Origin of the sequence: Luteimonas kalidii (genome assembly GCF_029887935.1) — a bacterium.
In the GTDB taxonomy this organism is placed as follows: Bacteria; Pseudomonadota; Gammaproteobacteria; order Xanthomonadales; family Xanthomonadaceae; genus Luteimonas; species Luteimonas kalidii.
In genome coordinates this window covers 1-229,747 of sequence record NZ_JARXRO010000011.1, presented here as the reverse complement: position 1 = coordinate 229,747, position 229,747 = coordinate 1, and the positions used below count along the sequence as shown (strand labels likewise).

Sequence of the window (229,747 nt, the reverse complement as noted above, 5' to 3'; positions counted from 1 at the left end):
GCGCATGCGCATCTCGCGCGGCGGATCGATCCCGAGCCTGCGGTCGACCTCGATCGATTCCACCTGCGGATCGGACGCGAAGGCCTGCATCAGGCGGCGGGCCTCGCTCTTGTCCAGCGGCCGGTCGACGGTGAAGACGTCGCCGCCCACCGCCAGCCGCCGCTGCCAGGACAGCGCAGGCGCCGGATCCAGCACCCGGGCGGCATCGCGCAGCTGCTCCGGCACGTTCGCCGGATCGCGTCCGGCCGCGGTGTCCGAGCGGTAGCGCACGATGAAGCGCTGGTAGGGGCCCTCGCCCGGCAGTTCGACGGACGCGGCGGGGGCGGCGGGGGCGGACGGATCGGGCCCGGTACGGTCGTTCATTCGCGTGTCTCCGGTGGCGGCGGCGCAGCCGGCCAGCAGCAGGCACGTCGGCAGCAGGGTCCACGCCGCGGCCCGGCGCAGAAGAAGGATGGGGAGGTGCGGCATGGCGGCTCCTCGGCGGTCGGCGTGACGCCGCTTCGCTGCGACGCCCTGCATGCTGCACGCGGCTGCGTGGGCGGGCGATGAACGTGCACCGCGCACCCGCGCATGCGCCACATGCGAAAGCGGCCCCGGGATGTCCCCGGGGCCGCGTGCGCCACCTGCGCGCTCCTGCGCAGGCATCGGGTCAGGGCGCGAACCGCCTCAGAAGGTGATGCTCCATTGGTTGAGCGTGCCCGTGTCGGCGCCGGCATTGTCCGACACCCGCAGGGTCCAGGTGCCGTTCTTCGGCTCGCCCGACAGGTCGACGGTGTAGGTCGCGTCGATGTCGTCGGCGCTGCCGCCGGTACGGTTGTGCAGCACGTACTCGCTGCCGTCCGGCGCGACCAGGGTCACGATCAGGTCACCGATCCAGGTGTGGGTGATGTCGACGTACACCTCGGTCTCGGCCGACGCGTTGCCGCTCGCGCCGGACACGGTGATCGGGCTCTCGATGCCGGCGGGGGTGTTGTCCGGGATCGGGAACGGCGTGTCGTTGCCGTAGGTCTCGCTCAGGCCGTGGGTGGCGATCATGCGCACGCCGGCGTAGGCGCTTTCCCCGCGCACCAGCACGTAGTAGGTGCCGGGCTCCGGATCCGCGATCACGATCGACTCGTTGTTGCCCGGGCGCATCGAACGCCAGTCGTACGCGGCCGTGGTCGGCACCTCGTCGAGGCTGACGTACAGCGAGATGTTCCCGCTGCCGGTGTAGCTGCGGAAGGTCAGCGGACCGGTCGCGTTCTCCGGCACCACCAGGCGGTAGAGCGTATCGCTGCCCGCCGCACCCGACAGCCCGGTCACCAGTTCGCCGTTCACCAGATCGGTCGCGTCGGGCGTCGCCGCCACGTCCACGCTGGCCGTGTGCGTGTCGGTGTTGCCGTCGGCGTCGGTCACGGTCAGCGAGACGGTGTAGCTGCCGTCGGCCGCATAGGTGTGGACCGGGTTCTGGTCGGTGGACGTGTTGCCGTCACCGAAGTCCCAGGCCCAGGACAGGGTCGCGGTGTCGTCGTCGGTCGACGTGTCGGTGAAGGTCACCGTGAGCTCTTCCGCCGCCCAGGTGAAGCCTGCGACCGGCAGCGTGGGATCGGTCGGGGTGGAATCCAGGCCGTCGATGAACTCCGCGCCCGTACCCGCGGGATCCAGCCAGTTGCTCAGGCGCGAGGCGTCGGTGCCGCCGCCCGTCCACGACACGAACACGCGGCCGTAGTAATCGCTGTGGTCGTCGCCGCTGGTCGAGCACGAGGCCAGGCCACCGTGCAGCTGCCCGATCACGCGACCGTCGGGGCTGTACAGCGGCGAGCCGGACGACCCGCCCTCGGTGGTGCCGGGCTGGTCCCAGAACACGTGGATGTGGCTGGTGCCCGTGGCGAAGTAACCACTGATCTCCAGCGGATTGGACGAGTGGGTGATGCGCTTCTCGGCCACGCGCGGATGGTGGATGCCGGTCGCGCCCGGGAAGATGGTGTCGCGGCGATCCCAGCCCGACCAGTACAGCTCGAAGTCCGGATCCGCCGCCGCGTCGAGCTCGAGCAGGGTGAAGTCGGAGGTCGCGTAGCTGGCCAGCGGGGTCGCGCCGGTCTGGTTCTGCGCCAGGCTGCCGTCGCCGTTGGCGCCGCTCTCGGCGCTGCCGGGGGTGCGGCAGGTCGAGTTCTGGTAGTTCCAGTACACCACGATGCTGGCCGCCGCATCGGCGGTCCCCATGCCGCAATGGTTCGCGGTCAGGAAGTACATCGACTGGTCGGCCGCGGTGTTGTTCACCAGCGAGCCGGTGCAGTAGAAGGTGCCGAACCGCGAGTACGCGCCGACCGAGCGGATCTGGTCGCGCCAGCCGTCCCCGGCCGGGCAGACCACGTCGATGTTGCAGCTGCCCGACACGCCGGCCGGCTGCACCAGGCCGCTGCGGGCGAGCCCGTCGAAGCCGACGTAGTCGTGGTTGACGCTGGTCAGGCGCAGGCGCAACTCGCCCGCGCGCGCCTTGGGCACCACCACCTCGATCACGGCGTGGTCGCCCTGCACCACCGGCGTCCACAGCTTGCCGTGCGGCTTGTTGTCGGCACTGGTGAAACTGCGGATCAGTTCCTGGCTGGCGTTGCGCCCCAGGCCGGCCGGATAGACCAGCATGTGCCCGCCTTCGGGCATGTGGTACTCGCTGAAGCCGAAGTTGAGCGACAGCGCGTCCTTCGACTGCACCCGCAGCCGCCAGACCAGCCGGTCGCCGGCCGCGTCCCAGTCACCGGCCGTCGCCGGGGTGATGTCGACCGCGAGCGGCGCGGCGAAGCGCACCGGGGCATTGGTGAGCTTGGCCGAACGCCTGAGGTCCTCCGCCCGCAGCCGGGCGACATCGACGCCGGGCATGCTGCGCACCTCGACCGTGTGTTCGGCGGGCAGCCTGTCGCTGAAGGCCGCTGGCCGCACGTCGCTGGCCGCGACGTGCGCCGCGGCGGCGGACAGCATGCCCGCGATGATCCAACCGGTGATCCGTTTCATTCCCGTTCGACTCCTCTCGTGATCGGCTTGCGCCATCGAAAAAGCAAAGCGGCACGCCGGTCGCCCGGGTGCCGCCCCTTCCACGTCATCGCCTTGCGGTGTCCAGAGGCCGGTCCATCAGAACGTGATGCTCCAGCTGTTGATGTAGCCGGTGTCGCCGGCGTAGTTGTCGTTGACCCGCAGCCGCCAGGTGCCGTTGCGAGCTTCGCTGGACAGGTTCACCGTGTAGGTCCCGATGATGTTGTCGGCGCTGCCGCCGCTGCGGTTGTGAAGCACGTAGACGCTTCCGTCCGGCGCCACCAGGTCGACCTTCAGGTCGCCGCGGTAGGTGTGGCGGATGTCCACCGCGACCGGGGTGGTGCTGGGCGCGTTACCGCTGCGGCCGGAGACCGGGATCGGGCTTTCGACGGTGGCGTTGTCGGCGATGGCGTAGTCGGCCGTGTTGCTGTAGGTCTGCGTGCCGCCTCCGCCACCTGCCGTGTACGAGCCCGACAGCGTCAGTCCCGAGAATGTCGAGTAGCCGCGCAGCATCACGTGGTACGTGCCGGCCTGCGGCGAGGCGAACGAGCACGACTCCGCGTTGCCCGACCGGTACGGCCGGCAGTCGTAGGCCGAGGTGGTGGGTGCGGACCCGAAGCGCACGTAGAGGTCGGCGTCGCCGCTGCCGCCCGAGGTGGCGATGACCAGGTTGCTCGCACCGGCCGGGACGTTGATGGTCCAGAACTGGGTGCTGCCGGAGCCGCCCGAGACGCCGGTCACCGGCACGCCGTTCTGCAGCACGCTGCCGCCACCGCTGGCGCTCACGGTGACCGACTGCGTGCGGGTGTTGGTCGCTCCGTCGTCGTCGGTCACGGTCAGCGACACGCTGTAGGTGCCGGCCGCGGCGTAGGTCTTGGACGGATTGGCGGCGGTCGACGTGGTGCCGTCGCCGAAGTTCCAGCTGCGCGACGCGATCGAGCCGTCGCTGTCGCTGGAAGTGTCGGTGAACTGCACGGTCAGTCCGCTCGGCGAGGCCGTGAAATTGGCGGTCGGGGGCGCGTTGCCGGTGCCGCCGCCCACCGCGTCGACCGCGGCACGCGCGTTGACGATGCCCGCGCCGATCGGCTGGGACGGCGTCGAGGGAAACGCGCGTGCGGTGCTCTTGAGGGTCGCCTCCACCTGTGCCGGGGTCAGCGGCGTCGATGCCACCGACTGCATCAGCGCCACCACGCCCGCGACATGCGGCGCCGCCATCGAGGTGCCGCTGTAGCTGGCGTAGGTGGGCGAGCCGGGGCCCTGGCTGCCGCTGTTGAGCGTCGAAACGATGCTCGAGCCCGGCGCGGCGATGTCCACCAGCGCGCCGTAGTTGGAGAAGCTCGACCGCGCCCCGGTGCTGGTGTTGGAGCCGACCGCCACGACGTTGTTGCAGTTCGCGGGCGAGAACCCCGAGACGTTCGCGTTGCTGTTGCCGGCGGCGATCACCACGGTGGTGCCGCGGTTGACGGCGCCGTTGATCGCGCTCTGCATCGCGCTGCCGCAGCTGCCGCCGCCGCCGAGGCTGAGGTTGATGACCTCGGCCGGATTGGCGTTGGCGGGCACGCCGCTGACGCTGCCGCCCGACGCCCAGATCACCGCGTCGGCGATGTCCGAGTCGTAACCGCCGCCACGGCCGAGCACGCGCACCGGGACCACTTTGGAGTTGAACGCGGTGCCGGCGACGCCGACGCCGTTGTTGGTGACCGCCGCGACCGTCCCGGCCACATGCGTCCCGTGCCAGCTGGAGGGATCACCGCCGTAGTAGTCGCCCGGATCGCTGGGATCGGAATCGCGGCCGTTGCCGTCGCCGGCGACCGCGGTGTCGATGATGAAGTCGTAGCCCGGCAGCACGTTGGCGTTGAGGTCGGGGTGGCTGGTGATGCCGGTGTCGAGCACCGCGACCACGGTCCCGGCGCCGCTGGTGATGTCCCAGGCCGTGGTGGCGCGGATGCCGCCGGCACCGGTGCCGAAACCGTACTGCTGGCCGAACTGGGGATCGTTGGGGGTGAGCGCGATGCGGTTGATCTTGTCGACCTCGACGTACTCGACGTCCGGGTGGGCCGCCAGCGCCCGCATCAGGGTCTCGGCGTCGACCCGGTCGAGCTTGCGGCTTGCCTTGAGCACGTCGGCCCCAACCGCCATGCGCCGCTGGTGCGCCAGTCCCAGCGCCGTGCCGCGGGGCAACCCGCGCAGGGCCTGCGAGCCGCTCACGACCGCGGCGGCGGCGGCGTCCAGTCCGCGCCTGCGTGCGGCGGCATCGGTGGCGGTCGGCGCATCGGACCGGTACTTGACGATGAACTGGTCGAACGCGGTGTCCGACTGCAACCCGCTCAGCTCGACGCGTCCGGCCATCGCCGGGGAGGCGACGGCAGCGGTCAGGGCGAGCGCGGTGGCGGCCGCGAGGGCATGCAGGCGCATGCGGCGGTGGGACTGGCTGGACATGAAGTGACCCCCGGAAACGAAAGAGCCGCCTGGGGCGGCGATCGGCCGGCCGGCACGGGACCTGAGGGTGACGAAGCGTGGAACATCCCTGTGTCTCGCGTCATTCGACGTGAATGCGAACTGACACAACCGTCCGCAAACTGACGCTACACGACAGCTGAACCGTGCCGCAACGGGCACCTGGGAATCAGTTGCATGTGAAATCGAGACATGCGTCACGATTCCACGATGTCGAGCGCTGTCTGTTGCCCTACAGCATCCCGGTTTCGAGGCGCGCCGCCTCGGACATCATGGTCCGGTTCCACGGCGGGTCGAACACCAGCTCGACGTCGGCCTCGGTGACGGTGGGGATCAGTTCGAGCTTGCTGCGCACGTCCTCCACCAGGACGTCGCCCATGCCGCAGCCGGGGGCGGTCAGGGTCATCTTCACGTCGATCGCCCGCTCGCCCTCGGGCAACGGACGCACCACCGCCTCGTATACCAGCCCGAGGTCGACCACGTTGATCGGGATCTCCGGGTCGAAACAGGTCCGCAGTTGCTTCCACACCAGTTGCTCGACGGCGGCGTCGTCGGCGCCGTCGGGCAGCGCCAGGGGCTCGGGCGGCTCCTTGCCGATCGCGTCGGCGTCCTTGCCGGCGATGCGGAACAGGTTGCCCTCGACGAACACCGTCCAGCTTCCGCCGAGCGCCTGGGTGATGTAGCCGACGCTGCCCGCGGGCAGGGTCACGGCTTCGCCCTGGGGGACCAGGACGGCCTCGCTGTCGCGCTCGAAGCGCACCGGTTCGCTGCTGCGGGAGTACATGCGGGATGGATGGGGGCGAACGCCCGTCGTGCAAGCCGGTCATTGTATCGCCGCGGCCCGGCTATCCTGAGCGGCCTCCCTGCAACGCAGTCTCCCCGCATGCCGCCTCCGCGCCCCGCCTCCTCCGCGTTCGCCCTGGGCTGGCTGCTGCTGGGCAGCCTCGGCGCGGCCGCGGCCTGGGTGCTGGTGGCCATGGCGCTGAACGCGCAGAGCAGCTGGATGGCGCTGGTGGCCGCGGCCGACGCGGCCCTGATCGTGCGCCTGGTGCGGCTGCGTCCGGGCCTGGCGCGCGCCGTCCTCGGGCTGGCGTCGACGCTGCTGGCCGTGGTGGCCGCCAACTGGGGCATCGTCGCCGCCTGGCTCGGCGGCTACATGGGCCTGCTGCCGTGGGAATCGATGCTGAAGCTCGGCGGCGGCTTCGGCTGGCTGCTGGTGCAGCTGTCCAACAGCCCGGCGGACATGGCGTGGATCGCGGTCGCGCTTGTGGCCTCCCTGATGGCCTCGCGCTGACGTCGCCGGCGGGTCAGTGCCCGCCGTCCAGCGCCTTGAGTTCGCTCACCAGCGCATTCGCCATCTCGCTGCCGTCGCCGTAGAGCATGCGCGTGTTGTCGGCGTAGAACAGCGCGTTCTCGATCCCGGCGAACCCCGTGCCCTTGCCGCGCTTGATGACGATGGTGTTCTTCGAATTCACCACGTCCAGGATCGGCATGCCGTAGATCGGACTGGCCGGATCGGTCTTGGCCACCGGGTTGACCACGTCGTTGGCGCCGATCACCAGCGACACGTCGGTGTTGGCGAACTCGGGGTTGATGTCGTCCATGTCGGCGATCAGGTCGTAGGGCACCCCGGCCTCGGCCAGCAGCACGTTCATGTGCCCGGGCATGCGCCCGGCGACCGGGTGGATCGCGAACTTCACCTTCACCCCGCGCTCGATCAGCCGCTGCGTGAGTTCCCAGATCTTGTGCTGCGCCTGCGCCACCGCCATGCCGTAACCCGGAACGATCACCACCCGTTCGGCGAAAGCCATCATCGCGGCGACGTCGGCCGCCTCGATCGGCTTCTGCGTGCCGCTGATCTCGGCCGCCTCGGCGCCGCCGCCACCGAAGTTCGAGAACAGCACGCTCCTGATCGAGCGGTTCATCGCCTTCGCCATCAGCCGCGTCAGCAGGATGCCCGCCGCACCGACCATCATGCCGGCGATGATCAGGGCCTCGTTGCCCAGCACGTAGCCTTCGAATGCGACCGCCAGGCCGGTGAGCGCGTTGTAGAGCGAGATCACGACCGGCATGTCGGCGCCGCCGATCGGCAGCGTCATCAGCACGCCCAGCGCCAGCGCCACCAGGAAGAACGCGACGATCCAGTGCGCGCCCAGCGACCACACGACCAGCCCGCCCAGCACGATCGCAGCCGCGAACACCAGGAAGTTGAACGCCTGCATCCCCGGGAACGCGTAGCGCTTGTCCATGCGCCCGTCGAGCTTGGCCCAGGCGATGATGGAGCCCGACAGCGCCACCGAACCGATCAGGCCGCCCAGCACCGCCAGCACCAGCGGCACCTGGCCGCTCGCCTGGCCGGCACCGGACCAGCGCAGCAGCTCGACGCCGCCGATCGCCGCGGCGGACCCTCCGCCGAGGCCGTTGTAGAGCGCGACCATCTGCGGCATGTCGGTGATCGCCACGCGCTTGCCGGAAATCCACGCGATCGCCGTACCGATCGCGGTGGCGGCCAGGATCAGCGGGATGTTGTGCAGGTCGGGCAGGAAGAACGTGGCGATCGTGGCGATCACCATGCCCAGCCCGGCCCAGCGGATGCCGCTGCGCGCGGTCTTCGGCGAGGCCATGCGCTGCAGGCCCAGCAGGAACAGCGTGGCCGCGACCAGGTAGCTGGTCTTGACCAGCAGGTCCAGGATCCCCGCGCCACTCACGCCTTGGGCTCCACGTGCCTGGTCGGCGCCGGCTTGGAGGACTTGAACATCTCCAGCATCCGCTCGGTCACCACGTAGCCGCCGGCCGCATTGCCCGCGCCCATCAGCACCGCGACGAAGCCGATCGCCTTCTCCAGCGTGGTGTCGGCATGCCCCAGCACCACCATAGCGCCGATCAGCACGATGCCGTGGATGAAGTTGCTGCCCGACATCAGCGGCGTGTGCAGGATCACCGGCACCCGCGAAATGATCACGTGCCCGGCGATCGCCGCCAGCATGAAGATGTACAAGGCCACGAACCCGTCGATCATCCCCCACTCCCGGCTGCGCTGCGGATGCCCGGCATCATAACCGGCGCTGAACCGCGCTGTCGGCGGTCAACCCGCGGCGCCGGCACGCGTTCCCGACCCGGACCTGCGGAGTTTCGAGTGCAACCAGACGGATGGACGGCGGATTCGACATGAGGGACGGCGGCCCCGCTCCATCGCTGCGCGTGCGAGCGGGTACGCTGGCGCCCGTGGACATTCCCGCCTCCCCCGCTCCGGCCGCCGCGTCGCCGACGACGCTGGAGCAATTCCTGTCCGGCGTGTCGGCGCGCGCATTCCGCTTCGCCGAACTGGGCCTGCGCCATCGCGAGGACGCGCTCGACGCGGTGCAGGATGCGATGGCCAGGATGCTCGGCTACCGCGACCGCCCCGCGGCCGAATGGACGCCGCTGTTCTGGTCGGTGCTGCGCAGCCGGATCATCGACGTGCAGCGCAGGCGCACCTTCCGGCTGACCTGGCTGAGCGATGTGCGCGATCCGGACGGCGGCGAGATCGACTGGGCCGACGAGGCCACGCCCGATCCCGCGCGCGCGCACGACGGCCGCGAGGCCTGGGGGAAGCTGGCGCAGGCGCTGCGCGGCCTCCCGGCACGCCAGCGCGAGGCCTTCACCCTGCGGGTGCTCGAGGAACTGGACGTCGAGTCGACCGCGAAGATCATGGGCTGCAGCGAGGGATCGGTGAAAACCCACCTGTTCCGCGCGCGCGACGCCCTGCAGAAACAACTGGAGGACTTCCGATGACCCCCGAAGACCGCGGCCACGCCCGCTTCGACCAGGCGATGCGCGCCGCGCACGCCGACGCCGTGGCGCACGTGTCCGCCGCGACGCTCGCGCAGCTGCATCGTCGCCGCCATGCGGCGCTGGAAGCGGCGCCCGCCAGGTCCGCGCGCTGGCGGCTGCCGGCGGCGGCATTCGCATCGCTGCTGGTGGTGGCGGCCGGACTCGGCATCGGGCTGCGCCCGTTCGACGACCCGTCGGCGCCGCAGGCCGCGCCGCCGGTGGCGTCGACGACCGGCCCCGGCATCGAGGGGGTCCTGGACGACCTCGACCAGGACCCCGATTTCTACGTCTGGCTCGCCTCGGGCGACGCCGACCTGCTCGCGATGGAGTGACCCATGACGCTGCGAACCCGCCTGATCGTCCTGTGCCTGGCGCTCGCGCCGCTCGCCGCGTTCGCGCAATCGAACGCGCCCGAAGCGCTGCCGGCGTGGGACCAGCTCACGCCGCAGCAGCGCGACCTGCTGCTCGCGCCGGTGCGGGAGCGCTGGAACAACAGCCCGCCCGCCAGACGCCAGCACATGCTCGACCACGCGCAGCGCTGGCAGGCCATGACGCCCGAGCAGCGCAAGCACGCCCGCCACGGCATGAAGCGCTGGCGCGACATGCCGCCGGAGAAGCGGGCGCAGGCACGCGCCCTGTTCGAACACCTGCAGACGCTGCCCGAGTCCGAGCGCAAGGCGATGGTGCAGCGCTGGAAAACGATGGACGCGGCCGAACGAAAGGCCTGGGTCGAGGCGCATCCGCCGAGCGAGCGCTCTGGAGAACGCTAGCCGATTGACCATCCCGCCGGTCGATGCACCCCGCCCGGCAATCCGCCGTCGATGGCGGCATCGCATCGGGAGGCGCTGCGGAACAACGCAAGATGCTGCGCGCCATCCATTCCACGCGCGGCGCGCGCCACGCCATTGCGGCCCACGCGCTCCGGGGCGCCGATCAGCCGGCGGCCCGCTCCGGCCACACGGTTTTCGACAGCAGCTCGTCGTCCCAGTCGAACGCGAGCGTGCCCTCGCGCAGCAGCAGAGAGACGAAGTTGTAGAGGTTGCGGGCGAACATCTCGCTCGCGTGCAGCGCACCCTGGCTGGCGAGATCGAGCGGCCCGGCCACGACCACGCCATTGTCGGTCTCGATGGTCTGTCCGCGCTGCGTGAGTTCGCAGTTGCCGCCGGTCTCGGCAGCCAGGTCGACCACCACGCTGCCCGGCTTCATGCCCGCCACCATCGCCGCGCTGACGATCTTCGGCGCCGGCCGCCCCGGCACCGCCGCGGTGCAGACGATCACGTCGATCCCCTTCAGATGCTCGGCGAGGCGCTGCTGCTGCAGCGCGCGTTCCTCGTCGCTGAGCTGGCGCGCATAGCCGCCCTCGCCCGCGGCGCTGACGCCGAGGTCTAGGAACCTGCCCCCCAGCGATTCGATCTGTTCGCGCGTTTCCGGCCGCACGTCGAAGCACTCCACCTGCGCGCCCAGGCGACGCGCCGTCGCCACCGCCTGGAGGCCGGCCACGCCCGCGCCGACGATCAGCACTTTCGACGGCCGGATCGTGCCGGCGGCGGTGGTGAGCATCGGGAAGAAGCGCGGCGCCAGCTGCGCGGCGATCAGCACCGCCTTGTATCCGGCCATGCCCGCCTGCGAACTGAGGATGTCCATCGCCTGCGCACGGGTGGTGCGCGGCAGGCGCTCGAGCGGAAACGCGACGATCCCGCGTTCGCGGATCGCGGCCCCGCGCGCCTCGTCGGCCTGCGGTTGCAGCGCGCCGACCAGCACCGCTCCCGGCTTCATCGCGGCGATCGCAGCCACCGACGGCGCCTGCACGCACAAGGCCACGTCGGCATCGGCGAGCGGGTCGCCGTCGACCAGTTCGGCGCCCGCGTCAGCGTACGCCTCGTCGGTGAACCGCGCGAACCGGCCCAGCCCGCGCTCGACCCGCACCCGGGCGCCGGCCGCCACCAGCTTCTTCGCCGTTTCCGGCGTCAGCGCCACGCGTCGCTCGCCAGCCGCACTCTCGCGCGCCACTCCGATGGTCACCGCCATGCATCCGCTCCCCGCGACAGTCGGCGCCATCCTAGCGAATCGGCCCCGGGCGTGCGACGCGCCCTCAGACGCCTGCCTCGCCCGCGTCCACGGCGGCGGCGATCATCGTCAATGCATGGTCGACCGGATCACCGGCGACCAGTCGACGCCACTCGCCGGTGCCCACGGAACTGCCCAGCGCCGCCGCGTCGAGCACGGCCTGCCGCGCACCCTGCGCGTCGACCAGCAGCGCAGTCCCGCTCAGCGGGCTCAGCCACGCCAGCGTCAGCGCCTGCGATGCGCCGTCGTCGAGCGTGCGCGCGAACCGGTCGCCGACGGCGAAATCCCCGACCCGCGACGCCTGCGACTCGTGTGCGTCATGCGAAGCGGGCGCGGCCGCCAGCGGGGCCGGGGATTCCGATCCGATCGGCGCGTCGGGGTCGGCGTATTCGGCCACCAGCCTGGACAATTCCAGCGTGGCGGCATCGTCGTGCAGGCCGCTGATCGCCAGGCATTCGCGCAGGGCCGGCTCGAGTTGCAGCAACCGGCCCGCGATCGCGTGTCCGTCGGATTCCGCGTCCAGCGCGACGAGCGCATCGCCGAGCGCGAGCGCATCGCGGTAGCGTGCCGAATCGCTGCCATCGCGCAGCCACACCTGCACCAGCCACTGGCGCCAGTGGCGCGACAGGAACTCCGCCAGCGTCACCGGCAGCTGCGCCACGGCGCGCACCTGTGCCAGCCGCTGGTCCGCGGCGGCGCGCGCGGCTTCCAGGCGCTCGCGTCCCTGCATCGACTGCCACAGACGCGTCGCCACCGCGTCCGCACGACGCCGATGCGGATCCGCCTCCGCCTCGATCTGCAGGGCCAACGCCTGCGCTTTCGCCGGGCTGGCGCTCTGGTCGAGTATCAGCGCCGCGGCCGCCTCGTCGCCGATCCGCTGCAGCGCGCGCTCGACCTGGCCGCGTCCGGGATTGCCGTCCCACAGGCGCACGATCGAGGCCAGCACACGCAGCACCGGGTGGCGGGGCGGATCGAACATGCCCGGATTCTCCAGCGCGACACGCAGGAGCGGCAGGGCGAGGCGCCGCAGCGCGCGCACCTGGTCCTCCGACAGCGCCGCGTGTGCGACGAGCGTGTCGACCAGCCGGCCGACCACTTCGATCGACGCCTCCTGCCAGGGGGTACGCGTCGCGCTGCCGAGGCCGATGCCGATGCCCACGCCGATGCGGTCGAGCCCGGCGCGCAGGCGCGCCGAGGTGGGCTGCGCGCCGTCCGGCGAAGCGTCCAGCCCCGCACCACGCTCGGATTGCAGCAGCGACAGCAGCGACTCCATTTCCTCGTCGCGGATGCGGCGCGGGGCCCCCTCCGCCGGATCCTTGCGGCGTCCGGCGAGGCGGCTGCGCAACCGGTCCGGTGCCGCGGCCGCCTGGCCCGGGGTTCCCGGGCCGGCGCGCGCGTTCGCAGCCGGCGGCAGGCCGGTCAGGAACGCGCCCTCGTGGCCGGACGAGAGCTCGCAGCCCGCGTCCGCGAGATAGCCGTTGCACCACTGGTAGACCGCGGCCAGGCGATCGGACGCCAGTTTCGCGAAGTGCCGCAGCACCAGCGCATGCACGCGCACGCTGGAGTCCAGTGCGGTGAACGCCCGCAGGAAGGTCTCGGCCACGGCACGCGGGGCGAACGGATTGCGCGGATGCGATTCGCCGCCCATGCGTGCGGCGAGCGTGTACAGGCGGCGGTCGACCAGGTCGACGATGTTCCGGAATCGATGCTCGAGCGCGTCGATGACGGGCGCTCCGACCAGCTGGGCGCGCAGGTCGTCCTCCGCCATCAGCGTGAGCGGACCCCCGCCGATGGCCTTCATCCGCGGCCAGCCCTCGAGCAGGATGTCGATCTGCTGTTGCCACCGCTCTTCGTACACCAGCACTTCCCGCAGCAGCAGCGAGACGTCGGCGCGATCCTCGACCAACGGCGGCGACGGCGGATTGGCCTCGGCCCGGGCGTCGAGATCCTGCAGCGCAGCCGCGAGCGCGTCGCGCATCCACGGCATCACGCGCGCGACCACGCCCGCGCGCAGCCCGCCCAGCACCTCGGCAGGCGACTGCGTGCCCGTCGCGCCCTGACCTGCGTTCACCCCGCCCCCGCTCGTCTGACAGAGGCAATAGGATAGAGCCGGGCCCGGGCCGGTCCCCAACGCATCGTTCACGAATCCCGCTGCCGCCAGACCGGGGACAGGCCGGGGCCAGGCCGGGACCGGGCGGAATCAGGACGCCGCGCGGACCGCGCTGTCGGAATTGCCTTCGGCGGTGGCGTTGATCCGCTGCCAGAGCTGCTTCATTGCCTCATCGAACGGGGCGTCGACCGAGCGCACCTGGGCCCGTCCCTCGGCGACCATCAAGGCCAGTTCCTCCGGCGACACCACCATCTTGCGCACGCCACGCCGGTTCACGATCAGGAAGCGGCCGGTGAGCGGGCTGATCCAGGCGATCCGTCCGGCGCTCTCGTGGCCCTCCTCGTCGACCAGCCGCAGGCCCTGTCCCACGCGCAGGCGCCGCATGCGGGCGGCGATCGCGGGATCGAACGCGATCTGGGCGCTGCCGCCCGCCACGCGCAGCACGCCGTCGTCGGTGCCCTCGCCGCCTTCGGCGACGTCATCGTGCTGCTGCGGCTGGTGCACGGTGCGGGGGGTGTCGGGCAGTGCCAGGGCCGAGATGATCCGCGCCATCGCATCGCGCGCAGCGGTGGCTTCCATGCCGCAGCTGGCATAGCACTCGCCCAGCGGCACCTGCAGCGCCAGCAACTGCCGGGCGACCACCGCGCCGCGCACCTCGGCGGCATCGGCGTCGACCTGGACCATGGCATCGCCCAGGTTGATCGCGGCGAGGTGGCGCTGCGAATCGGCGCCGTCGCGCAGCCAGGTCTGGGTGAGGTAGTGGCGCCAGTGGCGGTCCAGGAAGTGGGCGACGGCCGCCGTCATCGACCGCCCCGAGAGGCGCGAGCCGACAAGATCCGCAGCGCTGCGCCGCGCCTGCTGCAGCCGCTCGCGGCCGTGGATGGCCTCGGCCGCGCGCTTCTCCGTCAGTTCGGCGCGGCGGCGCTGCTGGTCCAGGTGGTCGCGCAGTTCGGCCGCGGCCAGCTCGAAGATCGCCTGGTCGTCGCCGAACTCGCCGACCACCCGATCCACCGCGTGGCCGGCCTGGTTGAGGGTTTCCTGGTCCTGCGGGGTCTTGCCCTCGTTGCCGTCGCAGGCCTCGGTCACCGCGTCGAGCAGGCGGCGCGCGGGATGGCTGCGGCGGTTGAACAGGGAGTCGTCGGTCAGCGCGACCTTGAGATAGGGCACCACCAGCTTGCCGTAGAGCTGGCGCGCGTCGCCGACCAGGTCGTTGGCGTCGAACAGCGACTGGAACAGGATGCCGACCAGGTCGATCGCATCCTCCTCGTCGCCGCTGAAGTGGGTATGGGCCGGATCGAACCCGATCTGGCGCACGCCGCTGAGCAGGGCGTGGCGGATGACGTCCGCCAGCGGACGCCCGTCCTCGCCCGCCAGCACCTTCTCGAAGGGTTCCGGGTCGTCGCCCTGCAGCAGGGAGGCCAGATTTAGCAGTTCGGCCGTGTCCAGCACGTGGCCGCCGGTCGGCAGCTCCTCGCCGGCGAGCCCGCCGCGGGCCGGATCCAGCGACGCGGCGACCGGGTCGTCCGGCGCGCGTGCCCGCCAGGCACGCAGCTGGTCGCGCACCAGGTCGCGGTAGCGCAGCGGGCGGCCGGTGGCCAGCGCCTCGGCCAGCACCTGCTCGCGCACGCGCCCGGTCGCCGCCGCCTCGCCGCCGCGCGCGGAACCGGCCTCGGCGCCCGTGGCACCCCCACCGGCACCGCCGCCGGCGCCCCCGTCGCCCTGACGCGGCGCCGCGCCTTCGGCGGAGCCTCCGAGATGCGGGACGGTGCTGCCGTCGGGCACCCATTCGCCGTCCGCTGCGCCGTCCTGTGGTGCCGGCGCACGGCCGCGGGAAGGGCGGCCGGACTCGCGCGCCGGGGATCCGGAGAACGAGGCGGCATCGAGGATCGCGTTGGCCTTCTCGTACAGCTCGCCCAGCACCTTCGGCAGGCGCTTGTCGAACTGCTGGAACACCATGGCCCGCAGGCCCGCCGTCAGATCGTCGGGACCGAACAGGGCGACGAACGCGGTCACCGGAACCTCGGGGCGCAGCGGGCTCTGCCGCCGCCGGGACACGCCCAGCGCCTCGGACAGCTGGCGCAGGCGTTCGTCGAGCTGGGCCAGCGGGTGCAGGAACTGGTGGTCGAGCAGTTCGGTGATCTGCTGCCCGGCGAGGTGGATCTCGAGCTCCGACTCGGACATCAGCGTCAGCGAGCGCTCGCGCTGGGGCGAGTCCGAAGCCTGTTCCCAGCGCGCGAATTCCTTCTCGATCGACTCGCGGAAGCGCGTGGCGAGTTCCAGCGCGCGATGGCTGAGCGCCATGACCGCGACCCGGTCTTCCTGCACCGCCACGTAGTCGTGGCCCGCCAGTGCGGCCAGCCGGACCTGCTCCTCGATCCCGCTCCAGAATCCGGACAGGACCCCGCCCAGCTCGGTCACCGCCTCGTGGCGGAGCGATTCGAGCACGCGCGCGGGCGCGTGCAGGGAACCTGCGCGGCCCGGCGCAAATGCTGTCGGAACGGCACGGAGGGACATTTTGGGGGGACAATGTGCAAGGTCGAAGCGCCTCGCCATCATTCAGCTTAACGGGTCCACGCGTCTGTGACTGCATCCGCAAATACATCCGGCCCCACGCCGATCCCGCTCGACTTTCGTCGCTCGGTGCCTGCCCGCCAGCTCGGCGAGCCCGGCCCCGACGAGGCCATGCTCCTGCGGCTGCTGCGCTCGGCGGTCCGGGTGCCCGACCACGGCAAGCGGGTCCCGTTCCGCTTCGTGCGCATTGCCGGGGAGGCGCGCGCGCGCCTGGGCGAGGCGCTGGCGGCCATCACCCTGCGCCGCGATCCCGCTGCGGGCGAGGCCGTGCTCGACAAGGACCGCCAGCGCTTCTCCCATGCCCCGGTGGTGGTGGCGGTGGTGGCGGTGCTGGATCCGGCGGACACGCAGATTCCCGACCAGGAACGGCTGCTGACCGCCGGCTGCGCCTGTTTCGCCCTGCTGCAGGCCGCGCAGTCGTTCGGGTTCGGTGCCTGCTGGCTGACCGGATGGCCGGCCTACGACGAGGATGTCCGCGCACTGCTGGGCCTGACCGCGCACGACACCATCGCCGGCTTCATCCATATCGGCACGCCGGTGCTGGAGGCGCCCGAGCGCGAGCGCCCGGACCCGCGCGCCCTGCTGTCCGACCTCGTGCTGTGAGCGCGGTGCCGGGGGCCGCGATCGCGCCGCTGTACCTGGTCGACGCCAGCCTGTACGTGTTCCGCGCCTGGCACTCGATGCCGGATGAATTCCGCGACGCCGACGGCCGTCCGACCAACGCCGTGCACGGGTTCGCGCGCTTCCTGCTCGAACTGGTCGAGCGCGAGCGTCCGCGCCATATCGTGGTGGCGTTCGACGAGGCCCTGGACAGCTGCTTCCGCAACGCGCTGTACCCGGCCTACAAGGCCAACCGGCCGCCGGCGCCGGAGGAACTGCGGCGCCAGTTCGCGCACTGCAGGGCGCTGGCGGCGGCGCTGGGGCTGAACGTGCTGGCGCACGGCGAGTACGAGGCCGACGACCTGATCGGCAGCGCCCTGCACCAGGCGCGTACGCATGGCCACCGTGGCGTGATCGTCTCGGCCGACAAGGACCTGTCGCAGCTGCTCGACGGCCACGACGAACAGTGGGACTTCGCCCGCGGCCAGCGTTGGGGCGCGGCCGGCGTGCGCGCCCGGCACGGCGTGGACGCGCACCAGATCGCCGACTACCTCGCGCTGTGCGGCGACGCGATCGACAACATCCCCGGCGTGCCCGGCATCGGCGCCAAGACCGCGGCGGTGCTGCTGGCCCACTTCGGCAGCCTGGATGCCCTGCTCGCCCGGGTCGACGAGGTCGGCTTCCTGCGTTTCCGCGGCGCGGCCCAGGCGGCGGCGCGCCTGCGGCTGCATCGTGCGCAGGCGCTCCTGTGCCGGCAGCTGACCACCATCTGTTGCGACGCACCGCTCGGTCCGGCGGCACCGTCGTTCGCCCGCGGCATCGTGGACGCCGCGGCGCTGGCGGGCCTGTGCGAACAGTTGCGCTTCGGCCCGCTGACCCGGCGCCGGATGTATGCCGCGGCCGGACTGGAATACGCCCCGCCGACGTAGCCGCGCCGCGTCGTAGTCGATGCCGCGACCGCCGCGGTGCATGGCGATGGCGAACCATGCGCACCGGATGTCGCTGTCCGGGTCGCGTCCCGGGGTTACCATCCGCGCATGAACACGCCCCCCGAAGACGCGGAACTGCTGTACGAAGGCGAATGGCTGCGGCTGGTCAGGCGCGGCCGGTGGGAATCGTGCGAGCGCACCCATGGCCGCGACGGACTGGCGGTGCTGGTGATCGCGGTGACGCCGGACGACGAGGTGCTGTTCGTCGACCAGTACCGGGTGCCGCTGGGCGCGCGCACGATCGAGATGCCGGCCGGGCTGGTCGGCGACGACGACAGCAGCGACACGCTCGAAGCCGCGGCACGGCGCGAACTGATCGAGGAGACCGGCTGGGCGGCCGGGCGCGTGGACGTGCTGCTGGTCGGGCCGACCTCGTCGGGCATGAGCAACGAACGCATCGCCTTCGCCCGCGCACTCGAACTGGAGCGCGTCGGCGAAGGTGGCGGGGTCGGCGACGAGGACATCGTCGTCCATGCCGTCCCGCGCGCGCAGGCGCCGGCATGGCTGATGCAGAAGTACCGCGAGGGCTACGAGCTCGACCTCAAGCTCTGGGCCGGCCTGTGGATGATCGACCACGAACCCGACGGCTCCCCGCGCGCATGAGCAGGCCGACCGCGACCGCCTCCCTGCTCTCGCCCGACGATCCGCCCGCGTTCACCGTGCTGCACCCCGACGGCCGCTCGCCGTGGCTGCTGGTCGCCGACCACGCCGGCCAGGCCGTGCCCGCGGCGCTGGCACGCCTGGGCCTGCCGCAGGCCGAACTCGACCGCCACATCGGCTGGGATATCGGCATCGCCGGGGTCACGTCGCGGCTGGCGGAGCGGCTCGACGCGTGCGCCATCCTCCAGACCTACTCGCGGCTGGTGATCGACTGCAACCGGCCGCTCGAGGCGCCCGGGTCGATCGCCGCGGTGAGCGACGGCACCGTCGTCCCTGGCAACCAGACGCTCGATGCCGGCCAGCGCGCGCAACGGGTAGATGCGATCTTCGCGCCCTACCACGCACGCATCACGGACGAACTGGACCGGCGCGCGGCGCAGTCCCGGCCCACGATCCTGGTGGCGATGCACAGCTTCACCCCGGCGATGGATGGGACTGCCCGGCCGTGGCATGCCGGGGTGCTGTACCAGCGCGACACGCGCCTGGCGCATGCGCTGCTGGCGGCGCTTCGGGCCGAAGGCGACCTGGTGGTGGGTGACAACGAGCCGTATTCGGTGAGCGACGCCACCGACTATGCGATCCCCGTGCACGGCGAGCGCCGCGGCCTGGCGCACGTCGAACTGGAAATCCGCCAGGACCTGATCGCCGAAGCGGCAGGCCAGGCCGCCTGGGCCGACCGCCTGGCGCGCCTGTTCGCGCATCTGCAGCCGGAGTTCGTCACGGCCCCTTGAACGCGTTGCCGTTAGTCTGTCCCGCCGCGTCAGGACTTTCCGGCCATGCTGATCCGCCTGGGCCATGCGATCACCTTCGGCCTGCCGCAACCGACGCCGATGGTGCTCACGCTCGACCTCCACGACTCGCGTCGCAGCGACATCGTCGTCGCCGCGCCGTCGCGCGCCACGCCCGACGTGCCGATGCACCGCTACCGCGACGCGTACGGCAACACCTGCGCACGGCTGGTCGCACCGGCGGGTACGCTCACCGTGCGCGCCGACGCGGTGGTGCGCGACATCGGCCTGCCCGACGCCGTGGTGCCGGATGCGCGAGAGGTGCCGGTCGAGCACCTGCCGGACGAGGTGCTGCTGTTCCTGCTCGGCAGCCGCTACTGCGAGACCGACCGGCTCTCGCAGATGGCCTGGGACCTGTTCGGATCGACGCCGCCGGGATGGGCCCGGGTGCAGGCGATCTGCGACTACGTGCACCGGCGGATCGAATTCGGCTACCCGCACGCCGATGCCACCCGCACCGCTTCCCAGGCGCTGGAAGCGGGACGCGGCGTGTGCCGCGACTTCGCCCACTCGGCGGTCGCGCTGTGCCGCTGCATGAACATCCCGGCGCGCTACTGCACCGGCTACCTGGGCGACATCGGCATCCCGCCGGTGGACGCGCCGATGGATTTCTCGGCCTGGTTCGAGGCCTACCTCGGCGGACGCTGGTACACCTTCGATGCGCGCCACAACACCCCGCGCATCGGCCGGGTGCTGATCGCGCGCGGCCGCGACGCCTCGGACGTGGCGATCAGCAATACCTTCGGTGCCAACCAGCTGCTCGGCTTCGACGTCTGGACCGACGAGACCGACGACCCGAGCCTGTCGCCGCGGCCGGCCTCGCCACCGCCGCTCGCACTGGCGATCTGAGGCGCGCGTCGCGCCTCAGGCGAAGCCGTCTGTCGCGCGCACCAGCGCGTCGACGTTCTCCGGTTCGAACGCCGAGTGCCCCGATGCCGGCGTGATCACCAATTCCGCCTTCGGCCACACCTGGTGCAGGTCCCAGGCGTTCTGTACCGGGCAGACCACGTCGTAGCGCCCGTGAACGATCACCCCGGGGATGCCGGCGATGCGATAGGCGTCGCGCAGCAGCTGGTCGTCGACCTCGAAGAAGCCCTTGTTGACGAAGTAGTGGTTCTCGATCCGGGCGAAGGCCAGCGCGAAGCGCGCGTCCTCGTGACCGCTGACGAAGTCGGGATCGACGTGCAGAAACGAGGTCGCGCCCTCCCACACGCTCCATGCCCGGGCCGCGGCCAGGCGCGTGGCTTCGTCGTCGGAAATCAGCCGGCGGTGGAACGCGGCCACCAGGTCGCCGCGCTCGTCCTCCGGGATCGCGGCGATGTAGTGCTCCCACGCGTCCGGGAACAGGCGCGAGGCACCTTCCTGGTAGAACCAGCGCAGTTCCCACTGGCGCAGCATGAAGATGCCGCGCAGCACCAGCGCGGTCACGCGCAGCGGATGCGACTGCGCGTAGGCCAGCGCCAGGGTCGAGCCCCAGGACCCGCCGAACACCTGCCAGCGGTCGATGCCCAGGTGTTCGCGCAGCAGCTCAATGTCGGCCACCAGATGCCAGGTGGTGTTGTCGACCAGGTCGGCGTGCGGCGTGGAGCGGCCGGCGCCGCGCTGGTCGAACAGGACGATGCGGTACTTCGCCGGATCGTGGAAACGACGCATCCTGGCGTTGCAGCCGCCGCCGGGCCCGCCGTGCAGCAGCACCACCGGCTTGCCCTTCGGGTTGCCGCACTGCTCGTAATACAGCGCGTGGCGATCGTCGACCTGCAGCGTGCCGCTGTCGTACGGCTCGATCTGTGGATACAGCGTGCGCATGGCTCGCCCCCTGCAATGGATGTCGCGACAGTCTAACGACTGCGTCGCGCGGCCTCAGGCAGGCAGCCGCCCGAGGCCGACACGGTCGCGCCCCTCGAGGTCGCGGTGGGTGGCGACGTCGACCAGGCCCGCCTCGCGCAGCAGCGCGCCGACCGGCTCGCCCTGGTCGTGGCCGTGTTCGAGCAGCAGCCAGCCGCCCGGTTGCAGGTGCGCCGGCGCATCGCGGACGATCGCACGGATCGCGTCGAGCCCGTCGCGGCCGGAGGACAGCGCCATCGCCGGCTCGTGGCGCAGATCGCCGCGGGCCAGGTGCGGATCGCCTTCGGCGATGTAAGGCGGGTTGCTCGCCACCAGATCGAAGCGCAGGTCCGGCAATGCGGCGAACCAGTCGCCGAGGTGGAACGCGACGTTCTCCAGTCCCGCCTCGCTGGCATTGCGCCGCGCGACCTCGAGTGCGCCGGGGCTGGCATCCACCGCGTCCACCCGGGCCTGGGGGCGTTCCTGCGCCAGCGCCAGCGCGATCGCCCCGCTGCCGGTGCCGAGGTCGGCCACGCGCAATGCCCGGACGGCCGGCAGGCGGGCCAGCGCGAGTTCCACCAGCAGCTCGGTCTCGGGTCGGGGGATCAGGGTGTCCGGCGTGACGGCGAGATCGAGCGTCCAGAAGCCGCGACGGCCGCACAGGTAGGCCACGGGCTCTCCGGCTTCGCGACGCGCGACCAGCGACAGGAAGCGATCGCGATCGCACTCCTGGAGCGGGTCGTCGGCATGGGCGAACAGCCAGCTGCGGTCGCGTCCGAGCGCATGGGCCAGCAGCGCCTGCGCATCGGCCAGGTCGATCCGGGCGCGCGCGTCGGCCAGCAGTCGGCGGGCGGTGATCGGTTCGGATGTCGGCATCGGAGCATCGTAGGGCGGGCCAGCGGTGCTTGTCCTCCCGCGACCTATCCGCGGCCCGGCAAGGGTGAGCCCCATCGCATTGCCGACCCCAGACAAAATGAAGGCGGCCGAAGCCGCCTTCAAAGATTCCGTACCACGTGTGGGAGGGAGGAAACGGATACGGAACTCGGCTGGACACCGCGCCAGGCGCACTGTCCGAAACCCTGCGCTGCCCCGGCTCCGCGGCCTTGCGACCGTCGCACCGGACTGCAGCGCATGGGTCGACTATGCTGCAGCGCAAAAATGTTTGCAAGCACATCCGGGCATCGAAAATCGCTGTCTTGTCCCGAAATCGATTGTTTGTATCTATCTATAAGATAATTTTCTTTGATTTTACATATTGATAGAAGGCTTCTATCATTTCCCCAGTCGATCAGGCAGCCGCCAGATCGAAGCAGGTTTCCTTCCACCCACCCCCGAAAGAGGTCCCAATGTCCCTCATCAATACCCAGGTGCAGCCCTTCAAGGCCACCGCGTTCCAGAACGGCGAGTTCGTCGAAGTCTCCGACGCCAGCCTCAAGGGCAAGTGGTCGGTCCTGGTGTTCATGCCGGCCGCCTTCACCTTCAACTGCCCGACCGAGGTCGAGGACGCCGCCGACCACTACGCCGAGTTCCAGAAGCTGGGCGCCGAGGTCTACATCGTCACCACCGACACCCACTTCTCCCACAAGGTGTGGCACGAAACCTCCGCGGCGGTGGGCAAGGCCCAGTTCCCGCTGGTCGGGGATCCGACCCACCAGCTGACCCGCGCGTTCGGCGTGCACATCGATGCCGAGGGCCTGGCCCTGCGCGGCACCTTCGTGATCAACCCCGAGGGCGTGATCAAGACCGTCGAGATCCACGACAACGCCATCGCCCGCGACATCAAGGAGACCCTGCGCAAGCTCAAGGCCGCGCAGTACGTCGCCGCGCACCCGAACGAGGTCTGCCCGGCCAAGTGGCAGGAGGGCGAGAAGACCCTGAAGCCGTCGCTCGACCTGGTCGGCAAGATCTGATCCATGACTGCATCCCGCCCCCGTGCCGCCACGTGCGGCGCGGGAGCGGACCGGAGTCGATGCGGCCCCCGCCACCCGGGCCGCCCTCCCTCCCCGGCGCATCCGGCCAGCCAAGGTCCGCGTCGGCTCCGTTCCGCTTCCGCCGCCCCTCCCCCAGGAGCCGCTCCATGCTCGACCACGACCTCAAGGCCCAGCTCAAGGGCTATCTCGAACGTCTGCAGCGTCCGGTCGCGATCGTCGCGTCCGTGGACGAGGGCGCGAAGTCGCGCGAACTGCTCGAACTGCTCGAGGACATCCGCCAGCAGTCCGACAAGGTGACCGTCGAGGTGCGCCGCGACGACGGCGAACGTACGCCCTCGTTCGCGCTGACCTCGCCCGGCCCCGACATCCACCTGCGTTTCGCCGGCCTGCCCATGGGGCACGAGTTCACCTCGCTGGTGCTGGCGCTGCTGCAGGTCGGCGGCCATCCGTCCAAGGCCGCGCCCGTGCTGCTGGAGCAGGTGCGCGCGCTCGAGGGCGAGTACCGCTTCGAGACCTACTACTCGCTCAGCTGCCAGAACTGCCCCGACGTGGTCCAGGCGCTCAACCTGGCCGCAGTGCTGAACCCGAACATCTCGCACGTGGCCATCGACGGGGCGCTGTTCCAGGACGAAGTGTCCGAGCGCGAGGTGATGTCGGTCCCATCGATCTTCCTCAACGGCGAACTGTTCGACCAGGGCCGCATGAGCCTGGAGCAGATCGTCGCCCGGCTCGACACCGGCGCCGCGAGTCGCGAGGCCGAGGCGATCGCGCGCAAGGACCCGTTCGACGTGCTGGTGGTGGGCGGCGGCCCGGCGGGCGCGGCGGCGGCGATCTACGCCGCGCGCAAGGGCATCCGCACCGGCGTGGCGGCCGAGCGCTTCGGCGGCCAGGTGCTGGACACGATGGCGATCGAGAACTTCATCTCCGTCCCGCATACGGAAGGCCCCAGGCTTGCCGCCCAGCTGGAGCAGCACGTGCACGACTACGACGTGGACGTGATGAACCTGCAGCGCGCCACCGCGCTGGTGCCGGCCGACGCCGACGGCCTGGTCGAGGTGAAGCTCGAGAACGGCGCCAGCCTGAAGTCGAAGGCCGTGGTGCTGTCCACCGGCGCGCGCTGGCGGCAGATGGGCGTGCCCGGCGAGGACCAGTACCGCAACCGGGGCGTGGCCTATTGCCCGCACTGCGACGGCCCGCTGTTCAAGGGCAAGCGGGTGGCTGTGGTCGGCGGCGGCAACTCCGGCGTGGAGGCCGCGATCGACCTGGCCGGCATCGTCGCCCACGTCACCCTGATCGAGTTCGACGCCCGCCTGCGCGCGGACGAAGTGCTGCAGCGCAAGCTGCGCAGCCTGGAGAACGTGCGCATCATCACCAGCGCGCAGACCACCGAGGTGCTGGGCGACGGCGGCAAGGTCACCGGCCTGGTGTACCGCGACCGCGTCGGCGGCGATGCGCACCGGCTGGCGCTGGAGGGGGTGTTCGTGCAGATCGGACTGCTGCCCAATACGGAGTGGCTCGAGGGGACGGTGGCGCTGTCACCGCGCGGCGAGATCGTGGTCGACGACCGCGGCCAGACCAGCGTGCCGGGCGTGTTCGCGGCCGGCGACTGCACCACGGTGCCGTACAAGCAGATCGTGATCGCGATGGGCGAGGGCTCCAAGGCGGCGCTGGCCGCATTCGACCACCTGATCCGCGCGTCCGCCCCGGCCCCGGCGCTCGAGGCCCACGCGGCCTGATGCCATGAATCTCCGCGACCTCCGGTACCTGATCGCGGTCGCGGACCATCGGCACTTCGGACGCGCGGCGGCGGCGAGCTTCGTCAGCCAGCCCACGCTGTCCACCCAGCTGCGCAAGCTCGAGGACGAGCTTGGCGTGGCCCTGGTGGAACGCGCGCCGCGCAAGGTGATGCTGACGCCGATCGGCGTGGAGATCGTCGAGCGGGCGCGGCGCGTGGTGGCGGAAGTGGAGCAGATGAAGGAAGCCGCGCGCCGCAGCCAGCGGCCGGAAGCCGGCACCGTGCGGCTCGGCATCTTCCCCACCCTGGGGCCGTACCTGCTGCCCCACGTGATCCCGGCCATCCGCGAACGCTTCCCCGACCTGCAGCTGCTGCTGGTGGAGGAGAAAAGCGACGAACTGCTCGCGCGCCTGCGCGACGGACGCCTGGACGCGGCGATCCTGGCCCTTCCGGTGCACGACGAACAGCTGCACCACGAATACCTGTTCGAGGAACCGTTCCTGCTCGCGGTGCCGGAACGCCACCGGCTGGCCGGCCGCCGCGCGCTCGGCGTGGAGGAACTGGCCAACGAGCACCTGCTGCTGCTCGAGGACGGGCATTGCCTGCGGCGGCAGACGCTCGACGTGTGCCAGCTCGCGGGCGCGCACGAAACCTCCGAATTCCGCGCCACCAGCCTGGAAACGCTGCGGCAGATGGTGGCCGCCAACGTCGGCATCACCCTGTTGCCCGCGCTCGCGGTGCAACCGCCGGTCGCGCATCCGCCGAGCATCCGCCTGCTCGCCTTCAGCGATTCGCGGCCCAGCCGCGAGATCGCGATGTTCTGGCGGCGCAGTTCGGCGATGTCGGGCTTCCTCACGCAACTGGCCGAGACCTTCCGCGCCCTGCCGGCCGGGCTGCTCGGCGGCGTGCCCGATGCGCCCGCGGCGGTCGCCGACATGCCCCCGCCCGACATGCTCTGAACGGCGCCTGCCGCCCCACTTGATGCGCCGCCCACGCGGCGCTACGGTAGCCCTCACCACAGCGGGCGACGCGTTGGACGCGCCGTCCGTTTTTCTTTGCGCGCGCGACAGGCGCCGCCCAGTCCGGAGTTCCGACGCCATGACCACCCAGCCCGCCAGCGGCCTGCCCCCTTCGATCCGCGTGTCGCGCCGCGACGCCGCGCGCCTGGATGCCCTGCTCGAATCGCCGCAGTGGCAGCACGACCCCGCCGCCGACGCCCTGCTCACCGAGCTCGCGCGCGCCGAGGTCGTCGACGACGCCGACATGCCGGCCGACGTGGTGGGCATGCACGCGCAGGTCGAGTGCGTCGACGAGCATTCGGGCGAACGCCACGAACTCACCCTGGTCTTCCCGCAGGAAGCCGATGCCGGTGCGGGCAGGATCTCGGTGCTGGCCCCGGTCGGCAGCGCACTGCTCGGGCTTTCGGTCGGCCAGTCGATCGACTGGGCCACCCCGCAGGGGCGCGCGCTGCGCCTGCGCGTCACCGGCGTCCAGCCCGCGGCCTGACCGATGGCGCTGCGCAGGGTGGCGCTGGCCGGGCTGCTGCTCGGTGCGATCGGCTGGTGGTTCTCGCCGTACTCGCCGCGCCAGCCGAGCGCACCTGCGGCCGCACCCGGCACCACCCTCAGCTGCCCGCCCCCGGCGGGCAGCGATCCCGCCGACGGACCGCTGCAGACGGAGCTTCCGCGCTCGCTGGCGCCGTTCCGGCTCGAGGCCGGCACGCTGACCCCGCTGGCGGGCTTCCGCATCGATGCGCGCGTGCTCTCGCGGGAGGACTACAGCGTCGGTCGCGAGGCGGCGTTTTCCCCCACGGACCTGGCGCTGGGCTGGGACCGGATGCGCGAGGATGCGGTCCTGGACCGGCTGCAGATCCGGCAGTCCGCGCGCTGGTACCACTATCGCTGGTCGGGCGAACCGCCGCTGCCGCTGGAGGATCTCATCCGCAGCAGCGCGAACATGCACATCATCCCGGCCGATGCGGCCGCCGCGCAGTCGCTGCGCCGGGTGCGGCGTGACGACCGCGTGCGCATCCGTGGCTGGCTGGTGCAGGCCGAGACGGGCAACGGCTGGCGGTGGCGCAGCTCGCTCAGCCGCGACGACCGTGGCAACGGCGCCTGCGAACTGGTGTACGCCTGCTCGATCGAGGTGCTGCGGTAGCGCGACGCCGGCTGCGCGGACCGCGACGCTGCGGTCAGGCCAGCCCTACCGGGCAGCTGACGCCCGTCCCGCCGAGGCCGCAATACCCGGCCGGATGCTTCGACAGGTACTGCTGGTGCTCGTTCTCGGCGTAATGGAACGTCGGCGCCGGATGCACGAGCTCGGTGGTGATGGCGCCGTGGCCGGCCTCGCGCAGGCTCGCCTGGTAGGCGTCGCGGCTGCGCGACGCGAGCGCGTGCTGTTCGGGCGTGTCGCTGTAGATCGCCGAACGGTACTGGGTGCCGGCGTCGTTGCCCTGGCGCATGCCCTGGGTCGGGTCGTGGCCCTCCCAGAAGGTCTGCAGCAGGGTCTCGAACGGCAGCTTCGCCGGGTCGTAGACCACCAGCACCACCTCCGCGTGCCCGGTCTGACCCGAGCACACCTCGCGATAGGTCGGGTTCGGGGTCTGGCCCCCGGCATAGCCGACCGCCGTGGTGACCACGCCCGGCAGCGACCAGAAGGCGCGCTCCGCGCCCCAGAAGCAGCCCATGCCGAACTGCACCCGCGCCAGGCCCTCGAATCCGTCCTTCAGCGGCGTGCCGAGCACATGGTGCCGGTTGTGCAGCGGCAGCGGCTGCGCGCGTCCGGGCAAGGCTTCGCCGGGCGCCGGCAGGCGCTGCTTCCAGGCTCCGATTCCGATCATGGGACGTCTCCTGCGTGGGGCAACCGATGTGTGGCCGGATCGCCCGACTTCAACCGGCGCCGGCGTCAGCGGAACACCGCGGGCGCCACCTGCACGCAGTTGCGGCCGGCGGCCTTGGCCGAATACAGCGCGCGATCGGCACGCGCGAGGGTCGCCTCCGGCGTGTCCTCGCGCTCCAGGCGCGTGGCGACACCCACGCTCACGGTCAGGTGAAGCACCTGCCCGCTGCAGTCGGGTCGAAGGTCATCGACCGCCATGCGCAGCTGCTCGGCGACCACGCGCGCGGCGGCGCCGTTGCGTCCGGGCAGGATCACGATGAATTCCTCACCGCCATAGCGGCCGAACAGGTCGCCTTCCTGCAGTGCCCCGCGCAGGGCGAGGGCCACCTCGCGCAGGGCGGCGTCGCCGCAGGCATGGCCGTGGCGGTCGTTGATCGACTTGAAGTGGTCCAGGTCGAGGAACAGCACCGAGACCGGCTGGCCGGAGCGCGCGCCCTCGGAGAAGCTGCGCGTCAGCCACTGGTCGATGGTGCGCCGGTTGAAGCTGCCGGTGAGCGCGTCGAGTTCCGCCGACTGCCTCAGCTGTACCGCCGCCATGGCCTGCTCGACCTGCTGCAGCGTCTGGCGCGCGAACTCGCCCGCCAGCGACAGTTCCTCGGTGGTGAATCCATCCGTCCCGCGCCGCTGCAGCAGCAGCGCTCCCCACGCAGGCGCGCGGATCTGCAGCGGCACGACCGCCTCGATGGCGAGGATCGACGGCGCGCCGGCCTCGGTGACCGGCTGCTGGAGCGGGATGCCGTTCGCCGCCTGTCGCTTGAGCGCCAGCTGGCGACGTCCCAGCTGCGCGCGCACCGCGTCGGTGCCGGCCACCGGCTCGACCACCAGCGCGTCCTGGCCGTGGTAGCCCTGGGTGACCACGACGCAGTGCTCGACCGGCAGCAGCGGCATCAGCCGTTCGATCAGGAGCCGGAACGCGGCCCACGGAATGTCGCCCGGCGGCAGCGTGCGCAGACGCGAATGCAGTTCGGACGACAGGCCCGAACGCGCCGCTTCGCGCTGCATCCGGCGCTCGGTGTCCGCGCGCGCCAGCTGCTCGCGGTCGCGCTGCTGACGGTACTCGCCGATCCGTCCCACCAGCCCGACGGCGAGGATCGCCACCCCGACCACGATCGCCAGCTGATAGCCGTAGCGCAGCAGCGCGCCATCGAGCAGGTGGCTGCGGCTGGACAGTTCCAGCAGCGCCACCCCCGCCAGGGTCAGCACCCCGAGCGCCGCCAGCGGCAGCGCCATCAGCGTGCGCCGTCGCGCCGCATCGCCCAGCAGTGCCAGGCCGAGCAGCAGCGCGATGCCGAACAACACCCCCTGCACCTGCGCCAGCATCCGCGCCACCTGCGGCAGGTTGAGCAGGCACACCGCCACCAGCGCCACCAGCGCCAGCGACGCGCCGTCCACCAGCCGCTTCCAGCGCGTACGTCCCTGGGCCAGGCCGGCGTACTGCAGCAGCATCTGCAGCCAGGCCGCGCACAGCAGCAGCAGCAGCGCGATCACACCCTGCGTGCGCCAGAACGCGAACGCGCGCAGCCCCGGCAGCTGGTACAGGTGTCCGTTGACCGCGGACAGCGCCAGCAGGGCGACGCCGGTGAATGCGAACAGGGCGAGGAACATGCGGTCCCGGGCGGCCGAGAACAGCGCCAGCGCCAGCAGCCCGATCGTGAACAGGCTGGCGTAGATCATCGCGCTGGCGGCGATGCCGTACTGCTCCAGGCGCATGGCCTGGGCCTCGCCGATCAGTTCCGGCTGCAGCGCCCGCCGCTGCGCGCCGACGGTATGCAGCTCGAGTTCCACCGGCCCCGCCCAGTCGGCCGGCAGCGCGAACAGATAGCTGCTGGGCAGCACCCCGGTGGCGGCATCCGGGTGGAAGAAGCCTAGCGTCCGGCTGCGCCAGCCCTCGCGCTGCAGCCAGACCGCATCCACCGCCTCGCGCTCCAGACGCAGCACCCAGCGCGAACCGGGCACCCGCGGCGGAAGATCGAATTGCAGCCGGGCGCCCCTGTACGTGCCGTCGACCGGCGCATCGGAGGGACGCTGCGCATCCGCCAGGGGCTCCATCCGTACCCGGACGCCCGAGGGATCGGGCAGCCCGCCTGCGACGGCCGCCGCGAACAGCCCGAGCATCAGCACCAGGCAGATCGCGATCAGGCCCTCGTGGCGCCCGCCACCGAAGCTGCGCGCCACGCCGCTCAGGACCCACCTCCCGGCCGGCCGGGGCGCGCGGCCACGCCCCGCCGGACCCGGCGGGAACAGGGCTGCTGCGGCGGCTCGACCGTGGAACCGGCGATGTATGGGCCCGTGGGCATCTGGCGTCTCCTGCGCCTATTGAAAGCAACTTTCGTGCCGACCTGAAGCAGGGTCTGCGTCACATTATCTGCGATACCGCGTGCACGGATCAGCAGGGCCGGGCCCCCGCGCTGCCTCGGCTACACTGTGTTTTTGCCCTCACCCGCGCCCCATGACCCCATCCGATCCGGCCACCGGCGTCCGTCCGGCCCTCCCGGACGCCGCCCCCGGCGGCGCCCCGCGCCAGGACTTCATCCGCCAGATCGTCCGCGACGACCTGGCGAGCGGGAAGCACGCGGCCATCCGCACCCGCTTCCCGCCCGAACCCAACGGCTACCTCCATATCGGCCACGCCAAGGCGATCTGTCTGGATTTCGGCGTGGCCGAGGAATTCGGCGGCCTGTGCAACCTGCGCTTCGACGACACCAACCCGGCCAGGGAAGACCCGGCCTTCGTGCAGGCGATCCAGGAGGACGTGCGCTGGCTGGGCTTCGACTGGGCCGAGCTGCGCCACGCCTCGGACTACTTCGAGGTGTACGCGCTGGCGGCGGAGAAGCTGATCCGCCAGGGGGACGCCTTCGTCTGCGACCTGACGCCCGAGCAGATCCGCGAGTACCGCGGCAACCTGACCGAACCGGGTCGCGATTCGCCCTTCCGCGGCAGATCGGTGGAGGAGAACCTCGACCTGTTCAGGCGCATGCGCGCGGGCGAGTTCCCCGACGGCGCCCGCACCCTGCGGGCGAAGATCGACATGGCCAGCGGCAACATCAACCTGCGCGACCCGGCCCTGTACCGGATCAAGCACATGCCGCATCCGATCGCGGGCGCCGGCTGGTGCATCTATCCGATGTACGACTTCGCGCATGCCCTGGGCGACGCGATCGAGGGGATCACGCACTCGCTGTGCACGCTTGAGTTCGAGGACCACCGGCCGCTGTACGACTGGTGCGTCGACAAGGTGGATCTCGCCGGCTCGCCCGACCTGCTCGCGCCGCTGTCCGCGAAGGGACTGCCGAACGTCGCCGCCAAGCCGCGCCAGATCGAGTTCTCGCGGCTCAACATCAACTTCACGGTGATGAGCAAGCGCAAGCTGGTGGCGCTGGTGGGCGAGGGTTTGGTCGACGGCTGGGACGATCCGCGCATGTACACCCTGCAGGGCCTGCGCCGGCGCGGCTACACGCCCGCGGCGCTGCGCCTGTTCGTGGACCGTGTCGGCATCAGCAAGCAGAACTCGGTGATCGACTTCTCGGTGCTGGAAGGCGCGCTGCGCGACGAACTCGACGCGCACGCGCCGCGACGCATGGCGGTGGTCGATCCGCTGAAGCTGGTCCTGGCCAACCTGCCGGAGGACCACGTCGAGACGCTGGCCTTCGCCAACCATCCCAAGGACGAGGCGCTGGGCACGCGCGAGGTGCCGTTCTCGCGCGAGCTGTGGATCGAGCGCGATGACTTCGCCGAAGTGCCGCCCAAGGGCTGGAAGCGGCTGGTGCCGGGCGGCGAAGTGCGCCTGCGCGGCGCCGGGATCGCGCGCGTGGACGAGGTGGTGAAGGACGCGGACGGCACCGTGGTGGAACTGCGCGGCTGGCTCGATCCGGAATCGCGGCCGGGGATGGAGGGGGCCAACCGCAAGGTCAAGGGCACGCTCCACTGGGTGAGCGCGGCGCATGCGGTGGCGGCCGAGATCCGCCTGTACGACCGCCTGTTCTCCGTTGCCGACCCCGACGACGAGGCCGGAGGCAGGACCTATCGCGACCACCTCAATCCCGACTCGAAGCGCAGCGTGCGCGGCTTCGTCGAACCCGCGGCCGCCGACGCGGCGCCGGAGCAGTCGTACCAGTTCGAGCGGCTGGGCTATTTCGTCGCCGACCGCCACGACCATCGTCCCGACGCACCGGTGTTCAACCGCAGCGTCTCGCTGCGCGACACCTGGGCGGCGAAGGCCTGAGCGTGCAGATGCGACTGCGCGCTCGCCTGTCCGTCCTGTCGCTGCTGCTCGCGGTCGTGGCCTGCGCGCCCCATGCGCCCGCTGCAGCGCCTGCGCCGGACAGCGCTCCGCCTGCCGCTGCACCGGTCGCACCGGAGCATGCCACCGCGCCCGACACCACCTGCCGCGTCGCCGACGACTGCGAGGTGAAGAACGTCGGCAACTGCTGCGGTTACTTCCCCGCCTGCGTGAACAGGGATGCGACCGTGGATCCGGATGCGGTGCGCGCCGAATGCGAACGCAGCGGCATGGCGTCGGTGTGCGGCTGGAAGGAGATCCAGGCCTGCGATTGCGTGCAGGGCCAGTGCCGCGCCGTGGACGGCCCGATCCGGGTGGATCGCTGATGCTGACGGCCCAGGTCCTGCTGACCCTGCCCGAATGGGCGCACGGCGTGGTCGACCCGGCGCAGGCATACCCGGGCGACGAGGCCAAGGTGGCGCTCGCCATCGAGCTGTCGCGGCTGAACATCGAGGCCTGCAGCGGCGGGCCGTTCGGCGCGGTGGTGTTCGACGCCGCCGACGACCGGATCGTGTCGATCGGCGTCAACCGCGTGCTGCCGCAACACTGCTCGGTGGCGCACGCCGAGACCATGGCCTACATGCTGGCGCAGCAGCGGCTCGGCCGCGCGCGCCTGAACCGCGACCTGGACGACAACGTCGTCGGCCGCTACGTGCTGGCGACCTCGGCGCAACCGTGCTGCCAGTGCTATGGCGCCACGGTGTGGGCCGGCATCGACCGGCTGCTGATCGGGGCCCGCTCCGAGGATGTCGAAGCGCTCACCGAGTTCGACGAAGGTCCGCTGCCCGCCGACTGGATCGGCGAGCTCGCCCGGCGCGGGATCGAGGTGGTGCGCGACCTGCATCGCGACGCCGCACGCGACGTGCTGCGCCAGTACGGGCAATCCGGTGCCCGCAGCTACTGAGCGCGGCCGGTGAACGGCCTGCTGTGCTACTGCCGCGCCGGGTTCGAACCCGACCTGGCCGCCGAACTCGGTGATCGCGCCGCGGAAGCGGGGCTGCACGGCCATGCGCGCACCGCGCGCGGCGACGGCTACGTGCTGTTCGTCGGCGACGAGGCGCTGTCCACGCACCTGCCCTGGCGCACGCTGGTGTTCGCCCGGCAGTCGCTGCGGCTGCTGGCCGAACTGCGCGGGCTGGATCCGCGCGACCGCATCGCGCCGATCCTCGCCGCGCTCGATGCCGCGCGCCCGGTCACAGCGCCGGTGTACGGCACGGTGTGGGTCGAACACCCGGATTCGGACGCCGGCAAGCCGCTCTCGGGCCTGGCCCGCAGCTTCGGCAACGCGTTGCGACCGGCGCTGCGCAAGCGCGGCCTGCTGGCCGTCGCCGACGACCCCCAGGCGACGCGCCTGCACGTGTGCTTCGTCGCCGGCGACCACGCCTTCCTCGCCGAGGCCGATCCCGCCGCCAGCGCGCCCTGGCCGCTGGGCGTACCGCGGTTGAAGCTGCATCACGACGCGCCCTCGCGTTCGGCGCTCAAGCTCGAGGAGGCCGTGCTGAGCCTGCTCGACGGTGGCCAGCGCCGCGACGGGCTGCGCCCCGGAATGACGGCGGCCGACCTGGGCGCCGCACCCGGCGGCTGGACCTGGGTCCTGGCGCGGCACGGCCTGGTCGTGACCGCGATCGACAACGGTCCGCTGCGCCAGCACGTACTCGACACCGGACGCGTCGAGCACCTGCGCGCGGACGGCTTCCGCTGGCAGCCGCCGCGGCCGCTGGACTGGATGGTGTGCGACATGGTCGAGCAGCCGGCGCGGGTCGCGCGGCGCATGGGCGACTGGCTGCGCGAGGGCTGGTGCCGGCAGACAATCTTCAACCTCAAGCTGCCGATGAAGAAGCGCTGGCTGGAGACGCAGCGCAGCCTGGAGGCCTTCGCCGAGGCCGCGACGGTGCCGCTGGCGGTGCGCGCCCGCCAGCTGTACCACGATCGAGAGGAAATCACCGTCCACGCCCGGCGCACCGGCGACGACTGAACGCACGCGCGCCGCACATCTGGCGGCAGGCCGGCTTGACGGCCGTTTCATCGCGCAGGGACCAGCATCGCGGCGTCACCACGTCCGGAGCGCCCCATGCCTGTCCCCACCGCCCTGCGTTTCCTCTCCGCCGCCGCCCTGGTCGCGGCCAGTGCCGTCGCAACGGCGCAGTCGACGCCCGTGCGCCCCGACGCCACGCCGGTGACGCAGGACACCGCGACACCGGCGGCGGATCCGGCCACCGCCACGGTCCGGATCGACGTCGAGGACGACGTCACCCTGAACACGCGCGTGGTGGATCCGGCGCTGGTGCGCGCCAGCCGCGCCTTCGATGCCATGGACGTCGACGGGGACGGCACGCTCGACGCCGCCGAAACGGCGCACGCGCCCGCGCTCAGCGCGGACTTCGTCTCGATCGACGCCGACGGCAACGGCCGCATCGACCGCGACGAATACACCGCACGGCTGCGTCGCTAGCCGGCCACCGCCTCGCTGGCGCCCCCGCGCGGGGGCCGTCGTGCGCACGGTCACCCGCCGTGCGCGAGACGCCGCCTACAATCGCCCGTCCTCCATTCCCGGATCCCCCATGGCCTCCAGCCTGCTGGTCCTGCTCGACGACATCGCCACCATCCTCGACGACGTGGCCGCGATGACCAAGGTGGCGGCCAGGAAGACCGCCGGCGTGCTCGGCGACGACCTGGCGCTCAATGCCGAGCAGGTCAGCGGCGTGCGCGCCGCACGCGAACTGCCGGTGGTGTGGGCGGTGGCGAAGGGCTCGATGGTCAACAAGGCGATCCTGGTGCCGGCGGCGCTGGCGATCAGCACGTTCCTGCCCTGGTTGGTCACGCCGCTGATGATGGCCGGCGGCCTGTTCCTCTGCTACGAGGGGGTCGAGAAACTGCTGCACAAATTCCTGCACAAGGGCGAGGCGGAGGCCCACCACAGGGCGCACGTGCAGGCGCTGTCGCGCTCGGACACGGAACTGCTGGCGCAGGAGAAGGACAAGATCAAGGGGGCGATCCGCACCGACTTCATCCTCTCCGCGGAGATCATCGTGATCTCGCTGGGAACCGTCGCGGGCAAGCCGTTCACGGTCCAGCTCGGCGTGCTGGTCGGCATCGCGGCACTGATGACCGTGGGCGTGTACGGACTGGTCGCCGGCATCGTGAAGCTGGACGACTTCGGCCTGTACCTGAGCCGCGCCGCGAGCGCCGCCACGCGCGCGATCGGCAACGGCATCCTGCGCGCGGCGCCGTGGCTGATGAAGGGCCTGGCGATCGCGGGCACCGCGGCGATGTTCCTCGTCGGCGGCGGCATCCTGGTCCACGGCTTCCACGCCCTGGCCGAATGGGTCGAGGACGCGGCGGTGGACGCGGCCGCCGTGCCCGGCGTCGGCGCCGTGCTCGGCGCACTCACGCCGATGCTGATCAACGCGGTGGTCGGCATCATCGCCGGCGCGATCACGGTCGGCGTGGTGATGGGCGTGCAGCGCCTGCGCGGCGCGCGCGCGAAACCCGAACAGGCCTGAGCCGTCAGCCGCCCGCGGCGCGGCGCCAGAACAGGTCGACCAGCGGCGGCACCCGGCCCGCCAGGCCCAGCAGGTGGCCGCGCAGCAGCGTGGCCGCCAGCGCGTCGTTCGAGAACAGTCGGTTGAGTCCCTCGAACGCATGCGCGGCCAGCGCATTGTCGCTGCGTCGCGCCCGCGCCCAGCGCGCGAGCCGGTGCGGCGCGTCCCAGTCCACCCGGCGCCGGCGTGCGCCGGCGACCGCCTGGCGCAGTGCCGACACGTCCCGCAGGCCGAGGTTGACGCCCTGCCCTGCCAGCGGGTGCACTGCGTGCGCGGCGTCGCCGATCACCAGCACCCGGCCCAGGTGCTGGGTGTCGCTGAGCTGCCGCCGCAGGGGGAATGCGACGCGCGGACCGAGCGGACGGATCTCGCCCAGGCGCGCATCGAACGCGGTGGTGATGGCGCGGCCGAACGCGTCCTCGTCCAGTGCCAGCACGCGCCCGGCTTCGTCATCCGGAAGCGTCCACACGATCGAGCAGCTGCCGTCGACCCAGGGCAGCAGCGCCAGCGGCCCGGTGGGCAGGAAGCGCTGCCACGCCGTCGCCTCGTGCGGGCGCTGCGTGCGGACGTAGCCCACCACGCCCTGCTGGGCGTAATCGTGCCCCTCGGCGGCGATGCCCGCCATCTGCCGCAGCGGTGAAGACGCGCCGTCGGCCGCGATGGCGATGCGTGCGGCGACCGAGGTGCCGTCTTCCAGACGCAGTGTCACGGCGCTGTCGGAGGCCTCGAGCCCCGCCACCCGCGCCGGACACGAGACCCGCACGCCCGCGCGCTCCAGCGCACGCCACAGCGCCTCGACCAGCAGCCCGTGCTCGACGATCCAGCCCAGCTCCGGCCGCGCCAGCGCGTCGGCGTCGAACACGATCGGGTCGCCACCGCCGGCATCCCAGACCTGCATCCGCCGATAGGGTTGCGCGCGCGCATCGCGCACCGGCGCCCAGGCGTCGAGCGCGTCGAGCAGCTCGACGTTGTCCGGCGCGATCGCATACGCGCGCAGGTCCGCCTGGTCCGCAGACCAGGGTGCGGGACGCGTGGCCTCGAGCAGGCGCACGTCCTGGCCCTCGCGCGCCAGCGCCAGGGCACAGGCGGCGCCCACCACGCCGCCGCCGACGACCACCACGTCGTGCGGCTCGCGACGCCTCATGCGCGCTGCGCCCGGCACAGCGCGGGCACGTCGCCGCGGTACCCCATCGCGCCGCCGGCCAGCAGCGCCTGCAGCGACGGCACCCGGTCCAGCGCGACCATCCCGGCGCTGCGCAGCGGGCGCAGCAGCGGCACGCGGCTGGCGCTCAGCCGCGCCAGGGCGTCGGAGAACGCGAGCGTGCGCGTGCGGTCCTCGTGCCGGCGCGCGGCGTAGCCGGCGAGCAGCGCCTCGGCACCAGGATCGTCGGCGCCCGCGACCACCTCGGCCAGGGTCAGCGCATCGCGCAGGCCCAGGTTGAACCCCTGCGCGCCCACCGGGTGCAGGGTCTGCGCGGCGTTGCCCACCAGCACCGCGCGCGCGGCCGTGGTGCGCCGGGCGACCGTCCGCACTGCGGGATAGACACTGCGTTCGCCCACCTCGAGCAGCCGCCCCGCCCGCCAGCCGAAGGCGTCCTGCACCCGCTGCAGGAACGCCGCGTCCGGCAGCCCGGCGACGGCATCGGCGTGGTCCGCATCCACGCCGTGCACCAGGCCCCACGCCCCGTCGCCGCGCGGCAGCAGCGCGGTGGGTCCATGGTCGCCCAGGCGTTCGAACGCGGTGCCATCAGGCGCCTGGGACGCCCGCAGCCGCGCGACGAACAGCCGCTGCCCGTAGTCGTGGTGTTCGGCCTCGATACCGAGCGCGGCGCGCAGGCCGCTGCCGGTGCCGTCGGCGGCGACCACCAGGCGCGCGGCGACGACGTGCTCGCCGGTCCCGTCGTCGATGCACAGCCGTCGCATGCCCGGTTCCGACTCCGCCAGGCTGACGAAGCGCGCGCGCAGCCGGCGCACCTGCGTCGCCGCGGTCAGCGCCTCGTCCAGCGCCTGGCCGAAATCGCGTGCCACCACCACCTGCCCGAACGCGTTGCGGCCGTAGTCGCGCGCATCGAGCAGCACGCGTCCGAAGTCCCCACTGCGGCTGGCGTGGATGCGGCGGATCGCCCCGGTGGGCGTGCGCAGCCGCTGCATCACGCCGAGCGCGGACAACGCATTGACCGTGGCCTCGGCGAAGCTGAGGTTGCGCTGGTCGAACACCGGCGGCAGCGCGGACGACGTGGCCTCGAGCAGGGTCGCGGGTACGCCGGCCCGATCCAGCGCCAGCGCCAGGCTGGCGCCGACCAGCCCACCCCCCACGATCAGGATCCCGTGTTCGCGTTCCATGGCGCCATGATAGCGGCCGGCTCGCGGCGCGCTGCGGCGGCGTCGGCTAGAATGCGCGCTGTCCCGCCTGTTCCGCCGGAGTCCGATCCGCATGAGCACCGCCGCCAGCCGCGCCGCGATCCTCACCCTGCTCGCCGCCGTGATGGCCGCCACGCGCCTGCATCATTTCGGCGCGGTGCCGGATGCATCCTGGGCGGTGTTCTTCGTCGGCGGCTTCTACCTGTCGCGCTGGACGCGCTGGGCATTCCCGCTGCTGATGGCACTGGCGGTGCTGGTGGACTGGATCGTGATCCGTGGCCAGGGCATCGATTTCTGGAGTCACTACTGCGTCTCGCCCGGCTACTGGGCGCTGGTGCCCGCACACCTGGCCATGTGGGCCGGCGGCTGGTGGCTGCAGCGCGCCACCGGCGGACGCCTGGCCTGGCGCACGGCGGGCCTGCTGGTGGCGAGCGTCGCCCTGGCGGCGGCGGTCTGCCACCTGTTCGCGCAGGGCGGGTTCTACTGGCTGAGCGACGCGGTGGCCGGGCCCACGCTCGCCGGCTGGTGGAAGAACTACAGCGACTGGCTGCCGGCATACCTGCGCGTGAGCGCGATGTACGTGGGCATCGCGGCCGCCGTGCACGTGGCGGCCGCGCGCCTGTGGCCGGCGCAGACGGCGCTGGCGCGGGACGTCGTTCGCCGCTGACCGGCGCGCCAAGCGACTCCCACCATGGGCAACCGCCTGTCGAAGATCTACACGCGGACCGGCGACGACGGCACCACCGGCCTGGGCGACGGCAGCCGCGTGGCGAAGGATTCAGCGCGGGTCGATGCGTACGGTACCGTCGACGAAGCCAACTCGACCATCGGCCTGCTGCTCGCCGCACCGCTGCCGGAGGACGTGCACGCGCTGCTGACTTCGATCCAGCACCAGCTGTTCGACCTCGGCGGCGAGCTCTGCATCCCGGGCCACGCCGCCATCAGCGACGCCGACATCGACCGGCTCGAGGCGCGCCTGGACCACTACAACGACGCGTTGCCGCCGCTGAAGGACTTCATCCTGCCCGGCGGCGGCGAGGCCGCGGCGCGCTGCCATGTCGCCCGCACCGTGGTACGCCGGGCCGAGCGCGGCACGGTGGCGCTGTCGCGGCAGGAGGCGGTGCGGCCGCAGGCGATCCGCTATCTCAACCGCCTGTCCGACCTGCTGTTCGTGCTCGCGCGCGTGCTGGCGCGGCACGACGGGCAGGGCGAAGTGCTGTGGCGCCACGAGCGCCGCTGACCCATGCCGCGGCTGCTCGGCTACACCCACCCCGCCTGTCTCGACCATGACACCGGCGCCGGCCACCCCGAGTGCGCGGAACGCCTCGGCGCGGTGCTCGAGGCGGTGCACGCGGCGTTCCCCGCGCTGGAATGGATCGAGGCGCCCCGGGCCACCCGGGGCCAGCTGCTGCGCGTCCACGACGAACGCCTGCTGGCGACGGTGCTGAGCCCGCCCCTGGCCGGCACGATGCGGCTGGATCCGGACACCCTGCTCTCGCCCGGCTCCCCCGAGGCGGCGCTGCGTGCGGTCGGTGCCGGGATCGCGGCGACCGAAGCGGTGATGCACGGCGAGACCGACGCCGCCTTCTGCGCCGTGCGGCCGCCGGGCCACCATGCCACCGCCGACGCGGCGATGGGCTTCTGCCTGTTCGACAACATCGCGGTGGCCGCGGCGCATGCGCTGGAGCGGTTCGGGCTGGCACGGGTGGCGATCGCCGATTTCGACGTCCACCACGGCAACGGGACCCAGGCCATCTTCGAGCACGACCCGCGCGTGCTGTACCTGAGCTCGCACCAGGCCGACCTCTACCCATGGTCCGGCGCGGCCAACGAGCGCGGGGCGGGCAACCTGGTCAACCTGCCGCTGCCGGCCGGCAGCGGCGGCGAGGCGTTCCGGCAAGCCTGGCGCGAGCACCTGTTGCCCGCCCTGGACGCCTTCGCGCCGCAACTGGTGCTGGTCTCGGCCGGCTTCGACGGCGACCGGCGCGACCCGCTCGCCCAGCTGGCGCTGGATCCGTCCGACTTCGCCTGGATCACGACCGAGCTGGCGCGGCTGGCCTCGCGCCACGCCTGCGGCCGGATCGTGTCGATGCTCGAGGGCGGCTACGACCTGCAGGCCCTGCGCGAAGGCGCGGTGGCGCACGTGGCCGCGTTGCTCGGCGACGGCGCCCCTGCCCGGACGGCGGGCTGAACCCGCCACCGCGACAGGCGGCCGCAGCATGAACCGCCATGGGCGCCCGCATTGCCGCTGCACGGTGGTTCCGGCAAGCTAGCGGCCTTTCCGCCCCCGGGATTCCGTCGCGTGCGTCCAGCGCTCCGCCTGCTGCCCCTGCCGATCTGCATCGCCCTGTCGCTGGCAGCCCACGCGGACGACGATATTCCGGTCGACTGGTCGCTGTGCCCGGTCGAGGACGCGGTACCACTGTTCCCCGATGCCCAGCCGCCGGTGGGCGACATCGCCGAGCGCGAGAACCTGCCTACCGACATACAGGGCGACCAGACCGTCGGCGTCGACGGCGGGCTGTACAACGTCACCGGCAACGTCACCCTGCGCCGCGGCGACCAGTTCCTGGGCACCGACCGCATCGAGTTCTCCCAGGACACCGGCAGCTATACCGCCACCGGCAACGTGCGCTACCAGGATTCGGGCATGCGCGTGGTCGCCGAGCGACTCGAGGGCGACCAGAACAACGACTCCCACCGCATCGACGAGGTCCGCTACCAGCTCACCGAGCGTCGCGGCAACGGTGGTGCGGAGCGGATCGAGATGCAGGACGCGCGCGGCCGGATGTTCGAGTCGACGTATTCGACCTGCCCCCCGAGCCAGCGCTGGTGGGAACTGCGCGCGCAGCGCATCGACGTCGACACCGACAAGGGCACCGGCGTGGCCCGCAATGCCACCCTGCGCATCGGCAAGGTGCCGGTGCTGTACGTGCCCTACCTCGCGTTTCCGATCGACGACCAGCGGCGCACCGGCCTGCTGTATCCGAGCATCGGCCTGTCCAGCCGCAACGGCTTCGACTGGCGCCAGCCGATCTACTTCAATCTCGCGCCGAACTACGACCTCACGCTGACGCCGCGGTACATGAGCCGGCGCGGGCTGCAGCTGGGCACGGAGTTCCGCTACCTCTACAGCCGCGGCCGCGGCACCCTGGAACTGCAGGCGCTGCCCTCGGACGATCTGACCTGGCGCGAGCGCGACGAGGAGATCATCGAGGTCCCGATCGCCGAGAACCGGCGCGAGGACGACCGCGGTGCGTTCCGCTACGTCGGTCACCACAACATCGACCGCACCTGGCAGGCGCGCGCGAACGTGTACTGGTTCAGCGACCCGCGCTGGATCGAGGACTCGAGCAGCAACGTCGAGGGGCTGTCGGTGTCCTCGCTCACCAGCGCCGTCGGCGTGTACGGGCGCGGCCGCTACTGGAACGCACTGGTCGAGGGCCAGTACCGGCACCTGACCGACTACACGTTCGCCGAATCCCGCCTGCCCTACAACCGCCTGCCGCGCGCCTACGTCAACTGGGAACAGCCGTTCGGCCAGTGGCTGGTCGCGGGCACCGACGCGGAGGTCACGCGCTTCTCGCATCTCGACGACGAAGTCAATCCAGGGGGGAGCCGCCTGTACGTGAAGCCGTGGGTGAGCATGCCGCTGGAAGGGGCGAGCTGGTACGTGCGTCCCACCGTCGCATTCCGGCACGTGCAGTACCGGCTCGACAACGCACTGGCCGAGGATCTGGATCCCGGCAGTCCGGATGATTCGCCCTCGGCAAGCCACGCCATCGGCACGGTCGATGCCGGCCTGTTCTTCGACCGCGACACGCGCTTCCGCGGCGCCGATTACCTGCACACGCTCGAGCCGCGCCTGTTCTACCTCAACTCGCCCTATCGCGAGCAGGGCGACATGCCGCTGTTCGATACCCGGCCGATGACCTTCAGCTGGGGCCAGCTGTTCCGCGACAACCGCTATTCCGGCGCCGACCGCCAGGGCGACGCCAACCAGCTGACGATGGCGCTGACCACGCGCCTGATCCGCGAGTCCGATGGCCGCGAGAAGCTGTCGGCCAGCATCGGTCAGATCCAGTACTTCGACGATGCGCGCGTCACGCTGCGCAACGAGGCGCCCATCGAACGCGGCGAATCGGCATGGGTGGTGGACACGAACTACGCCATCAACGACCGCTGGACCGTGGGCGCCTCGTACCAGTGGAATCCGGCCAGCCGGCGCGAGGACCTGGCGAGCTTCCGCACCCGCTACCTGATCGGCGACGACGGCATCGTCAACCTGTCCTACCGCTACCGCCGCAACGTGCTGAACCAGAGCGACCTGCTCGAACAGGTCGACCTGTCGTTCCTGTATCCGATCAATCCCACCTGGAGCGTGGTCGGCCGCTACTACTACTCGCTGCAGGACAAGCAGGTGCTCGAGGGCATTGCCGGCGTCCAGTGGGAAAGCTGCTGCGTCGCCGCGCGCCTGGTCGCGCGCCGCTACGTGCGCAACACCCGCGGCGACATGAACGATTCGATCCAGCTCGAGATCGAGCTCAAGGGCCTGGGCTCGGCCGGCCCCGACAACAGGAGCCGTCTGCGCCGTGCTATCCTCGGGTATCACCGCGACGACCTCTATCTCGTCCCGCCGTCGGAACTGGGCAGCAGCGCAGACGACGACATTTCCGCAGACGACCCCCTCCCATGAAGACCCGCCTCGCATTCCTGTGCGCCGCCCTGCTGTTCGCAGCCTCCGCCCACGCGCAGCAGACCCAGCCGCTCGAACGCATCGCCGCGGTGGTGGACGAGGACGTGATCCTGCAGAGCGAACTCGACCGCGCCGTCGCCAACATCGTCGCCCAGTACGCCGACCGGCAGAACCAGCTGCCGCCGCGTCCGGTGCTCGAGCGCCAGGTGCTCGAGCGCCTGGTCCTGGTCAAGCTGCAGACCGCGCGTGCGGCGGAAACCGGCGTACGCGTCGGTGACGCCGAAGTCGACAGCGCGATCAACAACATCGCCCAGCAGAACAACCTCTCGCCCGACCAGTTGCGCCAGCAGCTCGCGCGCGACGGGATGTCGATGGACGACTTCCGCAGTTCGCTGCGCGACGAGATCGTGATCCAGCGCATGCGCCAGCGCTTCGCGCAGAGCCGGGTCAGCGTCAGCGATGCCGAGGTGGATGCGGCCATGGCCTCCCAGGCCGGCAGCACCCAGTACAGTCTCGCCCACATTCTGGTGGCGCTGCCCGAGGGCGCGACGCCGGAGCAGATCGCCACGGGCCAGCAGAAGGTCGACGGCATCAAGGCCCTGCTCGACCGCAACGAGATGGATTTCGCCGCCGCCGCAGTGCGCTATTCCGACAGCCCGAACGCACTCGAAGGCGGCAGCCTGGGCTGGCGCAGCCTCGACGAGATTCCTGCAGCGTTCGGCAACGCCATCCGCAGCATGTCCAAGGGTGACGTCATCGGTCCGATCCGCGGCCCGAGCGGGTTCCAGCTGCTGCAGCTGGTGGACACGCGCGACGGCGCGCAGGCCGGTGGCGGCGCCACGGTCACCCAGTTCAATGCCCGCCACATCCTGGTGCGTCCCGCCGAGGGCGCGGGCGGCGACGCCGAGGCCAAGGCGCGGATCGACACCCTGCGCGCCCGGATCGCGGGCGGCGCCGACTTCGAGGAAGTCGCGCGCGAGAGTTCGGACGACACCGTCAGCAAAGCCGAGGGCGGCGCCCTGGGCTGGTTCGCGCAGGACGAGTTCGGCCCCGAGTTCGGCGGCCAGGTCGTGGCGCTGCAGGACGGCCAGGTGTCGGCCCCGTTCAAGACCCAGGCCGGCTGGCATATCGTGCAGCGGGTCGGCGAACGCCAGACCAGCGTGGACGACGAGAATCGTCGCGCGCAGGTGCGCGAGTCGATCGGCCAGCGCAAGCTCGAGGACGAATGGGACCGCTACGTGCGCGAGATGCGCGGCGAAGCCTACGTCGACATCCGCGCAGGCGACGCCGCGCAGCAGCAGCCCGCCACCGGCGGCTGACATGACGGCTCCGCGCCTGGCGCTGGTCCCGGGTGAACCGGCCGGCGTCGGTCCGGAGCTGTGCGTCCGCGCGGCGCAGCGCCCCTGGGACGCGCGGCTGGTGGTCTACGGCGACCCGGCGACGCTGACCGATGCCGCGGCCCGGTTGGGCCTCCCGCTGGAGCTGCTTCCGCCCGGCGCCGTCCATGCGGCGCCCGGGCAACTGCCGCTCGTGTCCGTTGCAAACGCGGTCGCCTGCGAACCTGGAACCCCGGATCCGCGCAACGCCACGGCGGTCATCGAGGCGCTTGCGCGCGCCGCGGACGCCTGCCAGGGCGGCGACTGCGACGGTCTCGTGACCGGCCCGGTGCACAAGGCCACCATCAACCTCGGCGGAATCCCCTACACCGGCACCACCGAGCTGCTGGCGCAGCGCGCCGGCCGCGAGGTGGTGATGATGCTCGCCAACGACGTCGTCCGCGTCGCACTGGCGACGACCCACCTGCCGCTGCGCGACGTGGCCGACGCGATCACTCCGGAACTGCTGGAGCGGGTGCTGCGGATCGTGCGCGCGGCGCTGCGCGCGGACTTCGGGATCGACGCGCCACGGATCGCGGTGCTCGGCCTCAACCCGCATGCCGGCGAGGCCGGCCATCTGGGCCGCGAGGAGCTCGACGTGATCGAGCCGGTGCTCGCGCGCCTGCGGAACGAGGGATTCGAGCTGCCGGGGCCATTGCCGGCGGATACCGCTTTCCTGCCGGGCAAGCTGCGTGGGTTCGACGCCGTGCTCGCCATGTACCACGACCAGGGCCTGCCGGTGCTCAAGTACAGCGGTTTCGAGCAGGCGGTGAACCTGACCCTCGGCCTGCCCTACCCTCGCGTGGCGGTGGACCACGGGACCGCGTTCGACCTGGCGGGCAGCGGCCGCGCCGACCCTTCCAGCCTGTTCGCGGCGATCGAGACCTGTACCGAACTGGCATCGCGCAGGCGCGCAGCATGAGCGCCGGAGCGCGCCGCACCTGGCTGTCCGGATGCGCGAACCACCGCCCCAGACCGTTCCAGGATGGCTGTCGCGATGCGCAATCGCGCACTGTATTGCAGGCGCGTGCGACAGGACTCCGCGCGTTCGCCGTGGCGAACGGTTAGGCTTTCCACTCCGGATCCACGGCCTCCCGCGTCCATGCAGACCATCGACTTGAACGACTTCATGAAGGTCGAACTGCGCGTCGGCCGCGTGCTGTCGGCGCGCGCGTTTCCCGAGGCGCGCAAGCCCGCCTACGTGCTGGAGGTCGATTTCGGCCCGGAGATCGGGATGCGCAGGTCCAGTGCGCAGATCACCGCGCTGTACGGGCCCGAAGAGCTGGTCGGGCGTCTCGTGGTCGGGGTGGTGAATCTCGCGCCCAGGCAGATCGGTCCGGTACGGTCGGAATGCTTGGTCACGGGCTTCCACGACGCGCAGGGCCGGGTCGCGCTGTGCGTGCCCGACCGCGACGTCCCGCCCGGGACGCGACTGCTGTGAGCGGCTTCCACCAGCCCGCCAAGAAATCGCTCGGGCAGCATTTCCTGCACGAACGCGGCGTGGTCGAACGCATCCTGCTGGCGGTCGATCCCAGGCCGGGCGAGCACCTGGTCGAAATCGGTCCCGGTCAGGGCGCGATGACCTTTCCGCTGCTGCGACGCCACGGCAGCCTGACCGCGATCGAATTCGACCGCGACCTGCTGGTCCCGCTCGCGGAGGCCGCGCGCGAGCACGGCACGCTGAAGCTCGTGCACGCCAACGTACTCGACGTCGATTTCACCGCACTCGCCGGCGGCGCGCCGATCCGGCTGGTCGGCAACCTGCCCTACAACCTGTCCTCGCCGATCCTGTTCCATGCCCTGGATCACGCGGCCGTCGTCCGCGACATGCATTTCATGCTGCAGAAGGAAGTGGTGGACCGCATGGCCGCGCCTCCGGGCAGCAAGGTCTACGGACGCCTGAGCGTGATGCTGCAGGCCTGGTGCGAGGTGACCGCACTGTTTTCGGTCGGCCCCGGCGCGTTCCGCCCGCCGCCCAGGGTTGATTCGGCCGTGGTCAGGCTGGTGCCGCGCCCGCCTGCCAGCGTCGGCATTTCCGATCCCGCGCGCTTCGCCGCGCTGGTGCGCGATGCGTTCGGGCAGCGTCGCAAGACCCTGCGCAATGCCCTGTCGAGGCTGTGCGACGAGGCGACCCTGCGTGCCGCGGGAATCGATCCGCAGGCCCGCGCCGAACAGCTGCCGGTGGCGGATTTCGTGCGCCTGTCGAACCAGCCCCCGGCGGACGGATAGTCCTCCGCGGCATGTTGCGTACCGGCCCGGCGCTTGACGCCCTCTCCACATCGCGGCCTGGCCCGGGTGAGGAACGCTGCATCGTTCACGGCCGGGCGCATACACTGCCCGCATGAAAGAGACTGCCGACTACAGCCTTGAAATCCAGATCGCGACGCAGTTCCTGGACGAGGAATCCGCGCCCGACGACGACCGCTACGTGTTCGCCTACACCATCCGCATCCGCAACCTCGGCCGCCTGCCGGCGCAGCTGGTCGGGCGCCACTGGCTGATCACCGACGCCAACGGGCGCATCGAGGAGGTGCACGGCGACGGTGTGGTCGGCGAGCAGCCGCGGCTGGAGCCCGGCGAACAGTTCACCTACACGTCCGGCGCCACCCTGCCGACCGCGGTGGGAACGATGGAGGGGCGCTACGACATGGTCGGCGACGACGGCACGCAGTTCGACGCGCCGATCCCGCCGTTCACCCTCGCCGTGCCGCGCACCCTGCACTGACGGGGCAGTCGAGGCATGGCCGTCTGGGCGATCGGAGACCTGCAGGGCTGCTACGGCCCCACGCGACGCCTGCTGGACAAGCTCCGGTTCGACCCCGCGCGCGACCGGCTCTGGTTCTGCGGCGATCTGGTCAACCGCGGCGGCGAGTCCGTCCAGACGCTGCGCCTGGTCCATTCGCTGCGCGCCAGCGCGGTGACCGTGCTGGGCAACCACGACCTGTCGCTGCTGGCGATCGCGCAGCGCAGCGAGCCGGAGCAGCGCAAGGTCAATCCCGACCTGCAGGGCGTGCTGTTCGCCGAAGACCGCGTCGAGCTGCTGGACTGGCTGCGCACGCAGCCGCTGGTGCACGTGGATCGCGACCTGGGCTGGATGATGGTCCATGCCGGCCTGGCGCCGAAATGGACCACACGGCTCGCCGAGCAGCACGCGCGCGAGGTCGAGCGCAAACTGGCCGGCGACGGCGCGCGCAAGCTGCTCAAGAACATGTACGGCGACCGCCCCGCCTGGTCGCCCCGACTGACCGGCGTGGAGCGCGATCGCGCGATCATCAACGTGTTCACGCGCATGCGCTACTGCTCGCCGCGCGGGCGCATCGCGTTCGAGGAAAAGGGCGCGCCCGGCACCCAGACCCCCGGCCTGTATCCCTGGTACGAAGTCCCCGGACGGGCGGAGCGCGATCTCAGGATCGCCTGCGGCCACTGGTCCACGCTGGGCCTGTTCATCGGCCACGGCGTGCATGCGCTGGATACCGGCGCGGTCTGGGGCGGCAAGCTCACTGCGCTGCGGCTGGACGGCGACGGGCTGGAGGTGGTGCAGGTGCCCGGGCGCGACGTGGGCAGCGGCACGCCCGGCTGAGTGTCCGGCCGCGGGCCTATCGCCCGGGCGCGTCCATCGCATCCTCGCGCAGGAGGTCGATGAACTCGAACGCATGCGCATGTCGCGCATCCGCGGCGTGCGACCGGCGCGCGTGTTCGCGCCACTGTCCGGCAAGGGCCGGGAAGAAGGCGTCGGCGCCTTCGACCACCGTGTCGACCACCGTCGCGTGCAGCACCGACGCACGCGGCAGCGCGAGCGCATAGATCTCCGCGCCTCCGATGACGCACAGCTGGCCGCCCTGCTCCGCTGCCGCGCGCAACGCGTCGTCCAGCGAGGCGACCGCTCGCATCTCCGCGAACGGGGCCCGCCCGCTCCGCGTCATCACCAGGTTCAGTCGCCCCGGCAGCGCGCGTCCGATCGACTCGGCGGTCCTGCGCCCCATCAGCACCGGCTTGCCCATCGTCAGCGCCTTGAAGCGCTTGAGGTCGTCGGGCAGGTGCCATGGCAGTGCATTGTCCTTGCCGATGGCGCGCCGGCGATCGTAGGCGACGATCAGCGAGACGGGCAGCATCGGGCTAGACCGCGACCGGCGCCTTGATCGCCGGATGCGGGTCGTAGCCGACGATCCGGATGTCGTCGTAGGTGAACGCGAACAGGTCGGTCACCTCCGGGTTCAGCTGCAGGATCGGCAGCGGCCGCGGCGCGCGTGCGAGCTGCTCGCGCGCCTGCTCGTAGTGGTTCGAATACAGATGCGCATCGCCCAGCGTGTGCACGAAATCGCCTACCCCGAGCCCGGTCGCCTGCGCCACCATGCGCGTGAGCAGCGCATAGCTGGCGATGTTGAACGGCACGCCCAGGAAGATGTCGCCGCTGCGCTGGTAGAGCTGGCAGCTGAGTTTGCCGTTCACTACGTAGAACTGGAACAGCGAGTGGCAGGGCATCAGCGCCATCTTCGGCAGTTCGGCCACGTTCCAGGCGCTGATCACCAGCCGGCGCGAATCGGGATTGCGCCTGATCTCGTCCACCAGCCACTGCATCTGGTCGATGGTGCGGCCGTCGGCGCCTTCCCAGCTGCGCCACTGCTTGCCGTAGACCGGCCCGAGTTCGCCGTGCTCGTCCGCCCACTCGTCCCAGATGCCGACCTTGTTGGCCTTGAGGTAGGCGATGTTGGTCTCGCCTTTCAGGAACCACAGCAGCTCGTGGATGATCGAGCGCAGGTGCAGCTTCTTGGTGGTGACCAGCGGGAAGCCTTCGCCCAGGTCGAAGCGCATCTGCCAGCCGAACACGCTGCGCGTGCCGGTGCCGGTGCGGTCCGACTTCTCGGCGCCGTGCTCGAGCACGTGCCGCAGCAGCTCCAGGTACTGCTTCATGCCGCACCTGCCGTCGCGGAGGGCTGCAGCGTCGGCGCGCTGCGCGACTTCGCCAGCCAGTACAGCCCCAGCGCGACCAGCGGCAGCGACAGCAGCTGGCCCATGGTCAGCCAGCCGAAGGCGAGGTAGCCGATTTCCGCGTCGGGCACGCGCACGAACTCGACCAGGAAGCGGAACACGCCGTAGAGCAGCGCGAACAGCCCGCTCACCGCGTAGCGCGGCCTCGGACGCGACGAGAACCACCACAGGGCGACGAACATCACCAGCCCCTCCAGGAACGCCTGGTAGAGCTGCGAAGGATGGCGCGCGAACGCGTCCAGGGCGCCGGCCTCGAACTGCGTGCGCAGCTGCTGCGCGCTCCAGCCCGCGAACTGCGGGTCGGTCGGGAACACCACGCCCCAGCCGGCCTGGGTGTACTTGCCCCACAGTTCGGCGCCGATGTAGTTGCCCAGGCGCCCGAAGCCCAACCCGGCCGGCACCAGCGGCGCCACGAAATCCATCACGTCGAAGAAGTGCAGGGACTGGCGGCGCGCCCAGATCCACGCAGCGACCAGCACCCCGAGCAGCCCGCCGTGGAAGCTCATGCCGCCGTCCCATACGCGCACCAGCATCAGCGGGTCGCGCACCAGCTCAGGGAAGGCGTAGAACAGGACGTAGCCCAGGCGCCCGCCCAGCACCACGCCCAGCATGCCGTAGAACAGCAGGTCGCCGAACGCGTTGGCATCCACCCCGGGCAGGCGCCCGGCCGCCACCCGCCGCCGGCCCAGCCACCATGCGGTGGCGAACGCCAGCAGGTACATGATCCCGTACCAGTGGATCGACGGCTGGAAGGTGCGGCCGAACAGTTCGAACGCGGGGAACTGGACCGCGATGGGGTCGATCTGGTGCAGCTGGATCATGAAGCGCGGCGTCCCGGGGCGGTCGAAGGCCTATTGTGCCCGAGGCGCCAGGAGTACGGCAGGCGCCCCGGCCCCGCTCCCGATCCCGGACGCTGCCCGCGCCGCCGGGACACGTGCCTCAGTAGCTTTCGCCGCGCCGGTGCGCGTTGCGCCTGGCCCAGAGGTTCAGCACCTCCACCAGCACCGCGAAGCCCATCGAGCCGTAGATGTAGCCCTTGGGGATGTGCAGGTCGAAACCTTCCAGCAGCAGGTAGGCACCGATCAGCACGATGAAGGTCAGCGCCAGCATCTTGACCGTCGGATTGGCATCGATGAACTGGCCCAGCGGGCGCGCCGCCAGCAGCATGACGCTCACCGCGACCAGAATCGCCGCCACCATCACCGGTACGTACTCGCCGGCCATGCCGACCGCCGCGATCACCGAGTCGAGCGAGAACACGATGTCGATCACCGCGATCTGCGCGATCACGCCGCCGAACGAGACCGCCGCCTTCGCCGCCGGACTGCCGTCCTCGTCCGCCCCGCCGACGAGTTCACGGATCTCAAGCATTCCCTTCACCAGCAGGAACACCCCGCCCAGGATCAGCACCAGGTCGCGCACCGAGATGCCCTGCCCCAGCACCACGAACAGGTCGGCCGTCAGGCTCGCCAGCCATGCCAGGGTGAGCAGCAGCAGGATGCGCGTGATGCACGCGACCGCGATGCCGAACTTGCGCGCGAACTCGCGCTTCTCGGGCGGCAGCTTGCTGACCGCGATCGAGATGAACACCAGGTTGTCGATGCCCAGCACGACCTCGATCGTGCTCAGGGTCAACAGCAGGATCCACACCTGCGGATCGCTCAACATCTCCAGCATCGATTGCGTGTCCTCTTGTCCGTCCGTTACAGCCAGCGCGGGAGCAGCACCAGGCCCCACACCAGCAACACATTCACCATGGTCACGAACACCGCCGCCGAGCCCATGTCCTTGGCCCGGCCGGCCAGTTCGTGGTGCTCGGGCCCATAGCGCTCGATCACCGCCTCGATCGCGGAGTTGAGCAGCTCGACCGCCAGCACCAGCAGGCAGCTTCCCAGCAGCAGCGCGCGTTCCACGCCGCTTCCGCCCAGCCACAGCGCCAGCGGCGCCAGCACGACCAGCAGGTACACCTCGAGCCTGAACGACGACTCGTGCAGCCAGGCCGCGCGCAGGCCCTGCAGCGACCAGACGGTCGCCATCAGGATGCGCGCGGGTCGGCGCGGCAGGTGCCCGGTCTCGTCGGCCATCTCAGCCGAACCGGGACCGCGCACCGGGACCCGCGTCCCCGGCGGCGCCGGGCAGGGACTGCGAGGGGGTCGACGGCATGCGGCGTTCGTGGGCGCGGCAGGCGCCGCAACCGTGCAATTTTGCCACAGGCGCGCCGTCGTCCGCCTGCTGCCCGCGATCCTGCCGCTGAACTCCATGCTTCGGCGCGACCACCGGCGACCGGCGATCCTGCGGCATGCGATCGCGCTGAAACCTTCTGTAGGCGGCAGGCCGCCACGCGTGGCGGCAGATCTCGCCGATCGCGGCTTCGGGACCACGGCGGCCTGGGCGGGCGCTCAGCCCGGCTACCGGCAGCACCCCTGTTCAGGTTCCGCAACAGCAGCGCCGGCGATTCGACGCAGGCCGCGCGCGCCCGAATCACTGGCACCCCGCCCTGCGCCACGCGGACGACGGGAAAACGCCGCTATTGCTGCCGCAACGCCTCGATCGGGTCGAGCTGGCTCGCCTTGCGCGCGGGGTAGTAGCCGAAAAAAAGCCCGGTGGCGATCGAGAAGCCGGCCGCGAGCGCGATCACGCGGCCGTTGAGCTCGACCGGCAACTCGCTGTTGAGTTGCCCCACCAGCAGGGCACCGATCACGCCGACCAGGATGCCCAGCAGCCCCCCGCCCAGCGAGAGCAGCATCGCCTCGGCCAGGAACTGGCGCCGCACGTCCCGGGGGCCCGCGCCGACCGCCATCCGCAATCCGATCTCGCGGATCCGCTCGGTGACCGAGACCAGCATGATGTTCATGATTCCGATGCCGCCCACGATCAGCGAGATCGTCGCCACCGCGCCCAGCAGCCACGACATCAGCCGCGTGGTCGCCGTGCGCGTGGCGACGATCTCGGACATGTTGCGCACGCGGAAATCGTCCTCCGCGCCCGGCGCGATGCGATGCCGCTGGCGCAGCAGCGATTCGATCTCGCCCTGCACGTAGCCCAGGTCGTCGGGACTGGAGACTGCCAGCGAGATGTCCATCACCGCCCCGGGCGGCATCCCCATCGACCCCATCAGCCGGCGTCGTGCGGTTTCCAGCGGCACCATCACCACCTCGTCCTGGTCGCGTCCCCAGTTGCTCTGGCCCTTGGGCGCGAGCGTGCCGGCGACGGTCAGCGGCACCCGGCCGATGCGGATCGTCTCGCCGATGCCGCTGTCCTCGCCGAACAGTTCCCGGCGCACGGTCTCGCCGATCAGTACCGACTTGCCGTCGCCGGCCTCGTCCAGCCCCGCTCCTTCGCTGACGGTCCAGCCATTGATCACCAGGTAGTCCGGGTCCACGCCCTGCCAGCTGCTGTTCCAGTTGCGCTCGGCGTACACCACTTGGCTGGTGCCGCGCAGCGATCCGGAGATGTACTGCACCTCGGGGATCTCGGCGCGGATCGCGTCGACGTCGTCGCGGCTCAGGGTGAAGTAGCTGCTCGCGCTCATGCGCACGCCGCCGGTGCCGCGTGCGACGTTCGAGGAGATGTCCAGGCGTTGCGATCCCAGCCCGGACACCATCTTGTCGATCTCGGCCTGCGTGCCCTGGCCAACCGACACCATCACGATCACCGAGGCGATGCCGATGATCACGCCGAGCGAGGTCAGCGCGCTGCGCATCCAGTTGCCACGCAGCGCGAACAGCGCGGTGCGCAGGACGTCGGCAAAGTTCATCGCGTCGGCGCCTGATGGGCTTCGCCGCCATTCGTGGCGCGCCCGGATCCGCTTGCGGACGGTCCGGCCCGGCCATCCATGGCCGGGCGTTCGCTCGCCGCAGCCGATGCGGACAGGGGATCGGCTGAAAGCGGCTCCTCAGCCTCGTGCAGTTCGCCGTCGCGCATCACGCAGGTTCGGTCGGCGTGCGCAGCCACCTCCACGTCGTGGGTGATCAGCACCACCGTGTGGCCGTCGTCGCGCAGGCGTTTGAACAGGGCCAGGATCTCCTCCCCGGTCTTCGAGTCCAGCGCGCCGGTCGGCTCGTCGGCCAGCAGCAGTGCGGGACGATTGATCAGCGCACGCGCGATCGCCACCCGCTGCTGCTGTCCGCCCGACAGTTCGCTCGGCCGGTGCGAGGCGCGCGCCGCCAGTCCGACCTCGGCCAGTGCCGCCTGCGCCAGTCGGCGCCGCTCCGGCGGCGGCACGCGCGCATAGCCGAGCGGCATCGCCACGTTGTCCTCGGCGCTCATCCGCGGCAGCAGGTTGAAGCCCTGGAAGACGAAGCCGATCCGGTCGCGCCGGAGCGCGGCAAGCTGTTCGCGATCGAGCGTGGCGACGTCGATGCCGCCGCACAGGTACTGGCCGGAGGTGGGTGTGTCGAGGCAGCCGATCAGGTTCATCAGCGTCGACTTGCCGGACCCCGACGGCCCCATGATCGCGACGAACTCGCCGGGCAGGATGCGCAGGTCGACGCCCGCCAGCGCGACCACCTCGGCCTGGGTGCCCTCGGCATAGACCTTGCGCAGGGCGCGCGTCTCGATCACCGGCGTGTCGGCGGCGATGTTCATCGTGGCGCGCGTTCGCCGGTGACGATGACGTCGCCCTCGGTGAGCGTGCCGCGGACCTCGGTGCTGGTGCCGTCGCTGGCGCCGATGCGTACCTGGACCGGCTCGGGTCGACCGTCCACCAGCCGGTAGAGCGTGGCGCGCGTGGCGCCGAGGGTCGTCGCGAGCGCGGCGTCCCAGCGCTGGCGCTGGCCTTCGTCCAGCAGGCGGGTGAAGCCGGCGAACTGTTCCTGCAGGCGCTCGCGCATGCGCTGGCGCAACTGCGCCTGCATGCCGGCGTCGCCACCCCCACCGCCCGGACGCATGGCCATCGCTCCGGGGGGCGGTCCGCCCGCACCCCGCGCGCCGGCCGGCGCGGCGCCGGTCCCCGCGCGGGCGCCGGCACGCTCGCGCTGGGCGGCGAGCGCGGCATCGAACGCGGCGCGCTGCTCCGGGGTCAGGTCGAGTCCGGCGGCCACCTGTTCCAGGTCGGCCAGCAGCGCCCCGCCGCCACGCCCGCCGGACGCCGAAGGTGCCGGCGCCACGTCGCCGCCCACGGGCTTGTAGCGCAGCGCGGCGTTGGAGACCTTGAGCACGTCGGCGCGGTTGCTGACCTCGATCTCGGCATTGACGGTCAGTCCCGGCAGCAGCGTGCCGTCGCCGTTGTCGACGCTCACCACCACCGGATAGGTCACCACGTTGTTGGTCGTGGTCGCGGCCAGCCGCACCTGCGCCACCACGCCGCGGAACTGCCGGTCCGGAAACGCGTCGGCGGTGAACGCGACCGTCTGCCCCTGCCGTACCTGGCCGATGTCGGCCTCGTCCACCGCCAGCTCGATCTTCATCTGCGACAGGTCTTCGGCAATGGTGAACAGCTCGGGCGCCTGCAGGCTCGCAGCCACGGTCTGACCGGGTTCGATGGTGCGCGTCAGCACCACGCCGTCGACCGGCGAGCGGATCACGGTGCGCTCGAGGTTGATCTGCGTGCTCTCGGTGGAGGCGGTCTGCTGCCGGATCTGCGCACGCGTGGACGTGACCTGGGCGCGCGCCTGATCGTACGCGGCGCGGGCGAGGTCGATGTCGGCGCGCGCCACCAGCTGCTGGTCTCCCAGATCGGACTTGCGCCGGTAGTCGAGCTCGGCGTTGCGCAGCGCCGCCTCGGCCTGGCTGAGCGACGCACGCGCGCCGGCGATCTGCGCCGCGCCCTGCTCGATCTGCGCCTCGTAGGTGCGCGGATCGATCCGCGCCAGCACGTCGCCCTGATTGACCTGGCTGTTGAAATCCACCAGCACGTCGGTCACCTGTCCCGAGATCTGGCTGCCCACCGTGACCGTGGAGATCGCGCTGAGCGTGCCGGTGGCCGATATCGCGACCCGGATGTCGCCGCGCTCCACCTGCACCGTGCGCCAGGCCGACTCCGCGGCCTCGCTGCGCGCCCCACGCCACCACGCGGCTCCGGCGACGAGCGCGAGGAGCCCGATCGCCACGACGACGAACATGGCCTTGGAGGGACGACGACGGACAGGAGGCATGGAGGTTCCGGGGACAGGCGGCAACTGCGCTGGCTAACGCGCCGCCCTGGCCCGGGGTTGACGCAGGCGCGAGGACTCCGCGCCGCCGGTCAGGATCCGTTCGCCGGGGTGAAGCGCAGCGTCGCCACGGTGCCCACCTCCGGCTCGCTTTCCAGCACCAGATCCCATCCGAAGCGGCGCGCGAGCCGGTTGGCGATGGTCAGCCCGAAACCCTTGCCCATGGGACTGAACGCATCGGCGCGGTAGAACGGCTCGAAGGCATGGCGCAGGGTCTCGGCGGACATGCCGATTCCGGTGTCGCGGATCACCACCGCGTCGGGCCCGATCGCCACCTCGATCGAGCCGCGCTCGGTGAAGTGGCAGGCATTGCGCAGCAGGTTGCCGAGCACTACGCCGAGCACCGCACGTGGCGCGAACAGGCGCGGCGAGGCGTCTCCGGCCAGTTGCAGTTCGACCGGCTTGCCGGTCAACAGGCCCTGGGCCTTGTCGATCTCCTCGAGCGCCACCTCGCGTACGTCGAACTCCTCGCTCACCGGCGCCACCCCACCCTCGCGCGCGAGGATCAGGAAGGCGTCGATGACCGCCTCCATGTCGCGTCCGGCGCGCTGGATGCGCTCCAGCGAGCGCCGGCCGTGCGGCGGCAATGCGGGATCCGACAGCAGCATGTCGCTGGCGACGCGGATCACGGTCAGCGGCGTGCGCAGCTCGTGGCTGGCATCGCGGGTGAAGTCGCGCTCCCGCTGCACGAATTCGGCCACCCGGCCGGTCAGCCCGTGCAGCGCGCTCGACAGGGCGCGCACTTCGCGGCTCGGGTCCCCGGCGCCGGCCGAGATCGCCAGCGGCGCCGACATCTCGCCCTGCATCGGATCCCAGCGCGCTACCTCTTCGGCCAGGCGGTTGACCGGAAGCACGATGCTGCGCGACTTGCGATACGTCAGCGCCGTGATCGCGAGCGCCGCCAGCAGCCCGAGCAGGATCAGGGCCGCGGCCGAACTCCACATCAGCCGGTCGACCGTGCGCGTCTGCAGCACCAGGTACAGCATTCCGTCCGGCCGCCGTTCGACCAGCACGGCGCGCTGCATCCGGTACATGTAGTTCATGCCGTCGGGCAGCGGACGGAACACCGCGGGAACGCCCGAATCCGGGTCGCCGTTCTCGCGGAAATAGCCCTGGATCGCATTGGTCGCCGGCAACTGGCCCGGGGGGCGCAGCCCGGCCCGGCGCTCCCAGAACGCCTTCGCCTCGACCTCGAGCCGCTGGCTGATCAGCGCATCGCGCGTGATCAGGGTGACGACGCTCACCCCGAACACGACCGCCAGGATCAGCAGCAGGCCCTGGGTGACGAACGCGTAGCGGATCCTGCGCGGCAGCCCCTGCGGCATCGTGCTGCTCCGCAGGCCTCAGGCCGGCGACTGGTCGATGTCCGCGATCCGGTATCCCGCACTCTGCACCGTGTGCAGCAGCGGCTTGTCGAACGGCTTGTCGATGATCTTGCGCAGGTTGTACAGATGGCTGCGCAGGGTGTCGGAATCCGGCAGTCCGTTGCCCCAGATCTCGCGCTCGATCTCCTGCCGGTTCACCACCCGCGGCGATTCGCGCATCAGGATGGTCAGCAGCTTCATCCCGATCGGCGAGAGCTGCAGTTCGGTGCCGCCACGGGTGGCGCGCATGCTGGCCGGGTCGAGCACCAGGTCGGCGACCTTCAGCACTTCCGAACCCACCTGGCGACGCTCGCGACGGATCAGCGCGCGCAGGCGGGCTTCCAGTTCCTGGATCGCGAACGGCTTGGTCAGGTAGTCGTCGGCGCCAGACGACAGCCCGGTCAACTTCTCGTCGAGCGTGTCGCGCGCGGTCAGCATCAGCACCGGGGTCGACTTGCGCGCCTCGGCGCGCAGGCGCTTGCACACTTCCACCCCGTCCAGGCGCGGCAGCATGAGATCCAGCACGATCACGTCGTAGCTGTTCTCCACCGCCAGACGGTAGCCATCGAGGCCGTCGGAGGCATAGTCGACCTCGAATCCGCGACCTTCCAGGTATTCGCCCACCATTTCCGAGATGTTGCGGTTGTCCTCGACGATCAGGACCAGCCCGCCGGTCTCCTGCCCTGCACGCATGTGTGTTCCTCAAAGGGGTCTTCAGCTTTGTGAAGGGTGCCAGCGCCGCTGTACAAGCGCCGTGAAGATCCCCATCGTCCGCTCTTCCGCCCCTGCCGCAGGCCCCTCCATGCCCTTCGACCGCCTCGCGCCGATCCTGCTGCTGATCGGCTCCAACGTGTTCATGACCTTCGCCTGGTACGGGCACCTGAAGTACAAGTCGGCGCCGCTGTTGGCGGTGATCCTGGTCAGCTGGGGGATCGCGTTCTTCGAGTACTGCCTGATGGTGCCCGCCAACCGGATCGGCTCCGCCGTCTATTCGGCGCCGCAGCTCAAGGGCATGCAGGAAGTGATCACCCTGCTGGTGTTCGCCGGCTTCTCGGCCTGGTATCTCGGGCAGCCGCTGAAGTGGAACCACTGGGCCGGCTTCGCGCTGATCGCGGTCGCCGCCTGGCTGATCTTCCTCGAGTGAAGGTGACCGTGGTGCACGCAGCCGCATTCGACCTGTTCGACGTCGGGCGAAGGACGCGCGCATGGGGCGGCCGCCGGCTGCCGAGAGGGCGCGATCTCCCTCGCAGTCGCGGAGGTCGACGCCCCCGACGCGATCGGCGCTAGAACGGGATGCGGCCGGTGACGATGTCCTTGAACATCACCCAGTCGCCGGCGAAGGAATAGAACGGGTGGCGGAAGGTCGCCGGCCGGTTCTTCTCGAAGAAGAAGTGCCCCACCCACGCGAACGCGTAACCGCACAGCAGCGCGGCCAGCAGCCACCATGCGTTGCGCTGCGCGATCGCGAGCGCGACGCATGCGAGCGCCCCGCAGCTGCCGATGAAGTGCAGGCGGCGCGACGTGCGGTGGCCGTGCTCGCCCAGGTAGTAGGGATAGAACTCGCGGAAGCTGGCGAAACGGCGCATGGCGTCCTCCGGCAGGGCGCGGGCGGGATGGCTGGATGATGACCAGCTCGCGCGCGGCGGACAAGCGTCGCACCTTGCGCCCTTCCGGCGCACGGCGGGCCGGCATGCCGGGCCGCCGCGCTAGGTCTCCACCTTGGCGCGGTCCCAGTAGCGGTCCTGCGCCTGGAGCGGCAGATCCTGCAGCTGCACGCCATCGGCCTGCGCCATCGTTTCCATCGCCCGGAATCGGCGTTCGAACTTGTGGTTGGCGCCACGCAGCGCGGCGCCGACGTCGACGCGTGCATGCCGCGCGAGGTTGGCGGCGACGAACAGCAGATCGCCCAGTTCGTCCTGCAGACGCGCACGTGCGGCGGAATCGTCCGGATCGGCCGCGACCGCATCGAACTCGACGCGCACCTCGTCGATCTCCTCGTGCAGCTTGGCGATCACCGGACCCGGTCCCGGCCAGTCGAAGCCGACCCGCGCGGCCCGCGCCTGCAGTTTCACCGCGCGCTGCCATTCGGGCAGGCCGCGCGAGATGCCGGCGAGCGCGGAGGTGTCGGCATCTCCCGCGGACTCGCGCTCGGCACGCTTGATCGCTTCCCACTGGCCCGCTTGCGCATCGGCACCGCCCGCCTCGGCACCGCCGAACACGTGCGGGTGACGGCGGACCATCTTGTCACAGATCGCGTCGACCACGTCGCCGAATGCGAACGCCGCCTGCTCCTCGGCCATGCGCGCATGGAACACCACCTGCAGCAGCAGGTCGCCCAGTTCGTCACGCAGCGCCGTCAGGTCGCCGCGATCGATGGCGTCCGCGACCTCGTAGGCTTCCTCGATGGTGTACGGCGCGATGCTGGAGAAGTCCTGCGCCAGGTCCCAGGGACAGCCGCCATCGGGGGTGCGCAGCCGCGCCATGATCGCGAGCAGGCGCTGGATGTCGCCGGGCGAGGTCGACACGGGATCAGGCGGCCGGCGGCGGAGGGACGGACTGCAGCCACTCCCGCCACGGCTGCGAGGGGTCGCCCAGGGCGATGAAGTCGCCGTTGAGCAGGGTGTCGCGCTGGTTGTAGCGGAACGGACGCCCGCGCGGGTCGAGCAGTGCCCCGCCGGCGCCCTCCAGGATCGCCTGGCCTGCGGCGGTGTCCCATTCGCTGGTCGGTCCGAAACGCGGATACACGTCCATGCCGCCTTCGGCCAGGAGGCAGAATTTCAGCGACGAGCCCAGGCCCACCGTCTCCACCCCGCCCATGCGCGCCATCAGCGCGTCGGTGCGCGGATCGCGATGCGACCGGCTGGCGGCCACGCGCAGCGGCGCGCCCGCGGGTCGGCGCACGTGCAGCGGATGCTCGCCGCCGCCATCGCGCCGGAACGCGCCATGGCCGGGCGCGCCGTGCCACAGCACGCCGGTGACCGGTGCCTGGATGACGCCGAACACGACCACGCCGTGGTCGACCAGGGCGATGTTGACCGTGAACTCGCCGTTGCGCTTGATGAACTCGCGGGTGCCATCGAGCGGATCGACCACCCACAGCCGGTTCCAGCTGCGGCGCGTGGCGAGCGGCACCATGTGCGCCGACTCTTCGGACAGCACCGGAATGTCCGGGGTGAGCTGCGCCAGGCCGGCGACGATGCCGTGGTGCGCGGCCAGATCGGCTTCGGTCAGCGGGCTGGCGTCGTCCTTGCGGGTGATGTCGAAGTCGCGTTCGTAGACCTCGAGGATGGACGCCGCTGCGTCCTGCGCGATCGCGAGCACGTCCTCGCGCAGGGCCTGGACGGTGGCGTAATCGCTCATGCGCGCTGGCGCTCCTGCTCCAGGTACTGGCGCGCGGCGAACAGCGCGGCGATCGAACGGCCTTCCGAGAAGTCCTCGCGCAACGACAGCTCGCCGATCGCGTCCAGCGGCCAGGGAACGACCTCCAGTTCCTCGGGCTCGTCGCCGGGCAGGCGCTCGGGATACAGGTCGCGCGCGAGCACGACCGTGGTCTCGTGGCTCATGTACACGGGCGCCAGCGACAGCAGGCGGACCACGTCGAGCCGCCGCGCGCCGTAGCCGGCCTCCTCCTTGAGTTCGCGGTCGGCCGCCTGCACCGGCGTCTCGCCCGCATCGATCCGGCCCTTCACCAGGCCCAGTTCGTAGCGATGCAGCCCCGCGGCGTACTCGCGCACCAGCAGCACCGTGTGCTCGTCGAGCAGCGGCACCACCGCCACCGCGCCGTGGCCGCGCCCGCGCAGGCGTTCGAACTGGCGCCGCTCGCCGTTGCTGAACTCCAGGTCCAGACGTTCCATGCGATAGGGGCCGGCGTCATGCTCGGTGATGCCGTGGATGGTGGGCAGGCGGCGCGTCACGGCGCCGCCCCGGACCGGCCACGGGCGATAATGGGGGCATGTCGACTCACGATGACGCCATTCTAGACGACGCCGCACGCTGGCGTTCGCGTGATCTCGCGGTGCTGTGGCACCCCTGCACCCAGATGCGGGAACACCCCGACGTGCTGCCGCTGCTCCCGGTCGCGCGCGCGCAGGGCCCGTGGCTGGTCGGCCACGACGGCGCGCGCACGCTGGACGCGGTGAGCAGCTGGTGGGTGACGCTGCACGGCCATACGGAGCCGCGGATCGCCGAGGCGATCGCGCGCCAGGCGCGCACCCTCGAGCAGGTGATCCTGGCCGGGTGTTCGCACGCGCCGGCGGTGGAGCTGGCCGAGCGCCTGTTGGCGATCGCGCCGCGCGAACCGTCGCGTCCTCCACTGGCGAAGGTGTTCTACGCCGACAATGGCTCGGCCGGGATCGAGGTGGCGCTGAAGATGGCGTTCCACTGGTTCCGCAACCGCGGCGACGAGCCGCGGCGGACGAAGTTCATCGCGCTGCAGAACGGCTACCATGGCGAGACGATCGGCGCGCTGTCGGTGGGCGACATCCCGCTATACCGGCGCATCTATGCGCCATTGCTGATGCAGGCGGTGTTCGCGCCCTCGCCCGACGCCTACCTCGCGCGCCCCGGCCAGAGCGGCGAAGGCTGCGCCGAAGACGCCGCCGACGCGCTCGCCCACCTGCTGGACGAACACGCCGGCGAGATCTGCGCCCTGGTGCTGGAACCGCTGGTCCAGTGCGCCGGCGGCATGCGCATGCACCATCCGGCCTACCTGCGCCGCGTGCGCGAACTGTGCGACGTGCACGGCGTGTTCCTGATCGCGGACGAGATCGCGGTGGGCTTCGGCCGCACCGGCACGATGTTCGCCTGCGAGCAGGCCGGCATCCAGCCCGACCTGCTGTGCCTGTCGAAGGGCCTGACCGGCGGCTTCCTGCCGCTGGCCGCGGTGTTGGCGACCCAGGCGATCTACGACGGTTTCCTCGACGACTCGCGCGAGCGCGCCTTCCTGCATTCCCACAGCTATACCGGCAACCCGCTGGCCTGCGCCGCCGCGCTGGCCTCGCTCGACATCTTCGCCAGCGACGACGTGCTGGTGCGCAACCAGGCCACCGCGGCGCGCATGGCGGAGCTGGCGCGCGGGATCGCCGCGATGCCGGACGTGGCCGACGTGCGCCAGACGGGCATGATCGTGGCGTTCGAGCTCGCGCCGGGCGGCGATCGCCGTGCCGCATTCGAGCCGGCGCGGCGGGTGGGCCTGCGCGCCTATCGCGCCGCGCTGGAACGCGGCGTGCTGCTGCGCCCGCTCGGCGACGTGCTGTACTGGATGCCGCCGTACTGCATCGACGAAAGCCAGCTGGCGCTGCTGGCGGAGACCACGCGCGCGGCGATCGCCGAGGCGGTGGCGTGAGCGCCGCATCGGACCATCGCGTCGCGGCGGCGGCGACTCATGGCCGGAGGGCTCGGCGATGCGGGTGATGCGCGCGCATATCGATCTGCCGCTCGCGGTGGGCACCCGGCTGGCCCTGCCCGAGGCCGCGGCCGCGCACCTGGTGCGCGTGCTGCGCCTGCGCGAGGGCGATGCCTGCGTGCTGTTCAACGGCGACGGCCACGACTACCACGCGCGCATCGTCACGGCCGACAAGCGCCGGACCGTGGTGGAGGTGACGGGCGCGGAAGCCGTGGACAACGAATCGCCGCTGCGCGTCACCCTGGTGCAGGGCATCGCGCGGGGCGAGAAGATGGACCTGATCCTGCAGAAGGCCACCGAGCTGGGCGTGGCGCGGTTCGTCCCGGTCGACGCCGAACGCACCGAAGTGCGTCTCGACGGCCCGCGCCTGGCGCGGCGCATCGAGCACTGGCGCGGCGTGGTGGTGGCCGCCTGCGAGCAGTGCGGACGTGCGCGCGTGCCGGCGCTGGAGGCGCCGCTGCCGATCGCGGTAATCGCGGAGGCCGCCGCGCACGCGCGCCTGCGCCTGACGCTCGATCCGCAGGGGCCGCACATGCTGCCCGACCTCGCCGGGCGCATGCCCGACGACGGCGGCGGCGAGATCGTGCTGGCGATCGGCCCGGAGGGCGGCTGGGCGCCGCGCGACCGCGAACACCTGCGCGCCGCCGGCTTCGAGGGCCTGCGCCTGGGACCACGCATCCTGCGCACCGAAACCGCGGGGCTGGCCGCGATCGCCGCGCTCCAGGCGCTGTACGGGGACCTGCGCGACTGAGGCGCGCGGGCGCCGCGGCGCAGTCAGGCCGCGAGCGCCTGGCGCAGCGCCTGCTCGATGCCGTCGATGTCGGGGATCACGGCCGGCTCGTCGTTGAACCGCACGTGCGCACGCACGCCGGTGGCGCCGTCGTCCGCCGCGTCGGCCGCGGCCAGGCGGTCGCGCGAGACCGTCACCAGCCGCGGAAAGCCCTTGGTCAGCAGCGCGAAGTACGGCATCGTCGCCTGGCCGCCGAGTGCCTTGAGTACGATGACCTTGTGGCCCAGCCCCCCCTGCTCCGCGCCCTGCCCGATCAGCGGCGCGAACGCCACCAGCGGCAGGCGCCAGCCGCGCCAGCGGATCGTGCCGAGCAGCCACGCGGGGGCATCGTCCACCGGGTCCGGCTCGGCGTAGGACAGCACCTCGGAGATGGTGGCATTGGGCAGCAGCAGCGGCGTGGCCTCGGTCTGGATCAGCACCGCGCGGATATCGCTCTGGAGGGCGTTGTTCATGGCTGCAGCATTCCGCTGGGATCGGGATCGGGCGACGCACCCGGCACCGGCCAGCGGGCCAGCAGCCTGGCGGCCAGTGCGGCAGGGGTGCCGTGGTCGGCGCCGGAGGCGATGGCGGCCCGGGCAGCCGCCGGTTCGTAGCAGCCCTCGTCCGGCGTCTGGCCGAGCACCAGGCCGCCGTTCCAGCGCCCGTCGGTGACGGCGGGCACCAGCGCGGCATCGGCGCCGCTGAGGAACAGCACGGCGCTGTCGTCGGCCGGCAGCGCGTCGGGATCGAGCGATGCGGAGGCATCGAACTTCCAGCCGGATCCCGCGCGCAGGCCGAGGCCCGGCGGAACGAAGTAGATGCTGCCCGGCTGCGCCACCTGGCCGGCTTCGGCCACGCTGACCGGCGCCGAGGTGGCGCGGGTCATCTGCTTGACCAGGCGATCGTAGCGCCCGCCCTCCAGCGGCAGCCGGATCAGGATCGGCTTGGTGAACCCTTCGGGAAGCGCGGCCAGCAGCTGGCGCACGGCATCCGGTCCGCCCAGCCCGGCCTCGATCAGCACCACGCCGCGTACCGGGCCATGCCCATAGCTGTCCGGATCGGCCAGCGACAGGCGGCCACCGAGCGCGTCGATGTCGAACGCAGGGGCGCGCTTCGCGTGATCGCCCGCCGGCGCCGGCGCGGGATCGGCACCGTCGTCCAGCAGGCTCAGCCCGGAAAAATCGATGCGCGCCGCAGGTGCGTCCCTCTCGCGCGTCGACGTCCCGTCCGCCGGCCGCGGGGCGACGTCGCCCGACTCCGCAGCGTCGTCCGACGCGCCGGCCTCGGACTGGCGCATCTGGGCGGCGAGGAACTCCTCGATGCCGTCGGGCGTTTCGGCATCCTCCCCGGCGCGCATGAAGCGCTCCGGATCGAACGCGAGTTCGTCGAGCGGACCGGCGTCGCCCGCCTCGATTCCGGCGACGGCGTCGTCGGAAAGGGTGAACGACATCGATTCCAGCGACGACTCTTCCGGCAACGACGTGCCATCGTCCACCAGCCCGAACCGGGAGGCGACCCCGTCGTCCAGCCCGAACGCCAGTGTCGTCAGGTCCAGGTCACCATCGTCGACCGCGGCCTCCGGCGCCACCGGAGGCACGCGCTCGACGGACGCATGTGCGAGCGTCCACGCCGGCGAATCGCCACCGTCGTCAATCGGAAGCTCGGCCTCCGGCGCCGCGCCCATGTCTCCTGCCGCGTCCGCGAGCCCCGTCATGCCCTCGAGTCCGCCGTCGCGCGGCACCTCGTCGGCATGCTGCTGCGCCTGGTCGGTGAACTCGACGATCGCCTGTTCGAAATCCACCGCCGGCCGTGGCGCCTGCAGCGGGCCGGGCGTGGGGTGCAGGGCGTCGTCGGCCTCGGCGCCCGCGGGCAGCACATCGTGGTGGCGGTGCAGCTTCGCCGAGAGGTGGCGCAGCCAGCGCGCCGCGTCCCAGCCGGTGCGCTGGGCGGCCTGGTCGGCCTCCTCGAAGATCACCATGTAGTCCGGGTCGGCGAGCACGTCGGCGTAACGGTCGATCGCGTCCTCGATCGCGGGATCGAGCGCCACCAGGATCGCCTGCGGCGTGGCATGGCGCACGTCCTCCGGGTCGGCCTGCAGCGGGTCGGCCACCAGCACCACCTCCGCGCCGGCCTCGCGCAGCGCACCGCTGATCCGCTCGCAGGCCTCGCCGGCGCGCGCCAGCAGGGCGACGCGCGGCGTGGCCTCAGTCGCGGCCATGCGGCACCTTCAGCAGTTCGTTGACGTTGCGCATCAGCTCGGGCTCCTGGTAGGGCTTGCCGAGATAGCGATCCACGCCGAGGTCGAACGCGCGCTGACGGTGCTTCTCGCCGGTCCGCGAGGTGATCATCATGATCAGCACGTCGCGCAGGCGTGGATCGGCCTTCATGTGCTTGGCCAGCTCGTAGCCGTCCATGCGCGGCATCTCGATGTCGAGCAGCATCAGGTCGGGCACGCGTTCGTCCATCCGCTCCAGCGCGTCGAGGCCGTCCTTCGCGGTGATGACCTCGAAGTTGTGGCGCTCGAGCACGCGGCCGGTGACCTTGCGCATCGTGACCGAATCGTCGACCACCATGACCAGCGGCACCGGGCGCTGTTCGACCGGCACGACCGGGCCGGTGTCGCGCGGCAGCACGGCGTGGCGGCGAGCGAGCGGCGCGACGTCGAGGATCACCACGACGCTGCCGTCGCCCATGATCGTGGCGCCGAAGATGCCAGGGATCGAGGCGACCTGCGGGCCCACCGGCTTCACCACGATCTCGCGGCTGCCGATGATCTCGTCCACCGCGACCGCGGCGCGCAGTTCGCCCGAGCGCACCAGCAACAGCGGCATCTGCAGGTGGCCGTCGGCGCGCGCCGGCGCCTGGCCGACCAGCAGTCCGAGGTCGTGCAGGCCGTAGTCCTCGCCGCCGTAGGCGTAGAGCGCCTCGGCATCGCCCAGGCGACCGCGCTCGATCCGGCCGACGCCACGCACCGAGGCGATCGGCACGGCGAACTGGGTCTCGCCGATGCGCACGAACACCGCCTGGGTGACCGCGAGCGTCTGCGGCAGGCGCAGGGTGAACGTGGTGCCCTGTTCGCGCCGCGTGGCGATGTCGAGCGAGCCGCCGAGCTGGCGCACCTCGCTGGCGACCACGTCCATGCCGACGCCGCGGCCCGCGAGGCGGCTGACCTCGTCTGCGGTGGAGAAGCCGGGCTCGAAGATCAGCGCGTCCAGGTCGCCGTCGCTGAGCACGGCGCCGTCGCGGATCAGTCCACGTTCCTGGGCGCGGCGACGGATCGCGCCGCGGTCGAGCCCGGAGCCGTCGTCGCCGACCTCCAGCACCACTTCCGACCCTTCGCGGCGTACCGCGATGCGGACCGTGCCTTCGTCCGGCTTCTTCGCCTTGCGCCTGCGTTCGGGCGACTCGATCCCGTGCGCGACCGCGTTGCGCAGCATGTGCTCCAGCGGCGCGGTCATGCGTTCGAGCACGTTGCGGTCGAGTTCGCCCTGGCTGCCGTCGAGCCGCAGCTGGACCTGCTTTCCGGTTTCCTGCGCAGCCTGGCGCAGCACCCGGCGCAGGCGCGGCACCAGCGCGTCGAACGGCACCATGCGCGTGCGCATGAGGCCTTCCTGCAGCTCGGAGCTCACGCGCGACTGCTGCAGCAGCAGGGTCTCGTACTGGCGGGTCAGGTCGTCCAGCGTCTGCTGCAGGCTGGTCATGTCCGCCGCGGACTCGCCGAGGCCGCGCGAAAGCTGCTGCAGGGTCGAGAACCGGTCGAGTTCCAGCGGGTCGAAGCTGACGTCGCCGGCGTCGCCCTCGCGCTGGTAGCGCGCGATGATCTGGGCCTCGGTTTCGATGTCGAGGCGGCGCAGCTGGTCGCGCAGGCGCGCGTTGGTCTGCTCCATCTCGTTCATCGCGGCGCGGAACGCGCCCAGCTGCTGCTCCAGGCGGGCGCGGTAGATCGCCACCTCGCCGGCGTAGTTCACCAGCCGGTCGAGCAGATCGGCGCGGATGCGCACCTGCTCCTGCGGAGCCCGGATGGTGGTGTCGTCGTCCGCGCCAAGATCGGTGATGGGTCCCGACAGCGGAGCGAGTTCCACCTTGGGCTCGACCGGTTCGGCATCGGCCGCAGCGTCGTCCTCGACCAGCAGCGGGCGGCCGCGGGCGAGCGCGTTGAATGCGTCGATCAGCGCATCGGGCATGGCGATGGCGCGCCGATCGCCGATCCGAGTGATCATCGCATGCAGGCGGTCGAAGCCACCTTCGAGCAGACCGATGCCGATGCGGTCGAGTTCGCAGCGCTGTTCCACCACCGCCTCGAGCAGCGATTCCATCGCGTGGCCGAGTTCACCGACGGTGAACACGCCGGCCATGCGCGCGCCGCCCTTGATGGTGTGCAGGTCGCGCTGCAGGCCGATCAGCGGCTCGCGCGCGTCGGGGGACTGCCGCAGCTGGGCAAGCAGGCCGTCGGAGTGGTCGAGCAGGTCGCCGGCTTCCTCGACGAAGATGTCCACCAGTTCTTCGTCCAGGCGCGCGACATCGAGCGCCTCGTCCGGATCTTCCTTGGACAGCACGCGCGCGAGCAGCGCCGCGACGGCGGTATCCACCGGCACGCCGGCGTCGTCTTCATCGGACACCTCCGCGGCGGCAGCCTCGTCGTCCGCCACCTGCGCGGCGTGCGCTGCCTGGCGTTCGGCTTCGAGACGCTCGGCTTCGAGGCGCTCGGTTTCGAGACTTTCGGCTTCGAGGCGTTCGGCTTCGAGGCGTTCGGTTTCGAGACGTTCGGTTTCGAGACGTTCGGTTTCGAGACGTTCGGCTTCGAGACGTTCGGCTTCGAGGCGTTCGGCTTCCAGAAATTCGGCCTCGAGACGCATGGTCTCGAGGTATTCCGTTTCGAGGCGGTCTGCCTCGACAGGCTCGGCGTCAGGAGCCTCGGGAGTGCCGCCGTCCGTTCCGGAGACTTGCGCTTCGGGCCGTTGAGCATCGACACGTTCGGCTTCGAGGCGCTCGGCTTCAAGACGCTCGGCTTCGAGACGTTCGGCTTCGAGGCGCTCGGCTTCGAGACGCTCGGCTTCGAGACGTTCAGCTTCGAGACGTTCGGCCTCGAGGCGCTCGGCTTCGAGACGCTCGGCTTCGAGACGTTCAGCTTCGAGACGTTCGGCCTCGAGGCGCTCGGCTTCGAGACGCTCCGCTTCGAGACGCTCCGCTTCGAGACGTTCGGCTTCGAGGCGCTCGGCTTCGAGGCGCTCGGCTTCGAGGCGCTCGGCTTCGAGGCGCTCGGCTTCGAGGCGCTCGGCTTCGAGACGCTCGGCTTCGAGACGTTCGGCTTCGAGGCGCTCGGCTTCGAGGCGTTCGGCTTCGAGGCGTTCGGCTCCGAGACGTTCGGCTTCGAGGCGCTCGGCTTCGACGCGCTCGGCTTCGAGGCGCTCGTCCTCCTCCTGCCCGACGCCGGCCGGGGCGGACTCCATCGCGTCCACCAGCGGCGCATCCACCAGGCCGGCATACGCGGTGAGGTCCTCGGTGGTCAGATCGATGGCGTCCGGCGGCTGTGGCGTATCCGGCATCGCCCCCGCTTCTTCCAGGCCCTGTGCATCGACCAGCGCCGCCAGGCCGCTCGCGGCTTCGGGCAGGCTGTCGCGCAGCGCGACGAGGCGCGCCGCCAGCGCGTCCTGCAGCAACAGTGCGGGTGCGGGTTGTTTCAGGGTCTCGACGGTCTCGCGCACCGCCGCGGACAGGTCGGCCAGCGCGTCGACGCCGTCCGGCGTCGCGGTGGCATGCGAGGCGAGCAGGCGCCGGGCGTAATGTTCCGCCGGCGACAGCACGCTGTTGATGACCGGCACTTCCGTCATCGCGAAGGCACCGTTCATGGTGTGCAGCGCGCGCAGCAGCGGGTCGCTGCCGGCGGCGTCGCCGTCGCGCGCGCGCGCGACCCAGGCATCGACCGTCTGCAGGTGGCCATTGACCTCGGCGTCGAGGATCTCCAGCAGCAGCGCGTCGATCTTGGCCGGCACCGCGGCCAGCGGCTCGCCCGCGTCGGCGAGTCCGACCGCCAGGGGCTCGATCCCGACCTCGTCCACGGCCGGCGGGCTCACCGGCTCGACCGCCGTCGCATCGACGGCCTCCGGCACGTGCGCGGAGGCATCCATCGCGACCGCAGCGGCCGTCTCCGGCGGCATCCCCTCGTCGCCACCGGCGATGCGTTCGGCGGCCGCCTGCATCGGTTCCAGATCGGTGGTCAGGCTGCGTTCGCCGCGCAGCGCCGACTGCAGTTCCGGCAAGGTGTAGAACGCACGGTCGACCATCGCGATGACCGCCTCGCTCGGCGGGCGCGACCCGTCGAGCACGCGGTTGAGCATGTTCTCGATCTTCCAGCTGAACTCGCCCAGCATGCGCGCGCCCACCAGGCGCCCGCTGCCCTTGAGGGTATGGAACACGCGCCGGATCGGACGCAGGCGCTCCATGTCCTCGGGCCTGGCGCGCCACAGCGGCAGCAGGCCGTCGAGGTTGTCGATCTCCTCGGCGAATTCCTCCAGGAAGACTTCGCGGATCTCCTCGTCGATTTCCTCGCCGACGGTTTCGAATCCTCCGACGACCGGCTCCGAGGCACGCGCGGGCGCCGCGGCCTGTGCGGCGGGAGCCACGGATCGGGCATTCGTCCCGCCCGCCGTGTCCGGCAGGTCGATGGCCGGTGCGGACACCACGGGCGCCGCGACCTCCGCCACCGGCGCGGGCTTCTCGGGCGCCTGCGGCAGCGGCCAGTAGCCGAGCGACTCGAGGCTGTTGCGCGCGATGTCGAGGATCTCGTCGCGGTTGCCGCGCTGCTCGCGCAGGGCCTCGAGGTAGTACTCCAGGCTGGCCAGCGCGTCGGCCAGGGTGTCGAGCTGGCGGCCGTTGGGCACGCGCTGGCGCCCGATCAGCTCGGTCTCGGTGTAGCGGCTGACCGCGACCAGGTAATCGGCGGGCAGCGGCAGTTCCATCATCCGCAGCGCGCCGGACACCTCGTCCAGCAGCCGCGGCACTTCCGAGAGCTGCTCGTGCTGCCAGCTGGTCTCGACGAACGCGACCAACGCCTGGCGCGCCTGCACGAAGTTGGCGATCGCCTCGCGCACGATGGTGTCGACCACCTGCCGCGTCTCGCCGGCGAACAGTTCGTTCTCGGCGCTGGCGCCGGTGTCAGATGCGCCGAGCCGCGCCACCTGGTCGTCGAGCGTGGCGTCGACGTAGAGCAGCGCGCCGGCGACGTCGAGCAGCGCGTCCTCGTCCGCCGCGACGGTGCCGTCGAGGATCTGCAGCATCGCGTCGCGCTGTTGCTGCACCACCTTGCGCGCGACCCCGAGGCCGAGCATGCCGAGCGTATCGGCGACCCGGCCCAGCGTCTCGGCGTGCGGCTGCAGCGAGGACAGGTCGTCCGAACCGGTGCGCAGGTGCAGGTCGAGCGCGTCCTTGACGTGCAGCAGGTCGTCCTTCACCGCAGCGGACACGGTGTCCAGCAGCGCACGGTTGCGGCCACTGATGCTGCCGCGCGCGTGCTCCAGTTCGGACGCCGTCGGCAGCGCCGCATCGAGTTCGAAGACCTGCTTGAGTTCGTGCAGCGCCGGGTGGCTGGCGTCGTCGTGGTGGGCGACGTGGTAGAGCAGTTGCCGGGTGGGCTCCTGCGCGGCTTCGCCACGGACTTCGGCGAACCCGTCGTTGTCGAGCAGGCCGCGGCGGGCCTCGCGCTCGACCCCGGCGAACACCTTGCGCAGCCCGGCCGAGGCCGGCAGCGCGCCGTCGGCGAGGGCGCGGGACACGTTCGAGGCGACCCACAGCATCCGTCGCACGGGTACCTGACGTACATGCGGCAGCAGCGCATCGACCGCGGCCGGCAGCGGCGTCAGTGTCTCGGGCGTAGCGGCGTCCTGCCAGGCCGCGAGCGCGCGCTGCAGCGCTTCGAGCAGCGGCTGGACGTCGTCGTTGGACGCCGCCGCGCCCATGCCGCCGGCAATCGCACCCGGCAGCGGCCGTTCCAGGTCGGGCGAGAACAGCACGCTCTCGCTGAGGCCGCTCTCGCCGCGCGTGGCGCGCAGCTCGTTGAGCAGCGGCAGCAGCACGATCGGGATGTCGCGGTGCCCGCTCTGCAGGCGTTCGAGGTAATCGGGCAGCAGCACGATCCCGCGCAGCAGCGCCGCGCACGCGCCGTCGCGGTCGTCGACGCTGCCGGCATGCAGCGCCTGGGCGACGTGCTCCATCTCCTCGGCCACCATCGCCGGGGCGTACAGTTCGACCATGCGCAGCGTGCCCTGCACCTGGTGCAGGTAGCCCGCGCACAGCCGCATGCGTCCGACGTCCGCCGGATCCTCGACGTAATCCTCGAGCTCGGCCTTGGCCAGGCGCAGGGTCTCGTCCAGCTCGGGCTTGATCCAGCCGAGCGCGGTGTGCTCGAGGGCTTCGCGCAGTGCAGTCATCGCCGTCCCCCGTGGGTGCCGGCGTGGCTGCGCCTGCGACCGGTCGTCGTCGCGTTCATCCGGTGCACTCGTCCCGCGCTCAGGCCGGCAGCTTGAAGTCGGCGACCGAACGTCGCAGGTTGGCGGCCAGCTGCGCGAGGTTTCCGATCGACTCGGCGGTCTGGTTCGCACCTTGCGAGGTCTGCGCGGTGATCGACTGGATCGTGTTCATGGTCTCGGTGATGTTGGTCGCCGCCGCGGACTGCTGCTTGGCGGCGGTGGAGATCCCGAGAATCAGGCCGGCGAGGTTGCTCGACACGTTTTCGATCTCGCCCAGCGCGGTGCCGGCGTCCTCGGCCAGTCGCGCACCCGCGACCACTTCCGAGGTCGTCTGCTCCATCGAGCTGACCGCCTCGTTGGTGTCGCTCTGGATGGTCTGCACCAGCGCCTCGATGCGCTTGGTCGCGTTCGAGGCGCGTTCGGCCAGTCGCTGCACTTCGTCGGCCACCACCGCGAACCCGCGGCCCGCCTCGCCAGCCGATGCTGCCTGGATGGCCGCGTTCAGCGCCAGGATGTTGGTCTGCTCGGAGATGTCGTTGATCAGTTCCACGATCGAGCCGATTTCCTGCGAGCTCTCGCCCAGGCGCTTGATGCGCTTGGAGGTTTCCTGGATCTGGTCGCGGATCGAGTCCATGCCGGCGATCGTCTCGCGCACCACGCCCGCGCCCTTGGTCGCGATCTGCACGGAGCGCTGGGCCACGTCGGCCGACTCGGCGGAGTTCTTCGAGACCTGGTCGATGCTCGAGGCGATCTCGTTGATGCGGCTGGAGGCGGAGTTGATCTCCTGCGCCTGGTGCTCCGCGGCCTCGGCCAGGTGCATGGCGGTGGCCTGCGTCTCCTGCGCGCTGGAGGCCACCTGCGCCGAGGTGTCGTTGATCGTGCCGACCAGGTCGCGAAGGTTCTCCACCGCGAAGTTGATCGAGTCGGCGATCGCGCCGGTCATGTCCTCGGTCACCGTCGCCTTCACCGTCAGGTCGTTCTCGGCCAGCGCGCCGATCTCGTCCAGCAGGCGCATGATCGCCTCCTGGTTGCGGTTGTTGAGCTCCATGGTGTCTTCGTAGCGCTTGCGCTGGGCGCGGTTGAGCGACCAGAGCAGGCCGGCCAGCGAGACCAGCGCCAGCAGGCCGGAGATGATGCTGATCCAGACGTTGCCGGCGACACTGGTGTCGCGCAGCGAACCGAAGGCGGTGAAGGCCGCGAACAGGTCCTGGCTGTCGGACAGCAACTCGTCCGAGCCGGTGGTCAGCGCCGCGGAGGCGGCCTGGGCCTGGAACAGCGCCGGGGCGCTGGCGATGATCGCGTCCAGGTCCTTCTTCATCTCGGTCCAGCGGGCGCCGGCCTGGGTCAGCGCGGCGACCGCGCCGCCGTTCGACAGCGGCTGCACGTTCATCGCCTCGTCGCCGCCGCGCAGGCCTTCGAGCACCTGTTCGAACACGCCCACGTCGCGCGCCAGCGCGTCGCCGGCGATCGACGCACCCGCGCCACCGGCCTGGATCTCCGCGACGCGACGCGCCATGTTGCCCGCCAGCACGTTCTGGCGCAGGGCAATGTAGACCTGTGAGGCCGGCGAGCCGCTGGACGACATCGCGCGCACGAGCTCGTCCAGCTGCGCCTGCAGCTGCGGCACGGCCTGGTTGAACCGGGTGGCGTTGGCGGCGAACCCGCTCACCGCCTGTTCGCTCGCCGCCACCTGCTCGGCGCTCGCGGCGAGCGGAGCCCAGGTCTGGGTCACCGTCTCGATCGGGCCGGCCACGCCGGTGGTCTGGCCGAAGTTGGCGTTGAGCTGTTCGACGTCGCCGTCGATCTGCGCCTTGGTGTCCTTGAACGCGGCGAACGCGGCGGCGTCGCCCGCGACCGCCTCCCGGCCCTGGTTGGCCAGGCGCTGCGAGTTCACCTGCAGGCTCGAGGCCGCGGTGCTCGCGCCGCCCAGCCTCGCCGCCTTCCAGCCGGCGTAGCCGGTGTTGGCGCCGAAGATCACGAGCGTGGCGACCAGCGCCGCGATCCAGAAGTTGCTCCCCAGGCCGCGGCTCTTGCCGGCGATCGTATCGACTACTGTGCTCATGGTCCTACCCCTGCCCCTGCGCTGTCTTGCTGGACGCGGCCATCAGGCCGCGGCTTGTCTGAATTCCGGTGTCCGTGCCAGCCGGCTCAGGCTGAACACGCCCCAGGTCTGGTCGGCGAGCCGGTAGGCGCGCTCGACGAAATGGGTGTAGCGCCCTTCCGCCAGCGCGCCGGCGTCCGCCTGCTGCTCGTCGAGGAAGCTGCGCTGCCCGAACAGCTCGTCGATGGTGACGGCGACGTCGCCATCGGGCTGGCGCACGATCAGCACGCGCTGGGTCTCGTGCAGCACGGTGCGCTCGCCCTCGAGGAACTGCTTGAGGTCGACGATCGGCAGCAGGCTGCCGCGGACGTTCCCCACGCCCAGCATCCACGCCTGCGCACCCGGCACCGGCGTGACCGGCGGCATCGGCACGATTTCCAGCACCTCGTCGAAGGCCGAGGCCAGGCGGTGCGCGCCGACGCGGTAGCCGATGCCGCGCCACAGCCCAGGCGCGTCGAACTGCTCCGGCAGGCCCGCGACATGCGCGAGGCTGCGCTGCTCGAAATCGAGCAGCATCGCGAACGGGTCGCGATGCTGGTTCATCCGGCGGCCTCGAGCAGCCGGTCGATCTCGCCCATCAGCACCTCTTCCCGCGGCGGCTTGACCAGGTAGCCCTTGGCGCCCTGGCGCATGCCCCAGGCCTGGTCGGTCTCCATGCCCTTGGTGCTCACGATCAGCACCGGGATGTGCTTGGTCTCGGCGTCGCGGCCGAGCGCACGCGTGGCCTGGAAGCCGTTCATGCCCGGAAGCACGACGTCCATCAGCACCAGGCCGGGCTGTTCGCGCCTGCACACCTCGATGCCGTCCTCGGCGCTGGTGGACGCCAGCACCTCGTGGCCGTGGCGCTCGAGCAGCTGGGTGAGCACCGCCGTGTCGGTCGGTGAGTCCTCGATGATCAGGATACGGGCCACGGCGACTCCCCTTTACGCCTTGACGTGGGTACGGATCGCGTCGAGGAGTTCCTCGCGCGTGAATGGCTTGGTGACGTACTGCTCGGAGCCGACGATGCGGCCGCGCGCCTTGTCGAACAGGCCGTCCTTGGAGGACAGCATGATCACCGGCGTCGACTTGAACAGCTGGTTGTTCTTGATCAGCGCGCAGGTCTGGTAGCCGTCCAGACGCGGCATCATGATGTCGACGAAGATGATCTGCGGCTTGTGGTCGGCGATCTTGGCCAGGGCCTCGAAGCCGTCGACCGCGGTCACCACGTCGGCGCCCTCGCGCTTGAGCAGGGTCTCGGCGGTGCGGCGGATGGTCTTCGAGTCGTCGATGACCATCACCCGCAGGCCATCGAGACTGGCGGCGCGGCTGTCGTCTTGCGTCATTTTCTTCGTTTCCCCCGGCGCGCGATGCAGGTCCGATGAACGCATCGCCGCGATCGCCGTATATTCCAGCCTCGTGCCGCACTGTCAAGCATCCATGAAGAAGTTTGCGCAAGTCGCCGCAGCCACGGGCGAAAGCGGCGCGGAACGCCTGCTAACATTTGTCAGAAAGTGCCACTGGTGGGTCACATGTCCCTGAACGTCGTGGTGGTGATGGATCCGATCGAGTCGATCCGGATCGCCAAGGATTCGACCTTCGCGATGCTGCTGGAAGCGCAGCGGCGCGGCCATGCGCTGCATTACGTGCTGCCTGGCGGACTTGGCATGGATCATGGGCGGGCGCAGGCGAGGCTGGCGCCGCTGCGCGTGCGGGACGATTCTGCCGGCTGGTTCGAACTGGGACCAGCGTCACAACGTGCGCTGGGACCCGGCGACCTGGTGCTGATGCGCAAGGATCCACCGGTGGATGCGGACTACGTCCACGACACGCTGATCCTGGACGCTGCCCGGCGCCAGGGCGCGCGCGTGGTCAACGATCCGCAGGGCCTGCGCGACATGAACGAGAAGCTGGCGGCGCTGGAATTCCCCCAGTGCTGCCCGCCGACCGTGGTCGCGCGCGACGCCGCCACCCTCAAGGCCTTCGTGCAGGTGCACGGCGAGGCCGTGCTCAAGCCGCTCGACGGCATGGGCGGGCGCTCGATCTTCCGCGTCCGCGCCGGCGAACCCAACCTCAACGTCATCCTGGAGACGCTCACCGCCGGCGGCCGCCACCTGGCGATGGCCCAGCGCTACCTGCCGGAGATCGTGGACGGCGACAAGCGCATCCTGCTGATCGACGGGGAACCGGTGGATTACTGCCTGGCGCGGATCCCCCAGGGGGACGAGTTCCGCGGCAACCTGGCGGCCGGCGGCCGCGGCGAGGGCCGCCCGCTGACCGAGCGCGACCGCTGGATCGCCGCCCAGGTCGGGCCGGAGGTGAAGCGCCGCGGGATGCGCTTCGTCGGCCTGGACGTGATCGGCGACTGGCTCACCGAGGTCAACGTCACCAGCCCGACCTGCATCCGCGAGCTGGACGCACAGTTCGGCATCAACATCGCCGGCCTGCTGTTCGATGCGCTGGAAGCGGATCCGGGCCCGGCCTGACCGCATGTCGACCCTTGCCCTGCCCCCCGCGCCGCCGCGCATCGGAGAACGCGAGCGCCTGAGCGCGACGATGGTGCTGTCGCTGCTGCTGCACGGCATGCTGGTGCTCGGCGTGGGCTTCGCGCTGGACGACGCCGCGCCGCTGGCGCCAACGCTCGACGTCATCCTCACCGAAACCACCAGCCCGCTGACCCGGGCGCAGGCGGACTTCCTGGCCCAGGCCAGCAACCAGGGCGGCGGCGAGCACGAGCGCAGCACGCGCCCGCGCGACGACCAGGCCGGGCGCGCGGCGCAGGCCGAGTCGGGCGTGGCGCCGATCGAACTGCGCGCGCAGTCGCCGACCGCGCAGCCGCCGCCGCAGGCGCGCGTGGTCGCCAGCCAGCGCGGCGAGGACGTGCTGCCCGCCGCGGATGTGCGTCCGCAGGCTGACGACAGCGCCCTGCCCCGCGGCGAACAGAAGATCGAACGCGACCTGGCGATGGCCCGGCTGGCGGCCGAGATCCACCTGCGCTCGGAGCGCTACGCCAAGCGGCCCAAGCGCAAGTTCGTGTCCGCCAGCACCCAGGAATGGGCCTATGCCGGCTACCTGCGCGACTGGGTGGACCGGGTCCAGCGCGTGGGCAACCTCAACTACCCCGACGAGGCGCGGCGCCGCCAGCTGTCGGGCGAGCTGGTGATCAGCGTGGCGATCCGCCGCGACGGTTCGGTGGAACGCGCCGACATCATCCGCTCCAGCGGCATCCGCCTGCTCGACGATGCCGCGCTGCGCATCGCGCGCCTGGCCGAGCCCTATCCGCCGCTGCCGGTGACCGAGGAGGAAATCGACATCCTGCACGTCACCCGCACCTGGCAGTTCCTCCCGGGCGGGGAACTGGTCGACGACTGACGCCGCCCGCCGGCAGATGGCTTCCGGCAGGCGGTGCAGCAGCAACGATCCCGCACACGGCTTGCGCGCGTGCGCACCGCGTGGCTGCCGCTACAGGCGCCGCCACACCGGGCCTTCGCCGCGACGCCAGTACACGCCCAGCGCCTTGCCGTAGAACGCCTGGCTGGGGACCAGGCCGAACCAGCGCCCGTCCGCGCTGCGCCCGCGGTGGTCGCCCAGCACCAGCACCATGTCGTCGGGGATGGTGAGCGGCGCGATGTCCGGACCACCGCCGTCGGCGAGATCGAGCCGTACGAGCCGGTCGCCGATCCGTTCGGTGTCGCCGACCGTCCCGGGATGGAGCGTTCGCCCGTCGATGCGCAGGCGTCCGTCCACCAGCGCCACCGTCTGGCCGCCGACCGCCACCACGCGCTTGATCAGCCGGGTGCCGTCGGCCGGCGAGCGGAACACCACGACGTCGCCGGGCGCCGGGCGCCCGTTGCCCAGCAGTTCGATTCCGGTGAAGGGCACCCGGAGGCCATAGGCGCGCATGTCCACGAGCACGCGGTCGCCGGGCTGCAGGGTCGGCTCCATCGAGCCGGTGGGCACCTGGTAGTGGTTGGCCAGCGACGAGCGCGCGACCACCAGCAGCGCGATCATCAGCAGCAAGGGCGGCAGTTCGCGCCGCCAGCCGGTGCGCGCCGCGCGCCCGGGATCGCGAGTCCGTGTCGTCGCTGTCGCCATGTCCGCCTCCGGTCGAAGTCTGCGCTTGACCATGCGCCGGGGCGGATGGTTCCTTCAGCCGCGAGCGGCGCGCGCCGCCTGTTGCTGCACCAGGGTCAGGGCGACCTGGTCGCGCAGGTAGGCCGGCTGCAGGCGCTCGGGGGCGATCGCCTCGCCGCGCGCGAAGGCGCGCGCGCCCAGCCGCGCGACATCGGCCGCGCGCGGCAATGCGCCGGCATCGACCGACGCCAGTACGGCGCCCAAGCGTCCGCGCAGGGCGCCCTGGGCCGCATCGAACCCGGTGCCGACGCCCGCCCAGCCATTCCCTTCGGCAACCTCTGCCAGGTCGGGAGCCACGACCACTTCCGCGCCCACCGCCTGCAGTTCGTCGTCGTGCCGCAGGAACCGGCCCAGGTAGACCTCGCCCATGCGCGCATCGATCGCGGCGACCACGCGGCCGCCATCCGCGCGCATCGCGAGCGCGGCCAGGGTCGAAATCGCCAGCACCGGCCGGTCCAGCGCCAGCGCGATGCCCTGCGCCAGCGCGACCGCGAGCCGGACGCCGGTGAAGGCCCCGGGGCCCCGCCCCACCGCCACCGCGTCGAGCTGCGATTTCGCCACCCCGGCCTGGGCCAGCAGCTCGCCGGCCCAGGGCAGCGCCAGTTCGGCGTGACGCCTGGGCGCGATCTCGAAGCGTTCGAGCACCTCACCGTCCACCAGCACGGCGACGGAACAGGCTTCGGTGGCGGTCTCGAAGGCGAGCAGTTTCATCCGGCCATGGTAACGGGCCGCGCGGCGCCGGTCGCGAGCGGTTGGCGTGGCGGATGGGCCTGCGCGCTAGGGCGCGAACGTGGCGGCGTCGGGCGCCGCGGGTGCGTGGGCGAAGAACGCGTCCACGTCGGCGGGGTCGCGGGTACTGGCGAACGGCGGCAGCGAATCGAGGAACACGTGGCCATAGGACTTCTGCGTCAGGCGCGGGTCGCACAGCACCAGCACGCCGCGGTCGGTCTCGGTGCGGATCAGGCGGCCTACGCCCTGCTTGAGCGCGATCACCGCCTGCGGCAGCTGTTCGTCGCGGAACGGATTGCCGCCGGCGCGGCGGATCGCCTCGAGCCGCGCCTCGAACACCGGATCGTCGGGGGCGGCGAATGGCAGCTTGTCCAGCACCACCACGCTCAGCGCCTCGCCGGCCACGTCCACGCCCTCGCGGAAGCTGGCGGCCCCCAGCAGCACGCCGTTGCCCGACTCGCGGAAGCGCTGCAGCAATACGTGGCGCGGCGCTTCGCCCTGCACGAACAGCGGCCACTCGCCCTCCTCGCGCAGCAGTTCGGCGGCCTCGCGCAGCGCGCGGTGGGACGCGAACAGCACGAACGCGCGTCCGCCGGACGCCTGCAGCACCGGGCGCACCGCGTCGATCACGGCCCAGGTGTAGTCGCGGTCGGCCGGCTGCGGCATGCGCGTGGGCAGGTAGCACAGCGCCTGCCGCGGCCAGTCGAACGGGCTCGGCACCAGCAGCGTGGTCGGCGCGTCGAGCCCGAGCCGGGTGGCGATGTGGCCGAAGCCGTCGTCCACGGCGAGCGTGGCCGAGGTGAACACCCAGGCCGCGCGCGACTGTTCGCGGTGCTGGCGCAGCGGACCGGAGACATCCAGCGGCGTGCGCTGCAGGCGGAAGCCGCGCGGCGAGAGTTCGTACCAGCGTACGTCGTCGTCGGGACCGCCGGAGTTCGCGCGGAGGTCGTCCTCCGACCCCGGGATTCCTTCGGCATCCGCAGTCGGCATCGACTCCTGCCCCGGTCCCGCCCAGCGCGCCAGTCGCCCGACCATCTCCTTGGCCCGCGCATGGCAGGCATCGAAGCCGGGCGAGGATTCGCGCAGCGGTGCGAGCGCGTCGCGCAACGCCGCCACCGCGTCGCCGAGCCCGCGCAGACCGTCGGCGAACGCCGGCGCCTGCAGCGCGCGGTCGCGGGTGCCGCGCGTGGCCAGCCCCTCCATCGTGGCCCGCAGGCCGCGGGTGGCCAGTTCCAGGTCGCGCGCCGGCCCCTGCACCACCGCCAGCGCGCCCGGCACGTCCTTCGTCTCGCCGAGCGCGTCGCGCGCCAGTTCCACCAGCGGACGCGCCGAGAGGTTCTCGCCGAAGAACTGCGCCGCCAGCTCCGGCAACTGGTGGGCCTCGTCGACCACGAACGCCTGCGCGCCGGGCAGGATCTCGCCGAAGCCTTCCTGCTTGAGCGCGAGATCCGCTAGCAGCAGGTGGTGGTTGACCACCACCAGGTCGGCCGATTGCGCACGCTGGCGCGCCTGCACCACGAAGCACTCGCCCCACATCGGGCATTCGCTGCCCAGGCAGTTGTCGGCGGTCGAAGTGACCATCGGCAGCAGCGGGGAATCGTCCGCGAGCGCCTCGACCTCGGCCAGGTCCCCCATCTTCGTACGCCCGCTCCAGGCGACGATGCGCTGGAACTGCGCGATCTGCTCGCGCGAGGTGAAGCGTGGCTCGCCCTTGGCGCGCTCGAGCCGGTAGCGGCACAGGTAGTTGGCGCGGCCCTTGAGCAGCGCGGTCTTGAGCCCGGTGCCGAGCGCGTCGCGCACGCGCGGCAGGTCGCGGTGGTAGAGCTGGTCCTGCAGCGCGCGGGTGCCGGTGGAGACGATCGCCTTCAGGCCCGACAGCAGCAGCGGCACCAGGTAGGCGAAGGTCTTGCCGGTGCCGGTGCCGGCCTCGGCCAGCAGCGTGTCGCGGGCGACCAGCGCGTCGGCCACCGCGCCGGCCAGGCGCTGCTGGGCATGGCGCGCGGCGAACGCGGGAATGCGCTGCGCGAGCAGGCCCCCCTCGGCCAGGGCCTCGACGCTGCGCGCGGCGAGCGTGTCGTGTTCGACGCGGTCGGTTGCCGGCATCTCAGAACCGGTCGGGGCCCGCGACCCGGCAGCCTTCGACCTGGCGCGCGGCCGAGCCGGCGCCGTCGGCGTCGCCAGTCGCCAGGCGCACCTGCTGGATCGTCGCCCAGTGGCGGCGGCACAGCGGACCGACCTGGGGGCCGAGCGCGAACGCGCGCTCGGCCAGCGTGCCGGCGCGATCGAAGTCGCGCTGCAGCAGCGCGGTTTCGGCGCGCTCCTGCAGCAGCGCCGGATCGTCGGCGACGATCGCCAGCGCGCGGTCGAGCGCATCGGCGGCGGCGGCGTAGTCGCTTCGCGTACGTGCGGCCTGGGCCTGCTCGCGCAGGTCCTCGACCATCGGATCGCGCAGCGGTTGTACGGCCAGTTCACCCTCGCCGCTGCCGGCAGCCGCATCAATCGCGGCCACCATCTGCTCCGGCGTCGCGGTGGTCAGCGGCGCCACCGGCTCGGGTTCGGGCACGCTGGCGCAACCGGCCAGGACGAGGGCGGCGATGGACAGCAGGGTGGCTCGGAACATCGGAGGCATGGCTTACTCGACAGGGGCGGGTGCCGGAGACTCCGGCGCGGGCGGCGCAGGAGCCGGCGAAGACGGCGGAGACGGCGCGGGCGGGGCGGGTGGCGGGGCAGCGGCCGGATCGGGCTGTGGCTCGCGGCGACCGAAACCGAACCAGTCGCGCCAGCCGCGCGAACGCGAGTCGCTCGCGTCCCCGCCCTCCGCGGCCGGCGTACCCTCCGGGACCGCGTAGGGATCGGGCGCCATGAACGAGGCGCACGACGCGTACGGCGGTGCGAACCCGGCGACGAACGCGAAGCGCCGGGCACCGGGGCATTCGGCATCGGTGGCGTTGGACTGCAGCACCCACTGCCAGTCCAGGCCTTCGTTGCCCACGCGCAGCGGCGCGCTCGGCAGGCGCGAGAAGATCCCGGACCAGACCCGCATGGCGCCGGTGGCGCCGTACAGCCCGGTCTGCTCGTTCTGGTCGTTGCCGACCCAGGCCACGGCGAGGTGGTCGCCGGTCCAGCCGGCGAACCAGCTGTCGCGGCCGTCGTTGCTGGTGCCGGTCTTGCCGGCCGCATTGAGCCGTCCCAGGCCATCGTTGACCAGTTGCCGGCCGGTGCCCGAACTCACCGCGTGCTGCAGCGCCAGGGTCACCAGGCGCGCCGCGATCGCGTCGCCTTCGGTGGCCGGGGCCGGATCGTTGTCGTAGCGCTTGAGCACCCGCCCTTCCGGATCGAGCACGCCGCGCACCGCGTGCAGCGGCTGGATCTCGCCCCCGGATGCGAGGAACTGGTACAGCTGCGCCATCGCGTACGGGCTCTGGTCGACCGAGCCGAGGATCAGCGAGGGATTGGCGGCCGCCTCGAACCCCGCCAGCGTGCGCACCAGGTCGGCCAGGCGCGCGGGCTCGACCTGCATGCCGACGCGCACCGTGGCCTGGTTGTACGACTGCGCCAGCGCATCGATCGCGCGCACGCTGCCGTGGCTGCGGCCGTCGGAGTTGCCCGGCGACCAGCGGCGCCCGTTCTGCAGCGTGATGGTCACCGGCGAGTCGTCCACCCAGGTGGCGAGCGACCAGTTGCGCGGACTGGCCAGCGCCAGCAGGTAGACGAAGGGCTTGAGCAGCGAGCCCACCGGCCGCTGCGCCTCCACCGCGCGATTGAAGCCGTGCACGGTCGGCCGGCGGCTGCCGACCACCGCCACCACCTCGCCGTCGTGCACGTCGGTCAGCACCAGCCCGGCTTCCAGCGGCGGACGCTTGCCGGTCTGCAGCGATTCGATCGTGCGCGTCACCGAGGCTTCCGCGTATGCCTGCGCCGAGGGCGACATGCCGGTCATCACGCTCAGGCCGGCGCCCTGCAGCGCGTCTTCGGGATAGTCGCGCGCCAGCTGCCGGCGCACCAGGTCGACGTAGGCCGGGAAGCGGTTGGCGGCGACGCTGCCGGGCGAACTGGTCACGCCCAGCGGCGCGTCGACGGCGCGGTCGTGCGCGGCCTGGTCGATCAGCCCGGTCTGGAGCATGTTCGCCAGCACGAAGTCGCGGCGCTCCTCGGCGCGCTCGGGATGGCGGCGCGGATCGTAGTACGAAGGCCCGCGCACCATGCCCACCAGCAGCGCGACGTGCTCGGTGTCCAGGTCTTCCAGCCGCCGCCCGAACCAGAACTCGGCGCCCGCGGCCAGGCCGTGGATCGCCTGCGCGCCGCGCTGGCCGAGGTAGACCTGGTTGAGGTAGGCCTCGAGGATGGTGCTCTTGTCGTAGCGCGCCTCCATCAGCAGCGCGTACAGGATCTCGTTGAACTTGCGGCTCCAGGTCTGCTCGCGTCCGATGCCGAGCAAACCGCTGCGCGCGAGCTGCTGGGTCAGGGTGCTGGCGCCCTGGCGCTTCTCGCCCGAACGCAGGTTCACCCAGGCCGCGCGCGCCATGCCGCCCAGGTCGATGCCGTGGTGGTGGGCGAAGTCGCGGTCCTCGACCGCCTGCAGGGTGTCGGTCACCAGCGGCGGCACGTCTTCCACCCGCACAAGCCGCCGCTCCTCCTGCTTCTGGCCGTAGAGCGTGGCGATGCGCGCCGCGTCCAGGCGCGCGGCCTTGATCGCGCGGTCGCCGGCGAGGTCCTTGAGCGTGCGCACGCGGCCACCGGACACGGTGGCCTGGATCCGGCTCGGGCCGACCGCGCCGTCGACGTCGCGGAAGCCTCGGCTGGCGATCGTCCAGCGCCCGTCCTCGCGCAGGTACGTGCCGGCGCGCACGCCGTCGCCTTCGCGATAGGCCGCCGCGTCGAGTTCGGTCTTGAGTGTCTGCGCGTCCATCGCCAGCCCCGGCGCCAGGCGCAGCGGACGGGCATACACGCGCGTGGGCACCTGCCAGCGCAGTTCGCCGAAGCGCTCGCTGATCTGGGTGTTGAGGTAGATCGCGTACGGGACCAGGAAGCCGAGTCCGAGGCCCACCGCCGCCAGGGCCCAGGTCACCAGCCGGCGGCGCCAGTCGCTGCGGCCGGGCCCGGCGCGGGTGTTCTCGTCGCGGTCGTCTTCGTCGTACTCGATGCGGGCCATGGGCTCCTCGGGCCTGCCCCTGCGGGCGGCCGGGGATGCGAGAATGGGGCCCGCGAAGTCTAGCGCAGCGCCCGTTCCGGCCCGCCGCGCGGGATGACCATCCGTTCAGGCTGTCTGGAGCCGATTCCGCCCCGTGCGTGTCCCCGTGTCGTACCACCTGCGCCGCCTCGGGTCGCGCCTGCACCGGATGCGGATCGCACTGGCCGTGCGCGGATGGACGGGCCTGCTGCGGCGCGTGCTGGGCGTGCCGGCGGCGTCCGGCGCCACCTCCCCTCAGGGATCGGCGCCGCTCGCGTTCGAGCCGTTGGCGCCAGCGCCCTCGCGCGACGGAAAGCCCCTGCGCTGGCTGTTGATCGACGTCTCCACGCCGCGGCCGGACCGGGACTCGGGCTCGCTGCGCAGCGTCAACCTGATGCGCCTGCTGCGCGCGGACGGCCATGCGGTCGATTTCCTGCCCGACGACCGCATCGCCGCGGGCCACTATGCGGACCTGCTGCGCGGGCTCGGCGTGACCGTGCACGACGGCGGCGACCGTGCCGCCTATCCACGCTGGTTCGATCGCCATCTCGCCGGCTACGACGTGCTGGTGGTCAGCCGCTACCACCTGGCGGAGTTCCTGCTGCCGCTCGCGCGCCTGGCCGCGCCTGCGACGCGCGTGGTGCTGGACACGGTCGACCTGCACCACGTGCGCGAACGACGCGAAGCCGAGGTGCGCGGCGACGATCGTCTGCGGCGACTGTCTTTGGCGACGCGCGCGCGCGAACTGGCCACGATCGCCGCGGCCGACGTGGCCTGGGTGGTGAGTGCGGCCGAGCGCGACCTGCTCGCGCGCGAACTGCCCGATGCGCGCGTGGCGCTGCTGCCGAACATCGTCGAACCGGTCGCCGATCCCGCAGGGCCCGCCTCGCGCGAGGGCCTGCTGTTCGTCGGCGGTGCGCGCCATCCACCGAACGTGGACGCGATCGAGTGGCTGGTCTCGGAGATCTTCCCGCGCGTGCGCGAACGCCTGCCCGGGTGCACGCTGCATCTGGTCGGCGACGGCCTCTCCCGGCTGCAGGCGTTGCGCGCGCCCGGCCCCGGCGTGGTGGTGCACGACCACGTCCCCGACCTCGCCCCCCTGCTCGCGCACTGCCGCGTCGGGCTGGCGCCGCTGCGCTACGGGGCCGGGGTCAAGGGCAAGGTGAACCAGTACATGGCCCACGGCCTGGCAGTCGTGGCGACTCCCGGCGCCGCGGAGGGCGCGTTCCTCCAGCACGAGCGCGACGTGCTGCTGGCAGACGACGCCCCGGGCCTGGCCGCGGCCGCGGTGCGGGCCTGCACCGACGCCGCGCTCTGGCAGCGCCTGGTCGACCACGGCCTGCACAACACCCGCCACCACTTCTCCTTCGGCACGGCGCGGCGCGCGCTCGCCGACACGCTGGAACTGCTCCGCTGATGCGTATCCTGCTGATCGCCTACGAATTCCCGCCCAGCCCCTCGCCGCAGTCGTTGCGGTGGACCTATCTGGTCCGCGAACTCGACCGCCTCGGACACGAGGTGCACGTGCTGACCGTCGACCTGGGCGGCGAGACCCCGGGCCTGCCTTTGCTGCCCGACAGCGTGCACGTGCATCGCACCTTCCCCGGACTGCTGCGCGGCGCGCTGGCGTTCCATCGCGACTACCGCATGCGCCACCCGCGCCCTCCCCGCATCGCGCCGCAAGCCGACACACCCGCGGAGCGGGAGGCGGTGGTCGCGCCGGCGGCCGCAGGCAGTGCACCCGTCGCGCTGCGCCCACCGCGCAACTGGAAGCAGCGCGTGTCCGAAGCGGTGCAGGCGGTGGCGGGCCAGCTGCGGTTCCCCGACATCCGTGGCGAATGGCGCGGCTACGGTCGGCGACGCCTGCGTACGCTGATGGCCAGCGTGCGGCCGGATGTCGTGATCAGTTCGCACGAGCCTGCGACCACGCTCGAACTCGGCCTGGCGGTGCGCGGTTCCGGCGTGCCGTGGATCGCCGACCTGGGCGATCCGGTGCTCGCGCCCTACACCCCGCGCCGCTGGCGCGCGCGCTCATGGCGGCTGGAAAGCGCGGTGTTCCGCCATGCCGCGCATGTCACCGTGACCAATGCGCGCGCGCTCGAACAGATGCGCGAGCGCCACGGCGGCGACACGCCGATGACCGTGCTGACGCAGGGCTTCGACCTGGCGCCGTCGGCGCACGACGCCCCAGACGACGTGTTCGATCCGTCCCGGCTGGAACTGCTCTACACCGGCAGCCTGTACGCGTTCCGCCGCATCGACGCCCTGCTCGCGGCCCTGCGCGCCGATCCGCGCATCCGCCTGAGCATCGCCGCCGTCACCGTGCCCGAGGCGATCCTGGCCGCGGCGCGCGCGGCGCCGCAGCAGTTGCGCCTGCTCGGCTTCCTGCCGCACCGGCAGGCGCTGGCGCTGCAGCGCCGGGCCGACGTGCTGGTCAACGTCGCCAATGACGACGGCGCGCAGATCCCGGGCAAGTTCTACGAGTACCTCGGCGCGGGCCGTCCGGTGCTGCACCTGGCGCACGACACCGACCTGGTCGCGGCACGGATCGAGGCGCTGCACCGGGGCTGGGTCTGCGGCAACGACGAGGCGGCGATCGCGGCGCGCCTGCGCGACCTGCTGCAGGCCAGGCTGGAGGGGCGGCTAGATCACGGGCTGTCGCTCGACACCGGGCAGGTGCGTGAACACAGCTGGCAGCAGCTGGCGATCACGCTCCAGGACGTGCTCCGGGACGTGGCGGGTGGCGTCAGGCCGCGGCCCGCGGATCCCGCGTCCGGCTGAGGCCAGCGCCTGCATGCCTAGCGCTATCCGCGCGAGGCGACGCGCAGGCGGCGCTGGAACTCCTCGATCCCGGGCGCACGTGGATCGATCGCACGCGCGGACGCCAGCGCCGCCGAGGCCGCATCCAGCTGGCCCGCGCCCAGGCGCTCATCGCCGATCGCGAGCCAGCGCTGTGCGAGCCGGCGCCGGTCGCCCGTCATCGCGCTGGCGCTCTCTCCGAGCGCCTCGCGCGCGTCGAGGCAGCGGCGCGCACGCGCGAGGTCGTTGGCGCTCAGCTGGCGTTCGAAGCAGGCGCGCGCCGAAGGCAGCAGGCGTGCCACCGCCCGCTGCACGTTCGCGTCGCGCGGCGCGATGGCCTGTGCGGCACGCAGGCGGTCGTAGGCACTGTCGCCGGGCGGCGTGAGCAGGTCTCCGCGCGCCTCGGCCTCGGCCGCCTGGCGCAGCAGGCCGGGCACGCGGTCGGCACGGTCGGGGCGGGCACTGCTCGCCTGCAGCTGGGCGTGCCGCTGGCGGGCCCGCTCCAGCGCGGACTGCGCGGACGCGACCGCGGCCGCATCCGGCGCAAGTGCGCGCGCACGGGCCAGGATCGCATCGGCCTCGGCGAAGCGGAAGTCCGCGCCCTGCCGCTGCGCCTGCCTCGCCAGCGCGGCGGCGGCCTGCTGCAGGCCGTCGCGGGCGCCGGCATCGTCGGGATCGAACTGCTGCAGGCGCCGCCAGGTGGCGACCGCGGCATCGATCCGTCCACCGGCGAGATCGACCGCGGCCCGGCGGCGCAGCGCATCGAGCTCCTCGGTGAGGCGGGCCTCCGTGTCGGGAAGGTCGACGTGGCCGGGATCGTAGCCACGCGCAGCGGCGATGCCGGTGGCAGCAGCCTGCAGGTCGCCCTGGCGCAGGTCGGTGCGCGCCTGCTGGAGGAGGGCCGCGAGCGCATCGTCGCGGCCGCGCAAGGCATCGGCGCGGCCGGGATCGAGCGCCAGCACCCGTGCGTAGAGCGGCAACGCCGCACTGTCGTCTCCATGCAGGCGGCCGGCGGCGCGCGCGGATTCGGCCTGTAAGACCAGGCCGTCCAGGCCGGCGAGCGTGGCTTCGCGTCCGCGCAACCGACCGGCGACGGCATCGGCGCGCTCGCGCGGGATCGACAGCTCCCGCGCCAGTCGCAGGTGCGCATGGGCGTCGGCGAACCGTCCAGCGTCGACCGACGCCGACGCCTGCGCGAGCGCGGCGTCGGCGACCCGGGCCAGCCCGGCGCGTGGCGCAAGCTGGTCGGGATCGATCGCGCGCGCGGCCTCGTACAGTTCGCGCGCGCCGCTGCCGTCCGGCGCGGACAGGTGCCCGTGCGCGAGCGCAGCGGCGGCATCGTCCGTCAGTGCGTGCACGCGGGCTTCGGGCCACATGCGTTCGGCGAGCGGATCGCGCAGCAGGGCGGCGGTGGCCGCCAGCGCCGCCGCCACGGCCAGCGCGATGATCCAGCGCTGCGGGCGCGTCGCCGGCCGGACGGGTGGCCGTTCGCCCGGTGGTCCCGCGCGTGCGTCCAGCCGCAGCCCGCGCAGGTCGCCGACCACGGGTTCCCGTCGGCCGCGCGGCCGCACGCTGCTTTCCACCGAAGTGCGCTCCCGGTCCACCGGTGCAGCTTACGGATCGCGGCTGAATGCACCGGTGAAACGTCGGATCCGGACGCGCACCCGGGTACCGGTCGCTCCCGATGCGGAATGGCCGGGACCGCGGCGCGACCTCACTCGCGCCGCGCGTGCTCCACGCCTGCCAGGCCGTCGATCCGCGCCAGCAGCCGCGACAGCTGGTCGTAACCGTCGACCCGCAGCTGCAGGTGCAGTCGCACCCGGCCGTGGGGCCCGGCATCGCTGCGCACCGCGAGCACGTGCGCGTCCTCCTGCGCGATCAGGGTGGTCACGTCCTTGAGCAGGTGCTTGCGATCGATCGCGTCGACCACCGCGGTGGCTTCGTGCAGGCCGCCCTGGCGGCCCCAGTCCACCGGCAGCACGCGCTGCGGCTGGGCCGCGGCCAGGCGCAGGAACGCGCCGCAGTCGGCGCGGTGCACGCTGACCCCCCGGCTGCGGGTGAGATAGCCGGCGATCGTCTCGCCCGGCAGCGGATGGCAGCAGCGCGCGATCTGCACCAGCAGGTTGCCCACCCCGACCACGGTCACGCCAGGCCCCGCCGACTTCGGCGCACGCCGGGGCTGGCGCGGCACCATCGTGGTCGATGCCGGCGCCTCTTCGGGCCGGGCCTGCGCGCGCTCGTGCTCCTGCAGCGCGCGCCCCACCTGGTGCGGACCGACGTCGCCAAGCGCCACCAGCACCAGCAGTTCGTCGACCGCGGCGACGTTGAACTTCGCCAGCACCGGCTGCAGTTCGGCCTGCAGCAGGCCCATGCGCCGCAATTCGCGGTCGAGCATCTCGCGGCCGGCCTGCAGGTTGCGTTCGCGGTCGAGCCGGTGGAACCAGGTGCGCACCTTTTCCCGCGCGCGCGGGCTGGCGAGGAACCCGTTGGCGGCGACCAGCCAGTCGCGGCGCGGCTCGGGTTCCTTGGCGGTGAGGATCTCGACCCGGTCGCCGCTGTGCAGCCTGTGGTCGAGCGGCACGATGCGTCCGTCGACCTTCGCCCCGCGGCAGCGGTGCCCGACCATCGTGTGCACGTGGTAGGCGAAATCCAGGGGGGTCGCGCCGCGCGGCAGGTCGACCACCTCGCCGGCCGGAGTCAGCACGTAGATGCGGTCCTCGACCAGCTCGGTGTCGAATCCGCCGGCGAGCGCCGCATCGCCCTCGCCCTCGCCGTGCGATTCCAGCAGCCGCCGCATCCACTCGATCTTGCGCTCCAGCGCCGCGTTGCCGGTCGCCGAACGCTGACTCGCGCCCCGCCCCGCGTAGGCATCCTCCTTGTAGCGCCAGTGCGCGGCCACGCCCAGTTCGGCCTGCTCGTGCATCTCGCGGGTGCGGATCTGCACCTCGAGCGTCTTGCCCTCCGGTCCCATCACCGCCGTGTGCAGCGAACGGTAGTCGTTGTGCTTGGGCCGGGCGATGTAGTCGTCGAACTCGCCCGGCACCGGCGCCCACAGCGCGTGCACCACACCGAGCGCGGCATAGCAGGCGGGAATGTCGTCGACCAGCACGCGCACCGCGCGCAGGTCGTAGAGCTCGCCGATCGGCACGTCCTTCTTCCGCATCTTCTTCCAGATGCTGTAGATGTGCTTGGGCCGGCCGGCGATGTCGGCCTGCAGCCCCTGCGCGCGCAGGGCGCGATCCAGCTCGCGCGTGACCTGGCCGATGTAGCGCTCGCGGCCGGCGCGCTTGTCGTCGAGCAGCGCGGCGATGCGCCGGTAGGTATCCGGTTCGAGGTGGCGGAAGGCGAGGTCTTCCAGCTCCCACTTCAGCTGCCAGATGCCCAGGCGGTTGGCCAGCGGCGCGTGGATGTCGCGCGTCAGCCGGGCGAGCGCGCGGCGCTCGTCCTCCGGCAGCGAGGCCGCCTGGCGCATCCGCGCCAGCTGGCGCGCCAGCAGGATCGGCACCACCCTCAGATCCCGCACGATCGCCAGCAGCAGCCGCCGCAGGCCTTCGGTGTTGCCCGCGGCGGGACGCTCGGCATGCAGGGTCCAGACCTGGCTGGCCGCGCGCTGGCCTTCGAGCAGCACGGCGACTGCGGCGTGCTTCGGCGGAAGTGCCGGCTCGACGCGTTCGGCCAGGGCGGGCAGTTCGAACAGCAGCGCGGCGGCGAGCGAATCGCCGTCGGCGCCGAGCAGCGCAAGCGAGTCGAGCGTGTCGCCGAGGACCGAAGGCGCCGGAATGGACGATGCCGGGTCCGCCTCCGCCGCGGCCCGCCGCAGCGCCTCGCGCAGCGCGGGCGCGATCGCGGTGGCCGCGGGCGTGGCGAGCCAGTGGTCGAGGCCGTGGGGGGCGGCAGCGGGCACGCACGTCATCCGCGTGGAAGAAGTCCTACACTAGCCGTGTCGCGCCACGAGGAACAACCATGCACCTGCTTCGCCCCCTGCTGCTTGCCGTCCTGCTCGCCCTGCCTGCACTGGCCTCCGCGCAGCAGGCACCACCGATCGAACAGGCCATGAGCGCCGACGAGTTCCGCGCCGCCGGCCTGGACAAGCTGAGTCCGGAGGAGCTGGCGCGCCTGAACACCTGGCTCGACCGCAGCGTGCAGCAACGCACCACCGCCGCGGTCGCCGCGGCGACCGAGCAGGCGCGCGAGGAAGGGCGTCGCGAGGTGGTGGAGAAGAACCGTGGCTTCTTCCACTTCAATTCCGACGAGCCGATCGTCGCCGCCATCGACGGCGAGTTCACCGGCTTCGGCAACCGCAGGCGCTATCGGCTTGACAACGGCCAGGTGTGGGAACAGACCGACGCGGCTTCGCTTGCCGGTGTCCGGGTGAGCAATCCGAAGGTCCGCATCCGCCCCGGCCTGCTCGGCGTGTGGTGGATGAAGATCGACGGCTACAACACCCAGGCCAAGGTGCAGCGCGTCGAGTGAGTCCACGACGGCACGCGACGGTCCGAAGCGTCCACCGCCTGGCGCCTGCGGCCCGCGACGCCGGTGCCGTCCACCCAGGCAGCGGGCCGGTCTTCCCGCTACCCGTCGCGTAAGGCGACGATCCGGGACATCAGCTTCTTCGCCGTCGGCGCGCCGCGGGCGACGAGTTCCTGGGCGAAGACCGATACGCGCACTTCCTCCAGGTCCCAGCGCAGGGCTTCGCGCGCGGACGCGTCGCCGAGGCCTGCGGCCTCCACCTCCGCCAGCGCATCCACGAGCGGCTTCAGGTCTAGCATGCGCTGCTGGTCGCGCAGCGGGTCGCGCTGGGCACGTTCGGCGCGCACCGAGAGCGCCTTCAGGTAGCGGGGATACGCCTCGAGCGCCGCCGAAGGCACATCGCGCAGGAACCCCGGATGCGCCAGCGCCGCGAGCTGCGCCTGCATGTCGTCGAGGTTCGCGCGCGCCCAGCCGACCAGCCGTGATTCCAGTTTCGCGCGCACCTCTGCCACCAGCGCGAGGATCGCCTCGGCTTGCCCGAGCCGCTGCATGGCCTCTCCGAACAGCGCGCGGCCGGCGGCGTCGCGCCGCTGCGCGAACGCGTCCGCATCGCGTATCCCGCCCAGGCCGTCGGCCAGCAGCGCGGACAGTGCACCGTCGACCAGGTCCGCGCGCAGGCGATCGCCGCCGCCGGGCGCGCGCGCCACCGCGCCGGCGGATTCGATCGCCGCGTACAGTAGCGCGGTCTTCGGCGCGACCGGCAGCTGCCGCCGCGCCTGCTTCACCCGCTCCAGCATGGCGATGACGAGCAACCGGCGCACGCCGCCCGGATGCAGCCGGCGCGCCTGCGCGGGATCGGCATGCACCGCGAGCGAGGCACTGTCGCCGTCGTCCTGCAGCGCGGGGTACGCGGGCACGCCACCGGCGCCGGGCACCGACTCCGGAATCGGCGCCGCCGGGAACTCCCGCAACCCGGACTGCGCCAGCCCTTCGGCCGCACGCGCCGAAAACGCCTGCGCCGCGCGCGCGCCGAACGTGGCGCGCAGTTGGTCGAGGTCGCGCGATTCGGCCAGCACCTGTCCGTCACCACGACCGCGCACGTCCACCAGGCGCAGGTTGGCGCGCAGGTGAGGCTCCAGCGCCGCCTCATCGAAGTCCGATGCCGTGACCTCCACCCCGGTCATGCGGCGCAGGAAGCGCGCCAGGGTCGCGGCGAACGCGTCCGGTTCGCCGGCCCCGTGGGCCTGCGCGAACGCGGCGGCGAAGTCCGGTGCCGGCACGAAGTTGCGTCGCAGCGCCTTGGGCAACCCGCGGATCAGCGCGGTCGCCTTGTCGGCGACGAAGCCGGGCGCCAGCCACGACAGGCGCACCGGATCGAGCGCATTGAGCAGGTGCAGCGGCACCGACACGGTCATGCCGTCGTCCACCGCGCCCGGCTCGAAGCGGTAGCGCACCGCCAGGCGCGCCTCGCCCAGCGCGATGAAGGCGGGAAAGCGCACCGCGTCCGCGCCCTCGCCCATCAGCAGCTCGTCGCGCGTCCACTCCAGCGCGCGCTTCGCGTCCGTCGGCGCCTTCGCGTACCAGGCGTCGAGCGAGCGCGCGTCGACGATCTCCGAGGGCAGGCGTCCTGCGTACCACTGCCGCATCCAGTCCTCGTCCACCACCAGTCCGGCGCGGCGCTGCTTCGCCTCTTCCTCGCGCGCGGCCTCGAGTGCGGCCAGGTTGCGCGCCAGGAACGGACTGCGCAGGTTGATCTCGCCCGCCACCAGGCCATCGCGCAGGAACAGGTCGCGCGCCTCGCCCGGATACAGGCGGCCGTAGTCCACCGGCTTCTTCGGCGCCAGCACCAGGCCGAACAGGCTGACCTGCTCGCTGCCCAGGACCCGTCCCTGCGCGCGCGACCAGCGTGGGTCGTGGTGACGGCGGGCCACCAGGTGCGGCAGTTCCGCGATCGCCCACTCGGGCTCCACCGCGGCATTGGTGATCGCCCACACTTTCTCGGTGTCGAGCAGCGTCGCCGACAGCACCCACGGCGGCGGCTTGCGCGCCAGGGTCGAGCCGGGGAACAGCTGGAAGCGGCGGCCGCGCGGGCCCTCGTACACGCCGCGCTCGCCCAGGTGCCCGAGCTGGGCGGGCAGGCCCGCGATCAGCGCGCGGTGCAGCGCGACGTAGGTGCGTGGCGGCAAGCTGGCGGTGGAGGCGCCCGGCAGGTCGGAGGCGGCTCCGGACGCGGGGTGGACGGCGGCTTTTCCGCGACGGTCCCCGCCCGCCGGTGCGTTCCGGGGAAGTGTCGACTCTTGCCCCGCGACGTCCTGCGCACGGGCTTCCCGGCCGCGTCCGTGCCCCGCATCGGGCCAGAGGTCCTCGCACTGCAGCTTGAGCTGGCGGTGCAGTTCGCGCCATTCGCGCATGCGCAGGAAGCCGAGGAAGTGCCGTTCGCACCACTTGCGCAACTGCGACTGGGTCATGTCCTCGTGCGCCACGCGATACGCCTCCCACAACCTCAGGATGCCGGCGAATTCGGACTTCGGGTCGGCGAACAGCGCGTGCGCATTGTCTGCCGCAGCGCGCTGGTCGGGCGGACGCTCGCGCGGATCCTGGATGCCGAGGAAGGCGGCGATCGCCAGCATCTCGTGCAGGCAGCCGTGGCCCTGCGCCGCGACCAGCATCCTCGCCAGCTTCACGTCGACCGGCAGCCGGGCCATGGTGCGGCCGACCTCGGTGAGGGCGCGGCGGGCATCGATCGCGCCGAGTTCGACCAGCTGCTGCCACCCGTCGGCGATCGCACGCGGATCGGGCGGCTCGACGAACGGGAACTCGGCGATGACATCCGCACCCGGCGCCGCGTCGCGCGTCCGGCCGCCACGCCTCCTACGCCCACCAGGTTCCCCGGTCTCGCCCAATCCAAGCGACAGCATGCGCAGGATCACGCCCGCCAGCGCAGCACGCCGGATCTCCGGATCGGTATAGGCCGGCCGCGCCAGGAAGTCGGCTTCCGAATACAGGCGGATGCAGGTGCCCGGGGCGACCCGCCCGCAGCGGCCCTTGCGCTGCTCGGCGCTGGCCTGGGACACCGGTTCGATGTGCAGCCGGTCGAGCTTCTGCCGTGGGCTGTAGCGCTTGACCCGGGCCAGCCCCGGGTCGACCACGTAGTGGATGCGCGGCACGGTCAGCGAGGTCTCGGCGACATTGGTGGCGAGCACGATGCGCCGCTGCGGGCCGGGGTTGAACACCCGGTCCTGTTCCCTCGCCGACAGCCGCGCGTACAGCGGCACCACCTCGGTATGCCGGTACTTGCGCCGCTCCAGCGCCTGGTGGGCGTCGCGGATCTCGCGCTCGCCGGGCAGGAACACCAGCACATCGCCGGTGCCGCGCTCGCGCATGATCTCGTCGCAGGCAGCGACGATGCCGTCGAGCACGGACACCGGTCCCGCCTCCTCCTGGCTGCGCGCGCGGGAGGCCGCACCGTCGCCGCGTCCGGGCGTCGCGTCCGCGCCGGGCGCCGATGCATCACCCTCCAGCGGCCGGTAGCGCACTTCGACCGGGTAGCCGCGCCCCTCGACGTCCACCACCGGCGCGTCGCCGAAGTGCTGCGAGAAGCGCGCGGTGTCGATCGTGGCCGAGGTGACGATCAGCCTGAGGTCGGGCCGCCGCGGCAGCAGCCGCTTGAGGTACCCGAGCAGGAAATCGATGTTGAGGCTGCGCTCGTGCGCCTCGTCGATGATGATGGTGTCGTAGCGCGAGAGCCAGCGGTCGCTGGCGATCTCGGCCAGCAGGATGCCGTCGGTCATGAACTTGACCGCGGTCCGTTCGCCCACGGCGTCGTTGAACCGGACCTGGAACCCGACCAGCCCGCCCATCGGCACCGACAGTTCCTCGGCCACGCGCCGCGCCACCGCGCGCGCGGCGATCCGGCGCGGCTGGGTGCAGCCGATCATCCCGGCCACGCCCCGCCCCGCCTGCAGGCACAGCTTCGGCAGCTGGGTGGTCTTGCCCGAACCCGTCTCGCCGGCCACGACCACCACCTGGTGGGCGCGCAACAGGTCGACGATGCGGTCGGCATGCGCGGCGATCGGCAGTTCGGGCGCCACCGCCACGGCGGGAATGCGCGCGGCGGCCGACTCGCGTCCCTGCACGGAGGCCTGCAGTGCTGCGGCGAACGCCTCCTGCGCACCCGGCCGCGCCGGATCGGCCTTCCAGCGCGTCCACAGGCCCAGCAGCCGGCCGCGGTCGCGGGTGAGCGCGCCGTCGATCGCCCGTCGCGCCTGCATTAACGCTGCCGTCGCGGTGGCCTGCCTAGACTCCATTCGCGCCCTCGCAGCGGCGAAGGCGGTTCGCATTCCGGTTCAACATCGGCGTATTGTCGCCAAATTCCCACACCCCGAGGCCATCATGTCCAAGAGCAAGCCCGCCAAGTCCGCCCGCCCCGCGAAGGCGGCGCGATCGAAGGATGCCAAACCCGCCCAGACCATCACGCCGACGGCCTCGCCCGCCGCAGGCGCGGGCCCTGCGATCGACATCGGCATCTCCGACAAGGATCGGCGCCAGATCGCGAAGGAACTGTCCAAGTTCCTGGCCGACGCCTACACCCTGTACCTGAAGACCCACAATTTCCACTGGAACGTGACCGGGCCGATGTTCAACGCCCTGCACAACATGTTCGAGGCGCAGTACACCGAGCAGTGGAACGCGCTCGACGATGTGGCCGAGCGGATCCGCGCGCTGGGCTACAACGCACCCGGCTCGTACGCCGAATTCATGCAGCTCACGTCCATCCGCGAGGAACCCGGCGCCACCGAGGCCCCGGACTGGCGCGAGATGGTGCGGCAGCTGGTGGTCGGCAACGAGGCGGTGTGCCGCAGCGCGCGCAAGGCCATCGACGTGGCCGACGACGGCGACGACGAGCCGACCGAGGACCTGCTGATCCAGCGCCTGCAGACCCACGAGAAGTACGCCTGGATGCTGCGCTCGCTGCTGCAGTGACCCGTGGCGCGGCAGGAGCCCGCCACCAGGCGGGGTTCCTGCCGCTCTGCATGCGGCGTGATCCGACCGCGCCCCGCGGTCTTTTCCGACCGCCGCGCCTGACCATGCCGGTATCCTGTCCGGCATGACGTCCCAGCCAGAATCCCTGCTCGAACGCGTGTTCGGGCATCGCGCGTTCCGCGGCGAACAGGGCGAGATCGTGCGCCATGTGACCGCGGGCCACGATGCCCTCGTGCTGATGCCCACCGGCGGCGGCAAGTCGCTGTGCTACCAGCTTCCGGCCCTGCTGCGCGAGGGCACGGCGATCATCGTCTCGCCCCTGATCGCGCTGATGCAGGACCAGGTCGACGCGCTGTGCCAGCTCGGCGTGCGCGCGGCGTGCCTGAATTCCACCCTCGACGCGGCCCAGGCGCAGTCGGTCGAACGCCAGCTGCTGGACGGCACCCTGGACCTGCTCTACGTCGCCCCCGAGCGGCTGCTGACGCCGCGATTCCTGTCCCTGATGGAACGCGCGCGGCTGGCCTTGTTCGCGATCGACGAGGCCCACTGCGTGTCGCAGTGGGGCCATGATTTCCGTCCCGAGTACCGCGAACTGACCGTGCTGCACGAGCGCTGGCCGCAGGTGCCGCGCATCGCCCTGACCGCCACCGCCGATCCGCCCACCCAGCGCGAGATCGCCGAACGGCTGCAGCTGCAGGACGCGCGCCGCTTCGTCACTTCGTTCGACCGCCCCAACATCCGCTACACCGTGGTCCAGAAGGACAACGCCAAGCGCCAGTTGCTCGACTTCGTGCAGGGCCATCGCGGCCAGGCGGGCATCGTCTACTGCCTGTCGCGGCGCAAGGTGGAGGAGACCGCGGAGTACCTGGCCGGCCACGGCGTGGATGCGGTGCCCTACCACGCCGGCATGGACGCGCAGCTGCGCGCGGCCAACCAGCGCCGGTTCCTGCGCGGCGAAGGGGTGGTGGTGGTGGCGACGATCGCCTTCGGCATGGGCATCGACAAGCCGGACGTGCGCTTCGTGGCGCACGTCGACCTGCCCAAGTCGATCGAAGGCTACTACCAGGAAACCGGCCGCGCCGGCCGCGACGGCGAGCCCTCGGACGCCTGGATGTGCTACGGCCTGGGCGACCTCGTGCTGCTGCGGCAGATGGTCGAGCAATCCGAGTCCGGCCCCGACCGCAAGCGCCTGGAGCACCGCAAGCTCGATGCCCTGGTCGGCTACTGCGAATCGATGCGCTGCCGCCGGCAGGTGCTGCTCGGCAACTTCGGCGATACCTATCCTGACGCCTGCGGCAACTGCGACAACTGCCTCTCGCCGCCCGAGGCCTGGGACGCCACCGAGGCCGCGCGCATGGCGCTGAGCTGCGTGTACCGCACCGGCCAGCGCTTCGGCGCCGCGCACCTGATCGACGTGCTGCGCGGCAGCGACAGCGAGCGCGTGCGCCAGTTCGGACACGACCGGCTCAGCGTGCACGGCGTCGGCACCGGCCTGGACGCCCGCACCTGGCGCGGCGTGTTCCGGCAGCTGGTGGCGCACGGGCTGCTGGAAGTGGATGCAGAAGGTCATGGCGGACTGCACCTGTCCGAATCCAGCCGCGCGGTCCTCAAGGGCGAACAGCCGGTGATGCTGCGGCGCGTGGCGGCCCAACGCGACCGCGCTGCGCGCAGCAGGACGGCATCCGCGGTCGACGAGCTCGATCCCGCCGACCAGCCGGTGTTCGAAGCGCTGCGCGAACTGCGCACGCGCCTGGCGCGCGAACAGAACGTGCCGCCCTACGTGATCTTCCACGACAGCACGCTCAGGCAGATCGCCTCGCGACGCCCGGCCGACGAAGGCGAGCTCGCCGGAATCGCCGGCATCGGCGGCGGCAAGCTTGCGCGGTACGGCGCCCTGGTGCTGGACGCGGTGGCGGGCGCGGACTGACGCGCTGACGCGCTGGTGCACCACGCGTAGCACAGTGCCGCAGCGTTGGTGCTCGGCGCGCCGCCGCACCTGCCCGACGCGGCCGTAACCGGCCCCGCGACATCGTGCGGGGATCGCGGCTGGCCACGCGACTGCTAAGGGCCGTCCACATCCCCGGCCCGGGCCAGCGTGGCCCTTGCCGGCCGACAGGGCGGGTGCGGCGCATGCCCTATAATCTTCGGACTGCAGGGGCCGTTAGCTCAGTCGGTAGAGCATCGGACTTTTAATCCGCTGGTCGATGGTTCGAATCCATCACGGCCCACCAGCATCATTCGGGCACCGCTCCGGCACTGCGGTGCGGCCCTCATCCCGCGAACACGTGTTCGTAGACGATCGCCGCGCCGACCAGGATCAGGATCACGCCGCCGGCAATCTCAGCGCGCCGGCCGATGAGCGCGCCCAGCGCGCGTCCGGCCATGACGCCGGCGGTGACCATGGTGAAGGTGCACAGTCCGATCACCAGCGAGACCAGCAGGATGTTCACCTCGATGAAGGCCAGGCCCACGCCCACGGCCATGGCATCGATGCTGGTGGCGAGGCCCGCCAGCGCAATCGCCCACAGTCCTGTGCGCGGAGCGCCTGCGGCGGCCTCCCCCTGGTGCAGCGCCTTCCAGATCATGTGCAGCCCGAGCGCCGAGAGCAGGGCGAACGCGATCCAGTGGTCCCAGTGCTCGATGTAGCGCTCGGCGAACGAGCCCAGTGCCCAGCCGACGATCGGCATGATCGCCTCGACCACGCCGAACACGAGCCCGGTGCGCACCGCATCGTGCCAGCGCGGTCGGAGCATGGCAGCACCCTTGCCGACCGCTGCCGCGAAGGCGTCGGTGGACATGGCCAGGCCGAGCAAGAGGATGGACAGCGGATGCATGCAGCGCCCTGTCGGCCGGGCAGATGGGCGCACAACGGGCGACGCACGCGCCGGCCGACATGGCGTGCATCGCTCGCTGGTCTCGCCAACCGTCAGGTCGCACCCGCCATGGCCGATTCGGGCCAAGCATGTTGACGGGCGGGCGCCCGGAATCACCGGACGCAGGCTACTCCCCAAGGAGATTGCCCGGGTCGTGACGACCCGAGCGCGCAATTATAGCGGCATCGCATGAATACGCCGGATCGCCCGCAGCTCGGCGGCGACTGGACCGCTCACCGCGAGACACTGGTGCGCCTCGGGAATTCCGTGCTCCTGCGCAGCGGCAGCCACAGCCTGCCGCAGGTCCTCGCGGGCAACCGCCCCGATCAGGCCGCGTATCGGGTCGGATCCTCGACGCCGGCGGCGACGAATCCCTCGGCACGCAGGCGGCAGGCGTCGCAATGCCCGCACGCGCGCCCCTCCGCGTCGGCGCGATAGCACGACACCGTGGCGGCGAAGTCCACGCCCAGGCGCAGCCCTTCGCGCACGATCTCCGCCTTGCCCATGTGCAGCAGCGGCGCATGCAGCCGCAGACCCGCGCCTTCCACACCGGCCCTGGTCGCCACATTGGCCAGGCGTTCGAATGCCTCGATGAATTCGGGTCGGCAGTCGGGATAGCCCGAGTAGTCGACCGCGTTGACGCCGCAGAACAGGTCGTTCGCGCCCAGCACCTCGGCCCAACCGAGCGCGAGCGAGAGCATGATGGTGTTGCGCGCCGGAACATAGGTGACCGGGATCCCGGGGCCGCCCGCGTCCGGCACCTCGATGTCGTCGGTGAGCGCCGATCCCCCGAATGCGCGCAGGTCCACATGCACGGTCTTGTGCTCGACGGCGCCTTCCAGCGCGGCAACGCGCGTGGCGGCATCGAGTTCGGAGGTGTGGCGCTGGCCGTAGCGCACGCTCAACGCGTGCGCGGCGAATCCCTGCTCGCGGGCGATGGCCAGCACGACCGCGGAATCCATGCCGCCGGAGAGGAGGACGACTGCTTTTTTCATCGTGGTCGGTAAGCGGAGATCTGTGGAGGGAAGTTGCAAACGGCTGGCAGGCGCCAGGCGGAGACGGGATGCTCAGCGCCGGAAAGACGGGGCCGTTGGCGCCGCGATCCGCAGGTCGCAGGCCGACTCACCCATCACCTGCCACGCATCGCACTCCCGCGCTCATCGTCCCGGCTCGTCGTTCCACAGCAGCTTGTGCAGCTGCAGCTGGAACTTCACCGGTAGCCGGTCTGCCACGATCCAGTCCGCCAGGTCGGTCGCCGACAGTTCGCCCTTGCTCGGCGAGAACAGCACGTCGCAACGCGCGTGCAGCGCGTGCTCGTGCAGCACCTGTCGCGCCCACTCGTAGTCCGCGCGGCTGCAGACGACGAACTTCACCTGGTCGTGCGGGGTGAGCAGCGGCAGGTTCTCCCAGCGGTTGCGCGCCACCTCGCCCGAGCCGGGCGTCTTGATGTCGAGCACGCGCGAGACGCGCGGGTCGACCTCGCCGATATCGATCGCGCCCGAAGTTTCCAGCGAGACCACGTGGCCGGCGTCGCACAGCCGCCGCAGCAGCTGGATGCAGCGCTTCTGCGCCAGCGGCTCGCCGCCGGTCACGCACACGTGGCGGACCCCGTGCCGCGCGACTTCCGCCACGATCGCCTCGATGTCCCACCACTGCCCGCCGTGGAAGGCGTAGGCGGTGTCGCAGTAGGTGCAGCGCAGGGGACATCCGGTCAGGCGCACGAACACCGATGGCCAGCCCGCGTCGCGGGCCTCGCCCTGCAGCGAGCAGAAGATCTCGGTGATGCGGAGCCGGTCCGCCGTCGATGCGGCGGCCGCATCGGGCGCTGCGGCATCCACGGTCAGCGCGTGGCGCGCGCCAGCTGGATCGCGTGCAGTCGATCCTCGGCCGTGCGCGCCGCGTCCGTGCCGGGGAACTGGTTCGCCACCTGGGCCAGGGTAGCCTCCGCGCCGTCGAGGTCGCGCAAGCCGTACTGCGACAGGCCGATCTTCAGCAGCGCGCCCGGCGCCTTGTCGTGCGTCGGATAGCGGGCCACCAGGGCCTGGAACTGGTCCCGGGCCAGCTCGTAGTTCTGGGTCACGTAGTAGCTCTCGCCGAGCCAGTAGCGCGCGTTGGGCGCGTACACGCCCTCGGGATGCATCTGCAGGAAGGTCTGGAACAGCTCCGCCGAGCGGGCATAGTCGCCGGACTTGAGCGCATCGAACGCGGTGTCGTAGGCGCTGCGTTCGTCGGCGCTGTTGGCCAGCAGGCCCGGGTCGCCGTGCACCGTGGGCGGCGTTTCGCCAGCCGCCGCGGCGGCTGGCCCGGTGGGCGCGGGCGCGGCAGACGTGGCGCCAGCCGGATCCGGCAGCGCCGTCCCGCCTCCCTCCAGCCGGTTGAGCCGGCCGTCCAGGTCCAGGTACTGGCTGCGGTTGGTGGAACGCAGCTGCTCGTTCTGCTGCTGCAGTTCCTCGATCTGGGAGCGGAGCGCCTGCACCTCGGAGCGCAATGCGGTCAGCTGGTTGAGCAGGTCGACGTTGCCCTGGTTGTCGGCGGCACGCAGCTCGAGCGCGGCCACGCGGTCGGCCAGGCTGGCCCGCTGGGCGAACGCGGGCGCGGCGGCCACGAGGGCCGCCGCGAACGCGATTGGAACAATGAAAGCGCGCATCAGTGTCGCTTACTTCGCCGTGTAGACGATCTCGACGCGACGGTTGCGGGCCCAGCAATCCTCACCGGAATCGGTGCAGGTCGGACGCTCCTCGCCGTAGCTGACCACGGTCAGCTGCGCGCCGGAACCGCCGTTGGCCTGCAGGGCCGACGACACGGCATTGCCGCGGCGTTCGCCCAGGCCGAGGTTGTACTCGCGGCTGCCGCGCTCGTCGGCGTTGCCTTCCAGGGTGATGCGCGAGGACGGACGGTCACGCAGGTACTTCGCGTGGCAGGCCATCGCGGCCTGGAACTCCGGGCGCAGCGCGTCCTGGTCCAGGTCGAAGTACACGGTGCGCTGGCGCAGGCAGGCATCGGTGTCGAGGTCGGAAGGGCCGTACGCGCCCGGGGTGACCGGGGCGGTATCGGTCACCGGACCGGTGGAGGGTTCGGCGGGCGGTGCTTCCTTGACCTTCTTGGAGCAGGCAGCAGCAGCGGCGACGCACATCACGGCGATCAGGAGGGCCTTGCCGAGCACGGCGGGCTTGTTGGCGTTCATTTCTCGTCGATCCTCAGGGCTTGTTGCGGATGTTCAGGTTGATGGGGCGGATGTGCAGAACATGTCAGCGCTGGGAGCGGTACGGACCCCAGGCCGGCTCGCGTACGTCCCCGTCCGCAAGGACGAGGCGTTGACGTACGCGGCCATCGGCCGAGACAGCATACAGGACGCCCCGGCGCCCTTCACGCGCCGCGTAGAGCAGCATGCTGGCGTTGGGGGCGAAGCTGGGGGACTCGTCGAGCGAGCCAGGGGACAGGGTCGACCAGCGGGGCGATCCCATGCTGCGGTCCATCACCGCGACCCGGTAGGTGTTGCCCGAACCCTGGGCCACGGCGATCTTCTGACCGTCCCAGGAAATGCTCGGATCGGCGTTGTAGCTGCCCTCGAAGGTCACGCGGCTGGCGCCGCCGCCCGAGGCCGACACCTGGTACACCTGCGGCCGGCCGCCGCGGTCGGAGGTGAAGTACAGGCTGTTGCCGTCCGGGCTCCACACCGGCGCGGTGTCGATGCCGAACTGGTTGGTGATCTGGGTCAGCGCCTTGCTGCCCAGGTCCATCACGTAGATCTCGGGGTTGCCGCTGCGCGAAAGCGTCAGCGCCAGGCGCGAGCCGTCGGGCGAGAACGCCGGGCCGCTGTTGATGCCGCGGAAGCTGGACACCAGTTCGCGCCCGCCGGTGGTGATGTCCTGGATGTAGATCGAGGAATTGCCGCGCTCGAAGCTCACGTAGGCCAGCTTGCGGCCGTCCGGGCTCCAGGCCGGCGAGAGCAGCGGCTCGTTGGAACGCACCACGGTCTGCGGGTTGTAGCCGTCCGCATCGGCGACCATCAGCGCGTAGCGGCTGCCCTGCCCCACGCCGGTGGCGGTGACATAGGCGATGCGGGTCCAGAACGCGCCGCGCACGCCCAGGATCTTCTCGTAGATCGCGTCGGCCATCTGGTGGGCGACGTCGCGCATGGCGTTCGAGCGCGCGGTCATCGCCAGCCCCAGCAGGCGCTGTTGCTTGGCCACGTCGAACAGTTCGTACTCGACCCGGTAGCTGCCTTCGGCGGCATCCACAACCCGGCCGACGACCAGGAAGTCCTGCCGCAGCGCGCGCCAGGCCGGATAGTCGACCTCGCCTCCGCTGGTGGGACGGCTGGCCATGTCGCCTTCGGGCAAGGTCCGGAACTGGCCGGAGCGCTCGAGGTCGGCGCGCACCACGGCAGCCACGTCGGTGGTCGGGGCGGTCGCCGACCCCTGATAGGGCATCGGCACGACGGCGATCGGCAGCGCGGAGGCGTTGCCGCCGATGATGTCGATCTCGAGACCCTGTTGCTGGGCCGCCGCGGCGAACGGCAGCAACAGCGCGAGCACGGCGAGCAGGCAACGCTTGGTGAAGCTCATCGGAAGGTTCCTGGCAGGGTTGGACAAGGCGGGCGACAGCTTGGCGGCGAATCGGTGCACGAAGATGAACGGGGGCGGACTCCAGCAGCCGTGTGCCTGTCGTGTCCCCGTCCCGGCAGAGGCGTGCGGCGGGGCGTTGCACCGAGGCTGGCACACCATTTCCCGCGTGCGGGCCGGCGCACCCCGGGCGAGGCGGACGGCAGCGAAGACCCTTGTGCAGCTTGAGGCGGCGGCACCGCTGCCGCGCATCCGGGTGAACATATCCGCCCCGACGTGAAGACTGCGCGGCTGGCTCGCGGCGGCGCGCACGATCGGCCGGTCGCACCCCTTCTCACTTCGCCCTCCGGGGCACGCGCTGGCACTCGGGCTGCGTGCCAGCGCGCGGCTGGCCTGCTGCGCAGACCCGCCCGCGACTCAGCGGTCCTGCGCGGCGAAGTTGAGGATCAGCGTACGCTGGAAGACCGATTCGAAGCCGGCGTAGGGAAGCGGCTGCGCCTTGAGCACCGCGGCTTCGACCGACCGCCGGCCGAGTTCGTCGTAGGGGCAGGAGGGATCGACACGGGCCTCGACCACCTCGCCGCCGGGAATCTGCCGGATCACGATCCGGCAGCGTTGCCCGATCGGCACCGTGTCCGGGCGCGTCCAGTTGCGCAGGATCGCCTCCTGGAGTGCGGCGGCGTAGCGAGCGGCCAGTCCGGTATCGACGCCCTGGTTGCCTGGCGGCGGCGGCGTCGACGAGGCCTGCGCGGCCTGTTGCGAGGCCTGCCGCGCCTCGCGATCGGCGATCTGCTGGATCCGCTGCCGCGCCAGCCGCTGCTCGCGCTCGAGCTGCTCGCGCTCGGCGCGGATCTTCTCGAGCTGCTGCTGCGCCAGGCGCCGCTTCTGCTCGGCTTCCTCCTGGCGCTTGCGTTCGGTCAGGTCGATCTGTTCCTGGCGCCGCTTCTCTTCCTGTTCCCGGTCCACCCGCGCGCGCTCGGCTTCGGCGTCGCGTCGCACCTCTTCCTGGTCGACCGGCGAGGGTTCCGGGACGCGCGCCTGCGGCGTGGGCTGCGGTTCGACCGGGGCGTCTTCCGGCACCGGCTCCGGGATCTGCTGCGGCGGAGGTGGCGCGATCTCGTCCAGCGCGGGCTCAGGCACGGGCTCGACGACGGGCTCGGGCAGCGGCTCGGGTTCGATCGACAATGCGCGCTCCACCGCCTGCCGGTCGGTGCTCGACACGTCCAGCACCGCTTCCATCGACGGCGCGCCGGCCACGCTGATGCGGTCCGGATCCCAGCTCAGCAGCGGCGACAGCAGCAGGATCACCACGACAAGCACGTGCACGACCACGGCCCAGGCGATCGCCCGGCCGAGGCCTTCGTCCTGCGCGGGCGCAGGACGCGGGAAGGCGTCAGCGTGCATCACCGCCCGCGTTGGTCATCAGGCTCACGTTGGAGACGTTGGCCTGGCGTAGCACGTCCATCGCGTCGAGCACGTTCTGGTAGGGCGCATCGCCTTGGGCGGCGACCATCACCCGGAAGTCGCTGCCCTGCTGGCTGCGGATCGGTGCCAGCAACGCGCCCATCTGGTCGGCGTCCACGATCCGCGGGCGGGCATCGCCCGGCAATTGCAGCCCGAGGGTGCCGTCGGGATAGGCGATCACGATCACCGGATCCTCCCGGTCCTGGGTGGAACGCGCCTGCGACGACGGCAGCTTGACGTCGACACTCAGCGTGAGCAGCGGCGCGGTGACCATGAAGATGATCAGCAGCACCAGCATCACGTCGATGTACGGCACGACGTTGATCTCGGACTTGAGCTTGCGCCGCTTGCGGTGGATGAGGTTCCCGGCCATGGCGAACCCCGGTCAGTCCAGCGAACTCTGGCGCTGGAGGATGGTGCTGAACTCCTCGGCGAAGCTCTCGTAGCGCACCGCCAGGCGTTCGACGCGGGTGGTGAAGCGGTTGTAGGCCCAGACCGCGGGAATCGCGACGAACAGGCCGATCGCGGTGGCGAACAGCGCCTCGGAGATGCCCGGCGCGACCGCGGCGATGCCGGTCTGCTCGCCGCTGTTGAGCATGTCGTGCATGGTCACCATGATGCCGAACACGGTGCCGACCAGGCCCACGTAGGGTGCGGTCGAACCGATGTTCGCCAGCAGCTCCAGGTTGCGCTCGAGCAGGTCCACCTCGCGCGTGTAGCTCACCCGCATCGCGCGCTGCGCGCCCTCCAGCTGGGCACGGGCGTCGAAGCCGCGCTTTTCGCGCAGGCGCGCGAACTCGCGGAAACCGGCCTCGAAGATCGCCTCCAGCCCGCTGACGCGGCGGTTGCGGTCGGTCGCCGACGAGTAGAGCTTGCCGAGGTCGGCCCCGGACCAGAACCGGCTCTCGAAGTCGTCGGCCTCGCGGTTGGCGAGCTTGAACACGCGCGCCTTGCGGAAGATGATCACCCAGCTGACCAGCGACCCCACCAGCAGCAGCAGCACGATCAGCTGCACCGGCAGGCTGGCCTTGAGCATCAGGTCGATGTAGTTGATGCCCGAATGCGCGGCCACGGCCGCGGCGTCGGCGCCCTCGGCGAGCGTGGTCGTGGTCGCGGCGGCCTCTTCCGGCAAGGGCTCGATCTGGGTGGCCTGCAGCAGCGTCGCGAGGGGGATCATGCGGGTTCGGCTCCGGGTTCGACGAGTCGGTTCAATTGCTGGTACAGCGGTTCGGGGATGGCGCGCGGGCGAAACGTGCCCGCCTCCAGCGCCGCGCAGCGCACGTCCGCATCCAGCAGGCACTCGTCCCCGCGCAGGATCGACTGCGCGAACACGACGCTGGCATGCCGGCAGCGACGCAGCGACACCGTCACCTGCAGTGCATCGTCCAGCCGCGCGGGTTTGCGGAAATCGATCCGCATCGCCCGCACCGCGAACACCAGCCCGTGCGACAGGCGCAGCGCGTCCTGGCCATAGCCGAGCGCGCGAACCCATTCGGTGCGCGCGCGCTCGAGGAACGCGACGTACTGCGCGTGGTAGACCACACCACCGGCGTCGGTATCTTCCCAGTAGACCCTTGTCGGAAGGCTGAACGGACGGCCGCCCTCGTCCGCTGGCGCGGCAACGCCGCTCAAGCGTGACGCTCCGCAGTGGTCCCGGTGGGAATGTCACGCGCCGTCCGCATCAGAACAGCTGCTCAGGTTCGACGGGCGCGCCGGAATCGCGGCGTGGCTGCAGGCCCAGGTGGCGCCAGGCCTTGACCGTGGCCATGCGCCCGCGCGCGGTGCGCACCAGGAAGCCCTGCTGGATCAGGTAGGGTTCGATCACGTCCTCGAGCGTGCCGCGCTCCTCGCTCAGCGCCGCCGCCAGCGAGTCCACGCCCACGGGGCCACCGTCGAAGTTCTCGATGATCAGGTTGAGCAGGCGGCGGTCGAGCTCGTCGAACCCCTCGGGATCGACCTTGAGCATCTTCATCGCCGCATCGGCGACGCCATGGTCGATGCGCCCGCCCGCCCGCACCTGGGCGTAATCGCGCACGCGGCGCAGCAGCCGGTTGGCGATGCGCGGCGTGCCGCGCGAACGGCGGGCGATTTCGACCGCGCCTTCCTCCGCGCAGTCCACGCCCAGGATGCGTGCGGCCCGGCGCACGATCCGCGCCAGTTCCTCGGCGCTGTAGAACTCCAGCCGCTGGACGATTCCGAAGCGATCGCGCAGCGGCGCGGTCAGCAGGCCGGCGCGGGTGGTGGCGCCGATGAGGGTGAAGGGCGGCAGGTCGATCTTGATCGAACGCGCGGCAGGACCCTCGCCGATCATGATGTCGAGCTGGAAATCCTCCATCGCCGGGTACAGCACTTCCTCGACCACGGGCGAGAGGCGGTGGATCTCGTCGATGAACAGCACGTCGTGCGGCTGCAGGTTGGTCAGCAGCGCGGCCAGGTCGCCGGCCTTCTCGATCACCGGCCCGGAGGTGACGCGCAGGCTCACGCCCAGTTCGTTGGCGATCACGTGGCTGAGCGTGGTCTTGCCAAGGCCGGGTGGGCCGAAGATCAGGACGTGGTCCAGCGCCTCGCCGCGATGCTTCGCGGCCTCGATGTACAGGCCCATCTGCTCGCGCACCGGCTGCTGGCCGAGGTATTCGTCCAGCCGCCGGGGCCGGATGCTGGCCTCGATGGCGTCGTCCTCGCGGGTCGCGTCGGCGCCGATGATGCGGGGGTCTTCCATCGCACTATGGTCGCATGGCGCACGCGACCGCGCACCGCTGGCCCTGCCTCCGTGCGGGGCGGCGGACCGGCCTCCATGACCCTTCCCCTGTCCCTCCGGGCCTGGCTGCGCGTCCGGCCGGGCCATTCCCCCGTCGTGTGGTCCAGTGCGTCAGGCCGGCGCGAATGCGGTGGCAGCCAGGGCGAACGAATGCCGCCGGGCGGCGTGGTCGAAGATGTTGGCCGTGAGCATGAGCTCGTCGGGTCGATGTGTGGCCACGAAGGCGGCGATGCCCTCGCGCACGTCCTGCGCATCGCCGACCACGGCGCAGGCCAGGGCCTGCGCCACCATCGCTTTCTCCTGCGGGGTCCAGAACGCCTCGATGTCGTCGATCGGGGGCGGGATCAGCCCCGGCGTGCCGCGGCGCAGGCGGACGAAACTCTGCTGCTGGGTGGTGAACAGCCGCTGCGCCTCGGCGCGGGTGTCGGCGGCCACCACGTTCAAGGCCAGCATCGCGTGCGGCTGGCGCAGGTGCTTCGAGGGGCGGAAGTCGCGATGGTAGAGCGCCAGCGCCTCGGTCATCGCCGCGGGTGCGAAGTGCGAGGCGAACGCGTACGGCAGCCCGAGCGAGGCCGCCAGCTGCGCGCCGAACAGGCTCGATCCGAGGATCCACACGGGCACGTCGAGCCCCGCGCCCGGCACCGCCTGCACCGGCTGGCCCGGCTGCGCGGGTTCGAAATAGCGCAGCAGCTCCATCACGTCGGACGGGAACGCATCCGCGCCGGCGTAGTAACGGCGTAGCGCGCGCGTGGTGGGCTGGTCGGTGCCCGGAGCCCGCCCCAGCCCGAGGTCGATGCGCCCCGGATACAGCGAGGCCAGGGTGCCGAACTGTTCGGCCACCTGCAGCGGCGCGTGGTTGGGCAGCATCACCCCGCCGGCGCCGACGCGGATGGTCGATGTGCCGCCTGCGATGTGGCCGATCAGCACCGCGGTCGCCGCGCTGGCGATGCCGGGCATGTTGTGGTGTTCGGCCAGCCAGTAGCGCGAATAGCCCAGCGCTTCGGCATGCCGGGCGAGGTCGAGCGAGTTGGCGAAGGACTCGGCGGGGGTGCTGCCCTCGGTGACCGGGGCCAGATCGAGGACGGCGCAGGGAATGCGGGGGGCTTGGGTCGGCATCCATCCGAGGTGGGGGCGCTGCCCGGGATTTCCAGCGCCGGTCCCGGGTGAGGGGGCCGCGCCCGCTCGCCGAGGCGCCTATCCCGAGGCGACGACGCGGTTGCGGCCCCCGGCCTTGGCCAGGTACAGGCGCCGGTCGGCCTCGGCGAGCAGCCGGTGCAGTTCCTCGCCACCGCCGGCCGCGCGGACCCCGATGCTGACGGTCACGCGCACCTCGCCCGCCGGCGTGGACACGCTGAGTTCCTCGATACGCCGGCGCAGCCCGTCGAAGTAATCGTCCAGCGCCTCGCCAGCCAGGTCGGGCACCAGCAGGCAGAACTCCTCGCCGCCGAAACGCGCGACGTGATCCTCGGGACGCGCGTGGGACGACAGCGCGGTGGCGACGGCGCGCAGGGCGTGGTCGCCGGCCTCGTGGCCCCAGCCGTCGTTGATGCGCTTGAAGTGGTCGATGTCCAGGATCGCCATCGCCAGCGACCGCCGCGCCGTGCGCATCTGCGGCACCAGGCGTTCGGCGTGCTCGAGGAAGTGGCGCCGGTTCGGCAGACCGGTGAGAAAGTCGCGCGTGGCCAGGTCCTGCAGGGTGCCGATCAGCTCGAGCTGGTCGACGTTCTGCGACACCCGGCAGAAGAACTCTTCGCGCGAATAGGGCTTGCGCAGGAAATCGTTGGCGCCGCTCTTGAGGAACCGTGCGACGAGATCCGGGTCCTCGCGGCCCGACACGCCGATCACCGCCACCCGGTCGCGCGCACGCAGCGCGCGCAGGCGACGCGTGAGTTCGACGCCCTGCATGCCGGGCATCTCCTGGTCGACCATCGCCAGGCGGATGGTCGGGTCGCGCTCGAGCACGCGCAGCGCCGCCTCGCCGTCCGCGGCCTGGACCACGCGATAGCCGTAGGTTTCCAGCAGCGCGGCCGCGTGCATGCGCGCCGCGGCGGAATCGTCCACCACCAGGGCGGAGATGCGGCGGTTGCGCTCGAGCCGCTTCACCAGCCAGACGATGTAGTCCAGGCTGCCGGGCGTGTTCTTGAGCACGAAGTCGATCACCCGCCGCCGCAGCATGCGTTCGCGCAGGTCCTCGTCGTAGACGCCCGTGACCACCACGGTCGACAGCCCGCGCTCGAGGAAGCAGTTGACCACCTCGTCGCGGTCGCCGTCGGCCAGCACCAGCCCGGTCAGCGCCAGGAACCAGTCGTCATGCCGGGCGAGCAGCGCGCGCGCCTCGGCCAGCGTGGACGCGACCATGACCGGCAGTTCGAGCTTGTGCTCGATCGCCTCCGCCACGGCCCGCACATACGCGCGCGAGTTCTCCACCAGCAGCACGCGCTGCGGCAGGGGCGAACTCGGGACGATCGGCTGGAGCAGGGTCATGCGCTGCGCCTGTGGGCACTCGCAGGACATAGCGGCCGGGCGGACGGGAACTTGAGGCGGATGCACGGCCCCGGGGCCGACTGCGCCGGGGCCCGCGCGCCCGGGACCCATCGCACCCGCGGCCGCAGGACCGCAGGGGTCAGATCTCGACCTGCGCCCCGAGCTCGACCAGGCGGTTGCCGGGGATCCGGAAGAACTGGTTCGCCGGCGCGGCGTTGCGGTGCATCAGCGCGAACAGCTTGTCTCGCCACACCGGCATGCCGCGATGGGCGCCGGCCACGATGGTCTCGCGGCTGACGAAGTAGGTGGTCTGCATCGGGTCGAACGCGATCCCGCCCTGGTCGCACGAACGCATCAGCGCCAGCGGCACGTCGGGCGTTTCCATGAACCCGAAGCGGATGGTCACGCGGTGGAAGTCGTCCCCGATCGGCTCCATCTTCAGGCGCCGGTCTTTCGCCGCGTAGGGGACGGTCAGGGTCTCGACGGTCAGGAACACGTTGCGCTCGTGCAGCACCTTGTTGTGCTTGAGGTTGTGCAGGAGCGCGTGCGGGACCACGCCCTTGTCGCTGGTCATGAACACCGCGGTCCCCTCCACCCGCACCGGGGGCGCCAGCATCAGGCCCGGGATGAAGGCGTCCAGGCGGATGCCCTCCTTCTGGATCTCGTCGCGCAGGATCTCGCGCCCGCGCCGCCAGGTGCGCAGCAGGGTGAACAGCACGATCCCCAGCACCACCGGGAACCACGCCCCCTGCAGCACCTTGGCGCCGTTGGCGATCACGAACGCGATGTCGATCACCAGGAACAGCGCGCACAGCGGCAGCACCCAGCGCCGCCAGTTGGGCCACAGCGCGCGCGCCACGATCGCCAGCAGCAGGGTGTCGATCAGCATCGTCGCCGACACCGAGATGCCGTACGCGGCCGCCAGCGCGGACGAGGTGCCGAACGACAGCACCAGCGCGATCACGATCACCATCATCGTCCAGTTGATGGCGGGGATGTAGATCTGGCCGATGGTGTCGCTGGAGGTGTGGCGGATGCGCATGCGCGGGATGTAGCCCAGCTGCATCGCCTGGCGCGCGACCGAATAGCCGCCGGTGATCACCGCCTGCGAGGCGATCACCGTCGCCATGGTCGCCAGCACCAGCATCGGCCATCGCGCCCATTCGGGCACGCCGACGTAGAACGGATTGCGGATCGCCGCCGGATCCTCGAGCACCAGCGCGCCCTGCCCCAGGTAGTTGAGCATCAGCGAGGGCAGCACGAAGAAATACCACGCGTAGCGCACCGGCCTGGCGCCGAAATGGCCCATGTCGGTGTAGATCGCCTCTCCGCCGGTGACCGCCAGCACCACCGCGCCGAGGATGAAGATCCCGCCCCAGGTGTGGTCGACGAAGAAGTGCGCCGCCCAGTACGGGTTGATCGCGTGCAGCACTTCCGGCTCGTGCAGGATGTTGGTCACCCCCAGCACCGCCAGCACCGCGAACCACAGCACGGTGATCGGGCCGAACACCTTGCCCACTCGCGCGGTGCCGTAGCGCTGGGTGGCGAACAGCGCCACCAGCACCGCGAGGGTGATCGGTACGATCCATGGATGCAGCCCGGGCGAGATCACCTCGAGTCCCTCGACCGCGGACAGCACCGAGATCGCCGGCGTGATCACCCCGTCGCCGAAGAACAGCGACGCGCCGAAGATGCCGAGGATGCCGACCACGTAGGCGGTACGCGAATCCTTCGGAAAACAGCGCTGGGCCAGCGCCATCAGCGCCATGATGCCGCCCTCGCCGTCGTTGTCGGCGCGCATGATGATGGTCACGTACTTGAGCGTGACCACGATCGTCAGCGCCCAGAAGATCATCGACAGCAGGCCCAGCACGGTGTCGTGCTGCGCGGTCAGTCCGTAATGCGGCGAGAACGCCTCGCGGATCGTGTACAGCGGACTGGTGCCGATGTCGCCGAACACCACGCCGATGGCGCCGACGATCAGTCCGGCCAGACCGACGCGGCCGTGGCCATGTCCGGAGCCGTGCGACGGCGTGCCGGGCCCGTTCGTCGGCTGGGAGGGAGTCTGCGACATGTCGTGGTGGCGTGCGGCGACAGTGGGGGCTGTCAGCGAAGCGCGGACTGTAACGCTTTCCGGATGATCGTTTCAGCGCGGTCGCCGTCCGAGGCGGCCGCCTTGGCCATCTTCTGGGCCTCGGCGGGCTTGTAGCCGAGCTGCTGCAGGGCGATGGTGGCCTCCGACAGCGGGTCGGCCGGCAGCGGGCCGCCGGGGCCGCCGACCGGACCGATCGCCAGGTCCGCGGCGCGGTCGCGCAGCTCGACCACGATCCGCTCGGCGGTCTTCTTGCCGATCCCCGGAATCCGGGTCAGGGCGGTCACGTCGCCCGACTGCACCAGCAGCGCGAACTGGTTGACCGACGCGCCCGACAGCACCGCCAGCGCGATCTTCGCGCCGATCCCGGTCACCTTCTGCACGTCGCGGAACAGCCGGCGCTCGGCCTCGCTGAGGAAGCCGTACAGCGAGACGCTGTCCTCCTTCTGCGCGTAGTGCGTGAACAGCGACACTTCGCGCCCCACTTCGGGCAGATCGTAGAAGGTGCTCATCGGCGCCTCGAGCTCGTAGCCGACGCCGTGGACGTCGACCACCAGCCACGGCGGCTGCTTGTGCACCAGCACGCCCTTGAGCCGCCCGATCATGCGCGTACCTGGAGGGCCTGCATCGGCAGCGCCATGGCACCACCCCGGTCGTTGTTGGCAGCAGGACGCGCTCCCGGCGCCGGATCGGACATGGCGCCCTGCACCTGGCCTCGCGCATGCCGCCCACCGGCGATCGCGGGCGAACCGGCTGTGGCGAGACCCGAAGAGAAAAGACCGCTCACTTCCGGCTCCAGGCCTGCTGGGCACTCACGCCCAGCCGCTTCGCCGTGGCGCGCACGTGGGCATGGGTGATCGCGATCGCCAGCGCGTCCGCGGCATCGGCCTGCAGCTTGCCGTGCAGGTTGAGCATGATCCCGACCATATGCTGGATCTGCGCCTTCTCCGCCCCGCCCTTGCCGACCAGGGCCAGCTTCACTTCCTTGGCCGCGTACTCGTGCACCGGCAGGTCGCGCAGGACCACGGCGCTGATCGCAGCGCCGCGCGCCTGGCCGAGCTTGAGCGCCGAGTCGGGATTGCGCGCCATGAACACGCGCTCGATCGCCACCTCGTGCGGTCGCCACTGTTCGATCACGTCCGACAGTCCGACCAGCAGCCGCTTGAGCCGCGAGGCGAAGTCGCCCTCGCCCAGCAGGACCAGCGCGGTATTGAACACGTGCGTCGAGCGCCCCGCCTCGTCGACGTCGATGATGCCCACGCCGGTGCGCTGCGATCCCGGATCGATGCCGAGGATGCGGATCATGCGCGCGCGCGTGGGCCAGGGCGGATGCGGCGGCGCGCCCGCGTGCCGGCTGCGTCGAGCGGCCATCCGGCGCCGGAAGACCGCAGCCCCGTCCTCACCCGTACGCCTCGTCGCCCAGTTCGGCGTTCGAGTACACGCTCTGCACGTCGTCCATGTCCTCGAGCCAGCGCAGCAGCTTGACCACCTGCTGCGCGGTCTCGCCATCCACGGCGATGTCGTTGTCGGCGCGCATGGTGACTTCGGCGATGTCCGGCGTGGCGCCGGCAGCCACCATCGCGTCGCGCACGGCGGAAAAGGCCTCCGGCGCCGCGATCACGTCGATCGCGCCATCCTCCGGATACACCACCACGTCCTCGGCGCCGGCCTCGATCGCCGCTTCGGTCACCTTGTCCTCGTCCGCACCGGCGGGAAACGACAGCACGCCCAGCTTGCGGAACATGAAGGCCACCGAGCCCTCGGTGCCCAGGTTGCCGCCGAACTTGCCGAAGGCGTGGCGCACGTCGGCCACGGTGCGCACGCGGTTGTCGGTCAGGCAGTCGACGATCACCGCCACGCCGCCGGGCGCGTAGCCTTCGTAGCGGATCTCCTCGTATTCCACGCCTTCCAGTTCGCCCGTGGCCTTCTTGATCGCCCGCTCGATCACGTCCTTGGACATGTTGAGCGACAGGCCCTTGTCGATCGCCGCGCGCAGGCGCGGGTTGCCGGCCGGATCGCCGCCGCCCGCGCGCGCGGCCACGCCGATCTCGCGGATGATCTTGGTGAAGATCTTGCCGCGCTGCGCGTCGACGGCATTCTTGCGTGCTTCGATGGAAGGACCGCGTCCCATGCTCGATACGATTGGTGGCGAAGCAGCGGATTATACGTTTTGCGGGACATCGCCATGGTCGAAGTGGCCGGTGCGCAGGAACACCGCCGCCTGGTGGGCCGCCTCGGGCGAGAGCACCAGGCCGGTGTGGCTACAGCGGACCAGGCAGTGGTCGCAGACGCCGGGCAGGCGCGTCTCGGCGATCGCCACGGTACCGTCGGACTCGCGGTCGACCGCCGCCAGCACCCGGCCCAGGCCGCGCGGCACGCAGCCGGCCACCACCCCCACCTCGGCCGCGCCGTCCCAGCGCTCGAAGCCCTGCGACAGCAGGTCCGCGCTGCGCCCGAGGATCGGTGAGGACCAGCGCCGCGCCTGCAGCGCCCGCGCCGTCCCGCTGCCGCACAGCGGCGAACCGAGGCAGACCACGCGCCGCACCGGCAGGTCCGGGTCGAGCCGCAGCGCTTCCAGCGCCACCAGGCCGCCGAGGCTGTGGCCGACGATGTCGGTCTCCGACCCGCCGCGCAGGCGCTCGACCAGCGCCTGCGCCGCCGCGGCCGCGCCACCGCGGATGCTGTCGTAGGCCCAGATGCGCGGGCTGAAGCCTGCCGCGCGCAGCTTCGCGGCCAGCGGCGACAGCCACACGCCCGCATTCCAGATGCCGTGGATCAGCAGGACCGGACGCGGCGAGGGTTCAGCGGCGGGTTCGGTGGCGATGGCGGTCGCGGGTCGACGGAGCATGCGCGCCATTGCAGCGCCGCCACGAGAGGAAACGCAAGCCCGCGAGCGGCTGGCGCTTCGTCGTCATGGGCCTCAGGCGCGGGTCCGCCCGTTGCGGCCGTCGCGACGCGGACCGGCGCGGGCGCCCCGGGGCGGTCCGGGCGCGCGGACCTACCCGGCCGGTCGGCGCAGGATGAACTCCAGATCGCGGGTCGCGCCGACCGGGAACACGTACTCGCCGACGCGGGCGAAGCCGTAACGGCCGTAGAAGCGCTGCGCGCCGTGGTTCTCCGACCACACCCCGACCCACAGCGTGCGCGGGCCATCGCGCAGCAGCCAGGCCATCGCGGCGTCCATCAGCCGCCCGCCCAGGCCGCCGGACTGGTGTCCGCGCAGCAGGTACAGGCGCTTGATCTCGCCGTCGCCGGCAGCCACGTCCGGATGCGGCAGCCCGCAGGGTCCGGCGGCGATATGGCCGATCGCCAGCCCGTCGCGCTCGGCCAGCCACACTGCGTAATCCGGATGGGACAGGATCACGCGCTGCTTGTCGACCGCGTAGGCGTCCGCCAGGAAAGCCTCGAGGTCGGCGGACGGGTACAGGTGGCCGAAGGCCTCGGTGAAGGTGCGCGCGGCGAGCGTCGACAGGGTGGCGGCATCCTCGGCCGTCGCGCGGCGGAGCGTCGTCTGAGCGCTGGATGCAGCGTCGGGGACATGTCCGGCCATCGAAGTGTCTCCGGCGTGGAGGCCCCCTGGAGCCAGGGGGCGCGGCGCATGCCGCGGGGAAGGTGGAGGACCGGGTCGGGACCCGCGATCCGGTCAGCGCAATCGCGGGGAACTCATTGCGCGGCTGATGGGGCCGGCACCCGGACCTGGATGTGCACTTCCGCCAGCTGCGCATCCGGGATCGGCGAGGGTGCGCCGGTCATCAGGCACTGCGCGCTGGTGGTCTTGGGGAAGGCGATCACGTCGCGGATGGAGTCGGTCCCGGCCATCAGCGCGGCGATGCGGTCGATGCCGAAGGCGATGCCGCCGTGCGGCGGTGCGCCGTAGCGGAGCGCATCGAGCAGGAAGCCGAACTTGAGGTCCGCCTCCTCCCTGCCGATACCCAGCAACTCGAAAACCGCGCTCTGCATGCTCGAACGGTGGATGCGGATCGAGCCGCCGCCGATCTCGTTGCCGTTGAGGACCATGTCGTAGCCGCGCGACACGGCCGTGGCCGCGTTCGCACGCAGGTCGGCCTCGTCGTCGACCGCCGGCGCGGTGAAGGGGTGATGGAGCGCCACGTAACGCTGCGCCTCGTCGTCCCATTCGAACATCGGGAAATCGGTGACCCACAGCGGCGCCCAGCCGTCCCTGACCAGGCCGAAGTCCCTGCCCGCCTTGAGCCGCACCGCGCCCATGAAATCGCTCACGGTGGCATATTTGCCGGCGCCGAAGAACACGAGGTCGCCATTGCCGGCGCCGACGTGCGCCACCAGCGCGGCGAACGCGGCCTCGTCGAAGAACTTCTGGATCGGCGAGGACACCTCGCCGGTCTCGGAGATCTTGATGTAGGCCAGGCCCTTGGCGCCGTACTTGCCGGCATGCGCGGCGTACTCGTCGATCTGCTTGCGCGAGAGCGACGCACCGCCCGGAATGCGCAGCGCGCAGACGCGGCCGCCGGCCTCGCTGGCGGGGCCGGTGAACACGGCGAACCCGCTGTCCTTGACGAGATCCGCGACGTCGACCAGCTCCAGGTCGATGCGCAGGTCGGGCTTGTCCGAGCCGTAGCGGCGAATCGCCTCGGCATAGGTCATGCGCGGGAATGCGGCATCCAGTTCGACCCCGGCCACCTCGCGGAACACGTCGCGGATCATCGCCTCGACGGTGTCCTGCACGTCGCGCTCGGACACCCACGCGAACTCCATGTCGAGCTGGGTGAATTCCAGCTGGCGGTCGGCACGCAGGGCCTCGTCGCGGAAGCAGCGCGCGATCTGGTAGTAGCGGTCGAAGCCCGCCATCATCAGGATCTGCTTGAACAACTGCGGTGACTGCGGCAGGGCGTAGAACTCGCCCGGATGCATCCGCGCCGGCACCAGGAAGTCGCGCGCCCCCTCGGGCGTGGCCTTGGTCAGGATCGGCGTCTCGATGTCCTGGAAGCCGCGCGCATCCAGCCAGTGGCGCAGCGCGCTCACCAGCTTCGTGCGCGTGCGCATGCGGCGCTGCATTTCGGGGTGACGCAGGTCGAGGTAGCGGTAGGTCAGCCGCGTTTCCTCGCCCGGGTTCTCGTGGTGGTGGAACGGCAGCGGATCGGCCTTGTTCAGCACCTCGATGCGTTCAGCCACCACTTCCACCTGACCGGTGCGGATCTTCGCGTTGACCGACTGCCGCCGGCGCACGGTGCCGGTGATGCGCAGGCAGTCCTCGTAGCCCACCTTCTCGGCCGCGGCCACCACCTCGGCGTTGCCGGCCGCGTCCGACGGCTCGGCCACGATCTGGACGATGCCCTCGTGGTCGCGCAGGTCGATGAAACACACGCCGCCCAGGTTGCGGGCGACGTCGGCCCAGCCGCACAGGGTCACGGGCTGGCCGATCAGCGACTCGTCGATCAGGCCGCAGAAATGGGTACGCATGGAACGACGACTCCGGGAATGGAAGGCCGGCCCGGGGCCGGCGAACCCGCAAGTTTAGACGCTTTGGCCGCGCATGGCCCTGCCGCGCGGCGCAGCCCGGGTCCGGTCGTGGGCCGCGCAGGCCGCCTTGCGTCGACACCCGGTTCAGCAATATGACAGCACGGTGTCAATACGGTCGCCGTTCGCGGGGCCGCCGACCGGACCCCGATCCCCGGAGCGAGACCCGCGCCGCATGCCGATCTTCCTGCTGTCGCTGCTGCTGTTGCTGGGCTACCTGATGGTGGCCGCCGAACGCCTCGTGTGGACCAAGGCCGCGCTGGTGTCGGGCCTGCTGGTCTGCCTGAGCGGCTGGTGGCTGGTGGACCGCCTGAGCGGCAACGGCATCGACGCCGCCACCCTGTACCACCTGCAGGCCGGCCTGCAGGGCGCCGGCGTGGCCGAGTTCGCCGCGGACCTGTGGATGTTCGCCGGTCTGCTCGTGCTTTCGCTGTCGCCCCTGCTGCTGGCCGGGCCGCTGCGCGGGCGGCTGCGGCACCTGCGTGGCCGGCACCCCGCCGGCGCGGTCACCGCCGGCTTCGCCGTGGTGTTCGTGGCCGCGGTGGTGGCCAGCCCCCTGTACGCCGACGCGCGCCGCCTGCAGCGGCAGCTCGCCCCCGTCGACGCAGGGCCCGTGGCCGCAGAGTACGTGGTGCCGGCCGGCCCCATCGCGCGGCCGAAGAACATCGTCTGGATCTACGGCGAGAGCCTGGAGCGCACCTACCTCGACCCGGCGGTGTTCCCGGACCTGATGCCGAACCTGTCGCGGCTGGTGCGCCAGGGGCTGGATTTCCGCGGGATCGCCTCGCCCGAGGGCACGGGCTGGACCATTGCCGGGATCGTCGGCTCGATGTGCGGGGTGCCGCTGACCACCGCCCGCGGTGACGAGAACAGCCTCGGCCGCATGCGCGCGTTCCTGCCCGGCGCGCACTGCCTGCCGGACTACCTGAAGACCCAGGGCTACCGCAACGTGTTCCTGGGCGGCGCCGATGCCGCGTTCGCGGCCAAGGGCAACTTCCTGCAGCACCACGGCTTCGACGAAGTGCGCGACCAGGCCCACTATCGCTCGGCCGGCGTGGCGCGCGAGCACTTCTCCAGCTGGGGCGTGCACGACGACGTGCTGCTCGACGATGCATTCGAGACCTTCATGTCGCTCTCCGCCAGCGGCGCGCCGTTCATGCTCAGTGCGCTGACGATGGACACCCACCATCCGGCAGGCCACCTGCCGGTCGCCTGCCGCGACGTGCGCTACCGCAGCGCGCACGGCGAGATCGGGCTGCTCAACGCGCTCAAGTGCAGCGACCGGCTGGTATCGCGGCTGGTGGAACGGATCCGCACCAGCCCGTACGCCGCCGATACGCTGATCGTGCTGGCCTCGGACCACCTGGCGATGCCCAACCATCTCAGCCATGTACTGAAGGACATGACGCGCGAGAACCTGCTGGTGTTCCTGGCACCCGGGGTGAAGCCGCGGCAGATGAACGTGCCCGGCTCGGTGCTCGACAGCGGCGCGACGCTGCTTTCGCTGCTCGATCCCTCGCAGGGGGCGGTCGGGTTCGGGCGCTCGCTGCTGGCACCGGCGCACGATGGCGCCACCCGCGCCGCGCTGGCGGGACCAGAGGGCGACTTCGCGCCCTACCTCGCGTATGCCCGCAGCCTGTGGACCGGCGGCGACGTGCGCACGCTGCGGGTCGAGGACGGCCAGCTGCGGATCGGCCTGCAGCACGTCAAGCCGCCGGTGATGATCGAGTACGACGCCGAGTGGGGCCTGGGCGCGATCACCATGGAGGACGCGCCGCGCCAGTTCGGGATCGACGACCCGGCCAACGTGCGCGCCTATGTCGACCGCTGCACCGCGTTCGACGGCGGCGCCCTGCGCGGCGAGTGGTGCGCGCTGCTGGTCGATGCCGGCAACAACATGAAGCTGTTCGCGGGCGACGACCTCGAGCGCGGCGTGCGCGTCGATGCGTCGCTGGACGCGGCGGTCGGCCCGCGCCCGCGTCCGCGGCGTGCGGTGTGGCTGGGCGCCGAGTCGGCGGTGGTGGCGGGCGAATACCAGCTGCGCCTGCACCCGCGCCAGTGGCCGAGCCATGCCTTCTGGCTGGAGGCGATCGCGTCGGACGGCCGGGTGGTGGCGTGCGAGTGGATCGATCCCGAGGGGCGCGATCCGGATCGCCCGATCCGGCTGCGGGTCGGCGTGGACGAGCGCATCGAGGACCTCGAGATCCGGGCCTGGCTGGACTGGGCCGAATTCATGGAAGTCGACAGCATGGCGATGGTGCGCACCGGGGCCGGATCACGCACCTGAGGGCACTGGCCGGTTTGCTCCACGCGCCGGTCCACGACTGGACGACCACCGTTCGAGGCGCCGAGGCCATCGGCGACGGAACGCCCCCTTTCGTTCGTCCCCCTCGCCGAAGTCCAGCACGCGTCGTACGACATCTCGACGGACGAAGAGAGCTGTCCTTGCCGCACCACGAGTTGGGGACGATGTCGGCCGCGAGTGCGTGATCGGCGACGTCCGTGCGTGTGGCTCACGCCACAGCGTAGCCCGTCATCCGCATGCCCAGCCGGCGAACGCCCGTTGCGACTCCGCAGTGGAGCGCACCCGCGAACGCGGGTCCGCCCGACGGACGATCGGCGGGATCAGGCGTCCGCCGCCTTGGCGGGCGCAGGGCCGGGGGTGGCCGCAGGCTTGTCCGTCCCCGCGGCGGGCTTGGCGGCGTCGGGCTTCTTGGCGTCACCCTCGGGCTTGGCGGCGCCCTCGCCGCCTTCGGCCAGGTTGCGCTTGCGGTCGCCGTCCTTCTTGAAGTCGGTCTCGTACCAGCCACCGCCGGCCAGCCGGAACGCGGGCGCGGTCAGCGCGCGGCGGATGGCGGCCGCACCGCAGGCCGGGCACTGCTCGGGATCGGGATCGGACAGCTTCTGCAGGCGGTCGAAGGCGTGGCCGCACTGCTCGCAGCGGAAGGCGTAGATGGGCATGGGATGCGACGGAAGTCTGTTGCGAGCGCGCAGTCTGGGGCCAGCGCGCGCGAAATCAAGTCCCTGGCGGCGCGGGACGGGATCAGGTTCGGCGACGGCCCGGCGTCGCGCATGCACGTGGCGTCGGCCATAAGGACCACACCGCGACGGCAAGCGCGACCGGAACGGATGCGTAGCCCGGATAAGCGAAGCGCATCCGGGTGAAACATGCGGCTTTCATCGCCTTTACCCGCGCGTCGGTCCCGGATGCGCTTCGCTTATCCGGGCTACGGGCTTGGGGTACGGGCGGGTGAACGCGGGCGCGGTCGGGTTCAAGGCCGTGCCTGGCCCGTGACCGGAACGTCGGCGGCGCGCGCTGGATGCGGCCGCAGGCCGCGCGTCCACACGCCGCGGCGGGCGAGGGCGCGAGCGATCAGTTGCCTGGCGAAGCGGCCACCGGCTCACCGCTGCCCCAGGGCGGGGGGGGGAGGTCCACGGGCGTGGCGAGGTCGAACTCCACCCGGAACAGGCGGCCGCCTGGGCGCGAGAGTTCGTAGAGGAAGCGCTTGCCCGGCTCGATCTCCATCGCCCAGGTGTTGGTGACCGAGGCCTCGAGGCCTTCGCGCCCGAACAGCGCGACCGACTCGGCATCGACCGGGAATTCCTGCCGCGTCGCGGTGCCCGGCGACGTGCTCTCGCCACCGTACATCGTCACCGCATCCGGACTGCCGTCGGCGTGGCGGTGGTCGTGCTTCAGCCGCAGGCCGGGGCCGACGCGCGTCAGCACCCAGGTACGCGAATGGTCGTCGCCGACGTGGAAGGGCACCCGCAGCTCGCGCGTGGGCGCATCGCAGCCGCGCACGTGCATCACCAGGCGCTGGCCCTCGAAGGCGTCGGGGGTGGCCGGACGCGGCTCGTTGGCGACGATGCGTCCGGCGAACGCCTGCCCGCAGTGGCGGGCGAGCGCGGCCATGAACGCGTCCGCGGGCACGTCGGCGGCGGTGAAGCCTTCGGCCGCGGCGTCGGCCTGGGCGGCGGCATTGGCCCCGCGATCGCCGCTGTCGTTGATGCGGATGCAGGCGCTCAGCGAGAACGCGAGCGTGGCGAGGACGAACAGGCGTGGAAGACGGGTCATGCGCGCACCGTAACCGCGGCGGCGCGCGCGCGGCAACCGCCAAGCGTCATGCTCTGGTCCCGGTGCGCGACCGCAGCGACGCGCCGCGGTGCGTGCGCCGGGACCTCAGCCGTACAGCGCGAGCAGCTCGGACTCCGCCTCCTCGAGCTGCGCCTGCAGCCGGGCCTGGCGCTGGCCCAGGGCGGCGGCTTTCGCGCCGTCGGCATAGGTGTCCGGATCGGCCAGCGCGGATGCGACCTCCGCCAGCGCGTCTTCGAGTTCCGCCACCCGCGCCTCGGCCTTGCCCAGCCGGTGCGGATTGACGCGGGCGGCCGGCTTCGCTGGCGCGGGCGGCGCCTCCACCGCCTTCGGCATCGCAGGCGCGCGCGCCTGTTCGTTCGAGGGGCGCGAACGCAGCCAGGCCGCGTACTCGTCCAGGTCGCCGTCGAAGGGCTTGACCACGCCGTCGGACACGCGCCAGAAACTGTCGCTGACCAGCCCGATCAGGTGGCGGTCGTGCGAGACCAGCACGATCGCGCCGTCGAAATCGCTCAGCGCCTCGGCCAGCGCCTCGCGCATGTCGAGGTCGAGGTGGTTGGTGGGCTCGTCGAGCAGCAGCACGTTCGGCTGCTTCCAGGCGATCAGCGCCAGCGCCAGGCGCGCGCGCTCGCCGCCGGAGAAGCCGTCGATGCTCTCGAACGCGCGATCGCCGGGGAAATACCATTTGCCGAGGAAGTCGCGGAAGGCCTGGGTGGGCGAATCCGGCGAGAGTTCGCGCAGGTGGTCGATCGGCGAGGTGCCGGCGACCAGCGATTCCACCGTGTGCTGGGCGAAATAGCCGATGCGCAGGTCCGGGTGGGCGTAGCGCTCGCCCTCCAGCAGCGGCAGCTCGCCCACCAGGGTCTTGACCAGGGTCGACTTGCCGGCGCCGTTGGGACCGAGCAGGCCGATGCGGTCCCCGGCCTCCAGGCCGAAGCCGACGTTGGAGAGGATGCGGACCATGCCGCCTCCTGTGCCCGCGCCATTGCCCCCATCCGCCCCGCGGGTACCGTCCCCCGAACGCGGTGAAAGGACATACCCGCACTCGCCGTCGTTGATCCGCAGCAGCGCGTGCGGCAGCTTCGCCGGCTGCGGGAATTCGATCCGGAACTCGCGCTCGGCGCGCACCGCCTCGGTCCCGGCCAGCTTGGCCAGGCGCTTCATCCGGCTCTGGGCCTGGCGCGCCTTGCTGGCCTTGGCCTTGAAGCGGTCGATGAACTTCTGCAGGTGGGCGCGCTCGGCCTGCTCCTTCTCGTGCGCGATCTGCTGCTGGCGCAGGTGCTCGGCGCGCTGGCGCTCGAACGCGGTGTAGTCGCCGACGTAGAGCTTCGCCTTGCCGTCGTTGAGGTGCAGGGTGTGGGTGCATACGCCGTCGAGGAACTCGCGGTCATGCGAGATCAGCAACAGCGTGCCCGGGTATTTCAGCAGCCACTGCTCCAGCCACAGCACCGCGTCGAGGTCGAGGTGGTTGGTCGGCTCGTCGAGCAGCAGCAGGTCGCTGGGCATCATCAGCGCGCGCGCCAGGTTCAGGCGCACGCGCCAACCGCCCGAGAACGAACTCACCGGCCGGCGATGGGTCTCGGCCGGGAAGCCTAGCCCGTGCAGCAGCTTGCCGGCGCGCGCCTCCGCGTCGTAACCGTTGAGCTCGGCCAGGCGCTGGTGCGCCGCGGCCACCGCTTCCCAGTCCTCGCGCGCGTTCGCGTCGGCCTCTGCGCGGATCACCGCCGCCAGCTCGACGTCGCCGCCGAGCACGAACTCGATCGCAGCGTCGGGCAGCGAGGGCGTTTCCTGGGCCACGCTGGCGATGCGTACCCGGCCGGGCACGTCGACGTCGCCGCGGTCGGGCTCGACCTCGCCGCGGATGGTGGCGAACAGGCTGGACTTGCCGGTGCCGTTGCGCCCGACCACGCCCACACGCCAGCCGGCGTGCATCGCCAGGTCGACGTCGGACAGCAGCAGGCGCTCACCGCGGCGCAGCGCGAAATTTCGGAAGGCGATCATGGGGCGCGGATTCTACCGGACCACCGGCAGCGTCCCCGCCGACACGCGCGTCATGCCCATCGCGCACACGCACATGCCGTTCAGGCCTTTGCCGGGTTGTTACAAACGTGTTAAACCTCAGGCCGACCCATCCCTTTTCCCCCGAAGGAGCGCGTCAATGTCCCGCCATCCCCTGTTCCTGGCGCTGCTCGCCGCGTCGAGCGCCGCCGTTCCCGCCTTCGCCCAGCAGGCGTCCACCGAGACCGCCCGCACCCTCGACACCCTGATCGTCACCGGCACCCGCACCGCCGACCGGACGGTCGCCGAATCGCAGTCGCCGATCGACATCATCACCCCCGAAGCCCTGCAGGCCACCGGCACCACCGAACTGGCCACGGCGCTCTCGCGCACGGTGCCCTCGCTCAATTTCCCGCGGCCGGCGATCACCGACGGCACCGATGCGGTGCGCCCGGCGCAGCTGCGTGGCCTCGCGCCGGACCAGGTGCTGGTGCTGGTCAACGGTAAGCGCCGCCACACCACCGCGCTGATCAACCTCAACGGCAGCCAGGGGCGCGGCTCCTCGCCGGTCGACCTCAACGCGATTCCGGTCTCGTCGATCCAGCGGGTCGAGGTGCTGCGCGACGGCGCCGCCGCGCAATACGGCTCCGACGCGATCGCCGGCGTGATCAACGTGGTGCTCAAGGGCAGCCGCGAGGGCGGCAGCGTGCTCGGCCGCTACGGCCGGATGAGCGCCGGCGACGGCGCGCAGTGGAACCTCGGCGCGGATACCGGCATCGCCCTGGGCGAAAGCGGCTTCCTGCACCTGGCCGCGCAGGGCGGCGACCAGGACAACACCAACCGCGCCAAGCCCTACAACGGCGTGGTCGAGCAGCGCTACGGCGATCCAGAGATCGAGTCCGGCGCCTTCTCCTACAACACCGAGTACAGCCCGGCCGAGGGCATCACGTTCTACTCGTTCGGCAGCTACAGCGAGCGCGACGTGCTGTCCAACGGCTACTTCCGCTGGCGCGGCGACAACCGCAACAACGTCGCGATCTATCCCGACGGCTTCCTGCCGCAGATCCACAACGTCAGCGAGGACCGGGCGTTCGTCGCCGGACTGCGCGGGTTCACCGCCGGCGGCTGGAACATCGACCTGAGCTACAACCATGGCCTGAACCACCTCACCTTCGACATCGAGAACACCCACAACCGCAGCCTCGGCGACAGCTCGCCCACCCAGTTCTATGCCGGCGCACTCGAGACCACGCAGAACGTGCTCAACCTCGACGTCAACCGCGCATTCGACGTGGGCTGGCTGGCCTACCCGCTGAACGTGGCGTTCGGTGCCGAGTGGCGCGGCGAGAAGTTCAACCTCTCGCCCGGCGAGCCGGGGTCGTACGCCGACACCGGGCTGATGATCCCCGAGCGCGACGCCAACGGTGAACTCACCGGCGAGATGATCCGCGCTGCCGGCGGCTCCCAGGTCTTCGCCGGCTTCAAGCCGGTGGATGCCGGCTACTTCAACCGCGAAAGCTACTCGGTCTACCTCGACCTGGAAGCGGACGTCACCGACCGGTTCTCGATCGGGTTGGCGGCGCGCGGCGAGGACTACAGCGACTTCGGCAGTACCTCGACCGGCAAGCTGTCGGCACGCTACGCCTTCACCGACGCCATCGCCCTGCGCGCCACCGCCTCGACCGGGTTCCGCGCCCCGTCGCTGCAGCAGCAGTATTTCCAGTCGACCGCGACCAACTTCATCGACGGCGTGCCGTTCGACATCGTCACGTTCCGGGTGACCAACCCGGCGGCGATCGCGCTCGGCGCCGAACCGCTGCGTCCCGAGGAGTCGACCAACCTCGGCCTGGGCCTGGTCATGCAGCCGATCGACAACCTCTACGTCACGGTCGATGCCTACCGGATCGACATCGACGACCGGGTGTACCTCTCGGAGAACCTCACCGGCCCGGTGGGCGACTACCTCGCCGCGGAGTACGGGATCTTCGGCGTCCAGGGCGGCCGCTACTTCACCAATGCGCTCGACACCCGCACCCGCGGCATCGACATCGTCGGCAGCTACCGCTGGGAATTCGACGCCAGCAACCTTGCCGCCACCGCCGGCTACAACCGCAACAAGACCACGATCTCGCGGATCGCACCCAACCCGGCGGCGCTGGAGGAAGTGGCCGACGAGTACGGCGTGGTGCTCAACCGCATCGGCCGGGTGGAGCAGGGACGCGTCACCGACGGCACGCCGCGCGACCGGTTCTTCCTCAACGGCATCTGGACCCTGGGGAACTTCTCGGTCGACGCGACCACCACGCGCTGGGGCGAGTTCACCAACTTCGGCACCGCGACCGACGGCAGCGGCGACCAGACCTACGGCGCGGAATGGACGCTCGATCTCGCGTTCAACTACCGCGTGCAGGACTGGACGTTCACGCTGGGCGGCGACAACGTGTTCGACGCCTATCCCGACCAGAGCCTCGCCGGCGCGGGCGGACGCGCCTACCTGCCCTACAGCACCCAGTCGCCGTTCGGCTTCAACGGCGCCTTCGTGTACGGCAAGGTCGGCTATCGCTGGTAGGCACGGCTCCCGGAGGCCATGCCGCGACGTCCCGGCATGGCCCGGGACATCGCGTTGCGGCTAACGGCGTCCGCACCCGCGCGACTCAGATCCGTGCCCTTGGCGGCCATGTCGCACGAGTGCGGCAGGTCCGCAGCAGGTCCAACGCGCGAGCGGCGGAACCGGAACGACGTCGCGCGATGCGCTCGCCTGCATTGCCCGTCGGCGACGCATCGGCCACACTGCATCTCCATCGCGCACCCTCGCCGCGTCCTCGATGCACCATGACACCGACCTGATCAACATCGTCGCAGTCGGCCTCGCCGTGGCATTCGTGCTCGGCGCGCTGGCCAACCGGCTGCGCATGTCTCCGCTGGTCGGTTACCTGGTCGCCGGCGTCATCGTCGGACCGTTCACGCCCGGATTCGTCGCCGACCAGGACCTGGCCAACCAGCTGGCCGAACTCGGCGTGATGCTGCTGATGTTCGGCGTCGGCCTGCACTTCTCGCTCAAGGACCTGCTCGAGGTCAAGGCGATCGCGATCCCGGGCGCGGTGGCGCAGATCGCCGTGGCGACCCTGCTGGGCTGGCTGCTGGCCTGGGGCATGGGCTGGTCGCCGATCAACGGCTTCGTGTTCGGACTGGCGCTGTCGGTGGCCAGCACCGTGGTGCTGCTGCGGGCGATGGAGGAACGGCGCCTGCTCGACACCCGTCGCGGCCGCATTGCGGTCGGCTGGCTGATCGTCGAGGACCTGGCGATGGTGCTGGCGCTGGTGCTGCTGCCGGCACTGGCGGAGGTGATCGCCGAGAGCGAGACCCTGGCCGACGGCGGCACCCTGCGCAGCATGGCCGGCACGATCGCCTTCGCGCTGGCCAAGACGCTGGTGCAGGTGGCGCTGTTCGTCGCGGTGATGCTGGTGGTCGGGCGCCGGGTGATCCCGTGGACGCTGGAGAAGATCGCGGGCACCGGTTCGCGCGAGCTGTTCACGCTGTCGGTGCTGGCGATCGCGCTGGGCGTGGCGTTCGGTTCGGCGGTGCTGTTCGGGGTCTCGTTCGCGCTGGGCGCGTTCTTCGCCGGGATGCTGCTCAACGAGTCCGAGCTCAGCCAGAAGGCCGCCAACGACTCGCTGCCGCTGCGCGATGCGTTCGCGGTGCTGTTCTTCGTCTCGGTGGGGATGCTGTTCGACCCGATGATCCTGGTCGAGCACCCTTGGCAGGTGCTGGCGACGTTCCTGATCATCGTGGTCGGCAAGTCGCTGGCGGCGTACGCGATCGTGCGCCTGTTCGGCCATCCCAAGGGCACGGCGCTGACGATCTCGGTCAGCCTGGCGCAGATCGGCGAGTTCTCCTTCATCCTCGCCAGCCTGGGCGTGGCGCTGAACCTGCTGCCGGCGACCGGCCGCGACCTGATCCTGGCCGGCGCATTGCTGTCGATCGTGGTCAATCCGCTGCTGTTCGGGTGGCTGTCCCGGCGCGAGGCACGCATCGACGCGGAAGCCGCCCACCAGGCCGCCGCGGATCACCCGCCCGAGCCGCCGCCGGTGCCGGAACACGTGCGCGACCACGCCATCCTGGTCGGCTACGGTCGCGTCGGCAGCCAGCTCGCCGAACTGTTGCAGCAGCGCGGCGTGCCGCTGGTGGTGATCGAGGACGACGGCGAGCTGGTCGCACGCGCGCGCGCGCGCGGGCTGTACGCGGTGCGGGGCAACGCCGCCTCCGAGCCGGTGATGCTGGAGGCCGCGCCGGAGCGGGCGAAGATGGCGATCTTCGCGATCCCGCAGGCGCTCGAGGCCGGCGAGACCATCGAGCGGATGAAGACGCTCAACCCGACGATCACGGTGCTGGCGAGGGCGCACAGCGATGCCGAGGTGAAACATCTGCTGGAGCACGGCGCCGACGGCGCGGTGCTGGCCGAACGCGAGCTGGCGTTCTCGCTGGCCGAGATGGTGATGTCCACGCCGCCCTACCGTCCCGCGCGCAAGGGCGCCGACGACGACCGCGCGCCACCGAGCGATCCTGCGCCCGCGGCGGCCTGACCGGGACGGTGTGCACCCGGGGCATTCGCCGGCGCGTCCCTCGCGCTGCGGCATGCAGCCGCCGCGGCTCGCAGCGGGCCCTGGGTGCGCTTCGCCATGCTGCGTGTTCGTGCGCGCCCAGGCGTTTCCTCCAGTGTCCGGGAAGACGCCCTCGCGTATCCGGTCATCGCGCTCACGCGCGCGACCGGCACCGCGGCGGCACCCACGCGCCTCGGCGCCGCTTGCGGAGCCGCGTGAATCAGGCCTGCGCCAGCGCCTGCTCCAGGTCCGCCACCAGCGACCGCACCAAGGCGGTGTTCGTCGAGTCGGTCATCGGAGGGCTCGCGCGGTCGTCGGAGGGCCGGGGCCGAGACGATAGCCCACGCCGCCGCGCCGCGGACGCATGGTTTCAGCGCCAACGGTTGTGCGGCGCACGAATGGTCGGGTCGCCCACCCGCCGGTGCGCCAGCGCGATGTCGGCGAACCGATCGACGACGTGTCGGGTCCCGGCGCCAAACGGGTCCACGTCTCCCCGGATGCGCTCCGCCTATCCGGGCTACGGCGGTGGCGTAGCCCGGATAAGGTCGAAGACCGCACCCGGGGTCGGGATACGTCGCGATCGCCCCGGATGCGCTTCGCTTATCCGGGCTACGCAGCATGATGTAGCCCGGATAAGCGGAGCGCATCCGGGCGAGGTGTGCCGGATCTCAGCCGGCGACGAACACCACGCGTCCGCCTTCGGCATCGACCCGCACCGTGTCGCCGTTGCCGAACTCGCCGGAGAGGATCTTCTGCGCCAGCGGGTTCTCCAGCTGCTGCTGGATCGCGCGCTTGAGCGGCCGCGCGCCGTAGACGGGGTCGAAGCCGACGTTGCCCAGCAGGTCGAACGCCTTGTCGGAGACCTCGATGCGGATGCCGCGCTCGCCCAGGCGCTTTTCCAGCCCGCGCAGCTGGATCCGCGCGATCGCCTTGATCTGGGCCTTGTCCAGCGGATGGAACACGACGATGTCGTCCAGCCGGTTGATGAACTCGGGCCGGAAGTGCGCCTGCACCACGCCCATCACCGCGGCCTTCATCTGGGTGTAGCTCTCGGGCGTGTCGCCCGACAGCTCCTGGATCATCTGGCTGCCGAGGTTGGACGTCATCACGATCACCGTGTTGCGGAAATCGACCGTGCGCCCCTGCCCGTCGGTGAGGCGACCGTCGTCGAGCACCTGCAGCAGGATGTTGAACACGTCCGGATGCGCCTTCTCGACCTCGTCGAGCAGGATCACGCTGTAGGGCCGGCGACGCACCGCCTCGGTCAGGTAGCCGCCCTCCTCGTAGCCGACGTAGCCCGGGGGCGCGCCCACCAGGCGCGAGACGGCGTGCTTCTCCATGAATTCGCTCATGTCGATGCGCACCATCGCGTCGCTGCTGTCGAACAGGAACTCGGCCAACGCCTTGCACAGTTCGGTCTTGCCCACGCCGGTCGGGCCCAGGAACAGGAACGAGCCGCTCGGCCGGTCGGGATCGGACAGTCCCGCGCGTGAGCGGCGCACGGCATCGGACACGACCTTGATCGCTTCCTCCTGCCCCACCACGCGCCCGTGCAGCGCGTCTTCCATCTTCAGCAGCTTCTCGCGCTCGCCCTCGAGCATCTTGCTCACCGGAATTCCGGTCCAGCGCGCGACGACTTCGGCGATCTCCTCGGCGGTCACGCGATCTTGCAGCAGCCTGAAGTCCTTGGTCTCGGCCTCCTGTGCGGCGGCGAGCTGCTTTTCCAGCGCCGGCAGCGTGCCGTACTGGATCTCGCTCATCTTCGCGTAGTCCTGCCGGCGCTGCGCGGCTTCGAGTTCGAGCTTGGCGGCCTCGATCTGCTCCTTGACCCGCGTCGCGCCCTGCACCATGGCCTTCTCGGCCTTCCAGATCTCCTCCAGGTCGTTGTACTCGCGCTCCAGCGTGGCGATCTCGCTTTCGAGGTCAGCCAGGCGCTGCTTCGACTCGGCGTCCTTCTCCTTCTTCAGCGCCTCGCGCTGGATCTTGAGCTGGATCAGGCGACGTTCCTTGCGGTCGAGTTCCTCCGGCTTGGAGTCGATCTCCATGCGGATGCGCGAGGCCGCCTCGTCCATCAGGTCGATGGCCTTGTCCGGCAGCTGGCGGTCGGCGATGTAGCGATGCGAAAGCGTGGCCGCGGCGACGATGGCCGGATCGGTGATCTCCACGCCGTGGTGCACCGCGTAGCGCTCCTTGAGGCCACGCAGGATCGCGATCGTGTCCTCCACGCTCGGCTCGCCGACGAACACCTTCTGGAAGCGGCGTTCCAGCGCGGCGTCCTTCTCCACGTACTTGCGGTATTCGTCGAGCGTGGTCGCGCCGATGCAGTGCAGCTCGCCGCGGGCGAGTGCGGGCTTGAGCATGTTGCCCGCATCCATCGCACCTTCGGCCTTGCCGGCGCCGACCATGGTGTGCAGCTCGTCGATGAACAGGATGATCTGGCCCTCGTTCTTGGCCAGGTCGTTGAGCACCGCCTTGAGCCGCTCCTCGAACTCACCGCGGTACTTGGCGCCCGCGATCAGCGCGCCCATGTCGAGCGAGAGCACGCGCTTGCCGCGCAGCCCTTCGGGCACCTCACCATTGACGATGCGCTGCGCCAGGCCCTCGACGATCGCGGTCTTGCCCACGCCGGGCTCTCCGATCAGCACCGGATTGTTCTTGGTCCGGCGCTGCAGCACCTGCACGGTGCGGCGGATTTCCTCGTCGCGGCCGATCACAGGATCGAGCTTGCCACTCTCGGCGCGCGCGGTCAGGTCGATGGTGTACTTCTCCAGCGCCTCGCGCGCTTCTTCGGCGTTGGCGTCCTTGACGCTCTCGCCGCCGCGCACGGCTTCGATCGCGGCCTCGAGCTTCTGCTTGGTAGCGCCGGCGGCCTTGAGCGCCTGGCCGGCGGGACCGTTGTCGTCGAGCGCCGCGAGCAGGAACAGTTCGCTGGCGATGAACGCGTCGCCGCGCTGCTGGGCCAGCTTGTCGGTGACGTTGAGCAGGCGCATCAGGTCGTTGCCGACCGAGAGCTGACCGGCCTGTCCGGTCACCTTCGGCAGTGCCTCCAGCGTCTCGCCCAGTCGCTCGCGCAGCACCGGCACGTTGACCCCGGCCTGCGACAGCAGCGGACGCGTGCCGCCGCCCTGCTGGTCGAGCAACGCCACCAGCAGGTGCACGGGTTCGATCATGTTGTGGTCGCGGCCGACGGCCAGCGACTGCGCGTCCTGCAGGGCCGCGGTGAAGCGCGACGTCAGCTTGTCCATGCGCATGGGAGGTACCTCGGGAAGTGCGGGCCGACCGGCCCGGCGATGTGTCCCACATGCGGGTGGATCACGCGGATGCAAGGCTTGCGCAGGGGCGATCGCGCTGGAGCCGCCCTCCCCGGCTCGAAGCCGTGGACGCGGCGATCAGCCCGGCCACCGCACGCCGCGCGGACCGGCGACGTCGGCACCCTGGCCTGGGCCCAAGGCCGACAGACGGCGGCTCAGTCGACGATGAACCTGTGCCGGTGCGCGGCGTCCGGCACCCGGCAGGCCGTGCGACGACCGAACAGCCGGTAGCGGTGGCGGGCCACGCTGCGGTAGAGCCGGTCGCGCAGCGGGCGCGGCAGCAGCCGGCCCATGGCCGCGACCCGCCACGGTGCGCCCAGGCCGGACAGCACCCGCGCGATCGCGTCGGTATCGGTGTGCGCGCCCTGCGCGTCGAGCAGCAGGAACGAGGCCGGGTCATCCGGATCCAGCCCATGCGCGGCCAGCAGGCGCCGGCCTGCGGGACTCTGCATCGCGGCGAAGCGGTAGCGCTGGCGCCGGTCGCGCGCGAGCAGGAAATCGACCCAGCCGTTGCACAGCGCGCAGACGCCATCGAAGACGATGATCCCGCCGTCCGCGGCCCCGGCGGAGGCCGGCGACGCCTCACCGGTCCCGCGCGGATCCGGCCCGGCGGAACCGCTCATGCGGGTTCGAGCCAGCCCGCGTAGCGGATGATGCGCCCCGCCAGCGGCAGCGTGGCCTCGACTTCGAACCGGTAGCGGTCGTCCTGCTCGTACTCGCGGCAGCGCACGCCGTCGAACAGCGCGGCCGGCAGCGGCAGCAGTCCGAACAGCCGCGCCGTCGCCACCGTCCACCAGATCGCGCCCTCGTTCGCGTGCAGGGCGAAACCGAACCGCACCGGCCCGAGCCGCTCGCGCAGCAGGCCATCGCGCAGCGAGACGGTCGAGGTCATGCGCGCGCCGCCGAAATCGCGACGCCAGGTTTCGCGGTGCGGCGCGCAGTCGAAGTCGACCACCGTCGCCACGTCTTCGCCGGCGGCCGGCAGGCCGGCGGCCCATGCGCACAGCCGCGCCAGCGGATTGCCGCCGCGCTCGATCGTCGCGCGGCCGGCGTAGCGGAAGCGCCCGCTGCCGGCGTGCAGCCTGCGCAGGCTGTCGGGCAGGCGGAAGAACGCGGCGCCGAGCGCCTGCTGGAACACGGTGGGCGACATGCAGGTGATCGGCAGAGCGGGACGGACAGGATAGCCGTTGCCGCACGCCCTGCCGCCACGACATGGCGGCGAACCTGCGCTCAGGGCAACGCGGCGCGCGCCGCTACGAGGGATGACTGGCGGGATCCGGACGCGGCCGCTGCAGCGACAGCGCCCCCAGCAGCAGCGCCAGCGCCGCATAGGCTCCCGTGAACTGCCAGGCGATCACCGCGCGCAGGCCGTCCAGCATCCACGGCAGGTACACCCCGCCGCGCGGATCGACCGAGTGGATCACGCCGAACAGCGTGAGCGCCGCGCACAGCAGCAGCACGCCGGCCGCCGCGCGCAGGCGTCCCTCGATCATCGCCACCAGCATCGTCGCCCACAGCATGGCGGTGATGATGAAGCCATTGCCCAAGGTGACCAGGGCGGCGAGTTCCGGCAGCCCGTGCGCACCGGTGTCGGCATACAGCGCGGCGAACCGCTCCGGCGCGATCCAGGCCGGGTTCCCCAGCTTGATCGCCAGCAGGTACGCCAGCGAAGGCAGGAAGGCCAGCGCCACCGCCGGCGCATGCCGCTCGGGCGTGGCGCGGAACGCCTGCACGGTGATGCCGATGCCGACATAGACGATGATCGGCGCGAGCACCGCCAGCGGCAGCCACTGCACCAGGCCCGCCACCAGGCCGAGCATGCCGCCGATGCCCACGAACAGGCCGGTCAACAGGGTGTAGCCGCTGCGCGCGCCCATCTGCTTGTAGGCCGGCTGGCCGATGTAGGGCGTGGTCTGCGCCACGCCACCGCACACGCCGGCCACGAGCGTGGACAGCGCCTCGACCAGCAGCACGTCGCGCGTCCGGTAATCGTCGCCGGCCGCGCGCGCGCTTTCGCTGACGTTGATCCCGCCCACCACCATCAGCAGGCCGAACGGCAGCAGCAGCGGCAGGTAGGGCACGGTGGCCTGCAGGCCTTCGACGAACCCCAGGCCGGGCAGCGGCAGCTGCGGCGACAGACGCACCGGCTCCGGCACCGCGAAGCCGGGGACGCCGAGCCCTGTCAGGCCGAGCCCGTAGTACAGCGCGGTGCCGACCAGGAACGCGAGCAGCACCCCCGGGATCCGCAGCGGCAGCGCGCCACGCGCCACCAGCACGTACAGCAGCAGGCCGAAGGTCACCAGCCCGACCACCGGATTGCGCAGCAGTTCGAGCAGCGGCAGGAACCCGAGCAGCGTCAGTGCGGCGCCGCCGATCGAACCCAGCAGCGCAGCGCGCGGCAGCACGCGCGTGATCCAGTCGCCGGCGAAGGACAGTACCGTCTTCAGCGCGCCCATCACCACCAGCGAGGCCATGCCCAGCTGCCAGGTGGCGATGGCGGCGGCCTGCTCGTCCAGGCCGTCGGTCTTGAATGCGACGAACGCCGGGCCGAGCACCAGCAGTGCCATGCCGATGCTGGTCGGCGCGTCCAGGCCCAGCGGCATCGCGGTGACATCGTCGCGGCCGGTGCGCTGCGCCAGGCGACGCGCCATCCAGGTATAGGCCAGGTTGCCCAGCAACACGCCCAGCGCCGTGCCCGGGAACATGCGGGTGAACACGACCTCGGCCGGGACGCCGTACAGCCCGACCAGCGCCATGGCGATGAAGCCGAGGATCGACAGGTTGTCGACCACCAGTCCGAAGAAGCCGTTGATGTCGCCGGGGACGAACCAGCGCGGGCGGCCATGGGCCAGCGGTCGGGTCATGCGGGAGGGCTTCCTGGACAAGTGCCAGCGGTCGATGCAGCGCCCGCCGGAGGTTGGAATTCAGACAATGTTGCGGCTCGTCGCCTGCCCGGACGATGCGTGGGCAGACGAACGCTGCGGCTTTCGCCTGCCCGGCGGCCCCGCCACGCGTTCCACCTCCGCCCGCGCCGCCTCTTCGGCGCGGGGCGTGGCGTCGATGGCGCAGGCAGTGCCCGGATCCGCGGTCGTGCCACCGCGGTCCGCCAGTCGCGAAGGCCGATCAGGTTCAGAACCGCGCGGTGAACTCCACCCCCAGCGTGCGCGGCTCGTTGATGAAGCCGGTCAGGTTGTTGAAGTCGATGCCGCCGACGATACGCTCCTGGTCGGTGATGTTGCGCCCGTAGGCCGCCACCTCGTAGTCGCCGTCGTTCCAGAGGTAGCCTGCGCGCAGGCCGCCCTCGAGCAGCGACTTGCCGGTGAACTCGACCGACTCGTACAGGAAGAAGTTGACCTCGCTGCGGTACACCCAGTCGGTGAACACGAACAATTCGCCGCTGCCCACCGGCACGCCCCAGCGCGCGGTCAGGTTGTGGGTCCACTTCGGGGCCTGGGGCAGCGTGTTGCCGTCGATCGCCGCCAGCGCGCCCACGCGCGGGTCGGTCACGGTGCACGCCGCGCACACCGCCACGGCCAGGTCGTCGTCCTCGATCTCCGTATCGTTGTAGCCGCTGCCCAGCGTCACCAGCACCGAATCGCCCAGCCACGCCTCGAGGTCGAACTCGACGCCGCGCCCGGTCGATCTCTCGGCATTGAGCAGGATGTTGGCGTTGGCGGCGCCGCCCACCGCGGTGAGCTGCTGGTCGTCCACCTCGTAGTAGAAGACGCCGGCGTTGAGCCGCGCGCGCCGGTCGAACAGGTCGGCCTTGACGCCGAACTCCGCCGCGGTCGACGTCTCCGGCCCGGCCACGGACTTGCCGTTGAACGCGCCCGCGCTCTGGATGCTGCTGCCGCGGAAGCCGGTGGCGACGCGCCCGTACAGGTTCACGTCCTCGTTGAGCTCGAATGTCGCCGACAGGTCCCAGTTGAGCTTCTTGTCCTCGGGCGAGGCCGACAGGTCGCCGTCCGGCTCCAGCGCGGCGAGCTGTTCCAGCGTGCACTTGCCGGCCAGCACGCAGGCCGCGAAGCCGGTGTTCCAGTATTCCTCGACCGTCAGCTGCTTCTCGTCCACGGTGTAGCGCAGGCCCGCACGCAGTTCGAGCGCGTCGGTCGCCTGCCAGGTCAGCGCGCCGAACACCGCCCAGGCGTCGTTGGTCTGGCGGATGCGCTGGTAGCCGTCCTGCGCGCTGCCCGCGAGCGAGTCGTAGCTGACGCTGTCGACCCGGTAGTCCTCCTTGAACCAGAACACGCCCGCCTGCCAGTCCAGCGCGCCGCCGTAGCCGGATTCGATGCGCAGTTCCTGGCTCCACTGCGAGTGGTCGGGAATGCCGTCCGCGGTCTCGGAAGCGAACGGGATCACGCCGGGGCCGGAGTCGGGCAGGAACACCGCCCCGTAGCCGCCGTCGATGTCGCCGCGGTTGAAGGTCTCCAGCGATTCGTAACCGGTGATCGAATGCAGGGTGTAGTCGCCCAGGTCCCAGCGCAGGCGCGCGCTCGCACCCTGGCTGTCGAGCTCGGAGGAGTTCAGGCCGTCCTGGGTCACCACGTCGCGGTCGAAACCGGCGACGAAGTCGTTGGTGCCCGGCTCGATGATGTTGGCGCGGAACAGGCGCGCGCTGCCGTTGAGGTGGCGCGCGTGCACGTTCAGCAGCGCCTCGAAGCCGTCGCCTTCGTACAGCAGCTGCGCGCGCGCCGCCGACTCGTCGTAGCCCTCGAAGCCGTCGCTGGGGCCGGGGTAGTCGTTGCGCACCCAGTCGTCGCGGCGCTGGTAGAGGGTCGACACGCGGGCCGACCAGCGCTCGCCGAGCGAACCGCCCACCGCGCCCTCGAAGTTCCACATGTCGTCGCTGCCGTAGCCCAGTTGCGCGTAGCCGCCGAATTCCTGCGACGGCCGCACCGAATCGAACTTGACCACGCCGGCCGGGGTGTTGCGCCCGAACAGCGAGCCCTGCGGCCCGCGCAGCACCTCGATGCGTTCGAGGTCGAACACCGGGAAGCCCTTCAGGATCGGGTTCTCCTGGACCACGTCGTCGTACACCAGCGACACCGGCTGCGAGGTGTTGAGCCGGAAATCGGTATTGCCGTAGCCGCGGATGTAGAAGCGCGGGAAGGCGCGGCCGAACGACGATTCGATGTTGAGGCTGGGCACCCGGCCCGACAGGAAGCGCACGTCGGTGCCGCCGGATCCGAGCACGTCGAGCGTCTCGCCCGAGAGCACGCTGATCGAGACCGGCACGTCCTGGATGTTCTCGACCCGGCGCTGCGCGGTGACCTCGAGCGCATCGAGGGTGACCGCATCGGCGGGTTCGGGCGGCGGGGCGTCCTGAGCCTGCACGGCGATGGGCAGTGACAGCGCGAGCGCCAGCGCGGACAGGCGCGGGGCTGGGGACCGGCGAGGCGGAGCCTGGGTCATCGGAGGGTCCTGGCGTGGGGGTGGGAGGAGCGCTGTCAGATTAATGTAAAAAACGCGTTGGCCGACAGGTTCGCGGCCTTCCGGATCAGGCCCGGGGTCTGCCCCCAGCCGCCGCATGTACCGGAGACGCGCCAACGTCCGCGATCCGGCGCCCGCGACTGCCAGCCTGCGGGCGTTCGGCCGGTTCGAGCGCACCGGCCCGGGCGCGAGCCGCCCTGTGCGCTCGACTCGGCGCATCGACCGGCTCCCCTGCCTGCCGGCGTCGTGTCAGGCCGCCGCCGACCCCGGCGGTGGCTCGATCCAGGCCACGGTCGCGAGCCTCCCGCTACGTCCGTCGCGGCGATGGGAGAAGAAGCGATCCGGCCCGGACAGCGTGCACAGGTCGCCGCCGTGGATGTCGGCCGCGCGCATGCCGGCGGCGACGAGCCGGCGTCGTGCGAGCGCGGGGAGATCGGCAAGCCAGTGCCCCTCGCGGGTGGGCACGAACGCGGCGGCGGCACCGGGATCGTGCGCGACGAAGGCCGCGTACACGTCGCGCCCCACCTCATAGCGTGCCGGTCCCGCGCAGGGGCCGATCCAGGCGACCAGGTCGACCGGCGCGCTGCGCATGGCGGCCAGCGTCGCCTCCAGCATTCCGCGCGACAGGCCCGGCCAGCCGGCGTGCGCGGCGGCGAGCTCACGGCCGTCCCTCGCCGCGAAGACCACCGGCAGGCAGTCGGCGGTCAGGATCGCGAGCACCACACCGGGCGTCGACGTGACCGCGGCGTCGGCTTCGGGTTCGTCCCCATCCATCGCGGCGGACGGCTCGCCGGTCGGCGCGCGCATCGTGGCCGCGGCGCCCGGTTCCGGTCCGGGTGGCATTCGGTCCGCAAGCCCCGGTGGCGCCGCTGCGGGCGATTCGACCCGCAGCACCCGCGTCCCGTGCACCTGCTTCAGCCAGTGCGGCCAGGCGGGCAGCGCGAAGCGGGACAGCAGCTCGGCGCGGTTGCGCGCGACTACCGCCGGGTCGTCGCCCTGCGGGCCGCGGAAATTGCCCAGATTGAAGCTGTCGAACGGCGCCCGCGAATGGCCGGCGCCATGGCGCACCGTGGTGAACGCATGCACGTTCGCCGGCAGCGCCGCGGATGCGTCGATGCGCGCGCTCACCGGCGCGCGCGCTCCGCCTCGACATGTTCGCGCGCGTCCTCGCGCAGCGCGTCCATCAGCGCCAGCAGGTCGTCCGGCACCGGCGCGTCGCAGCGCACGGGTTCGCCGCTGGCCGGGTGGGCGAATTCCAGCGTCTCCGCATGCAGGGCCTGGCGCCGGAACCCGCGCAGCGCGGCGACCAGCGTCTCCGACGCGCCCTTGGGCAGCTTCAGCGGCCCGCCGTAGAGCGGATCGCCCACGATCGCGTGCCGGATGTGCGCCATGTGCACGCGGATCTGGTGGGTGCGCCCGGTCTCCAGCCGGCATTCGAGCGCGGTGTGCGCGCGGAAGCGCTCGCGCAGCCGGTAGTGGGTGACGGCGTCGCGCCCGTCCTCGCGCACGGCCATGCGCACGCGCTCGCGCGGGTGGCGATCGATCGGCGCGTCCACGGTGCCGCCCGAGACCAGCGCACCGGTGACCACGGCCAGGTACTGGCGGTGCACGCCGCGCGCGGACAGCTGCGCCACCAGCGCGGTCTGCGCCTGCAGCGTGCGCGCCACCACCATCACCCCGGAGGTGTCCTTGTCCAGCCGATGCACCACGCCCGCGCGCGGCAGCGACGCCAGCGACGGGTCGCGGTGCAGCAGCGCGTTGACCAGGGTACCGTCGGCGTTGCCGGCGCCCGGATGCACCACCAGGCCGGCCGGCTTGTCGATCACGAACACGTCCGGGTCCTCGTACAGCACCCGCAGCGGGATGTCCTGGGGCAGCGCCCGGGTCTCGACTTCCAGGCGCGCGGACAGCCGGACGTGCTCGCCGCCGCGCACGGGATCGCGCGGGCGCACGGGCCTGCCGTCGAGCAGGGCGTCGCCGTCGCGGATCCAGCCGGCCAGGCGCGAGCGCGAGAATTCGGGGAACAGTTCGGCCAGCACCGCGTCGAACCGGCGTCCGGCGGCGGACTCGGGTACGCGGGCCTCGCGTGGTTCGATGGCGTCGTCGGGGGATCGGGACATGGAGGGCTGGGGTTCAGGCGCTGCGCCCGGGCGGCCGGGGCGGGCTGGTATTATCCGCGCTTCGTGCCCTGCCTGCCCCGGTGCCCATGTCCGTCCGCCTGTCTCCGCTCCGCCGCGCGATCCTGCTGTTGCTGGTGATCGTCCTGACGACCTCCGGCTGCGCGCGGATCAAGGGCGTGTTCAAGGACGAGGACGAGAACGAGGGGGTCCCGGTCGAGGAGCTCTACGACAAGGGCCAGGGGCAGATGCGCAACGGCAACTGGAGCGGCGCGACCGTCACCTACCGCCGCCTGCTGGCCCAGTACCCGTACGGGCCCTACACCGAGCAGGCGCTGATGGAGACCGCGTTCGCCCAGTTCAAGATGGGCGACAACGAGGAGGCAATCTCGACCATCGACCGCTTCCTGCGCACCTACCCCACGCACAAGAACACGCCCTACATGTACTACCTGCGCGGGCTGGTGAACTCCAACCGCGACACCGTGTTCCTGCAGCGGGTGTGGAAGCTCGACGCCAGCCGCCGCGACCTGGCCACGCCCAACCAGGCCTTCTCCGATTTCAACACCCTGCTCGAGCGCTACCCGAGCAGCCGCTATGCCGACGATGCGCGCCAGCGCATGGTCGCGCTGCGCAACATGTTCGCCCGCCACGAGATCGAGACCGCGCTGTACTACCTGCGCCGCGACGCCTGGATCGCTGCCGCCGAACGCGCGACCTACCTGCTGGAGACCTATCCGCAGAGCGAGTTCCAGAACGATGCGGTCGCGGTGCTGGTGGCGGCCTATACCGAACTGGGCAACGAGACCCTGGCCGCCGACGCCCGTCGCGTGCTGGAACAGAACGAGCCCGGACACCCCTACCTGGCGGGCGACTGGCCGAACTATCCGTGGAACGTGCGCAAGCTCAACCCGTTCGCGGGGGAGCGCTCGGCGATCGAAAACGACGCGCGCGACTGACCGCGCGCCGCACGCAGGCCTGACCAGACGCCGCCTCCGGGCGGCGTCTGCGCATCCGGTGGCCCCGAAACGCCAGCGCTGCCGCACCCGTCGCGCCGTCTGCCGCCGCACATCCGCCCGTAGCCCGGACAAGCGAAGCGCATTCAGCCCCACTCGTCCCGGCCAGCCCGTAGCCCGGATAAGCGAAGCGCATCCGGGGCTGCTGCCCCCGGCACCGCATCCTCAGCGCGGAGCGGCCCCCTCCCAGTCGAACCCCGTCAGCCGCGCCAGCCGCTCCGGCGTGAGTACCTCGACGTGGTGCCTGTCGTCGATGATCCAGGTCGGGTATCCGCTCACGCGCGCGCTGATGCATTCGAACGCCACCCCGCCGGCGCGACCTTCCGGCGAGCACTCCACGTAGGGCAGCCGAGGGGCGGCGGCGCCGAACAGACGCTTCTGTTCCGTGCAGTTCGGACACCACGAGGCGCCGTAGAAGCGTGCGTCGACCTGCCCCAGATGTTCGGCCAGCGCGCGCAATCGCGGATCCTCGCGCCGCTCCAGCAGGCCCATCGCCGAGAGCTGCAAGGCCGCGACCAGCCCCAGCGCGACCAGCCCGCTGCCCAGCCACCACGTGGCCCACGGCATGCCCGGCGCGCTGTCGGGGCGCCCCAGGTGCACGAGCAGGAAGATCGCGAGCATCAGCCCCAGCGACACCAGGCACCACGCGCACACCGCCTGCACCGCCACCAGGCCGGCGACGGTCAGGTACACGCTGAGCGCCAGGCCGAGGAAGGACAGCCGCGACAGACGGCGCCAGCGCGCCAGCCGCGGCGCCGGACGCCACGCCACCCACGCGATGGCCGCATACAGCAGCGCGCCCCAGGCCGCGATCGGCAGGCCGAGGAAGCGCGACCAGCGGCTGGCCTGCACCAGGTCGCAGCCGGAGCCTTCGGTGCAGAACGCAGGTCCCCCGCTGGACGCGGTCCACGCCAGGTAGACCGTCAGCAGCAGGCCCACGATCGCCAGCGCACGCAGCGCGATGTCCGTGCGGCCCGCCTTCGCGATCGCCGGCGGCGAGGCGGAAACCGGTGCAGCACGCGAATCCGACGCCCTGCCCTGCACGCCGCGACGACGACCACCTGCACCTTTCCTGCCCATGCCGTTTCCCCGCGCTGCAAACAGGTCCGCATTATGCCGTCGCGCGCGCAGGCCACGCTGCAATCGACGTCGATCGTCGCGTTAGCGCCGACCGGCGCGCAGCCGCGCCGATCAGGCCGGATAGCGGTTGCTGATCGGGTAGCGCCGCTCGCGGCCGAAAGCGCGGCGCGAGATCTTCGGGCCGGTGGCGGCCTGGTGGCGCTTCCACTCGCTGGTGCGCACCAGGCGCAGCACGCGGTCGACGGTGGCGGCGTCGAAACCCGCGCCCACGATGTCGTCGCGCGACTGCTCCAGGTCCACGTAGCGGCGCAGGATCGCATCGAGCACGTCGTAGGGCGGCAGCGAATCCTGGTCGACCTGGTTCTCGCGCAGCTCGGCCGACGGCGCGCGCGCGATCACGCCCGGCGGGATCACCGGTGCGCCGCCCACCGTGTTGCGCCACTTCGCCAGGCCGTAGACCTCGGTCTTGTAGAGGTCCTTGATCGGCGCGTAGCCGCCGCACATGTCGCCGTAGATCGTCGCGTAGCCCACCGCGTACTCGCTCTTGTTGCCGGTGGTCAGCAACAGGCCGCCGAACTTGTTCGACAGCGCCATCAGCAGCGCGCCGCGCGCGCGCGACTGCAGGTTCTCCTCGGTGGTGTCCGGCGCGTGGCCCTCGAACGTCGCGCCCAGGGTCTCGAGGAACCCGTTGAACGGCGCCTCGATCGGCAGCGTCAGCAGGCGCACGCCGACCGCGTCGCACTGCTCCTGCGCCAGGTCGTTGGACAGCCCGGCGGTGTAGCGCGATGGCATGCGCACCGCGGTGACGTTGTCCGCGCCCAGCGCATCGACCGCCAGCGCCAGCACGATCGACGAGTCGATGCCGCCCGACAGCCCAAGCCAGGTCTTCGAGAAGCCGTTCTTGCCGCAGTAGTCGCGGATCCCGCGCACGATCGCGCGCCACGCAAGCGCGTCCATGCTCTCGTCGCCGTCGTCCTGCCAGACCACCGGCGAGAACCTGCGCGCGGCGACGTCGTAGTCCACCACCAGCCACTGGTCGGTGAAGGCGGACGCGGCCGGATGCACGGTGCCGTCCGCATCGGCCACCACGGAAGAACCGTCGAACACCAGCGCGTCCTGGCCGCCGACCACGTTGACGTAGGCCAGCGCCGTGCCGCTTTCCTTCGCGCGCTCGGACAGCAGGGCGTCGCGCTGGGCATGCTTGCCGCGCTCGTAGGGCGAGGCGTTGGGCACCAGCACCAGCTGCGCGCCGGACCGGGCGGTGTCGGCCAGGGGCTCGGCGAACCACAGGTCCTCGCACACCAGCACGCCCACCGGCACGCCCTTCACCTCGACCACGCAGCTGCCGCCGTCCGGATCGACATGGAAGTAGCGGCGCTCGTCGAACACGTTGTAGTTGGGCAGTTCGCGCTTGCGATAGGTCGCCTCGACCCTGCCTGCACGCAGCACGCTGGCGGAGTTGTACAGGATGCTGCCCGCCGACTCGGGCCAGCCGACCACCGCCACGATGCCGGTCGCCGCCTTCGCCACCTCGCGCAGCGCCGCCTCGCAATCCTCGAGGAACGAGGGCCGCATCAGCAGGTCCTCGGGCGGGTAGCCGCTGATCGCCAGTTCCGGGAACAGCACGATGTCGGCGCCGTATTCGTCGCGCGCCTCGGCGATCATCGCCACCATGCGGTCGGTGTTGCCGCGCACGTCGCCGACGGGGAAGTCGAACTGGGCCAGGGCGATGCGGAGGGTGTCGGTCATGTCAGATTCCCGAGATCAGCAGGTCCAGCGCGGCCAGGATCGTCGCCCGCTCGCCCGACAGGTCGGCCTCGGCCGCGCCCAGGTCGGCGACCTCGGTCGCGGCCAGCAGCGGGACCACCAGCACGTGGGGCTTGCCGTTGACTTCGATCACCGGCGCCAGGGAGGAGATGACCGGCGCACGACGGCGCGCGTTCATCGGCACCATGGGCACCACCACCCGGGTGCCCGTCTCCTCGATCAGGTCGCTCTGCACGTTGAGCAGCAGCGGATACACCGCGCGCGTGCCTTCGTCGCGATTGCGGTAGGCGGTGAACTGGTGCATCAGCGCTTGCGGAACATCGGGCTGAACACGCCATGCTCCGCCACCCAGGCGTTGTAGCCCTCGATGGCCTCGCGGTTGTCCTCCAGCCAGCGCTGTCGCTTGCGGGCGCGCACCTCCTGCTCCAGCGCCCGTTCCAGCGTGGCCGACAGGTTGATGTCCAGCGCCTTGGCCGCGTCCAGCAGTCCCTGATTGATGCTGACGTTGGTCGCGCGCTTGCCGTAGCCGGCGTAGTCTTCGCGAATGCGCATGGCGTGCCTCCATGGGATGCGCATCCATCATGCGCATCGTGGCCACGGGGCGTCAAGCGCGGGCCGCCGATCGCCGACACTCCCGCCGGACGCGCCACGCACAAACAGCAAGGCCGCCCGGAGGCGGCCTTCCATCGGGAACCGGACGCGCGTCCTCAGCCGGCCAGTCGCTTGGCGATCGCCGCGCCCAGGTCGCCGGGGGACTTCACCGTGGTCACGCCCGCCTTCTCCAGCGCAGCGAACTTGCCCTCGGCCGTGCCCGCGCCGCCACTCGCGATCGCGCCGGCGTGGCCCATGCGCTTGCCCTTCGGGGCCGAGGCGCCGGCGATGAACCCGACCACCGGCTTGGTCACGAACTCGGCGATGTACTCGGCCGCTTCCTCTTCCGCGCTGCCGCCGATCTCGCCGACCAGGATGATGCCCTCGGTCTGCGGATCGTCCTGGAACAGCTTCAGCGCATCGATGAAGTTGGTGCCGTTGATCGGGTCGCCGCCGATGCCGATGCAGGTCGACTGGCCCAGGCCCGCGTCGGTGGTCTGCTTGACCGCCTCGTAGGTCAGCGTGCCGCTGCGCGAGACGATGCCGACCTTGCCGGGCTTGTGGATGTGGCCGGGCATGATGCCGATCTTGCACTCGCCGGGCGTGATCACCCCCGGGCAGTTGGGGCCGATCAGCACGACGTCGTCGTAGCCCTTGAGCGCGTTCTTGACCCGCAGCATGTCCAGCACCGGGATGCCCTCGGTGATGCACACGATCACCTTGATGCCGGCGTCGGCCGCTTCCAGGATCGCGTCGGCCGCGAACGGCGGCGGCACGTAGATCACGGATGCGTCGGCGCCGGTTTCGGAGACCGCGTCGCGCACGGTGTTGAAGACCGGCAGGCCGAGGTGCTCGCTGCCGCCCTTGCCGGGGGTCACGCCGCCGACGACCTTGGTGCCGTAGTCGAGCATCTGCTCGGCGTGGAAGGTGCCCTGCTGGCCGGTGAAGCCCTGCACGATCACCTTGGTGTTCTTGTTGACCAAAACGGACATTGGATTTTCCTGGATTCCTGTTTGAAGCCCCTCCCCCGCTTGCGGGGGAAGGTCGGGATGGGGGTGCGTTGCGTCGTAGCCCCCATCCGCCCTTCGGGCACCTGCCCCCGCGAAGCGGGGGCAGGACTCAAAAAATGTGTCAGGCCGCCTGCTTGACGGCGGCGACGGCCTTCTTCGCGCCGTCGTTGATGTCGTCGGCGGGGGTGATCGCCAGCCCGCTCTCGCGCAGCAGCTTCTTGCCCTCCTCGACGTTGGTGCCTTCCAGGCGCACGATCACCGGCACCTTGACGTCGACTTCCTTGACCGCGGCGATGATGCCCTCGGCGATCATGTCGCAGCGCACGATGCCGCCGAAGATGTTGACGAAGATCGCCTTCACGTCCTCGTCGGAGAGGATCAGCTTGAACGCCTCGGTCACGCGCTCCTTGTTGGCGCCGCCGCCGACGTCGAGGAAGTTGGCCGGTTCGCCGCCCTCGAGCTTGATCACGTCCATCGTCGCCATGGCCAGGCCCGCGCCGTTGACCATGCAGCCGATGTTGCCGTCCATGGTCACGTAGTTGAGGTCGTGCTGGCTGGCCTTGACCTCGGTCTCGTCTTCCTGGCGGATGTCGCGCATCGCGACCAGGTCGGCGTGGCGGAAGCTGGCGTTGTCGTCGGAGTTGACCTTGCCGTCGAGCACGGCGAGGTTGCCGTCCTTGAGCACCGCCAGCGGATTGAGTTCCACCAGCGCCAGGTCCTTGTCGTTGAACAGCCGGTACAGACCCAGCATGATCTTCGTCAGCTGGCCCACCTGCTTGGCGTTGAGGCCGAGCGCGAAGCCCATGTCGCGGCACTGGTAGGGCTGCAGGCCCTGCACGTAGCTGACGTTGAGGGTCTGGATCGCGTCCGGGTTCTCCTCGGCGGTCTTCTCGATCTCCACGCCGCCCTCGGACGAGGCGATGAAGGTGATCGACTGGGTGGCGCGGTCGACCAGCACCGACAGGTACAGCTCCTGCGCGATGTCGGTGGCCTGGGTCACCAGCACGCTGTCGATCGGCAGCGCGACGCCGGCCGACTGGTAGGTCTCCATCTGCGTGCCGAGCATGCCCTTGGCGTACTCGCGCACCTCGTCGAGGCTGCGGGCGAGCTTGACGCCGCCGGCCTTGCCGCGGCCGCCCGCGTGGATCTGGGCCTTGACGACCCAAAAGTCGCCGCCGATGGCCTTCGCGGCGTCCACCGCCTCATCCGGCGAGCGCGCGACGCGCCCGGCCGGCACCGCGATGCCGTAGTCGGCGAACAACTGCTTGGCCTGGTATTCGTGGAAGTTCATGTGGGGTCCGTGCTGGGGAGGATCGCGTCGCGGCCCGGACCCGGAGGCCAGCTGGCGGCACGCGGCCGCATATTCTCGCCGATGCGCCGCCCGCGGGCAAAGCCGGGCCTCCGGGCCCGCCCCGCCGCCGGTCCATGCCTATACTCCGGGCCCGAGTTCCCGCCGCGCATCCCCTTGGCCGCATCCGCCGCAGCCCAACCCGACCACACCCAGTCGCTGCGCCGCGAGCTGTACCTGTTCGCGCTCTACCGCCTGCTCGAATCGGCCCTGCTGGCGCTGATCGTCTTCAGTCCGGCCGGCTCGCTGATCGGCGAGATGCACCTGCCGCAGCTGGCGCAGACGGTCTCGACCACCTTCGTGGTGCTGTCGCTGGTGCTGGTGGCCCACGCCCGCCACCTGATGCAGGCCGGCGGGCGGCTGCGCGGCGGGTTCTTCCCGCACGTGGTCGTGGGCCTGGGCGTGGACCTGGCGGTGGTATTCCTGGCCACCCACGCGATGCCCGGGGTCGGGCCCGGCATCGCGCTGATGTTCGTGTTCAACCTGGCGGCCGGGTCGCTGTTCCTGTCGCTGCCCTGGAGCCTGGCCTTCGCCGGCGGCGCCACCGCTGCGATCGTGGCCGAGCATCTGTGGGACCGGATGGAGGGGCTGTCCGAGCGTCCGCTGGCCGAGGTGCTGATGTTCGCCGTGGCGTATTTCGCGGTCGCGGCGCTGATGCACCACCTCGGCCGGCAGATGCGCGCCGCCCAGCGCCTGGCCGACGAGCGCGGCGCCGAGGCGGCGAACCTGGCCGAGATCAACGAGCTGGTGATCCGGCGCATGCGCACCGGCGTGGTGCTGGTGGACGGCGGCGGCCGCATCCGCATGGCGAACGAGGCGGCCCAGCTGCTGCTGCGCGACGACGAGGTCGACCACGACCACGGCATGCACGGCAAGCCGGTGGCGCAGGTGGCGCCCGAACTGGCGATGCGCCTGGCGCAGTGGCTGCAGGACGGCCAGCAGGACGACTCCCCGATGGCCTGCGGCCCCGACCAGGCCGAAGTGCTGCCGCGGTTCGCGCGGCTGCTGGCCACCAGCGACGCGACCCTGGTGTTCCTCGACGACACGTCGATGCTCTCGCGCCGCGCCGAATCGCTCACCCTGGCGGCGATGGGGCGGTTCTCGGCCAGCCTCGCGCACGAGATCCGCAACCCGCTGGCGGCGATCAGCTACGCCACCCAGCTGCTCGAGGAATCGCACGACCTCAACGCCAGCGACCGGCGCCTGCTGCAGATCGTCCACCAGCAGTGCCTGCGCACCAACGGCATCGTCGAAAGCGTGCTCGGCCTGGCCCGGCGCGAGCGCGCCAAGCCAGAACGCATCGACCTGGTGACCTTCTCCCGGCACTTCATCGAGGACTACCGGATGATCGTGCCGGAGGACAACGCGCAGCTGCGCCAGACCGGCGAATGCGTGAAGCTGCCGGTGATGTTCGACCCGCGCCACCTGCAGCAGATCGTCACCGCGCTGGTGAACAACGCCGTGCGCTACGGCCACCTGCCCGGCGAGACCCCGCGCATCTCCCTGCACCTGGAGGACGAGGACCGCGTGCCCCGCATCAGCGTGCTCGACCGCGGCCCCGGCATCCCCGACGCGGTGGCGGCGCAGCTGTTCCGCCCGTTCTTCACCACCTCCGAGAACGGCACCGGCCTGGGCCTGTACATCGCCCACGAACTGGCCCGCGCCAACGAAGCCGAGCTCGAATACGTCGCCGTCCCCGGCGGCGGCGCCTGCTTCCGCCTCACCCTCCCCCCGCAGCACGCCCTGCTGCAGCGCTGAGGCAACCCGCCGGCTGCCTTCCACCCCAGGGCCGGGCTTTCCCGTGTCCCGCTCGACAGAACCTCTGTCGATGAAAGAGAAAGGTGTGCGAAAGACGAACGAGGGGCGAGCCCAGCGTCCCCTCTCCCGTTTGACGGGACCTCGGTCCCCTTCATGGGCGGAAGGTGCCCGAGGGGCGGATGAGGCGCGCCGAAGGCGCGGGACACGAGCACCGCAACCCGGCTCTTCCGGCTGTTCAACCTCCAGACCCGCCCCACGCCGCCGTTACCGGATGTGGACACCGGCAGCCACCAGCCACCAACCACCACTCCAACACCCTCGTCACCCGCGTCAAAAACTGTCAATATTGGTCACCTTGCGACCGTCGCCCCCTTGTCCATGAACGAAGCCCGCAGCGCCCTGATCGTCGATGACGAGCACGACATCCGCGAACTGCTGGTGCTGACCCTGGGGCGGATGGGCCTGCGGACCGACACTGCCCCCAACCTGCACGCCGCCCGGCAGATGCTCGGCACGGTCTCCTACGACCTGTGCCTGACCGACATGCGCCTGCCCGACGGCTCCGGCCTGGAGCTGGTGAGCGAGATCTCCACCCGCTTCCCAACGACACCGGTGGCCGTGATCACCGCCTACGGCAACGTCGAGGCCGCCGTGGAAGCGCTCAAGGCCGGCGCCTTCGACTTCGTCAGCAAGCCGGTCGACATCAACGTGCTGCGCGGCCTGGTGCGCCAGGCGCTGGACCTCAACACCCGCCGCCTGGCCCAGCCCGAGGAGGCCGGCCGCCTGCTCGGCGCCTCGCCGGCGATGGTCAGCCTGCGCCAGACCATCGGCAAGGTCGCGCGCAGCCAGGCCCCGGTGCACATCAACGGCGAGTCGGGCACCGGCAAGGAGCTGGTGGCGCGCACCATCCACGCCCAGGGCTCGCGCGCCGGCGGGCCGTTCATCCCGGTCAACTGCGGCGCGATTCCGTCCGAACTGATGGAAAGCGAGTTCTTCGGCCACAAGAAGGGCAGCTTCACCGGCGCCACCAGCGACAAGGCCGGCCTGTTCCAGGCCGCCGACGGCGGCACCCTGTTCCTGGACGAGGTGGCCGAACTGCCGCTGCCGATGCAGGTCAAGCTGCTGCGCGCGATCCAGGAAAAGAGCGTGCGCGCGGTGGGCTCGCAGAACGAAGTGCAGGTGGACGTGCGCATCCTCTCGGCCACCCACAAGGACCTGGCCCAGCTGGTCGCCGACGGCACCTTCCGCCACGACCTCTTCTACCGCATCAACGTCATCGGCCTGCACGTGCCCTCGCTGCGCGAGCGCGCCGGCGACCTGCCGCTGCTGTCCGACGCCATCCTCGACCGCCTCGCCCGCGCGATGAAGCGCCAGCCGCCGACGCTCGCCGGCGACGCCGTCGCCGCGCTCGAGGCCTACCGCTTCCCCGGCAACGTGCGCGAGCTGGAGAACATCCTCGAACGCGCGCTGGCGCTGGCCGACGGCCACACCATCCACGCCGACGACCTGCAGCTGCCCGCGCCCGCCGGCATGCAGCCTCCGCGACCCGGTGCGCAGGCGCCGGCCCCGGCCGGACACACCCTGCCCACCGGCGCACCGCCGCCGCCCGGCGCGGACCCGCGCACCACCAGCCCCTTTGACACCGCCAGCAGCGCCCTGCCCTCGTACATCGAGGAGATCGAGCGCACCGCCATCCAGCAGGCGCTGCAGGAAAACCGTTACAACAAGACCAAGACCGCGGCGGCGCTGGGCATCACCTTCCGGGCGCTGCGGTACAAGCTGAAGAAGCTCGGGATCGACTGAGGCGTCGCGGTCGGGCTAGGGCGCCCGTTCCGTTCGCACCGCCCGGCGCGCATGAAGTCCGGCCGACTCCCGCGTCAATTCCACGTCACCCGATCCGGCGGCCGACCGCCGAACCGCCGTCGCCACCGTGCCCCCGCGCGCATCGCCGGCATGATCGACATCACGTTTAGAACCTCACCGATCCAGACCCCTGCGCACAAGGTCACTTCGCGTCACTTTGTGACGCAACGCGTCGCGTGAACCCGTTCCCAGATTCACGCTGAATGAATCTGAAATCGTGACAGGTTCCCGCATTCCAATCCCCCACCCACACCGTTGCCGGATTGGCACGCATCCTGCGTCAATCCCTCCGCACGTGCGCTGTTGCACGGCTGCCCACAGGACACGGCAACAGCCGGAACGATGGGGCACGTGAAAGTCGACTTGTCCAACGTCCAACCTCTAGGGGATACACCATGAAGAAGATGCAGAAGGGCTTCACGCTCATCGAGCTGATGATCGTCGTCGCGATCATCGCCATCCTGGCCGCCATCGCGCTGCCGGCGTACAACAACTACCGCATCCGTTCGGCCGAAGGCGCCTGCCAGGCCGAGGCGAAGGCCTACATGAACTCTGCCGTGGCTGCGCTGCAGTCCGAAATGAATGTCGAGGCTCCGCCTGCCGTTTCGTGCGAGACCCCGACGGCCGCCCTGGCTACCATTACCGGTACCACGGTCTTCGCCCCCCGGGATCCGGGTGGTACGGGTACCGCAGGTAGCGGCGACACGACGTGCAACAACGATTCTGCGACCTGCAGCCTGGATCCGTCGATCTAACGCGACCGATACTCAGCGCTGTGCCGGAAGACCCCTCTCGAGGGGTCTTCTCTTTTTTGCGAACCGTCGCTCAATGTGCCCAAGTTTCATGATGCGACGGAAGCGCGACCATCATCCCACTTCGGCCGTGACCCTCACGACCCCTTGCACGTTTGGCGTGTGTCTTGCTTCCTTGTTTGCTGGGGTGGCGCATCACGGGGGAATGACATGGCTCGCAGGCAGGAAGGCTTCACATTGATCGAGTTGATGATCGTGGTCGCGATCATCGCCATGCTGGCCGCGATCGCGTTGCCGGCCTACAACGCCTATCGGGTCCGGTCGGCGGAAGGGGCCTGCCAGGCCGAGATGAAAAGCTACGCCAACTTCGCGCTCGCCACTCTGCACATGCAGGCCACGCCGGCAGCGCCGCCTCGCCAGGCCTGTCGACTCGCCGACACGGCGCTCGACATGACCACGACCATCACGGGCACCCCCAAGGCCCCCGGCACCCGGATCACCAGTTGCGATATGACAACGGGCAACTGCTCGCTCATCTGACGGGCGCAGACGCGCCGCTGCCGCTGTAACTGCGCGCGGCGGCCAGATCGTCCAAACTGGCCGCTTCGTCCCTGCGCATAGGCCCAACATGACGCTCTCGCAGCGTGGTTTCCTGGTGCTGTCGCTACTCTGCGCGGCCTTGGTTAGCGCGATCTTCGCTCTTGGTCTACCTGGCGAATTCCTCCTCGACGACAGCTTCAACATCGTCGATAACTCCGGCATCCGGCTGCGGTCCCTTGCGCCGGGCGCCATCATGGATGCCGCCTTCAGCATGCAGTCCGGAGGCGTATCCCGCACCCTGCCGACGTTGACGTTCGCGCTGGACTATTTGCGGGGGAACGGCCTCGACCCTGCGACGTTCAAGACCACGAACATCGCCATCCACGCACTGACCACGCTGGTGCTGGCCGGCTTCCTGCAGACCCTTCTGCGCACCACCGGAGCGAACGAGGTTCGCGCGCGTTGGGGAGCGCTCGCGCTGGCAATTGCTTGGGCGCTGCATCCGCTCCAGGTGTCTTCCGTGCTGTATGTCGTCCAGCGGATGCAAACACTGGCGACCCTGTTCGTCGTGCTTGCGATGTGGGCCTACTTCCGGGCCCGGCTGGCCCAGGCCGAGGGGCGTCCGGGCCGCATGGGTCTGATCCTCACCGGACTGCTGTGGGCGATCTCCTTGGGCTGCAAGGAAGATGCGGTGATGTTGCCGGCCTACCTGCTTGCACTGGAGTTGACCGTGCTGCGCTTCCGTGCGGCGGATCCGGCGGTTGCCCGTGCCATGTCGCGTGGTTTCCTGGTCATGACGCTTGCCGGCGCCGCCTTGTACCTGTTCCTCGTCTTGCCATACTTCTGGTCCTGGGAAGCGTTCCCGGGGCGCGATTTCACCAGTATCGAGCGCGTATTGACCCAGGGTCGGGTTCTGTGTCTCTACCTGTGGCAGATGCTGGTACCTCTGCCGGCACACATGTCGTTCCACTACGACTGGATTGAGCCCTCACGTGGACTGCTGACGCCCTGGACCACGCTACCTGCGCTGTTGCTTCTAGCGGCGCTCCTGACCGCGGCCCTTCGCCTTCGGCATCGGCGGCCGCTGTTTGCCCTGGGCATCCTCCTTTTCTTCGCCGGTCACTTCGTCACCAGCAATGTGCTTGGGCTCGAGCTTGTATTCGAGCATCGCAACCACTTCCCGCTGATCGGCATCGTGCTGGCGATTGGCGACCTGGTGGCTGTGATCTCGCGCCGCCTGAAACTCCGTGCAGCGGTCACTGTGCCCCTGTGCACGCTGCTCCTTGCGGCCCTGGCGATCGCCACCGCGATGCGCGCGCACGCGTGGAGTGACGGACTCGGGTTGGCGAAGATGCACGTGCGCATCGCCCCTGAATCCGGGCGCGCCTGGCAGACGCTTTGCGTGGCGCATTTCGAACGCGGCGGCGGTGCCGAGGTCAGCAATCCTTACCTGGACAAGGCCATCGACGCCTGCCGCAGGGGCGCCGACGTCACGCCACGTTCGGTGGCCAACCTGACCAATGTAATCGCGTTCAAGGGGATCCAGGGTTCACTCAGTCAGGCAGACTGGGACGAATACCTGGCGCGCATCGAAGTGGCCACGATGACGCCGGAGAACACGACGCGAATCTGGGTCATTCTCGACCAAGTCCGCAACGGCGTGACCATGGATATCACCCAGGTGGTCGCGGCCATCGACGCCTTCCACGACCGTAAGCCATTCCCCCCCATCGAATCCGCCGCGCTCGGCTACTTCATCCTGGGGCATAGCAACCAGCCGGACCGGGCTTACCGCTACTTCGAGAACGCCGTGCGCACCACCAGGGATCCCCGCTTCGCCACCGGCATCATCCGCGACTTGCGCCACGAGGGCTACCAACAAATGGCCGACAGGCTGCAGGCCGTGACGCAATCATCCCCTCCAGCGCGTTGACTGTGGGATTCTCATTCACGATCCGCGCCGGCACAGTGCGGCGCCCATTGCGAACCGTGCCCATGCCAAGCTCCCAGGTCAGATTTCTCATTGCCAGCCTGCTGGTCGCCGTAATCGTGGGCCTGCTCTTCGTGCCAGGCCTGCCCGGCCAGTTCTTCTTCGATGACATCCCCAACATCGTCAACAACACGGCCATCCGGCTGACGCGTCTGGATGCGGAGGGCGTGGCCAACCTGCTGGCCACGCAGCAGGCTTCGGGCCTTACACGGACCTTGCCGGCCCTGTCCTTCGCCTTGGACTATTGGCGCGGAGGCGGCGCGGATCCGATGGTGTTCCGGATCACCAGTATCGGCATCCACGCTCTGACCACCTTCGTTCTGGCGTGGTTCTTCCGCAGCGTGCTGCTGGCCGCCGGCGTCGCTGAGGGGAGGGTGCGGTGGCTGGCGCCCGCTCTTGCGCTCGCCTGGGCGGTGCATCCGCTGCAGGTTTCCTCGGTGTTGTACGTGGTGCAGCGTTTCCAGACGATGGGCACATTTTTCCTGGTACTTGCGTTGTGGGCGTACCTCGACGCTCGGCAGAGGCAGGTCCGGGGCGAGTCCGGAAGAATGGGGCTGCTGCTGACAGCCCTGCTGTGGGTCTTGGCGCTGGGCTGCAAGGAGGATTCGGCGCTGCTGCCCGCGTACGCGCTCGCGCTGGAACTGACAGTGCTGCGTTTCGCTGCGGCCGACCCGCGCCTGGTCCAGAGCCTGCGGCGAAGTTACTTGCTTGGAACGGTGGCAGCGTCCGCGGTCTTCCTGTTTCTCGTGCTGCCGCACTACTGGCAGTGGGAGGCGTATCCAGGACGCGACTTCTCCAGCATTGAACGCCTGCTGACGCAGCCCCGCGTCCTGTGCATGTACCTGTGGCAGATCCTGCTGCCGCTGCCCCGCCACATGCCGTTCTTCTACGACTGGGTGGAGCCTTCGCGCAGCCTGCTGCAGCCCTGGACCACGCTACCTGCGATCGCGCTGGTACTCGGCCTGTTGGGGCTGGCGTGGATGCTGCGCAAGCGGTTGCCGTTGTTCGCGCTCGGCGTGTTCCTCTTCTTTTCCAGCCATGCCATCGCCAGCAACGTGGTCGGCCTGGAATTGGTATTCGAGCATCGCAACCACTTCGGCCTCATCGGGATCGTGCTGGCGCTAGGCAGCCTGCTGGAGCGCCTCGGCCCCGCACGGGTTGCGCGTATCCTGCCGGGGACGGCCTGCGCGGTCGCACTGCTGGCCATGGCCGGAGCGACCGTGGCGCGCGCCCAGTCCTGGCGCAGCACTGCCAGCATTGCCGAAGCCGCAACGCTGGCTGCGCCTGCGTCGGGCCGGGCGTGGGTGGAGTTATGTGCCAGCCACTTCAGGGCCGGCGGCGGTGCCACGCCGGCTAACACAAGGCTCGACGAGGCGATCGATGCCTGCACGCGTGGCGCCGAACAAGCGCCCGGCTCGCTCAACAGCCTCACGCTGTTGATGGTGCTCAAGTCCTTGCGTGGAGACGCCCGCAGCGACGACTGGCAGCGCTTGCAGTCACGGATGCGGACGGTGCGCATGACCCACGACAACGTGCGCGTCTTCACGATCCTGCTCGCCCACTGGCGCCTGGGAGTCGCGCTGGACCGGGAACCGCTGATCGACACGCTCGATATCCTGCTGCACAGAGCGACGTTTGGCCCGCAGAACCTCGCAAACCTCGGCTATTTCGTCATGCACGACCTGTCGGCGCCGGATCGCGCCATGCCCTACCTGCTGCGGACGATTGAAGTGGCGCCAGCGAATGATCCAATCGGCTTCGAAATCGCCGCCGCACTCCGGGCGCGGGGCAGGCCGGACCTCGCCGGTCGGGTGGAGGCCGCGGCTGGGGAAGGGCTGATGCATGCGCAGTGAGGGCTGCGCTCCGGATGCCGCGTGAGGTGGGAAGCCTCCTTGGGTGTTGGGTATAGTGTTTGCTCCCGAAACGCCCGGGGACGCAGTCGCGTCGGCTCCAGCACCCCTCCGTGGACAGCTCCTCCCAGAGATGAACCAAGCCCGGACACAACCGAGCATGCGGATCCTGTTCACGAGTACCTCCTACCCGTCTGACACCGAGGACTGGAAAGGGCTCTTCATCCTTCGAATGCTCGATGCCTTGGCGCAGCGGGACGAACTCAGCCTGGCCGCGTGGTGCCCTCCCGGCCCACTGCCCAAGGGTGTGGAGAACGCCCTGCGAGCGGACGACGACGACTGGCTGCGCGCGCTTGCTGCGAAGGGGGGCATCGCCCACCTGCTCCGGAAACGTCCTGCCAAGGGACTGTTGGCCGCTGCAAGGCTTGTCTCCCGGATCCGGCGCGCCTGTCTCGCGGAACGACCCCATCTGTATCACGTGAATTGGCTGCAGTGTGCACTCGGGCTGCCATCCGACGGCACCCCGGCGCTGGTGACGGTGCTGGGAACCGATATGCAGATCCTGCAGATGCCGCTCGTGCGTGCGATGCTGCTGCGCCGGTTCCGCGGGAGGAAGGTCGCGATCTGTCCCAACGCGGAGTGGATGGTGCCGGGACTTGAACGAGCCTTCGGTCAGAGAGCCCGGGTGAGCTGCGTACCCTTTGGCATCGATGAGTCCTGGTACAGGGTTGTCCGACGGCTAAATCCGGACGAACCTGCACGATGGCTCTGCGTCACCCGTCTGACCGCCGGAAAGATCGGCCACCTGTTCGACTGGGCAGCACCGTTCTTCCAGGGCGCCAGTCGTGAGCTGCACCTGATCGGGCCGCGCCAGGATGCGTCGCTCGACGTACCGGCTTGGGTGCGCTGGCATGACGCGATGACACCGACCCAGTTGCGCGAGAACTGCTTTCCAGGCGCGGCCGGCCTCGTGTCGCTCAGCACCCATCCCGAAGGTCGCCCGCAAGTGATGCTCGAGGCGATGGCCGCAGGCCTGCCTATTCTCGCGTCCTCCGGGCAGGCGCACACGGATCTGGTCCAGCATCGCCGCGCGGGCTGGATCTGCGGCGAACGCGAATCCTTCGGCGAAGGGCTTGGTTTCATCGAGGACCCAGAGAACAACCAAGCGCTCGGCAGGCACGCACGTGAAGAAGCGCGGCGGTGTTTCGGGGACTGGAACGATTGCGCCGCACGCTATGCCAGCCTCTACGAGGCGCTGGCTCCATGAGACCGCAACGCGGGCGCACGGCTGCGCTGGTGCTGGGAGCCGGCGGGTTCATCGGAAAACACCTGGTCGATGCGCTCGATGCCGACGGCACACCGGTGATCGCTGCTACTCGGACACCGCTGGTGGTGCCGCACGATCGGATTCGCAATGTCGTCGACTCCTTCGTCGGCGCGGACGCGTTCGACGCACTGCTCGGGGATTGCAAGGTGGTGGTCCACGCTGCCGCGCACAGCACACCCGGAAGCAGCATGACGAAACCCCAGCTTGACGGCGACCTCCGCACGACAATGGCTCTGCTGGAGGCGCTGCAGGCACATCCGGAATGCCGGCTCGTGTTCCTCTCGTCCGCGGGTACGATCTACGGCGACCGTGCGCAGCCGGCGCGAGAGGACGACCCCTTGCGCCCTCGCTCCTACCACGGCGCGGGCAAGGCCGCGGCCGAACACTTCATCGAAGCGTGGGCCGCGCAGCACGATGCCACCGCGGTCGTCCTGCGCCCGAGCAACGTCTACGGACAAGGACAGCTGGCGCGAAACGGCTTTGCAATCGTACCCACCGCGATGCGCTGCGCGCGCGATGGCTTGGAGCTCCAAGTCTATGGCGATGGGCTGCAGGTGCGCGACTACCTGCATGTCCACGATCTGACCCGCCTCTGCCAGACAGCCGTGCACACACCGCTTTCGGCCGGAACCCATGTCTTCAACGCATCCAGCGGGGTGCCAACAGCGCTGAACACCCTGCTGGACATGATCGGATCGATAGTCGGCCTCCCGCTGCGCCGCCGCCACGTCGACGCCAGACGCGCCGACGTCCGCAGCGCGCTCGTGGATCCAACAGCAGCGGCCGCCAGCCTCGGATGGCGAGCGTCCACGCCGCTCCAGCAAGGACTTGAGGCGACCTGGGACTGGGTGAGGACGCGGCAATGAGTGCGAACGCCAACCCTCGAATCTCGGTATGCATCGCCAACTACAATGGTGAGTACCTGTTGGTCGACTGCATCGACTCTGTACTGGCGCAGGGCGTGTCTACGCTCACCGAGATCATCGTCCATGACGATGCCTCGACGGACGGATCGCTCGCCCTGCTTCGTGAGCGCTACCCGGAGGTCAGGGTCATTCCGAGCAGCGAGAACGTCGGCTTCTGCATCGCAAATAATCGGATGGTCGAAGCGGCGCGGGGCGAATTCGTGCTCCTGCTCAACAATGATGCTGCATTAATGCCGGACGCGCTGTGCGCCCTGCTCGACGATGCCGCGCATCGCGGAGACGGTGCGATCCTCACGCTTCCCCAGTACGACTGGATGACCGGTGTGCTGGTGGACCGAGGATGCCTGCTGGACCCCTTTCACGTCCCCGTCCCCAACCTGGATCCTGAGCGCGAGGACGTGGCCTACGTGATCGGCGCATGTCTATGGATACCGCGGGAATGCTGGTCGCGACTGGGAGGATTCCCGGACTGGTTCGGCTCCATCGCGGAGGACATGTACCTGTGCTGCGCCGCGCGGCTCCAGGGCACGCCGGTGCGCTGCCTGAACCGCAACGGGTATCGCCACCGGCAAGGCGCCAGCTTCGGCGGGAACCGCGCGGATGCGCAGGGCCTGCATACGCGCTATCGGCGACGCTACCTGAGTGAACGCAATCGGCTTTCTGTCCTCGCAATCACCATGCCGTCAATGTTTGCATGGCCGTGGTTGCTCATATGTTCGATCGCTCTTTCGGCTGAGGGCGCCCTCTTGACGCTAGCAAAGACCAGCCTGCGCCCCTGGCGGGAGATCTACGCTCCTTCACTGCGAGACACCTGGCATGAACGCTCCTTGCTGAAAGCACAGAGGCGCCGACTACAGGCAATGCGGTGCGCCAGCCTACGCACCTACCTATACGCTTTCACGTGGATGCCAAGAAAACTTCAACTATTGGTCAGGCATGGTTTTCCGCAAGTCACCTGACGCAAAACTTCCAGACATTCGTGCACGGTCGTCCCGGACCGGACTACAAAATATGGGCCAAGCATCAGTAGCGTACGCGGTGCCTCCCCTGTGAGACAGCGCGCCCCATTCCGTTGGACCGTGAAGAAGCTGCACGGCCAACGGCACCTTCGATCGGACGACGATACGGCTCAGCTTGGTTTCCGGAACAGGAAGAACGGCTCCCTCGGATTCACCCCGGCTAACGAGTGGTCCACGCCAGATAACAGTCCAGCGTGCGTCCCGGTCTCCGGGCGCAAGCCCGAACTCGAGATGCGCTCGACAATATCCCTGCCGAATAACCTGACGTGGTCTTCCTGTCCGTAGGCATGCAAACGTGCCATGTCGTCGACGACCCCATGGTCACACCAGGTCTTGTGGAGCACCGGGCTATACGGCGTCTGCAGGATCGCCCACCCACCCTTTGCCAGTACCCGGCTGATCTCCTGTACGGCCTTTGCGTCGTCATCCACGTGCTCCAGCACGTGGTTTGCCATGACCAGGTCGAACGATTCATCCGAGAAGGGCATGGCTGCGATGTCTACCTTACGGACTTCTGGGGAAGTCGGGTAAAGGTCGCATTGCACGTAAGAAACAGGCGACCGCGCCGCGATCAGGCGTGCAAGTCGTCTCTCAGGCGCGAAGTGCAGGATGCGCATTCCACCAAGATCTGTTAACAGGCCTGTCGTCTGCATGTACAGCAGCAAGTGTCGCTCCCGGTCGTGGGCGCCGCAACGTGGACATTCGTGGTGGTCCACGTCGCTGCCGACGACGTCGAGTGCTTGCATGAGGGGCGCCACCCCCTTGGAACCCGACCGATATGGCATGAAACGCCAGACACGATGGCCGCAAATCACGCAACAGCGCCGTCCACCGGGGATCCATCCGGCAACGAGGTAAGAAATGATCTTTGTGATCCGCATGGCGATGCCTTGCTCGTTTCAGCGCCGATAGAGCACGTTGCGGTGATCTCGGCCGCGTAGCTGGCCGACGAGCATCTTGCCCATCATCCGCATGATGTTTGCCACTACCAAGGCAGTTGTCCGCCCAGTCCTATAAGGAGAGGCTGCGTATACGCGAGCGCCCCATGTACGAAGGAGCTCTGGATCACGCGTACGTACTGATCGAAAGAAGACCCGTCGCAGGAAATCGGTGATGCCGTGCGCGTAGTCGTCATCAGTAACAAGGTCGCGCGGTACACTTTGTATCGCCCGCCAGTACAGTTCACGCACGTGAGCGTTCGCAGACAAGATCATCGAGCCTTGCGAGTTCAACCGATAGGCCGTCAGCGGCTCCCCAATATGCCCCAGCCGGCCACGCTGCGCTTGCCACAGATGCACCTGATAGTCGATCTGCTCGATAGACGATGCCCAACCCGGCCGGTCCATCGCCCTGAAAAGTACAGAACTGTTGTTAAGAAAGTTACCCCTCCGCAGCAATCTAGCAAGATCTATCTGCTCATCTCCGACATCATTGAATACCCCACACCTCATACCTGACGCATCTACGGTGATTGCATTGGTATAGACCGCATCGCATTCGGGATGATTCGCAAAGAACTCAAGCTGTCTCGACAGCTTTCCAGGCAGCCAGAAGTCGTCACCGTCGACTCGTGCGATGAAGTCTCCCTGAGCACGGCCCAGCAAATCACTAATATTCGCGATTGCGCCCATGTTTCGAGCGCGCCGAAGGTGAAGCAGGCGTGATCCATTCTCAGCTGCAAGCTTCTCTAGGACCTCGCTTGTTCCATCGGTGGACGCATCGTCACCCACCATGACCTGCACATCCGCGACAACCTCCTGTTCCAGGATGCTGCGCAGACACCTCTCGATTAGTCCAACTTGATTATAAGTCGCCACACAGACGCTGATCACCGGACGCGTCATGGACTCTTTCCTTCCTGCCCGGAATTACGGTCACCAAGGAGTGTCCTCAGGAACTCGAGCAAATCTTGCCAAGCTTGCATTCTGAGCGAGGCCGCCAACCCGACATAGGCCACACTCATCGCCAGTAATCCAGTAGTGAGCTTGGCTGGAGCGCTAGGCACCAGATTCGATGCTAGCCAAGCTAATCCACCCGATGCCAAGCTGAGCAGAACAATAGGCGCCAACTCAATCAACTGTTCGCGTGTGCCACAGCCGAGCAGAGTTCGCGAGTACCACGTATTGATCACCACGCATAAGAGACTCGAAAGCAATACCGCCCATGCTATCGCCAGCACCCCGAAATGGCTCGCAACCAGGATCAGGGGAATTGAAACAAGCGCCTTGACAATCTCCAGTCTCAGCACAATCTCGGAACGGCCTCCCGCGCTGATTGCCGCCAAGTTCAGGATGTGCAGTGGCCAGAATGCCGCCGCTAAAGCTAGTACTGACAGCATAGGGGCCGAAGGCAACCAAGCTGGGCCATACAGAACGGTAATCAGCGGGTTAGCCATCGCGGCGATAGCAGCCATGCTCGGCAGGAATACGAACATGGAAAGACGCAAGGAAAGCCTCAAGGCACGCGCCAGCTTTACGGGCTGCGTAGCAACAACAGAAAAAATCGGTAAGCCGACGCGGTTGAGCAGGCTGCTCATAAACTGCGCTGGTGCCTGCTGGGTTTCCTGCGCCATCGTATAGAGGCCGAGGGCTCTGGCGTCGAACAGACGGCCGATCAGTAGCGACTGGAGCCGAACTGAGAACACATTGAGTAGGTTTGCCAACAACAGGAATCCACCGAAACGGAACAATCCGGCGAACGCCCTCCGCTCGAAGCGGCCGCGTGGGCGCCACCCGGACAACATCCACAACAAAACTGCACGCAGTGCAGCTCCGCAGATGATCTGCCAGGCCAGGCTCCAGACCCCGTGCCCCCGCCAAGCCAGCCAAAGCGCCAGCGCGCCCGAGCCCAGTGAGGCGATCAACTCCGCCGTGGAGCGGGTACGGAAATCCAGTCGCTTGCTCAACAGCGCATTGGGGACTGCGGCAAGCGCTCCAAGCGGCAGAACCCACAACAACAGATGAAGCAGGGGCACCAGAACCGGTTGCGAGTAGAACTGCGCGATCGACGGCGCGAGCACCCACAACAATGCCGCGAGTGCGCAACCCGCAGCGAGGTTCACGAAAAATACACTTGTTTCGTCGTCGGCGCTGGTGTCCTGCTTCTGTACCAATGCGCTACCTAGGCCACCCTCGACAAGTAGCGCAGCAGACGTGGTGAAGACCAACAGCATAGCCAGCAGTCCGAAATCGACCGGCCGCAAAAGGCGAGCCAACACCACCATGATGACGAACTGCACGCCGTAGCGCGCCGCAATCTCCAAGACACTCCACCATGCTGCGTTGGCGGCGCGATGCGCAAATGACGCAGGGTCGCTCTGTTTTGCGATCATCGTGGAGCAGCATAGGTCAAAAGAATCAAAGTATCTTGACGCGCCCCTAGAGATACGCGCGTCTCCCGCGGCTGAAAAAGAGGCTTCACGGTTTGCTTAGCGCAGGCACGCCGGCGACCGTTGCTCCGGCTTCGACATCTCGGATCACGCACGCCCCGGCCGCGATGACGGCTCCGTCACCGATGACAAGTGGAGTTCCAGACTTCCCGTTTATAATGTTTGCGCCTGTACCTATTAGTACGCCTTCCCCTACATGCACGTGTCCGGATATATGCACGCCCGGTGACAGGGTGGCAAAATCGCCAAGCATAACATCGTGACTAAGTGTGCAACCGATATTTATATGTACGTGTCGACCAATACGCACGTTAGTGGTAATGATAGCGCCGGCACAAACAATCGATCCAATGCCAATATCGACCAGATTTGATCGAGCTACTGCGGGGTGCACCAATGTCACAGCGGTGAGTTTTCGGGCCTCGCATTCCGCGACTAGGCGGCGGCGCGTAACGATATCGCCGACCGCGACTATGTAGTGCGAACGATCCCTAGAAAGTGAATCGAATGCAATGACAGGGACTCCATTGACCGTGTTGGTGTCGAGATAGCGCGACTCCACTACGAACATCAAACCTATCTGTTCACCGTGAACATCTCGTGCGAGCCAGGCGACCTCGCGCCCGGAGCCACCGGCTCCGACGATTAGTAGTTTCTGCAGAGGCGCGCCTTCTATCATTGAGTGCGAAGCATTCGAATGGCCGAGGCGACCAACTCGATGTCGTCCGATGAGATTGCGGAACCATTCGGCAATACCAGGACACTACCTGCCAGCCTATCGGTTTGGGGCAACAGCAGGCCTGCGTGAGGATACAGATCCCGGTAAGGCTTCATGCGATGGCAGCCTGGCCAGAAATACTTGCGTGCCAGGATATTCTCCGCTTGTAGTCCGGCGACGATCTGGTCGCGGCTCTTCGGGTAGTCATCATGCACCTCAATCACGACGTACTGGTAGTTGGGATCATTGCATTCGTCATAACCGAGAAGGCTTATCCCATCTATCCCGTTAAGACCTAAGGCATAGGCACGATGATTCCTGCGATTCGCCTCAACGAAATCTGGCATAGCGTCGAGGTTAACCAATCCCATGGCCGCGTTGATCTCCGGCATCTTGCCGTTCGTTCCTGGATGGATGACGTCGTCGTAACCGACGAAGCCGAAATTGCGCATCAGGCGCATGGCCTCGGCCAGCTCATCATCGTCAGTGACTACAGCTCCACCCTCAAAGGTGTTAAACACTTTCGTCGCGTGGAAACTGAGCACTTCGCACCGCCCGAAACCGCCGACCTTGCGGCTTCCAAGGCTACAATCGAAAGCATGCGCTGCATCGAACATCAGCTGCAACCCGTGTTCGTCAGCAAGGTCTTGCAATTGGTCGACCGGTCCAGGCCGGCCCCACAGATGCACTCCAATGATGCCAGTGGTCCGCGGCGTGATCATGCGCCGCACGGCATCGGGATCTAGGTTATGCGTTGTCGGGTCGATATCCGCAAAAACCGGTGTAATCGCCTGCCAATGAAGTGCGTGGGCAGTGGCAATGAAAGTGTAGGAAGGCACAATGACCTCGCCTTCCAACCCCAAGGCACGGATGGCGATCTCGAGAGCGACGGTGCCGTTGCACATCGCGACGCAGTTCCGCACGCCTAGCCGCTTTCCGATTCGCTGCTCAAGCTCCTGTACGAGCGGTCCATTATTGGTTAGCCAGCGTCGATCATAGATCTCGGTTGCCAGCCGCATGAAAGCGTCCCGCTCGCCCATATTGGGCCGCCCAACATGCAGGGGCTCCGCAAATGCTGGCGGTGCTCCATTGATCGCGAGGTCAGCTTTGCTGCGAATCTGCTTCATGAGGCGGAATCCGGCGCGACAATCAGTTCGTTCGACGGTAGGTCAGACTGGTAATCTGCTCCGAGATCAACCCAATCAGGAACACGATGACCGATGCGCTCATTAAAAGTGCGCTCATGTTGGTGAAGCGGCCTTCCGTTGTAAGCGTCCAGGCGTACCAGCCTAGCCCCAGCAAAAAGAACGTCGCCGCAGTGGGTGCGAATAGTTTGAGCGGTGAGTACAGGGTGGCGATGCGAAAGATGATCAGCAGGAAGCGGATGCCGTCGCGCAGCGGGCGTAGGTGGCTCCTGCCGATGCGCTTGGCAACCGGGATCGGAATGTAGGCCACCGGATAGGCGTTGCGAAAAAACGCCATCGTGCTGGTGGTGGGATAGCTGAAGCCATTCGGTAATAGGTACAGGAACTCCCGGAAGCGCTCGGCGCGGACTGCACGGAACCCCGAGGTCAGGTCCCTCACCGCGAAGCCAGTCATCCGGCTGGCCAGCCAGTTGTAGAAAGCATTGGCCGCACCTCGATGCGCCCCTGCCTGCCCCGCCCAATCGCGAGAGCCGACCACCATGTCATAGCCTTCGGCCAGCTTGGACAACAGCGCTTCGATACAGCCCGGATCATGCTGCCCATCGGCATCCATGAACACCAGGACATCACCGGTGGCTGCCCGTGCACCACGCTTGATCGCCGCGCCGTTGCCCATCGGGTACGGGCTCGTCAGAACCCTGGCGCCGAACTCGGCGGCCACGGCAGCGGTGTCGTCGCTGGAGCCATCGTCCACCACGATCAGCTCGGCGTCGGGCTGGGCCGCCCGCAGGCGCGGGAGGGTCTGGCGCAGGCCTTCGGCCTCGTTCTTGGCAGGCAGGATGACGGAAACTTGCATGGGCTCCCCTTCTGGCCGTGAAAGGGTAGCCGAAACCGTGGCGCCCGTCGGCCACTTGCCGGCGGGACCGTGGCGCCGGTCGCTATGGCACACGAAATGCTTGCGGTACAGTCGCCCTACCTGAGGAGGTCCCCCATGAACGCTGTCGCCACCCCCAACCTCGTCGGCATCACCGGCATTGCACGCCGCCTGGTCATGGACGGGGCGCTGGACGAGGCGGCCGCCCGCGAGGCGCTGGACAAGGCCACGACCGAGCGCAAGCAGGTGGCGGCCTACCTGCGCGAGCACAAGCTGGTCAGTTCCGCCCAGATGGCGGCGGCGAACTCGATCGAGTTCGGCATGCCGGTGTTCGACCCCTCGGCCATGGACGCCTCGTTCAGCGCGGTGAAGCTGGTCAGCGAGGACCTGCTCAACAAGCACCACATCCTGCCGCTGTACAAGCGCGGGGCCAAGCTGTTCGTGGCCACCTCCGACCCGACCAACAGCCATGCCCTGGACGAGATCAAGTTCCACACCAACCTGGTGGTCGAGCCGATCCTGGTGGACGAGGACACCATCCGGCGCACGCTCGAGCTGTGGATGCAGGCATCGGATGCCTTCGGCGATGCGCTGGACGATTCGGACGGCCTTGAGAACCTCGACGTCGAGGCCGGGAGCGAGGACGAATCCCGCGACACCGGCGCCGAGGGCAAGGACGACGCGCCGATCGTCAAGTTCGTCAACAAGGTGCTGATCGACGCCATCAAGCGCGGCGCGTCCGACATCCACTTCGAGCCCTACGAAACCGACTACCGCGTGCGCCTGCGCGTGGACGGCATCCTCAAGCAGTCGGCGAAGATGCCGGTCAAGCTCAATTCGCGCATCACCGCGCGCCTGAAGGTGATGGCGCAGCTGGACATCGCCGAGAAGCGGATCCCGCAGGACGGCCGCATCAAGCTCAACCTGAGCAAGACCAAGCAGATCGACTTCCGCGTCAGTACCCTGCCCACCCTGTTCGGCGAGAAGGTGGTGCTGCGTATCCTCGACGCCAGCGCGGCCAAGCTGGGCATCGACAAGCTGGGCTACGAGCCCGACCAGCAGAAGCTGTTCGAGGAGGCGATCCACAAGCCGTACGGCATGGTGCTGGTCACCGGCCCCACCGGCTCGGGCAAGACGGTCTCGCTGTACACGGCGCTGGGCATGCTCAACGACGAGATCCGCAACATCTCCACGGTCGAGGACCCGGTCGAAATCCGCCTGCCCGGCGTGAACCAGGTGCAGCAGAACGAGCGCCGTGGCATGACCTTCGCCGCCGCGTTGCGCAGCTTCCTGCGCCAGGATCCCGATATCATCATGGTCGGCGAGATCCGCGACCTGGAAACCGCCGAGATCGCGATCAAGGCTGCCCAGACCGGCCACATGGTGCTCTCCACCCTGCACACCAACGACGGCCCCCAGACCATCTCGCGCCTGATGAACATGGGCATCGCGCCCTACAACATCACCAGCTCGGTGACGCTCGTGATCGCCCAGCGCCTGGCGCGGCGGCTGTGCGAAAAATGCAAGAAACCGGTGCAGATCCCGGACAACGCGCTGCTGGCCGAGGGCTACACAGAGAAGGAGATCAACGAGGGCTTCACCGTGTTCGAGGCCGCCGGCTGCGACGACTGCACCAACGGCTACAAGGGCCGGACCGGCATCTACCAGGTCATGCCGATGACCGACGAGATCGCCACCATCATCCTGGAGGGCGGCAACGCCCTGCAGATCGCCGAGGCTGCCCAGCGCTCGGGCGTGCGCGACCTGCGCCAGTCGGCCCTGCTCAAGGTGAAGAAGGGGATGACCAGCCTGGCGGAGATCAACCGGGTGACCAAGGACTGATCCGATCCGGGGCCGGACGGGGACTGACGCACGGCGGGTGATTCCCCTGGCGCGGGCCCCGCCTGGACGCGGTTCGACCGGCTGGGGAGCGCACTCCAAACCCTGCGCGCCGTCACAGAGTTGAATTTCACTTCCCTTCCTAAGCAGTTACCATGCAAGGGAATTCGCCCGGCCGGGGAGGCCGGGCACACCCAGGGGATATTGCGATGGCCGTGACCCGTTCCGCCGCCAAGACCGCCGCCCGTGGCACCGCCAAGCCGGTGCGCGAAGGCGTGACCATGCCGATGTTCGTCTGGGAGGGCACCGACAAGCGCGGCAAGAAGATGAAGGGCGAGCAGCAGGCGCGCAACGCGAACCTGCTGCGTGCCGAACTGCGCAGGCAGGGCATCCAGCCGGGCGTGGTCAAGCCCAAGCCCAAGCCACTCTTCGGTGGCGCCGGCAAGAACGTCACCGCCAAGGACATCGCGGTCTTCAGCCGCCAGCTGGCGACGATGATGAAGTCCGGCGTGCCGATCGTGATGGCGCTGGAGATCATCGGCAACGGGCAGAAGAACCCGAAGATGAAGAAGATGGTCGACGACCTGCGCATCGAGCTGGAGTCGGGCTCGTCGATCTACGAGGCGATGAGCAAGTACCCGGTCCAGTTCGACGAGCTGTACCGCAACCTGGTGCGCGCGGGCGAGTCCTCGGGTGCGCTGGAAACGGTGCTCGACACCATCGCCACGTACAAGGAGAACATCGAGTCGATCAAGGGCAAGATCAAGAAGGCGATGTTCTACCCCATCGCGATCATCGGCGTGGCGATCCTGGTGTGCGCCGTGCTGATGATCTTCGTGGTGCCCATCTTCAAGGAACAGTTCGCGAGCTTTGGCACGGAACTCCCGGCGTTCACCGCGCTGGTGTTCGGGTTCTCCGAAATCCTGGTGAAATGGTGGTGGGCGTTCCTGATCGTCGCGGTGGCCGCTTTCGCCACCTTCATGTACATGTACAAGCGGTCTACGAAACTGCAGCACACGGTCGACCGGTTGATGCTCAAGATCCCGGTGATCGGCCAGGTGCTGCGGAGCTCGGCGATCGCCCGCTTCGCCCGTACCCTCGCGGTGACGTTCAAGGCCGGCGTGCCGCTGGTGGAAGCGATGGACAGCGTGGCCGGTGCGACCGGCAACCGGGTCTACACCGACGCCGTGCTGCAGATGCGCGACGACGTGTCGGTGGGCTATCCGCTCAACATGGCGATGAAGCAGGTCGGCGTGTTCCCGCATATGGTGGTGCAGATGACCGCCATCGGCGAGGAGGCCGGCGCGCTCGACACCATGCTGTTCAAGGTCGCCGAGTTCTACGAGGAAGAGGTGAGCAACGCGGTCGACGCCATCTCGAGCCTGATCGAACCATTCGTGATGGTGATCATCGGCACGATGGTGGGCGCGATCGTGATCGCGATGTACCTGCCGATCTTCAAGATCGCGATGACCGTGATGGGCTGACGCCGGATGGCGTATCTCGACCAGAACCCCGGGCTCGGCTATCCGCTGGTGGCCGGGCTCGGCCTCCTCGTGGGCAGCTTCCTCAACGTGGTGATCCTGCGCCTGCCGCGGCGCATGGAGTGGGAGTGGAACCGCGACGCGCGCGAGGTGCTGGGCGAACCCGAGCTCTACGACCCGCCGCCGCCGGGCATCGTGGTCGAGCGCTCGCACTGCCCGCACTGCGGCCACCAGCTGTCGTGGTACGAGAACATCCCGGTGTTCAGCTGGCTGGCGCTGCGCGGCAAGTGCCGCAATTGCAAGGCGCCGATCTCGATCCAGTATCCGCTGGTCGAACTGCTGACCGCGATGCTGTGCGTGCTGTGCGTGTGGCGCTTCGGCTTCGGCTGGCAGGGCTTCGGCGCCTGCCTGCTGACCTGCGTGCTGGTGGCCCTGTCCGGCATCGACCTGCGCACGCAGCTGCTGCCCGATTCGTTGACGTTGCCGCTGATGTGGCTGGGGCTGATCGCGGCGCTGGACAACCTCTACATGCCGGCCAAGCCGGCGCTGCTGGGGGCGATCGCGGGCTACGTGAGCCTGTGGTCGGTGTGGTGGGTGTTCAAGCAGGTCACCGGCAAGGAAGGCATGGGCCACGGCGACTTCAAGCTGCTGGCCGCGCTCGGCGCCTGGGTGGGCTTGGCGGGCGTGCTGCCGATCATCCTGCTCTCCTCGGTGGTCGGCGCGCTGATCGGGTCGATCTGGCTGGCAGTGAAGGGCCGCGACCGGGCCACCCCGATCCCGTTCGGCCCCTATCTGGCCATCGCCGGCTGGATCGTCTTCATGTGGGGCGACCAGCTGATCGGCATGTATCGCGGCTACGCGGGCATCTGACCCGCGCTGCGGCGCCCCCTCCGGGTCTTGGGATGCCGCGCCTTACCTTCTTCGCCTGGGGACGCTTTCCCTTTTCCCGTTTAAGGGACGCTTTCCGCTCTCCCGCTTGGCGGGGGAAGGTGGCCCGAAGCGCGGGATGAGGGAGCAGGACGCGCGACGCGGGCTGGCCCAATCAGCGGTCCCGACTGGGCGGACGCCAGCGCCGCGGGCACAATCGGCGGATGGCCGATTACGTGGTGGGACTGACCGGAGGGGTGGCCTCCGGCAAGAGCGAGGTGACGCGGCGCTTCGAGGCGCTGGGGATCACCGTGGCCGACGCGGACCTGGCCGCGCGCGATGCGGTGGCGATCGGCAGCGAAGGCCTGGCCGAGGTGGTGGCGGCCTTCGGTAGCGAAGCGCTGGCCGCGGATGGCTCGCTCGACCGCCCCGCCATGCGCCGGCGCGTGTTCGCCGACGACGCGGCGCGGCTGCGGCTGGAGGCGATCGTGCATCCGCGCGTGCGCGCGCTGCTGCAGGCGACCTGCGCGGCGGCGCCCGGGCCCTACGCCGTTGCCGCCATTCCGCTGCTGGCCGAAGTGCTGCCGGCAGCACCAATGGCCGCGATACCCTCCCCTGCGGCGGCGACCCAGCCTCCGCCTGCGACCATGGCCATGTCCGGGCCGGCCCCGGCGCATTCCTTCGGCGCCGGGGCGGGCGCTGTCGCCGACGCCCCTGCTGCTGTGCGCGACGGCGGGGCGCACGCCGTAACCGGCACCGGGCGTGATGCCTATCCCTGGCTGCGACGGGTGCTGGTGATCGATGTACCGGTGGCGGTGCAGCGCGCGCGCCTGCTCGCCCGAGACGGCATCGACGCAGCGCTCGCTGAGCGGATGATCGCGGCCCAGGCCAGCCGCGTGCAGCGGTTGGCGATCGCCGACGACGTGCTGGTCAACGACGGTCCGCTGGACGCGCTCGACGCCCACGTGGCCGCGCTGGATGCGCGCTACCGGGCGCTGGCGGCAGCGGCCGCGCCGGGCTGACCGGCGGGACCGTCTCCCCACAATCCACGGATCGCGGCCACGCCCTGGGCGCCGTGGCTGCGCGCGGTGGCGATGTCGTCGACGCCCAGCCCGCCGATCGCATACAGCGGCAGCGAGACGTGCTCGCGCAGTGCCTCGAACCGCGCCCAGCCGATGCCCGGCTGGCCCGGATGGCTGGGCGTGGCCTGCACCGGCCCGACCAGGGCGAAATCGCAGCCGAGCGCCTCGGCCAGCGCCAGTTCGTCCGCATCGTGGCAGGACGCGGACAACAGCTGGCCCGCGGGCACGGGCCGGCTCCCGCACCCGCGCAGCTGCGCCGCGGGCAGGTGCAGGCCGACGCCGGCCTCTTGCGCGAGCGCCGCGTCGCCATTGACCAGCAGTTGCGCGCCGACCGCCCCACAGGACTGGAGCGCGGCGGCAAGCAGGCGACGGCGCCGGTGGTCGTCCACGCCGTGCAGGCGGAACTGCACCCGCCGCACCCCGGCGGCGAGCGCACCGGCGAGCGCGTCGAGCCAGGGACCATCGTCTTCGCCGGGCGACGGCGTGACCAGGCAGCGGTCGGGCTGCATCAGCGCCGCGACCACCGGGCGGTCGGGCGCGGGCATGTCGTAGCGCGCCAGTCGCCCGGGCTGTACCCAGGCCAGCGCCTGACCCTCGCAACCCTTCGGCGTGCCGCGCCATGCGCGCACGTGGCGCACGTCCAGGTGCAGGCGCCGGCTCGGCGTGAGATGCGGCACCACCATCAGCGGCGCGCCGATGTCGACCTCGATTCCGAGCTCCTCGCGCAGCTCGCGCACCAGCGCGCCGTCCGGTGTCTCCCCGGGATCGACCTTGCCGCCGGGGAACTCCCACAGTCCGGCCAGTTCCCGACCCGGCGCGCGGCGCGCCAGCAGGATCCGCCCGCGCGCATCGGTGATGACGCCGGCCACGACGTGCACGGAAGGCCGCGACTGCGGTACGTCGCCACCTGCATCGGCAGTGGACGGCGGGATCATCGCGCGGGCACCGCACAGCCTGGGCGTGCAGCGTGATCGTGCAGGGCCGTGGACGGCAGACGTCCCGAACGATCGCGGGCGGGCGGACCGCTGCCCCCCCGGCCAGGCGGCGGAGCCCCGAAAGACCCGCGCATCACCGCTTGAAACCTGGGCCCGGCGCAGGCGGCCGGGCGAACCGCCTGGTCAGGCCAGCTGTCCATGGCAGTGCTTGTACTTCTTGCCGCTGCCGCAGGGGCACGGGTCGTTGCGGCCGATCTTGGCGCCGTCGCGCACGATCGGGGCCTGTCCGCCCTGCTGGTAGTCGGGCTGCGCCGCTTCCTCGTCGGCGCCAAAGCCGCCGGCGCTCTCGTGCTGGAACTGGGCCTGGCGCAGGCGCGCCTCGACCTGCGCCCGCTCCTGCGCCTCGATCGCGGCCACCTCGTCCTCGCTGCGCACGCGCACGCGCGCCAGCAGGGTCACCACCTCGCGCTTGACCTTGTCCAGCATCTCGCTGAACAGCTCGAACGCTTCCTTCTTGTACTCCTGCTTGGGCTGCTTCTGCGCGTAGCCGCGCAGATGGATGCCCTGGCGCAGGTAGTCCATGCGGCCGAGGTGCTGCTTCCAGTTGTCGTCGAGCACGTTGAGCATGATGTGCTTCTCGAGCGCGCGCATCGTCTCGGGGCCGACCTGGGATTCCTTCTCCGAGAACACCCGGTCGAGCGCCTCGCGCACGTGGTCCTGGATGCCTTCGGCGTCGAGCTCCTTGCGCTCGGCGGCCATGCGCTGCAGCTCCAGGCGCAGGCCGAACTCCTGCTCCAGCGTCGCCTCCAGGCCCGGCAGGTCCCACTGGTCGTCGATGGATTCGCGCGGCACGTGGCGCTCGACCACGTCGGCCACCACGTCGCCGCGGATGCCGTCGATGTTCTCCTGCACGCTCTCGGCCTCGAGCAGCTCGTCGCGCTGGCCGTAGATCACCTTGCGCTGGTCGTTGTTGACGTCGTCGAAGTCGAGCAGGTTCTTGCGGATGTCGAAGTTGTGGGCCTCGACCTTGCGCTGCGCGTTCGCGATCTGCTTCGACACCAGCGGCGACTCGATGATGTCGTCTTCCTTGAGCCCCATGCGCGCCATCACCCGCTGCACCCAGTCGGCGGCGAAGATCCGCATCAGGTTGTCTTCGAGCGAGAGGTAGAAGCGGCTCGAACCCGGGTCGCCCTGGCGGCCGGAACGGCCGCGCAGCTGGTTGTCGATGCGGCGCGACTCGTGGCGCTCGGTGCCCAGGATGTGCAGGCCGCCCAGGGCGACCACCTCGTCGTGGCGCTTCTGCCACTCCTCGCTCACGCGCGCCTTCTCGGCCTCGGTCGCGCCCTCGCCCAGCGCGTGCAGCTCGGCCTCGAGCGAACCGCCGAGCACGATGTCGGTACCGCGGCCGGCCATGTTGGTGGCGATGGTGACCGCCTTGGGACGGCCGGCGTTGGCGACGATGTGCGCCTCGCGCTCGTGCTGCTTGGCGTTGAGCACCTCGTGCGGGATCTTGTCCTCGCGCAGGAACTTCGACAGCAGTTCGGACACCTCGATCGAGGTGGTGCCCACCAGCACCGGCTGGCCGCGCTCGAAGCAGTCCTTGATCTCGGCGGCCACCGCGCGGTACTTGCCGTTGCGGTTGAGGAACACCGCGTCGGGGTGGTCGATGCGGATCATCGGCCGGTGGGTCGGAATCACCACCACTTCCAGCCCGTAGATGCTGTTGAACTCGAACGCCTCGGTGTCCGCGGTGCCGGTCATGCCCGAGAGCTTGCCGTACATGCGGAACAGGTTCTGGAAGGTGATGCTGGCCAGCGTCTGGTTCTCGCGCTGCACCGGCACGCCTTCCTTGGCCTCGACCGCCTGGTGCAGGCCGTCGGACCAGCGCCGGCCCACGAGCGTGCGGCCGGTGAACTCGTCGACGATCACCACCTCGCCGTCGCGCACGATGTAGTCGACGTCGCGCTGGTAGATCGCGTGCGCACGCATCGCGGCGTTGAGGTGGTGCACCACGTGGATGTTGTGCGGGGCGTACAGGTCGTCGCCGGCCTCCAGGATGCCGGCCTTGTGCAGCAGTTCCTCGGCGTGTTCCTGCCCGGCCTCGGACAGGTGCACCTGCTTGCCCTTCTCGTCGACCCAGAAATCGCCCACGCCGTCCTCGACTTCCTGGCGCTTCAGCGAGGGCACGATGCGGTTGACCTTGATGTACAGCTCGGGCGATTCGTCGGCCGGGCCGGAGATGATCAGCGGCGTGCGCGCCTCGTCGATCAGGATCGAGTCCACCTCGTCGACGATGGCGTAGTTCAGGCCGCGCTGGTAGCGGTCGGCCTTGGACATGGCCATGTTGTCGCGCAGGTAGTCGAAGCCGAATTCGTTGTTGGTCCCGTAGGTGATGTCGGCGCCGTAGGCGGCATGCTTGTCGGAATGCGGCATGCCCGGGTAGACCACGCCCACGCTCAGGCCCAGCCAGTTGTAGAGCCTGCCCATCTGGGCGGCGTCGCGGCGCGCGAGGTAGTCGTTCACCGTCACCACGTGCACGCCCTTGCCCTCGAGCGCGTTGAGGTAGCAAGGCAGGGTCGCGACCAGGGTCTTGCCCTCGCCGGTGCGCATCTCGGCGATCTTGCCCATGTGCAGGACCATGCCGCCGACCAGCTGCACGTCGTAGGGGCGCAGTCCCAGCACCCGCACGCTGGCCTCGCGACACACGGCGAACGCCTCGGGCAGCACCTTGTCGAGCGACTCGCCGTTGGCGACGCGCTCGCGCAATTCTGGGGTCTTGGCCTGGAGTTCGGCGTCGGACAGGGCCTGCATCTGCGGCTCGAGGGCGTTGATCTTCTTGACCACGCCGCCGAGTTGCTTGACGAGGCGGTCGTTGCGGCTGCCGAAGACGCTGGTGAGCAGGCGATTGAGCATGGATGTACCGGAATGTGGGCGGGACCGGGGCGCGCGCAGCGCGCTCTGCCGGCAAATGAAAAAGGGCGCAGTGGCGCCCTTTTCGATGGCAACGCGCATTGTACCGTGGTGGCGCCCGGGGGCGTTTGCAAGGGGGCGCCGGACGGTCCTAGAGCGGCCTGGATGACGAACGCGTCGCCACGCGAGACACCGGCGAACCACCGCTTCTGCTTCAAAACAAGCTGGATCGAGCAGCGGTACCAGCGCTGTCCGCGCGTGAGCCCGGCCTCCCCCATGGAAGGAGCGCAGGTCCGGGGGATCCTCACGAAACCTCCGACGTCGACCACGGAGCGGATGCGGTGCCCTCGCGGGCATGCTCCTCCCCCTACGGCTGTGCCCTCAGGCGCGTTGCCGGTGAAGGGTCCGCCGCAACAACCGACTGCCGGAAGCCCGACAGCCGGACGCCTCGCAGCCTCAGCCCCGCTTCGCGCCCACTTCGCCGAGGAACTTGCGCGGGTTGTGCACGCGCCCGTTCTCCCAGACCTCGAAATGCACGTGCGCACCGGTCGAACGCCCGGTGGAGCCGGCCTTGGCGATCTGCTGTCCCACGCGCACCAGGTCGCCGACCTTCACGCTGTTGCGGGAGTTGTGCGCGTAGCGGGTGACGAAGCCGTTGCCGTGGTCGACCTCGACCACATTGCCGTAGCCGCTGCGCACGCCGGAGAAGCTGACCACGCCGTCGGCGACCGTCATCACCGGATCGCCGGTGTTGGCGTCGAAATCGATGCCCTTGTGGAACTGGCTGCCGCCGCCGAACGGATCGGCGCGGCCGCCGTAGCCGGAGGTGATGTAGCTGCTGGCCACCGGCGAGCGCGAAGGCACGGCGTTGCGCTCGAGTTCCTGGTCGAACAGCAGGGCCTCGAGCACCGAGAGCTGGCGCCCGGCATGCCCGAACTGGGCGTCGACGTCGTCGAGGCCGTCGACCAGCTGCCGCGCCGCCATGTCCTGGCTGGACTCGGCGCCGCCGAGGGCGACCGGCTTGTCGAAATCGAACTCGCCGTCGCCCAGTTTCGCGATCCGGGTCAGGCGGTCGCCCAGCGCATTGAGGCGGTTGGCCTGCGCCTGCAGCTCACCCAGGCGCGCGGCCAGTGCGTTGACCTCGCGCTGCGCCTCGCGGCGGGTGGCGTCGAGCGTCTGTGCCTGGCCCGAGACCTGCTGCTGCAGCCGGTTCACGGTGGCCGCGTTCAGCGCGCCACCAAGGACGATGCCGGACCCGGCGAGGACGATGGCGGCGGCGAGTGGCTTTTGGACCAGTCGCGCCTGCAGGCGTTGGCCGAGCGCGCGAAGCGTCGACAGGGTCTGCACGGAGATTGTGTGTAAAGTCATGTGCCTGATGTCTGATTCCTATCCACGGCGGTCCAGTTCGCCAAAGGTGCCACCTGCTGCGGATCGCTCCGCGACCATGCAGACGGCGCTCGATGCACTGCTGTCCGGTACCGCCGGAGATCCGGTGCGCCACGCCCTCGGGCTCGATGCACTGGACCGTCAACTGCGCCCCCTCCTGCCTCCGGCGCTGGCGCCGCATGTGCGGCTGGCCAACGTGGTCGACGGCAGGCTGGTGTTCCTCGTCGATTCCCCCCTCTGGCATGCCAGGTTGCGCCTGGCCGCCAGTGAACTGCTCGACGCCGCCCGCTCCATCGGGCTGCAAGTGCGCGAGGTCACCATCAAGGCGACCAAGGAACCGTTCCTGTCCCCGACCACGCGTCGCGCTCCGGTGCCGACGACGGCGCGGGGCACGGGCCGGTCCGCCGCGACGGACGATGCGTTCCGCGCTGCGCTGGCGGCCCTGGATGGGCCTGCGCCTGGCGAAACGCCGGGCGACTGAGCCGCCCCGGCCTCCGCGTGGACGGTTCCCGGCATCCTGGCCGGCCCACGCGGACAGCGCATCCTATCGGCCAGGACCATGTGAAACGTTAATGGTCCGCTCTGCAAAAGCCTAAATTTCGTTAGAAAAACGTTATATCCGCGCATTCACCGCGTGAAATGTGACATGTGCCCGCATTCGCGTCCGAGCCTGAGAACAGCCTGAACTTCGCGATATGTGCCATGGCGGGCATGGCTCCGCCAGGCAGGGTTCACACGCAGGACGCGCTCGTCCTGCCGGTCGTTCGACCGGCCCACGGTGAGGCGCGAGGGATCAGGCGGGACCCGGTCCAGGTGCGGGCCAGTGGCATCAGGCCGTCAACGGCGCGCCGTAGGCGACCGGCGCGGGCGCGGCCTTCGGGAACGTGACTTCTTCCCATGCGGTGCGATCGGCCAGCAGCGCGCGCACCAGCTTGTTGTTGAGCGCATGACCGGACTTGTAGCCCTCGAACGCGCCGAGGATGGGATGCCCGGCGAGGTAGAGATCGCCCACCGCGTCGAGGATCTTGTGGCGCACGAACTCGTCGGCGTAGCGCAGGCCGTCGTCGTTGAGCACGCGGAACTCGTCGAGCACGATCGCGTTGTCCATCGAGCCGCCGAGGCCGAGGTTGCGCTCGCGCATGTACTCCAGATCGCGCATGAAGCCGAACGTGCGGGCGCGGCTGACCTCGCGGATGTAGGCGTCGGTGGAGAACTCGATCTGCGCGCGCGACTGCGACTTCGGGATCGCGGGATGATCGAAATCGACCGTGAAGCCGAGGCGGTAGCCGTCGTGCGGCTCGAAGCGCGCGATCTTGTCGCCCTCGCGCACCTCGACCGGCCGGGTGATGCGGATGAAGCGCTTGGGCGCGTCCTGCTCGACGATCCCCGCCGACTGCAGCAGGAACACGAAGGGGCCCGACGAGCCATCCATGATCGGCACTTCGGCCGCAGAGAGCTCAACGTAAAGGTTGTCGATGCCCAGGCCGGCCAGTGCCGACATCAGGTGTTCGACCGTCTGCACCTTGGCACCATCGCAGGTCAGCCCCGTGCACAGGGTGGTCTCGCTCACCAGTTCGCCGGCGGCCGGAATCTCGACCACCGGGTCGAGATCGACGCGGCGGAACACGATGCCGGTGTCGGGCGTGGCCGGGCGCAGGGTGAGGAACACCTTCTCGCCACTGTGCAGGCCGACGCCGGTGGCGCGGATCACGTTCTTGATGGTGCGTTGCTGCGACATCGGGTCACGGCCTGTGGAGGGCGGGGCTCCCGGAATTGGGGGCAACGACGCAGATTATCATCCTGCGCCCTGAACTGAACGAAAGCAGGACCGTGCGACGCCGCGCCCGAAAAAATCCGCCGCGCCGGTCCGGCCGCGGCGGTGGAATCGGACAAGGGTTGGCTTGCTGGCTGCATGCAGGCGGAGCTCGGCGATTCGCATGCGGCGCGGTGACGCGCGACGGGACGGTTCCCTGCGCGCATTCATTGCCCCCATCCGCCTTCGCCACCTTCCCCGCGAGCGGAGAACGAAATGCGGAGAGACGCAGGGTTCCGTATACGGCTCCGGTGTCCCCTCCGCCTTCGGCGCCTTCCCCCGCGAGCGGGGGAAGGACAGGCAGGAGGCACAGGACAGGTGACCGGCCGACAGGGCTGAGATCAGTCCGCCTGGCGACGCAGGAACGCGGGGATGTCGAGGTAGTTGCTGTCCCCGAAATCGGCCACCTGCGGCGCCGCAGCCGGTTCGCTCGCGGCACTGCTGCGACCGCGCAGACCCGCGGCGATGCTGCTGCCCGGGTTGAAGGCCTCGGTGGTGTCCTCGACGAACATGCCGGTGGTGCCGTCGCGCTTGCCGGTGTTGATCAGCTGCACGTGCGGGCGGCGCGCCACGGCGTCGGTCTGGCCGAGGTCCGAATGACGACCGCTGTGGCGCACGGCCGCGCGGTTGAGGCCGGTGGCCACCACGGTCACGCGGACGTCGTCGGCCATGTCCGGATCGAGCACGGTGCCGATGACGATGGTCGCGTCCTCGCTGGCGAAGTTCTCCACGGTGCGGCCGACTTCGTCGAACTCGCTCATGGTGAAGTCCGGGCCGGCGGTGATGTTGACCAGGATGCCGTTGGCGCCGGCCAGGTTGACGTCGTCGAGCAGCGGGTTCTGGATCGCCGCTTCGGCCGCGGCCTGCGCGCGGTCGTCGCCGCGGGCGTGGCCGGTGCCCATCATCGCCAGGCCCATCTCGGACATGACGGTGCGCACGTCTGCGAAGTCGACGTTGATCAGGCCCGGGCGCACGATCAGGTCGGCGATGCCCTGCACCGCGCCGAGCAGCACGTCGTTGGCGGCGCGGAAGGCCTGGATCATGGTCGCGTTGCGGCCGAGCACGGTGATCAGCTTCTCGTTCGGGATCGTGATCAGCGAGTCGCAGTGCGCCGACAGGTCCTCGATGCCCTTGAGCGCGACCTGCATGCGGCGGCGGCCTTCGAACGGGAACGGCTTGGTCACCACGGCCACGGTCAGGATGCCCATCTCCTTGGCCAGCTGCGCGACCACAGGCGCCGCGCCGGTGCCGGTCCCGCCGCCCATGCCGGCGGTGATGAACACCATGTCGGCGCCCTGCAGCGCGTCCATGATGATCTCGCGATCCTCGAGCGCGGCCTGGCGCCCGACTTCCGGGTTGGCGCCGGCGCCCAGGCCCTTGGTGACGTTGGTGCCGAGCTGCAGCTGCAGCTTGGCGCCGCAGTTCTTGATCGCCTGCGAGTCGGTGTTGGCGGTGATGAACTCCACGCCGTCGACGCTGCTGCCGACCATGTGCGCGACCGCGTTGCCGCCGCCACCGCCGACGCCGATCACCTTGATCACGGCGTTGGGAGCCATCTTTTCCACGAGTTCGAAATGTGCCATGTCCTTGTCCTCTCTAGTTATTGATTGTCGTGTCGTGCCGGGGTGCCGCAAACCGCTGGGAAAATCACACGTCGCCTTCGTCGTCGTCTCGTCCTGTCGCCGCGCGCGTGGCCGGTCCGGGTGCGCATCAGAATTCGCCCCGGAACCAGTTGCCCACCTTCTTGAGCAGGCTGCCCGCCTTGCCGGCCGGCAGGGACGGACGCCGCGGATGTTCGATCTGGCTGCCCATCAGCAGCAGGCCCACACCGGTGGCGTGGACCGGGTTGTTCACCACCTCGCCCAGGCCGGTGACGTGCTGCGGGATGCCCACGCGCACCGGCATCTGCAGCATTTCCTCGGCCAGTTCGACCACGCCTTCCATCTTCGCGGCGCCGCCGGTGAGGACCATGCCGGCGCGCACGTGCTGCTCGAAGCCCGAGCGGCGCAGTTCGGCCTGCACCATCTCGAAGATCTCCTCGTAGCGCGCCTGCACCGCCTGCGCCAGCGACTGGCGCGGCAGGCGCCGCGGCGGACGGTCGCCGACGCTCGGCACCTGGATCGATTCCTCGGAGGTAGCCAGCTGCGCCAGCGCGCAGGCGTAGCGCACCTTGATCTGCTCGGCCTCGGGCGTGGGCGTGCGCAGCATGTGCGCGATGTCCTCGGTGACCTTGTCGCCGGCGATCGGCAGCGAGGCGGTGTGGCAGATCGCGCCGTGCACGAACACCGCCAGGTCCGTGGTGCCCGCGCCCATGTCCACCAGCACCACGCCCAGTTCGCGCTCGTCGCCGGTCAGCACCGCGGTGCTCGAGGCCAGCGACGAGAGCACCAGGTCGTCGATCGACAGACCGCAGCGCTGCACGCACTTGCTGATGTTGGCCGCGGCCGACTGCGCGCACACGACGAGGTGCGCCTGCACTTCCAGGCGCACGCCGGTCATGCCGACCGGGTTGCGGATGCCTTCCTGCGAGTCGTCGAGCACGTACTCGCGCGGGATCGCGTGCAGGATCTTCTGGTCGGCCGGGATCGCCACCGCCTTGGCCGCGTCCAGCACGCGGTCCAGGTCGGCCCAGGTCACCTCGCCGTCGCGGATCGGCACGATGCCGTTGGAGTTGCGGCACTGCACGTGGTTGCCGGAGATCGATGCGTAGACGCTGCGGATCTCACAGCCGGCCATCAGCTCGGCCTCCTCCACCGCGCGCTGGATCGACTGCACGGTGGATTCGATGTCGACCACCACGCCGCGCTTGAGCCCGCGCGATTCGTGCGAGCCGATGCCGATCACCTCGATCGGGTTGCCGGGCGAATATTCGCCGACCAGCGCCACCACTTTCGAGGTGCCGATGTCGAGGCCGACGATGAGGGCCTTGTCGCCTTTGCGGTTCATGTGTTGGAGCCGGAAACGGGGGATCGGGGGGCGCGGTTCGCGTGCGGGCGCGGGCCGATGGCCTCGCGGCGCGTGGCCGATGCGAGCCGCGCGGTCGTTGTGCCGGGGACGACGGCCGCGTCGGCGGCATCGCCATCGGCATCCGGTGTCGCCCACTCCAGCGCGAAGCCGTTGGTGTAGCGCAGGTCCGCGCGGCGCAGCGGCTGCGGCGCGCGCGTCAGCAGCTGAGGGAGCACGCGGGCGAAGCGCTGCAGGCGCAGCCGCGCTTCCTGGCTGCCGACCGTCACCTCGACGCCGTTGTCGAGCGTGAGAGACCAGCTGTCGCGGCGGTCCAGCGCGAGCTTCGCGACGGCGAACCCGCCGGGGACGAACAGTTCGCGCGCTTCGTTGTAGAGCGCCACCACGTCCGGCACGCGGGCATCGGGACCCTGCAGCTCCGGCAGGCCGGCAGGCACGTCGATGCCGGCGACGGGGAACAGGCGGCCCTGCTCGGACAGCAGACGTTCGCTGCCCCAGCGGGCGAACGGACGGTGCTCGACGATGCGCACTTCCAGCACGTCCGGCCACAGCTTGCGCACTTCGGCATGTTCGACCCAGGGCAGGCGCGCGACGGCGGCCTGGGCGTGGTCGAGCCTCACGGCGAAGAAGCCGGACGAGGCGTGCGGCAGCAGCACTTCGCGCAGGCGCTCGGGATCGACGCGCTCCAGGCCGTCGGTCACGCGCAGCGTGCGCAACGGCCAGCGCTCGGCGCCGATCCAGCCGTTGACCAGCGCCACCACCGGCAGCGCGACCAGCGCGATCGCCAGCGCCCAGGCGACGACCTGGAGGGTGCGGCGGATCATGCGGCGCCTCCCGTCGACGCGGCATCGGCGGGGACCGTCTGTTCAAGCACGCGCCAGCACAGGTCGGCGTAGTCGATGCCGACCTGCGCGGCGGCCTTCGGCACCAGCGAGTGGCTGGTCATGCCGGGCGCGGTGTTCACTTCGAGCAGCAGCAGTTCGCCGCTGGCGCGATCGCGCATCAGATCGACGCGGCCCCAGCCGCTGCAGCCCGCCGCGCGGAACGCCGCCAACGCGATCTCGCCGATGCGCGCCTCCTCGTCGCCCTCCAGGCCGGGGCACAGGTAGCGGGTGTCGTCGGACACGTACTTGGCGTGGTAGTCGTACCACTCGCCCTTCGGCACGATGCGGATCGAGGGCAGCGCCAGGTCGCCGAGGATCCCGACGGTCAACTCGTCGCCGACCACCAGCGGCTCGACCAGCATCTCGCCGCCGTACTCGCGCGCGACGCGCACCGCGTCCTCGATGCCGTTCGCGTCGGCCACCCGGGCGACGCCGACGCTCGATCCTTCGCAGGAAGGCTTCACGAACACCGGCAGGCCGATGTCCGCGATCGCCGCGCGCACGTCGCGGTCGGGCGGCAGCCGCAGGAAGCGCGGCGTCGGCAGGCCTTCGGCGATCCATACCTGCTTGGTGCGCACCTTGTCCATCGTCAGCGCGCTGCCGAGCACGCCGGGACCGGTGTACGGCACGCCGAGCGCCTCGAGCAGGCCCTGCACCACGCCGTCCTCGCCGCCGCCGCGGTTGCCGTGCAGGATGTTGAACACGCGGTCGACGCCGCCGGCGCGGATGGCGTCGACCAGCGCGGGAATGCCGTCGACCGGCTGCGCGTCCACGCCGCGCGAGCGCAGCGCATCGAGCACGCCCTGCCCCGACTGCAGCGACACCTCGCGCTCGGCGCTGGTGCCGCCCATCAGCACGGCCACCTGTCCGAACACCGCAGGATCGGTGAATCGCGGGGCGGGAACGACGAAGCTCATCGCGCCGCCTCCGGGAAGCCGTCGCGTGCCAGCTGCTGGGCGGCGTGGCCGATGTCGCCCGCGCCCATCATCAGCAGCAGGTCGCCGTCCTGCAGGACGTCCGGCAGCACGTCGCGCAGTTCCTGCGCGCTGCCGACCACCACCGGATCGATGCGCCCGCGCGCACGGATCGCGCGCGCCAGCGCCTTGGCATCGGCGCCGGCAATCGGCGCCTCGCCGGCCGGATACACCTCGGTCAGCACCAGCGCGTCCACGTCCGACAGCACGGCCGCGAAATCATCGAACTGGTCGCGGGTGCGCGAGTAGCGGTGCGGCTGGAATGCCACCACGAGGCGCCGGTCCGGCCAGCCGCCACGCGCGGCATCGAACACTGCCGCAAGTTCCTTCGGGTGATGGCCGTAGTCGTCCACCAGTTGCACCTGTGCCCCCTGCGCGGTGCGCAGCGAGGCGAGCAGGTTGAAGCGCCGGCCGATGCCTTCGAACGATTCCAGCGCCGAGGCGATGGCACCCGGCTCCACGCCCAGCTGCCAGCCGATGGCGGCGGCGGCGAGCGCGTTGAGCACGTTGTGGCGGCCGGGCAGCGCCAGCGTCACCGGCGTGCGCGAGCCGTCGGGGAGGCACAGGGTGAAGCGCATCGCGGCACCGTGCTGGGTCACTTCCTCGGCGCGCACGTCGGCGGTCTCGCGCAGGCCGTAGGTCATCGCGTGGCGCGGCATGTCCTGCGCAAGCTTCGCCACTTCGGGATCGTCGATGCACAGCACCGCCAGGCCGTAGAACGGCAGCCGGTGCAGGAACTCGGAGAACGCGGCCTGGACCCGGGCGAAATCACCGCCGTAGTTCTCCAGATGATCGGCATCGATGTTGGTGACCACCGCGATCAGCGGATTCAGGCGCAGGAAGCTGCCGTCGCTCTCGTCGGCCTCGGCCACCAGCCAGTCGCCGCTGCCAAGCCGTGCATTCGCCCCGGCGGCGAGCAGCTGGCCGCCGATGACGAAGGTCGGATCGAGGCCGCCCTCGCCCAGCACGCTCGCGGTCAGCGAGGTGGTGGTGGTCTTGCCGTGGGTGCCGGCCACCGCGATGCCGCGGCGGAAGCGCATCAGCTCGGCCAGCATCTCGGCACGCGGCACGATCGGGATGCGCTGCGAGCGCGCTTCCATCAGCTCGGGGTTGTCGTGACGGATCGCACTGGAGACTACGACGCAGTCGGTGCCCAGCACGTTCGCCGCCGAATGCCCGCGGTGCACGGTGGCGCCGAGCCCGGCCAGGCGGCGCGTGGTGGCGCTGTCGGCGGTGTCGGATCCGGACACCTTGTAGCCGAGCGTGCACAGCACCTCGGCGATGCCGCTCATGCCGGCGCCGCCGATGCCGACGAAGTGCACGCGCGAGAACGAGCGGGCGATGCCCTCCTTGGTCATCTCGCGCGCGGCGAGCAGGCGCCGGATCATGCGTTCCTCCCGAGGCTGCCCAGGGTCGGCTCGATCCGCGGGCGCAGTCGGCTGGTCCCGAGCGCACCGGCGACCGCGGCCGGCAGCGGTTGCGTGGTCGGGGGCGGCGCGGATTCGCCGGGACCCGGCCTGGCGCCTTCGCCACGCAGGCGCGCGACCTGGCGCTGCGCGCGATCGAGCTCGAACGAGACCCGCAGCAGCAGGCCGATCGCCACGCAGGTCATCATCACGCTCGAACCGCCGGACGAGATCAGCGGCAGGGTCAGGCCCTTGGTCGGCAGCAGGCCGAGATTGACGCCCATCGACACCAGGCTCTGCAGTCCGATCATCAGCGCCACACCGAAGGCGACGTAGCCGGCGAAGTGCCGCCGCATCTCCACGCAGCGGTAGCCGATCCACAGCGCACGGCCCACCAGCGCGGCGAACAGCGCGACCACGCACACCAGGCCGATGAAGCCCAGTTCCTCGCCGATCACCGAGAAGATGAAGTCGGTATGCGCCTCGGGCAGGTAGGACAGCTTCTGGATCGACGCCCCCAGGCCGACGCCGGTGAGCTCGCCGCGTCCGATCGCCATCAGCGCGTTGCTGAGCTGGTAGCCGGCGCCGAGCTGGTCTTCCCAGGGATTCCAGAACGAGGTGATGCGGCGCAGGCGGTAGGGCTCGATCACCGCCACCGCGACCAGCGCCGGGAGCAGCAGCAGCACCGGCAGCATCATCCGCTTCAGGTGGCCGCCGCCGAGCACGAGCATGCCGGCGGTGACCGCGAGCAGCATCGTGGCCGAACCGAAGTCCGGCTGCGCCAGCAGCAGGATCACCAGCAGCGTCGCCACGCCGATCGGCTTGAGCATCGCGCCCCAGGTGGCGTTGACGTCGTCGCGGAAGCGCACCAGGTAGCTCGCCAGCCACACCAGGTAGAGGATCTTGACCGCCTCGACCATCTGGAAGTTCGAAACGCCGAGGTTCACCCAGCGCCGCGCGCCGTTGACGGTGTGGCCCAGCCCGGGCACGAACACCATCAGCAGCATCAGCACGCACGCGCCGAGCAGCGCCTGCGGGTAGCGCTCCACCAGCTTCAGGTCCGTGCGCATCACCACCGCGCACAGGCCGATGCCCACGGCCAGGAACACCACGTGCCGCACCAGGAAGTAGAACGGGCCCTGGCCGAGGTTCTCGGCCACGGCGATCGAACTCGACGCCACCATCACCACGCCGAACGCCGCGATCGCGAGCGCGATGGCGACCAGCCAGCCGTCGTAGCGGCCGTCGATCGCGTCCAGCCGGGTGGCCTGGCGGCCACCTTCGAACGCGCGGGAGTCGGCGGTCACGGCCATCAGCGCACCTTCAACGTGGCGAGCCCGACCAGCACCAGGATCACCGAGATGATCCAGAAGCGCACGATCACGCGGGGCTCGGGCCAGCCCTTGAGCTCGAAGTGGTGGTGGATGGGCGCCATCCGGAACACGCGCTTGCCGGTGAGCTTGAAGCTGGCGACCTGGATCATCACCGACAGCGTCTCGATCACGAAGATGCCGCCCATGATCACCAGCACCAGCTCCTGGCGCACGATCACGGCCATGGTGCCGAGCACCGCGCCCAGCGCCAGCGCGCCGATGTCGCCCATGAACACCATCGCCGGGTAGGTGTTGAACCACAGGAAGCCCAGCCCGGCGCCGGCGATCGCGGCGCAGATGATGATCAGCTCGCCCGCGCCCGGCACCGGCGGGATCTGCAGGTAGCGCGAGAACTCGGCGTGGCCGGAGGCGTAGGCGAACACGGCAATGCCGCCGGCGACCAGCACGGTCGGCATGATCGCGAGCCCGTCGAGGCCATCGGTGAGGTTGACCGCGTTGGAGAAGCCGACGATCCAGAAGTACGCGATGGCGACGAACGCGATCCCGCCCAGCGGCAGCGCGATCGACTTGAACAGCGGCACGTAGAAGTTGGTCGCCGCGGGGACGTCGGCATAGAGATACAGGTACAGCCCGGCGGCGAGGCCGAAGATCGACTGCAGCAGGTACTTCCAGCGCGACTTCAGCCCGTTCGGGTCGCGCCGCACGATCTTGATCCAGTCGTCGTACCAGCCGATCGCGCCGAAGGCGAGCATCACCAGCAGCACCACCCAGACGTACTTGTTGCGCAGGTCGCCCCACAGCAGCACCGAGGCGGTGATGGTGAACAGGATCAGCGCGCCGCCCATCGTCGGCGTGCCGGCCTTGGAGAAGTGCGACTGCGGCCCGTCCTGGCGGATCGGCTGTCCGCCCTTGTACTGGGCGAGCTTGCGGATCACCGCCGGACCCCACCACAGCGACAGCAACAGCGCGGTGAGCGCGGCGAGGATGCCGCGGAAGGTCAGGTAGCCGAACAGCCCGAACAGGCCCTCGACCTGCTGCAGCCAGCGGGTGAGTTCAAGCAGCATCCGATGTCCCCTGTTCCGGCAGCAGTGCGGCGACCACGCGGTCCATCGCGCTGCCTCGCGAGCCCTTCACCAGCAGGCGTACGCCCGCATGCAGGTCGACGCGCAGCGCGTCCACCAGCGCGCCGTGACTGTCGAAGTGGCGAGCGCCCTCGCCGTAGGCCTCGACCGCGGCGGCGCTCAGCGGCCCCACCGCGTACAGGCGCGTGAGGCCGGCGCGGCTCGCCCGACGACCCGCCTCGGCATGCAGCGCGACCGCGTCGTCGCCCAGTTCGCGCATGTCGCCCATCACCAGCCAGCGCTCGCCGCCGGTGGCGGCGAGGGTGTCGATCGCGGCGCTGAGCGAACCCGGGTTGGCGTTGTAGCTGTCGTCGATCAGCACCGCACCGTTGGCCAGGCGATGGCGCACCAGGCGGCCCTTGACCGGCTCTGCCGTCGACAGCGCCTCGGCAATGGTCGCCAGCGGCACGTCGAGCGCGAGCGCGATGGCAGCTGCGGCCAGCGCGTTGGAGATGTTGTGGCGTCCGGGCAGCGGCAGCGCGACCGTGGCGCTGCCGGCCGGCGTGACCAGGGTGAAGTGCGAGCCCTCCTCGTCCAGCCGGATGTCGCGGGCGGTCACGTCCGCGCTGGCCTCGAGGCCGAAGCGCAGCAGACGGCGCCCGTGCGCGCGCTCGGCGAAGTACGGCGCAAACGCGTCGTCGGCGTTGATCACCGCCACCCCGTCGTGCGGCAGCGCGTCGTAGATCGCGGCCTTGGTGTCGGCGATCCCGAGCAGGCTCTGCATGCGCTCCAGGTGCGCGGGGGCGATGTTGTTGACAAGCGACACGTCCGGGCGCGCGATGGACGTCAGGTAGGCGATGTCGTTGTGCTTGCCGGCACCCATCTCGTAGATCGCCACGTCCGCGTCGTCCGGCGCGTCGATCACCGCGAGCGGCAGGCCGATCTCGTTGTTGCGGTTGCCGGGGTTGGCGTAGGCCTTCATCGCGCGCGCCGCGATCGCGAGCGTGAGCTGCTTGACGCTGGTCTTGCCGTTGCTGCCGGTGATGCCGACCACCCTGCCGCGGCGCGCGTGCTGCAGGGCCGCGGCCAGCGACGCCAGCGCGCGTTCGGTATCGGCCACCACCACCAGCGGCAGCGGCGCGTCCACCTCGCGCGAGACCAGCGCGGCGCGCGCGCCCTGGCGGGCGGCCGCGGCGACGTGATCGTGGCCGTCGAAGTTGGGGCCCTTGAGCGCGATGAACAGCGCCGCGCGGCCATCGCGCGCGTCGAGCGTGCGGGTGTCGGTCTCGACCGCGTCGATCAGCATGTCGTCGACCTGACCGGCCGCATGCAGACGGCCGTTGGTCCACTGGGCGATGCGCGACAGCGGCAACGGGTTCATGCGTCCACCCCTGCTGCGCCGGCGTCACGGCCCTGCAGCGCCTCGCGCGCGACCACGCTGTCGTCGAACGGATGCTTCACGCCCGCCACGTCCTGGTAGGCCTCGTGGCCCTTGCCCGCGACCAGCACGATGTCGCCGGCCCGGGCGCGACCGATGGCGCCGGCGATCGCGGCGCGCCGGTCACGCTCCACCCGCACCTGCGCCGGCTGTTCGAACCCGGCCATGATCCCGGCCACGATCGCGTCCCCGTCCTCGCCGCGCGGATTGTCGTCGGTCACCACCACCTCGTCGGCCAGGCGCTCGGCGATCGCGGCCATCAGCGGCCGCTTGCCGGCGTCGCGCTCGCCGCCGCAGCCGAACACGCAGACCAGGCGCCCCCGCAGGTGGCCGCGCAGCGACTGCAGCGCCTGTTCCAGCGGGTCGGGCTTGTGCGAGTAGTCGATCACGACCAGCGGCCGGTCGCCGCCACCGAGCCGGTTCATGCGTCCGGGGATCGGCGCCAGTCGCCCGAGGACGCCGGCGATGGCGTCGGGCGTGTGGCCGAGCGCGTGCAGCACGCCCGCCACGACCAGCAGGTTGTCGACGTTGAAGCGCCCCAGCAGCGGCGAGGCCACGCGGCGCGTGGCGCCGCCCAGGTGCAGGTCGAACACGATGCCATCCGCATCGAGGGTCACGCCGGTGGCACGCACCTGCGCATCGTCGGCGCCGCGCGCGCTGGTGCCGATCGCGTGCAGCGCGCGCGGCAGCGTGGCGAACAGCCGGCGGCCGTAGGCGTCGTCCAGGTTGACCACCGCCGCGCGCAGGCCAGGCGTGGCGAACAGCTTCGCCTTCGCAGCGCCGTAGGTCTCCATGTCGCCGTGGTAGTCGAGATGGTCGCGGCTGAGATTGGTGAACACGCCGACCGCGAAATGCACCTGGTCCACGCGGCCCTGGTCGAGCGCGTGCGAGCTCACTTCCATCGCCACCGCCTGGGCGCCGGCGTCCTGCAGCTCGGCCAGCAATGCGTGCGTCTGCAGTACCAGCGGCGTGGTGAAGCCGGTGGCGCGCGCCTGCCCGTACAGCCCGGCGCCCAGCGTGCCGATGGTGCCGCTGCGCATGCCGCACAGCTCCAGCGCCTGCGCCAGCAGCTGCACGGTGGAGGTCTTGCCGCTGGTGCCGGTGACGCCGATGGTGGTCATGCGTGCCGAGGGCCGGCCGTGGAACGTGTCCGCCATCGCGCCCATCCGCGCGCGCAGGCCGGGCACGGCGATCGCATCGGCGGGCGGCGCGGCCACGTCGGCCGGCACCGGCGGTTCGAACAGGATCGCGCTGGCACCGGCGGCTGCAGCCTGGGCGGTGAAGTGGAGGCCGTGGGTACCGAAGCCGCCGATCGCCACGAACGCGTCGCCCGCGCGCACGTCGCGGCTGTCCAGCACCAGGCCGGACACGGCCAGGCCGTCCGGGACGCCGGCCACGTCGGGCAGCAGCTGCGAGAGCGGCATCGACCGACTCACTGCACCGCCCTCGCGGCGGCGCCGGACACCGTGGCGCGCGGCGCGGCGGAGGCCTGCGCCTTCGCCCGCTTCGCTTCCTCGGCGGCCTGCGCGGCCAGCCAGGTCTCGATGTCGTCGGGCGGCACGTCCATCAGCCGCAGTGCGCCTTCCATCACCCGCGCGAACAGCGGCGCGGACACGTAGCCGCCGCCGTAGGTCGACCCGCCCGCGGACGGGTCGGGATCGTTGACCACCACCGTGACCGCGAAGCGCGGACGCTCCACCGGCACCAGACCGGCGAAGTAGGCGATGTAGCGGCGCGAATAGCCGCCACCCGCCGACTTGCGCGCCGTGCCCGTCTTGCCGGCGACGTGGTAGCCCAGGATCGCCGCGCGCGTGGCGGTGCCGCCGGGCTCGGTGACGGTCTGCATCATCCGCATGACCTCGGCGGCGACGCGCGGGTCGAGCACCTGCTGCGACTCGCCGCTGTGGCCACCCTTGACGAAGGTCGGCGTCACCGCGCGGCCGCCGTTGCCGAGGGTGGCGTAGGCGCGCGCGATCTGCAGCGGCGTGACCGAGATGCCGTAGCCGTACGACAGCGTCTGCTTGGTGGTGCCAAACCAGCTGTCGGGCGTCGGGAAAATGCCGGCGGCTTCGCCCGGGAACCCGCTGCCGGTGCTGGCGCCGTAGCCGAAGCGGCGCAGGAACGCGTCGAACTCGCGGTCGGGCAGCAGCTTGACGATCTTCGACACGCCGACGTTCGAGCTCTTGGTGATGATGCCTGTGGTGTCGAGCACGCCGTAGTTCTTGAAGTCGCTGGTGCGGTAGCGGCCGTTGGCGATCCAGCCCGGGCTGGTGTTGAACTGCGTGGCCGGCGTGATCACGCCGGCCTCGAGCGCGGCCGCGACCGTCAGCGGCTTCATCGTCGAACCGGGCTCGAGCAGGTCGGTGACGGCGCGGTTGCGGTAGGCGTCGCGGTTCTCGCCGCTGACTTTGTTGTTGTTGTACGAAGGCAGGTTGGCCATCGCCAGCACTTCGCCGGTGGCCACGTCCAGGATCACTACCGAGCCGCTGGCCGCGCCGGTCTCGAGCAGGGTGCGCTTGAGTTCGCGATAGGCCAGGAACTGGATCCGGCGGTCGATGCTCAGCACCAGGTCATTGCCGGGCTCGGACGGTCGGATCAGATCCACGTGCTCGACGATGCGCCCGTGGCGGTCGCGGATCACCTTCTGCGCGCCGGGCGTGCCGCTGAGCCACTCGTCGAACGCCAGCTCCACGCCCTCCTGGCCCTGGTCGTCGACGTTGGTGAAGCCGAGCACGTGCGCGACCGCCTCGCCCTGCGGGTAGAAGCGGCGGAACTCGCGCTGCGAGAACACGCCGGGAATGCGCAGCGCGAGGATCTTCTGCGCGACCGCCGGGTTGATCCGGCGATGGCGCGGCACGTACATGAACTCCTTGCCCTTGCGCTGTGAGACGTAGCGCGACAGGTAGTCCACGGGAAGATCGGTCGCCTCGGCCAAGCGCGCGACTGCGGCGGGGTTGTTGGCCAGTTCCTGCGGATTCGCCCACAGCGACTCCACCGGCGAAGACACCGCCAGCGGCTCGCCGTTGCGGTCAGTGATCATGCCGCGCGAGGTCGGGATCGGCACTTCGCGCAGGAAGCGTGCGTCCGCCTTTTTCTGATAGAAGGCGTTGTCGACCAGCTGCAGGTCGACCGCGCGCACCACCAGCGCTACCGCGCACAACGCGAGCGCGCCGCCGACCAGCATCAGCCGGCCGCGCAGGTTGAACTGCGCGCGGGGCCGCGGCTTCTTGGCCGATCCGCCGGCGGTGCGCACGAACCTCATGGCCGCACCACCACGATCTCGCCCGGACCCGGGAACTTCATCCCGAGGCGGGTGCGCGCGACCTGGTCGATGCGGTTGCTCTCCGACCAGGTCGCCTGTTCGAGCTGCAGCCGGCCGAACTCGATGTTGAGCTCGTCGCGCGCGTGCTCCAGGCGCGTGAGCTGCACGTACAGCTCGCGGTGCTGGTGGCGCGCGTGCACCACCGCGATCGCCGAGATCACGCCCGCGATCACCAGCACGATCACCGCGACGCGGGTCATGGGCGCGCCTCCGCTGCCGGCAGCTTCTCGGCCACGCGCAGCACCGCGCTGCGCGCGCGCGGATTGGCGGCCAGTTCGTCGGAGCTCGCCTTGCCGGCATCGCCGATCGCGCGCAGGCTCGGCACGAAGCCGGTCGCTTCCGGCAGCCGGCGGTTGCCGGGCGGCGCCTTGGCGTGTGCGGCGATGAAGCGCTTGGCGATCCGGTCCTCGAGCGAATGGAAGCTGATCACCGCCAGCCGGCCGCCGGGCCGGAGCGCGTCGTGCGCGGCGGCCAGGCCGCGCTCGAGATCGTCGAGCTCGCGGTTGACGTGGATGCGGATGGCCTGGAACGAGCGCGTGGCCGGGTGGATGTCGTGGCGTCCGCGCGGCACCACCGACGCGATCAGCTCGGCCAGTTCGGTGGTGCGGGTCAGCGGCGCGGTGGCGCGACGGGCGACGATGGCGCGCGCGATGCGGCGGCTCATGCGTTCCTCGCCGTAGGTCCACAACACGTCCGCGATCTCGCGCTCGTCGGCGCGCGCCAGCCACTGCGCCGCGCTCTCGCCGCTGTCGGGGTCCATGCGCATGTCCAGCGGACCGTCCTTGCCGAAGCTGAAGCCGCGCGCGGCGACATCGAGCTGCGGCGAGGACACGCCGAGGTCGAGCAGCACGCCGTCGAGGCCGTCGGCGACCGCGTCCCAGGCGCCGAGGTCGCCGAAGCTGCCGCGGCGGATCGCGACGCGAGCGTCGCCACGGAACTCGCGTTCCGCCACCGCGATCGCTTCGGGATCCTTGTCCATCAGCAGCAGCCGGCCTCCTGCGCCCAACCGTTGCAGCACGCCGCGCGCATGACCGCCGCGCCCGAACGTGCCATCCAGATACGTTCCGTCCTCGACCACGCGCAGCCCTTCCATGACCTGCTCGAACATCACCGGAAGGTGCGCGGACCGGACTTCCGCGCCCCTTTCCGTCACAACTGCAGTTCGACCAGGTCGTCGCCCAGATCGGCATCGCCCAGCGTCTGCCTGATCTGCGCGAGATGCGCCTGCTCGCTCCAGAGTTCGAACTTCTCGCCCATGCCCACCAGCACGGCCTTCTTCTCGATGCCGACGGCGTTGCGGTGGCTTGCGGGGATGCCGATGCGCCCGTTCGCGTCGGGCTCGACGAAGGTCGCAGCGCCGACCAGCTTCAGCTGCAGCTGGCGGTTGACCGAGCGCGTGCGCGGCAGCGCGTTGACCTGGTCGCGTACCCGCTCCCAGACCGGCTGCGGGTAGAGGTAGAGGCTGCCGGACTCGAACGGGTTGTAGGTGACCACCAGACGGTTCGCGCCCGCATCGGCCACAAGGTCCCGGTAGCTGGTCGGGATCGCCAGCCGGCCCTTGTCGTCGATCGTGATGGCGGTCTCGCCCTGGAACACCACAGCCTGCCCGGAGGTGCCCGTCTTCGGCGGGCTTCAGTTGCGGAAAACCACGAAAATCCCGGTTTCCCCACGAAGCGCCACCTTATGACCCGGTCGAAAGGATGTCAACAGCTTTGCTGTGCAAATTTCATTAATCGGCTCAATGACTTGCGTGATAGTTCACAGACTTGTTCAAGCCTTATCCACAAGCTGCTGATTCGTCTCAAATTTTGAGATTACGCCACCAGACACCCATTCATGGAGTCGACCGCCGGGCCCCAGAGGCCGTGACTTTTTCGATCTCGCCGCACATCATTCAACCAGTCGGTTGATTGTTGGCGCGGTCCTGTGGATAGTCAATGGCATGGACGACCCCGCGCTGCCTCTGGACGTCCTGCCCCTCGACGGGGTGTTCCACGCCCTATCCGATCCGACCCGCCGGGCGATGCTGCAGGCCCTGGCCAGCGGCCCGCACACCGTGGGGGCGCTCGCGGCCCCGTTCGAGATCTCGCTGGCCGCCGCGTCCAAGCACGTGCGCGCGCTCGAGCGAGCCGGCCTGCTGGCGCGCCAGGTGCAGGGACGCACGCATCGCTGCACACTCCAGGCTACCGGCCTGGCGCAGGCCTTGGCCTGGCTGAAGGCCTGCGCCGTGGCCGTGCCGCCCCCCGCGCCGGCCCCGATGCCGGCCCGCCCTGCAGGAGGACCGCCCATGGCGCTCACGCACGACCCCGTGGCCCGCGCCACCATGCTCATCCGCCGGCCGCCGGCCGAGGTCTTCGCCGCCTTCGTCGATCCCGCGGTCACCACGCGCTTCTGGTTCAGCCGCGCCAGCGGTCCGCTGGCACCGGGCGCGACGGTGACCTGGCACTGGGACGATTACGGCGCCTCGGGCGAGGTGCGCGTGGTCGCGCTGGAGCCGGGCGAGCGGATCGCGATCGAATGGCCCACGCCGGTCGAATGGCGCTTCACGCCCCATGGCGACGACGCGACCTTCGTCGCCATCACCGCCTCGGGCTTCACCGGCAGCGACGACGAGAAGGTGGCGCAGGCGCTCGATTCGACCGAAGGCTTCAACCTGGTCGTGGCGGCATGCAAGGCCTGGCTCGAGCACGGGATCGACCTGCGCCTGGTGGCGGACAAGGCGCCCGACGCGCACGTGGGCGCAGCCCCTCCGGCCTGAGGCCGGTATGCGGCCGCGGCAAGCGGACGCTTGCTGCGGTGCCCCTCGTCCGATCCGACGCGCGGAGCGCTCGTCGCGGCCCCCGCTGGCGGTGTCGATCACAGGGCATCCGGCACGGCCGCCGCCGCGCCCCGTCGCCGCGGGGCGGCGCGGCATGCGTTGGAAAAGATGGCGGAGCCGGCCTGTAAGCCGGGTTCTGTCGTGGACAGTCATTCCTCTAGGCGCATCGTCACCGATACGCTCGAGCGACCTACCCGGAGACACCGCGGGCCACGGCATCGTCTCCCTATTTGGTCTTGCTCCCGGTGGGGTTTGCCGTACCGGCCTGTTGCCAGGCTCGCGGTGCGCTCTTACCGCACCATTTCACCCTTGCCACGCCTCCTGCCTCCCGCCTCGCGGCGGGTGTGGGAACACTTGGCCGGACATTCGTCCGGCAAGCGCCCCACAACGGCAGGAGCGTTCGGCGGTATCTTTCTGTTGCACTTTCCGTCGGCTCGCGCCGCCCAGGGGTTACCTGGCACCGTGCCCTGTGGAGCCCGGACTTTCCTCGGCATCCGCGAGGGATGACGCGACTGTCCAGCCGACTCCGCCACGGGCATTGTCTCACGCCCCGCGCCGGGGACCGGATCCGGGCGAAGTCTCAGCCGCCCTGCCCGCCGTACAGGGTCTTGCGCGGCGCTCCGGTGATCTCGGCCGCCAGCTTCGCCGCGGTCGATGGCGGCAGCTGCGCGGCCAGCAGCGCATAGACGCGCCGCCCCTCGGCCAGCCGCGCGCCTTCGTCGTCGCCCGCGCCTTCCACCAGCACCACGAACTCGCCGCGGCGCTGGTCCGGGTCGGCCTCCACCCGGTCGCGCAACGCCGCCAGCGGCCCGTCGAGCACAGTTTCGAACAGCTTGGTCAGTTCGCGCGCCACCACCGCGCGGCGTTCGTCGCCGAAGGCCTGCGCGGCGTCGCCGAGCATGTCGTCGATCCGGTGCGAGGCCTCGAAGAACACCAGGGTGCGCGGCTCGCCGGCGAGCGCCGCCAGTCGTTCGCGGCGGGCCGCGGCCTTCGCCGGCAGGAAGCCTTCGAACGCGAAGCGGTCGCTCGGCACCCCGGCCACGCTCAGCGCCGCGATCAGCGCACTGGGCCCGGGCACCGGGCTGACCCGGATCCCCGCCTCGCGCGCCGCGCGCACCAGCCGGAAGCCCGGATCGCTCACCAGCGGCGTGCCGGCGTCGCTGACCAGCGCCAGCGAATCGCCGGCCTGCAGGCGCGCCACCAGCCGCTGCGCCATGGCGTCCTCGTTGTGCTCGTGCAACGCGAGCAACGGGGTCGCGATCCCGACCTGCGCGAACAGCTGCCGGGTATGGCGCGTGTCCTCGGCACAGACCGCCGCGACCTCGCGCAGCACCTGCTGCGCACGCGGCGAGAGATCGCCCAGGTTGCCGATCGGCGTGGCGACCACGTGCAGCACGCCTGCGGTGCGCATCGGGGGTACGGCGGCTGGCATCGTCTCTCCACGGCTGGAACGGTAGAATCCGTCCATTCTCCACCGCGGAGCCGGCGATGCGGCAAATGTCGAAAGGGATCCTGTGTGCGGCCATGCTGGCCACGCTGGCCGGCTGTGCCTCGGTGCAGGTCAGCGGTCCGGTGCAGCAGCCCGATGCGGCGCCGCAGCCGGTGGTCAACACCCACTGGCGCTTCGATCCCGCACGCGCGCCCGCCGATCGCGACGGCTACCGACCGCCGCGCAAGCTGGCGGTGCTGCTGCCGATGACCGGCCAGCTCGCCACCGCCGCCGGCCCCGTGCGCGACGGCCTGCTCGCCGGCTACTACGGCGAGCGCCGCGAGAAACCCGAGCTCGCGTTCTACGACACCGCCGGCACCCCGGGCGGCACGATTGCCGCGCGCGACCGCGCGATCGCCGAGGGCGCCGACCAGATCGTCGGGCCGCTGGGGCGCGACGGCGTGTCGGCGCTGTTCAACGGGCCGCAGTCGGTACCCGTGCTGGCGCTCAACCGCGGCAACGTGGCGCCGCCGGAGAACGCGGGCGACTTCTCGCTCGCGCCCGAGGACGAAGGCACCGCGGGTGCGGCGTACGCGCTCGCCCGCAACGCGCGCCGCGTGCTGGTGCTGAGCAACGGCGACGACCACGCGCAGCGCAGCGTGCAGGCGTTTCGCAGCGCGCTGGAGGCCGGCGGCGGCGCGATCGTGGGCACCCTGGCCATCGTCGGCGACACGCCCGGCGACCAGTCGGCCGCGCTGCGCGGCGCGGCGACGCGCGAAGGCGGCGTGGACGCGGTGTTGGTCGCGCTGCGCGGCAGCGAGGCGCGCGTCGTGGTGCCGCAGCTGTTCATCGCCGGCCTGGGCGACCGCCTGCGCATCGGCACCTCGCAGCTGCTGTCCGGCACCGGCGACGCATCCGAAGACCGGGCGCTGGACGGCATCGCCTTCGTCAGCGAAACCTGGACCACCGGCGGCCTGCCGGGGCTGCCCTCGCCGGCCTCGCTCGGCGCCGAACTCCCCACCGCGCGCGGGCCGGCGGCGCGCCTGTTCGCCTTCGGCCACGACGCCTGGCTGCTCAGCGCCTACCTGCAGCACCTGGCCGAGCAGCCCGACGCCGGCATCGCCGGCGCCACCGGGCGGCTGTCGCTGGGTCCGGACGGGCGCGTGGTGCGCACCCCCGCGTGGGCCACCTTCAGCAACGGCCTGGTGGTGCCGCTGTCCGGTCCCGGCACCGGCGGCTGAAGTGCGGGCTCGCGGCGCCGAGGTCGAAGCGGCCGCATGCGAACACCTGCGCCGCGCGGGCCTGCGGCCGCTGGCCGCCAATGCCAACGCGCGCGTCGGTGAGCTCGACCTGGTGATGCTCGACGGCGAGACGGTCGTGTTCGTCGAAGTGCGGTTCCGCAGCAGTTCGCGTTTCGGCGACGGCGCCGCGTCGATCGACGCACGCAAGCGCCGTCGCCTGGTGCTGGCGGCGCGCCAGTTCCTCGCCACCCATCGCGCCCACCGCGACGCGCCGTGCCGGTTCGACGTGGTAGACGCCAGCGGCGATCCCGCCGCGCCGACGCTGCGCTGGCTGCGCGACGCCTTCCGCGCCGACGACTGCTGACCGCCTGCGCCGCCCATGACGATCGCCGACGACTACGACCGCATCGACGAAGCCAGCCTGCGCGACGCGGGCGGTCTGAAGTGGAGTGCGTTTCCCGACTGCATCGGCGCGTTCGTCGCCGAGATGGATTTCGGCCTCGCCGAGCCGGTGGCGTCCGCACTGCACGATGCGATCGCGCACGGGCGCAGCGGATACCCCACGCCCGCGCTGACGCGCGAGCTCGCCCGTGCCTGCGCCGACTGGCAGCAGGCGCGCTACGGCTGGGCGGTGGAGCCCTCGCGGATCCACGCCGTCGGCGACGTGCTCGGCGGCCTGGAGATCATGCTCGAGCACTTCCTGCCGCCGGGCGCGCCGGTGGTGCTGCCGACACCCGCGTACATGCCCTTCCGCCCGCTGCTGGAGCTGCACGGTCACCCGGTCATCGACGCACCGCATCGGTGGCGCGATGGCCGCTGGGAGATGGACCTCGATGCCATCGACGCCGCACTGGGCGACGGCGCGCGGCTGGTGCTGCTGTGCAACCCGCACAACCCGCTGGGCCGCGTGTTCGACCTTGACGAGCTGCAGGCGCTGTCGACGGTGGTCGAACGCCACGGCGCGCGCGTGTTTTCCGACGAGATCCACGCGCCCCTCGTGTTCGATGGTGCCCGTCACGTGCCCTACGCCAGCGTGTCCGAGGCGGCAACGCGACACGCGGTGGTCGCGGTGTCGGCCTCCAAGGGCTGGAACCTGGCCGGACTCAAGTGCGCGCAGCTGGTGTTCGGCGAGGCCGACCTGCCGCACTGGCGCGCGATTACGCTGATCGCGGGACACGGCGTGTCGGGACTGGGCATGATCGCCACCCTCGCGGCCTGGCGCGATGGCGGTCCGTGGCTCGACCGGGTGCTCGGTTATCTGGACGGCAACCGCGCGCTTGTAGCTGAGTGGATGGCGCAGCATCGGCCGCACGCGGTGTTCGCGCCGCCGCAGGGCACGTACCTGGCGTGGATCGATTGCCGCGACCTGGCGCTACCGCCCGGCACGACGGCGGGCGCGTTCTTCCGCCGGCAGGCGCGCGTCGCACTGACCGACGGGCCCGACTGCGGCGCGGCCGGCGCAGGATTCGTGCGCCTGAACTTCGCGATGCCGCGCCCGCTGCTGCGCGAGACGCTGTCGCGGATGGCGCACGCGCTCGACGAACTGCGCAGCACATAGCCCGGACAGCGCGTAGCCCGGATAAGCGAAGCGCATCCGGGGCAAACGTACAGTTCAAGTGAGNNNGCACGTTATCCCGCGGCCCCGGATGCGCTTCGCTTATCCGGGCTACGAGGCGGGATGGCGGGTCAGAAGTGTCTGAACCCTTGCATGGCCGGGGCCCAGGGTGCGCCGTCGGGCCGCTGCGCGCCTACGCCGGCCGAGGTGTCGATCATGCCGATTCGCGTGGCGGCGGTGTCCCCGGTGGCGGCCAGCACGGCGGCGACCGCATCGCGATGCGCTGCCGGTGCGGTGAAGCACAGTTCGTAGTCGTCGCCGCCGGTCGCCTGCCAGGGCCAGCGCAGCTCGGGCCTGAACCGCGACAGCGCCGGCGAGGCGGGCAGCCGGTCGAGTTCGATGCACGCGCCGACGCCACTGGCGGCGCAGATGTGGCCGAGGTCGGCCAGCAATCCGTCGGAGACGTCGATGCAGGCGCTGGCCAGGCCCGCCAGCGCACGCCCGGCCGCGAGCCGCGGCTGTGGACGGTCCAGCCGCACGCGCAGCGCGCGATCGACCGCCGCGCCGGCCTGCAGCGCGGCGAGCGCCGCGGCGGCATCGCCCGGCGTGCCGGTGACCCAGACGTCGTCTCCGGGCGTGGCGCCGGCACGACGCAGAGCGCGACCCGGCTGCACCAGCCCGTGCGCCGTCACGCAGACCGACAGCGGCCCGCGCGTGGTGTCGCCGCCCACCAGCGCCACGCCATGCAGCGCCGACAGTTCCAGAAAGCCATCGAGGAACCCGTCGACGAAGCCGGCGTCGCCGCCCGGCAGCGAGAGCGACAGCGTGCACCAGGCCGGTTCGGCGCCCATCGCCGCAAGATCGGACAGGTTCACCGCCAGCGCCTTCCAGCCGATGTCGGCCGGCGCCGTGTTCGCGGGAAAGTGCACGCCGGCGTTGAGCGTGTCCATCGCCACCACCAGCTGGCGCCCGGGCGGCACCTGCAGCAGCGCCGCATCGTCGCCGATGCCCAGGACCACGTCGTCGCGCGTGGATGCACGGTCGCGGATGCGGGCGATCAGGTCGAATTCCATGCGGGCGGTCCTCGCGTGCGGTCCTCGGAACGGGTCGACAACGCCGGTACACCACATGGACGCGCCTGGCCGATACACGGGCCGTCGCGCGCCGGCGCGACGGCGTCAGGCGCGCGCGGCCTGCACTTCCGGTGCGCGCCACTGCGCGGCGGCGCGGTCGAGCACGCCGTTGACGTAGGTATGGCCGTGCTCGGAGCCGAAGCGCTTGACGGTCTTCAGCGCCTCGTCGATGACGACGCGGTAGGGCACGTCCAGCCGGTGCTGGAGTTCGTAGGCGGCGATGCGCAACATCGCGCGCTCGATCGGATCGACCTCCTCCACCGGACGGTCGAGGAACGGCTGCAGGGCGGCATCCAGCGCCTTGCGGTGGCTGCCGACGCCGCGCACCAGGTCCTCGAAGTACGCCAGGTCCGCGACCTCGTTCGCCTGCTCGTGGGCGAACTGCGCAATCGCGTTGCTCGCGTCCACGCCCGAGAGCTGCATCGCGTACACCGCCTGCAGCGCGCGACGGCGCGAGCGCGTGCGCGCGACCGGATCGACGCCGTCGCGGCGAGGCGCGCGGGTCACGGCAGCGTCTCCAGCAGGTGCGCCATCTCGATCGCGACCAGCGCGCACTCTTCGCCCTTGTTGCCGTGGCTGCCGCCGGCGCGGCGTTCGGCGTCCTCGTGCACGTCGACCGCGAGCACGCCGTTGGCCACCGGCACGCCATGGTCCAGCGCGACCCGCATCAGGCCGTCGCTGCAGCCGTCGGCCACCTGCTCGAAATGGCGCGTGTCGCCGCGCACCACGCAGCCCAGGGCGACGATCGCGCGATGCGCGCCGCGTTCGGCCAGGCGCCGCGCCGCCAGCGGCAGTTCCCAGGCGCCGGGCACGCGGACGACGTCGATCGCGTCCTCGGCCACGCCGTGGTCGGCGAAGGCCTTGCGCGCGCCGGCGACCAGCGCGTCGGTGATGCGCGGGTTCCAGCGGCTGGCGATGATCGCGAAGCGCGCCCCGTCGGTGGCGCGCAGATCGCCTTCGTAGTGGCTCATGCCTGGGGGATCCGGAGGGAGGAACGGGATTCTAACGCGGCCGGCGATTCCGCCCGCAGGTCGGGGCGCGCAGCGGACACGGGACGACGGATTCCGGCTCCCTACCCCGCCGGGCCGCAGCCTACGGCGCCAGGTACTCCACGATCTCCAGCCCGAATCCGGCCAGCCCCACCTGCCGGCGCGGCGTGCCCAGCACGCGCAGCCGGCCGAAGCCGAGGTCGTGCAGGATCTGCGCGCCGGCCCCGTTGCGGCGCCATTCGCCCACCACCGCGCCGCGCGCCTGTGCGGGCACCGCCGGCGCGGCATGGGTCTCGCGGATGCGGTCAAGCAGCGCCTGCGCGTCCTGGTGGTCGTCCAGCAGCACCAGTGCGCCGGCGTCCTCGGCCGCCAGCCGCGCCAGCACGTCGCCGGTCGCGGGGCCGAAATCGGCGCGCCGCCAGTGCAGCGCGTCGGCCAGCGGATTCATCGGCTGCACCCGCACCAGGCTGGCGCGTGCGGCGTCCGGCGTGCCGCGCACCAGGGCCAGGTGCAGCGCGTCGGCCAGGCGGTCGCGATAGGTGACCAGCTGGAACGGGCCGTGCGCGGTATCGATGACGCGCGCGTCGACGCGTTCGACCGTCTGTTCGTTGTCCAGCCGGTAGCGGATCAGGTCCTCGATCGAACCGATCTTCAGCCCGTGCGTACGCGCGAACACTTCCAGTTCCGGACGCCGGGCCATGCTGCCGTCCGGGTTGAGGATCTCGACCAGCACGCCGGCCGGCGCCAGTCCGGCCAGCCGCGCGAGGTCGGCGGCCGCCTCGGTGTGGCCGCTGCGCGCGAGCACGCCGCCGGGCTCGGCCATCAGCGGGAAGATGTGTCCGGGTTGCGACAGGTCCGCCGGGGTCGCATCGGCGCGCACCGCGGTGCGGATGGTGTGCGCGCGGTCGTGCGCCGAGATGCCGGTGGTCACGCCCTCGGCCGCCTCGATGCTGACGGTGAAGTTGGTGCGGTGGCGCGAGGTGTTGGACTGCACCATCGGCGGCAGCCCGAGCTGGGCGCAGCGTTCGCGCGTGAGCGACAGGCACACCAGGCCGCGCGCATGGGTGACCATGAAGTTGATGTCCGACGGGCGCACCTGCCCGGCGGCCATGATCAGGTCGCCCTCGTTCTCGCGGTCCTCGTCGTCGACGATCACCACCATCCGACCCTCGCGGATCTCCTCCAGCAGTTCGGGAACCGGCGCGAAGGCCATCTCAGCGACCCTCCACGGGACCGGTGCCCGGCGCCACGCCCGCCGCGAGCAGCCGCTCGACGTAGCGCGCCACCACGTCGACCTCCAGGTTCACGGCCTCGCCGACCGCAGTCGCCCCGAACGCGGTGTGCGCCAGCGTGTGCGGCACCAGCGCGACCTCGAACCCGTCGGCGTGCACCGCGTTCACGGTCAGGCTCACCCCATCGACGCAGATCGATCCCTTCGGCGCGATGTACTTCATCAGCGCGCCCGGCGCGGTGAACCGCCAGCGTTGCGCGCGCGCATCGTCCGCGACCGCGGCCACCGTGCCCACGCCGTCGACATGGCCGCTGACCAGATGCCCGCCGAGGCGATCGGTCGGCCGCATCGCGCGTTCCAGGTTCAGCGCACGTCCCGGCGCGAGCGCACCCAGGGTGGTGAGCGCGAGCGTCTCGTTGGAGGCATCGGCCTCGAAGTAGGTGGCGTCGAAGGCGACCACGGTCAGGCACGTGCCGTTGACCGCGATGCTCTCGCCCAGGGCGACGCCGTCGAACGGCAGGCTGCCGACCGCGATCCGCAGCCGTGCGTCGCCGCCGCGTGCCTCGCGCGATGCGAGCGTGCCGACGCCTTCGATCAATCCGGTGAACATGGTCCGTTTCCCGCAGCAATGGCGAGAAACGCCCGCGGGAGCGAGCGAACGCACGGCCAAAGGCCGCGCGACGCGTCTTCTTTCATCCGGACTGTGACCGTCGGCTCCGGCATTCGACCGGATCTGCTGACCCCGCGCGGCTGGGCCGCTTGGGCGCTCGCGGGCTCGCGCACGCGCACCGCGAGGGTGGCGCCCGCCTACCGCCGGTGGGGAATCTCACCCCGCCCCGAAGACGTTTCTGGTGGTGGTGGCCGCTGGCGGCCGGTGCGGCATTCTAGCGCAGCGGTCCGCCGTTCCGGTCGCCGACGCCGGACGCAGCGTTGCGGAAGCCGTGCAGGATCGCGTCGATCACGGCGGTGGTGCGCGCGGCGGTGACGCCGGTGGAGGGGCAGTCGCCCTCGCCGCGCAGCGCGGCCATGACGGTCTCCAGCAGAGGCTGCTGGATGTGGAGCGGATGCGCGATCTCGAAGCGCTCCCGGCCGGCGTCGCTCTCCAGTTCCACCGGCACCTCGTCGAAGCTGGCGAAACGCAGCCGCCCGCGATCGCCCGTGATCTCGACCAGGTCGCGGCGGGCGTCGCTGCAGAAGTTCCAGTCGCCGGTGCCCTGCGCGCCGTTGGCGAAGGTCAGTGCCGCCTCCACCGTGTCCTCGGCCGGATAGGCGCCGGACACGGACCTGGCGCTGCCCGACACCTGCGTCACCGGTCCGAACAGGAAATCCAGCAGGTCCAGGGTGTGGCTGCCCAGGTCGACGAACAGGCCGCCGCCGGCGATCTCCGGGCGCACCCGCCAGGGCAGCGCGCCGCCGCTCGCATAGCGCGGATCGAGCGTGCGGTGCAGGACGATGCGCACCTCGCGCGGCATGCCGATCGCGCCGGCCTCCAGCAGCGCACGCACCTTCAGGAAGCGCGGCAGTGCGCGCCGGTAGAACGCCACGAACAGCGGCTGGCCGGCCGCGTGGCCGGCCGCGAGCATCGCCTCGCACTCGGCCGAATCGCGCGCCATGGGCTTTTCCACGTACACCGGCTTGCCGGCCTGCAGCGCCCGGATCGCAAGCGTCGCGTGGCTCGAGGGCGGCGTGGCGACGTAGACCGCATCAACGCCGGGATCGGCGATCAGCGCGTCGGCATCGTCGTACCAGCGCGGCACGCCGTGGCGGCGCGCGTAGTCCTCGGCCTTGCGCCCGTCGCGACGCATCACCGCCACCAGCGCCGATCCCGTTGCCTGCTGCAGCGCCGGCCCGCTCTTGACCTCGGTGACGTCGCCGCAGCCGAGGATGCCCCAGCGCACGGTCATGGCGCCCGCCGCGCATGCACGAACAGCGGCCACTGCACGCGGCGCAACGTGGCCGGCGCGCCCCAGGCGCGCGCGATCGCGTCGGCGTGGGCAGCGACCGGATCGCGCCCCGTCGCCTCGCGGCAGCGCCGGGTCGCGGAATAACTGGAGAAGTACGCCAGCAGGCGCGCCAGCGGCCAGTCGGCGGAGAGCGTGCCTTGCGGCGCATCGATCGCCGGGAACGGCCAGGCGTAGCCGGCGTAGGCGGCATCGACATCGGCGCGCTCCGGCGGCCAGTACGGGCGGATGTCCGCCGCGAATCCATCCACGGCCTCGCGCAGCCCCTCGTCCATCACGATGTCCTGGTAGCCCCAGGCCACCAGCACGCCGCCCGGACGCAGCACGCGCGCGCATTCGGCGAAGTACGCGTCGCGGTCGAACCAGTGCAGCGCCTGCGCGACGCAGGCCACGTCGGCGCTGGCATCGGGCAGCGCGGTGCATTCGGCCGGCTCGATCGCGAAGACCGCGTTCGCCGGCGCCTGCGCGTGGGCAATCTGGCCGGCGCTGGGATCGGCGGCATGCACGCGCGCGAAGCGCTTCGCCAGTCCGCGGGTCGCCTGCCCGCTGCCGCATCCGGCCTCCCAGGCCAGCGACTGCGCCGGCGCCACGGAGGCGATCCAGTCGAACAGGGCGTCGGGATAGTCCGGGCGTGCGCCGGCGTAGGCGTCGGCGACCCCGGAAAAGTGGTCCTTGAACGTCGGCAGCATCATCGGCGCACCACAGCCGGACGAATTCCGCACGCGCGCTGCGGGCATCCCGCGATCACGGGGCCGCGACCGGCTCCGCGCACGGCCGCAGGTGCAGCCGCAGGTCGTCCCCGACCCGCACGGTCTCCACGAGTTCCATCCGCAGGCACTGCGCCATGCGGGTGAAGTCCAGCCCGCCGAACAGCGGGCGCGCACCGTCGCCCAGCAGCACCGGCGCCACGTACAGCAGCAGGTCGTCCACCAGCCCGGCCTTGAGCAACGCGCCGGCGAGCGTCGCGCCGGTCTCCACGTGCACCTCGTTGATCTCGCGCTGCGCCAGCAGGGCCAGGACCGCATCGAGATCGAACACGCCGCCCTTCACCGGTGCGGGCGCCCGGTCGGCCCTCAGCTCGCGCGGCACCTTGGCGTCGGGCGCATGCAGGTAAAGCGTCGGCGCGTCGCCCTCGCGCACCTTGCCCCGCGCGACGGTCGCCAGGCCCGGGTCGAGCACCACCCGCAGCGGCGGCACGAACTCGCGCGGGGTGTCGAAACGCACCGTCAGCGACGGATCGTCGGCCAGCACGGTGCCGGCACCGGTGAGGATCGCGCCGGCGCGCGCCCGCCAGTGCATGACGTCGGCGCGCGCGGCCTGGCCGGTGATCCACTTCGAATCGCCATCGGCCATGGCCGTGCGCCCGTCCAGGCTGCAGGCCAGTTTCACCCGCACCCATGGGCGGCCACGCTCGATCCGCGACAGGAAGCCCACGTTCAACGCCCGCGCCTGGGCTTCCATCAACCCCGCCCCGACCTCGATTCCGGCCGCGCGCAGGCGGTCGAATCCGGCGCCGTCGACCTGCGGGAACGGATCGCGCATCGCCGCCACCACGCGCGAGACGCCGGCCGCCACCAGGGCGTCGGCGCAGGGCCCGGTGCGGCCGGTATGGGCGCAGGGTTCCAGGGTCACGTATGCGGTCGCGCCCTTCGCCCGCGCGCCCGCGGCGTCCAGCGCGAGCACCTCCGCGTGGGGCTCGCCCTGGCGGCAGTGCCAGCCTTCCCCCACGATCTCCTCGCCGCGTGCGATCACGCAGCCGACCATCGGATTGGGCCGCGTGGTGTAGGCACCGAGCAGCGCCAGCCGCAGGGCCCGCGCCATCATCGCGTGGTCGGTGGCGGAGAACGCGCTCATCGGCGCCGGCTGCGGACCGTCAACGCTTCTTGCCCTTGTCCGCGGGCTTGCCGAACGGCACCACCTCGCCACCGAGCAGCGGCAACTGTCCCTCGCCCGGGAGCTCGCGCTCGAGCCGGTCGAGCTCCTCGCGGAAATCGGTGATGTCCTCGAACGAGCGGTACACCGAGGCGAAGCGCACGAAACCGACGTGGTCGAGCTTGCGCAGCTCGGCGATCACGAACTCGCCGATGCGGCGCGACGACACCTCGCGCTCTGTGGTCATGCGCAACTGGTGCACCACGGCGCGCACGGCGGTCTCGATCTGTTCTTCCGACACCGGCCGCTTGTGCAGCGCGCGATCCATGCTGATCCGCAGCTTGCGCGCGTCGAACGGCTCGCGCCGGCCGTCGCCCTTGATGATCACGGGCAGCTTGAGCTCGATCGTCTCCAGCGTGCTGAACCGCTCGCCGCAGGCCTCGCACTCGCGCCGGCGCCGGATCGTCGCGCCGTCCTCGGACGCGCGCGAGTCGATGACCTTGGTGTCCTGGTGCTGGCAGAAAGGGCAATGCATGCGCGTGGCGGGGGCTCAGCCCCCGGCTCCGGAAGACGCTGCGACAGCGACAGGGCGGCTCACGACAGGCCTAGCCGTAGACGGGGAACTGCTGGCACTGGGCCGTCACCGCCTCGCGCACGCGCGCCAGCACGGCCTCGTCTTCCGGCGCGTCGAGCACGTCGCAGATCCAGTGCGCCAGCTGCGCGCAATCGGCCTCGCCATAGCCTCGGGTGGTGACCGCCGGGGTGCCGATGCGCAGGCCCGAGGTCACGAACGGCTTCTGCGGGTCGTTGGGCACCGCGTTCTTGTTGACGGTGATGTGCGCCTTGCCCAGCGCTTCCTCGGCCGCCTTGCCGGTGATCGGCTTGCCGATCATGTCCACCAGCATCAGGTGGTTCTCGGTGCCGCCGGAGACGATCCTGTAGCCGCGCTCGACGATCACCTTCGCCATCGCCTGCGCGTTCCTGACCACCTGCTGCTGATAGGCCTTGAACTCCGGCTCCAGCGCTTCCTTGAACGCGACCGCCTTGGCCGCGATCACGTGCATCAGCGGGCCGCCCTGGATGCCGGGAAAGACGATCGACTGCAGCTTCTTGGCCAGATCGTCGAACCGGTCGCCCGCACCCTTGCGGCTGGCCACGATGATCCCGCCACGCGGGCCGCGCAGGGTCTTGTGGGTGGTGGACGTGACCACGTGCGCGTGCGGCACCGGCGTGGGATACACGCCCGCCGCGACCAGGCCGGCCACGTGCGCCATGTCCACGAACAGCAGCGCGCCGACCTCGTCGGCGATGGCGCGGAAGCGCGCCCAGTCGATCTTCTGCGAATAGGCGCTGAAGCCGGCCACGACCATCTTCGGCCGGTGCTCCACCGCGAGCCGCTCGACCTCGTCGTAGTCGATCAGGCCCTGGTCGTCGACCCCGTACTGCACCGCGTTGAACAGCTTGCCCGAGGCGTTGACCTTGGCCCCGTGGGTGAGGTGGCCCCCGTGCGCCAGCGACATGCCGAGGATGGTGTCGCCCGGCTGCAGCAGGGCGAAATACACCGCCTGGTTGGCCTGGGAGCCCGAATGCGGCTGGACGTTGGCGTAATCGGCATCGAACAGCTGCTTGAGCCGATCGATGGCGAGCTGCTCGGCCACGTCCACATACTCGCAACCGCCGTAGTAGCGCTTGCCCGGGTAGCCCTCGGCGTACTTGTTGGTCAGCTGGCTGCCCTGGGCCTCCATCACCCGCGGGCTGCAGTAGTTCTCCGACGCGATCAGCTCGACGTGGTCCTCCTGGCGGCGCGTCTCCGACGCGATCGCCGCGGCGAGTTCGGGGTCGTAGCCTTCGATACGGGCATCGCGCGGGAACATCGGCACTCCGGGGCGTGGGGACCGGTCGATTGTACCGTCCGGACCCGCCGCGGCGGGCGCCGGGCCAAGCCCGGACACGGAAAAGGCGCGCCGGGTGGCACGCCTTTCCGTGGAACCCGCGGGATGACCGGTCCTAGCGCAGGATCAGGTCCGCGATCAGACCGGTGGCGATGGCGACCAGCAGGTAGTCGCCGTAGTCGTCGCGCATCCAGCGGTAGCCGCGCGGCGGGTGGCGCAGGCCGTAGCCGCGGTAATCGTTCACCACGTAGATCGGGCGCTGGTAGTGGTGGATGTAGCCGCCCCGGGCCCAGCGCGGCGGTCCGGCGTAACGCGGCGCCGGGTGGTAGTGGCGGACGACGGGCCGGTGGTGGACCACCCGCACCGGGGGACGGTAGTGGGCGTAGTCGCGCCGGTCGTGGCGGCGGTCGTGGCGATAGCCTCGGCGATCGTCGCGCCGGACCTGGCGGTGGTCGCGCCGGTCGTCCCGCCGGTGCTCGCGGTGATCCCGCCGGTGCTCGCGGCGGTCGTGGTCGCGGTGGCCATGGCCGCGCCGGTCGTTGTCGGCCATCGCCGGTGCAGCGACGGTCGCCAGTGCCAGGGCCAGTGCGGTGCCCCAGGTGAGCTTCAGGTTCATGTGGTCGGTCTCCAGGTCCGCGCCCTCCGCTCCCGGACGGCGTGGGACCGACTATCGGCCGGGCGCGCTGAATCGGACCTCCCTGCAAACGTTTGCAACGCGTCGGCGCTCACGCCTGTTTAACGCCTGCTCAGGCCGGCCCGACCTGCGCGAACCGCTATAATCCGTCTATCCCGAGCCACCTCCCGCCGGTCCGCGCGCCAAGCGCGGGTCTCGGCCGCGCGCAATCCGGAGTCCGCATGTCGTCGCAGTACATCTACACCATGAACCGCGTGTCCAAGGTCGTTCCGCCGAAGCGGCAGATCATCAAGGACATCTCGCTCTCGTTCTACCCCGGCGCCAAGATCGGCCTGCTGGGCCTGAACGGCGCCGGCAAGTCCACGGTGCTCAAGATCATGGCCGGCGTGGACACCGACTTCGAGGGCGAGGCCCGGCCGCAGCCCGGCACGAAGGTCGGCTACCTGGAGCAGGAGCCGCAGCTCGATCCCGAGATGACCGTGCGCGAGGCGGTCGAGGAAGGCGTGGGCGAGGTGCTGCAGGCGCAGGCGCGGCTGGACGAGGTCTACGCCGCCTACGCCGAGGAAGGCGCCGACTTCGACGCGCTGGCCAAGGAGCAGGAGCGGCTGGAGGCGATCCTCGCCGCCGGCGACGCGCATACCCTGGAAAACCAGCTGGAAGTCGCGGCCGACGCGCTGCGCCTGCCGCCGTGGGACGCGGTGATCGGCAAGCTCTCCGGCGGCGAGAAGCGCCGCGTCGCGCTGTGCCGCCTGCTGCTGCAGAAGCCGGACATGCTGCTGCTCGACGAGCCCACCAACCACCTCGACGCCGAGTCGGTGGAATGGCTGGAGCAGTTCCTGGCCCGCTACACCGGCACCGTGGTGGCCGTCACCCACGACCGCTACTTCCTCGACAACGCCGCCGAATGGATCCTCGAACTCGACCGCGGCCGCGGCATCCCGTGGAAGGGCAACTACACCCAGTGGCTGACGCAGAAGGACGAGCGGCTGAAGCAGGAAGACAACCAGGAGAAGGCGCGCCAGAAGGCGATCCAGAAGGAACTGGAATGGTCGCGGCAGAACGCCAAGGGCGGCCGCTCCAAGGGCAAGGCGCGCCTGTCGCGCCTGGAAGAGCTGCAGTCGGTCGACTACCAGCGCCGCAACGAGACCAACGAGATCTTCATCCCGCCGGGCGAGCGCCTGGGCAACTCGGTGATCGAGTTCAGGAACGTCAGCAAGCGCTTCGGCGAACGGCTGCTGATCGACGATCTGTCGATGATCGTGCCGCCGGGCGCCATCGTCGGCATCATCGGCCCCAACGGCGCCGGCAAGTCGACCCTGTTCAAGATGATCACCGGGCAGGAGAAGCCGGACTCGGGCCAGATCCTGATGGGCCCGACCGTGAAGCTGGCCTACGTCGACCAGAGCCGCGACGCGCTGGAAGGCGACAAGACCGTGTTCGAGGAAGTGTCCGGCGGCCTGGACATCCTCGACATCAACGGCGTGGAGATCCAGTCGCGCGCCTACATCGGACGCTTCAACTTCAAGGGCCAGGACCAGCAGAAGCGCGTGGCCGCGCTGTCGGGCGGCGAGCGCGGCCGCCTGCACATGGCCAAGACCCTGCTGCAGGGCGGCAACGTGCTGCTGCTCGACGAACCGTCCAACGACCTCGACATCGAGACCCTGCGCGCGCTCGAGGATGCGCTGCTCGAGTTCCCCGGCAACACCTTCGTGATCTCGCACGACCGCTGGTTCCTGGACCGGATCGCCACCCACATCCTGTCGTTCGAAGGCGACTCGCACGTGGAGTTCTTCCAGGGCAACTACCGCGAGTACGAGGAAGACAAGAAGCGGCGCATGGGCGACGATGCCGGTCCGAAGCGGCTGCGCTTCAAGGCGTTGAAGTGACGATGCGACCGGCAGCCGGCGCTTGACCGCGCACGCGGCCGCGATCCAATAAACCGTCCCACCGCCGCACCGCGATACCTGCACGCCACGAGGCCACGCCGATGACCATCGAACACGCCAGCGAACTCGAAGGGCTGCGCCGCGCCGGATCCCTGGTCGCGGCGATCCTGGCCGGGATGCGCGCGGCGGCCGTGCCCGGCGTGCGGACGCGCGAACTCGACGCGCTGGGCGCGGACTGGCTCCGCGCGGCGGGCGCGCGGTCGGCGCCGCAGCTGACCTACGACTTCCCGGGCGCGACCTGCATCAGCGTCGGCCGGATCTTCGCGCACGGCATCCCCGACGACACCGTGCTGCGCGAGGGCGACCTGGTCAACATCGACGTGTCGGCCGAACTCGACGGCTATTTCGCCGACACCGGTGCGAGCTTCGTGGTCGGCGCCGCATCGCCCCCGCAGCAGCGCCTGCTCGCGGCGACGCTGGAGGCGCGCGATGCCGCGATCGCGCAGCTGCGCGCCGGCGAGCGCATCAACGGCATCGGGCGAACGATCGAGTCGGTCGCCGCGCGCCGCGGCCTGCGGGTGATCCGCAACCTCGGCAGCCACGGCGTGGGCCGCGCGCTGCACGAAGCGCCCGGCCAGATTCCGGGCCACTACGATCCACGCGACGGGCGCCGCCTGCACGAGGGCATGGTGATCACCGTGGAGCCGTTCCTGGCCAGCCACGCCACCCTGGCCGAGGAGGCAGACGACGGCTGGTCGCTGTATTGCCGCCGCGGCTTCGCCGCCCAGTTCGAGCACACGGTGGTGGTCACGTCCGGCGAGCCGGTCGTGGTCACCTGACGTCGGAGGCACGCCATGGACTTCGTCCGCAAACTACGCGATCGCTGGCAGCAGGCCGACACCCTGCTCTGCGTGGGCCTCGACCCGGACCCGGCGCGCTTCCCCGAATCGCTGGGCGCCGCCGGCGAAGACGTCGCGGACAGTCTGTTCGCGTTCTGCCGCGCCATCGCCGACGCCACCGCCGGGTACGCCTGCGCGTTCAAGCCCCAGATCGCCTATTTCGCCGCGCACAATGGCGGCGAGGCCGCGCTGCAGCGGCTGATCGCGCATCTCAATGGCGCACATCCCGATATTCCCGTGATCCTCGACGCCAAGCGCGGGGACATCGGCAGCACCGCCGCGCAGTACGCGGTCGAGGCGTTCGACCGCTTCGGTGCCGACGCGGTCACCCTCAACCCCTACATGGGGCGCGACTCCGCCGCGCCGTTCCTGCAGCGCAACGACCGCGGCTGCATCTTCCTGTGCCACACCTCCAACCCCGGCGCCCGCGATTTCCAGGAGCTGCGGGTCGATGGCGAGCCGCTGTACCAGCGCGTCGCGCGCACGATCGCGGGAGAGTGGAATGGCGGCGGCAACTGCGCGCTGGTCGTCGGAGCGACCTTCCCGGAAGAACTGAAGGTGATCCGCGGGATCGTCGGCGACATGCCGCTGCTGATTCCCGGCGTCGGTGCGCAGGGCGGCGACGTCGAGGCGGTGGTGCGCAACGGCGCGACGGCCGACGGCACCGGGCTGATGATCAATTCCTCGCGCGGAATCCTCTACGCCTCGTCCGGCGAGGGCTACGCGGAAGCAGCGGCGGACGCGGCGAAGTCGCTGCGCGACGGGATCAACCGCTTCCGCTGACCGCCGGATCCGGCGACGGCACCTCGAACACCTGCCGCAGGTAGGCGAGATACCCGGGGTCGTCGCACATCGTCTTGCCGGGCGTGTCGCTGAGCTTGGCCACGGGTTGGCCGTTGCAGCGGACCATCTTCATCACGATGCTCACCGGCGCCGGCCCCAGGTCGTTGGTGAGGTTGGTGCCGACACCGAACGACATCAGGCAGCGACCGCGGAAATGCGCGTACAGGCGCATCACCTCGTCGATGTCGAGGCCGTCGCTGAAGACCAGCACCTTGCCGCGCGGATCGACCCTGTGCGCCGCCAGGTGGGCGATCATCCGCTCGCCCCACGCCACCGGATCGCCGGAGTCGTGGCGCATGCCGTCGAACAGCTTGCAGAAGTACATGTCGAAGTCGCGCAGGAACGCGTCCAGCCCGATCACGTCGGTCAGCGCGATGCCCAGGTCGCCGCGGTACTCGCGCGCCCAGCCCTCGAACGCGGCCACCTGCGAATCGCGCAGCCGCGGCCCGAGCGCCTGCCAGGCCTGCAGCCATTCGTGCGCCATCGTGCCCTGCGCCACCAGGCCGTGCCGGCGCGCGAGGTCGACGTTGCTGGTGCCGGCGAACTTCTCGCCCAGGCCGGCGACCAGGCGCGGGATCAACGCGTCGTGCCAGGCGCGCGACCAGCGCCGGCGGGTGCCGAAGTCGGTGATGCGGCAGTCCTCGAAGCCGACCGCGTCGTTGATCCGGTCGAGCTTGGCCTGCAGCCGGCGCAGCCCTTCCGCCTCGTCCGGCGCGCCGACGGTGTCGCGGAAGTGCACCTCGTTGACGATCGCCAGCAGCGGCACCTCGAACAGGATCGTGTGCAGCCACGGGCCCTTCACTTCCAGTTCGATCGCGCCGGGCTCGCTGTCCGAGGCGCGCAGCGACACGTACTTGCGCTGCAGCCGGAACAGGGCGAGGAAATCGACGAAGTCGGGCTTGAAGAAGCGCAGCCCGCGCAGGTAGGCGAATTCGTCGTCGGAGAGCCGCAGGGTGCAGAGCGCGTCGATCTCGGCCGCGATCGCGTCGACATGGTGCGCCAGGTCGATGCCCGGCGTACGGCAGCGGAAGCGGTATTCCGCATGCGCGCCGGGATGCTGGTGCAGCACGGCCTGCATCATCGTGAACTTGTACAGGTCGGTGTCGAGCAGGGACCGGATCACGGGCATCGATGGCTCCTTTCCAGCGCCGACCCGTCGGCGCGAGGTCATTGTGTCATCGCGCGCAACGTGCGGCACTGCGCATGCCCTCCGCCGCTACGTGCGTGCGCGGTGCCTGCGTACGGGCACCTGGATCCGGCATTCCGCGCATCCCCGTGGTCAAGCGGACTTCAGCTTGCGTGCGACCGCCAGCGGAAACCGCAGCCAGATCGCGCACCAGACCATGGCGCGCGCCGGCCACGCCAGCCGTGCGGATTCGAACTTGCGGAAATAGCGCCACAGGCCGCGGTGCTTGTGCCATTCCACGAACACGGGCCGCGAGCGGCTTGACACGCCGCGCAGGTGCAGCACGCGCACGTCGTTGGCGGCCGCCACCACCGCGCCTGCCGCGCGCGCGCGCCGGCACAGGTCGAGGTCCTCGGCATGCAGGCGGTACGCCTCGTCGAATCCACCGATGCGCTCGAACAGGCCGCGCGGCATCAGCATCAGCGCGCCGGATACGGCGTCGACCGGCTGCAGCGCCTGTCCGTCTTGCGGCGCCACGCCCAGCTCACGCGCGCCGCGTTCGCGCAGCATCGCCGCGAACGCCGGGTCGCGACGCCGGGCGGCACCGTCGCGGCGGCCCTCCTCGTCGACCAGGTCCGCGCCGAGCAGGCAGTCGCCGTCGATCGCCGCGGCATGCGCGCGCAGTCGCGAGAGCGCGTCGGGTTCGAGCAGGCAGTCGGGATTGACGAACGCCAGCCACGGCGCGTCGCTGGCGCGCGCGCCCTGGTTGCAGGCCACCGAGAAACCGGGATTGTCCGGATTGCCGATGAAGCGCACCCGCGGATCGACCGAAGCCTGGCGCTGCACGGCCTCGAGCGTGCCGTCGGTCGACCCGTTGTCCACCACCCGGATCTGGGCGACGCCCTCCGCTGCACGCAAGCGCGCCAGGCAGGCGTCGATCGTGTCGATGCTCTGGTAGCTCACCACCACCGCGGCGATCCCGGACGGCGACGGCATCAGGCGCCATCCTCCTGCGCCGCCACACCGGCAGAAGGCAGTCGCGGTCCGCTGCCATCGCGTTCACCGTCGTCGCCGGCCCTGTCGGGAAACAGGTCCCGCTGCCGCTGCGGGCCGTCAGCGGCTTCGTACAGCTGCATGAGCCGCTCGCGCTGGTCGCGCAGCGGGTCCTGCATCAGGATGGTGGCCAGGCGCGCATGCCAGGTCGGCCACCGCGCCGCGAGCGCGTCCATGTCGCCCTCGGCCGCACCCCCTTCGCTGCCACGCGCGACGAACGCGGTCTCGCACAGCACATTGCGCCAGCCCAGGCCCGCCAGGCGCAGCGACAGGTCGATCAGCGCGGCGTACCAGGACCCGTAGCTCTGGACGTCGAGTCCGCCGGCCTTGCGCCGCGCGCTGCCGCGCAGGATCACCGCATGCGCCACCGCGGCCGGCAGTTCCGGATGCAGCGGCGGCATCGCCGCGCACGCGCGCGCCAGCCGCGCGGGATCGTCGGGCATCGGCGCGATCTCGCCGATCCGTGGCCAGGCCGCGACCTCGCCGGCGTTGCACCAGGGGGTCGCGCTCGCGATCGCGGCATCGCGCGCGAAGCACGCTGCCAGTTGCGTCGCCCAGCCCGGCGCAGAAACCGCATCGGCCGCCAGCACGATCACGTCGGCATCGCCGCAGGCGGCCAGCATCTGGTCCACGTGCGCCACTTCGCCCACGCGGCGGTCGCGCCGGGTGTAGTCCGCCTGCAGCCGTGTCGTCGCCAGCCAGCGTTCGATGATCGCCAGGCCGCGCGGCCCGGCCTGGGCATCGTCGGCCAGCCACACGCGGGTACCGGCCGGCATGCCCGCATCGAGCGCGGCCAGGCAGGCGTCGAGCGCATCGTCGTCGGTGCCCACAGGCAACAGGACGACCGGCAGTTCAGCCATTGCGATGTCCTGCTGCCGTCTCGACCGCCATCGGGCGCATGCACGCGAGCTCAGTCGTTCGCGCGGTGCAGCGGCTCCATGGCGCGGAACCGGCGGCTGTATTCGTCGGTCAGCGTGCGGGCTTCGTTGACGTCACGGATGATGGTCGGCGTGAGCAGGATGATCACCTCCGTGCGCGCGGTGCTCGACGTCTGCCTTCCGAACAGACCGCCCAGCACGGGAATGCGGCTCAGGCCCGGGAATCCCGCCGAACCGCGGCCGACCTGATCCCGGATAAGTCCGGCGAGCATGACCGTATCGCCGCTACGCACCGCGGCTTCGGTCTTCATCTTGCGCGTATCGATGCGGACGTTGCCGTTCTCGTCGGCAGTGGCCTGATCCCCCGGCGTGCTGACTTCCTGGACGATGTCGAGGAACACCATGCCGTCGCTGGTCACGCGCGGACGCACATTGAGGATCGTGCCGGTTTCCAGGTACTGCACCGAGGTGAAGCTGTTGTCGCTGCCGAGGATCGGATTGACGCTGACGGTGGAGATCGGAATCCGGCTGCCGACGTTGAGCGTGGCTTCGGCGTTGTTGCGGGTCATGATCGAGGGCGACTGCAGCACCCGCAGGTCGGTGACCTCGTCGAGCGCGCTGATGATGGCCGCGGCATTGCGACCCAGGAACGTCCAGGACAGCCCGCTGCCCACACTTCCCGTCGTCGAGCCCGTGACATTGCCTGCGATGGCGCTCCACGTCGTACGCCCCTCCGCCGATGGCAGCCCGGCGTCCGTCACCGCGCGCTCGAAGAACCAGTTCACGCCATAGCGCAGGTCGCCCTCCAGCACGACCTCGGCGATCTGCGCCTCGATGTGCACCTGCAGCGGCATCACGTCCAGCCGCTCCACCACTTCCCGGATCGACTTCCACGCCGACGGCGTGGTGCGCACCAGCAGCGCATTGGTTTCGTCGAGCGCGGAGACGCCCACGCGATCGCCCTCGACCTCCAGCGTCACGCCGCTGGCTCCGCCACGATCAGGGTTCAGGGAGAGCGATCCTCCGCCGCCGAGGCCGCCGCCGCTGCCGCCGCCGCCCGCGTCGTCGAACGACCCCATGTCCCCCATCGAATCGCCGCCGCCGACCTTGCCGTCGTCGCCGAACGGGCCGCCACCGCTGCCGATCGTGGCGGGGCTCAGGCCCGGCATCAGCGAGCCGCCGGTGTCGTTGCCGCCGCCGCGGCCGCTGCTGCCGCCGAAGACCTCGGACAGGCGCTGGGCGAGGTCGCGCGCCTTGATGTACTTGAGTTCGTACGAATACAGCCGCGCGCCGGCGCCGGCGCTGTCGATGCGCTCCAGCCAGTCCTGGATGTCGTCGAGGTAGTCGGGCTGCGGCGTGATCACCAGCACCGCGTTCGCGCCTTCCAGCGGCATGAAGCGGAACATGCCCGCGACCGGCGACTTGCTCTGCTCGCCGAACACCTTCTCCAGGTCCGCCACCACGCGCGTGGCCTTGCCGGTCTGCAGCGGGAACACGCCCACCGACATGCCCGACAGCCAGTCGACGTCGAAGATCTCGATCGTGCGCAGGTAGTTCTCCAGTTCCACCCGCGAACCGGAGACGGTGATCGTGTTGCGGCCGTTGTCGACCGCGACGATCGCGTTGGGCCGTGCGTAGGGCTTGAGCACCTTCTCCATCTCGGTGGCGGAGATGAAGCGCAGCGGCACCACCCGCACCTCGAAGCCGCGCGCGGCCATCGCGCCGCCGGTACGCGGGGCGACGTTGCCCGACGGCAGCGCGGTATCGCCCGGCACGATCTGGTACATGCCGCCGCTGTAGACCATGCGCGCGTTGTTGTCGGCCAGGGCGCGCTCGAGCAGCATGTAGGCCTGCGCCGGGCTCACCGTGCGCGGCGTGGCCAGGGTGACCGTGCCCTGCACGCCCGGGGCGATGGTGTAGTTCTGGCCGAGCATGTCGCCCAGGATCGCCTTGACCACTGCGTGCAGCGGCTCACCCTCGAAATTGAACGAAGCCTCGCCGCTGCTGCCGCCGAGGTTGGGCGGCGGCGCGGCCGCGGCCCCCTGGTTGATCACCTGGCCGGTGCCGCGGCGGATCTGGGCGCGCGGGCCCTCGTCGTCTTCCAGCGGCTCGGCCTGGATGGCGTCCCCGGCGGCGGTGCCGGCCGGCACCGGAGGCCGCTGCTGGCCACGCGAGAGCGTGGGTGGCGGCATCGACGCGCAGGCGGCCAGCACGATGGACAGGAAGGCGGCGAGCGCGGAACGGCTGGAGGTTCGGAAGGTCATCGGCTCAGTCTATTGGGTCTGGTTGGCGCGCTGGTTCGAGCGCGTCGCATCTTCCTGCCGCAGGCGCGCACGGCGCTCCTCGATCCGGCGCCGGATCATCTCCACCTGCTCCTGCGCCGCCTGCTGCTGCGCCGCGCTGTCGACCGCGGCATCGGCTTCGGGCCCGGTCGCATCGGCGGACTCGCTCGATGCGTCGCCCTGAGGGCGGGGCGCCTGCGCTCCGCCGGTGGCGCGCGCGCCGGCATCCCGGCGGGGGTCGGCCACGGCCGCCGGGCCGGAATCGGCGCCGGCGACGCTCGCCTCGGGCGCGGACATCGGCGTCGGCGCCTGTCCTCCGACGCCGTCGAACACCCGCAGTTCCAGCGCCTGCTCGCCCTCGGGGCCGGCGAACACAGCCCGCCGCGCCTCCACCGACTGCAGCACCCAGCCCGGTGCGGCGTCGGGCGCGCTGCCCTGGCGCACGCGGACCGGATCGCCCCCTTCGGTGGGCTGCAGGATCACCAGCTGCAGGTCCGGCGTGCGCATCACGCTGGTGAGCACGTAGTCGAAACCGTTGCCGGTGTCGCCCGCCTCGGCCATCGGATCGATCACGAAGGGCTGCGGGCGCCGGTTGTCGGTGAACAGCGGGCGCCCGGCGATGTCGCCGTACCGGGCCAGCGGATCGAGGCGCTCGGGCGCCGCCGGCGCCGGCGTCGGCAGCGGCGACTGCAGCGAGGGATCGTCGTCGAGCCGATCGATGCTGCCGCCCATGCCGAACATCGCCAGCACCCAGGCGCACAGCGCCCAGCCGGCGATCGCGGCATACAGCCAGGTACGCGCGCCTGCGTCCTCAGCGCGCACCCGGCGCTCCCGCTGCTGGCGCCGGCTGCAGATAGCCGTAGAGGTCGAAGCTCACGTCCACCCCGCCGCCGCTGCCCTGATTGCCGCTGAACTGGTAGCGCTGGGCGAGGATGTTGAGGTTGTCGACGAACAGCCGCGGCGATCCACTTTCCAGCGAATGCAGCACCGCCGCGAGTTCGGGATTGCCGCAGGTCAGGCGCACCTGCACGGTGGCGCGCGGGAAGCGTTCCTGGCGCGCGTCGTTCATCGGCTGGCGGTTGGTGATCGCGCAGCTGCGGTTGCCCGGACTGGCCTGCAGCACCGCCTGTTCCAGCCGCTGCACGAGGGCCGACGTGGCCAGCTGCACGTTGGCCTCGGCCATGAAGCCCGGTGCGCTGCCGGCCGCGGCACGCGCGGCCTCGAGCCGTTCGGCCACCTGCGGGGCCTGGGCGAGTTCCATGCGCGCGCGCAGGTCGCGTTCGCGCAGGGCGTCGATGCGCGCGTTGGTGTCCAGCAGCGGCGCCGTCCACCACGGGTGCACCAGCACCAGGTAGGCGAGCGCGAGCACGCCGGCGAGGATCGCCAGCGCCAGCCAGCGGTCGCGGCTAGAGATTTCCGGCTGCATCGGCCGCCTCCGCGTTCGGGGCCGCAGGCGCGTTGCCGGCGGGCGCGGTGACCAGGGTGGCGGTCAGGGTGAAGCGGTCCATGCGCGTGCGCGGATCGGGCTGCAGCGCGCCGGCCAGCGCCGGCGCGGTCCACAGCGGCGAGCCCTGCAGACGCCCGACCAGGGCCGAGGCCTCGCTGCTCAGTCCGATCAGCAGCACCCGGTCGCCCTCGATCGACAGCTTTTCCAGGTAGGTGTCGTCGGGCAGGCGCCGCGCGAGTTCGTCCATCACCTCGACCATGGTCGGCGTACCCGCGCGCGCGGCCTGCAGGAAAGCGCCGCCCTCGACCAGGTCCAGCAGCCGGCGCTTCTCCAGCGACGCGCCACGCGCCTGGCGCACGGCCTCATCGACCTGCTCCGCGAACACCCCGGCCGCCGCCTCGCGGTTGGCCAGCATCTGCCACATGGCGGCGGACAGGGCCGCGGCCGCGACCAGCAGCAGCACGGCGTTGCGCCGGCGCCAGGGGTCCTCGCGCCGGTGCCGGCGCGCATCGCCCATCAGGTTGACCCCGAGCGGCTGCCCGGCGGCATCGGCCGCATCCACGCCGACCACGGTGGAGGCCAGCGGGCCGAGGCCGCCCAGGGCCGCGTCGAGGGTCGCCTTCGGCACCACTACCAGCTCCACCTCGAGCTGGTCGTCGCCGCGGCGGGCCAGCACCCGCGCGTCGTAGCTGACGTCGGCGGCGGTGAAGGGCGTCTGGCGGTCGATCTCGAAGCCGAGCACCTCGCGCAACCGTTCGCCGGCCGCGGCCGGCAGCGTGAGCCGGCGACGCAGAATCGTGGCAGCCGGCAGCACCAGCCAGCGCGGCACGTCGGCCACGCGCGGGGCGAGCAGCGTGGACAGCGGATCGCGACCGTCGTCGGCCAGCGCCGCCACCGGGATGCCGGCCAGCGGGCGGACGTCGTCGCCTCGCCACAGCGCCAGCTGCAGCTCGGCGCCCGCGCGCCGCAGCAGCAGGCGTCGCGGGGTGAGTTCGAACAGGTCGCGCACGCGCGCCGGCAGGCAACTGGCCAGCGCGCCGGTCCACCACGCCAGAAAGCCGCGCACGCGCGGGCGCAGGCTCCCTTCGACACGGCGAAATCCGCCGCGCAGGCCGGTCGCGGCCGGTGCGGATTGTTCGACGACGGCCCTCATCGCGGCGACGCGCCTTCCTCCCATCTCAAGACGGTGAACGCCGACCCGGGCAAGCCACTGGGCCCGAGCCGGACCACGGCGCGCAGGACGGATTCGCGCCCGTCCCTGAGCCGCGCACGGCTGTCGATACTATACGTGCCGCTGCCGGCACCCACGAACGACGGATCGCCCGGCTGCGGTGGACGTTCACGCTGGGCCAGCACCGGCTCGGCGTCGATCCCCATCGCCGCCAGCACCTCGGCGGTCGCGAACCGCGTATCCGGGATCGGCAGGCCGCTGTGGATGGTCAGGTGCGGCGCCAGCGCCGCGTACAGGGCCGGCGTCATGCCCAGCACCTGCTCGACCTCGCCCACGGTCTCGAACGGCGCGTCCTTCGCGCCCCAGGGCAGGCCGGCGGCGGCGTACTGCGGGTCTTCGGCGCCGCCCATGGGCTGGGTGAGGTCGTCGGCATCGCGCCAGTCGACGACCGCCGCGGCTACCGCATCGGCCTGCTCCGGTTCCGCCCCGGTCACGCGCATCAGTGCCGACAGGGTGGCGGCCTCGACGGCGTTGAGGTCGAGCTTGCCCGACTCGTCGATGATCCGCACCTCCACCTGCGCGCCGGCGAACGCCCAGGAATAGGTGCGGCCATCCGGCAGCCACTGCAGGCGCGGGTCGGGGTGGGACACGCGGGTGGCGGCGTACTCCACGCCGGCGCGCGCGGCCTGGGTGGCGACCAGCGAGCTGCCGAGCGTACGGCCCTGCATGTATTCGGTCTGCGCGGTCATCGCGAATGCGCCGATCAGCGCCGCCAGCAGCGCCACCAGCCACAGCACCAGGATCAGCGCGGCCCCGCGCGTGCGCCCGTTCGCAGCGTTCACGGCACCATGCCTCCCATCTGCTGCGGCAGGCTCACCACCAGCGGCGGCCAGACGCCACCGCTGCGGCTGGACAGTTCCAGCGAGACCTGCAGCGGCAGCGCATCGACCTGCTCCCAGCGGTCGGTCCATTCGCCGAGCTGGCCATCCTCGCCCAGGCCGCGGTAGCGGAAGCGCGCCTGCGCCAGATCGGGCACCAGAGGTTCCGGCGGACGCGCGTCGCGCGCCTCGATCGTGCCGCCGGCCACGGCCATCGTGAACGCGACCGCGAGCATCGGGCCGCCCTCGCCGTCGAGCACCGCGATATCGTGCAGGTGCGGCCCGCCGCGGCCCAGGTAGTTCGGCAGGTCGGCCACGAAGCGGACGCGGTCGGGATCGCCGATGAAGCGCACCATGCGGCCGCTGTCCTCTTCGATCGCGAACGCGATCGGGGTGGCCGACGCCAGCCGGCGACGCAGGAAGCCTTCGACCGCGCGCATGCGCTCGGTGCGCTCGGCCAGCCGTTCGCCGCGGTCGACGGTGGCCGTGGCCGCGCGCAGGGTCGCAAATCCGAGCGCCAGCCCGGCGGCCAGCAGGGTGGTCGCCAGCAGGATCTCGATCAGCGTGAATCCGCGCTGCCGTGCACGTATCCGCTGCGCACCAATGATGCCGTCGCCACGGCTGACACCAGGGAATGGCCCGCGCACACCGCACTTCGGCTGCCGTGTACTCGCCCCCCGCACGCCAATGACGCCGTCGCCACGGCTGACACCAGCGACTGGCCCGCGCGTAGAACTGTCCAACTGCCGCGCACTCGACCGCGCCACACTTGGGATGTCATCGCCACGGCTGGCATCGGCGATCGACTTCCGCGCATCGCGCGTCGGCCGGTCGCGCATGCGCTCGGAGCCAGCGCGCCCGTGGCCACGCGTCCCGCTCGCGGACAGTCGCGGACTCACGACAGCGCCGCTGCCGCACGCGCCTGCATCGGCGAACGCGCCTCCTCCACGCTGGCCGCGCCACCACCGCCTCACCCCGACACCCCCGATGGATCGGGCTGCACCAGTCGCAGCGATTCGAGCTGCATGCGCTCGCGCGGTGTGCCGTCGCCCCACTGCACCTGCAGCAGCAGGTGCAGCAGCTGCGGCGCGAACGGATCGACCGGCTGCCCAGGCGGACGGGCGCGATCCACGTAGGGCTCCACGTCGAGCCGCCAGCGGTAGCGGCCGTCTTCGAACGTGCCGTCCCGCGTGCCGGGCACGAGCACTTCGCCCACGCCCACCTCGTCCAGCAGCGACTGCGCATGCAGCGCCGCGCGCGCACTGTCGGCCGACCACCGCACCTGGCGCACGCCGCCCGACAGCGTGCCCAGCAGCAGCGTGAGCGCCAGCCCCAGCACCGCGAATGCAACGATGATCTCCAGCAGGGTGTATCCCCGCTGCGCACCATGCATGTGCGGGCCATGCCGGCGGTTCACCGCGCCACCTCGCCACGCCGCAACGTCACCTCGCCGGTCAACCAGGCGACGTCGACATTCCACGCCGCGTCGCGCAGGCTCAACTGCACGCGTCCGCCGGTGGACGCGCCGTCGCCGAAGAACACGATCGCGCCCACACCAGCCGTGGGCTGCACTTCGCGCGCGCCGGTGAACGTCACGTCGACTTCGCCCGGCAGTTCGCCCGCCCGTCCGTCCGCGCCCTGCCACGTCCGCGCCGCGGGATCGACCAGAACCTGTTGCGGCACGCCGGTGGCGATCGCATGGGCGCGCGCGAACCGCAGCTGCGCCGCCATGTCCTTCGCACCCGAGCGCAACGCCATGCGATCGAATCCGCCGGTCAGCACGCCCGCGGCCAGCAGGCCGGTGGCGGCGATCAACGCCATTACCAGCAGCATTTCAAGCAGCGAGAAGCCGCGCTGCCCGGTCATGCAGGATCCAGGCGCAGACGCCTGCACTCCGCGGTGGCCGCCCGCAACGCCCGGTCGCAGGAGGCCGATGCGGATGCCGGGGCGCGGGCGGGCGCGCATGTGGCGAACGCGTCCGCGGGGCCGCTAGTCGTTGCGCAGGTCGGCGTCGACGCTGTCGCCGCCGGGCTTGCGATCGGCGCCGTAGCTGACGATGTCGAACGGCTTGCCGTCGCCAGGGGCGCGATATTCGAACGCGGTATTCCACGGATCGCGCAGCTCGGACTCCTTGGCATACGGACCGAGCCAGCCGACCGCACCGCCCGGCTGCACCACCAGCTGGTCGAGCGTGGCGGGCAGCGAACCGGTATCCATCTCGAACTGGTGCACCTTCTCGGCCAGCGTCTGCACCTGCGCCTCGGCCAGCCGCACGCGCGCGCGGTCGCCGCCGCCCAGGATGCGCGTGGCCGCGAACGCGACGATGCCGCCGATCAGCACCACCACCAGGATGATCTCGATCAGACTGAATCCGCGCTGCCGTGCGCTCACCGCCTTGCCTGCATTGAGGCCGGCGCCGCGCCGCGCGGTTCCCACCAACGTCGCGCCAACGATGCCGTCGCCACGGCCGACTCCGATCACTCGCCCGCCGACCGCATTTCCGCATTGCCGTCCACGGGTCGAGGCCCCACCAGGGAGGCGCACGCGGCTCTCGGCAGGCCGCTCCTTGGATTCGCCAACGACTACGCCCGCATGCCCAACACCCGTCCCGAGCCCGCACCCCTTGCGATCCTGTCGCGGACACCGCGCGGCGGCACCAGCCGACGACACAATGGCCCCACCCCGCACCTGCCACTTCCGATTCCGCATCTGCCTGTCCTCCAATCCTGGGTCGCGGCCCGCATCATCGCCCGCCGCGCATGAATCCATCTTCCGGTCGCGTCACCCGATCACGTTGGTCAGGTCGTAGATCGGTACCAGTACCGCCAGGATCACGACCATGACCACCAGCGCCAGCAGCATCGTGATCGCCGGCACCAGTGCCGCCAGCAGGCGGTCGAGCGCCTGGCCGGTCTCCTGCTCGAAGGTGTCGGCGGTCTTGAGCAGCATGGTATCCAGCGCACCTGATTCCTCGCCCACCTGCACCATCTGCAGCGCCAGGCGTGGGAAACGCTTGCCGCGCGCCAGCGCGGCCGACAGCCCGACGCCGTTCTTCACCTCTTCCGCAGCTGCTTCGACATCGGCGGCGAGCACCCGGTTCCCGACCACGGTGCGGCCGATCCCCAGCGCGGCCATCAGCGGCACGCCGTTGCGCAGCAGGGTACCCAGGGTCCGCGCCAGGCGCGCGGTCTCCAGGCGCGCCGCCATCGTGCCCACCAGCTTGCGCCGCAGCAGCCAGCCGTCGAACCGGGTGCGGAACACGGGGTCGCGCAGGCGCCGGTCGAGCCACCACAGCGCCAGCCCCGGCACTACCAGCAGCACGATCCACCAGTCGCGCACGAACAGGCCCAGCGCCAGCACGATCTTGGTGAACAGCGGCAGCGGCGCGTCGAGGCTTTCGTACATCGCCGCGAACTGCGGCACCACGTAGCCGAGCAGGAACATCAGCGACAGCGTGACCATCACCACCAGGATCGCCGGGTAGATCAGGGCGTTGATCACCCGGCCGCGCAGCAGCCGGCTGCGCTCGAGGTAGTCGGCCAGGCGCTGCAGGGTCTCCTCCAGGCTGCCGCCCGCCTCGCCGGCGCGCACCATGTTGATGTACAGGCGCGAGAACGTGCCGTGCTGGCGCTCGAGCGCGGTCGACAGCGCGGTCCCGCTGCGCACCGCGTCGCGCACCTCCACGATGGTGCGCCGGGCGGCCGGCTCCTCCGGAAGCTCCAGCAGGATGGTGAGCGCACGGTCGAGCGGCTGCCCGGCGCCGAGCAGGGTCGCCAGCTGCTGGGTGAACTGCACCAGACGCTGGCCGGCGAACGGCTTGGCCTGGAACAGCGTGCGCCAGGTTGCCGCGCCGCCACCCTCGCTGGCCAGGCGCGCTTCCACGGGCAGGTGTCCGAGTTCCTGCAGGCGCAGCGCGACCTCGCTGTCGCTGGCCGCTTCCATCTGGCCATCGAGCGTCTCGCCGCGCGCGTTGAGCGCCTTGTAGCGGTAGAGGGGCATGACTCGGCTCAGTCGCTCCCGCGCCGATCGTCATGCGCGCAGCCGCTGGCATCACGAGCGGAAGCCTGACCGGACCGGATCGCGCTCATGCCTCTTCCGTCACCCGCAGGACTTCCTCGATCGTGGTCACGCCGGCCAGGGCCTTGGCGATGCCGTCCTCGTACATGGTGCGCATGCCGTGCTGGCGCGCGAGCTGTTCGAGCTCGCCCATGCCGGCGTGGCGCATCACCGCGCGACGCAACTCGTCGTTCATCACCAGGAATTCGAGGATCGTGGTGCGCCCGAGGTAGCCGGTCGGCGCGATCGCCGAGCCGCGCGGCCGGTACAGGAAGATCTCCCCGTGCGGCTGAAGGCGGCGCAGGCCGAACTTCTCGATCTCCTCCGGGGAGGCCGGGTATTTCTCGGCATGGGTCGGCTCCAGCCGCCGCACCAGGCGCTGGGCGAGGATGCCGTTCACGGTGGAGGTCAGCAGGTAATCCTCGACGCCCATGTCGAGCATGCGGGTGATGCCGCCGGCAGCGTTGTTGGTGTGCAGCGTGCTGAGCACGAGGTGGCCGGTGAGCGCGGACTGGATCGCGATGCGAGCGGTCTCCAGGTCGCGCATCTCGCCGATCATGATGATGTCCGGGTCCTGGCGCACGATGCTGCGCAGCGCATGGGCGAAGTCGAGCCCGATCTGCGGCTTGGCCTGGATCTGGTTGATGCCCTCGATCTGGTATTCGACCGGGTCCTCGACCGTGATGATCTTCACGTCCGGCGTGTTGAGCTTGCTCAGCGCCGTGTACAGCGTGGTGGTCTTGCCCGAGCCGGTCGGGCCGGTGACCAGCAGGATGCCGTGCGGCTGCTCCAGCACTTTCTGGAACTGCGGCAGGAAGGCATCGGTGAAGCCGAGCCGGTGGAAATCGAACACCACCGTCTCGCGGTCGAGCAGGCGCATCACCACGCTCTCCCCGTGCGCGGTGGGCACCGTGCTCACGCGCAGGTCGAGCTCCTTGCCCTGCACCCGCAGCATGATGCGGCCGTCCTGCGGCAGGCGTCGCTCGGCGATGTTGAGCTTGGCCATGATCTTGATGCGGCTGATCACCGCCGCGGTCAGGTTCGCCGGCGGGCTCTCGCCGTCCTCGAGCACGCCGTCGATGCGGTAGCGCACCTTGAGCCGGTTCTCGAACGGTTCGATGTGGATGTCGGACGCGCGCAGTTCCACCGCGCGCTGGATCACCAGGTTCACCAGCCGGATCACCGGCGCCTCGGAGGCGAGGTCGCGCAGGTGTTCGACGTCGTCCATGTCGCCGCCGCCCTCGCCGTCGGCGGTCTCGATGATCGCGCCCATCGCGCTGCGGCCCTGGCCGTGCCAGCGCTCGACCAGGTCGTCGATCTCCGAGCGCAGGCCGACCACCGGCTGCACCTCGCAGCCCGTCGCCAGGCGCACGGCATCGAGCGCGTAATCGTCATGCGGATCGGCCATCAGCAGCGCCAGCCGGCCGCGGCTCTCGCCGATCGGGCACAGGTGGAACTGCTTGAGGAAGCGCGCACTCAGCGGCTGCGCGTCGGGTAGCAGCTCGGGCGGCTCGGCCGGCAGATCCTTGGTCGCGACCAGGCGCAGCCCGAGCGCACGCGCGCAGGCCTCGGCGTGGTCGCGTTCGGACACCAGGCCGAGCCGGGACAGCAGCTGCAGGATCGCGCCGCCGGTTTCCTCCTGCAGGCGTCGCGCCCGGACGAGGTCCACGTCCTTGAGCTGCTGCCGGGCGAGCAGTTCGGCGAGGATGCGGTCTTCCGCCGTCTGGGCCTCGGGCTCGCTGGCGACCGGGTCGGGAATCGCGTTCACGCAGGGACTTCCGTCGGGGGCCCCGACTTTACCAGCTTGGCCGGCGGCGCTGGCCCGACGCCGGCGGGCGGGCGCGGAAAACCGTTCCGCCGCACCACGACATTCATCACGTATGCAGGCGCGGCGCGCCATCCGCCGTGATCTCCGTTCGCTGCACCGCCCGCACGCCGGCCAAGAAAAAAGCCCCGGCCGATGGCCGGGGCTTCGTTCACGCCGATGCCGCTCAGTTGTGGCGGGCGATCATGCGCACGTTGCTGTAGGCACGGGTGGCGACGAGCTTGACGTAGTACGTGCCCGCCTCCGGCGCGTTGATGCGCACCGTCTCGTTGTTGCCGGGACGCGCGGAGCGATAGTCGTACGCGTCAGCCGTCGGCTCCTCGTCGAGGCTGACCAGCACGGTGACGTCGCCGCTGCCGCCCTGCGTGGTGATGCTCAGCGGGCCCGACGCGCCTGCCGGCACCTCGATGCTGTACAGGGTTTCGCTGCCGGCGGTGCCCGACAGGCGGGTGACCGGCACGCCGTTGACGACCGGGGTCGCATCCGGCGCGCAATCGACTTCGCACGGCGGTTCGATCGCCTTGGCCACCGCGGCGGCGGCATTGACGATACCCGGACCGATCGGCTGAGAGGCGGACGGGGCCACCGTGAACGGCGTGGCCGTGTCCTGCAGGATGTCGAGCACTTCGGCCGGCGTCAGCAGCGGCAGCTCGGCATCCAGCCGGGCGCCCTGCATCAGGGCGATCACGCCCGCCACGTGCGGCGCGGCCTGCGAGGTGCCGGCCGACCCGCCGTAGCCACCATTGGAGCCGTCCGGCGCGATCTCGTCGGCAGGCATCGGGGTGGTGTCGCTGGGATTGACCGCCTGCCAGATGAAGCCGTCGTAGATCTGCGTGCCGCCGCTGCCGTCGTTGGCGTAGACGCCGCCGCCCGGCGCGGCGATCTCGATTCCGTCGCCGTAATTGGAGTAGTACGCGCGGCGGCTGGTCACGCCGTTGGAGGCCACCGTGACCACGCCCGGGCAGTTGCCGGGGGAATAGCCTGAGGTGTTGGCGTTCTGGTTGCCGGCGGCCACCACGACCACCGCGCCCAGCGCATTGGCCTGCGCGATGGCGTCGGCCTCGTACGCGGAGCACTCGCCCGCGCCGCCGAGGCTGAGGTTGATCACGTGCGCCGGGTTCTCGTTCATCGGCACGCCTTCCACTTCGCCACCGGCCGCCCAGACGATGGCGTCGGAGATGTCGGTGTCGTAGCCGCCGCAGTGGCCGAGCACGCGCACCGGCAGCACGTTGGCGTTGTAGGCCACGCCGGTCATGCCGACGCTGTTGTCGGTGGCCTGCGCGCCGGCGGTGCCGGCCACGTGGGTGCCGTGCCAGGAGCTGTAGCGCTGCTGGCAGGTCTCCGCGCCCGGATAGCCGATGGTCCAGTCGCCCAGGTCCCAGCCGCCGGGGACGCGGTCGTCGGTGTCGCGGCCGGAGACGAAGGCGTCGGAGATGAAGTCGTAGCCGGCATCGGCCAGCGAGGTGTCGACGTCGGGGTGCGCGCTGATGCCGGTGTCGAGCACGGCGATGGTGACGCCGTTGCCGTCGGCCAGGTCCCACGCCGCCGACACGTTCGCGCCGCCGCGGTTGGGGCCGCCATCGAAGGTCGCGCCGCCGTCGGGGGCACGCATGTGCCACTGGTATTCCTCGAACAGCGGATCGTTCGGCACGTAGGCCGGCTGCACGCCGGGCATGCGCACGGCCTGGCGCGCGATCTGGCGCAGGCGATCGGGACGCACCGAGACCACGTTCGGATCGGCCTTGAGCTGGCGCAGCAGGGCGTCGGCCTCGACCCGGTCGAGGCTGCGCGAAACCTTGATCAGGTGCTGCCCGGTGGCGAGCTTGCGCAGGTGGGTGGCGCTGGCGGCACGGGTCTTGGCCAGGCCCGAGCGCGACAGGGCGCGGGTCACGTTCGCGGCGGCCGCGCTGCGGTCGGTCTTCTCGCGCGCGCCATCGCGGTATTCCACGACGAAGCGATGGAACAGCTGCTGGTCGCCGAGCGACGCCGACAGCGCGGTGGTGTCGGTGGCGAACTTGGCCTTCTTGCCGGCGGTGGCGCCGGTGGCGCCGATGGCCGCGATCACGGCAACTGCAAGGGTGCAGGGGAGGATGTTGCGCTTGCTCATGGAATGCCCTCTCTGGCTACATGGGTCGACTCGCACATGGACGGCACGTTCAACGAAACGAGCGCACCGCGAAAACCGTCTGCTGCAATGGATCTGTGGTTCTAGCCGGTTCCCGCGGGAGACGGATGCGCATGCGCGCGCCGCGGGGACCGTGTTTCGTGTCGCACAGGGCAGGCACGCGCGGTGCCTGCCCCGTGCGCTGGATCACCAGCCGAAGCCGGCGCCGACGCCCACCGACTTCTCGTCGCCGCTGAACGCACCGCCCACGGTGATCGTGGCCCGGTCGCTGAGCGCGCGCTGGTAGCCCAGCGACAGCGCGCTCTCGCCACCCTGGAAGCCGAGACCGACGCCGACCCGGTTCTGGGTGCGGATGCCGGCCGCGCTGGTCGCCATGTTCAGCATCGCCGCGCCCATCGCGCCCTGGCGGTCGATGCGGCGGTCCTGGTCGGTGAATCGCCGCTCGAGCTCGCCCTGGTAGGCCGAGAAGCTGTCGGACCAGGCGTCGAACCGCTGGTCGGTGTAGGCGTTGGCGGTATTCACCGCCTCCGTGGCGGTGGATTCCAGCTGGGCGACGTTGACCGCGTCGGTGGCCTGGGTCCCGGCCGCGACATTGGTCACCTGGCGCTCGTTGCCCGCGCTGCCCACCGACACGGTGTTGGCGCGGTCGGCGACCGAGCCCTGGCCGAGCGCGACCGATCCTTCCGCGCTGGCGACGGCACCGTCGCCGATCGCGGTGGCGGTCGGCTGGGTCGCGGACGCACCCGCACCTACCGCGGTGGCGGTGGCCGGGGTCTCGACCACCGGCCCGTTCGCGCCTCCGCTCGCCACGCTGCCGGCACCGGAAGTCGCATTACCACCGGCGTTGCCGCCATCGCCGAGGCGACGCCCACTCGCCGCCGTGGAAGCGGTCGAGGCCGTGGCCGACGAACCCTCAAGGGCCGTGAGGCGTCCATCGATCAGGCTGATCTGCGCATCCACCGCACCGAAGGCATCGCCGACGCTGAAGTAGGTGCTGCCCTGGATCATGAACGCCGGCGCCGAGAGCGTGCCGAACGCGGTGACCTCGCTGCCGCCGCCGATGACCTGGGCGGCGCTGTCGAGCGCGTCGTACATCTGCCCACCGGTGACCGCGTCCGTGCTGCCGAGCGCGACCTGGCCGTTGGCGACGTTGGTGATCTGGCGTTCGCTGCCTTCGCTGCCCACCGACACGCTGTCGGCACGGTCCGCGATCGAGCCCTGGCCCAGCGCGACGCTGTTGTCGGCCTCCGCCAGCGCGCCTTCGCCGACCGCCACCGCGCCGGCCGAGAGTGCCGCACTGCCCGTCCCCACCGCCACCGCGCCGGCCTGGTCGGCCACCGCGTTGAAACCGACTGCCGTGCTGCCGTCGGCAAGGGCGAACGCACCGCTGCCGTAGGCGGACGCGCCCTCACCTTCGGCCGTGGCCGATTCGCCCGACGCGGTCGCGTAGTCACCGTCGACATACGCAGCGTTGTCGCTGTCGGCTCCGCCCGACGCGGCGAAGTAGCGCGTGTCCCCGGTGGCCGCTTCCAACTGGCCGACCGTGGCCGCGTCGCTGGCCGCCACGCCATCGCTGACGTTGACGATGCGGCGCGTGGCCGGATGCGTGCCGCCGGTTCCGTTGCCCACCGACACCACGTTGGCCTCCGTCGCCCGCGCACCCGCGCCCAGCGCGACGCTGCTGGCACCGTTGGCCCAGGCATTGAGGCCGACCGCGGTCGCATTCACGCCTGCGCCGTAGACATACGAATCGCGACCGATCGCAGTGCCGCCGGCGGCCGTCGCCCAGGCCAGCTGGCCCACGGACGTGGCGTTGTCGGCCGACGACCGGGACGAGCCGCCAATGGCGGTGGTATTGAGCCCGCTCGCGCTGGCGCTGGTGCCGAGGGCCGCGCTGGCGTTGCCGCTGGCGGTCGCGGTGTTCCCGACCGCCGTGGCGTTGAGGCCGCTGGCCGTGGACGAGATGCCGACCGCGGTCGTACGGGTATTGCTTGCCGCGGCGTCATAGCCGAGCGCGGTCGAGAACTCGCCGGTGGCCTCGGCAAAGCCGCCCAGGCTCGTGGTCGCGGTGCCGGACGCCACGCTGCTGTAGCCGATCGCGCTGGCCTGCAGTCCGTCGGCAGTGGCCGCCGCGCCGGTCGCGGTGCTGAACGCACCGTTGGCCTGCGCACCGGCGCCGTACGCGCTCGCGCCCACTTCCGATGCGGTCGTGGTCTGGTCCAGCAGCACCTCGCCCGTGTCCGGGTCCTCGTAGTACAGGCTGCCGCCCACTGCCGTGGCGCCATCGGCCACCGCGGTCGCGTTGTAGCCCGACGCCGTCGCGTTCTGGCCTTCGGCATACGCGCCGCTGCCGTAGGCCGAGGCGCCGTCGCCATAGGCGTTCGCCGCTTCGCCCGAGGCGGTGGCGTACGCGCCTTCCGCGTACGCACCCACGTCGTCGCTCGGATCGGCATCGTTGCCGGTCGCCTGGAAGTAGCGGTTGCTTGCCGTCGCCTCCTCCAGCTGCCCCAGGTTCACCGCGTCGGTCGTTTCCGTCGCCGCGGCCACGTTGGTGATCTGGCGCTCCTCACCCGCCGCGCCCACCGACACCGTGTTGTCGCGGTCGGCTTCCGAACCGGCGCCCAGCGCCACGCTGTTGCCCGCGCTCGCCCAGCTGCCCGCGCCCAGCGCGGTGCTGTCTTCGCCCTCGGCCGTGCTGAAGTTGCCCAGCGCGGTGGCGTTGGTGCCCGTCGCCCATGCACCCGCACCCACCGCCGTCGCGTAATCGCCCGAGGCTTCGGTCGGGAAGAACCCGCCCAGCGAGCTGCCGCCCACCGCCACGCTCTCCGCGCCCGTCGCCAGGGCCGCCTGGCCCACCGCCAGGCTGTCGTCGCCCGAGGCCACGCTGTCGGCGCCCAGCGCCGTGGCGTTGAACCCCGATGCCGCGCTCCAGCTGCCCACCGAGGTGCTGTTGAACCCCGACGCCTCCGCACGGCCGCCCACCGCCGTGGCGTAGTCGTCCGAGGCCGAGGCCAGGGCGCCGAACGCCGAGGACTCGCTGCCCGAGGCCACGCTCTCGGCACCGGCCGCCGTGGCCAGCTCGCCCGTGGCTTCGGCGAACGCGCCGACCGCGGTCGCTTCCACGCCGCTCGCCGTCGACAGCGCGCCCGTGGCCGTGGCGCCTTCGCCGCTGGCCACCGCCGCTGCGCCCGAGGCGGTCGAGGCGAAGCCTTCGGCCAGGCTCTCGCTGCCGACCGCCGTCGCGTACTCGGCCAGTGCCGCGCTGCTCGCGCCCACCGCCAGCGCGCTGGCCTGGTCGGACACCGCGTTGAAGCCCACCGCCGTGCTGGTCTCGGCCAGCGCGAACGCGCCGCTGCCGTAGGCCGAGGC

196 protein-coding genes, 1 tRNA gene, 1 other RNA gene, 2 pseudogenes and 1 riboswitch (1 of these 201 cut by a window edge) are annotated in these 229,747 nt (G+C 70.7%); of the genes and pseudogenes, 67 read left to right on the top strand and 133 right to left on the bottom strand.

The genetic code is table 11. From position 1 onward, the window contains the following. The 4 genes from QFW81_RS04400 to sufT form a co-directional block, all read right to left on the bottom strand. Positions 1-468, bottom strand: the 5' portion of a protein-coding gene (locus QFW81_RS04400) for a hypothetical protein (protein ID WP_280577362.1). It extends 9 nt beyond the left edge of the window; only the first 468 of its 477 coding nucleotides appear in the window; it begins with the start codon at positions 466-468; its stop codon lies off the left edge, out of view. A 198-nt stretch (positions 469-666) separates the two neighbouring features. Next, positions 667-2,988: a proprotein convertase P-domain-containing protein gene (locus QFW81_RS04395; protein WP_280577361.1), complete on the bottom strand. Its 2,322-nt coding sequence runs from the start codon at positions 2,986-2,988 to the stop codon at positions 667-669. A 117-nt stretch (positions 2,989-3,105) separates the two neighbouring features. Beyond that, positions 3,106-5,445: a S8 family serine peptidase gene (locus QFW81_RS04385; protein WP_331488028.1), complete on the bottom strand. Its 2,340-nt coding sequence runs from the start codon at positions 5,443-5,445 to the stop codon at positions 3,106-3,108. 250 nt (positions 5,446-5,695) lie between these two features. After that, on the bottom strand, positions 5,696-6,247 hold the full coding sequence (sufT, locus tag QFW81_RS04380) for a putative Fe-S cluster assembly protein SufT (RefSeq protein WP_280577360.1): 552 nt from the start codon (positions 6,245-6,247) through the stop codon (positions 5,696-5,698). A gap of 99 nt (positions 6,248-6,346) precedes the next feature. Between sufT and QFW81_RS04375 the strand changes: the two genes are divergently transcribed. Then, positions 6,347-6,757: a hypothetical protein gene (locus QFW81_RS04375; RefSeq protein WP_280577358.1), complete on the top strand. Its 411-nt coding sequence runs from the start codon at positions 6,347-6,349 to the stop codon at positions 6,755-6,757. Between the two features lie 13 nt (positions 6,758-6,770). Here the strand turns inward: QFW81_RS04375 and QFW81_RS04370 are convergent, their stop codons facing one another. Then, positions 6,771-8,171: an NAD(P)(+) transhydrogenase (Re/Si-specific) subunit beta gene (locus QFW81_RS04370; RefSeq protein WP_280577357.1), complete on the bottom strand. Its 1,401-nt coding sequence runs from the start codon at positions 8,169-8,171 to the stop codon at positions 6,771-6,773. Beyond that, complete coding sequence (locus QFW81_RS04365) at positions 8,168-8,482, bottom strand: NAD(P) transhydrogenase subunit alpha part 2 (RefSeq protein WP_280577356.1); 315 nt, start codon at positions 8,480-8,482, stop codon at positions 8,168-8,170. The genes QFW81_RS04370 and QFW81_RS04365 overlap by 4 nt, the downstream gene beginning before the upstream one ends. A 149-nt stretch (positions 8,483-8,631) precedes the next feature. On the opposite strand from QFW81_RS04365, the gene QFW81_RS04360 reads away from it, so the two are divergent. Genes QFW81_RS04360 through QFW81_RS04350 form a run of 3 tightly spaced genes read left to right on the top strand, consistent with a single transcriptional unit; the run spans position 8,632 to position 10,046 of the window. After that, positions 8,632-9,237: an RNA polymerase sigma factor gene (locus tag QFW81_RS04360; RefSeq protein WP_425603970.1), complete on the top strand. Its 606-nt coding sequence runs from the start codon at positions 8,632-8,634 to the stop codon at positions 9,235-9,237. Then, complete coding sequence (locus QFW81_RS04355) at positions 9,234-9,608, top strand: hypothetical protein (RefSeq protein WP_280577355.1); 375 nt, start codon at positions 9,234-9,236, stop codon at positions 9,606-9,608. The genes QFW81_RS04360 and QFW81_RS04355 overlap by 4 nt, the downstream gene beginning before the upstream one ends. Positions 9,609-9,611: 3 nt before the next feature. Further along, entirely contained in the window at positions 9,612-10,046 is a 435-nt protein-coding gene (locus QFW81_RS04350) for a DUF3106 domain-containing protein (protein ID WP_280577354.1), read from the top strand. 163 nt (positions 10,047-10,209) lie between these two features. Here the strand turns inward: QFW81_RS04350 and QFW81_RS04345 are convergent, their stop codons facing one another. From QFW81_RS04345 to QFW81_RS04335, 3 genes are all read right to left on the bottom strand, one after another. Beyond that, positions 10,210-11,304, bottom strand: coding sequence for an NAD(P) transhydrogenase subunit alpha (locus QFW81_RS04345; protein ID WP_280577352.1), 1,095 nt, complete (start codon positions 11,302-11,304; stop codon positions 10,210-10,212). 64 nt (positions 11,305-11,368) lie between these two features. Next, positions 11,369-13,414: a DUF1631 family protein gene (locus QFW81_RS04340; protein WP_280577351.1), complete on the bottom strand. Its 2,046-nt coding sequence runs from the start codon at positions 13,412-13,414 to the stop codon at positions 11,369-11,371. A gap of 129 nt (positions 13,415-13,543) precedes the next feature. After that, on the bottom strand, positions 13,544-15,898 hold the full coding sequence (locus tag QFW81_RS04335; protein WP_280577350.1) for a DUF1631 family protein: 2,355 nt from the start codon (positions 15,896-15,898) through the stop codon (positions 13,544-13,546). Positions 15,899-16,033: 135 nt separating this feature from the next. Here QFW81_RS04335 and QFW81_RS04330 point away from each other — a divergent pair, with 135 nt between their 5' ends. From QFW81_RS04330 to QFW81_RS04310, 5 genes are all read left to right on the top strand, one after another. After that, the gene (locus QFW81_RS04330; RefSeq protein WP_425603969.1) at positions 16,034-16,627 is read left to right on the top strand and encodes a nitroreductase family protein; all 594 of its coding nucleotides are present in this window, start codon (positions 16,034-16,036) and stop codon (positions 16,625-16,627) included. Further along, positions 16,624-17,553: a 5'-3' exonuclease gene (locus QFW81_RS04325; protein ID WP_280577349.1), complete on the top strand. Its 930-nt coding sequence runs from the start codon at positions 16,624-16,626 to the stop codon at positions 17,551-17,553. Before QFW81_RS04330 ends, QFW81_RS04325 begins: the two co-directional genes overlap by 4 nt. A 108-nt stretch (positions 17,554-17,661) precedes the next feature. Further along, positions 17,662-18,216 (top strand): NUDIX hydrolase, encoded by a 555-nt coding sequence (locus tag QFW81_RS04320; protein WP_280577348.1) that lies wholly within the window; start codon positions 17,662-17,664, stop codon positions 18,214-18,216. Then, positions 18,213-19,004, top strand: coding sequence for an N-formylglutamate amidohydrolase (locus QFW81_RS04315; RefSeq protein ID WP_280577346.1), 792 nt, complete (start codon positions 18,213-18,215; stop codon positions 19,002-19,004). Before QFW81_RS04320 ends, QFW81_RS04315 begins: the two co-directional genes overlap by 4 nt. Before the next feature lie 45 nt (positions 19,005-19,049). Further along, positions 19,050-19,910 carry a transglutaminase-like domain-containing protein gene (locus QFW81_RS04310; RefSeq protein WP_280577345.1) on the top strand — a complete coding sequence of 287 codons (861 nt, stop codon included), beginning with the start codon at positions 19,050-19,052 and terminating at the stop codon, positions 19,908-19,910. A gap of 15 nt (positions 19,911-19,925) precedes the next feature. Here QFW81_RS04310 and pip read toward each other — a convergent pair whose 3' ends face one another. Both pip and prmC read right to left on the bottom strand, forming a co-directional pair. Next, a complete protein-coding gene (gene pip, locus QFW81_RS04305) occupies positions 19,926-20,867 on the bottom strand; it encodes a prolyl aminopeptidase (protein WP_280577344.1) in 942 nt (313 codons plus the stop codon). Between the two features lie 54 nt (positions 20,868-20,921). Next, positions 20,922-21,761, bottom strand: coding sequence for a peptide chain release factor N(5)-glutamine methyltransferase (gene prmC / locus QFW81_RS04300; RefSeq protein ID WP_280577343.1), 840 nt, complete (start codon positions 21,759-21,761; stop codon positions 20,922-20,924). Positions 21,762-22,231: 470 nt separating this feature from the next. On the opposite strand from prmC, the gene ahpC reads away from it, so the two are divergent. From ahpC to QFW81_RS04275, 5 genes are all read left to right on the top strand, one after another. Further along, positions 22,232-22,795 (top strand): alkyl hydroperoxide reductase subunit C, encoded by a 564-nt coding sequence (gene ahpC, locus QFW81_RS04295; protein ID WP_280577341.1) that lies wholly within the window; start codon positions 22,232-22,234, stop codon positions 22,793-22,795. A gap of 167 nt (positions 22,796-22,962) precedes the next feature. Further along, positions 22,963-24,552 (top strand): alkyl hydroperoxide reductase subunit F, encoded by a 1,590-nt coding sequence (gene ahpF, locus QFW81_RS04290; RefSeq protein WP_280577340.1) that lies wholly within the window; start codon positions 22,963-22,965, stop codon positions 24,550-24,552. Between the two features lie 4 nt (positions 24,553-24,556). Further along, on the top strand, positions 24,557-25,510 hold the full coding sequence (locus QFW81_RS04285) for a LysR substrate-binding domain-containing protein (protein WP_280577339.1): 954 nt from the start codon (positions 24,557-24,559) through the stop codon (positions 25,508-25,510). Between the two features lie 139 nt (positions 25,511-25,649). Then, positions 25,650-26,057 carry a nucleoside diphosphate kinase regulator gene (rnk, locus tag QFW81_RS04280; protein ID WP_280577338.1) on the top strand — a complete coding sequence of 136 codons (408 nt, stop codon included), beginning with the start codon at positions 25,650-25,652 and terminating at the stop codon, positions 26,055-26,057. 3 nt (positions 26,058-26,060) lie between these two features. Continuing rightward, complete coding sequence (locus QFW81_RS04275; protein WP_280577337.1) at positions 26,061-26,708, top strand: hypothetical protein; 648 nt, start codon at positions 26,061-26,063, stop codon at positions 26,706-26,708. Positions 26,709-26,742: 34 nt separating this feature from the next. Here QFW81_RS04275 and msrA read toward each other — a convergent pair whose 3' ends face one another. Continuing rightward, positions 26,743-27,390, bottom strand: coding sequence for a peptide-methionine (S)-S-oxide reductase MsrA (gene msrA, locus QFW81_RS04270; protein ID WP_280577336.1), 648 nt, complete (start codon positions 27,388-27,390; stop codon positions 26,743-26,745). A 65-nt stretch (positions 27,391-27,455) separates the two neighbouring features. Beyond that, positions 27,456-29,624: a GGDEF domain-containing protein gene (locus QFW81_RS04265; RefSeq protein ID WP_280577335.1), complete on the bottom strand. Its 2,169-nt coding sequence runs from the start codon at positions 29,622-29,624 to the stop codon at positions 27,456-27,458. Positions 29,625-29,898: 274 nt separating this feature from the next. On the opposite strand from QFW81_RS04265, the gene QFW81_RS04260 reads away from it, so the two are divergent. The 6 genes from QFW81_RS04260 to QFW81_RS04235 all read left to right on the top strand — a co-directional run bounded on the left by QFW81_RS04260 (position 29,899) and on the right by QFW81_RS04235 (position 35,231). After that, a complete protein-coding gene (locus QFW81_RS04260) occupies positions 29,899-31,671 on the top strand; it encodes a glutamine--tRNA ligase/YqeY domain fusion protein (protein ID WP_280577334.1) in 1,773 nt (590 codons plus the stop codon). A gap of 8 nt (positions 31,672-31,679) precedes the next feature. Beyond that, complete coding sequence (locus QFW81_RS04255; protein ID WP_280577333.1) at positions 31,680-32,054, top strand: hypothetical protein; 375 nt, start codon at positions 31,680-31,682, stop codon at positions 32,052-32,054. After that, the gene (locus tag QFW81_RS04250; RefSeq protein WP_280577332.1) at positions 32,054-32,632 is read left to right on the top strand and encodes a nucleoside deaminase; all 579 of its coding nucleotides are present in this window, start codon (positions 32,054-32,056) and stop codon (positions 32,630-32,632) included. Before QFW81_RS04255 ends, QFW81_RS04250 begins: the two co-directional genes overlap by 1 nt. A gap of 9 nt (positions 32,633-32,641) precedes the next feature. Continuing rightward, positions 32,642-33,703 carry a 23S rRNA (cytidine(2498)-2'-O)-methyltransferase RlmM gene (gene rlmM, locus QFW81_RS04245; RefSeq protein ID WP_280577331.1) on the top strand — a complete coding sequence of 354 codons (1,062 nt, stop codon included), beginning with the start codon at positions 32,642-32,644 and terminating at the stop codon, positions 33,701-33,703. A 96-nt stretch (positions 33,704-33,799) separates the two neighbouring features. Beyond that, positions 33,800-34,180 carry an EF-hand domain-containing protein gene (locus QFW81_RS04240; RefSeq protein ID WP_280577329.1) on the top strand — a complete coding sequence of 127 codons (381 nt, stop codon included), beginning with the start codon at positions 33,800-33,802 and terminating at the stop codon, positions 34,178-34,180. 109 nt (positions 34,181-34,289) lie between these two features. After that, positions 34,290-35,231, top strand: a complete 942-nt coding sequence (locus tag QFW81_RS04235) for a DUF808 domain-containing protein (RefSeq protein ID WP_280577328.1) — start codon at positions 34,290-34,292, stop codon at positions 35,229-35,231. A 4-nt stretch (positions 35,232-35,235) separates the two neighbouring features. On the opposite strand, the gene QFW81_RS04230 is transcribed toward QFW81_RS04235, so the two are convergent. Both QFW81_RS04230 and ubiH read right to left on the bottom strand, forming a co-directional pair. Continuing rightward, the gene (locus QFW81_RS04230; RefSeq protein ID WP_280577327.1) at positions 35,236-36,414 is read right to left on the bottom strand and encodes an FAD-dependent oxidoreductase; all 1,179 of its coding nucleotides are present in this window, start codon (positions 36,412-36,414) and stop codon (positions 35,236-35,238) included. Beyond that, positions 36,411-37,613, bottom strand: a complete 1,203-nt coding sequence (gene ubiH / locus QFW81_RS04225) for a 2-octaprenyl-6-methoxyphenyl hydroxylase (protein WP_280577326.1) — start codon at positions 37,611-37,613, stop codon at positions 36,411-36,413. Before ubiH ends, QFW81_RS04230 begins: the two co-directional genes overlap by 4 nt. A gap of 91 nt (positions 37,614-37,704) precedes the next feature. Between ubiH and QFW81_RS04220 the strand changes: the two genes are divergently transcribed. The 10 genes from QFW81_RS04220 to QFW81_RS04175 all read left to right on the top strand — a co-directional run bounded on the left by QFW81_RS04220 (position 37,705) and on the right by QFW81_RS04175 (position 47,283). Further along, entirely contained in the window at positions 37,705-38,298 is a 594-nt protein-coding gene (locus QFW81_RS04220; protein ID WP_280577325.1) for a hypothetical protein, read from the top strand. 24 nt (positions 38,299-38,322) lie between these two features. Continuing rightward, on the top strand, positions 38,323-38,871 hold the full coding sequence (locus QFW81_RS04215) for a cob(I)yrinic acid a,c-diamide adenosyltransferase (protein ID WP_280577323.1): 549 nt from the start codon (positions 38,323-38,325) through the stop codon (positions 38,869-38,871). A 12-nt stretch (positions 38,872-38,883) separates the two neighbouring features. Then, on the top strand, positions 38,884-39,822 hold the full coding sequence (locus QFW81_RS04210; protein WP_280577390.1) for a histone deacetylase family protein: 939 nt from the start codon (positions 38,884-38,886) through the stop codon (positions 39,820-39,822). A gap of 111 nt (positions 39,823-39,933) precedes the next feature. Next, complete coding sequence (gene lptD, locus QFW81_RS04205; RefSeq protein ID WP_280577321.1) at positions 39,934-42,327, top strand: LPS-assembly protein LptD; 2,394 nt, start codon at positions 39,934-39,936, stop codon at positions 42,325-42,327. Beyond that, positions 42,324-43,646: a peptidylprolyl isomerase gene (locus QFW81_RS04200; RefSeq protein ID WP_280577319.1), complete on the top strand. Its 1,323-nt coding sequence runs from the start codon at positions 42,324-42,326 to the stop codon at positions 43,644-43,646. The genes lptD and QFW81_RS04200 overlap by 4 nt, the downstream gene beginning before the upstream one ends. A 1-nt stretch (position 43,647) precedes the next feature. Next, positions 43,648-44,625, top strand: coding sequence for a 4-hydroxythreonine-4-phosphate dehydrogenase PdxA (pdxA, locus tag QFW81_RS04195; protein ID WP_280577317.1), 978 nt, complete (start codon positions 43,648-43,650; stop codon positions 44,623-44,625). A 180-nt stretch (positions 44,626-44,805) separates the two neighbouring features. Further along, on the top strand, positions 44,806-45,144 hold the full coding sequence (locus QFW81_RS04190) for a tRNA-binding protein (RefSeq protein ID WP_280577315.1): 339 nt from the start codon (positions 44,806-44,808) through the stop codon (positions 45,142-45,144). Beyond that, entirely contained in the window at positions 45,141-45,932 is a 792-nt protein-coding gene (gene rsmA / locus QFW81_RS04185; protein ID WP_280577314.1) for a 16S rRNA (adenine(1518)-N(6)/adenine(1519)-N(6))-dimethyltransferase RsmA, read from the top strand. Before QFW81_RS04190 ends, rsmA begins: the two co-directional genes overlap by 4 nt. 112 nt (positions 45,933-46,044) lie before the next feature. Then, positions 46,045-46,428, top strand: coding sequence for a Co2+/Mg2+ efflux protein ApaG (apaG, locus tag QFW81_RS04180; protein WP_280577313.1), 384 nt, complete (start codon positions 46,045-46,047; stop codon positions 46,426-46,428). Positions 46,429-46,443: 15 nt separating this feature from the next. After that, complete coding sequence (locus QFW81_RS04175) at positions 46,444-47,283, top strand: symmetrical bis(5'-nucleosyl)-tetraphosphatase (RefSeq protein WP_280577312.1); 840 nt, start codon at positions 46,444-46,446, stop codon at positions 47,281-47,283. A 16-nt stretch (positions 47,284-47,299) separates the two neighbouring features. Here QFW81_RS04175 and QFW81_RS04170 read toward each other — a convergent pair whose 3' ends face one another. The 10 genes from QFW81_RS04170 to QFW81_RS04125 form a co-directional block, all read right to left on the bottom strand. Next, positions 47,300-47,812, bottom strand: a complete 513-nt coding sequence (locus tag QFW81_RS04170; protein WP_280577389.1) for a dihydrofolate reductase — start codon at positions 47,810-47,812, stop codon at positions 47,300-47,302. 7 nt (positions 47,813-47,819) lie between these two features. Then, on the bottom strand, positions 47,820-48,614 hold the full coding sequence (locus tag QFW81_RS04165) for a thymidylate synthase (RefSeq protein ID WP_280577311.1): 795 nt from the start codon (positions 48,612-48,614) through the stop codon (positions 47,820-47,822). Beyond that, positions 48,611-49,513, bottom strand: a complete 903-nt coding sequence (lgt, locus tag QFW81_RS04160) for a prolipoprotein diacylglyceryl transferase (protein ID WP_280577310.1) — start codon at positions 49,511-49,513, stop codon at positions 48,611-48,613. Before lgt ends, QFW81_RS04165 begins: the two co-directional genes overlap by 4 nt. A gap of 118 nt (positions 49,514-49,631) precedes the next feature. Further along, a complete protein-coding gene (locus QFW81_RS04155; protein ID WP_280577309.1) occupies positions 49,632-50,369 on the bottom strand; it encodes a TerC family protein in 738 nt (245 codons plus the stop codon). Positions 50,370-50,395: 26 nt separating this feature from the next. Continuing rightward, on the bottom strand, positions 50,396-50,776 hold the full coding sequence (locus tag QFW81_RS04150) for a diacylglycerol kinase (protein WP_280577308.1): 381 nt from the start codon (positions 50,774-50,776) through the stop codon (positions 50,396-50,398). 443 nt (positions 50,777-51,219) lie between these two features. Then, positions 51,220-52,449, bottom strand: a complete 1,230-nt coding sequence (locus QFW81_RS04145) for an ABC transporter permease (RefSeq protein WP_280577307.1) — start codon at positions 52,447-52,449, stop codon at positions 51,220-51,222. Next, positions 52,446-53,279 (bottom strand): ABC transporter ATP-binding protein, encoded by an 834-nt coding sequence (locus QFW81_RS04140; RefSeq protein WP_280577306.1) that lies wholly within the window; start codon positions 53,277-53,279, stop codon positions 52,446-52,448. The genes QFW81_RS04145 and QFW81_RS04140 overlap by 4 nt, the downstream gene beginning before the upstream one ends. Then, positions 53,276-54,787: an efflux RND transporter periplasmic adaptor subunit gene (locus tag QFW81_RS04135; RefSeq protein WP_280577304.1), complete on the bottom strand. Its 1,512-nt coding sequence runs from the start codon at positions 54,785-54,787 to the stop codon at positions 53,276-53,278. Before QFW81_RS04135 ends, QFW81_RS04140 begins: the two co-directional genes overlap by 4 nt. Positions 54,788-54,876: 89 nt before the next feature. Then, the gene (locus tag QFW81_RS04130; protein ID WP_280577303.1) at positions 54,877-56,169 is read right to left on the bottom strand and encodes a sensor histidine kinase; all 1,293 of its coding nucleotides are present in this window, start codon (positions 56,167-56,169) and stop codon (positions 54,877-54,879) included. An 18-nt stretch (positions 56,170-56,187) separates the two neighbouring features. Next, positions 56,188-56,901, bottom strand: coding sequence for a response regulator transcription factor (locus tag QFW81_RS04125; RefSeq protein ID WP_280577302.1), 714 nt, complete (start codon positions 56,899-56,901; stop codon positions 56,188-56,190). A gap of 109 nt (positions 56,902-57,010) precedes the next feature. Here QFW81_RS04125 and QFW81_RS04120 point away from each other — a divergent pair, with 109 nt between their 5' ends. Beyond that, positions 57,011-57,352: a DMT family protein gene (locus QFW81_RS04120; RefSeq protein WP_280577301.1), complete on the top strand. Its 342-nt coding sequence runs from the start codon at positions 57,011-57,013 to the stop codon at positions 57,350-57,352. A gap of 139 nt (positions 57,353-57,491) precedes the next feature. Here QFW81_RS04120 and QFW81_RS04115 read toward each other — a convergent pair whose 3' ends face one another. From QFW81_RS04115 to nudE, 4 genes are all read right to left on the bottom strand, one after another. Further along, positions 57,492-57,794: an Mpo1-like protein gene (locus QFW81_RS04115; RefSeq protein ID WP_280577300.1), complete on the bottom strand. Its 303-nt coding sequence runs from the start codon at positions 57,792-57,794 to the stop codon at positions 57,492-57,494. A gap of 120 nt (positions 57,795-57,914) precedes the next feature. Next, positions 57,915-58,733 (bottom strand): nucleoside triphosphate pyrophosphohydrolase, encoded by an 819-nt coding sequence (gene mazG, locus QFW81_RS04110; protein WP_280577298.1) that lies wholly within the window; start codon positions 58,731-58,733, stop codon positions 57,915-57,917. Between the two features lie 4 nt (positions 58,734-58,737). After that, positions 58,738-59,568, bottom strand: a complete 831-nt coding sequence (gene cysQ, locus QFW81_RS04105; RefSeq protein WP_280577297.1) for a 3'(2'),5'-bisphosphate nucleotidase CysQ — start codon at positions 59,566-59,568, stop codon at positions 58,738-58,740. Continuing rightward, the gene (nudE, locus tag QFW81_RS04100) at positions 59,565-60,122 is read right to left on the bottom strand and encodes an ADP compounds hydrolase NudE (RefSeq protein WP_280577296.1); all 558 of its coding nucleotides are present in this window, start codon (positions 60,120-60,122) and stop codon (positions 59,565-59,567) included. The genes cysQ and nudE overlap by 4 nt, the downstream gene beginning before the upstream one ends. Before the next feature lie 38 nt (positions 60,123-60,160). Here nudE and bioA point away from each other — a divergent pair, with 38 nt between their 5' ends. Further along, positions 60,161-61,552, top strand: coding sequence for an adenosylmethionine--8-amino-7-oxononanoate transaminase (gene bioA, locus QFW81_RS04095; RefSeq protein WP_280577295.1), 1,392 nt, complete (start codon positions 60,161-60,163; stop codon positions 61,550-61,552). 58 nt (positions 61,553-61,610) lie between these two features. Continuing rightward, positions 61,611-62,363 carry a 16S rRNA (uracil(1498)-N(3))-methyltransferase gene (locus QFW81_RS04090; RefSeq protein WP_280577294.1) on the top strand — a complete coding sequence of 251 codons (753 nt, stop codon included), beginning with the start codon at positions 61,611-61,613 and terminating at the stop codon, positions 62,361-62,363. Positions 62,364-62,386: 23 nt separating this feature from the next. On the opposite strand, the gene QFW81_RS04085 is transcribed toward QFW81_RS04090, so the two are convergent. From QFW81_RS04085 to QFW81_RS17720, 3 genes and pseudogenes are all read right to left on the bottom strand, one after another. Then, positions 62,387-62,854 (bottom strand): chemotaxis protein CheW, encoded by a 468-nt coding sequence (locus QFW81_RS04085; protein WP_280577293.1) that lies wholly within the window; start codon positions 62,852-62,854, stop codon positions 62,387-62,389. Continuing rightward, complete coding sequence (locus QFW81_RS04080; RefSeq protein WP_280577292.1) at positions 62,851-64,599, bottom strand: chemotaxis protein CheB; 1,749 nt, start codon at positions 64,597-64,599, stop codon at positions 62,851-62,853. Before QFW81_RS04080 ends, QFW81_RS04085 begins: the two co-directional genes overlap by 4 nt. Then, positions 64,586-66,871: pseudogene (locus QFW81_RS17720) on the bottom strand (response regulator); the annotation flags it as partial. The pseudogene QFW81_RS17720 and the gene QFW81_RS04080, both read right to left, overlap by 14 nt. Before the next feature lie 173 nt (positions 66,872-67,044). Between QFW81_RS17720 and QFW81_RS17715 the strand changes: the two are divergent. Then, complete coding sequence (locus QFW81_RS17715; protein WP_425603974.1) at positions 67,045-67,875, top strand: pentapeptide repeat-containing protein; 831 nt, start codon at positions 67,045-67,047, stop codon at positions 67,873-67,875. 778 nt (positions 67,876-68,653) lie between these two features. Here QFW81_RS17715 and QFW81_RS17760 read toward each other — a convergent pair. The 5 genes and pseudogenes from QFW81_RS17760 to pilG all read right to left on the bottom strand — a co-directional run. Continuing rightward, positions 68,654-70,336, bottom strand: a pseudogene (locus QFW81_RS17760) (FimL-related protein); the annotation flags it as partial. Positions 70,337-70,886: 550 nt separating this feature from the next. Continuing rightward, positions 70,887-72,908, bottom strand: coding sequence for a methyl-accepting chemotaxis protein (locus QFW81_RS04070; protein ID WP_280577290.1), 2,022 nt, complete (start codon positions 72,906-72,908; stop codon positions 70,887-70,889). Positions 72,909-72,950: 42 nt separating this feature from the next. Continuing rightward, positions 72,951-73,490, bottom strand: a complete 540-nt coding sequence (locus QFW81_RS04065; protein WP_280577289.1) for a chemotaxis protein CheW — start codon at positions 73,488-73,490, stop codon at positions 72,951-72,953. Further along, entirely contained in the window at positions 73,487-73,858 is a 372-nt protein-coding gene (locus QFW81_RS04060; RefSeq protein WP_280577288.1) for a response regulator, read from the bottom strand. The genes QFW81_RS04065 and QFW81_RS04060 overlap by 4 nt, the downstream gene beginning before the upstream one ends. Positions 73,859-73,870: 12 nt before the next feature. Further along, the gene (gene pilG, locus QFW81_RS04055) at positions 73,871-74,272 is read right to left on the bottom strand and encodes a twitching motility response regulator PilG (RefSeq protein ID WP_280577287.1); all 402 of its coding nucleotides are present in this window, start codon (positions 74,270-74,272) and stop codon (positions 73,871-73,873) included. 186 nt (positions 74,273-74,458) lie between these two features. Here pilG and gshB point away from each other — a divergent pair, with 186 nt between their 5' ends. Then, positions 74,459-75,412 carry a glutathione synthase gene (gene gshB / locus QFW81_RS04050; protein WP_280577286.1) on the top strand — a complete coding sequence of 318 codons (954 nt, stop codon included), beginning with the start codon at positions 74,459-74,461 and terminating at the stop codon, positions 75,410-75,412. A 4-nt stretch (positions 75,413-75,416) separates the two neighbouring features. Beyond that, the gene (locus tag QFW81_RS04045) at positions 75,417-76,298 is read left to right on the top strand and encodes an energy transducer TonB (protein ID WP_280577285.1); all 882 of its coding nucleotides are present in this window, start codon (positions 75,417-75,419) and stop codon (positions 76,296-76,298) included. Between the two features lie 90 nt (positions 76,299-76,388). Here QFW81_RS04045 and lepB read toward each other — a convergent pair whose 3' ends face one another. The 5 genes from lepB to mrcB form a co-directional block, all read right to left on the bottom strand. Then, positions 76,389-77,021, bottom strand: coding sequence for a signal peptidase I (lepB, locus tag QFW81_RS04040; protein ID WP_280577284.1), 633 nt, complete (start codon positions 77,019-77,021; stop codon positions 76,389-76,391). Between the two features lie 54 nt (positions 77,022-77,075). Beyond that, entirely contained in the window at positions 77,076-77,771 is a 696-nt protein-coding gene (gene tsaB, locus QFW81_RS04035) for a tRNA (adenosine(37)-N6)-threonylcarbamoyltransferase complex dimerization subunit type 1 TsaB (protein WP_280577283.1), read from the bottom strand. 66 nt (positions 77,772-77,837) lie between these two features. Next, on the bottom strand, positions 77,838-79,892 hold the full coding sequence (gene yoaA / locus QFW81_RS04030; protein WP_280577282.1) for a DNA repair helicase YoaA: 2,055 nt from the start codon (positions 79,890-79,892) through the stop codon (positions 77,838-77,840). 1 nt (position 79,893) lies between these two features. Then, positions 79,894-80,418: a hypothetical protein gene (locus QFW81_RS04025; protein WP_280577281.1), complete on the bottom strand. Its 525-nt coding sequence runs from the start codon at positions 80,416-80,418 to the stop codon at positions 79,894-79,896. Positions 80,419-80,421: 3 nt separating this feature from the next. Continuing rightward, the gene (gene mrcB, locus QFW81_RS04020) at positions 80,422-82,941 is read right to left on the bottom strand and encodes a penicillin-binding protein 1B (RefSeq protein WP_280577280.1); all 2,520 of its coding nucleotides are present in this window, start codon (positions 82,939-82,941) and stop codon (positions 80,422-80,424) included. A 133-nt stretch (positions 82,942-83,074) separates the two neighbouring features. On the opposite strand from mrcB, the gene QFW81_RS04015 reads away from it, so the two are divergent. Continuing rightward, a complete protein-coding gene (locus QFW81_RS04015) occupies positions 83,075-84,376 on the top strand; it encodes a glycosyltransferase family 4 protein (protein WP_280577279.1) in 1,302 nt (433 codons plus the stop codon). Next, on the top strand, positions 84,376-85,740 hold the full coding sequence (locus QFW81_RS04010; RefSeq protein ID WP_280577278.1) for a glycosyltransferase: 1,365 nt from the start codon (positions 84,376-84,378) through the stop codon (positions 85,738-85,740). The genes QFW81_RS04015 and QFW81_RS04010 overlap by 1 nt, the downstream gene beginning before the upstream one ends. Positions 85,741-85,763: 23 nt before the next feature. On the opposite strand, the gene QFW81_RS04005 is transcribed toward QFW81_RS04010, so the two are convergent. Further along, positions 85,764-87,329 carry a hypothetical protein gene (locus QFW81_RS04005; RefSeq protein ID WP_280577277.1) on the bottom strand — a complete coding sequence of 522 codons (1,566 nt, stop codon included), beginning with the start codon at positions 87,327-87,329 and terminating at the stop codon, positions 85,764-85,766. Between the two features lie 143 nt (positions 87,330-87,472). Continuing rightward, positions 87,473-89,671 carry a RelA/SpoT family protein gene (locus tag QFW81_RS04000; RefSeq protein ID WP_425603968.1) on the bottom strand — a complete coding sequence of 733 codons (2,199 nt, stop codon included), beginning with the start codon at positions 89,669-89,671 and terminating at the stop codon, positions 87,473-87,475. Between the two features lie 50 nt (positions 89,672-89,721). On the opposite strand from QFW81_RS04000, the gene QFW81_RS03995 reads away from it, so the two are divergent. Then, positions 89,722-90,231 carry a hypothetical protein gene (locus tag QFW81_RS03995; protein WP_280577275.1) on the top strand — a complete coding sequence of 170 codons (510 nt, stop codon included), beginning with the start codon at positions 89,722-89,724 and terminating at the stop codon, positions 90,229-90,231. A gap of 98 nt (positions 90,232-90,329) precedes the next feature. Here the strand turns inward: QFW81_RS03995 and QFW81_RS03990 are convergent, their stop codons facing one another. Beyond that, on the bottom strand, positions 90,330-94,535 hold the full coding sequence (locus tag QFW81_RS03990) for a DUF3418 domain-containing protein (protein ID WP_280577273.1): 4,206 nt from the start codon (positions 94,533-94,535) through the stop codon (positions 90,330-90,332). Positions 94,536-94,620: 85 nt separating this feature from the next. Here QFW81_RS03990 and QFW81_RS03985 point away from each other — a divergent pair, with 85 nt between their 5' ends. The 3 genes from QFW81_RS03985 (at position 94,621) to QFW81_RS03975 (ending at position 97,442) form a co-directional block, all read left to right on the top strand. Next, positions 94,621-95,211 (top strand): Dps family protein, encoded by a 591-nt coding sequence (locus QFW81_RS03985; protein WP_280577272.1) that lies wholly within the window; start codon positions 94,621-94,623, stop codon positions 95,209-95,211. A gap of 124 nt (positions 95,212-95,335) precedes the next feature. Further along, positions 95,336-97,138, top strand: coding sequence for a DNA helicase RecQ (gene recQ, locus QFW81_RS03980; RefSeq protein WP_280577271.1), 1,803 nt, complete (start codon positions 95,336-95,338; stop codon positions 97,136-97,138). A gap of 228 nt (positions 97,139-97,366) precedes the next feature. Continuing rightward, positions 97,367-97,442: transfer RNA gene (locus QFW81_RS03975), tRNA-Lys, on the top strand. Positions 97,443-97,481: 39 nt separating this feature from the next. Here QFW81_RS03975 and QFW81_RS03970 read toward each other — a convergent pair. The 20 genes from QFW81_RS03970 to aspS all read right to left on the bottom strand — a co-directional run bounded on the left by QFW81_RS03970 (position 97,482) and on the right by aspS (position 116,886). Continuing rightward, on the bottom strand, positions 97,482-98,045 hold the full coding sequence (locus tag QFW81_RS03970) for a manganese efflux pump MntP (RefSeq protein WP_280577270.1): 564 nt from the start codon (positions 98,043-98,045) through the stop codon (positions 97,482-97,484). Positions 98,046-98,410: 365 nt separating this feature from the next. Beyond that, complete coding sequence (queC, locus tag QFW81_RS03965) at positions 98,411-99,079, bottom strand: 7-cyano-7-deazaguanine synthase QueC (RefSeq protein ID WP_280577269.1); 669 nt, start codon at positions 99,077-99,079, stop codon at positions 98,411-98,413. 162 nt (positions 99,080-99,241) lie between these two features. Then, positions 99,242-99,922 carry a 7-carboxy-7-deazaguanine synthase QueE gene (queE, locus tag QFW81_RS03960; RefSeq protein WP_280577268.1) on the bottom strand — a complete coding sequence of 227 codons (681 nt, stop codon included), beginning with the start codon at positions 99,920-99,922 and terminating at the stop codon, positions 99,242-99,244. 2 nt (positions 99,923-99,924) lie between these two features. Then, entirely contained in the window at positions 99,925-100,731 is an 807-nt protein-coding gene (gene ybgF / locus QFW81_RS03955) for a tol-pal system protein YbgF (RefSeq protein ID WP_280577267.1), read from the bottom strand. A 9-nt stretch (positions 100,732-100,740) separates the two neighbouring features. Continuing rightward, entirely contained in the window at positions 100,741-101,217 is a 477-nt protein-coding gene (gene pal / locus QFW81_RS03950; protein WP_425603973.1) for a peptidoglycan-associated lipoprotein Pal, read from the bottom strand. 115 nt (positions 101,218-101,332) lie between these two features. After that, on the bottom strand, positions 101,333-102,652 hold the full coding sequence (tolB, locus tag QFW81_RS03945; RefSeq protein ID WP_280577265.1) for a Tol-Pal system beta propeller repeat protein TolB: 1,320 nt from the start codon (positions 102,650-102,652) through the stop codon (positions 101,333-101,335). Between the two features lie 414 nt (positions 102,653-103,066). Beyond that, a complete protein-coding gene (locus QFW81_RS03940; protein WP_280577264.1) occupies positions 103,067-104,053 on the bottom strand; it encodes a TonB C-terminal domain-containing protein in 987 nt (328 codons plus the stop codon). After that, the gene (locus QFW81_RS03935) at positions 104,043-104,486 is read right to left on the bottom strand and encodes an ExbD/TolR family protein (RefSeq protein ID WP_280577263.1); all 444 of its coding nucleotides are present in this window, start codon (positions 104,484-104,486) and stop codon (positions 104,043-104,045) included. The genes QFW81_RS03940 and QFW81_RS03935 overlap by 11 nt, the downstream gene beginning before the upstream one ends. 12 nt (positions 104,487-104,498) lie before the next feature. Next, the gene (tolQ, locus tag QFW81_RS03930; RefSeq protein ID WP_280577262.1) at positions 104,499-105,290 is read right to left on the bottom strand and encodes a protein TolQ; all 792 of its coding nucleotides are present in this window, start codon (positions 105,288-105,290) and stop codon (positions 104,499-104,501) included. After that, positions 105,287-105,745, bottom strand: a complete 459-nt coding sequence (gene ybgC, locus QFW81_RS03925) for a tol-pal system-associated acyl-CoA thioesterase (RefSeq protein ID WP_280577261.1) — start codon at positions 105,743-105,745, stop codon at positions 105,287-105,289. Before ybgC ends, tolQ begins: the two co-directional genes overlap by 4 nt. Before the next feature lie 49 nt (positions 105,746-105,794). After that, positions 105,795-106,832: a Holliday junction branch migration DNA helicase RuvB gene (gene ruvB, locus QFW81_RS03920; RefSeq protein WP_280577260.1), complete on the bottom strand. Its 1,038-nt coding sequence runs from the start codon at positions 106,830-106,832 to the stop codon at positions 105,795-105,797. A 150-nt stretch (positions 106,833-106,982) separates the two neighbouring features. Beyond that, positions 106,983-107,987: an LLM class flavin-dependent oxidoreductase gene (locus QFW81_RS03915; RefSeq protein ID WP_280577259.1), complete on the bottom strand. Its 1,005-nt coding sequence runs from the start codon at positions 107,985-107,987 to the stop codon at positions 106,983-106,985. Between the two features lie 78 nt (positions 107,988-108,065). Then, on the bottom strand, positions 108,066-109,355 hold the full coding sequence (locus QFW81_RS03910) for a diguanylate cyclase (RefSeq protein ID WP_280577258.1): 1,290 nt from the start codon (positions 109,353-109,355) through the stop codon (positions 108,066-108,068). Between the two features lie 139 nt (positions 109,356-109,494). Beyond that, positions 109,495-111,429: a potassium transporter Kup gene (locus QFW81_RS03905; RefSeq protein WP_280577257.1), complete on the bottom strand. Its 1,935-nt coding sequence runs from the start codon at positions 111,427-111,429 to the stop codon at positions 109,495-109,497. A 32-nt stretch (positions 111,430-111,461) separates the two neighbouring features. Next, positions 111,462-112,052 carry a Holliday junction branch migration protein RuvA gene (ruvA, locus tag QFW81_RS03900; RefSeq protein WP_280577256.1) on the bottom strand — a complete coding sequence of 197 codons (591 nt, stop codon included), beginning with the start codon at positions 112,050-112,052 and terminating at the stop codon, positions 111,462-111,464. Positions 112,053-112,230: 178 nt separating this feature from the next. Further along, positions 112,231-112,752: a crossover junction endodeoxyribonuclease RuvC gene (ruvC, locus tag QFW81_RS03895; RefSeq protein ID WP_280577255.1), complete on the bottom strand. Its 522-nt coding sequence runs from the start codon at positions 112,750-112,752 to the stop codon at positions 112,231-112,233. Between the two features lie 94 nt (positions 112,753-112,846). Beyond that, positions 112,847-113,578 carry a YebC/PmpR family DNA-binding transcriptional regulator gene (locus QFW81_RS03890; RefSeq protein ID WP_280577254.1) on the bottom strand — a complete coding sequence of 244 codons (732 nt, stop codon included), beginning with the start codon at positions 113,576-113,578 and terminating at the stop codon, positions 112,847-112,849. A 30-nt stretch (positions 113,579-113,608) separates the two neighbouring features. Further along, a complete protein-coding gene (locus tag QFW81_RS03885) occupies positions 113,609-114,295 on the bottom strand; it encodes an esterase/lipase family protein (RefSeq protein ID WP_280577253.1) in 687 nt (228 codons plus the stop codon). 150 nt (positions 114,296-114,445) lie between these two features. Next, positions 114,446-114,997: a GNAT family N-acetyltransferase gene (locus QFW81_RS03880; RefSeq protein ID WP_280577252.1), complete on the bottom strand. Its 552-nt coding sequence runs from the start codon at positions 114,995-114,997 to the stop codon at positions 114,446-114,448. A 113-nt stretch (positions 114,998-115,110) separates the two neighbouring features. Further along, positions 115,111-116,886 (bottom strand): aspartate--tRNA ligase, encoded by a 1,776-nt coding sequence (gene aspS, locus QFW81_RS03875; RefSeq protein ID WP_280577251.1) that lies wholly within the window; start codon positions 116,884-116,886, stop codon positions 115,111-115,113. A 232-nt stretch (positions 116,887-117,118) separates the two neighbouring features. Here aspS and QFW81_RS03870 point away from each other — a divergent pair, with 232 nt between their 5' ends. Next, the gene (locus QFW81_RS03870; RefSeq protein ID WP_280577250.1) at positions 117,119-119,230 is read left to right on the top strand and encodes a phosphoglycerol transferase I; all 2,112 of its coding nucleotides are present in this window, start codon (positions 117,119-117,121) and stop codon (positions 119,228-119,230) included. A 338-nt stretch (positions 119,231-119,568) separates the two neighbouring features. Here the strand turns inward: QFW81_RS03870 and QFW81_RS03865 are convergent, their stop codons facing one another. From QFW81_RS03865 to QFW81_RS03855, 3 genes are all read right to left on the bottom strand, one after another. Further along, positions 119,569-119,904, bottom strand: coding sequence for an FmdB family zinc ribbon protein (locus QFW81_RS03865; protein ID WP_280577249.1), 336 nt, complete (start codon positions 119,902-119,904; stop codon positions 119,569-119,571). Between the two features lie 412 nt (positions 119,905-120,316). Next, a complete protein-coding gene (locus QFW81_RS03860; RefSeq protein WP_280577248.1) occupies positions 120,317-121,018 on the bottom strand; it encodes a hypothetical protein in 702 nt (233 codons plus the stop codon). 105 nt (positions 121,019-121,123) lie between these two features. Next, positions 121,124-123,037 carry an ABC-F family ATP-binding cassette domain-containing protein gene (locus QFW81_RS03855; RefSeq protein ID WP_280577247.1) on the bottom strand — a complete coding sequence of 638 codons (1,914 nt, stop codon included), beginning with the start codon at positions 123,035-123,037 and terminating at the stop codon, positions 121,124-121,126. A 157-nt stretch (positions 123,038-123,194) separates the two neighbouring features. Here QFW81_RS03855 and QFW81_RS03850 point away from each other — a divergent pair, with 157 nt between their 5' ends. Further along, a complete protein-coding gene (locus QFW81_RS03850) occupies positions 123,195-125,603 on the top strand; it encodes a TonB-dependent receptor plug domain-containing protein (protein WP_280577246.1) in 2,409 nt (802 codons plus the stop codon). Positions 125,604-125,859: 256 nt separating this feature from the next. Further along, positions 125,860-127,617, top strand: a complete 1,758-nt coding sequence (gene ybaL, locus QFW81_RS03845; protein WP_280577245.1) for a YbaL family putative K(+) efflux transporter — start codon at positions 125,860-125,862, stop codon at positions 127,615-127,617. Positions 127,618-128,303: 686 nt separating this feature from the next. Here the strand turns inward: ybaL and clpB are convergent. The 7 genes from clpB to rluD form a co-directional block, all read right to left on the bottom strand. Beyond that, entirely contained in the window at positions 128,304-130,886 is a 2,583-nt protein-coding gene (gene clpB / locus QFW81_RS03840; protein WP_280577244.1) for an ATP-dependent chaperone ClpB, read from the bottom strand. 215 nt (positions 130,887-131,101) lie between these two features. Beyond that, positions 131,102-131,569, bottom strand: a complete 468-nt coding sequence (locus QFW81_RS03835; protein WP_280577243.1) for a thiol-disulfide oxidoreductase DCC family protein — start codon at positions 131,567-131,569, stop codon at positions 131,102-131,104. Further along, entirely contained in the window at positions 131,566-132,096 is a 531-nt protein-coding gene (locus QFW81_RS03830; RefSeq protein ID WP_280577242.1) for a DUF4166 domain-containing protein, read from the bottom strand. Before QFW81_RS03830 ends, QFW81_RS03835 begins: the two co-directional genes overlap by 4 nt. Positions 132,097-132,199: 103 nt before the next feature. Next, the gene (locus QFW81_RS03825) at positions 132,200-133,810 is read right to left on the bottom strand and encodes a SulP family inorganic anion transporter (RefSeq protein ID WP_280577241.1); all 1,611 of its coding nucleotides are present in this window, start codon (positions 133,808-133,810) and stop codon (positions 132,200-132,202) included. A gap of 265 nt (positions 133,811-134,075) precedes the next feature. After that, positions 134,076-136,358: a TonB-dependent receptor gene (locus tag QFW81_RS03820; protein ID WP_280577240.1), complete on the bottom strand. Its 2,283-nt coding sequence runs from the start codon at positions 136,356-136,358 to the stop codon at positions 134,076-134,078. Between the two features lie 267 nt (positions 136,359-136,625). Further along, on the bottom strand, positions 136,626-137,504 hold the full coding sequence (gene pgeF, locus QFW81_RS03815; protein WP_280577239.1) for a peptidoglycan editing factor PgeF: 879 nt from the start codon (positions 137,502-137,504) through the stop codon (positions 136,626-136,628). Then, positions 137,501-138,496, bottom strand: coding sequence for a 23S rRNA pseudouridine(1911/1915/1917) synthase RluD (gene rluD, locus QFW81_RS03810; RefSeq protein WP_280577238.1), 996 nt, complete (start codon positions 138,494-138,496; stop codon positions 137,501-137,503). The genes pgeF and rluD overlap by 4 nt, the downstream gene beginning before the upstream one ends. Positions 138,497-138,582: 86 nt before the next feature. On the opposite strand from rluD, the gene QFW81_RS03805 reads away from it, so the two are divergent. Continuing rightward, complete coding sequence (locus QFW81_RS03805) at positions 138,583-139,452, top strand: outer membrane protein assembly factor BamD (protein WP_280577237.1); 870 nt, start codon at positions 138,583-138,585, stop codon at positions 139,450-139,452. 222 nt (positions 139,453-139,674) lie between these two features. Here the strand turns inward: QFW81_RS03805 and QFW81_RS03800 are convergent, their stop codons facing one another. The 6 genes from QFW81_RS03800 to sucC all read right to left on the bottom strand — a co-directional run bounded on the left by QFW81_RS03800 (position 139,675) and on the right by sucC (position 145,248). Beyond that, positions 139,675-140,589, bottom strand: a complete 915-nt coding sequence (locus tag QFW81_RS03800) for a vitamin K epoxide reductase family protein (RefSeq protein ID WP_280577236.1) — start codon at positions 140,587-140,589, stop codon at positions 139,675-139,677. A 111-nt stretch (positions 140,590-140,700) separates the two neighbouring features. Then, complete coding sequence (locus QFW81_RS03795; RefSeq protein WP_280577235.1) at positions 140,701-142,338, bottom strand: NAD+ synthase; 1,638 nt, start codon at positions 142,336-142,338, stop codon at positions 140,701-140,703. 1 nt (position 142,339) lies between these two features. Next, entirely contained in the window at positions 142,340-142,660 is a 321-nt protein-coding gene (locus tag QFW81_RS03790) for a CcdB family protein (protein WP_280577234.1), read from the bottom strand. Next, a complete protein-coding gene (locus QFW81_RS03785; protein WP_280577233.1) occupies positions 142,660-142,908 on the bottom strand; it encodes a type II toxin-antitoxin system CcdA family antitoxin in 249 nt (82 codons plus the stop codon). Before QFW81_RS03785 ends, QFW81_RS03790 begins: the two co-directional genes overlap by 1 nt. Positions 142,909-143,063: 155 nt before the next feature. Beyond that, on the bottom strand, positions 143,064-143,939 hold the full coding sequence (gene sucD / locus QFW81_RS03780; protein WP_280577232.1) for a succinate--CoA ligase subunit alpha: 876 nt from the start codon (positions 143,937-143,939) through the stop codon (positions 143,064-143,066). Between the two features lie 139 nt (positions 143,940-144,078). Beyond that, entirely contained in the window at positions 144,079-145,248 is a 1,170-nt protein-coding gene (sucC, locus tag QFW81_RS03775) for an ADP-forming succinate--CoA ligase subunit beta (RefSeq protein ID WP_280577231.1), read from the bottom strand. 81 nt (positions 145,249-145,329) lie between these two features. Here sucC and QFW81_RS03770 point away from each other — a divergent pair, with 81 nt between their 5' ends. The 9 genes from QFW81_RS03770 (at position 145,330) to QFW81_RS03730 (ending at position 157,270) form a co-directional block, all read left to right on the top strand. Next, entirely contained in the window at positions 145,330-147,063 is a 1,734-nt protein-coding gene (locus QFW81_RS03770) for a sensor histidine kinase (protein WP_280577230.1), read from the top strand. A 378-nt stretch (positions 147,064-147,441) separates the two neighbouring features. Beyond that, positions 147,442-148,866: a sigma-54-dependent transcriptional regulator gene (locus QFW81_RS03765; protein WP_280577228.1), complete on the top strand. Its 1,425-nt coding sequence runs from the start codon at positions 147,442-147,444 to the stop codon at positions 148,864-148,866. A 455-nt stretch (positions 148,867-149,321) separates the two neighbouring features. Then, entirely contained in the window at positions 149,322-149,681 is a 360-nt protein-coding gene (locus QFW81_RS17705; RefSeq protein ID WP_425603967.1) for a prepilin-type N-terminal cleavage/methylation domain-containing protein, read from the top strand. Between the two features lie 234 nt (positions 149,682-149,915). Continuing rightward, positions 149,916-150,218 carry a hypothetical protein gene (locus QFW81_RS17700; protein ID WP_425603966.1) on the top strand — a complete coding sequence of 101 codons (303 nt, stop codon included), beginning with the start codon at positions 149,916-149,918 and terminating at the stop codon, positions 150,216-150,218. A gap of 88 nt (positions 150,219-150,306) precedes the next feature. Next, complete coding sequence (locus tag QFW81_RS03750; protein WP_280577227.1) at positions 150,307-152,151, top strand: hypothetical protein; 1,845 nt, start codon at positions 150,307-150,309, stop codon at positions 152,149-152,151. 62 nt (positions 152,152-152,213) lie between these two features. Next, a complete protein-coding gene (locus tag QFW81_RS03745; protein ID WP_280577226.1) occupies positions 152,214-154,061 on the top strand; it encodes a hypothetical protein in 1,848 nt (615 codons plus the stop codon). A 157-nt stretch (positions 154,062-154,218) separates the two neighbouring features. Beyond that, positions 154,219-155,325 carry a glycosyltransferase family 4 protein gene (locus QFW81_RS03740; protein ID WP_280577225.1) on the top strand — a complete coding sequence of 369 codons (1,107 nt, stop codon included), beginning with the start codon at positions 154,219-154,221 and terminating at the stop codon, positions 155,323-155,325. Beyond that, on the top strand, positions 155,322-156,251 hold the full coding sequence (locus QFW81_RS03735) for an NAD-dependent epimerase/dehydratase family protein (RefSeq protein WP_280577223.1): 930 nt from the start codon (positions 155,322-155,324) through the stop codon (positions 156,249-156,251). The genes QFW81_RS03740 and QFW81_RS03735 overlap by 4 nt, the downstream gene beginning before the upstream one ends. Next, a complete protein-coding gene (locus QFW81_RS03730; RefSeq protein WP_280577222.1) occupies positions 156,248-157,270 on the top strand; it encodes a glycosyltransferase family 2 protein in 1,023 nt (340 codons plus the stop codon). Before QFW81_RS03735 ends, QFW81_RS03730 begins: the two co-directional genes overlap by 4 nt. 170 nt (positions 157,271-157,440) lie before the next feature. On the opposite strand, the gene QFW81_RS03725 is transcribed toward QFW81_RS03730, so the two are convergent. From QFW81_RS03725 to QFW81_RS03700, 6 genes are all read right to left on the bottom strand, one after another. Then, complete coding sequence (locus QFW81_RS03725; protein ID WP_280577221.1) at positions 157,441-158,076, bottom strand: class I SAM-dependent methyltransferase; 636 nt, start codon at positions 158,074-158,076, stop codon at positions 157,441-157,443. 153 nt (positions 158,077-158,229) lie between these two features. Then, positions 158,230-159,174 carry a glycosyltransferase gene (locus tag QFW81_RS03720; protein WP_280577220.1) on the bottom strand — a complete coding sequence of 315 codons (945 nt, stop codon included), beginning with the start codon at positions 159,172-159,174 and terminating at the stop codon, positions 158,230-158,232. Further along, positions 159,171-160,661 carry a lipopolysaccharide biosynthesis protein gene (locus QFW81_RS03715; RefSeq protein ID WP_280577219.1) on the bottom strand — a complete coding sequence of 497 codons (1,491 nt, stop codon included), beginning with the start codon at positions 160,659-160,661 and terminating at the stop codon, positions 159,171-159,173. The genes QFW81_RS03720 and QFW81_RS03715 overlap by 4 nt, the downstream gene beginning before the upstream one ends. Positions 160,662-160,746: 85 nt before the next feature. Then, on the bottom strand, positions 160,747-161,397 hold the full coding sequence (locus QFW81_RS03710; RefSeq protein ID WP_280577218.1) for an acetyltransferase: 651 nt from the start codon (positions 161,395-161,397) through the stop codon (positions 160,747-160,749). Continuing rightward, complete coding sequence (locus QFW81_RS03705) at positions 161,394-162,563, bottom strand: DegT/DnrJ/EryC1/StrS family aminotransferase (protein ID WP_280577217.1); 1,170 nt, start codon at positions 162,561-162,563, stop codon at positions 161,394-161,396. The genes QFW81_RS03710 and QFW81_RS03705 overlap by 4 nt, the downstream gene beginning before the upstream one ends. A gap of 22 nt (positions 162,564-162,585) precedes the next feature. Beyond that, on the bottom strand, positions 162,586-163,437 hold the full coding sequence (locus QFW81_RS03700; RefSeq protein ID WP_280577216.1) for a glycosyltransferase family 2 protein: 852 nt from the start codon (positions 163,435-163,437) through the stop codon (positions 162,586-162,588). 135 nt (positions 163,438-163,572) lie between these two features. On the opposite strand from QFW81_RS03700, the gene pilB reads away from it, so the two are divergent. From pilB to coaE, 4 genes are all read left to right on the top strand, one after another. Further along, positions 163,573-165,297: a type IV-A pilus assembly ATPase PilB gene (pilB, locus tag QFW81_RS03695; protein ID WP_280577215.1), complete on the top strand. Its 1,725-nt coding sequence runs from the start codon at positions 163,573-163,575 to the stop codon at positions 165,295-165,297. A 206-nt stretch (positions 165,298-165,503) separates the two neighbouring features. After that, positions 165,504-166,781 (top strand): type II secretion system F family protein, encoded by a 1,278-nt coding sequence (locus tag QFW81_RS03690; protein WP_425603965.1) that lies wholly within the window; start codon positions 165,504-165,506, stop codon positions 166,779-166,781. A 6-nt stretch (positions 166,782-166,787) separates the two neighbouring features. After that, the gene (locus tag QFW81_RS03685) at positions 166,788-167,648 is read left to right on the top strand and encodes a prepilin peptidase (protein WP_280577214.1); all 861 of its coding nucleotides are present in this window, start codon (positions 166,788-166,790) and stop codon (positions 167,646-167,648) included. Between the two features lie 221 nt (positions 167,649-167,869). Further along, positions 167,870-168,667: a dephospho-CoA kinase gene (coaE, locus tag QFW81_RS03680; RefSeq protein WP_280577213.1), complete on the top strand. Its 798-nt coding sequence runs from the start codon at positions 167,870-167,872 to the stop codon at positions 168,665-168,667. Here the strand turns inward: coaE and QFW81_RS03675 are convergent. From QFW81_RS03675 to QFW81_RS03665, 3 genes are all read right to left on the bottom strand, one after another. Continuing rightward, complete coding sequence (locus tag QFW81_RS03675; RefSeq protein WP_280577212.1) at positions 168,631-169,662, bottom strand: Nudix family hydrolase; 1,032 nt, start codon at positions 169,660-169,662, stop codon at positions 168,631-168,633. The genes coaE and QFW81_RS03675 overlap by 37 nt on opposite strands. Before the next feature lie 183 nt (positions 169,663-169,845). Further along, on the bottom strand, positions 169,846-172,575 hold the full coding sequence (secA, locus tag QFW81_RS03670) for a preprotein translocase subunit SecA (protein WP_280577211.1): 2,730 nt from the start codon (positions 172,573-172,575) through the stop codon (positions 169,846-169,848). A 453-nt stretch (positions 172,576-173,028) separates the two neighbouring features. Beyond that, complete coding sequence (locus QFW81_RS03665; protein ID WP_280577210.1) at positions 173,029-173,940, bottom strand: peptidoglycan DD-metalloendopeptidase family protein; 912 nt, start codon at positions 173,938-173,940, stop codon at positions 173,029-173,031. A 76-nt stretch (positions 173,941-174,016) separates the two neighbouring features. On the opposite strand from QFW81_RS03665, the gene QFW81_RS03660 reads away from it, so the two are divergent. Next, on the top strand, positions 174,017-174,439 hold the full coding sequence (locus QFW81_RS03660; protein ID WP_280577209.1) for a DciA family protein: 423 nt from the start codon (positions 174,017-174,019) through the stop codon (positions 174,437-174,439). Positions 174,440-174,787: 348 nt separating this feature from the next. Here the strand turns inward: QFW81_RS03660 and lpxC are convergent, their stop codons facing one another. The 14 genes from lpxC to mraZ all read right to left on the bottom strand — a co-directional run bounded on the left by lpxC (position 174,788) and on the right by mraZ (position 190,750). Further along, on the bottom strand, positions 174,788-175,696 hold the full coding sequence (gene lpxC / locus QFW81_RS03655; RefSeq protein WP_280577208.1) for a UDP-3-O-acyl-N-acetylglucosamine deacetylase: 909 nt from the start codon (positions 175,694-175,696) through the stop codon (positions 174,788-174,790). A 416-nt stretch (positions 175,697-176,112) separates the two neighbouring features. Next, on the bottom strand, positions 176,113-177,354 hold the full coding sequence (gene ftsZ / locus QFW81_RS03650; RefSeq protein ID WP_280577207.1) for a cell division protein FtsZ: 1,242 nt from the start codon (positions 177,352-177,354) through the stop codon (positions 176,113-176,115). Between the two features lie 127 nt (positions 177,355-177,481). Further along, complete coding sequence (gene ftsA / locus QFW81_RS03645) at positions 177,482-178,717, bottom strand: cell division protein FtsA (RefSeq protein ID WP_280577206.1); 1,236 nt, start codon at positions 178,715-178,717, stop codon at positions 177,482-177,484. After that, positions 178,714-179,559, bottom strand: a complete 846-nt coding sequence (locus QFW81_RS03640; protein ID WP_425603964.1) for a cell division protein FtsQ/DivIB — start codon at positions 179,557-179,559, stop codon at positions 178,714-178,716. Before QFW81_RS03640 ends, ftsA begins: the two co-directional genes overlap by 4 nt. Beyond that, a complete protein-coding gene (locus QFW81_RS03635) occupies positions 179,556-180,536 on the bottom strand; it encodes a D-alanine--D-alanine ligase (RefSeq protein ID WP_280577205.1) in 981 nt (326 codons plus the stop codon). Before QFW81_RS03635 ends, QFW81_RS03640 begins: the two co-directional genes overlap by 4 nt. Next, positions 180,533-181,981, bottom strand: a complete 1,449-nt coding sequence (gene murC, locus QFW81_RS03630) for a UDP-N-acetylmuramate--L-alanine ligase (RefSeq protein WP_280577204.1) — start codon at positions 181,979-181,981, stop codon at positions 180,533-180,535. The genes QFW81_RS03635 and murC overlap by 4 nt, the downstream gene beginning before the upstream one ends. After that, on the bottom strand, positions 181,978-183,312 hold the full coding sequence (gene ftsW, locus QFW81_RS03625; RefSeq protein WP_280577203.1) for a putative lipid II flippase FtsW: 1,335 nt from the start codon (positions 183,310-183,312) through the stop codon (positions 181,978-181,980). Before ftsW ends, murC begins: the two co-directional genes overlap by 4 nt. Beyond that, positions 183,312-184,397: a phospho-N-acetylmuramoyl-pentapeptide-transferase gene (mraY, locus tag QFW81_RS03620; RefSeq protein ID WP_280577202.1), complete on the bottom strand. Its 1,086-nt coding sequence runs from the start codon at positions 184,395-184,397 to the stop codon at positions 183,312-183,314. Before mraY ends, ftsW begins: the two co-directional genes overlap by 1 nt. Beyond that, positions 184,387-185,775: a UDP-N-acetylmuramoyl-tripeptide--D-alanyl-D-alanine ligase gene (locus QFW81_RS03615; RefSeq protein ID WP_280577201.1), complete on the bottom strand. Its 1,389-nt coding sequence runs from the start codon at positions 185,773-185,775 to the stop codon at positions 184,387-184,389. Before QFW81_RS03615 ends, mraY begins: the two co-directional genes overlap by 11 nt. Then, entirely contained in the window at positions 185,772-187,268 is a 1,497-nt protein-coding gene (locus QFW81_RS03610; protein ID WP_280577200.1) for a UDP-N-acetylmuramoyl-L-alanyl-D-glutamate--2,6-diaminopimelate ligase, read from the bottom strand. Before QFW81_RS03610 ends, QFW81_RS03615 begins: the two co-directional genes overlap by 4 nt. Then, complete coding sequence (locus tag QFW81_RS03605) at positions 187,265-189,094, bottom strand: peptidoglycan D,D-transpeptidase FtsI family protein (RefSeq protein ID WP_280577199.1); 1,830 nt, start codon at positions 189,092-189,094, stop codon at positions 187,265-187,267. Before QFW81_RS03605 ends, QFW81_RS03610 begins: the two co-directional genes overlap by 4 nt. Further along, the gene (ftsL, locus tag QFW81_RS03600) at positions 189,091-189,354 is read right to left on the bottom strand and encodes a cell division protein FtsL (protein WP_280577198.1); all 264 of its coding nucleotides are present in this window, start codon (positions 189,352-189,354) and stop codon (positions 189,091-189,093) included. The genes QFW81_RS03605 and ftsL overlap by 4 nt, the downstream gene beginning before the upstream one ends. Then, on the bottom strand, positions 189,351-190,262 hold the full coding sequence (gene rsmH, locus QFW81_RS03595; protein WP_425603963.1) for a 16S rRNA (cytosine(1402)-N(4))-methyltransferase RsmH: 912 nt from the start codon (positions 190,260-190,262) through the stop codon (positions 189,351-189,353). Before rsmH ends, ftsL begins: the two co-directional genes overlap by 4 nt. A 41-nt stretch (positions 190,263-190,303) precedes the next feature. Then, positions 190,304-190,750: a division/cell wall cluster transcriptional repressor MraZ gene (gene mraZ, locus QFW81_RS03590; protein ID WP_280577196.1), complete on the bottom strand. Its 447-nt coding sequence runs from the start codon at positions 190,748-190,750 to the stop codon at positions 190,304-190,306. A 346-nt stretch (positions 190,751-191,096) separates the two neighbouring features. Between mraZ and QFW81_RS03585 the strand changes: the two genes are divergently transcribed. Next, positions 191,097-191,912, top strand: a complete 816-nt coding sequence (locus QFW81_RS03585) for a metalloregulator ArsR/SmtB family transcription factor (RefSeq protein ID WP_280577195.1) — start codon at positions 191,097-191,099, stop codon at positions 191,910-191,912. Positions 191,913-192,081: 169 nt separating this feature from the next. Here the strand turns inward: QFW81_RS03585 and rnpB are convergent. Together rnpB and rsmI are read right to left on the bottom strand one after the other, a co-directional pair. Beyond that, positions 192,082-192,500, bottom strand: an RNA gene (gene rnpB, locus QFW81_RS03580) — RNase P RNA component class A. Positions 192,501-192,552: 52 nt separating this feature from the next. Next, positions 192,553-193,383, bottom strand: a complete 831-nt coding sequence (gene rsmI, locus QFW81_RS03575) for a 16S rRNA (cytidine(1402)-2'-O)-methyltransferase (RefSeq protein WP_280577386.1) — start codon at positions 193,381-193,383, stop codon at positions 192,553-192,555. 86 nt (positions 193,384-193,469) lie between these two features. Here rsmI and QFW81_RS03570 point away from each other — a divergent pair, with 86 nt between their 5' ends. From QFW81_RS03570 to QFW81_RS03560, 3 genes are read left to right on the top strand one after another with little or no spacing between them, the layout of a single operon-like run. Next, entirely contained in the window at positions 193,470-194,642 is a 1,173-nt protein-coding gene (locus QFW81_RS03570; protein ID WP_280577194.1) for a penicillin-binding protein activator, read from the top strand. A 1-nt stretch (position 194,643) separates the two neighbouring features. After that, entirely contained in the window at positions 194,644-195,006 is a 363-nt protein-coding gene (locus QFW81_RS03565; protein WP_280577193.1) for a YraN family protein, read from the top strand. Between the two features lie 15 nt (positions 195,007-195,021). Then, positions 195,022-196,200, top strand: a complete 1,179-nt coding sequence (locus QFW81_RS03560; protein WP_280577192.1) for a MalY/PatB family protein — start codon at positions 195,022-195,024, stop codon at positions 196,198-196,200. 128 nt (positions 196,201-196,328) lie between these two features. Here the strand turns inward: QFW81_RS03560 and thiL are convergent, their stop codons facing one another. The 11 genes from thiL to QFW81_RS03505 form a co-directional block, all read right to left on the bottom strand. Continuing rightward, complete coding sequence (thiL, locus tag QFW81_RS03555) at positions 196,329-197,270, bottom strand: thiamine-phosphate kinase (protein ID WP_280577191.1); 942 nt, start codon at positions 197,268-197,270, stop codon at positions 196,329-196,331. 105 nt (positions 197,271-197,375) lie between these two features. Next, positions 197,376-197,885: a transcription antitermination factor NusB gene (gene nusB / locus QFW81_RS03550; RefSeq protein ID WP_425603962.1), complete on the bottom strand. Its 510-nt coding sequence runs from the start codon at positions 197,883-197,885 to the stop codon at positions 197,376-197,378. Continuing rightward, entirely contained in the window at positions 197,834-198,301 is a 468-nt protein-coding gene (gene ribH / locus QFW81_RS03545) for a 6,7-dimethyl-8-ribityllumazine synthase (RefSeq protein ID WP_280577189.1), read from the bottom strand. Before ribH ends, nusB begins: the two co-directional genes overlap by 52 nt. A 121-nt stretch (positions 198,302-198,422) precedes the next feature. Continuing rightward, on the bottom strand, positions 198,423-199,532 hold the full coding sequence (gene ribB, locus QFW81_RS03540; protein WP_280577188.1) for a 3,4-dihydroxy-2-butanone-4-phosphate synthase: 1,110 nt from the start codon (positions 199,530-199,532) through the stop codon (positions 198,423-198,425). 1 nt (position 199,533) lies between these two features. Further along, positions 199,534-200,160 carry a riboflavin synthase gene (locus tag QFW81_RS03535; protein WP_280577187.1) on the bottom strand — a complete coding sequence of 209 codons (627 nt, stop codon included), beginning with the start codon at positions 200,158-200,160 and terminating at the stop codon, positions 199,534-199,536. Positions 200,161-200,230: 70 nt separating this feature from the next. Further along, positions 200,231-200,398, bottom strand: a riboswitch (FMN riboswitch). Positions 200,399-200,434: 36 nt separating this feature from the next. After that, positions 200,435-201,454 carry a Gfo/Idh/MocA family protein gene (locus QFW81_RS03530; protein ID WP_280577186.1) on the bottom strand — a complete coding sequence of 340 codons (1,020 nt, stop codon included), beginning with the start codon at positions 201,452-201,454 and terminating at the stop codon, positions 200,435-200,437. Beyond that, complete coding sequence (locus tag QFW81_RS03525; RefSeq protein ID WP_280577185.1) at positions 201,451-202,203, bottom strand: class I SAM-dependent methyltransferase; 753 nt, start codon at positions 202,201-202,203, stop codon at positions 201,451-201,453. The genes QFW81_RS03530 and QFW81_RS03525 overlap by 4 nt, the downstream gene beginning before the upstream one ends. A gap of 52 nt (positions 202,204-202,255) precedes the next feature. Next, positions 202,256-203,365, bottom strand: a complete 1,110-nt coding sequence (gene ribD / locus QFW81_RS03520) for a bifunctional diaminohydroxyphosphoribosylaminopyrimidine deaminase/5-amino-6-(5-phosphoribosylamino)uracil reductase RibD (RefSeq protein WP_280577184.1) — start codon at positions 203,363-203,365, stop codon at positions 202,256-202,258. Between the two features lie 19 nt (positions 203,366-203,384). Continuing rightward, on the bottom strand, positions 203,385-203,918 hold the full coding sequence (gene nrdR, locus QFW81_RS03515) for a transcriptional regulator NrdR (protein WP_280577183.1): 534 nt from the start codon (positions 203,916-203,918) through the stop codon (positions 203,385-203,387). A gap of 70 nt (positions 203,919-203,988) precedes the next feature. Continuing rightward, entirely contained in the window at positions 203,989-205,257 is a 1,269-nt protein-coding gene (gene glyA, locus QFW81_RS03510; protein WP_280577182.1) for a serine hydroxymethyltransferase, read from the bottom strand. Between the two features lie 133 nt (positions 205,258-205,390). Continuing rightward, positions 205,391-205,891: an RcnB family protein gene (locus tag QFW81_RS03505; protein WP_280577181.1), complete on the bottom strand. Its 501-nt coding sequence runs from the start codon at positions 205,889-205,891 to the stop codon at positions 205,391-205,393. Between the two features lie 239 nt (positions 205,892-206,130). Between QFW81_RS03505 and ettA the strand changes: the two genes are divergently transcribed. From ettA to pyrF, 3 genes are all read left to right on the top strand, one after another. Next, complete coding sequence (gene ettA, locus QFW81_RS03500; protein ID WP_280577179.1) at positions 206,131-207,795, top strand: energy-dependent translational throttle protein EttA; 1,665 nt, start codon at positions 206,131-206,133, stop codon at positions 207,793-207,795. 101 nt (positions 207,796-207,896) lie between these two features. After that, positions 207,897-208,634 (top strand): type I methionyl aminopeptidase, encoded by a 738-nt coding sequence (gene map, locus QFW81_RS03495; protein WP_280577177.1) that lies wholly within the window; start codon positions 207,897-207,899, stop codon positions 208,632-208,634. 15 nt (positions 208,635-208,649) lie between these two features. Beyond that, positions 208,650-209,477 carry an orotidine-5'-phosphate decarboxylase gene (gene pyrF, locus QFW81_RS03490; protein ID WP_280577176.1) on the top strand — a complete coding sequence of 276 codons (828 nt, stop codon included), beginning with the start codon at positions 208,650-208,652 and terminating at the stop codon, positions 209,475-209,477. Here the strand turns inward: pyrF and pncB are convergent. From pncB to QFW81_RS03410, 16 genes are all read right to left on the bottom strand, one after another. Continuing rightward, entirely contained in the window at positions 209,461-210,666 is a 1,206-nt protein-coding gene (pncB, locus tag QFW81_RS03485; protein WP_280577175.1) for a nicotinate phosphoribosyltransferase, read from the bottom strand. The genes pyrF and pncB overlap by 17 nt on opposite strands. A 150-nt stretch (positions 210,667-210,816) precedes the next feature. After that, on the bottom strand, positions 210,817-211,659 hold the full coding sequence (locus QFW81_RS03480) for a glycosyltransferase family 2 protein (protein ID WP_280577174.1): 843 nt from the start codon (positions 211,657-211,659) through the stop codon (positions 210,817-210,819). Next, positions 211,659-212,576: a glycosyltransferase family 2 protein gene (locus QFW81_RS03475; protein WP_280577173.1), complete on the bottom strand. Its 918-nt coding sequence runs from the start codon at positions 212,574-212,576 to the stop codon at positions 211,659-211,661. The genes QFW81_RS03480 and QFW81_RS03475 overlap by 1 nt, the downstream gene beginning before the upstream one ends. A gap of 50 nt (positions 212,577-212,626) precedes the next feature. Beyond that, on the bottom strand, positions 212,627-214,858 hold the full coding sequence (gspD, locus tag QFW81_RS03470) for a type II secretion system secretin GspD (protein WP_280577172.1): 2,232 nt from the start codon (positions 214,856-214,858) through the stop codon (positions 212,627-212,629). Positions 214,859-214,867: 9 nt separating this feature from the next. Further along, a complete protein-coding gene (locus QFW81_RS03465) occupies positions 214,868-215,698 on the bottom strand; it encodes a hypothetical protein (protein ID WP_280577171.1) in 831 nt (276 codons plus the stop codon). Next, on the bottom strand, positions 215,688-216,302 hold the full coding sequence (gene gspM / locus QFW81_RS03460; protein WP_280577170.1) for a type II secretion system protein GspM: 615 nt from the start codon (positions 216,300-216,302) through the stop codon (positions 215,688-215,690). Before gspM ends, QFW81_RS03465 begins: the two co-directional genes overlap by 11 nt. Next, entirely contained in the window at positions 216,283-217,476 is a 1,194-nt protein-coding gene (locus tag QFW81_RS03455; RefSeq protein WP_280577169.1) for a PilN domain-containing protein, read from the bottom strand. The genes gspM and QFW81_RS03455 overlap by 20 nt, the downstream gene beginning before the upstream one ends. After that, the gene (locus QFW81_RS03450) at positions 217,473-218,336 is read right to left on the bottom strand and encodes a type II secretion system minor pseudopilin (protein ID WP_280577168.1); all 864 of its coding nucleotides are present in this window, start codon (positions 218,334-218,336) and stop codon (positions 217,473-217,475) included. Before QFW81_RS03450 ends, QFW81_RS03455 begins: the two co-directional genes overlap by 4 nt. Beyond that, the gene (locus QFW81_RS03445) at positions 218,333-219,019 is read right to left on the bottom strand and encodes a prepilin-type N-terminal cleavage/methylation domain-containing protein (RefSeq protein WP_280577167.1); all 687 of its coding nucleotides are present in this window, start codon (positions 219,017-219,019) and stop codon (positions 218,333-218,335) included. The genes QFW81_RS03450 and QFW81_RS03445 overlap by 4 nt, the downstream gene beginning before the upstream one ends. 323 nt (positions 219,020-219,342) lie before the next feature. Then, complete coding sequence (gene xpsI / locus QFW81_RS03440) at positions 219,343-219,765, bottom strand: type II secretion system protein XpsI (RefSeq protein ID WP_280577166.1); 423 nt, start codon at positions 219,763-219,765, stop codon at positions 219,343-219,345. A gap of 20 nt (positions 219,766-219,785) precedes the next feature. Then, positions 219,786-220,238, bottom strand: a complete 453-nt coding sequence (gene xpsH / locus QFW81_RS03435) for a type II secretion system protein XpsH (RefSeq protein WP_280577165.1) — start codon at positions 220,236-220,238, stop codon at positions 219,786-219,788. Positions 220,239-220,361: 123 nt separating this feature from the next. Then, on the bottom strand, positions 220,362-220,763 hold the full coding sequence (gene gspG, locus QFW81_RS03430; RefSeq protein WP_280577164.1) for a type II secretion system major pseudopilin GspG: 402 nt from the start codon (positions 220,761-220,763) through the stop codon (positions 220,362-220,364). A 390-nt stretch (positions 220,764-221,153) separates the two neighbouring features. Further along, the gene (gene xpsF / locus QFW81_RS03425) at positions 221,154-222,371 is read right to left on the bottom strand and encodes a type II secretion system protein XpsF (protein ID WP_280577163.1); all 1,218 of its coding nucleotides are present in this window, start codon (positions 222,369-222,371) and stop codon (positions 221,154-221,156) included. An 85-nt stretch (positions 222,372-222,456) separates the two neighbouring features. After that, complete coding sequence (gene gspE, locus QFW81_RS03420; protein ID WP_425603972.1) at positions 222,457-224,187, bottom strand: type II secretion system ATPase GspE; 1,731 nt, start codon at positions 224,185-224,187, stop codon at positions 222,457-222,459. A gap of 232 nt (positions 224,188-224,419) precedes the next feature. Then, complete coding sequence (locus tag QFW81_RS03415) at positions 224,420-226,360, bottom strand: S8 family serine peptidase (protein WP_280577161.1); 1,941 nt, start codon at positions 226,358-226,360, stop codon at positions 224,420-224,422. A 204-nt stretch (positions 226,361-226,564) separates the two neighbouring features. Then, positions 226,565-229,747, bottom strand: a 3,183-nt coding sequence (locus tag QFW81_RS03410; protein WP_280577160.1) for a YadA family autotransporter adhesin, incomplete at its 5' end; no start/stop codon positions are given.

Coding starts and splice junctions, on each gene's coding strand:
- QFW81_RS03970 (WP_280577270.1), bottom strand. CDS start 98,045: ATGCATCCGCTGTCCATCCTCTTGCTCGGCCTGGCCATGTCCACCGAC.
- QFW81_RS04235 (WP_280577328.1), top strand. CDS start 34,290: ATGGCCTCCAGCCTGCTGGTCCTGCTCGACGACATCGCCACCATCCTC.
- QFW81_RS03790 (WP_280577234.1), bottom strand. CDS start 142,660: ATGCACCAGTTCACCGCCTACCGCAATCGCGACGAAGGCACGCGCGCG.
- bioA (WP_280577295.1), top strand. CDS start 60,161: ATGTCGACTCACGATGACGCCATTCTAGACGACGCCGCACGCTGGCGT.
- secA (WP_280577211.1), bottom strand. CDS start 172,575: ATGCTCAATCGCCTGCTCACCAGCGTCTTCGGCAGCCGCAACGACCGC.
- QFW81_RS03890 (WP_280577254.1), bottom strand. CDS start 113,578: ATGGGACGCGGTCCTTCCATCGAAGCACGCAAGAATGCCGTCGACGCG.
- pal (WP_425603973.1), bottom strand. CDS start 101,217: ATGTGCGTCGCCGCTGCTGCTGCCTGCTCCAAGAAGGTCAAGGAAGCA.
- tolQ (WP_280577262.1), bottom strand. CDS start 105,290: ATGATCCCCCTCGCGACGCTGCTGCAGGCCACCCAGATCGAGCCCTTG.
- murC (WP_280577204.1), bottom strand. CDS start 181,981: ATGATCCGGCGCCTGCTCGCCGCGCGCGAGATGACCAAGGAGGGCATC.
- QFW81_RS03720 (WP_280577220.1), bottom strand. CDS start 159,174: ATGACGCGTCCGGTGATCAGCGTCTGTGTGGCGACTTATAATCAAGTT.
- pncB (WP_280577175.1), bottom strand. CDS start 210,666: ATGCCCGTGATCCGGTCCCTGCTCGACACCGACCTGTACAAGTTCACG.
- mraY (WP_280577202.1), bottom strand. CDS start 184,397: ATGCTGCTTGAACTCACCCGCTGGCTGCAGCAGGTCGAGGGCCTGTTC.
- xpsI (WP_280577166.1), bottom strand. CDS start 219,765: ATGCATGGTGCGCAGCGGGGATACACCCTGCTGGAGATCATCGTTGCA.
- QFW81_RS03750 (WP_280577227.1), top strand. CDS start 150,307: ATGACGCTCTCGCAGCGTGGTTTCCTGGTGCTGTCGCTACTCTGCGCG.
- QFW81_RS03685 (WP_280577214.1), top strand. CDS start 166,788: ATGGCGTATCTCGACCAGAACCCCGGGCTCGGCTATCCGCTGGTGGCC.
- QFW81_RS03560 (WP_280577192.1), top strand. CDS start 195,022: ATGACGATCGCCGACGACTACGACCGCATCGACGAAGCCAGCCTGCGC.
- QFW81_RS03710 (WP_280577218.1), bottom strand. CDS start 161,397: ATGATAGAAGGCGCGCCTCTGCAGAAACTACTAATCGTCGGAGCCGGT.
- QFW81_RS03870 (WP_280577250.1), top strand. CDS start 117,119: ATGCCGATCTTCCTGCTGTCGCTGCTGCTGTTGCTGGGCTACCTGATG.
- aspS (WP_280577251.1), bottom strand. CDS start 116,886: ATGCGTACCCATTTCTGCGGCCTGATCGACGAGTCGCTGATCGGCCAG.
- QFW81_RS04000 (WP_425603968.1), bottom strand. CDS start 89,671: ATGACGTGCGTGCCCGCTGCCGCCCCCCACGGCCTCGACCACTGGCTC.
- coaE (WP_280577213.1), top strand. CDS start 167,870: ATGGCCGATTACGTGGTGGGACTGACCGGAGGGGTGGCCTCCGGCAAG.
- pip (WP_280577344.1), bottom strand. CDS start 20,867: ATGCGCACGCTGTATCCACAGATCGAGCCGTACGACAGCGGCACGCTG.
- msrA (WP_280577336.1), bottom strand. CDS start 27,390: ATGATCGGAATCGGAGCCTGGAAGCAGCGCCTGCCGGCGCCCGGCGAA.
- ahpF (WP_280577340.1), top strand. CDS start 22,963: ATGCTCGACCACGACCTCAAGGCCCAGCTCAAGGGCTATCTCGAACGT.
- QFW81_RS04115 (WP_280577300.1), bottom strand. CDS start 57,794: ATGCGCCGTTTCGCCAGCTTCCGCGAGTTCTATCCCTACTACCTGGGC.
- QFW81_RS03730 (WP_280577222.1), top strand. CDS start 156,248: ATGAGTGCGAACGCCAACCCTCGAATCTCGGTATGCATCGCCAACTAC.
- tsaB (WP_280577283.1), bottom strand. CDS start 77,771: ATGAAACTGCTCGCCTTCGAGACCGCCACCGAAGCCTGTTCCGTCGCC.
- QFW81_RS04320 (WP_280577348.1), top strand. CDS start 17,662: ATGAACACGCCCCCCGAAGACGCGGAACTGCTGTACGAAGGCGAATGG.
- QFW81_RS03825 (WP_280577241.1), bottom strand. CDS start 133,810: ATGACCCGACCGCTGGCCCATGGCCGCCCGCGCTGGTTCGTCCCCGGC.
- QFW81_RS03820 (WP_280577240.1), bottom strand. CDS start 136,358: ATGACCCAGGCTCCGCCTCGCCGGTCCCCAGCCCCGCGCCTGTCCGCG.
- QFW81_RS03525 (WP_280577185.1), bottom strand. CDS start 202,203: ATGATGCTGCCGACGTTCAAGGACCACTTTTCCGGGGTCGCCGACGCC.
- clpB (WP_280577244.1), bottom strand. CDS start 130,886: ATGCGCATGGACAAGCTGACGTCGCGCTTCACCGCGGCCCTGCAGGAC.
- QFW81_RS03770 (WP_280577230.1), top strand. CDS start 145,330: ATGCGCCGCCCGCGGGCAAAGCCGGGCCTCCGGGCCCGCCCCGCCGCC.
- QFW81_RS03570 (WP_280577194.1), top strand. CDS start 193,470: ATGTCGAAAGGGATCCTGTGTGCGGCCATGCTGGCCACGCTGGCCGGC.
- ftsW (WP_280577203.1), bottom strand. CDS start 183,312: ATGGCCGTGACCGCCGACTCCCGCGCGTTCGAAGGTGGCCGCCAGGCC.
- QFW81_RS03705 (WP_280577217.1), bottom strand. CDS start 162,563: ATGAAGCAGATTCGCAGCAAAGCTGACCTCGCGATCAATGGAGCACCG.
- QFW81_RS04080 (WP_280577292.1), bottom strand. CDS start 64,599: ATGGCCGCGACTGAGGCCACGCCGCGCGTCGCCCTGCTGGCGCGCGCC.
- ybaL (WP_280577245.1), top strand. CDS start 125,860: ATGCACCATGACACCGACCTGATCAACATCGTCGCAGTCGGCCTCGCC.
- QFW81_RS04260 (WP_280577334.1), top strand. CDS start 29,899: ATGACCCCATCCGATCCGGCCACCGGCGTCCGTCCGGCCCTCCCGGAC.
- rnk (WP_280577338.1), top strand. CDS start 25,650: ATGACCACCCAGCCCGCCAGCGGCCTGCCCCCTTCGATCCGCGTGTCG.
- QFW81_RS03745 (WP_280577226.1), top strand. CDS start 152,214: ATGCCAAGCTCCCAGGTCAGATTTCTCATTGCCAGCCTGCTGGTCGCC.
- QFW81_RS03835 (WP_280577243.1), bottom strand. CDS start 131,569: ATGAGCGGTTCCGCCGGGCCGGATCCGCGCGGGACCGGTGAGGCGTCG.
- QFW81_RS04385 (WP_331488028.1), bottom strand. CDS start 5,445: ATGTCCAGCCAGTCCCACCGCCGCATGCGCCTGCATGCCCTCGCGGCC.
- glyA (WP_280577182.1), bottom strand. CDS start 205,257: ATGTTCCCGCGCGATGCCCGTATCGAAGGCTACGACCCCGAACTCGCC.
- ftsA (WP_280577206.1), bottom strand. CDS start 178,717: ATGAACCGCAAAGGCGACAAGGCCCTCATCGTCGGCCTCGACATCGGC.
- QFW81_RS04065 (WP_280577289.1), bottom strand. CDS start 73,490: ATGAACCAGCATCGCGACCCGTTCGCGATGCTGCTCGATTTCGAGCAG.
- QFW81_RS04135 (WP_280577304.1), bottom strand. CDS start 54,787: ATGCCTCCTGTCCGTCGTCGTCCCTCCAAGGCCATGTTCGTCGTCGTG.
- QFW81_RS03455 (WP_280577169.1), bottom strand. CDS start 217,476: ATGAGGGCCGTCGTCGAACAATCCGCACCGGCCGCGACCGGCCTGCGC.
- QFW81_RS03505 (WP_280577181.1), bottom strand. CDS start 205,891: ATGAACCTGAAGCTCACCTGGGGCACCGCACTGGCCCTGGCACTGGCG.
- apaG (WP_280577313.1), top strand. CDS start 46,045: ATGAAAGAGACTGCCGACTACAGCCTTGAAATCCAGATCGCGACGCAG.
- QFW81_RS04275 (WP_280577337.1), top strand. CDS start 26,061: ATGGCGCTGCGCAGGGTGGCGCTGGCCGGGCTGCTGCTCGGTGCGATC.
- lgt (WP_280577310.1), bottom strand. CDS start 49,513: ATGATCCAGCTGCACCAGATCGACCCCATCGCGGTCCAGTTCCCCGCG.
- QFW81_RS03640 (WP_425603964.1), bottom strand. CDS start 179,559: ATGATCCGCCGCACCCTCCAGGTCGTCGCCTGGGCGCTGGCGATCGCG.
- ftsL (WP_280577198.1), bottom strand. CDS start 189,354: ATGACCCGCGTCGCGGTGATCGTGCTGGTGATCGCGGGCGTGATCTCG.
- QFW81_RS03880 (WP_280577252.1), bottom strand. CDS start 114,997: ATGGCCGGACATGTCCCCGACGCTGCATCCAGCGCTCAGACGACGCTC.
- QFW81_RS03660 (WP_280577209.1), top strand. CDS start 174,017: ATGCAGACGGCGCTCGATGCACTGCTGTCCGGTACCGCCGGAGATCCG.
- QFW81_RS17705 (WP_425603967.1), top strand. CDS start 149,322: ATGAAGAAGATGCAGAAGGGCTTCACGCTCATCGAGCTGATGATCGTC.
- QFW81_RS03785 (WP_280577233.1), bottom strand. CDS start 142,908: ATGCGCATTCGCGAAGACTACGCCGGCTACGGCAAGCGCGCGACCAAC.
- QFW81_RS03735 (WP_280577223.1), top strand. CDS start 155,322: ATGAGACCGCAACGCGGGCGCACGGCTGCGCTGGTGCTGGGAGCCGGC.
- ribB (WP_280577188.1), bottom strand. CDS start 199,532: ATGGCCTTCGCGCCGGTTCCCGAACTGCTGGAGGAGATCCGCGAGGGT.
- QFW81_RS03725 (WP_280577221.1), bottom strand. CDS start 158,076: ATGCAAGCACTCGACGTCGTCGGCAGCGACGTGGACCACCACGAATGT.
- rsmI (WP_280577386.1), bottom strand. CDS start 193,383: ATGCGCACCGCAGGCGTGCTGCACGTGGTCGCCACGCCGATCGGCAAC.
- ruvB (WP_280577260.1), bottom strand. CDS start 106,832: ATGGAAGACCCCCGCATCATCGGCGCCGACGCGACCCGCGAGGACGAC.
- ubiH (WP_280577326.1), bottom strand. CDS start 37,613: ATGGAACGCGAACACGGGATCCTGATCGTGGGGGGTGGGCTGGTCGGC.
- ruvA (WP_280577256.1), bottom strand. CDS start 112,052: ATGATCGGGCGGCTCAAGGGCGTGCTGGTGCACAAGCAGCCGCCGTGG.
- xpsF (WP_280577163.1), bottom strand. CDS start 222,371: ATGCCCCTCTACCGCTACAAGGCGCTCAACGCGCGCGGCGAGACGCTC.
- QFW81_RS04345 (WP_280577352.1), bottom strand. CDS start 11,304: ATGGCGGTGACCATCGGAGTGGCGCGCGAGAGTGCGGCTGGCGAGCGA.
- QFW81_RS04395 (WP_280577361.1), bottom strand. CDS start 2,988: ATGAAACGGATCACCGGTTGGATCATCGCGGGCATGCTGTCCGCCGCC.
- QFW81_RS04355 (WP_280577355.1), top strand. CDS start 9,234: ATGACCCCCGAAGACCGCGGCCACGCCCGCTTCGACCAGGCGATGCGC.
- QFW81_RS04140 (WP_280577306.1), bottom strand. CDS start 53,279: ATGAACATCGCCGCCGACACGCCGGTGATCGAGACGCGCGCCCTGCGC.
- QFW81_RS03535 (WP_280577187.1), bottom strand. CDS start 200,160: ATGTTCACCGGATTGATCGAAGGCGTCGGCACGCTCGCATCGCGCGAG.
- QFW81_RS03990 (WP_280577273.1), bottom strand. CDS start 94,535: ATGGAGTCTAGGCAGGCCACCGCGACGGCAGCGTTAATGCAGGCGCGA.
- ahpC (WP_280577341.1), top strand. CDS start 22,232: ATGTCCCTCATCAATACCCAGGTGCAGCCCTTCAAGGCCACCGCGTTC.
- QFW81_RS03415 (WP_280577161.1), bottom strand. CDS start 226,360: ATGAGCAAGCGCAACATCCTCCCCTGCACCCTTGCAGTTGCCGTGATC.
- pilG (WP_280577287.1), bottom strand. CDS start 74,272: ATGACGCAAGACGACAGCCGCGCCGCCAGTCTCGATGGCCTGCGGGTG.
- sufT (WP_280577360.1), bottom strand. CDS start 6,247: ATGTACTCCCGCAGCAGCGAACCGGTGCGCTTCGAGCGCGACAGCGAG.
- QFW81_RS03530 (WP_280577186.1), bottom strand. CDS start 201,454: ATGACCGTGCGCTGGGGCATCCTCGGCTGCGGCGACGTCACCGAGGTC.
- QFW81_RS04125 (WP_280577302.1), bottom strand. CDS start 56,901: ATGCGTGCAGGGCAGGAGACCGGCGGGCTGGTCCTGATCGTCGAGGAC.
- tolB (WP_280577265.1), bottom strand. CDS start 102,652: ATGAGCTTCACCAAGCGTTGCCTGCTCGCCGTGCTCGCGCTGTTGCTG.
- QFW81_RS03935 (WP_280577263.1), bottom strand. CDS start 104,486: ATGGCCGGGAACCTCATCCACCGCAAGCGGCGCAAGCTCAAGTCCGAG.
- QFW81_RS03715 (WP_280577219.1), bottom strand. CDS start 160,661: ATGATCGCAAAACAGAGCGACCCTGCGTCATTTGCGCATCGCGCCGCC.
- QFW81_RS04045 (WP_280577285.1), top strand. CDS start 75,417: ATGTCGACCCTTGCCCTGCCCCCCGCGCCGCCGCGCATCGGAGAACGC.
- QFW81_RS04365 (WP_280577356.1), bottom strand. CDS start 8,482: ATGATCGACGGGTTCGTGGCCTTGTACATCTTCATGCTGGCGGCGATC.
- sucC (WP_280577231.1), bottom strand. CDS start 145,248: ATGAACTTCCACGAATACCAGGCCAAGCAGTTGTTCGCCGACTACGGC.
- QFW81_RS04190 (WP_280577315.1), top strand. CDS start 44,806: ATGCAGACCATCGACTTGAACGACTTCATGAAGGTCGAACTGCGCGTC.
- QFW81_RS04150 (WP_280577308.1), bottom strand. CDS start 50,776: ATGGCCGACGAGACCGGGCACCTGCCGCGCCGACCCGCGCGCATCCTG.
- ribH (WP_280577189.1), bottom strand. CDS start 198,301: ATGAGCCACTACGAAGGCGATCTGCGCGCCACCGACGGGGCGCGCTTC.
- QFW81_RS03585 (WP_280577195.1), top strand. CDS start 191,097: ATGGACGACCCCGCGCTGCCTCTGGACGTCCTGCCCCTCGACGGGGTG.
- ribD (WP_280577184.1), bottom strand. CDS start 203,365: ATGAGCGCGTTCTCCGCCACCGACCACGCGATGATGGCGCGGGCCCTG.
- thiL (WP_280577191.1), bottom strand. CDS start 197,270: ATGGAATTCGACCTGATCGCCCGCATCCGCGACCGTGCATCCACGCGC.
- queC (WP_280577269.1), bottom strand. CDS start 99,079: ATGAAAAAAGCAGTCGTCCTCCTCTCCGGCGGCATGGATTCCGCGGTC.
- QFW81_RS03700 (WP_280577216.1), bottom strand. CDS start 163,437: ATGCAAGTTTCCGTCATCCTGCCTGCCAAGAACGAGGCCGAAGGCCTG.
- QFW81_RS04120 (WP_280577301.1), top strand. CDS start 57,011: ATGCCCTTCGACCGCCTCGCGCCGATCCTGCTGCTGATCGGCTCCAAC.
- QFW81_RS04215 (WP_280577323.1), top strand. CDS start 38,323: ATGGGCAACCGCCTGTCGAAGATCTACACGCGGACCGGCGACGACGGC.
- QFW81_RS04285 (WP_280577339.1), top strand. CDS start 24,557: ATGAATCTCCGCGACCTCCGGTACCTGATCGCGGTCGCGGACCATCGG.
- QFW81_RS04200 (WP_280577319.1), top strand. CDS start 42,324: ATGAAGACCCGCCTCGCATTCCTGTGCGCCGCCCTGCTGTTCGCAGCC.
- map (WP_280577177.1), top strand. CDS start 207,897: ATGACCATCGAACACGCCAGCGAACTCGAAGGGCTGCGCCGCGCCGGA.
- lpxC (WP_280577208.1), bottom strand. CDS start 175,696: ATGTCGCAGCAACGCACCATCAAGAACGTGATCCGCGCCACCGGCGTC.
- QFW81_RS04360 (WP_425603970.1), top strand. CDS start 8,632: ATGAGGGACGGCGGCCCCGCTCCATCGCTGCGCGTGCGAGCGGGTACG.
- QFW81_RS03740 (WP_280577225.1), top strand. CDS start 154,219: ATGCGGATCCTGTTCACGAGTACCTCCTACCCGTCTGACACCGAGGAC.
- QFW81_RS03795 (WP_280577235.1), bottom strand. CDS start 142,338: ATGACCGACACCCTCCGCATCGCCCTGGCCCAGTTCGACTTCCCCGTC.
- QFW81_RS03865 (WP_280577249.1), bottom strand. CDS start 119,904: ATGCCCATCTACGCCTTCCGCTGCGAGCAGTGCGGCCACGCCTTCGAC.
- QFW81_RS04240 (WP_280577329.1), top strand. CDS start 33,800: ATGCCTGTCCCCACCGCCCTGCGTTTCCTCTCCGCCGCCGCCCTGGTC.
- pilB (WP_280577215.1), top strand. CDS start 163,573: ATGAACGCTGTCGCCACCCCCAACCTCGTCGGCATCACCGGCATTGCA.
- QFW81_RS03675 (WP_280577212.1), bottom strand. CDS start 169,662: ATGATCCCGCCGTCCACTGCCGATGCAGGTGGCGACGTACCGCAGTCG.
- QFW81_RS03475 (WP_280577173.1), bottom strand. CDS start 212,576: ATGGCTGAACTGCCGGTCGTCCTGTTGCCTGTGGGCACCGACGACGAT.
- ruvC (WP_280577255.1), bottom strand. CDS start 112,752: ATGATCCGCATCCTCGGCATCGATCCGGGATCGCAGCGCACCGGCGTG.
- QFW81_RS03885 (WP_280577253.1), bottom strand. CDS start 114,295: ATGCTCCGTCGACCCGCGACCGCCATCGCCACCGAACCCGCCGCTGAA.
- QFW81_RS03805 (WP_280577237.1), top strand. CDS start 138,583: ATGTCCGTCCGCCTGTCTCCGCTCCGCCGCGCGATCCTGCTGTTGCTG.
- QFW81_RS03615 (WP_280577201.1), bottom strand. CDS start 185,775: ATGAACCCGTTGCCGCTGTCGCGCATCGCCCAGTGGACCAACGGCCGT.
- QFW81_RS04220 (WP_280577325.1), top strand. CDS start 37,705: ATGAGCACCGCCGCCAGCCGCGCCGCGATCCTCACCCTGCTCGCCGCC.
- QFW81_RS03665 (WP_280577210.1), bottom strand. CDS start 173,940: ATGACTTTACACACAATCTCCGTGCAGACCCTGTCGACGCTTCGCGCG.
- QFW81_RS03765 (WP_280577228.1), top strand. CDS start 147,442: ATGAACGAAGCCCGCAGCGCCCTGATCGTCGATGACGAGCACGACATC.
- QFW81_RS03855 (WP_280577247.1), bottom strand. CDS start 123,037: ATGATCGCCTTCCGAAATTTCGCGCTGCGCCGCGGTGAGCGCCTGCTG.
- gspM (WP_280577170.1), bottom strand. CDS start 216,302: ATGCAGCCGGAAATCTCTAGCCGCGACCGCTGGCTGGCGCTGGCGATC.
- sucD (WP_280577232.1), bottom strand. CDS start 143,939: ATGTCCGTTTTGGTCAACAAGAACACCAAGGTGATCGTGCAGGGCTTC.
- ftsZ (WP_280577207.1), bottom strand. CDS start 177,354: ATGGCACATTTCGAACTCGTGGAAAAGATGGCTCCCAACGCCGTGATC.
- QFW81_RS04175 (WP_280577312.1), top strand. CDS start 46,444: ATGGCCGTCTGGGCGATCGGAGACCTGCAGGGCTGCTACGGCCCCACG.
- QFW81_RS03910 (WP_280577258.1), bottom strand. CDS start 109,355: ATGACCCTGCTCCAGCCGATCGTCCCGAGTTCGCCCCTGCCGCAGCGC.
- QFW81_RS03850 (WP_280577246.1), top strand. CDS start 123,195: ATGTCCCGCCATCCCCTGTTCCTGGCGCTGCTCGCCGCGTCGAGCGCC.
- ettA (WP_280577179.1), top strand. CDS start 206,131: ATGTCGTCGCAGTACATCTACACCATGAACCGCGTGTCCAAGGTCGTT.
- QFW81_RS04145 (WP_280577307.1), bottom strand. CDS start 52,449: ATGAACTTTGCCGACGTCCTGCGCACCGCGCTGTTCGCGCTGCGTGGC.
- QFW81_RS04350 (WP_280577354.1), top strand. CDS start 9,612: ATGACGCTGCGAACCCGCCTGATCGTCCTGTGCCTGGCGCTCGCGCCG.
- lepB (WP_280577284.1), bottom strand. CDS start 77,021: ATGGCGACAGCGACGACACGGACTCGCGATCCCGGGCGCGCGGCGCGC.
- QFW81_RS04255 (WP_280577333.1), top strand. CDS start 31,680: ATGCGACTGCGCGCTCGCCTGTCCGTCCTGTCGCTGCTGCTCGCGGTC.
- ybgF (WP_280577267.1), bottom strand. CDS start 100,731: ATGCGCGCTTTCATTGTTCCAATCGCGTTCGCGGCGGCCCTCGTGGCC.
- gspD (WP_280577172.1), bottom strand. CDS start 214,858: ATGACCTTCCGAACCTCCAGCCGTTCCGCGCTCGCCGCCTTCCTGTCC.
- cysQ (WP_280577297.1), bottom strand. CDS start 59,568: ATGAGCGATTACGCCACCGTCCAGGCCCTGCGCGAGGACGTGCTCGCG.
- QFW81_RS04155 (WP_280577309.1), bottom strand. CDS start 50,369: ATGCTGGAGATGTTGAGCGATCCGCAGGTGTGGATCCTGCTGTTGACC.
- QFW81_RS03905 (WP_280577257.1), bottom strand. CDS start 111,429: ATGTCGCAGACTCCCTCCCAGCCGACGAACGGGCCCGGCACGCCGTCG.
- QFW81_RS04130 (WP_280577303.1), bottom strand. CDS start 56,169: ATGCCGCAGGGGCTGCCGCGCAGGATCCGCTACGCGTTCGTCACCCAG.
- QFW81_RS04090 (WP_280577294.1), top strand. CDS start 61,611: ATGCGGGTGATGCGCGCGCATATCGATCTGCCGCTCGCGGTGGGCACC.
- QFW81_RS04070 (WP_280577290.1), bottom strand. CDS start 72,908: ATGAGCACAGTAGTCGATACGATCGCCGGCAAGAGCCGCGGCCTGGGG.
- recQ (WP_280577271.1), top strand. CDS start 95,336: ATGACGTCCCAGCCAGAATCCCTGCTCGAACGCGTGTTCGGGCATCGC.
- QFW81_RS04310 (WP_280577345.1), top strand. CDS start 19,050: ATGCTGATCCGCCTGGGCCATGCGATCACCTTCGGCCTGCCGCAACCG.
- QFW81_RS04250 (WP_280577332.1), top strand. CDS start 32,054: ATGCTGACGGCCCAGGTCCTGCTGACCCTGCCCGAATGGGCGCACGGC.
- mrcB (WP_280577280.1), bottom strand. CDS start 82,941: ATGGCCCGCATCGAGTACGACGAAGACGACCGCGACGAGAACACCCGC.
- prmC (WP_280577343.1), bottom strand. CDS start 21,761: ATGCCGACATCCGAACCGATCACCGCCCGCCGACTGCTGGCCGACGCG.
- pdxA (WP_280577317.1), top strand. CDS start 43,648: ATGACGGCTCCGCGCCTGGCGCTGGTCCCGGGTGAACCGGCCGGCGTC.
- QFW81_RS03940 (WP_280577264.1), bottom strand. CDS start 104,053: ATGCACGCTGACGCCTTCCCGCGTCCTGCGCCCGCGCAGGACGAAGGC.
- QFW81_RS03635 (WP_280577205.1), bottom strand. CDS start 180,536: ATGAGCTTCGTCGTTCCCGCCCCGCGATTCACCGATCCTGCGGTGTTC.
- QFW81_RS03860 (WP_280577248.1), bottom strand. CDS start 121,018: ATGACCCGTCTTCCACGCCTGTTCGTCCTCGCCACGCTCGCGTTCTCG.
- rluD (WP_280577238.1), bottom strand. CDS start 138,496: ATGTCCCGATCCCCCGACGACGCCATCGAACCACGCGAGGCCCGCGTA.
- rsmH (WP_425603963.1), bottom strand. CDS start 190,262: ATGTTCGAGCAGGTCATGGAAGGGCTGCGCGTGGTCGAGGACGGAACG.
- QFW81_RS04230 (WP_280577327.1), bottom strand. CDS start 36,414: ATGAGGCGTCGCGAGCCGCACGACGTGGTGGTCGTCGGCGGCGGCGTG.
- QFW81_RS04375 (WP_280577358.1), top strand. CDS start 6,347: ATGCCGCCTCCGCGCCCCGCCTCCTCCGCGTTCGCCCTGGGCTGGCTG.
- QFW81_RS03995 (WP_280577275.1), top strand. CDS start 89,722: ATGCACCTGCTTCGCCCCCTGCTGCTTGCCGTCCTGCTCGCCCTGCCT.
- xpsH (WP_280577165.1), bottom strand. CDS start 220,238: ATGACCGGGCAGCGCGGCTTCTCGCTGCTTGAAATGCTGCTGGTAATG.
- pyrF (WP_280577176.1), top strand. CDS start 208,650: ATGGACTTCGTCCGCAAACTACGCGATCGCTGGCAGCAGGCCGACACC.
- nrdR (WP_280577183.1), bottom strand. CDS start 203,918: ATGCATTGCCCTTTCTGCCAGCACCAGGACACCAAGGTCATCGACTCG.
- QFW81_RS03800 (WP_280577236.1), bottom strand. CDS start 140,589: ATGGGCAGGAAAGGTGCAGGTGGTCGTCGTCGCGGCGTGCAGGGCAGG.
- QFW81_RS04025 (WP_280577281.1), bottom strand. CDS start 80,418: ATGCCTCCGATGTTCCGAGCCACCCTGCTGTCCATCGCCGCCCTCGTC.
- QFW81_RS03690 (WP_425603965.1), top strand. CDS start 165,504: ATGGCCGTGACCCGTTCCGCCGCCAAGACCGCCGCCCGTGGCACCGCC.
- QFW81_RS03915 (WP_280577259.1), bottom strand. CDS start 107,987: ATGCCGACCCAAGCCCCCCGCATTCCCTGCGCCGTCCTCGATCTGGCC.
- gshB (WP_280577286.1), top strand. CDS start 74,459: ATGTCCCTGAACGTCGTGGTGGTGATGGATCCGATCGAGTCGATCCGG.
- yoaA (WP_280577282.1), bottom strand. CDS start 79,892: ATGCCGGCAACCGACCGCGTCGAACACGACACGCTCGCCGCGCGCAGC.
- QFW81_RS03605 (WP_280577199.1), bottom strand. CDS start 189,094: ATGAGGTTCGTGCGCACCGCCGGCGGATCGGCCAAGAAGCCGCGGCCC.
- QFW81_RS04010 (WP_280577278.1), top strand. CDS start 84,376: ATGCGTATCCTGCTGATCGCCTACGAATTCCCGCCCAGCCCCTCGCCG.
- QFW81_RS04165 (WP_280577311.1), bottom strand. CDS start 48,614: ATGAAGCAGTACCTGGAGCTGCTGCGGCACGTGCTCGAGCACGGCGCC.
- QFW81_RS04315 (WP_280577346.1), top strand. CDS start 18,213: ATGAGCAGGCCGACCGCGACCGCCTCCCTGCTCTCGCCCGACGATCCG.
- QFW81_RS03480 (WP_280577174.1), bottom strand. CDS start 211,659: ATGCCGTCGCCGTCCGGGATCGCCGCGGTGGTGGTGAGCTACCAGAGC.
- QFW81_RS04085 (WP_280577293.1), bottom strand. CDS start 62,854: ATGAACAACGCCCTCCAGAGCGATATCCGCGCGGTGCTGATCCAGACC.
- QFW81_RS03830 (WP_280577242.1), bottom strand. CDS start 132,096: ATGTCGCCCACCGTGTTCCAGCAGGCGCTCGGCGCCGCGTTCTTCCGC.
- QFW81_RS03985 (WP_280577272.1), top strand. CDS start 94,621: ATGTCCAAGAGCAAGCCCGCCAAGTCCGCCCGCCCCGCGAAGGCGGCG.